Origin of the sequence: Sphingomonas sp. BLCC-B65, assembly GCF_028550675.1 — a bacterium.
Classification (GTDB): domain Bacteria; phylum Actinomycetota; class Actinomycetes; order Actinomycetales; family Microbacteriaceae; genus Microbacterium.
This window is the reverse complement of record NZ_JAQQGL010000001.1, coordinates 1,825,653-2,052,747: the sequence shown is the minus strand read 5'-3', so window position 1 is coordinate 2,052,747 and position 227,095 is coordinate 1,825,653. Positions and strand designations below refer to the sequence as shown.

General features: G+C 70.0%; 223 protein-coding genes, 2 tRNA genes and 1 pseudogene (1 of these 226 running past the window's edge). 89 read left to right on the top strand and 137 right to left on the bottom strand.

The window, feature by feature from the left end; all coding sequences use genetic code 11:
• Nucleotides 1-41: 41 nt before the first annotated feature.
• Both PP359_RS09720 and PP359_RS09715 read right to left on the bottom strand, forming a co-directional pair.
• Nucleotides 42-1,232 carry an AAA family ATPase gene (locus tag PP359_RS09720; protein WP_499250454.1) on the bottom strand — a complete coding sequence of 397 codons (1,191 nt, stop codon included), beginning with the start codon at nt 1,230-1,232 and terminating at the stop codon, nt 42-44.
• Between the two features lie 141 nt (nt 1,233-1,373).
• Nucleotides 1,374-2,171 (bottom strand): metallophosphoesterase, encoded by a 798-nt coding sequence (locus PP359_RS09715; protein ID WP_499250453.1) that lies wholly within the window; start codon nt 2,169-2,171, stop codon nt 1,374-1,376.
• A 5-nt stretch (nt 2,172-2,176) separates the two neighbouring features.
• Between PP359_RS09715 and PP359_RS09710 the strand changes: the two genes are divergently transcribed.
• The 4 genes from PP359_RS09710 (at nt 2,177) to PP359_RS09695 (ending at nt 8,577) form a co-directional block, all read left to right on the top strand.
• Nucleotides 2,177-2,662 carry an RNA-guided endonuclease InsQ/TnpB family protein gene (locus PP359_RS09710; protein ID WP_499250452.1) on the top strand — a complete coding sequence of 162 codons (486 nt, stop codon included), beginning with the start codon at nt 2,177-2,179 and terminating at the stop codon, nt 2,660-2,662.
• A 201-nt stretch (nt 2,663-2,863) separates the two neighbouring features.
• The gene (locus PP359_RS09705; protein ID WP_499250451.1) at nt 2,864-3,742 is read left to right on the top strand and encodes a hypothetical protein; all 879 of its coding nucleotides are present in this window, start codon (nt 2,864-2,866) and stop codon (nt 3,740-3,742) included.
• Between the two features lie 161 nt (nt 3,743-3,903).
• On the top strand, nt 3,904-7,257 hold the full coding sequence (locus PP359_RS09700; protein ID WP_499250450.1) for a glycoside hydrolase family 9 protein: 3,354 nt from the start codon (nt 3,904-3,906) through the stop codon (nt 7,255-7,257).
• Between the two features lie 111 nt (nt 7,258-7,368).
• Nucleotides 7,369-8,577: a low temperature requirement protein A gene (locus tag PP359_RS09695; protein WP_499250449.1), complete on the top strand. Its 1,209-nt coding sequence runs from the start codon at nt 7,369-7,371 to the stop codon at nt 8,575-8,577.
• Here PP359_RS09695 and PP359_RS09690 read toward each other — a convergent pair.
• The 3 genes from PP359_RS09690 to PP359_RS09680 all read right to left on the bottom strand — a co-directional run bounded on the left by PP359_RS09690 (nt 8,550) and on the right by PP359_RS09680 (nt 11,473).
• Entirely contained in the window at nt 8,550-9,209 is a 660-nt protein-coding gene (locus tag PP359_RS09690) for a hypothetical protein (protein ID WP_499250448.1), read from the bottom strand. The two genes, PP359_RS09695 and PP359_RS09690, sit on opposite strands and share 28 nt — an antisense overlap.
• A gap of 89 nt (nt 9,210-9,298) precedes the next feature.
• Nucleotides 9,299-10,186 (bottom strand): EamA family transporter, encoded by an 888-nt coding sequence (locus PP359_RS09685; protein ID WP_499250447.1) that lies wholly within the window; start codon nt 10,184-10,186, stop codon nt 9,299-9,301.
• Between the two features lie 24 nt (nt 10,187-10,210).
• A complete protein-coding gene (locus PP359_RS09680) occupies nt 10,211-11,473 on the bottom strand; it encodes a serine hydrolase domain-containing protein (RefSeq protein ID WP_499250446.1) in 1,263 nt (420 codons plus the stop codon).
• Nucleotides 11,474-11,621: 148 nt separating this feature from the next.
• Here PP359_RS09680 and PP359_RS09675 point away from each other — a divergent pair, with 148 nt between their 5' ends.
• The gene (locus PP359_RS09675; protein ID WP_039413877.1) at nt 11,622-11,933 is read left to right on the top strand and encodes a DUF2470 domain-containing protein; all 312 of its coding nucleotides are present in this window, start codon (nt 11,622-11,624) and stop codon (nt 11,931-11,933) included.
• Nucleotides 11,934-12,013: 80 nt separating this feature from the next.
• A complete protein-coding gene (locus tag PP359_RS09670) occupies nt 12,014-12,673 on the top strand; it encodes a biliverdin-producing heme oxygenase (RefSeq protein ID WP_499250445.1) in 660 nt (219 codons plus the stop codon).
• Between the two features lie 20 nt (nt 12,674-12,693).
• On the opposite strand, the gene PP359_RS09665 is transcribed toward PP359_RS09670, so the two are convergent.
• Nucleotides 12,694-14,070 (bottom strand): ATP-dependent DNA helicase, encoded by a 1,377-nt coding sequence (locus PP359_RS09665; RefSeq protein WP_499250444.1) that lies wholly within the window; start codon nt 14,068-14,070, stop codon nt 12,694-12,696.
• A gap of 44 nt (nt 14,071-14,114) precedes the next feature.
• Here PP359_RS09665 and PP359_RS09660 point away from each other — a divergent pair, with 44 nt between their 5' ends.
• Nucleotides 14,115-15,224, top strand: coding sequence for a hypothetical protein (locus tag PP359_RS09660; protein WP_499250443.1), 1,110 nt, complete (start codon nt 14,115-14,117; stop codon nt 15,222-15,224).
• A gap of 19 nt (nt 15,225-15,243) precedes the next feature.
• On the opposite strand, the gene PP359_RS09655 is transcribed toward PP359_RS09660, so the two are convergent.
• From PP359_RS09655 to PP359_RS09630, 6 genes are all read right to left on the bottom strand, one after another.
• A complete protein-coding gene (locus tag PP359_RS09655; RefSeq protein WP_499250442.1) occupies nt 15,244-17,250 on the bottom strand; it encodes a bifunctional copper resistance protein CopD/cytochrome c oxidase assembly protein in 2,007 nt (668 codons plus the stop codon).
• Nucleotides 17,251-17,326: 76 nt separating this feature from the next.
• Nucleotides 17,327-17,605, bottom strand: a complete 279-nt coding sequence (locus PP359_RS09650) for an HU family DNA-binding protein (protein ID WP_005051774.1) — start codon at nt 17,603-17,605, stop codon at nt 17,327-17,329.
• 360 nt (nt 17,606-17,965) lie between these two features.
• Nucleotides 17,966-18,271, bottom strand: coding sequence for a 30S ribosomal protein S14 (rpsN, locus tag PP359_RS09645; protein WP_005051773.1), 306 nt, complete (start codon nt 18,269-18,271; stop codon nt 17,966-17,968).
• Between the two features lie 4 nt (nt 18,272-18,275).
• Nucleotides 18,276-18,446, bottom strand: a complete 171-nt coding sequence (gene rpmG / locus PP359_RS09640) for a 50S ribosomal protein L33 (protein WP_005051772.1) — start codon at nt 18,444-18,446, stop codon at nt 18,276-18,278.
• On the bottom strand, nt 18,446-18,682 hold the full coding sequence (gene rpmB, locus PP359_RS09635; RefSeq protein ID WP_005051771.1) for a 50S ribosomal protein L28: 237 nt from the start codon (nt 18,680-18,682) through the stop codon (nt 18,446-18,448). Before rpmB ends, rpmG begins: the two co-directional genes overlap by 1 nt.
• 163 nt (nt 18,683-18,845) lie before the next feature.
• Nucleotides 18,846-20,093 carry an MFS transporter gene (locus tag PP359_RS09630; protein ID WP_039413857.1) on the bottom strand — a complete coding sequence of 416 codons (1,248 nt, stop codon included), beginning with the start codon at nt 20,091-20,093 and terminating at the stop codon, nt 18,846-18,848.
• 83 nt (nt 20,094-20,176) lie between these two features.
• Between PP359_RS09630 and PP359_RS09625 the strand changes: the two genes are divergently transcribed.
• Nucleotides 20,177-21,049 (top strand): LysR family transcriptional regulator, encoded by an 873-nt coding sequence (locus tag PP359_RS09625; protein WP_433719641.1) that lies wholly within the window; start codon nt 20,177-20,179, stop codon nt 21,047-21,049.
• A gap of 4 nt (nt 21,050-21,053) precedes the next feature.
• On the opposite strand, the gene PP359_RS09620 is transcribed toward PP359_RS09625, so the two are convergent.
• The 8 genes from PP359_RS09620 to PP359_RS09585 are packed head-to-tail and all read right to left on the bottom strand — an operon-like array spanning nt 21,054 to nt 28,057.
• Nucleotides 21,054-21,746 (bottom strand): DNA-3-methyladenine glycosylase, encoded by a 693-nt coding sequence (locus PP359_RS09620; protein ID WP_499250441.1) that lies wholly within the window; start codon nt 21,744-21,746, stop codon nt 21,054-21,056.
• Nucleotides 21,722-23,146 carry an Ig-like domain-containing domain gene (locus PP359_RS09615; RefSeq protein WP_039413852.1) on the bottom strand — a complete coding sequence of 475 codons (1,425 nt, stop codon included), beginning with the start codon at nt 23,144-23,146 and terminating at the stop codon, nt 21,722-21,724. The genes PP359_RS09620 and PP359_RS09615 overlap by 25 nt, the downstream gene beginning before the upstream one ends.
• Nucleotides 23,136-23,954, bottom strand: a complete 819-nt coding sequence (locus PP359_RS09610; RefSeq protein ID WP_208656988.1) for a TIGR03943 family putative permease subunit — start codon at nt 23,952-23,954, stop codon at nt 23,136-23,138. Before PP359_RS09610 ends, PP359_RS09615 begins: the two co-directional genes overlap by 11 nt.
• Nucleotides 23,947-24,957: a permease gene (locus PP359_RS09605; RefSeq protein WP_051039652.1), complete on the bottom strand. Its 1,011-nt coding sequence runs from the start codon at nt 24,955-24,957 to the stop codon at nt 23,947-23,949. Before PP359_RS09605 ends, PP359_RS09610 begins: the two co-directional genes overlap by 8 nt.
• Nucleotides 24,947-25,369, bottom strand: coding sequence for a Fur family transcriptional regulator (locus PP359_RS09600; protein WP_036321364.1), 423 nt, complete (start codon nt 25,367-25,369; stop codon nt 24,947-24,949). The genes PP359_RS09605 and PP359_RS09600 overlap by 11 nt, the downstream gene beginning before the upstream one ends.
• Nucleotides 25,370-25,425: 56 nt before the next feature.
• Entirely contained in the window at nt 25,426-26,286 is an 861-nt protein-coding gene (locus PP359_RS09595) for a metal ABC transporter permease (protein WP_295818319.1), read from the bottom strand.
• Complete coding sequence (locus tag PP359_RS09590) at nt 26,283-27,122, bottom strand: metal ABC transporter ATP-binding protein (RefSeq protein ID WP_499250440.1); 840 nt, start codon at nt 27,120-27,122, stop codon at nt 26,283-26,285. Before PP359_RS09590 ends, PP359_RS09595 begins: the two co-directional genes overlap by 4 nt.
• Nucleotides 27,119-28,057, bottom strand: a complete 939-nt coding sequence (locus PP359_RS09585; RefSeq protein WP_499250439.1) for a metal ABC transporter solute-binding protein, Zn/Mn family — start codon at nt 28,055-28,057, stop codon at nt 27,119-27,121. Before PP359_RS09585 ends, PP359_RS09590 begins: the two co-directional genes overlap by 4 nt.
• Nucleotides 28,058-28,351: 294 nt before the next feature.
• Between PP359_RS09585 and PP359_RS09580 the strand changes: the two genes are divergently transcribed.
• Nucleotides 28,352-28,843, top strand: a complete 492-nt coding sequence (locus PP359_RS09580) for a manganese efflux pump MntP (protein WP_295818314.1) — start codon at nt 28,352-28,354, stop codon at nt 28,841-28,843.
• Between the two features lie 58 nt (nt 28,844-28,901).
• Nucleotides 28,902-29,135: a hypothetical protein gene (locus PP359_RS09575; protein ID WP_036321353.1), complete on the top strand. Its 234-nt coding sequence runs from the start codon at nt 28,902-28,904 to the stop codon at nt 29,133-29,135.
• 31 nt (nt 29,136-29,166) lie between these two features.
• Here PP359_RS09575 and PP359_RS09570 read toward each other — a convergent pair whose 3' ends face one another.
• The 5 genes from PP359_RS09570 to PP359_RS09550 all read right to left on the bottom strand — a co-directional run bounded on the left by PP359_RS09570 (nt 29,167) and on the right by PP359_RS09550 (nt 34,537).
• On the bottom strand, nt 29,167-29,793 hold the full coding sequence (locus PP359_RS09570; RefSeq protein ID WP_112932047.1) for a MarC family protein: 627 nt from the start codon (nt 29,791-29,793) through the stop codon (nt 29,167-29,169).
• Between the two features lie 31 nt (nt 29,794-29,824).
• The gene (locus PP359_RS09565; RefSeq protein ID WP_499250438.1) at nt 29,825-31,150 is read right to left on the bottom strand and encodes a dihydrolipoamide acetyltransferase family protein; all 1,326 of its coding nucleotides are present in this window, start codon (nt 31,148-31,150) and stop codon (nt 29,825-29,827) included.
• Nucleotides 31,151-31,268: 118 nt separating this feature from the next.
• Nucleotides 31,269-32,246, bottom strand: a complete 978-nt coding sequence (locus tag PP359_RS09560; RefSeq protein WP_294943901.1) for an alpha-ketoacid dehydrogenase subunit beta — start codon at nt 32,244-32,246, stop codon at nt 31,269-31,271.
• Nucleotides 32,246-33,373, bottom strand: coding sequence for a thiamine pyrophosphate-dependent dehydrogenase E1 component subunit alpha (locus PP359_RS09555; RefSeq protein WP_499250437.1), 1,128 nt, complete (start codon nt 33,371-33,373; stop codon nt 32,246-32,248). Before PP359_RS09555 ends, PP359_RS09560 begins: the two co-directional genes overlap by 1 nt.
• A gap of 93 nt (nt 33,374-33,466) precedes the next feature.
• A complete protein-coding gene (locus tag PP359_RS09550) occupies nt 33,467-34,537 on the bottom strand; it encodes a histidinol-phosphate transaminase (protein WP_499250436.1) in 1,071 nt (356 codons plus the stop codon).
• 79 nt (nt 34,538-34,616) lie between these two features.
• Here PP359_RS09550 and PP359_RS09545 point away from each other — a divergent pair, with 79 nt between their 5' ends.
• Entirely contained in the window at nt 34,617-35,018 is a 402-nt protein-coding gene (locus tag PP359_RS09545; RefSeq protein ID WP_499250435.1) for a phage holin family protein, read from the top strand.
• 16 nt (nt 35,019-35,034) lie between these two features.
• Here the strand turns inward: PP359_RS09545 and PP359_RS09540 are convergent, their stop codons facing one another.
• Both PP359_RS09540 and PP359_RS09535 read right to left on the bottom strand, forming a co-directional pair.
• On the bottom strand, nt 35,035-36,363 hold the full coding sequence (locus PP359_RS09540) for a hypothetical protein (protein ID WP_499250434.1): 1,329 nt from the start codon (nt 36,361-36,363) through the stop codon (nt 35,035-35,037).
• On the bottom strand, nt 36,360-36,611 hold the full coding sequence (locus PP359_RS09535; protein ID WP_499250433.1) for a hypothetical protein: 252 nt from the start codon (nt 36,609-36,611) through the stop codon (nt 36,360-36,362). The genes PP359_RS09540 and PP359_RS09535 overlap by 4 nt, the downstream gene beginning before the upstream one ends.
• 127 nt (nt 36,612-36,738) lie before the next feature.
• On the opposite strand from PP359_RS09535, the gene PP359_RS09530 reads away from it, so the two are divergent.
• Nucleotides 36,739-37,242 (top strand): low molecular weight protein-tyrosine-phosphatase, encoded by a 504-nt coding sequence (locus tag PP359_RS09530; RefSeq protein ID WP_036321343.1) that lies wholly within the window; start codon nt 36,739-36,741, stop codon nt 37,240-37,242.
• 10 nt (nt 37,243-37,252) lie between these two features.
• The gene (gene purB, locus PP359_RS09525) at nt 37,253-38,689 is read left to right on the top strand and encodes an adenylosuccinate lyase (RefSeq protein WP_499250432.1); all 1,437 of its coding nucleotides are present in this window, start codon (nt 37,253-37,255) and stop codon (nt 38,687-38,689) included.
• A gap of 15 nt (nt 38,690-38,704) precedes the next feature.
• Here purB and PP359_RS09520 read toward each other — a convergent pair whose 3' ends face one another.
• From PP359_RS09520 to PP359_RS09495, 6 genes are all read right to left on the bottom strand, one after another.
• Complete coding sequence (locus PP359_RS09520) at nt 38,705-39,040, bottom strand: hypothetical protein (RefSeq protein WP_036321323.1); 336 nt, start codon at nt 39,038-39,040, stop codon at nt 38,705-38,707.
• Nucleotides 39,037-39,729, bottom strand: a complete 693-nt coding sequence (locus PP359_RS09515) for a hypothetical protein (protein WP_499250431.1) — start codon at nt 39,727-39,729, stop codon at nt 39,037-39,039. The genes PP359_RS09520 and PP359_RS09515 overlap by 4 nt, the downstream gene beginning before the upstream one ends.
• 99 nt (nt 39,730-39,828) lie before the next feature.
• Entirely contained in the window at nt 39,829-40,266 is a 438-nt protein-coding gene (locus PP359_RS09510) for a hypothetical protein (protein WP_039413814.1), read from the bottom strand.
• Between the two features lie 12 nt (nt 40,267-40,278).
• Nucleotides 40,279-40,689 carry a VOC family protein gene (locus tag PP359_RS09505; protein ID WP_499250430.1) on the bottom strand — a complete coding sequence of 137 codons (411 nt, stop codon included), beginning with the start codon at nt 40,687-40,689 and terminating at the stop codon, nt 40,279-40,281.
• Nucleotides 40,690-40,694: 5 nt separating this feature from the next.
• Entirely contained in the window at nt 40,695-41,132 is a 438-nt protein-coding gene (locus PP359_RS09500) for a helix-turn-helix transcriptional regulator (protein ID WP_378792723.1), read from the bottom strand.
• Complete coding sequence (locus PP359_RS09495) at nt 41,129-42,118, bottom strand: Gfo/Idh/MocA family protein (protein WP_499250429.1); 990 nt, start codon at nt 42,116-42,118, stop codon at nt 41,129-41,131. Before PP359_RS09495 ends, PP359_RS09500 begins: the two co-directional genes overlap by 4 nt.
• 67 nt (nt 42,119-42,185) lie before the next feature.
• Between PP359_RS09495 and PP359_RS09490 the strand changes: the two genes are divergently transcribed.
• Nucleotides 42,186-43,109, top strand: coding sequence for an NADP-dependent oxidoreductase (locus tag PP359_RS09490; RefSeq protein ID WP_499250428.1), 924 nt, complete (start codon nt 42,186-42,188; stop codon nt 43,107-43,109).
• 25 nt (nt 43,110-43,134) lie between these two features.
• Here the strand turns inward: PP359_RS09490 and PP359_RS09485 are convergent, their stop codons facing one another.
• Nucleotides 43,135-43,503: a sterol carrier family protein gene (locus tag PP359_RS09485; RefSeq protein ID WP_499250427.1), complete on the bottom strand. Its 369-nt coding sequence runs from the start codon at nt 43,501-43,503 to the stop codon at nt 43,135-43,137.
• A 54-nt stretch (nt 43,504-43,557) separates the two neighbouring features.
• Between PP359_RS09485 and purD the strand changes: the two genes are divergently transcribed.
• A complete protein-coding gene (gene purD / locus PP359_RS09480) occupies nt 43,558-44,832 on the top strand; it encodes a phosphoribosylamine--glycine ligase (RefSeq protein ID WP_039413798.1) in 1,275 nt (424 codons plus the stop codon).
• A gap of 55 nt (nt 44,833-44,887) precedes the next feature.
• Here the strand turns inward: purD and PP359_RS09475 are convergent, their stop codons facing one another.
• On the bottom strand, nt 44,888-46,372 hold the full coding sequence (locus PP359_RS09475; protein ID WP_499250426.1) for a DHA2 family efflux MFS transporter permease subunit: 1,485 nt from the start codon (nt 46,370-46,372) through the stop codon (nt 44,888-44,890).
• Nucleotides 46,369-47,001, bottom strand: coding sequence for a PadR family transcriptional regulator (locus tag PP359_RS09470; protein ID WP_036321304.1), 633 nt, complete (start codon nt 46,999-47,001; stop codon nt 46,369-46,371). Before PP359_RS09470 ends, PP359_RS09475 begins: the two co-directional genes overlap by 4 nt.
• 88 nt (nt 47,002-47,089) lie before the next feature.
• Here PP359_RS09470 and PP359_RS09465 point away from each other — a divergent pair, with 88 nt between their 5' ends.
• Nucleotides 47,090-47,449, top strand: a complete 360-nt coding sequence (locus PP359_RS09465) for a hypothetical protein (protein ID WP_499250425.1) — start codon at nt 47,090-47,092, stop codon at nt 47,447-47,449.
• Nucleotides 47,450-47,456: 7 nt separating this feature from the next.
• Nucleotides 47,457-48,404 carry a phosphoribosylaminoimidazolesuccinocarboxamide synthase gene (locus PP359_RS09460; RefSeq protein WP_499250424.1) on the top strand — a complete coding sequence of 316 codons (948 nt, stop codon included), beginning with the start codon at nt 47,457-47,459 and terminating at the stop codon, nt 48,402-48,404.
• A 31-nt stretch (nt 48,405-48,435) separates the two neighbouring features.
• Here the strand turns inward: PP359_RS09460 and PP359_RS09455 are convergent, their stop codons facing one another.
• Genes PP359_RS09455 through murQ form a run of 3 tightly spaced genes read right to left on the bottom strand, consistent with a single transcriptional unit; the run spans nt 48,436 to nt 51,895 of the window.
• Complete coding sequence (locus tag PP359_RS09455) at nt 48,436-49,464, bottom strand: MupG family TIM beta-alpha barrel fold protein (protein ID WP_499250423.1); 1,029 nt, start codon at nt 49,462-49,464, stop codon at nt 48,436-48,438.
• Nucleotides 49,464-50,930, bottom strand: a complete 1,467-nt coding sequence (locus PP359_RS09450; RefSeq protein ID WP_112932060.1) for a PTS transporter subunit EIIC — start codon at nt 50,928-50,930, stop codon at nt 49,464-49,466. Before PP359_RS09450 ends, PP359_RS09455 begins: the two co-directional genes overlap by 1 nt.
• A gap of 29 nt (nt 50,931-50,959) precedes the next feature.
• The gene (murQ, locus tag PP359_RS09445; RefSeq protein WP_294943871.1) at nt 50,960-51,895 is read right to left on the bottom strand and encodes an N-acetylmuramic acid 6-phosphate etherase; all 936 of its coding nucleotides are present in this window, start codon (nt 51,893-51,895) and stop codon (nt 50,960-50,962) included.
• Between the two features lie 126 nt (nt 51,896-52,021).
• Here murQ and PP359_RS09440 point away from each other — a divergent pair, with 126 nt between their 5' ends.
• The gene (locus PP359_RS09440; protein WP_112932062.1) at nt 52,022-52,903 is read left to right on the top strand and encodes a MurR/RpiR family transcriptional regulator; all 882 of its coding nucleotides are present in this window, start codon (nt 52,022-52,024) and stop codon (nt 52,901-52,903) included.
• A 131-nt stretch (nt 52,904-53,034) separates the two neighbouring features.
• Nucleotides 53,035-54,390: a uracil-xanthine permease family protein gene (locus PP359_RS09435; RefSeq protein ID WP_036321150.1), complete on the top strand. Its 1,356-nt coding sequence runs from the start codon at nt 53,035-53,037 to the stop codon at nt 54,388-54,390.
• Between the two features lie 66 nt (nt 54,391-54,456).
• On the opposite strand, the gene PP359_RS09430 is transcribed toward PP359_RS09435, so the two are convergent.
• The 5 genes from PP359_RS09430 to PP359_RS09410 all read right to left on the bottom strand — a co-directional run bounded on the left by PP359_RS09430 (nt 54,457) and on the right by PP359_RS09410 (nt 60,387).
• Entirely contained in the window at nt 54,457-55,470 is a 1,014-nt protein-coding gene (locus PP359_RS09430) for a LacI family DNA-binding transcriptional regulator (protein WP_112932064.1), read from the bottom strand.
• A gap of 3 nt (nt 55,471-55,473) precedes the next feature.
• Nucleotides 55,474-56,982, bottom strand: coding sequence for a GH1 family beta-glucosidase (locus PP359_RS09425; RefSeq protein ID WP_112932065.1), 1,509 nt, complete (start codon nt 56,980-56,982; stop codon nt 55,474-55,476).
• Nucleotides 56,983-57,011: 29 nt separating this feature from the next.
• On the bottom strand, nt 57,012-57,929 hold the full coding sequence (locus tag PP359_RS09420) for a carbohydrate ABC transporter permease (RefSeq protein WP_036321144.1): 918 nt from the start codon (nt 57,927-57,929) through the stop codon (nt 57,012-57,014).
• Nucleotides 57,926-59,026 carry a carbohydrate ABC transporter permease gene (locus PP359_RS09415; RefSeq protein ID WP_036321142.1) on the bottom strand — a complete coding sequence of 367 codons (1,101 nt, stop codon included), beginning with the start codon at nt 59,024-59,026 and terminating at the stop codon, nt 57,926-57,928. Before PP359_RS09415 ends, PP359_RS09420 begins: the two co-directional genes overlap by 4 nt.
• Before the next feature lie 86 nt (nt 59,027-59,112).
• Nucleotides 59,113-60,387, bottom strand: coding sequence for an ABC transporter substrate-binding protein (locus tag PP359_RS09410; RefSeq protein ID WP_036321140.1), 1,275 nt, complete (start codon nt 60,385-60,387; stop codon nt 59,113-59,115).
• Between the two features lie 344 nt (nt 60,388-60,731).
• On the opposite strand from PP359_RS09410, the gene purS reads away from it, so the two are divergent.
• Together purS and purQ are read left to right on the top strand one after the other, a co-directional pair.
• Entirely contained in the window at nt 60,732-60,977 is a 246-nt protein-coding gene (purS, locus tag PP359_RS09405) for a phosphoribosylformylglycinamidine synthase subunit PurS (RefSeq protein ID WP_036289123.1), read from the top strand.
• A complete protein-coding gene (gene purQ, locus PP359_RS09400) occupies nt 60,974-61,681 on the top strand; it encodes a phosphoribosylformylglycinamidine synthase subunit PurQ (protein WP_036321138.1) in 708 nt (235 codons plus the stop codon). Before purS ends, purQ begins: the two co-directional genes overlap by 4 nt.
• Before the next feature lies 1 nt (nt 61,682).
• Here the strand turns inward: purQ and PP359_RS09395 are convergent, their stop codons facing one another.
• The 3 genes from PP359_RS09395 to PP359_RS09385 form a co-directional block, all read right to left on the bottom strand.
• A complete protein-coding gene (locus PP359_RS09395; RefSeq protein WP_112932066.1) occupies nt 61,683-62,114 on the bottom strand; it encodes a DUF1761 domain-containing protein in 432 nt (143 codons plus the stop codon).
• Nucleotides 62,115-62,217: 103 nt separating this feature from the next.
• Complete coding sequence (locus PP359_RS09390) at nt 62,218-62,772, bottom strand: nucleotidyltransferase family protein (protein ID WP_112932067.1); 555 nt, start codon at nt 62,770-62,772, stop codon at nt 62,218-62,220.
• On the bottom strand, nt 62,769-63,848 hold the full coding sequence (locus PP359_RS09385; RefSeq protein WP_112932933.1) for an XdhC family protein: 1,080 nt from the start codon (nt 63,846-63,848) through the stop codon (nt 62,769-62,771). Before PP359_RS09385 ends, PP359_RS09390 begins: the two co-directional genes overlap by 4 nt.
• Before the next feature lie 143 nt (nt 63,849-63,991).
• On the opposite strand from PP359_RS09385, the gene PP359_RS09380 reads away from it, so the two are divergent.
• The 6 genes from PP359_RS09380 to PP359_RS09355 all read left to right on the top strand — a co-directional run bounded on the left by PP359_RS09380 (nt 63,992) and on the right by PP359_RS09355 (nt 71,257).
• Entirely contained in the window at nt 63,992-64,795 is an 804-nt protein-coding gene (locus PP359_RS09380; protein WP_112932068.1) for an FAD binding domain-containing protein, read from the top strand.
• The gene (locus PP359_RS09375; RefSeq protein ID WP_112932069.1) at nt 64,792-67,548 is read left to right on the top strand and encodes a molybdopterin-dependent oxidoreductase; all 2,757 of its coding nucleotides are present in this window, start codon (nt 64,792-64,794) and stop codon (nt 67,546-67,548) included. Before PP359_RS09380 ends, PP359_RS09375 begins: the two co-directional genes overlap by 4 nt.
• A gap of 74 nt (nt 67,549-67,622) precedes the next feature.
• Nucleotides 67,623-68,720, top strand: coding sequence for an ABC transporter substrate-binding protein (locus tag PP359_RS09370; protein ID WP_295818284.1), 1,098 nt, complete (start codon nt 67,623-67,625; stop codon nt 68,718-68,720).
• A 4-nt stretch (nt 68,721-68,724) separates the two neighbouring features.
• Complete coding sequence (locus PP359_RS09365) at nt 68,725-69,555, top strand: ABC transporter ATP-binding protein (RefSeq protein ID WP_499250422.1); 831 nt, start codon at nt 68,725-68,727, stop codon at nt 69,553-69,555.
• A gap of 2 nt (nt 69,556-69,557) precedes the next feature.
• Entirely contained in the window at nt 69,558-70,364 is an 807-nt protein-coding gene (locus tag PP359_RS09360) for an ABC transporter permease (protein WP_036321123.1), read from the top strand.
• 2 nt (nt 70,365-70,366) lie between these two features.
• Nucleotides 70,367-71,257: an ABC transporter permease gene (locus tag PP359_RS09355; protein WP_499250421.1), complete on the top strand. Its 891-nt coding sequence runs from the start codon at nt 70,367-70,369 to the stop codon at nt 71,255-71,257.
• 69 nt (nt 71,258-71,326) lie between these two features.
• Here the strand turns inward: PP359_RS09355 and PP359_RS09350 are convergent, their stop codons facing one another.
• The gene (locus PP359_RS09350; RefSeq protein ID WP_499250420.1) at nt 71,327-72,703 is read right to left on the bottom strand and encodes an amidohydrolase family protein; all 1,377 of its coding nucleotides are present in this window, start codon (nt 72,701-72,703) and stop codon (nt 71,327-71,329) included.
• Nucleotides 72,704-72,796: 93 nt separating this feature from the next.
• On the opposite strand from PP359_RS09350, the gene PP359_RS09345 reads away from it, so the two are divergent.
• Nucleotides 72,797-73,414 carry an LOG family protein gene (locus PP359_RS09345; RefSeq protein ID WP_036321118.1) on the top strand — a complete coding sequence of 206 codons (618 nt, stop codon included), beginning with the start codon at nt 72,797-72,799 and terminating at the stop codon, nt 73,412-73,414.
• Between the two features lie 325 nt (nt 73,415-73,739).
• Nucleotides 73,740-75,422 carry an RCC1 domain-containing protein gene (locus PP359_RS09340; protein WP_499250419.1) on the top strand — a complete coding sequence of 561 codons (1,683 nt, stop codon included), beginning with the start codon at nt 73,740-73,742 and terminating at the stop codon, nt 75,420-75,422.
• Nucleotides 75,423-75,442: 20 nt separating this feature from the next.
• Here the strand turns inward: PP359_RS09340 and PP359_RS09335 are convergent, their stop codons facing one another.
• From PP359_RS09335 to PP359_RS09305, 7 genes are read right to left on the bottom strand one after another with little or no spacing between them, the layout of a single operon-like run.
• Nucleotides 75,443-77,962 (bottom strand): helix-turn-helix transcriptional regulator, encoded by a 2,520-nt coding sequence (locus PP359_RS09335; RefSeq protein ID WP_499250418.1) that lies wholly within the window; start codon nt 77,960-77,962, stop codon nt 75,443-75,445.
• A 31-nt stretch (nt 77,963-77,993) separates the two neighbouring features.
• Nucleotides 77,994-78,569: a signal peptidase I gene (locus PP359_RS09330; RefSeq protein WP_499250417.1), complete on the bottom strand. Its 576-nt coding sequence runs from the start codon at nt 78,567-78,569 to the stop codon at nt 77,994-77,996.
• 43 nt (nt 78,570-78,612) lie between these two features.
• The gene (locus tag PP359_RS09325; protein WP_499250416.1) at nt 78,613-79,845 is read right to left on the bottom strand and encodes a hypothetical protein; all 1,233 of its coding nucleotides are present in this window, start codon (nt 79,843-79,845) and stop codon (nt 78,613-78,615) included.
• Nucleotides 79,842-80,501 carry a hypothetical protein gene (locus tag PP359_RS09320; protein ID WP_499250415.1) on the bottom strand — a complete coding sequence of 220 codons (660 nt, stop codon included), beginning with the start codon at nt 80,499-80,501 and terminating at the stop codon, nt 79,842-79,844. Before PP359_RS09320 ends, PP359_RS09325 begins: the two co-directional genes overlap by 4 nt.
• Nucleotides 80,502-80,519: 18 nt before the next feature.
• Nucleotides 80,520-81,113 carry a hypothetical protein gene (locus PP359_RS09315; protein ID WP_499250414.1) on the bottom strand — a complete coding sequence of 198 codons (594 nt, stop codon included), beginning with the start codon at nt 81,111-81,113 and terminating at the stop codon, nt 80,520-80,522.
• A gap of 4 nt (nt 81,114-81,117) precedes the next feature.
• Nucleotides 81,118-81,387: a hypothetical protein gene (locus PP359_RS09310; RefSeq protein ID WP_499250413.1), complete on the bottom strand. Its 270-nt coding sequence runs from the start codon at nt 81,385-81,387 to the stop codon at nt 81,118-81,120.
• Nucleotides 81,388-81,822: a hypothetical protein gene (locus PP359_RS09305; protein ID WP_499250412.1), complete on the bottom strand. Its 435-nt coding sequence runs from the start codon at nt 81,820-81,822 to the stop codon at nt 81,388-81,390. It lies immediately after the preceding gene.
• A gap of 396 nt (nt 81,823-82,218) precedes the next feature.
• Between PP359_RS09305 and PP359_RS09300 the strand changes: the two genes are divergently transcribed.
• Complete coding sequence (locus PP359_RS09300) at nt 82,219-82,389, top strand: hypothetical protein (protein WP_499250411.1); 171 nt, start codon at nt 82,219-82,221, stop codon at nt 82,387-82,389.
• Nucleotides 82,376-82,639, top strand: a complete 264-nt coding sequence (locus tag PP359_RS09295; protein ID WP_499250410.1) for a hypothetical protein — start codon at nt 82,376-82,378, stop codon at nt 82,637-82,639. The genes PP359_RS09300 and PP359_RS09295 overlap by 14 nt, the downstream gene beginning before the upstream one ends.
• Before the next feature lie 120 nt (nt 82,640-82,759).
• Here the strand turns inward: PP359_RS09295 and PP359_RS09290 are convergent, their stop codons facing one another.
• From PP359_RS09290 to PP359_RS09260, 7 genes are read right to left on the bottom strand one after another with little or no spacing between them, the layout of a single operon-like run.
• Complete coding sequence (locus PP359_RS09290; protein ID WP_499250409.1) at nt 82,760-84,079, bottom strand: Zn-dependent hydrolase; 1,320 nt, start codon at nt 84,077-84,079, stop codon at nt 82,760-82,762.
• Nucleotides 84,076-85,377: a pyridoxal-phosphate-dependent aminotransferase family protein gene (locus PP359_RS09285; protein WP_499250408.1), complete on the bottom strand. Its 1,302-nt coding sequence runs from the start codon at nt 85,375-85,377 to the stop codon at nt 84,076-84,078. Before PP359_RS09285 ends, PP359_RS09290 begins: the two co-directional genes overlap by 4 nt.
• Entirely contained in the window at nt 85,374-86,957 is a 1,584-nt protein-coding gene (locus tag PP359_RS09280; RefSeq protein ID WP_499250407.1) for an AtzH-like domain-containing protein, read from the bottom strand. Before PP359_RS09280 ends, PP359_RS09285 begins: the two co-directional genes overlap by 4 nt.
• A complete protein-coding gene (locus PP359_RS09275; protein WP_499250406.1) occupies nt 86,954-88,063 on the bottom strand; it encodes an acetamidase/formamidase family protein in 1,110 nt (369 codons plus the stop codon). Before PP359_RS09275 ends, PP359_RS09280 begins: the two co-directional genes overlap by 4 nt.
• Complete coding sequence (allB, locus tag PP359_RS09270; protein WP_499250405.1) at nt 88,060-89,490, bottom strand: allantoinase AllB; 1,431 nt, start codon at nt 89,488-89,490, stop codon at nt 88,060-88,062. Before allB ends, PP359_RS09275 begins: the two co-directional genes overlap by 4 nt.
• Entirely contained in the window at nt 89,478-90,311 is an 834-nt protein-coding gene (locus tag PP359_RS09265; RefSeq protein WP_499250404.1) for an aspartate/glutamate racemase family protein, read from the bottom strand. Before PP359_RS09265 ends, allB begins: the two co-directional genes overlap by 13 nt.
• Nucleotides 90,308-91,978 carry an NCS1 family nucleobase:cation symporter-1 gene (locus PP359_RS09260; RefSeq protein ID WP_112932084.1) on the bottom strand — a complete coding sequence of 557 codons (1,671 nt, stop codon included), beginning with the start codon at nt 91,976-91,978 and terminating at the stop codon, nt 90,308-90,310. The genes PP359_RS09265 and PP359_RS09260 overlap by 4 nt, the downstream gene beginning before the upstream one ends.
• 221 nt (nt 91,979-92,199) lie before the next feature.
• Here PP359_RS09260 and PP359_RS09255 point away from each other — a divergent pair, with 221 nt between their 5' ends.
• From PP359_RS09255 to hpxO, 4 genes are all read left to right on the top strand, one after another.
• Nucleotides 92,200-92,826 (top strand): helix-turn-helix domain-containing protein, encoded by a 627-nt coding sequence (locus tag PP359_RS09255; protein ID WP_112932085.1) that lies wholly within the window; start codon nt 92,200-92,202, stop codon nt 92,824-92,826.
• Between the two features lie 11 nt (nt 92,827-92,837).
• Nucleotides 92,838-93,332 (top strand): 2-oxo-4-hydroxy-4-carboxy-5-ureidoimidazoline decarboxylase, encoded by a 495-nt coding sequence (uraD, locus tag PP359_RS09250; RefSeq protein WP_499250403.1) that lies wholly within the window; start codon nt 92,838-92,840, stop codon nt 93,330-93,332.
• Complete coding sequence (gene uraH / locus PP359_RS09245; RefSeq protein ID WP_499250402.1) at nt 93,329-93,649, top strand: hydroxyisourate hydrolase; 321 nt, start codon at nt 93,329-93,331, stop codon at nt 93,647-93,649. Before uraD ends, uraH begins: the two co-directional genes overlap by 4 nt.
• A 232-nt stretch (nt 93,650-93,881) precedes the next feature.
• Entirely contained in the window at nt 93,882-95,072 is a 1,191-nt protein-coding gene (gene hpxO, locus PP359_RS09240) for an FAD-dependent urate hydroxylase HpxO (protein WP_499250401.1), read from the top strand.
• 105 nt (nt 95,073-95,177) lie between these two features.
• Here the strand turns inward: hpxO and PP359_RS09235 are convergent, their stop codons facing one another.
• Genes PP359_RS09235 through PP359_RS09210 form a run of 6 tightly spaced genes read right to left on the bottom strand, consistent with a single transcriptional unit; the run spans nt 95,178 to nt 102,235 of the window.
• Nucleotides 95,178-96,566, bottom strand: a complete 1,389-nt coding sequence (locus PP359_RS09235; RefSeq protein WP_135949954.1) for a MinD/ParA family ATP-binding protein — start codon at nt 96,564-96,566, stop codon at nt 95,178-95,180.
• Between the two features lie 47 nt (nt 96,567-96,613).
• Nucleotides 96,614-98,107: a sucrose phosphorylase gene (gtfA, locus tag PP359_RS09230; protein ID WP_135949953.1), complete on the bottom strand. Its 1,494-nt coding sequence runs from the start codon at nt 98,105-98,107 to the stop codon at nt 96,614-96,616.
• A 35-nt stretch (nt 98,108-98,142) separates the two neighbouring features.
• The gene (locus PP359_RS09225; RefSeq protein WP_112932091.1) at nt 98,143-99,102 is read right to left on the bottom strand and encodes an alpha/beta hydrolase fold domain-containing protein; all 960 of its coding nucleotides are present in this window, start codon (nt 99,100-99,102) and stop codon (nt 98,143-98,145) included.
• A complete protein-coding gene (locus PP359_RS09220; RefSeq protein WP_036318796.1) occupies nt 99,099-99,923 on the bottom strand; it encodes a carbohydrate ABC transporter permease in 825 nt (274 codons plus the stop codon). The genes PP359_RS09225 and PP359_RS09220 overlap by 4 nt, the downstream gene beginning before the upstream one ends.
• Complete coding sequence (locus tag PP359_RS09215; RefSeq protein ID WP_499250400.1) at nt 99,923-100,882, bottom strand: carbohydrate ABC transporter permease; 960 nt, start codon at nt 100,880-100,882, stop codon at nt 99,923-99,925. Before PP359_RS09215 ends, PP359_RS09220 begins: the two co-directional genes overlap by 1 nt.
• 3 nt (nt 100,883-100,885) lie before the next feature.
• A complete protein-coding gene (locus PP359_RS09210; RefSeq protein ID WP_036318790.1) occupies nt 100,886-102,235 on the bottom strand; it encodes an ABC transporter substrate-binding protein in 1,350 nt (449 codons plus the stop codon).
• 147 nt (nt 102,236-102,382) lie between these two features.
• On the opposite strand from PP359_RS09210, the gene PP359_RS09205 reads away from it, so the two are divergent.
• Nucleotides 102,383-103,441: a LacI family DNA-binding transcriptional regulator gene (locus PP359_RS09205; protein ID WP_499250399.1), complete on the top strand. Its 1,059-nt coding sequence runs from the start codon at nt 102,383-102,385 to the stop codon at nt 103,439-103,441.
• A 161-nt stretch (nt 103,442-103,602) separates the two neighbouring features.
• Here PP359_RS09205 and soxR read toward each other — a convergent pair whose 3' ends face one another.
• Complete coding sequence (gene soxR, locus PP359_RS09200; protein WP_499250398.1) at nt 103,603-104,067, bottom strand: redox-sensitive transcriptional activator SoxR; 465 nt, start codon at nt 104,065-104,067, stop codon at nt 103,603-103,605.
• 37 nt (nt 104,068-104,104) lie between these two features.
• On the opposite strand from soxR, the gene PP359_RS09195 reads away from it, so the two are divergent.
• Nucleotides 104,105-105,547, top strand: coding sequence for an MFS transporter (locus tag PP359_RS09195; RefSeq protein WP_499250397.1), 1,443 nt, complete (start codon nt 104,105-104,107; stop codon nt 105,545-105,547).
• Between the two features lie 249 nt (nt 105,548-105,796).
• Here PP359_RS09195 and PP359_RS09190 read toward each other — a convergent pair whose 3' ends face one another.
• Entirely contained in the window at nt 105,797-106,315 is a 519-nt protein-coding gene (locus PP359_RS09190) for an adenine phosphoribosyltransferase (protein ID WP_036318781.1), read from the bottom strand.
• An 84-nt stretch (nt 106,316-106,399) separates the two neighbouring features.
• On the opposite strand from PP359_RS09190, the gene PP359_RS09185 reads away from it, so the two are divergent.
• On the top strand, nt 106,400-108,082 hold the full coding sequence (locus PP359_RS09185) for a glycoside hydrolase family 13 protein (RefSeq protein WP_499250396.1): 1,683 nt from the start codon (nt 106,400-106,402) through the stop codon (nt 108,080-108,082).
• 1 nt (nt 108,083) lies between these two features.
• The gene (locus PP359_RS09180) at nt 108,084-109,097 is read left to right on the top strand and encodes a LacI family DNA-binding transcriptional regulator (RefSeq protein WP_499250395.1); all 1,014 of its coding nucleotides are present in this window, start codon (nt 108,084-108,086) and stop codon (nt 109,095-109,097) included.
• A gap of 20 nt (nt 109,098-109,117) precedes the next feature.
• On the opposite strand, the gene PP359_RS09175 is transcribed toward PP359_RS09180, so the two are convergent.
• Nucleotides 109,118-109,498 (bottom strand): ArsR/SmtB family transcription factor, encoded by a 381-nt coding sequence (locus PP359_RS09175; RefSeq protein WP_295777017.1) that lies wholly within the window; start codon nt 109,496-109,498, stop codon nt 109,118-109,120.
• A gap of 226 nt (nt 109,499-109,724) precedes the next feature.
• Here PP359_RS09175 and PP359_RS09170 point away from each other — a divergent pair, with 226 nt between their 5' ends.
• From PP359_RS09170 to PP359_RS09155, 4 genes are all read left to right on the top strand, one after another.
• On the top strand, nt 109,725-111,473 hold the full coding sequence (locus tag PP359_RS09170; RefSeq protein ID WP_499250394.1) for an ABC transporter permease: 1,749 nt from the start codon (nt 109,725-109,727) through the stop codon (nt 111,471-111,473).
• Nucleotides 111,474-111,537: 64 nt separating this feature from the next.
• Nucleotides 111,538-112,920: an ABC transporter ATP-binding protein gene (locus PP359_RS09165; protein ID WP_135949948.1), complete on the top strand. Its 1,383-nt coding sequence runs from the start codon at nt 111,538-111,540 to the stop codon at nt 112,918-112,920.
• Nucleotides 112,921-112,940: 20 nt separating this feature from the next.
• A complete protein-coding gene (locus tag PP359_RS09160; RefSeq protein WP_499250393.1) occupies nt 112,941-114,164 on the top strand; it encodes an amidohydrolase in 1,224 nt (407 codons plus the stop codon).
• Nucleotides 114,161-115,027: a hypothetical protein gene (locus PP359_RS09155; protein ID WP_499250392.1), complete on the top strand. Its 867-nt coding sequence runs from the start codon at nt 114,161-114,163 to the stop codon at nt 115,025-115,027. The genes PP359_RS09160 and PP359_RS09155 overlap by 4 nt, the downstream gene beginning before the upstream one ends.
• A gap of 86 nt (nt 115,028-115,113) precedes the next feature.
• Here the strand turns inward: PP359_RS09155 and PP359_RS09150 are convergent, their stop codons facing one another.
• Nucleotides 115,114-116,214: a VanZ family protein gene (locus PP359_RS09150; RefSeq protein ID WP_112932096.1), complete on the bottom strand. Its 1,101-nt coding sequence runs from the start codon at nt 116,212-116,214 to the stop codon at nt 115,114-115,116.
• 84 nt (nt 116,215-116,298) lie between these two features.
• On the opposite strand from PP359_RS09150, the gene PP359_RS09145 reads away from it, so the two are divergent.
• The 3 genes from PP359_RS09145 to sufU all read left to right on the top strand — a co-directional run bounded on the left by PP359_RS09145 (nt 116,299) and on the right by sufU (nt 120,139).
• Nucleotides 116,299-118,341, top strand: coding sequence for an APC family permease (locus PP359_RS09145; protein ID WP_499250391.1), 2,043 nt, complete (start codon nt 116,299-116,301; stop codon nt 118,339-118,341).
• Between the two features lie 63 nt (nt 118,342-118,404).
• Complete coding sequence (locus PP359_RS09140; protein ID WP_499250390.1) at nt 118,405-119,676, top strand: SufS family cysteine desulfurase; 1,272 nt, start codon at nt 118,405-118,407, stop codon at nt 119,674-119,676.
• A 1-nt stretch (nt 119,677) separates the two neighbouring features.
• Nucleotides 119,678-120,139 (top strand): Fe-S cluster assembly sulfur transfer protein SufU, encoded by a 462-nt coding sequence (gene sufU, locus PP359_RS09135; RefSeq protein WP_295818218.1) that lies wholly within the window; start codon nt 119,678-119,680, stop codon nt 120,137-120,139.
• A 127-nt stretch (nt 120,140-120,266) separates the two neighbouring features.
• Here sufU and PP359_RS09130 read toward each other — a convergent pair whose 3' ends face one another.
• From PP359_RS09130 to PP359_RS09120, 3 genes are read right to left on the bottom strand one after another with little or no spacing between them, the layout of a single operon-like run.
• Nucleotides 120,267-121,064: an alpha/beta fold hydrolase gene (locus PP359_RS09130; RefSeq protein ID WP_036318747.1), complete on the bottom strand. Its 798-nt coding sequence runs from the start codon at nt 121,062-121,064 to the stop codon at nt 120,267-120,269.
• A gap of 47 nt (nt 121,065-121,111) precedes the next feature.
• On the bottom strand, nt 121,112-121,414 hold the full coding sequence (locus tag PP359_RS09125; RefSeq protein ID WP_036318744.1) for a DUF427 domain-containing protein: 303 nt from the start codon (nt 121,412-121,414) through the stop codon (nt 121,112-121,114).
• Nucleotides 121,411-122,928 carry an MATE family efflux transporter gene (locus PP359_RS09120; RefSeq protein ID WP_294943800.1) on the bottom strand — a complete coding sequence of 506 codons (1,518 nt, stop codon included), beginning with the start codon at nt 122,926-122,928 and terminating at the stop codon, nt 121,411-121,413. The genes PP359_RS09125 and PP359_RS09120 overlap by 4 nt, the downstream gene beginning before the upstream one ends.
• A gap of 142 nt (nt 122,929-123,070) precedes the next feature.
• Here PP359_RS09120 and PP359_RS09115 point away from each other — a divergent pair, with 142 nt between their 5' ends.
• On the top strand, nt 123,071-123,991 hold the full coding sequence (locus tag PP359_RS09115; protein WP_036318739.1) for a DUF808 domain-containing protein: 921 nt from the start codon (nt 123,071-123,073) through the stop codon (nt 123,989-123,991).
• A gap of 131 nt (nt 123,992-124,122) precedes the next feature.
• On the opposite strand, the gene PP359_RS09110 is transcribed toward PP359_RS09115, so the two are convergent.
• The 4 genes from PP359_RS09110 to PP359_RS09095 all read right to left on the bottom strand — a co-directional run bounded on the left by PP359_RS09110 (nt 124,123) and on the right by PP359_RS09095 (nt 130,747).
• Nucleotides 124,123-126,225 (bottom strand): HAD-IA family hydrolase, encoded by a 2,103-nt coding sequence (locus tag PP359_RS09110; protein ID WP_499250389.1) that lies wholly within the window; start codon nt 126,223-126,225, stop codon nt 124,123-124,125.
• Nucleotides 126,226-126,319: 94 nt separating this feature from the next.
• Complete coding sequence (locus PP359_RS09105) at nt 126,320-129,226, bottom strand: aminotransferase class III-fold pyridoxal phosphate-dependent enzyme (RefSeq protein ID WP_499250388.1); 2,907 nt, start codon at nt 129,224-129,226, stop codon at nt 126,320-126,322.
• Nucleotides 129,227-129,396: 170 nt separating this feature from the next.
• Nucleotides 129,397-129,813, bottom strand: coding sequence for a hypothetical protein (locus PP359_RS09100; protein WP_476151511.1), 417 nt, complete (start codon nt 129,811-129,813; stop codon nt 129,397-129,399).
• A 55-nt stretch (nt 129,814-129,868) separates the two neighbouring features.
• A complete protein-coding gene (locus PP359_RS09095) occupies nt 129,869-130,747 on the bottom strand; it encodes a LysR family transcriptional regulator (protein WP_036316778.1) in 879 nt (292 codons plus the stop codon).
• Nucleotides 130,748-130,829: 82 nt separating this feature from the next.
• Between PP359_RS09095 and PP359_RS09090 the strand changes: the two genes are divergently transcribed.
• On the top strand, nt 130,830-132,056 hold the full coding sequence (locus PP359_RS09090) for an MFS transporter (protein ID WP_294979325.1): 1,227 nt from the start codon (nt 130,830-130,832) through the stop codon (nt 132,054-132,056).
• 35 nt (nt 132,057-132,091) lie between these two features.
• Here the strand turns inward: PP359_RS09090 and helR are convergent, their stop codons facing one another.
• A complete protein-coding gene (gene helR / locus PP359_RS09085) occupies nt 132,092-134,305 on the bottom strand; it encodes an RNA polymerase recycling motor ATPase HelR (protein WP_499250387.1) in 2,214 nt (737 codons plus the stop codon).
• Between the two features lie 156 nt (nt 134,306-134,461).
• On the opposite strand from helR, the gene PP359_RS09080 reads away from it, so the two are divergent.
• Nucleotides 134,462-135,511: a zinc-binding dehydrogenase gene (locus PP359_RS09080; RefSeq protein ID WP_499250386.1), complete on the top strand. Its 1,050-nt coding sequence runs from the start codon at nt 134,462-134,464 to the stop codon at nt 135,509-135,511.
• 25 nt (nt 135,512-135,536) lie between these two features.
• Here the strand turns inward: PP359_RS09080 and PP359_RS09075 are convergent, their stop codons facing one another.
• Nucleotides 135,537-136,211, bottom strand: coding sequence for a Type 1 glutamine amidotransferase-like domain-containing protein (locus tag PP359_RS09075; RefSeq protein ID WP_499250385.1), 675 nt, complete (start codon nt 136,209-136,211; stop codon nt 135,537-135,539).
• An 81-nt stretch (nt 136,212-136,292) separates the two neighbouring features.
• On the opposite strand from PP359_RS09075, the gene PP359_RS09070 reads away from it, so the two are divergent.
• A complete protein-coding gene (locus PP359_RS09070; protein ID WP_499250384.1) occupies nt 136,293-136,715 on the top strand; it encodes an NUDIX hydrolase in 423 nt (140 codons plus the stop codon).
• Nucleotides 136,716-136,740: 25 nt separating this feature from the next.
• Here the strand turns inward: PP359_RS09070 and PP359_RS09065 are convergent, their stop codons facing one another.
• Nucleotides 136,741-138,249, bottom strand: coding sequence for an SDR family NAD(P)-dependent oxidoreductase (locus tag PP359_RS09065; protein WP_499250383.1), 1,509 nt, complete (start codon nt 138,247-138,249; stop codon nt 136,741-136,743).
• Between the two features lie 77 nt (nt 138,250-138,326).
• Nucleotides 138,327-139,001, bottom strand: a complete 675-nt coding sequence (locus PP359_RS09060) for a hypothetical protein (protein WP_499250382.1) — start codon at nt 138,999-139,001, stop codon at nt 138,327-138,329.
• A gap of 75 nt (nt 139,002-139,076) precedes the next feature.
• Between PP359_RS09060 and PP359_RS09055 the strand changes: the two genes are divergently transcribed.
• Complete coding sequence (locus PP359_RS09055) at nt 139,077-139,697, top strand: TMEM175 family protein (RefSeq protein WP_135949931.1); 621 nt, start codon at nt 139,077-139,079, stop codon at nt 139,695-139,697.
• 3 nt (nt 139,698-139,700) lie between these two features.
• Here the strand turns inward: PP359_RS09055 and PP359_RS09050 are convergent, their stop codons facing one another.
• The 5 genes from PP359_RS09050 to PP359_RS09030 form a co-directional block, all read right to left on the bottom strand.
• Complete coding sequence (locus tag PP359_RS09050) at nt 139,701-140,036, bottom strand: hypothetical protein (RefSeq protein ID WP_499250381.1); 336 nt, start codon at nt 140,034-140,036, stop codon at nt 139,701-139,703.
• A gap of 103 nt (nt 140,037-140,139) precedes the next feature.
• Nucleotides 140,140-141,834, bottom strand: coding sequence for a glycoside hydrolase family 13 protein (locus tag PP359_RS09045; protein WP_499250380.1), 1,695 nt, complete (start codon nt 141,832-141,834; stop codon nt 140,140-140,142).
• 59 nt (nt 141,835-141,893) lie between these two features.
• Nucleotides 141,894-142,802 (bottom strand): carbohydrate ABC transporter permease, encoded by a 909-nt coding sequence (locus tag PP359_RS09040; protein ID WP_499250379.1) that lies wholly within the window; start codon nt 142,800-142,802, stop codon nt 141,894-141,896.
• Nucleotides 142,802-143,710 carry a carbohydrate ABC transporter permease gene (locus tag PP359_RS09035; protein WP_036319569.1) on the bottom strand — a complete coding sequence of 303 codons (909 nt, stop codon included), beginning with the start codon at nt 143,708-143,710 and terminating at the stop codon, nt 142,802-142,804. Before PP359_RS09035 ends, PP359_RS09040 begins: the two co-directional genes overlap by 1 nt.
• Nucleotides 143,707-145,005: an ABC transporter substrate-binding protein gene (locus PP359_RS09030; RefSeq protein WP_499250378.1), complete on the bottom strand. Its 1,299-nt coding sequence runs from the start codon at nt 145,003-145,005 to the stop codon at nt 143,707-143,709. Before PP359_RS09030 ends, PP359_RS09035 begins: the two co-directional genes overlap by 4 nt.
• Nucleotides 145,006-145,130: 125 nt before the next feature.
• On the opposite strand from PP359_RS09030, the gene PP359_RS09025 reads away from it, so the two are divergent.
• Nucleotides 145,131-146,351 carry an ROK family protein gene (locus PP359_RS09025; RefSeq protein WP_499250377.1) on the top strand — a complete coding sequence of 407 codons (1,221 nt, stop codon included), beginning with the start codon at nt 145,131-145,133 and terminating at the stop codon, nt 146,349-146,351.
• 50 nt (nt 146,352-146,401) lie between these two features.
• Nucleotides 146,402-147,307: a prolipoprotein diacylglyceryl transferase gene (gene lgt / locus PP359_RS09020; RefSeq protein ID WP_499250376.1), complete on the top strand. Its 906-nt coding sequence runs from the start codon at nt 146,402-146,404 to the stop codon at nt 147,305-147,307.
• Between the two features lie 49 nt (nt 147,308-147,356).
• On the opposite strand, the gene PP359_RS09015 is transcribed toward lgt, so the two are convergent.
• From PP359_RS09015 to PP359_RS08990, 6 genes are all read right to left on the bottom strand, one after another.
• The gene (locus PP359_RS09015; protein ID WP_499250375.1) at nt 147,357-147,590 is read right to left on the bottom strand and encodes a hypothetical protein; all 234 of its coding nucleotides are present in this window, start codon (nt 147,588-147,590) and stop codon (nt 147,357-147,359) included.
• Nucleotides 147,591-147,911: 321 nt separating this feature from the next.
• Complete coding sequence (locus tag PP359_RS09010) at nt 147,912-148,247, bottom strand: DUF6804 family protein (protein ID WP_039415054.1); 336 nt, start codon at nt 148,245-148,247, stop codon at nt 147,912-147,914.
• Complete coding sequence (locus PP359_RS09005; protein ID WP_499250374.1) at nt 148,244-149,305, bottom strand: zinc-binding dehydrogenase; 1,062 nt, start codon at nt 149,303-149,305, stop codon at nt 148,244-148,246. The genes PP359_RS09010 and PP359_RS09005 overlap by 4 nt, the downstream gene beginning before the upstream one ends.
• Before the next feature lie 43 nt (nt 149,306-149,348).
• Nucleotides 149,349-150,482, bottom strand: coding sequence for a DUF998 domain-containing protein (locus tag PP359_RS09000; RefSeq protein ID WP_499250373.1), 1,134 nt, complete (start codon nt 150,480-150,482; stop codon nt 149,349-149,351).
• Between the two features lie 114 nt (nt 150,483-150,596).
• A complete protein-coding gene (locus PP359_RS08995; RefSeq protein ID WP_499250372.1) occupies nt 150,597-151,172 on the bottom strand; it encodes a dihydrofolate reductase family protein in 576 nt (191 codons plus the stop codon).
• 77 nt (nt 151,173-151,249) lie between these two features.
• Nucleotides 151,250-152,521: an alpha-hydroxy acid oxidase gene (locus tag PP359_RS08990; RefSeq protein ID WP_499250371.1), complete on the bottom strand. Its 1,272-nt coding sequence runs from the start codon at nt 152,519-152,521 to the stop codon at nt 151,250-151,252.
• Nucleotides 152,522-152,635: 114 nt separating this feature from the next.
• On the opposite strand from PP359_RS08990, the gene PP359_RS08985 reads away from it, so the two are divergent.
• Nucleotides 152,636-153,406, top strand: a complete 771-nt coding sequence (locus PP359_RS08985; protein ID WP_499250370.1) for a FadR/GntR family transcriptional regulator — start codon at nt 152,636-152,638, stop codon at nt 153,404-153,406.
• Between the two features lies 1 nt (nt 153,407).
• On the opposite strand, the gene PP359_RS08980 is transcribed toward PP359_RS08985, so the two are convergent.
• Complete coding sequence (locus PP359_RS08980; RefSeq protein WP_499250369.1) at nt 153,408-154,040, bottom strand: DUF4386 domain-containing protein; 633 nt, start codon at nt 154,038-154,040, stop codon at nt 153,408-153,410.
• 68 nt (nt 154,041-154,108) lie between these two features.
• Here PP359_RS08980 and PP359_RS08975 point away from each other — a divergent pair, with 68 nt between their 5' ends.
• Complete coding sequence (locus tag PP359_RS08975) at nt 154,109-154,792, top strand: TetR/AcrR family transcriptional regulator C-terminal domain-containing protein (protein WP_499250368.1); 684 nt, start codon at nt 154,109-154,111, stop codon at nt 154,790-154,792.
• A 10-nt stretch (nt 154,793-154,802) separates the two neighbouring features.
• Complete coding sequence (locus tag PP359_RS08970) at nt 154,803-155,339, top strand: GNAT family N-acetyltransferase (protein WP_378794262.1); 537 nt, start codon at nt 154,803-154,805, stop codon at nt 155,337-155,339.
• 12 nt (nt 155,340-155,351) lie between these two features.
• Here PP359_RS08970 and PP359_RS08965 read toward each other — a convergent pair whose 3' ends face one another.
• From PP359_RS08965 to PP359_RS08945, 5 genes are all read right to left on the bottom strand, one after another.
• A complete protein-coding gene (locus tag PP359_RS08965) occupies nt 155,352-156,227 on the bottom strand; it encodes a GNAT family N-acetyltransferase (RefSeq protein WP_499250367.1) in 876 nt (291 codons plus the stop codon).
• Nucleotides 156,228-156,437: 210 nt separating this feature from the next.
• A complete protein-coding gene (locus tag PP359_RS08960) occupies nt 156,438-157,727 on the bottom strand; it encodes a hemolysin family protein (protein ID WP_499250366.1) in 1,290 nt (429 codons plus the stop codon).
• Nucleotides 157,727-158,731 carry a TerC family protein gene (locus tag PP359_RS08955; protein WP_112932131.1) on the bottom strand — a complete coding sequence of 335 codons (1,005 nt, stop codon included), beginning with the start codon at nt 158,729-158,731 and terminating at the stop codon, nt 157,727-157,729. Before PP359_RS08955 ends, PP359_RS08960 begins: the two co-directional genes overlap by 1 nt.
• Before the next feature lie 207 nt (nt 158,732-158,938).
• Nucleotides 158,939-159,232: a DUF2277 domain-containing protein gene (locus PP359_RS08950; protein ID WP_036291017.1), complete on the bottom strand. Its 294-nt coding sequence runs from the start codon at nt 159,230-159,232 to the stop codon at nt 158,939-158,941.
• 63 nt (nt 159,233-159,295) lie between these two features.
• On the bottom strand, nt 159,296-160,168 hold the full coding sequence (locus PP359_RS08945; protein WP_499250365.1) for an NAD-dependent epimerase/dehydratase family protein: 873 nt from the start codon (nt 160,166-160,168) through the stop codon (nt 159,296-159,298).
• A 152-nt stretch (nt 160,169-160,320) separates the two neighbouring features.
• Here PP359_RS08945 and PP359_RS08940 point away from each other — a divergent pair, with 152 nt between their 5' ends.
• The 3 genes from PP359_RS08940 to PP359_RS08930 all read left to right on the top strand — a co-directional run bounded on the left by PP359_RS08940 (nt 160,321) and on the right by PP359_RS08930 (nt 162,349).
• Complete coding sequence (locus tag PP359_RS08940) at nt 160,321-161,580, top strand: FAD-dependent oxidoreductase (RefSeq protein ID WP_499250364.1); 1,260 nt, start codon at nt 160,321-160,323, stop codon at nt 161,578-161,580.
• A gap of 128 nt (nt 161,581-161,708) precedes the next feature.
• The gene (locus PP359_RS08935) at nt 161,709-161,936 is read left to right on the top strand and encodes a hypothetical protein (protein WP_499250363.1); all 228 of its coding nucleotides are present in this window, start codon (nt 161,709-161,711) and stop codon (nt 161,934-161,936) included.
• Nucleotides 161,900-162,349 carry a DUF6264 family protein gene (locus PP359_RS08930; protein ID WP_499250362.1) on the top strand — a complete coding sequence of 150 codons (450 nt, stop codon included), beginning with the start codon at nt 161,900-161,902 and terminating at the stop codon, nt 162,347-162,349. The genes PP359_RS08935 and PP359_RS08930 overlap by 37 nt, the downstream gene beginning before the upstream one ends.
• Nucleotides 162,350-162,412: 63 nt before the next feature.
• Here PP359_RS08930 and PP359_RS08925 read toward each other — a convergent pair whose 3' ends face one another.
• On the bottom strand, nt 162,413-162,973 hold the full coding sequence (locus PP359_RS08925) for a CGNR zinc finger domain-containing protein (protein ID WP_499250361.1): 561 nt from the start codon (nt 162,971-162,973) through the stop codon (nt 162,413-162,415).
• A gap of 107 nt (nt 162,974-163,080) precedes the next feature.
• On the opposite strand from PP359_RS08925, the gene PP359_RS08920 reads away from it, so the two are divergent.
• Entirely contained in the window at nt 163,081-164,019 is a 939-nt protein-coding gene (locus PP359_RS08920; protein ID WP_499250360.1) for an NAD(P)-dependent oxidoreductase, read from the top strand.
• 38 nt (nt 164,020-164,057) lie between these two features.
• Here PP359_RS08920 and PP359_RS08915 read toward each other — a convergent pair whose 3' ends face one another.
• From PP359_RS08915 to PP359_RS08905, 3 genes are read right to left on the bottom strand one after another with little or no spacing between them, the layout of a single operon-like run.
• Nucleotides 164,058-164,849, bottom strand: a complete 792-nt coding sequence (locus PP359_RS08915; protein WP_499250359.1) for a MerR family transcriptional regulator — start codon at nt 164,847-164,849, stop codon at nt 164,058-164,060.
• On the bottom strand, nt 164,842-165,354 hold the full coding sequence (locus tag PP359_RS08910; RefSeq protein ID WP_499250358.1) for a VOC family protein: 513 nt from the start codon (nt 165,352-165,354) through the stop codon (nt 164,842-164,844). Before PP359_RS08910 ends, PP359_RS08915 begins: the two co-directional genes overlap by 8 nt.
• A 33-nt stretch (nt 165,355-165,387) precedes the next feature.
• Entirely contained in the window at nt 165,388-165,921 is a 534-nt protein-coding gene (locus tag PP359_RS08905) for a putative immunity protein (protein WP_499250357.1), read from the bottom strand.
• A 70-nt stretch (nt 165,922-165,991) separates the two neighbouring features.
• On the opposite strand from PP359_RS08905, the gene PP359_RS08900 reads away from it, so the two are divergent.
• Nucleotides 165,992-166,393, top strand: coding sequence for a DoxX family protein (locus tag PP359_RS08900; protein ID WP_499250356.1), 402 nt, complete (start codon nt 165,992-165,994; stop codon nt 166,391-166,393).
• Between the two features lie 36 nt (nt 166,394-166,429).
• Here the strand turns inward: PP359_RS08900 and PP359_RS08895 are convergent, their stop codons facing one another.
• Together PP359_RS08895 and PP359_RS08890 are read right to left on the bottom strand one after the other, a co-directional pair.
• Nucleotides 166,430-166,801: a DoxX family protein gene (locus PP359_RS08895; RefSeq protein WP_016463883.1), complete on the bottom strand. Its 372-nt coding sequence runs from the start codon at nt 166,799-166,801 to the stop codon at nt 166,430-166,432.
• 47 nt (nt 166,802-166,848) lie between these two features.
• Nucleotides 166,849-167,331: pseudogene (locus PP359_RS08890) on the bottom strand (NAD(P)-dependent oxidoreductase); the annotation flags it as partial.
• 113 nt (nt 167,332-167,444) lie between these two features.
• On the opposite strand from PP359_RS08890, the gene PP359_RS08885 reads away from it, so the two are divergent.
• On the top strand, nt 167,445-167,873 hold the full coding sequence (locus tag PP359_RS08885) for a winged helix-turn-helix transcriptional regulator (protein ID WP_016463881.1): 429 nt from the start codon (nt 167,445-167,447) through the stop codon (nt 167,871-167,873).
• Between the two features lie 8 nt (nt 167,874-167,881).
• Here the strand turns inward: PP359_RS08885 and PP359_RS08880 are convergent, their stop codons facing one another.
• Complete coding sequence (locus PP359_RS08880) at nt 167,882-168,562, bottom strand: SDR family NAD(P)-dependent oxidoreductase (RefSeq protein ID WP_499250355.1); 681 nt, start codon at nt 168,560-168,562, stop codon at nt 167,882-167,884.
• Nucleotides 168,563-168,711: 149 nt separating this feature from the next.
• Nucleotides 168,712-169,395: a DsbA family oxidoreductase gene (locus PP359_RS08875; protein ID WP_499250354.1), complete on the bottom strand. Its 684-nt coding sequence runs from the start codon at nt 169,393-169,395 to the stop codon at nt 168,712-168,714.
• 233 nt (nt 169,396-169,628) lie between these two features.
• On the opposite strand from PP359_RS08875, the gene PP359_RS08870 reads away from it, so the two are divergent.
• Nucleotides 169,629-169,937 (top strand): hypothetical protein, encoded by a 309-nt coding sequence (locus PP359_RS08870; protein ID WP_148285544.1) that lies wholly within the window; start codon nt 169,629-169,631, stop codon nt 169,935-169,937.
• Nucleotides 169,938-170,020: 83 nt separating this feature from the next.
• Here PP359_RS08870 and dnaB read toward each other — a convergent pair whose 3' ends face one another.
• On the bottom strand, nt 170,021-171,403 hold the full coding sequence (gene dnaB, locus PP359_RS08865) for a replicative DNA helicase (protein WP_036288932.1): 1,383 nt from the start codon (nt 171,401-171,403) through the stop codon (nt 170,021-170,023).
• Between the two features lie 457 nt (nt 171,404-171,860).
• On the opposite strand from dnaB, the gene PP359_RS08860 reads away from it, so the two are divergent.
• Nucleotides 171,861-172,820: a hypothetical protein gene (locus PP359_RS08860; RefSeq protein WP_294947998.1), complete on the top strand. Its 960-nt coding sequence runs from the start codon at nt 171,861-171,863 to the stop codon at nt 172,818-172,820.
• Nucleotides 172,821-172,903: 83 nt separating this feature from the next.
• Nucleotides 172,904-174,211, top strand: coding sequence for a chaplin family protein (locus PP359_RS08855; protein ID WP_499250353.1), 1,308 nt, complete (start codon nt 172,904-172,906; stop codon nt 174,209-174,211).
• 164 nt (nt 174,212-174,375) lie between these two features.
• Here PP359_RS08855 and rplI read toward each other — a convergent pair whose 3' ends face one another.
• The 4 genes from rplI to rpsF all read right to left on the bottom strand — a co-directional run bounded on the left by rplI (nt 174,376) and on the right by rpsF (nt 176,071).
• Entirely contained in the window at nt 174,376-174,828 is a 453-nt protein-coding gene (rplI, locus tag PP359_RS08850; protein ID WP_036319540.1) for a 50S ribosomal protein L9, read from the bottom strand.
• A gap of 12 nt (nt 174,829-174,840) precedes the next feature.
• A complete protein-coding gene (rpsR, locus tag PP359_RS08845; protein ID WP_005054609.1) occupies nt 174,841-175,095 on the bottom strand; it encodes a 30S ribosomal protein S18 in 255 nt (84 codons plus the stop codon).
• A gap of 101 nt (nt 175,096-175,196) precedes the next feature.
• Nucleotides 175,197-175,700 (bottom strand): single-stranded DNA-binding protein, encoded by a 504-nt coding sequence (locus PP359_RS08840; protein ID WP_036319539.1) that lies wholly within the window; start codon nt 175,698-175,700, stop codon nt 175,197-175,199.
• Between the two features lie 5 nt (nt 175,701-175,705).
• Nucleotides 175,706-176,071, bottom strand: coding sequence for a 30S ribosomal protein S6 (gene rpsF / locus PP359_RS08835; RefSeq protein ID WP_005054613.1), 366 nt, complete (start codon nt 176,069-176,071; stop codon nt 175,706-175,708).
• 168 nt (nt 176,072-176,239) lie between these two features.
• On the opposite strand from rpsF, the gene PP359_RS08830 reads away from it, so the two are divergent.
• Both PP359_RS08830 and PP359_RS08825 read left to right on the top strand, forming a co-directional pair.
• Entirely contained in the window at nt 176,240-177,805 is a 1,566-nt protein-coding gene (locus PP359_RS08830) for an MFS transporter (protein WP_499250352.1), read from the top strand.
• Between the two features lie 25 nt (nt 177,806-177,830).
• Entirely contained in the window at nt 177,831-179,000 is a 1,170-nt protein-coding gene (locus PP359_RS08825) for a hypothetical protein (RefSeq protein WP_295777193.1), read from the top strand.
• 52 nt (nt 179,001-179,052) lie between these two features.
• On the opposite strand, the gene PP359_RS08820 is transcribed toward PP359_RS08825, so the two are convergent.
• From PP359_RS08820 to PP359_RS08795, 6 genes are all read right to left on the bottom strand, one after another.
• The gene (locus tag PP359_RS08820; protein WP_295777196.1) at nt 179,053-179,451 is read right to left on the bottom strand and encodes a VOC family protein; all 399 of its coding nucleotides are present in this window, start codon (nt 179,449-179,451) and stop codon (nt 179,053-179,055) included.
• 156 nt (nt 179,452-179,607) lie between these two features.
• Nucleotides 179,608-181,269 (bottom strand): dipeptide ABC transporter ATP-binding protein, encoded by a 1,662-nt coding sequence (locus PP359_RS08815; RefSeq protein WP_499250351.1) that lies wholly within the window; start codon nt 181,267-181,269, stop codon nt 179,608-179,610.
• The gene (locus PP359_RS08810; protein ID WP_135949972.1) at nt 181,269-182,273 is read right to left on the bottom strand and encodes an ABC transporter permease; all 1,005 of its coding nucleotides are present in this window, start codon (nt 182,271-182,273) and stop codon (nt 181,269-181,271) included. The genes PP359_RS08815 and PP359_RS08810 overlap by 1 nt, the downstream gene beginning before the upstream one ends.
• Nucleotides 182,274-182,287: 14 nt before the next feature.
• Nucleotides 182,288-183,379, bottom strand: coding sequence for an ABC transporter permease (locus PP359_RS08805; RefSeq protein WP_499250350.1), 1,092 nt, complete (start codon nt 183,377-183,379; stop codon nt 182,288-182,290).
• 119 nt (nt 183,380-183,498) lie between these two features.
• Entirely contained in the window at nt 183,499-185,145 is a 1,647-nt protein-coding gene (locus tag PP359_RS08800) for an ABC transporter substrate-binding protein (protein ID WP_036319532.1), read from the bottom strand.
• A 175-nt stretch (nt 185,146-185,320) separates the two neighbouring features.
• Nucleotides 185,321-185,998, bottom strand: coding sequence for a response regulator transcription factor (locus PP359_RS08795; RefSeq protein WP_499250349.1), 678 nt, complete (start codon nt 185,996-185,998; stop codon nt 185,321-185,323).
• A 150-nt stretch (nt 185,999-186,148) separates the two neighbouring features.
• Between PP359_RS08795 and PP359_RS08790 the strand changes: the two genes are divergently transcribed.
• From PP359_RS08790 to PP359_RS08775, 4 genes are read left to right on the top strand one after another with little or no spacing between them, the layout of a single operon-like run.
• On the top strand, nt 186,149-187,054 hold the full coding sequence (locus PP359_RS08790; protein ID WP_135949974.1) for an ABC transporter ATP-binding protein: 906 nt from the start codon (nt 186,149-186,151) through the stop codon (nt 187,052-187,054).
• Nucleotides 187,051-187,884: an ABC transporter permease gene (locus PP359_RS08785; protein ID WP_016463852.1), complete on the top strand. Its 834-nt coding sequence runs from the start codon at nt 187,051-187,053 to the stop codon at nt 187,882-187,884. Before PP359_RS08790 ends, PP359_RS08785 begins: the two co-directional genes overlap by 4 nt.
• Before the next feature lie 25 nt (nt 187,885-187,909).
• On the top strand, nt 187,910-189,073 hold the full coding sequence (locus PP359_RS08780; protein ID WP_499250348.1) for a sensor histidine kinase: 1,164 nt from the start codon (nt 187,910-187,912) through the stop codon (nt 189,071-189,073).
• Complete coding sequence (locus PP359_RS08775) at nt 189,070-189,675, top strand: response regulator transcription factor (RefSeq protein WP_347418139.1); 606 nt, start codon at nt 189,070-189,072, stop codon at nt 189,673-189,675. The genes PP359_RS08780 and PP359_RS08775 overlap by 4 nt, the downstream gene beginning before the upstream one ends.
• On the opposite strand, the gene PP359_RS08770 is transcribed toward PP359_RS08775, so the two are convergent.
• Complete coding sequence (locus PP359_RS08770) at nt 189,672-190,115, bottom strand: MarR family winged helix-turn-helix transcriptional regulator (RefSeq protein ID WP_036319527.1); 444 nt, start codon at nt 190,113-190,115, stop codon at nt 189,672-189,674. The genes PP359_RS08775 and PP359_RS08770 overlap by 4 nt on opposite strands.
• A gap of 58 nt (nt 190,116-190,173) precedes the next feature.
• Between PP359_RS08770 and PP359_RS08765 the strand changes: the two genes are divergently transcribed.
• The gene (locus PP359_RS08765) at nt 190,174-190,542 is read left to right on the top strand and encodes a VOC family protein (RefSeq protein ID WP_036319525.1); all 369 of its coding nucleotides are present in this window, start codon (nt 190,174-190,176) and stop codon (nt 190,540-190,542) included.
• A gap of 62 nt (nt 190,543-190,604) precedes the next feature.
• Here the strand turns inward: PP359_RS08765 and PP359_RS08760 are convergent, their stop codons facing one another.
• The 3 genes from PP359_RS08760 to PP359_RS08750 form a co-directional block, all read right to left on the bottom strand.
• On the bottom strand, nt 190,605-190,988 hold the full coding sequence (locus PP359_RS08760; RefSeq protein WP_036319524.1) for a DUF779 domain-containing protein: 384 nt from the start codon (nt 190,986-190,988) through the stop codon (nt 190,605-190,607).
• Between the two features lie 92 nt (nt 190,989-191,080).
• Entirely contained in the window at nt 191,081-192,628 is a 1,548-nt protein-coding gene (gene exaC / locus PP359_RS08755; protein ID WP_036319523.1) for an acetaldehyde dehydrogenase ExaC, read from the bottom strand.
• A gap of 243 nt (nt 192,629-192,871) precedes the next feature.
• Nucleotides 192,872-193,363, bottom strand: coding sequence for a MarR family winged helix-turn-helix transcriptional regulator (locus PP359_RS08750; protein WP_476151478.1), 492 nt, complete (start codon nt 193,361-193,363; stop codon nt 192,872-192,874).
• 40 nt (nt 193,364-193,403) lie between these two features.
• On the opposite strand from PP359_RS08750, the gene PP359_RS08745 reads away from it, so the two are divergent.
• A complete protein-coding gene (locus PP359_RS08745; RefSeq protein WP_499250347.1) occupies nt 193,404-194,321 on the top strand; it encodes a DMT family transporter in 918 nt (305 codons plus the stop codon).
• Here PP359_RS08745 and malQ read toward each other — a convergent pair.
• The 4 genes from malQ to PP359_RS08725 all read right to left on the bottom strand — a co-directional run bounded on the left by malQ (nt 194,293) and on the right by PP359_RS08725 (nt 201,165).
• Nucleotides 194,293-196,428, bottom strand: a complete 2,136-nt coding sequence (gene malQ / locus PP359_RS08740) for a 4-alpha-glucanotransferase (RefSeq protein WP_499250346.1) — start codon at nt 196,426-196,428, stop codon at nt 194,293-194,295. The genes PP359_RS08745 and malQ overlap by 29 nt on opposite strands.
• Before the next feature lie 245 nt (nt 196,429-196,673).
• Nucleotides 196,674-197,999, bottom strand: a complete 1,326-nt coding sequence (locus PP359_RS08735) for a GAF domain-containing protein (protein ID WP_499250345.1) — start codon at nt 197,997-197,999, stop codon at nt 196,674-196,676.
• 139 nt (nt 198,000-198,138) lie between these two features.
• Nucleotides 198,139-199,578 (bottom strand): CCA tRNA nucleotidyltransferase, encoded by a 1,440-nt coding sequence (locus tag PP359_RS08730; protein ID WP_295777235.1) that lies wholly within the window; start codon nt 199,576-199,578, stop codon nt 198,139-198,141.
• 39 nt (nt 199,579-199,617) lie between these two features.
• Nucleotides 199,618-201,165, bottom strand: a complete 1,548-nt coding sequence (locus PP359_RS08725; protein WP_499250344.1) for a DUF7059 domain-containing protein — start codon at nt 201,163-201,165, stop codon at nt 199,618-199,620.
• Nucleotides 201,166-201,321: 156 nt separating this feature from the next.
• Between PP359_RS08725 and PP359_RS08720 the strand changes: the two genes are divergently transcribed.
• From PP359_RS08720 to trxA, 4 genes are all read left to right on the top strand, one after another.
• A complete protein-coding gene (locus PP359_RS08720) occupies nt 201,322-203,547 on the top strand; it encodes a DUF6049 family protein (RefSeq protein WP_499250343.1) in 2,226 nt (741 codons plus the stop codon).
• A complete protein-coding gene (gene murJ, locus PP359_RS08715) occupies nt 203,540-205,150 on the top strand; it encodes a murein biosynthesis integral membrane protein MurJ (RefSeq protein ID WP_499250342.1) in 1,611 nt (536 codons plus the stop codon). Before PP359_RS08720 ends, murJ begins: the two co-directional genes overlap by 8 nt.
• An 83-nt stretch (nt 205,151-205,233) precedes the next feature.
• On the top strand, nt 205,234-206,214 hold the full coding sequence (trxB, locus tag PP359_RS08710) for a thioredoxin-disulfide reductase (RefSeq protein WP_036319516.1): 981 nt from the start codon (nt 205,234-205,236) through the stop codon (nt 206,212-206,214).
• Between the two features lie 98 nt (nt 206,215-206,312).
• The gene (trxA, locus tag PP359_RS08705; RefSeq protein WP_005054661.1) at nt 206,313-206,636 is read left to right on the top strand and encodes a thioredoxin; all 324 of its coding nucleotides are present in this window, start codon (nt 206,313-206,315) and stop codon (nt 206,634-206,636) included.
• 58 nt (nt 206,637-206,694) lie between these two features.
• Here trxA and PP359_RS08700 read toward each other — a convergent pair whose 3' ends face one another.
• From PP359_RS08700 to rpmH, 9 genes are all read right to left on the bottom strand, one after another.
• On the bottom strand, nt 206,695-207,036 hold the full coding sequence (locus tag PP359_RS08700) for a hypothetical protein (RefSeq protein ID WP_036319515.1): 342 nt from the start codon (nt 207,034-207,036) through the stop codon (nt 206,695-206,697).
• Nucleotides 207,037-207,045: 9 nt separating this feature from the next.
• Nucleotides 207,046-208,071, bottom strand: a complete 1,026-nt coding sequence (locus PP359_RS08695; protein ID WP_499250341.1) for a ParB/RepB/Spo0J family partition protein — start codon at nt 208,069-208,071, stop codon at nt 207,046-207,048.
• Entirely contained in the window at nt 208,071-209,006 is a 936-nt protein-coding gene (locus tag PP359_RS08690) for a ParA family protein (protein WP_499250340.1), read from the bottom strand. Before PP359_RS08690 ends, PP359_RS08695 begins: the two co-directional genes overlap by 1 nt.
• Nucleotides 209,007-209,757: 751 nt before the next feature.
• Nucleotides 209,758-210,381, bottom strand: a complete 624-nt coding sequence (gene rsmG, locus PP359_RS08685; RefSeq protein WP_499250339.1) for a 16S rRNA (guanine(527)-N(7))-methyltransferase RsmG — start codon at nt 210,379-210,381, stop codon at nt 209,758-209,760.
• 35 nt (nt 210,382-210,416) lie between these two features.
• The gene (locus PP359_RS08680; RefSeq protein ID WP_347418149.1) at nt 210,417-210,923 is read right to left on the bottom strand and encodes a Jag family protein; all 507 of its coding nucleotides are present in this window, start codon (nt 210,921-210,923) and stop codon (nt 210,417-210,419) included.
• 28 nt (nt 210,924-210,951) lie between these two features.
• Nucleotides 210,952-212,079: a membrane protein insertase YidC gene (yidC, locus tag PP359_RS08675; RefSeq protein ID WP_082013772.1), complete on the bottom strand. Its 1,128-nt coding sequence runs from the start codon at nt 212,077-212,079 to the stop codon at nt 210,952-210,954.
• A gap of 3 nt (nt 212,080-212,082) precedes the next feature.
• The gene (gene yidD, locus PP359_RS08670) at nt 212,083-212,469 is read right to left on the bottom strand and encodes a membrane protein insertion efficiency factor YidD (protein ID WP_231560286.1); all 387 of its coding nucleotides are present in this window, start codon (nt 212,467-212,469) and stop codon (nt 212,083-212,085) included.
• Nucleotides 212,466-212,804 carry a ribonuclease P protein component gene (gene rnpA / locus PP359_RS08665; protein ID WP_499250338.1) on the bottom strand — a complete coding sequence of 113 codons (339 nt, stop codon included), beginning with the start codon at nt 212,802-212,804 and terminating at the stop codon, nt 212,466-212,468. Before rnpA ends, yidD begins: the two co-directional genes overlap by 4 nt.
• A gap of 10 nt (nt 212,805-212,814) precedes the next feature.
• Nucleotides 212,815-212,952, bottom strand: coding sequence for a 50S ribosomal protein L34 (gene rpmH / locus PP359_RS08660; RefSeq protein WP_005054680.1), 138 nt, complete (start codon nt 212,950-212,952; stop codon nt 212,815-212,817).
• 327 nt (nt 212,953-213,279) lie between these two features.
• On the opposite strand from rpmH, the gene dnaA reads away from it, so the two are divergent.
• The 10 genes from dnaA to PP359_RS08610 all read left to right on the top strand — a co-directional run bounded on the left by dnaA (nt 213,280) and on the right by PP359_RS08610 (nt 223,968).
• Nucleotides 213,280-214,698 carry a chromosomal replication initiator protein DnaA gene (gene dnaA, locus PP359_RS08655; RefSeq protein ID WP_112932162.1) on the top strand — a complete coding sequence of 473 codons (1,419 nt, stop codon included), beginning with the start codon at nt 213,280-213,282 and terminating at the stop codon, nt 214,696-214,698.
• 464 nt (nt 214,699-215,162) lie between these two features.
• Nucleotides 215,163-216,305, top strand: coding sequence for a DNA polymerase III subunit beta (gene dnaN / locus PP359_RS08650; protein WP_499250337.1), 1,143 nt, complete (start codon nt 215,163-215,165; stop codon nt 216,303-216,305).
• A 60-nt stretch (nt 216,306-216,365) separates the two neighbouring features.
• A complete protein-coding gene (recF, locus tag PP359_RS08645) occupies nt 216,366-217,568 on the top strand; it encodes a DNA replication/repair protein RecF (RefSeq protein WP_499250336.1) in 1,203 nt (400 codons plus the stop codon).
• Nucleotides 217,561-218,046, top strand: a complete 486-nt coding sequence (locus PP359_RS08640) for a DciA family protein (RefSeq protein ID WP_036319506.1) — start codon at nt 217,561-217,563, stop codon at nt 218,044-218,046. Before recF ends, PP359_RS08640 begins: the two co-directional genes overlap by 8 nt.
• Nucleotides 218,047-218,169: 123 nt before the next feature.
• Nucleotides 218,170-220,209: a DNA topoisomerase (ATP-hydrolyzing) subunit B gene (gene gyrB, locus PP359_RS08635; RefSeq protein WP_036319504.1), complete on the top strand. Its 2,040-nt coding sequence runs from the start codon at nt 218,170-218,172 to the stop codon at nt 220,207-220,209.
• An 83-nt stretch (nt 220,210-220,292) separates the two neighbouring features.
• Complete coding sequence (gene gyrA, locus PP359_RS08630) at nt 220,293-222,869, top strand: DNA gyrase subunit A (RefSeq protein ID WP_112932164.1); 2,577 nt, start codon at nt 220,293-220,295, stop codon at nt 222,867-222,869.
• Entirely contained in the window at nt 222,866-223,267 is a 402-nt protein-coding gene (locus tag PP359_RS08625) for a DUF3566 domain-containing protein (RefSeq protein WP_036319501.1), read from the top strand. Before gyrA ends, PP359_RS08625 begins: the two co-directional genes overlap by 4 nt.
• A 69-nt stretch (nt 223,268-223,336) precedes the next feature.
• Nucleotides 223,337-223,413, top strand: a tRNA-Ile gene (locus PP359_RS08620).
• Nucleotides 223,414-223,423: 10 nt separating this feature from the next.
• Nucleotides 223,424-223,496, top strand: a tRNA-Ala gene (locus PP359_RS08615).
• A gap of 43 nt (nt 223,497-223,539) precedes the next feature.
• Nucleotides 223,540-223,968 carry a YdeI/OmpD-associated family protein gene (locus PP359_RS08610; protein WP_036319499.1) on the top strand — a complete coding sequence of 143 codons (429 nt, stop codon included), beginning with the start codon at nt 223,540-223,542 and terminating at the stop codon, nt 223,966-223,968.
• A gap of 14 nt (nt 223,969-223,982) precedes the next feature.
• Here PP359_RS08610 and PP359_RS08605 read toward each other — a convergent pair whose 3' ends face one another.
• Entirely contained in the window at nt 223,983-224,828 is an 846-nt protein-coding gene (locus tag PP359_RS08605; RefSeq protein ID WP_476151468.1) for a helix-turn-helix transcriptional regulator, read from the bottom strand.
• Between the two features lie 76 nt (nt 224,829-224,904).
• Here PP359_RS08605 and ilvD point away from each other — a divergent pair, with 76 nt between their 5' ends.
• Both ilvD and PP359_RS08595 read left to right on the top strand, forming a co-directional pair.
• On the top strand, nt 224,905-226,803 hold the full coding sequence (gene ilvD, locus PP359_RS08600) for a dihydroxy-acid dehydratase (RefSeq protein WP_499250335.1): 1,899 nt from the start codon (nt 224,905-224,907) through the stop codon (nt 226,801-226,803).
• Between the two features lie 38 nt (nt 226,804-226,841).
• Nucleotides 226,842-227,095, top strand: partial view of an NUDIX hydrolase gene (locus PP359_RS08595; protein ID WP_039415234.1) — the 5' portion only. The gene runs 184 nt beyond the window's last position; only the first 254 of its 438 coding nucleotides appear in the window; it begins with the start codon at nt 226,842-226,844; its stop codon lies beyond the right edge, outside the window.

Genomic DNA, 227,095 nt, shown 5'->3' with positions numbered 1-227,095 from the left:
AATCACGGGCGGCCGTTTGGGCCCGCTCTGTTTCTTCGGCGTCATACGTCCGGCACCCCACCGAGGGCGCCGGCAAACCAAAGTTCCCCAGGCCCCATATCGGTCGAGTCAATAGCCGCCTGAATCTCCTCTGCTGAGCGTGCCGGAACTGAAGACGCGCTCGTGTCGGGGTCACGGTCGCAGACGATGATCTCGCTAGCCTCAAGACGATTGACCAACGACGGTGAGTGAGTGGCCGCAAGGATCTGCGTGCTGTCGCTGGCGTCGCGCATTCGCGCAATGAGCACCTCAAGGGCGTAGGGGTGCAGCCCGTGATCCACCTCCTCGATTGCCGTAAATGCGGGCGGAGAAGGCTCGTGAAGCGCAGTTAGGAGCGAGAGCAAACGCACAGTACCAAACGATGCGTCTGCCAAGTCGATCGACCGCGCGAGCCCCTTCTCACGGAGACGCACGACGACGGAAGTGGTGCTCCCGCCAATCGGCACTAGCTCAAGCTTCGCTAGTCCTGGGAGGCAACGCTGAAGGTCGTGCAGGAGATTGTCGAACGACTCTGGCGAGGCCTGTTGCAGATTCAGCAGGGCTGAGGACAGGTTGTGCGCGTCGCCCGCAAGGGGTCCTGGAGTCAGGCGCGATGGTTCGCGCGCCGCGTCCACATTTGGCTCGAGCATTCGAATGCTTGTCAAGAACTTCATGTATGCGGAAGGCCCCGGCCCGACGTCGGCGTCGTCGAGACGAGCGAGCGTTCCCAGCCCCGATGTCTGGTCGGTCCTCAGTCGCCGGAGTGCCTTCTGGTCGTCAGCTGCACCGATCGTCACTTGGGCTCCGCTAACGCGAATGCGTCGGCCGCGGCCCGGGACACGCTTGAACTCAAAGTCCTCGTCACGGCGAATGGCACCGGACTTCAGCCGATTGAGTCGCAACGTGTAGGAGTCTGGCGCCGTGGGACTCGAGTGCTCGGTAACAGAACCCTCGATGGTCAAGCGAACCGCCCCGGCTTCTTTCGATTGCCGTTGGATGCGGTCAAAGCCTCCCCACATCGTGAGCGCGCCCTGCACGTCGAACTGAGCAACCGAGGAGATGAACTGAAGGACCTTCAGTACGTTTGACTTGCCAGACCCGTTAGGCCCAACGAGCACTGTCAACGCTGATAGAGGGACGTCGACATTCGCGAACGAGCGGAAATTCTCGGCACGAATGCGTGATACCGGCAGTCCCCCGGTGCTAGTCGTCATGTCAAGCTCGCTCCAATTCGTAGTTGGAGCCAAAGTACCGGATCGAGATGCCTCAGACTCTGACTCCGTGACCCGTGAGTTGGCAGCGATCCTCGAGCCACCAACCTGTCTGGGCCTGTAGTTCCGCCGGGCTGTCTCGCGTCACCAGCCCCGCAAGCCTCGCAACGACGGGACGTCCACCGACATATCGACCAGATCGAGCAGCGTGGCGTTCCCCTCCGCCACGTCTCGGCCGAGACTTACGACCGAGCGCCCGTCGGCATTGGCTCCGGACCCCGCGACGTGCATGTGGCCGTGGAAGAGGAGCTTCGGGTTTACCGCGCTCCAGACCTTGCCTACCTGGGCGCGCGAGGCAGCCGATTCTTCGAGCGCATCATCGGGAAAGCCATTGGGGTTGCTGCACAGAAGTGCGGCAACCTCCGCAACCGGTGTGTCATCAGGGCTCTCGTGCGTGACCATCACCTCGGCCGGTCCCGCGGACGCCGCGGCTACGTGCACGTCGAGGATCCGCTCGTCCTCCCACCAGTCCTTGCCCGGCGTGCGCCACCTGCGGTCGACGGAGGCCGCTCCGCCGAGGCTCAGGATCTTCCGGCCGTGGATCTCGAGTCGCCACGGCCGCGGGAGTAGCCACACGACCTCGGATATGCGGACGGCCCGACTGGGGCGAGCATCCAGCAGCGGTGTGTACTCGTTGTAGGGCTCGTGGTTCCCGAGCGTTACGAGGATCCGCTCAATACCGCTGCGGCGGCTCCAATAGTCGACCGCGCGCGGGTCCATCCACCAACCGCCTGCGTGGAGGATCGTAGTGATGCTGCGGTCGTAGCGGTGCAAGGCCGGCAGGAGGGTCTGCAACCAGCCAACGTTCCCATGGAAGTCGCCGCGTACCCAGACACGTGGGTCGGAGAGCGTCATCGTCTCGACCGACTCGAACACCTTCATCGGAAGTGGCGCGCATCCACGCGCGCACCGCCAACCTGCGACGCAACCACGCCCGCCAACTCATCTCCAGACTGATCCGTGAGAACCAAACGATCAGCCTCGAGACGTTGAGCGTCAGCGCCATGGTCCGGGGCAGGTACGGCAAGTCCATCACCGACGCCGGTTGGAGTCAGTTCGTCACCGAACTCAAAGCCAAAGCCGCAACCCACGGTCGTACTATCGTCCGAGCCGGCAGGTTCTTCCCGTCGACTCGACTGTGCGTCATCTGCAACACCAAGTCCGGTCCGAGCAGCACCGACGTGCGCCTGTCGACCTGCCCCTGCGGCACCCACCTCGACCGCGACTACAACGCCGCGACGAACCTGATGGTTCTCGCCCTCGCCCCAGGAAAGGTGGAGAGGCTAAACGCCTGCGGACGGGACATCAGACTCCGGCTCGCCGGAGCAGTCTCGAACGAAGCAGGAACCCGCCGAAACGAGCTCACGTCGTGAACGGGCCCGTAAACGGAACGCCCGCAACCGCGGGCGTGGATAGTGTTCGTCACGCCTCAGAGGATCCGAGAGGATCTTCGCGAGGATGCGAGAGGATCGGCTCGTTTCCGGGCCTTGAAAGACCGCGGAATTGCGCGGCTTCTCGCACTAAAGCGAACACCCCACCACTCGCTCCCCGACCGCCCTCTTAGGCTGGACGTCATGAGCCTCATCGATCCGAAAGCCGCGGCCGCCGAACGGGATCGAAAGCTCGTCGGCTCGCCGCGGGCGCTGACGGCCACCCTGCTCTGGGGGCTCGCGGGGTTTGCCGCCGCGGCGATCGTCGGCTTCGGCATCGGCGGCCTCTTCGATCAGGTGCGCGTCGTGTCGATCAACAGCGTCTTCAGCACCTGGGACGGCGGCATCCCCGTCGCCGTCCGATCGACGGCGTTGCCGGTGGGCATCATCGCCAGCATCATCACGATGGGCGCCTACTCGGCGTGGAACCACCGTTACACGGGCCGGCGCACGTACTACGCCATCCTCGGCCCGGCCTCGATCGTCCTTCTCGGCCCCGCGACCGGCGTGCTCCTCTCGCTGCCGATGTGGGCGGCGCCGGATGCCGTGGGCGTCGCCGTCGACCCCGTCTTCCACGAGGACGAGGTCTGGGGCATCGGCGCGTGGATCATGTACGCGGGTATCTGGTGGCTACCGGGCATCTTCATCGCCCTGGGACTCACCAGCATCATCGGCCGCCTGCGCGCGCAGCGCTTCCGCCGGCGCAACGCCGACCTGGCCGCCGAACTCCTCACGACCGGCCGGCTCGTCGACGCCGAGGTGACCTCGTCGCCGCAGCTGTCGGCGGAGGCCCTGGCCGCCTCGCGCGCCGCGGTCTCGCTGACGTTCGCGTTCGATGACGGCCAGGGCGCACGCCGCTGGGTCACGTGCCTGGCCCTCCTGCCGCCGCGCGAGGTGCCCGCCGAGGGCGCGTCGCGTCCGCTTGTGTTCGACCCCCGCACGCCGTCGGACGTGAAGCGGATCTTCGTCTCGCCGACGGGCGATCTCGAGCCCCCGGCGTTCGTCGCCGTGCGCGCCGCGTAACGCCGCCGATCGTCCGCACCGAGGTCGCGGCATCCCCTGATGCGCGCGCATGGATTCTGCTATGTTTCGTGGGAGCGCTCCCTGAGAGCGCTCCCAGCGCCGCGACGACCGCGGCGCCGACACAGAGCGAAGGAGCCTGTATGCCTGCGAGAAGAGCACACGTGCGACGTCTGACGGCCGCCCTCGCGGTCGGAGCCCTGATCGGCGCAGCCGCTGTCGCTCTCCCGTCTGCCGCGACGGCGGCATCGGCGGCGAGCACCGACGACCTCATCCTCAACGGCACCTTCGCCACCACGACCGACCCCTGGTGGGCGAGCGCCGGCTCCCTCACCGCCGAGGACGGCACCCTGCGCGCCGACTTCCCCGCCTCCACGAACCCGTGGGACGTGATCGTGGGACAGGGCGGCGTCGCGCTCGTGGCCGGCACCGAGTACGCGTTCGCGGCCAAGGTCCGCGCCGACCGCGCCGGCCTCACGCTGCGCACGCAGGTTGCGCCCACCACGCCGAACGCGACCTACAGCACGTACGCCACGGCCGAGACGCCGCTGACCACCGCCTGGCAGGACGTGACCGCGACCTTCACCGCCGAGGACTTCGGGCAGGGCACGACCTCCGACGTGCAGTTCCGCCTCGGCGGCAACGCCGCCGGCACGTTCTGGCTCGACGACGTCTCGATCATCGCGACGGGCACCGGCGGCGGAGACGGCGGCGGCACCGGCCCCACCGAGCCGACCGAGCCGACCGAACCCACCGTCGGCACCGACCAGCTGCTCCCGAACCCCACCTTCGCGGACGGCACGAGCCCCTGGTGGACGGCCGGAGCGGTCACCCTCTCCAACCCCGACCAGCAGATGTGCGCCACCATCGGCGCCGACACCACCAACGTCTGGGACCTGCTGCTCGGCCACAACGACATCCCGATGCCCGGCGACACCGCCTTCCGGCTGAGCTTCACGGCATCCGCCGTCGCCCCCGGCGGATCGCCCGCCACGCTGAACGCCTCGACGCAGGTCGGCACGTACTCCGGCCCCGACCAGGTGTCGTGGCTGCAGAAGTCGTTCGAGCTCACCTCCACCCCCACGCCGCAGTCGTTCACCTTCACGACCACCGCGGCCGACACCTTCCACCTCGGGCAGATCCAGTTCCGCATCGGCGGGATGCCGAGCGGCACCGTGGTCTGCGTCGACGACGTCACCCTCACCGGAACGAAGTACACCTATCGCGCCGACACCGGCCCGGCCGTCAAGGTGAACCAGGTCGGCTACCTCACTCGCGGTCCCAAGCGCGCGACGGTCGTCACCGACGCCACCACGCCGTTGGAGTGGTCGCTGCAGGCGCCGGGCGGCGCGATCGTGGCCACCGGCACGACCGCCCCTGCCGGCCTCGATCCGAGCGCGGGCACGAACGTGCACACCGTCGACTTCAGCGGCGTGCAGGTTCCCGGCACGGGGTACACCCTCCACGTCGGCGATCAGCAGAGCTTCCCGTTCGCCATCTCCGACGACGTGTTCCAGTCGCTGCGCGCAGACTCGCTGCGCTTCTTCTACACGAACCGGTCCGGCATCGCGATCGACGGCGCCATCGCCGGAGCCGAGTACGCGCGTCCGGCCGGCCACCTCGGCGTCGGGCCCAACCAGGGCGACACCGATGTGGCCTGCCTCGAGCCGCAGACCTGGTCGGACGGCTGGACGTGCACCGACCGCCACGACGTGAGCGGCGGCTGGTACGACGCGGGCGACCACGGCAAGTACGTCGTCAACGGCGGCATCGCCGTCGCGCAGCTGCTGTCGGCGTGGGAGCGCGCCAAGGCCGCCGGCACCACGGCATCCCTCGCCGACGGCACTCTCGCGGTGCCCGAACACGGCAACGGCGTGCCCGACATCCTCGACGAGGCCCGGTGGGAGCTCGAGTGGATGCTGAAGATGCAGGTACCGGCCGGCGACCCGCTCGCGGGTATGGCGTGGCACAAGGTGACCGACCGCAACTGGACCGGACTGCCGCTGCTGCCCGACCAGGACCCGCAGGAGCGCCTGCTGCACCGCCCGTCGACCGCGGCGACGCTCAACCTCGCCGCGGTCGCGGCACAGGGCTCGCGCCTGTTCGCCGAATTCGACCCCGCGTTCGCGGCGCGGTTGCTCACCGCGGCCGAGACGGCGTACGAGGCGGCTCGCACCAACCCGGTGCTGCTCGCGCCGGCGGAAGACGGCACCGGCGGCGGCACGTACGACGACGACGACGTGACCGACGAGTTCTACTGGGCGGCCGCCGAGCTGTACCTCACGACGGGCGCGGGCGACTACCGCACCGACGTCGAGACGAACCCCCTGCACCTCGCGATGAACACCGATGCCGACATCTTCACCGCCGGCGGGTTCTTCTGGGGCGATGTCGCGGCGCTCGCACGCATGCAGCTCGCACGCTTCGGGGCCGACCTGCCGGACATTGCGCAGATCCGCCAGTCGGTGGTGGATGCCGCCGACGCGCTCATCGCGGATCAGAAGGCGCAGCCGTTCGGTCAGCCCTACGCGCCGAAGGAGGGCCTCTACGACTGGGGATCCAACTCGGCCGTGCTCAACAACCAGGTCGTCATCGCGACGGCGTTCGACCTCACGCACCGGCCGCGCTACGCGGACGCCGTCATCGAAGGCTACGACTACCTGTTCGGGCGCAATGTGCTCGCACAGTCGTACGTCACCGGCTACGGCACGAAGTACTCGCAGAACCAGCACAGCCGGTGGTACGCCCACGCGCTCGATCCGTCGCTGCCGCACCCGCCGAAGGGCACGGTGGCGGGTGGACCGAACTCCTCCATCCAGGACCCGGTGGCGGGCGCCTGGCTGCAGGGGTGCGCGGCGCAGGCCTGCTACGTCGACGACATCGGAGCGTGGTCGGTCAACGAGATCACCGTCAACTGGAACTCGGCACTCGCCTGGGTCGCCTCCTTCGTCGGCGATCTCGGTGACGGCTACGTCGCCGTGACCCCGATCGCACGCCCCGACACGGCCAGCGGCCCCGCGGGCGCACCGATCAGCATCGCACCGCTGGCGAACGACGAACCGGGCGATCCCGACGTCCCGTTCGACCCCGCCACCCTCACCCTCGCCGAGTCGGAGGAGTTCGAGACGTTCGCCCGCGCGAGCGTCACCGCGGCGGATGCCGGGATCGTCCGCCGTGTCACCGTGACCGGCGGCCGGTACGACCTCGTCGGCGACCGGATCGTCTTCACCCCCGACACCGGCTACACGGGAAGCCCGGCTCCCGTGACCTATCGGGTGGCCGACACCCGTGGCACGGTCGTCTCCTCGACGTTCGCCCCCACCGTGACGGCGGTCGTGGACGGCGGGACCGATCCGGGCGCCGGGACGGGCACGGCAGGAACGGCCACGGGAACGACCGGGACGTCGGCGGCATTGGCGAGCACCGGGGGCGACGCCCGCCCCTGGACCGCCCTGGCGGGCATCGCCGTGCTGCTCATCGCCGCGGGCGCGGTGCTCCTGCGGCGCCGCCGCGCCTGAGCCACCGCGACCCGGTGGGGTCGGGGACACGCTCCCCGGCCCCACCGACGTCGACGCGCCTGGTATCTTTCCCCGTGCCGCGCACCGCACGGGGGCGGCGATCGGGGGATTATGACGCACGACGCCGCTCCGCACCGCACACGCTGGGGCCTGCGACGGATGACAGCGCGCGACGCGGGCGAGCAACACCGCGCCGCCAGCCCGCTCGAGCTCTTCTTCGACCTGGTGTTCGTGGTCGCCGTGTCTCTGTCGTCCCAACAGTTGCACCACATGGAATCGCACGGCCACCTCGGCGCGGGCGTGGGCAGCTACCTCATGCTCTTCTTCGCCATCTGGTGGGCGTGGATGAACTTCACCTGGTTCGGCACCTCGTTCGCGGTGGACGACTGGGCCTACCGCGTGACAACCATCGTGCAGATGGCGGGAGTGCTCGTCCTGGCCAGCGGCAGCGCCGCCGCGATGGAACATCAGGACTTCACGATCGTCACTCTCGGCTACGTCATCATGCGGTTGGCGATGGTGGGGCAATGGCTGCGCGCGGCGGCATCCGTGCCCGAGTTCCGTCGCGTCTGCCTGCGCTACGCCGCCGGCATCACCGTCGTGCAGGTCGCGTGGGTGCTGCGGCTGCTGCTCCCGCCGACAGCGGGCCTCGTCGCGTTCTTCGCGCTGGTGGCGGCCGAGGTGCTCGTGCCGGTCTGGGCCGAGCATCGCGAACACGCGCCGTGGAACGCCCACCACATCACCGAGCGCTACAGCCTGTTCACCCTCATCCTCCTCGGCGAGTCGATCCTGGCCTCGGCGGGAGCCATCATCGCCGCGATCCAGGAGCAGGAGCACCTGACCGAGCTGATCGTCGTGTCGGCAGCGGGCCTCGTCATCGCCGCCGGCATGTGGTGGGTGTACTTCTCCCGCGAGCACACCGGACACATCCGCACCCTCGGCTCCTCGATCCGCTACGGCTACTTCCACTACGCGATCTTCGCCGCCGCCGGCGCCTTCTCGGCCGGCATCGAGATCGCCGTCGACGACATCGGTCACGAAGCGCACCTGTCGAGCATCGCCGCCCATGCGACCCTGACGGTTCCCGTGGTGCTCTTCGTTCTCGGCATCTGGGCACTGAACCTGCGCAGCCAGCTGACCGCGACCGGAAACACGATCCTGCTGCTCGGCGTGGCGGCGATCGGCGGGGCGACCTTCCTGCCGTCATCGCTCGGCATGCTGCTGGTCGCCGCAGCCGGAACCGTGGCCGCGGTCGTCGCGGTCGAGACAGGACGACCCCAGGGGCAGGCCCGTCAGAGGCAGGTGTCGACGACGGCCTGATCGTCGAGCACGGCGACGATCCGCTCGGCCAGCGGCCAGTACGGGGCGTAGTGCGTCGGATCGCGATTGATCTGCACCCGATGGGCGACCTCCGTGGGCGCCGTCGCCGACCGCTCGGGCTCGGGCACCTTCTCGACCATGGCGCGGTAGAACAGGCTCGCCGCCGTGTAGGGGTCGAGCCGCTGCTCCCGCGTTCCCCAGCCGTCCTGCTGCTGGAAGAGACCGATCGAGGTCGTGCGTGAGCCGTCGGGGTTGGTCACCCCGCTCGTCTCCCAATCGCCGTAGTCGATGTTCTGCAGACTGGACTCCCCCAGCGCCGTCATCACTGCGATCGTCTGGTCGCGCGCAGGCAACCCCGCGTCGCGTCCGGCCGCCACGATGCTGCGCGCGTTGTCCAGCTGCTGCCGTCCGAATCCCTCCGCCTCCGCGCAGACCGCGGCATGACGGACGGCCTGACCGATCGCCACCCCCGCGACGCCGAGACCGGTGGCGAGCACCGCCACGACCGCCCATGCGAGTGCCCGGCGACGTCGCAGCTGACGTCGCCGCCGGGCGCTGAGGGCTGGACGGCGACGAACGGGCCGACGCCTCGTCGAGCCGCCGCGGCCGGATGTCGAGGAGCGCGAGGTCACCGCGGCATCCTGTCACGCGCGACTATCCGTCACCCGAACGTCGGCTGATCACCGCCCGCAGGGCTTCCGGCAGCGGGGAGGCTTTCGACTCAACCGATGGGCTCGACGGCACCGCGAACACGGCGTCCGGCGGCGCGCACGGCACCGATGGATGCCGCGATCACCATCACGATTCCCACGAGCTCGAGCCACGCCAGGTGCTGTCCGAGCAGCGCCCACCCGGCCAGCGCCGCCACGGCCGGCGCGAGCGACATCAGGATGGCGAACGCCGCCGCCGGAAGCCGGCGCAGGGCGATCAGCTCGAACGCGTACGGCAGGGTCGACGACAGCAGGGCGACCGCAGCGCCGAGCCCGAGCATCTCCGGTCGCAGCAGCGCTGCGCCCGCCTGGACGATGCCGAACGGCAGCGACAGGAGGGCGCCGATGGCCATCGCGACGGCCAGACCGTCCAGGCGCGGGAACGCCGCGCCGACACGCGCCGACGCAAGGATGTAGATCGCCCAGCTCGCCGCGGCTCCGAGGGCGAACAGCACCCCGAGGATGTCGAGTCGATCCCACCCGCCGCCGGCAAGGGCGACGACGCCGACGAGCGCGATGCCGGCCCAGAGCCAGGACGAGCGACGTCGCCCCGCGATGATCGACAGCGTGAGCGGTCCGAGCACCTCGATTGTCACGGTCACTCCCAGCGGAAGCCGCTGCAGCGCGAGGTAGAACAACCCGTTCATCGTGCCGAGAACGACCCCGAACACGATGACGTCGCGCCACGCCCGCGCCGCGTGGCCGCGCAGCCGTGGCCGCGCGACGGCGAGGAGGATCAGCGCGGAGAACGCGAGGCGCAGCATCACCATGCCGAGCGGGCCGACGTGCGGAAAGAGCGTGACCGCGATCGCGGCGCCGCCCTCCTGACACACGAGGCCGGCAACGACGAGGCCGACCGCGCCCGGCGCCCCCGAAGCAGGTGGTCGCGCGGCGCTCATCGGCGGCTCACGCGGCGCTCGGACTCACGGGATCGGGCAGACCGCGGCGGCCTTCACCTGCGCGGCCATGTCCTCGGCCGTCCAGGGCAGCCCCGCTTGCGGGGCGGTGCGTCCCGCCGCCGCCGGCGCCTTCGACGCGATGGCAGCGAGCTCCCAGGCGAGACTGCGGACGAGGTCGGCCGACGCCCGCGAGTTGTTCAAGGTGACGACAACGCTCATGCCGGTCGTGCGGTCGGCGAACGCCGCCGTCAGCGCGCCGGGGACCGAGCCGTACTGCCCGATGAGGCTGCCGGCTTGGTAGCTCCCCCCGCGCGCCGTGAACCATGACGGGCCGTTCGCCACCGCCGGCAGCGGGTTCTCGAAGCGGCCGGGGGCGTCGTAGGGACGCAGCCCCATCGCCAGCGCCTGCACGTATCGGCCCATATCGGCGAGGTCGCTGATGACCCCGGATGCCGTGAAGCCGGCGCTCGAGGACAAGCCGACGATCGGGGTCGGCGCGGTGCACGCGGCGGTGCCGTCGGCCGCCGCGCCCGTCCACAGGCCGTTCAGGTCGGCGGTGCCGTTGTCGGGCAACGACGTGGAGGTCATCCCGTTCGGGCCGAACACGTACTGCTGATAGAGCTGCGCCGCCGTCTTGCTGGTCGCGCGCTCGAGGGCGAACCCGAGCAGCACGTAACCGGTGTCGGAGTCGGCGAACACGGTGCCCGGCTGCACGTTCGATGCCTGGGACATTCCGAAAGCCATCAGCTCCCGCGGAGTCCAGACGCGGGAGGGCGTGGCACGCATGCGCGCATCGACGGTCGGATCGTACGCGCCGATACCCGATGTCGAATCGCAGAGCTGACCGAGCGTCAGGCCGTCCCGAGCACCCTGATCGCCCAGACCCGTCACGTATTTGCCGACCGGGTCGTCCAACGAGACCACGCCGTCGTGGACGAGGCCGTAGAGCACGTCACAGGTCATCGACCGGGTGACGGCACCGGCATGGAAGGTCATGGAGTCGTTCACCGCGGCGCCGCCGGGAGCGACCGTGCCGACGCCCGCGTCCCAGACACCTGCCCACGGAACGCGCACGCCGACGATCGCGCCCGATGCGCCCGATGCGGCCACGGCGCGCTCGACGGCCGTCTGCAGCTGGGCCTGAACATCGCCACCGATGGCGGCATCCACCTGATCGGGCAGCGGCAGCGACACCGTTTGGCTCGACGAGCACGCAGCCAGCGCGAGCGCCAGCGCGAGCGTACCGGCCATCGCCGCAAGACGCCGCGATCGACGAAGAGCCCGCATCCTCACCCCCTGGTCAGTCCTCTCAGCGTAGATCACGATGCGCATACGACCCGACCGCCGTGACGCTCCTGTGACGATTGCGTCGCGGGGCCATTGCCCCGGGAGGTGGGCCGTCGCGCCCCGTGCACCCGCCCCTAAGGTGGGTGCCATGGCGCACACCTTCGACGACGACACTCTGACCGGCGTTCTCGGCCACATGAACGACGACCACTCCGACGACAACCTGCTCATCGCGCGGGCATTCTCCCCCGATGCCGATGTCGTCGCTTCCGAGATGGTCACGTTCGACGGCGAGGCCGGCCAGTGGCATGTCACTCGCGCCGACGGTGGTGACGACGTCATCCGCATCCCCTGGCCTGGCGGCCAGATCAGCGAGCGACGGGACGTGCGCCGCGAGATCGTCGCCCTGTACGACGAGGCGTGCGCGCGCCTGGGGATCACGCCTCGGCCGCACGGATAGTCGGGGCGGACCGGGCGCTCAGCGATCCCGCAGGCAACCTTCAGTTTAGGTGAGCCTTAGTTTCAACTACACTGACGGTTGTGACCCAGCCGATCCCGTTCTCCACCGCCCTGCGCGAGCGTTCGCGTACCGCCCACTCCGGCAGCGAGCACGCCGGATTCATGGACGATCTGATGCGCGGTCGCGGCACGCGTGACGACTACGTCGCGCTCGTCGCGCAGCACTGGTTCATCTACGAGGCGCTCGAGCACGCTGCCGAGGCCATGCGCGACGATCCGATCGCGGCACCGTTCATCAGCGAGAAGCTCACGCGCCTCCCCGCGATCGAGTCCGACCTCGCCTTCCTGATCGGCGACGACTGGCGCGAACGCATCGCGCCGCTGCCGACGACCACCCGCTACGTCGATCGCATCCGCGAAGTCGGGGCGAGCTGGCCGGGCGGGTTCGTGGCCCACCACTACACCCGCTACCTCGGCGATCTCTCCGGCGGCCTGTTCATCGGAAAGCTCATGGCGCGTCAGTTCGGCTTCGAGACGAACGGAATCGGCTTCTACCTCTTCGACGAGATCGCCGACCCCGCCGCGTTCAAGGACATCTACCGCGAGCAGCTCGACGCCGTCGCCTGGGATGCCGCGGAGCGCGAGCGCGTCATCGACGAGGTGCTCGCCGCGTACCAGTTCAACACCGACCTCTTCGTCGATCTCGCCACCGCCAAGGCCGCCGCCGCGGCATCCGCCTGACCCCGCGTTTCACCCGAGGGTCAGAAGCCGGCGGCGCGGACCCCGGCCATGAACCGGCGGACGTCGGCATCCACGAGGATGTCGCTCGGGCGCAGCGGGCGCGACAGGTAGAGGCCGTCGAGCGAGGTCAGCCGTGACAGAGCCACGTAGGTCTGCCCCGGCGCGAACGCCCCCGAGCCCAGGTCGATGACGGCGCGGTCGTACGTCTTGCCCTGCGACTTGTGGATCGTCACCGCCCATGCCAGTCGCAGCGGGAACTGAGTGAACTCGGCCACGATCTCGCGGGTGAGCTTTCGCGACCCGGGATCGTAAGCATAGCGGAACCTCTCCCAGACAGCCGGCTCGACGTCGACCTCCTCGCCGTCGAGCTCGACGCGCACCGTGCCTCCGGCGATGCGCGTGACGGTGCCGATCGAGCCGTTCACCCACCGCGGGCCGTCCCCACGACCGCCCACATCGTTGCGGAGGAACATGACCTGCGCGCCGACCTTGAGCTGCAGCTCGGTGTCGGCGGGGTACGACGCCTCACCGCGCCCGAAGTCGCCACTGACGTCGGCGCGCGCCGTCTGAACCGGACCGGGCAGGGCGTCGAGATGACGCTGGTTGATGCGCGAGACGATGTCGTTGCGCGTCGCGAGCGTGATGATCGGAGGCTCACCCTCGACCGGCTCGGGCACCGGGCGTGCTCCCGCCGCGTTCAGCATGCCCGCGATCTCTGCGGTCACCACCCCGTGGCGCACGGCGTTCAGCATCGCCTTGAACCCGTCGTCGGCCTGGCGATGGATCTGACGCAGTTCGCGGATGTGCAGCGGCGCCCCGACCCGGCCGAGGTCGAGCAACCCGTCGGAACGGATCGCGGAGCCGTCCGCCGACGGGCCCGCCCACACCTGCGCGTCGAAGAACCAGAACGACCGGTAGTGGTCCTGGATGTAGCGCAGCTCATCACCGCGCGGCGGCACGGGAGAGAGCTGGTACGGGTCGCCGAACATGATGATCTGCACGCCGCCGAAGGGTTCGGAGCGGCGCCCCCGCGCCTGACGCAGTGAGCGGTCGATGGCATCCATCAGATCGGCGTTGACCATCGACACCTCATCGATCACGAGGGTGTCTATCGCTTTGAGCACGCGACGCGCAGGCTCGGACTGCTCGAGCTCGCTGTCGGCGATGAGTCCGATCGGCAGCCGGAAGAGGGAGTGGATCGTCTGCCCCTCGACGTTCAGGGCGGCCACTCCTGTCGGGGCGCAGACGGCGATCTGCTTCTCGGTGTTCCAGGCGAGGTGCTGGAGGAGGGTGGACTTCCCCGTTCCCGCGCGCCCGGTCACGAACACGTGCTCCCGCGTGTCCTCGATGAGGCGGAAGAGCTCCTCCTGCTCGGCGGAGAGGGAGGGGATGGTCACCGGATCCATGCTAGCCATCAGGAAGGGTTTCCTAGACTGGAGCTGTGGACGGGGTGGTGGGTGAGCAGGCGCGCGCCGCAGAGGCGGGTACGGATGCCGCGACGCGCCGATCCCCGGCCCGTCGCAGAAGCCGCCGGCTGGCGTTCGACCTGGCCGCCCTGTCCGTCGTCGGGCTGCTCCTGGTCGGCGCGATCGGGGCGGCGACCGTCACCGTGTACCGCGACCTGTACAGCCCCGGCGCTTTCGTCACGCGCTATCTCAGCCTGCTCAGCGAGGGGCGGGTCCCCGAAGCGCTCGCCCTGCCCGGGGTTCCGATCGCATCCTCCGATCTCACGGATGCCGGGCTTCCCGGCGACGCGAGCGAAGCGCTCTTGCGCCGCGCGGCGCTCGCTCCGCTCAGCGACATCCGTGTGGTGGGCGAGCAGGCGTCCGACGGCGTCGAGCTCGTGACGGTGTCGTACCAGGCCGGCCCGCACGCCGGGACCTCCACGTTCCGCGTGGAGCGGGCGGGATGGGTCGGACTGGCCCCCACCTGGCGATTCGCGCAGAGCCCACTGGCGGTGATCGATCTGACCCTGCGCGGTGCGACCGCCTTCTCCGTGAACGGGTTCGCGGTCGACACCCGCCAGGTCTCGCCCGACGGCACGAAGGCCGATCCTCTGGCACCGGTCGCGTTGCTCGTGTTCTCGCCCGGCCTCTACTCGATCTCCGTCGACACGCCGGTCTCGTCCAGCCCGGGGGTGGCGGTTCTCTCCGATACGCCCCAGGCCGAGGTGCCCGTGGACATCCAGACCCAGCCGACCTCCACCTTCGTCGACGTCGTGCAGGAACGTGTGGAGTCGTTCCTCACCGCGTGCACGACGCAGCAGGTGCTGCAGCCCACCGGCTGCCCCTTCGGTCTGCAGGTACGCAACCGGATCCTCGAGCCGCCGGTGTGGTCGATGGTCACCCCGCCCAAGATCGCCCTGCGGCCCGACGGCGCCGGATGGTCGATCGTCCCCGCGGATGCCGCGGCGCACGTGGTCGTCGACATCAAGTCGATCTTCGACGGCACGGTGACCCACGTCGACGAGGATGTGCCGTTCCGGGTCGGCGGCACGATCACGATGCTGCCCGACGGCACCGCCTCGATCCAGGTGCAGTCCGCCGGTTGATCCCGACGGGCCGCCGCCCTCAGCGTGTGAGGCGGGCCTCCCGTGCATCGCGGGCTGCGAGCTGGGCGAGCTTCGCGTTGTAGGCCTCGAGCTCGGCATCCCCCGTCCGATCGGCGTGACGATCGCCGCGACGCTGGGCACGTTCGTCGGTGCGGCTCCACTGGATCGCCACGGTGATCGCGAGGATCAGGGTCGGGATCTCGCCGATCGACCACGCGATGCCACCCCCGGTGTACTGGTCGACCAGCGGCGGCTCTCCCCAGGTGCGTCCCATCGAACCGAACCACTCGGCGACGAACAGCCCCGACGACATCATGATCGAGATGCCGAAGAACGCGTGCATGGCCATGACGCCGATCAGCGTGAGCAGCCGGAACGGGTAGGGGTAGCGCAGGGGCACCGGGTCGATGCCGACGAGCGACTGCACGAACAGGTAGCCCGAGATGAGGAAGTGGGCGACCATCCACTCGTGTCCGAGGTGGTCGTAGAGGGTCCAGCGGAAGAGATCGGTGTAGTAGAACGCCCAGAGTGATCCGACGAACATCGCGGCCGCGAACAGCGGATGGGTGACGACGCGCGCGAACGGCGTGTGCACCGCCCACAGGATCCACTCGCGCCCGCCGCGCGAGCCGTCGTCGCGCTTGGCGATGGCCCGCGAGGCGAGCGTCACGGGGGCACCGAAGACCAGCATCATCGGAATGGCCATCGTCAGCAGCATGTGGCCCATCATGTGCATGCTGAACAGATAGTCCTGGTACGCGTTGATCGGACCGCTCGTCACCCACAGCAGCGAGAGCATGCCCAGGACCCACAGCAGCGTGCGGTACACCGGCCAGCGGTCGCCGCGGCGATGCAGGCGCCACGCGCCGGCGAGGTAGAAGAAGAGGCCGAAGCCGACGGCGAACACCCACAGGATGTCGATGTCCCACTGCGTGAACCAGCGCGAGATGGTCAATTCGGGCGGCAGCGGCACCTCGGTGAGGATCTCCGCGGGTGTCTTGACGTCGGGAAGGCGCGTGTCGACCGGTGGGGGCGTTCGCGACAGCGCGACCGCCGCCCCGCTGGCGATGCCCATGAACACGAGCTCGAGCGTGACCAGACCCCAGAACCGGCGCGACGAGCGCTCGCCGCTCGGCTTCTCGTCCCGCTGGATACGCGAGATCAGCCCGGTGCGGTACCGCGCGCCGAGCGCCCCCATCAGCAGCAGCGCGACGACCTTCACGCCGAGCAGGGCCCCGTAGGCCGACAGCAGATACTTGGGCTCGACGACGCCGACGGCGGCACGTGCGACGCCCGACAGTGAGACGACGACGAAGGCCACGAGGGCGATGCTCGAGTACCGCGCCAGGACGTCGCCCAGCTCGGCTCCCCGCAGCTGGGGTCGCAGCACCATCAACAGCAGCAGGCCGCCGAGCCAGGCGGCGGCGGCGATGATGTGCAAAGCGAGTGCGGAGACGGCGATGTTGTGGCCGGCGTCGTCGCCGGAGTGGCCCTGGGTGGCCATCGGCACGAGGCTGGCGATCGCCAGGGCGGCCACGAACAACGTCGAGGTCCATCCACGGACGGCGAAGGTGAGCACCGTCAGCGCGGCTCCGGCAAGGGTGGTCAGCGCCCAGGCGCGACCGGGGTCGGTCGACACCAGGAAGCGCCCCAACTGGCCACCGAACTCGGCGCCGGCGTTCGGGGTGGCATTGAAGATGTTGACGAACGTGAAGAAGGCGGTGAACCCGCTCGCGACCGTGAAGAGGGCGGCCGAGATGGATGCCACGTCCAGCGCCGTGTCGAAGGGGCGCTCCCCCGCGCGCAGCGCGAACAGCGCGAGCACGAGCGATCCGATCATGCCCGCCGCCGACAGGTTCACGCCGAGAGTGACGATCGGCAGCCCCCAGCGCACGACCGGGCCGGCGTCACCGACGAGCAGCGGGGCGGCACCCCCGCCGAACACGAGCCCGAGCACGAGGGAGACGAGGGCGGCCGCGACGAGGATCGCCGGGCCCACGAAACGCATCACACGGGTCGGGATCACCCGTCCAGCCTACGCGGCGCCGGACACGCCGAAGGGGGGATGCCGAACGGCATCCCCCCTTCGTGCAGGGCCGTACTTACTTGACGGCGGCCTTGAGCTTGGAGCCCGCGGTGACCTTGACGCGCTTGCCGGCGGCGATCTTGATCTCCTCGCCCGTCTGCGGGTTGCGGCCCGTACGCGCGGCGGTGGCGACCTGCTCGAACGAGAGGAAGCCGGGGATCGTGACCTTCTCGCCCTTGGCGACGGCCTCGGAGACAGCCGAGAACAGGCCGTCGACGACGCGGCCGACGGTGGCCTGGCTCTCGCCGGTGGCGCTGGCGATGCTTGCGACGAGCTCAGTCTTGGTGATAGCCATTGGGGTTGTCCTCCAGACGGCAGCGAATGCCGCCTTCAGTGAGATCGGACCGGACGACGAGCGCCCGGTTTGGTCGATGGGACCGCCCCCGAATATACCCACGATCCGCGGAAATCCGCGGATTTACGCCGTCCAGACGTCATTCTCCCCGGCGTGTCGGCGTCGTACGGTGACGGATGGGGCTGGTGTGACCACGGCATCCGCTGGCCGCGCGGCCGCGGATGCGGACATCGACACCGGAATCGGATGCCGAGGGCCGCCCCGTCCGCATCCGATGACGGTCTCCGAATCCGTCGTCGGGTGGGAACGCAGAAGGCCCGTCCCTGACGGGACGGGCCTTCGAGACGTGTGCGTCGGTGCTTACCAGCTCGACTTGGTCACACCGGGCAGCTCGCCCTTGTGCGCCATGTCGCGGAAGCGAACACGCGAGATGCCGAACTTCGACAGGTAGCCGCGGGGGCGACCGTCGATGGCGTCGCGACCACGCAGGCGCACGGGCGACGCGTTGCGGGGCAGCTTCTGCAGACCGACACGGGCGGCCTCGCGGGCCTCGTCGGTCGCGTTCGGGTCGACGAGGGTCTTCTTCAGCTCGGCACGCTTCTCGGCGTAACGGGCGACGACCTCCTCGCGCTGGTTGTTGCGCGCGATCTTGCTCTTCTTGGCCATGAGATCAGCGCTCCTCTCGGAATTCGACGTGCTTGCGGATCACCGGGTCGTACTTCTTGAGCACGATGCGGTCGGGGTTGTTGCGACGGTTCTTACGCGTCACGTAGGTGTACCCCGTGCCGGCGGTCGACCGGAGCTTGATGATCGGACGAACGTCCTGAGCCTTCTTCGCCATTAGAGCTTCACACCCTTCGCGATGAGGTCCTTGACGACCGACTCGATGCCGCGGGCGTCAATGACCTTGATGCCCTTGGCCGACACGTTCAGCGTGATCTTGCGACCGAGCGAAGGAACGTAGTAGGTCTTCTTCTGCACGTTCGGGTCGAAGCGACGCTTCGTCCGGCGGTGCGAGTGCGAGATGTTGTGACCGAAGCCGGGAACTGCTCCGGTCACCTGGCACACTGCTGCCATAGTGATTCTCCTTAGTACCGTGACACCGGACGGTGCCACCCAAGATCCCTTGTCTGCATCCCTCTGAGAACACAGGGATACGAACTGCGTGCTGGAGTGCGCGCAGACAAAGAGTCAGTCTAGCACGGCCGGGCGTGTCGGCTTGACGTCGCGCCGTCGCCGATCACGCGGCGAGGCGGCGCACCATGCGAGGTGTCGCCACCGAGATCAGGACGAGCACCAAACCGGCGAAGACCCCGAGGACGACGGGCAGGGCGAGCCACGCGAGGGCGGCTCCGATCAGCAGGGTCGGGACGGCGAGTCCGACGTAGGCGATCAGGAAGATCGCGGCGAGCACCTCGCCGCGAGAGCCCGCCGGCGCGAGCGAGCCGGCGACACCCAGCGACGCACGGAACATCACGCCCACGCCCGCCCCCGCGGCCACGCCGCCGATCACGAACGCGGCCAGGGCGCCCATCGCGACGGCGACCGCGACGAGCACGATCCCGACACCCATCAGGATCCACGACAGCAGCAGCTGACGACGCAGGCTGAGTCGTACGGTGACCACCTGGGCGACCGCTGCCGACATGAAGACGGCGAACGGCACGGCTCCGGCGGCGAGTCGGGATGTGACGCCCATGGCCTGCGCCAGCACCGTCGGGGTGAGCGCCATCATCAGACCGAAGACGGCGAAGCCGGTGAAGGCGCCGGTCCCCGCCGCCCAGAACGCGCCCCGCGCGGCGGCCGGAATCGCGACGCGCTGCGGACGGTAGCTCCGGCGCTGCTGCCCGCGGTCGACGGTCTCGGGAATCACCGCTGTCGCCACGAGAGCGAGGACGAGCAGCCCGAGGAACACCGCGTACGGCGTCTCCAGCGGAGCGGGCACCCAGGTGATCAGCGCACCGGCGACGAGCGGCCCGACGGCCAGTCCCCCGATGTTCGCGAAGTTGGAGACGACCGGGGCGATCGTCGACGACGGCACCGCCACGGCGCGCAGTTCGGCGATGTGCGCCGTCGCGGTGGCGGTCAACCCGCCGATGCCGACGCCGGAGACGAAGCGGGCCACGATGAGTCCCGTGACGTCCTGCCAGAGCAGGAACATCACGGCGGCGACGATCTCGACGGCGAGCGCGGCGATGAACACGACGCGGCGGCCCCACCAATCGCTGACGTGGCCGACGAGGTACAGGCTCACGGCGACACCGACGGCATAGGCGGCGAAGATGACGGTCACCACGATCGGCGAGAAGCCGTCGCGCTGCTGATAGAGCGCGTAGATCGGGGTGGGAATGGTCGAGAACGCCATCGCGATGGCGAAGGCGAGCACGGCCGTCCAGAAGCCGGCGGAGTGCGCCGCACGCGAGCGGCGCGGGGAGGACGCGGATGCCGAGGCGGGCGCCCCGGCGGCGGGGAGGCTGGTGGTGGTCATGACCTCAGGATGCGCCTTCCGTCGCATCGAGTCCAACGAATTCGATTGATGCTGTTCATCGACATCATCGATAGTTTGTCTCCATGGACACGAGGCTGCTGGAGTACTTCGTCGCCGTCGCCGAGGAGTCGAGCTTCACGCGCGCCGCGGCTCGACTGTACGTCGTGCAGTCGACGGTGTCGGCCGGCATCCAGACTCTCGAGCAGCGCATGGGAACCCGGCTCATCGAACGTTCCGGCCGCCGCGTCGCGCTGACGGCCGCCGGTGAGCACCTGCTGGAGCCCGCTCGGGAGATCGTCGATGCGACGAGCAGATTGCAGAGCGCAGCGACCGGTCGCATCGAGGGCCTGCTGCGCGTCGGGATCTTCGTCAACCTTCCGACCCTGCGCATGCCCGAGCTGTTCGCCGCCTTCCGCGCCCAACATCCCCTCGTGCGCCTACGACTCGTCTCGTCGCCGTCCGGTTCCACCGGGCTCGCCGACGAGCTGCGGCGCGGCCGGATCGACCTCGCTTTCATGGGGCTGCCGTCGACGGAGCTGCCCGATCTGGAGACGGTCGAGCTCGTGCGCTCGCCCTTCGTCGCGCTTCTCCCCGACGCTCACGAGCTCAGCGCGCTGGCGGAGATTCCTCTGGAGCATCTGGCGACCGAGGCCTGGATCGACGCACCGCACGGCTTCGGTCACCGCGTGCTCCTCGAACGAGCCCTCGCGGGCGCCGGCCTCGTGCGCGAGGTGGCGACGGAGGTCTCCGCCGTCGGCGACATCCCGTCGTTCGTCGCCGCCGGCTTCGGCGTGGCGCTGGTGCCCGAGGTGCTCGTCGTTCCGACGGCCGGTACGATCGCGGTGCCCGTCACACCGGTGATCGAGTGGCCGCTGAGCGTGAGCACCCGACCACACGCCGGCCCGGCCGCAATGGCACTGCGCGAGGTCATGGTGCAGCGGTTCGCCGTCGACTGAGAGCTCAGCGCGTCGGACCGGCTCCGCGCCCCCAGCGAAACGGCGAGACGGTCGGATCCCCCGAGATCCAGAACCGCCACGGGAATGCGGCCGTCCCCGCGACGCCCGCCACTCCGACGCGAGGACCCGCCTCGACGTCGGCGCGGGCCACCACCGGCAGCCACAGTCGGGCGGACGCGCCGGCCCGCGGACGAGCGGTGACCGCGTCGATGCCGTCGTGCACGGGATGGCGCAGGCCCACGGCATCCCCGAGGCGACCGGGGCCGCGAGCCAGATCCCGCGCGACCCGCGCGGCGGGGCGGCGGGCGAAGGCGACATCCTCGCCCTCGATCACGGCCCCCGCGCGCAGCAGGATCCCGCCGGCCTGACCCTCGGGGGCGCAGACGACGTTGACGCACGAGTGGATGCCGTGGCTCAAGTAGACGTAGAGGTGGCCCGGCTCGCCCCACATCGTGGCGTTGCGGGCGGTTCGCCCCATCCGCGCGTGGGATCCGGGATCGGGCTCGGGCCCGGTGCCCGCGCCGTGGTACGCCTCCACCTCGGTGAGGCGCACGGCCACCCGCGCCTTGCCGACGGTGACCTCCAGCACGCCGCCGAGCAGGCGCGGCGCCACCTCCACCGGCAGCGCCGTGAGCGCTGCCCGGGTCGCGGGAATCAGGCCCGAGCGCTCGCTCATGTGCGCGGCGGCGTCTGGCACCACGAGATGTCGAAGCCCGCGAGGGCGCCGACCTCGGTGCCGGCCTCCGCGCCGGTAAGAGCCACGACGTGCGTGCGCAGGTGCGTCGGCATCGGCAGCTTGTACCCGTCATACGGGTTCGACACGGCATCCGGGGCCACCAGGAAGGCGGCATATCTCCCGCTCGGGGACACGCACGACTGGATGAGGATGTCTTTCGGGTCGACGGAGAAGACCGGCGTCGCCTGACCCGCGGTGTCGACGACGTTGACGGTGGTCGAGCGCACGGTGAAGCCGTCGACGACGGCGAGCACCCGCAGCGTGTCGCCGTTGCTCATCGGCACCATCTTGTTCGTCTGGCCCAGAGCCTTGTCGGTCGGCGGCAGGTCGACCTGCTTGGCCGTGGCCAGGTCGATGGCCGCGGGCCCCTCCACACGCTCGACGATCGCGGTGGTCGTGCCGCGCGCGATGCCGTCGATCGACACGGCGTTGCCGAGGGTGACCGGGTCGCCGCCGGACGGGGAGATGAGAGTGAGGGCCCCGTCGTACGTGAGCATGAGGATGCTGTCGGTGCCGGGAACGAACCGCCAGTCGTCGACGCGGGACTCGCCACCGCTGCGCTGGATCATCGTCGGCTGCGCATCGCTCTGCGCGGAGGCGAGCGAGGCCGTGAACAGCCGGGCTTCGCGAGCGCCCGGCGTGCCGACGGTGGCATCCGTGTAGGTGTAGCCGATGAGATCGCCCCGATCGGCGCTCTGCAGGTCGGTGACCGTGCCGTCGCCGGGGAGGGCGAGCTCGCGCACGTTGCCGCCGTCGAGATCGGTGACCACGAGGTGCGATTTCTTGTCGTCGTCGAGCGTCGACATGACGAGATGGCCGGCGGTCGCACGGAAGTCTTCGATGTGCGCGTTGGTGTAGACCGGTTCGGGGTCTTGACCGGCGAGGCCGGTGCGCAGGATCCGATCGCCGCCGTCGCCGCGCTGCAGGACGAAGGCCTGCAGCGCCGGCGTGGTGAAGCTCTGCGAGACGGATGCCGTCGGGCCGCCGCCGATGCCGCTGACCCCATCGATCGTCACGGTGTACGAGGTGTCGTCCCACAGCGGCTGGGTGAAGCGGATGCCCACGCTGCGTCCGGACGTGTCCACGGTGAAAGGCGCGGCGGGCGAGACGGTGACCTGGGTCGGCGTGACCTTGGCGAGGGACTGGGTGGTCGTGATGATCAGCCGCGAGCCGGCCGCGCTGACCGCGGCATCCGGGTCGACGCTCACGTTCGTGACGCGCGGACCCTGCGCGACCGTGACGGCGGCGCCGGCGAGTCCGATGACGGCCAGCGCGGCGACGACGATCGCGAACCCGGCGAGGAACGCGCGCGCGCGGCGGCGACGTGTCCGCTCGCGACGCGTCGCACGATCAGTACTCATACGGGTCCTTGGGCTGATCGACCGTCTGCACGGAGGCCGGCTGGATCTGCAGTCGTCCCCCCGCATCGCGGATCGTGCCCGTCACGGTGACCCACGTTCCGGTGGCCGGGATGTCGCCCGAGGCAACCGGCACACTCGCCGGCTGCGCATCGATGACGCAGTGCGTGATGACCAGGCGCGTCAGTCCGAAACCGCCGTCGGTGGGGGTCACGAACCCGGTGAGCGTGATGGTGTCGCCGTCGAACGCCTCGGGGTTCGTCGCCGTCGCGAACACGCTCGCCCACTCCCCGACGCCGAACTTCGAGGTGTCTCCTGTGGAGGCCAGCGCCACGGTGTCGGAGCCTTGGAACAGCGGTGGGGCACCCGTGTCGCGCTGCATCGCGAGCTCGGCGGACAGCGTCGCCGGAGGCGTCAGCATGATCGCCGCGACGACGCCGACCGACAGCACACCGCCGGTCACGGTCGCGGCGGTGCCCCAGCCGCTGCGGCGCTCGTGGCCGTGGTCGTGGTCATGCCCGTGGTCGTGGGCACCCCCGGTCGTCGAGCGAGCGGAGCGCGTCGAAACGCCGGCGCCGACCTCGACGCCATCGCCGTGATCGTGCCCGTGGTCGGATTCGGCGCCCTTCGGCAGCGCGAAGCTGATCACCGCACCGACGAGGGCGATGACCGCCATCGGCACCGCGAACCAGTTCGACGAGGGGTTGATGTACAGCGCCAGCTGGCCGTTCAGCCACAGCACCACCGTGACCGCGGCCAGGCCCGCCGCCAGTCCCACCCCGAGCAGGCGCGATCCGATCAGTTCACGCAAGGAGGTTCACCACCGATCCGACGGCCACGGCGAACAGCACGACGATCACGACGAGCCCGACCAGCACCTTCGAGCGGAAGGTGGTGCGCAGCAGCGCGAGCATCTTGACGTCGACGAGCGGACCCACGAGCAGGAACGCGACGATCGAGCCGGGCGTGAAGGTCGAGGCGAACGAGAGCGCGAAGAAGGCGTCGACGTTCGAGCAGATCGACACGATCATCGCGAGCGTGATCATGGCCACGATCGACAGCGCGGGGTTCGATCCGATCGCCAGCAGCGCCGAGCGCGGCACGAGCACCTGCACGGCGCCGGCCAGGGCGGAGCCGATCACGAGCGCGGGCATGACGGCGCGCAGTTCGACGACGAACTGGGCGAGGCTCTGCTGCGCCTTGCCCGGCCCGCGGCCGTGCGCCGCGTTCTCGAGCGAGATCTCGCAGCTGGCCCGGAAGCGATCCGTGATGAGGCCATCGGGGTCGGGATGCCGGCTGTAGAGCCACCCGATGAGGTTCGCGACCGCATAGCCGCCGAGGAGGCGCGCGATGAGGATGCCATCGTCGAAGCCGAACGCCTGGTGCGTGGTGATGATCACGATCGGGTTCACGATCGGCGCGGCGATCAGGAAGGTGAGCGTCTCGGCGACCCCCAGCCCGCGCATCATGAGACCGCGCGCGAAGGGGACGTTTCCGCACTCGCAGACGGGGATGAGCATGCCCAGGAGCGACAGCACCGCCCGCCGCGCCCACGGCGCCCGCGGCATCCATCGTTCGATCGCACCGGCCGGCACCCACACCTGCACCACGATCGACAGCAGGACGCCGAGGATCACGAAGGGGAGCGACTCGATCAGGACGCTGATGGAGAGAGTGAGACCGTCCTGCAGCCGGGTCGGCAAGGCGGGCCCGGGGGCGAGGAAAGCGACCGCGATGAGCGCGGCCACCACCAGCGCGCCGATGCCGACGGCCACCAGGGGACGGGCCGGCGCGACGCGCACCTCAGTCGACACGCTCTCCGACCGGATCGGCGGCGCGCAGCGCGGAGCAGGAGGCGCAGAGACCGAAGATGTCGACGACGTGCTCGGCGGCGGTGAACCCGTGCGCGGCGGCGGTGCGCTGCGCCCACGCCTCGACCTCGTGGGCCTCGATCTCGACGGCGAGACCGCACGAGCGGCAGATCAGGTGGTGATGGTGACCGGTCGTCGAGCACGCGCGGTAGATGGCTTCGCCGTCGGGACTCTGCAGCTGATCGGCCTCGCCGCTGGCGGCGAGCGTCGCGAGCGCGCGGTAGACGGTGGCCAGTCCGATGCCCGTGTTCTCGTCGCGCAGGGTCGCGTGCAGCGCCTGGGCGCTGACGAAACCGGGGGCGTCGGTCAACGCCTCGCGCACGCGATCGCGCTGCCAGGTGTTGCGCTGGGCCATGCCGGGAGTCTACCCGCGAGGGCTAGGAGCGGGCTGGATGCCTTCGCGGGGGGATATCACGCCTCGACCGTGCCGCGCCGACGCACGCCGTCGACGACGCGGCAGACGAGGTAGATGAGGAACGACAGCGTCGTGATGTAGGGGCTCACCGGCAGCGTTCCCGCGATGGCGAGCAGAATGCCGCCCACCGCCGCGGTGACGCCGAAGCCGGCGGCCAACAGCGGCACGGCGATGGGGCCGGTGGAGACCCGCATCGCCGCCGCCGCCGGCGTCACCAGCAGCGAGAGCACCAGGAGGGCACCGATGATGTGCACCGCCACCGCCACGACGATGCCCAACAGGATCATGAACGCGAACGAGACGACCGTCGTCGGCACGCCGCGCGCGGCGGCCGACTGCGGGTCGAGCGAGTCGAAGTTCAGCGGTCTCCAGATGAGCAGCAGTCCCACGAGCACGATCGCGCTCAAGACGATCAGCACCGTCAGCTGATCGCTCTGCACCGACACGATCTGACCGGTCAGCAGGCTGAAGCGGTTGGCGCTGCGGCCGTTGTAGAGCGAGATGCACAGGATGCCGATACCCAGCCCGAACGGCATGAGCACGCCGATGATCGAGTTGCGGTCGCGGGCGCGCGCGCCCAGCCAGCCGATGAGACCCGCCGCGATGAGCGAGCCCACGATCGACCCCGTGACGACGTCGACGCCGAGAAGGAGCGCCGCCGCCGCGCCGGCGAAGGACAGCTCGCTGATGCCGTGCACGGCGAAGGCCATGTCGCGCTGCATGACGAACACGCCGATGAGTCCGCCGACGATTCCGAGCACCGCGCCGGCCCAGACGGAGTTCTGCACCAGGGCGAGGATGTCGCCGTAGCGCGCCATCCCGCCGAACAGCGCGTTGCCGATGTCTCCCCAACTCACGCGACACCTCCCGCGGGTGCGGCGACGGCGTCGCCGTGATGATGGTGATCGGCATCCGAGTCGGGCGCTCCGACCACGACCAGGCGTCCGCCGACACGGGCGACGTGCACCGGGGTGCCGTACAGGGCGGTGAGGGTCTCGGAGGTCAGGACCTCGTCCGGGCTGCCGAGGGTGAAACGGCCGCCGGTGAGGTAGAGGATGCGATCGACCTTCTCCAGCACAGGGTTGATGTCGTGCGTGACCAGCAGCACGCCGGCGCCGCTGGCGGTGCGGTAGCGGTCGATGAGGTCGATGACGTCACGCTGATTGGCCAGGTCGAGACTGGTCAACGGCTCATCGCACAGCAGCAGACCGGGCTCGTCGGCGAGCGCCTGTCCCACGCGCAGCCGCTGCTGCTCGCCCCCGGAGAGCAGGCCCACGGGGCGATCGGCGAAGGCCGTGGCCCCGACGGCATCGATCAGTGTCTGCACACGATCGCGGTCGCCGCGGCGCGGTACCGGGAAACCGAAGCGGTGACCGTCGACGCCGAGACGCACGAGGTCGCGCCCACGCATGGCCGTGTGCCGGGGCAGCGGGCGCTGCTGCGGGATGTAGCCGATGCGACGATTCCCGGCCCGGCGCACGGGCTCTCCGAGCGCCTCGATCGAGCCCGCACTGAGGCGCTCGAGGCCGAGGACGGCACGAAGAAGCGTGGTCTTGCCGGCGCCGCTGGGCCCGAGCACCGCGACCAGCTCTCCCGGCTGCAGCTCGAGGTTGAGGCCGCACCACAGCTCATGGCCGCTGCGCGAGAGCGCAGCGGCCATGATGCGAAGGGGAAGGGGGGAGGCGGGGGTCACGAACCCAGCGCGGTCTTGATCTGCGTAGCCATGTCAGTCATCCACGATACGTAGTTCTGACCCTCGGGGAGCAGCTCAGAGGCCTTGATGACGGGGACCTTGGCCTCGGCCGCCTTCGCTTCGGCCTGCGTGGTCTCGGCGCCCGCGGCCTGCGCGTTCACGAAGAGGATCTTCACCGAGCCGCTGCCGATCAGCGTGAGCGCGTCCAGGAGCGTCGCGGGCGGGACGTCCTGACCCTCCTCGACCGCCTCGCTGAAGGCGGGCGGGGTGACGTTCTTCAGCCCGGCCGCCTCGGCCAGGTACAGCGGCACGGGCTCGGTGACGAAGATCTCGGCGCCGCTGTGGGCTTTCGAGATGCTGTCCAGGATCGGCGTGACCTTGGCATCGATGTCGCCGCGGAACGCCGTGGCGTTCGCGGTGAAGACGCTCGCGTCGGCAGGGTCGAGCGTGCCCAGCTGCTTCGCGATCTCGTCGGCGACGGCGGCGATCGTCTGAGGGTCGTAGAAGACGTGCTCGTTGAAGCCGTCGACGGCCTCGGAGGGGTTCGATCCCTTCCACTCGGGCGAGAACGAGACCGCGCTGATGAGCGGAGCGGTGGACTTCGCGGCATCCTTCAGCGAGGCCATGAACGGGTCGTAGCCGCCACCGTTCTCGATGAGCAGCTGCGCGTTCTGGACGTCGAGCTGATCGGCCGCGGTCGCCTCGAACTCGTGCGGATCCTTGCTCTCGTCGGCGATGAGCGAGGTGACCTCGACGTGGTCACCGCCGATCGTCTTGACGATGTCGCCGTAGACGTTGGTGGAGGCGACGACCGAGATCGTGCCGCCCGCCGACGCGGAGCCGCTGGGCGACGAGGTAGCGGAGCTGGAACAGCCGGTGAGGGCGAGGGCGGATGCCGCGACGAGGGCGGACAGGAGGACGACGGGACGCTTCATACCGTCCAGCCTAGGACTACTGATAATCGTTATCAAAACCAGGGTGGCCGAAATGCTGTCAATTCATAGCCTCCGCTTGAAGTCGAGACCGCGCCGCCGACAGGCTGTTCTTCGGTCCTCGCGTCCGACGGCGCTCGCGAACGACCGTGTCACGTTCTCTGCGACCCCTCCGCTGTCGCCTTCGCCTCTCGAGGAGCCGTCATCTCCCCCTGGACTCTGCTGCTGCTCGCGCTCGGCGTCTCCGCCGATGCCTTCGCCGTCGCCCTCGGAAAGGGCCTGCAGCTGCGCGCGCACGTGCTGCGCACGGCGCTCGTGTTCGCGACCGCATTCGGGGTGTCGCAGGCGATCATGCCGCTGCTCGGCTGGCTGCTCGGTTCGACGTTCGCCGACGCGATCGCACCGTGGGACCACTGGATCTCGTTCGGCCTGCTCGCGCTGGTCGGCGGGAAGATGCTGTGGGAGGCGCTGAGCCCCGACGCCCCGGTGGACGCGGAGCACCCCGAGCACGTGCACGACATCGAGGCCTTCAGCGTGCGCGAGGTGGTGCTCCTGTCGGTCGCGACGAGCATCGACGCGCTCGCCGTCGGGGTGTCCTTCGCCTTCTTGAACGTGGACGTCGCGATCGCCGTCACCACGATCGGTCTCGTCACCTTCGCACTGTCGTTTTTCGCCGTCTTCATCGGCTACCGCATCGGCACGCGCTTCCGCCGCCCGGCGGAGATCGTCGGTGGCCTGGTGCTGATCGGGATCGGCACGCAGATCCTCATCGAGCACCTCACCGCCTGACGGCCCCCTCCTTGCCCGCGACGCGGCGAGGACCTACCGTGAACACGAGGAGGGTGTCATGACGCGACTGATCGATCGGTTCCGCACGTGGCGCGCGAACCGCAAGGCGAACCCGTACATTCCGCCGGAGGGCCGCTTCACCGGCAGTGTGCTCACGCAGCTTCCCGGTGTGCGCGGCCCGTCGCTCTGGACGGGCAAGCGCGGTGGCCTCGGCGACGTGCTGCAACCGGCGAACCTGTCGGGCAACTTCCATCCCGTCGTCGACCCCGTCGACGACCCGCGGTCGCGCTGACCCGCGGTCGCGCGGACCAGGCGCCGTCCGCTCAGGCGAGGCCCGGCAGCGCGGCGGTCAGGCCGTGCACGAGGATCTCGGCGCCGATGGCCAGGATGAGAAACCCCATCACGCGGGTGATCGCGCCGACACCGGTCGGACCGAGCTTCTCGGCCAGCGGTGTGCCGTAGCGCAGGAGCACCGCGATCACCGCCGCGATGACGAGGACGGCGAGCACGATCCCGACGCGGTCCAGGATGCCGGGATTGCGCGCCGCGAGTCCCACGATCACGCCGATCGCACCGGGGCCGGCGATGAGCGGCAGCGCCATCGGCGAGAAGCTGATGTCGGTCTTCGTGGCGGCATGCTCCTTCTCGGCATCCGAGGCCCCCGCGCCCAGCGCGCGCGGCACGACCATGCCGAACCCGGAGTGCATCACGACGAGGCCGCCGGCGATCTGCAGCGCGCCCAGCGAGATGCCGAAGAACTGCAGGATCAGGGTTCCGAGCAGCGCGAAGACGGTCAGGATGGCGGCGACGTAGATGCCCGTGAGCCACGACTGCCGGCGCCGGTCGGCCTCGTCGAGGTGGGCGGACAGCCCGGCGTAGGCCGCAACCGCCCCGATCGGGTTCGTGATCGGGACGAGCGCCGCGAGCGCGGCGACGAAGACGGTCAGCATGCCTTCATTGTGTCGCAGCGGATGCCGGGGCTCAGTCCAAAAGCAGCGCCGGCTCCTCCAGGATCGATGCGACATCGGCGATGAAGCGACTCATCCCGTCGCCGTCGATCACGCGGTGGTCGAACGAGCCCGAGACCGTGGTGACGAAGCGGGGACGCACCTCGCCGTCGACGACCCACGGCTTCTGGCGGATCGTGCCCATCGCGACGATGCCCGACTCGCCCGGGTTGATGATCGGGGTGCCGGCATCCATCCCGAAGACGCCGATGTTCGTGATCGTGATCGTGCCGCCCTGCTGGTCGGCCGGGGTGGTCTTTCCCTCTCGGGCCGTCAGTGTCAGCTTCTCGAGGGCCTTGGCGAGCTCACGGAGGTTGAGGTCCTGGGCGTCCTTGATGTTCGGCACCAGCAGGCCCCTCGGCGTCGCCGCGGCGATGCCGAGGTTGACGTAGTTGCGCACCCGGATCTCGGCCGAGCCGTCTTCCTTGTCGATCCACGCGGCGCCGATCAGCGGCGTGCGTCGCACCGCCCAGATCACCGCGCGCGCCATGATCAGCAGCGGCGAGACCTTGATGTCGGCGAAGTCGGGCGAGGCCTTCAGGCGCTTGACGAGCTCCATCGTGCGGGTCGCGTCGACGTCGGTCCACACCGACACGTGCGGCGCGGTGTAGGCGGAGCGCACCATGCCGGATGCCGTGGCCTTGCGCACGCCCTTGACCGGAATCGCCTCTTCACGCTCGCCGACCGGCGGGGCGGGCACGGGCGAGGCCGAGACCGGGATGGTCTGCTCCCGCTCGGCGGGGGCGGCGGGCGTCGCGATGTTGCGGAAGACGCTGGCCTGCTCGGCGTGGCGCACGACGTCGTCGCGGGTGACCTCGCCGGCGGGCCCCGTGGGGGTCACTTCGGCGAGCGTGACGCCCAGATCGCGCGCGAGCTTTCGCACCGGCGGCTTGGCGACGACCCCGACGGACGCCCGCACGGTCTCACCGCGCTCGGCGGGGCGCTTGCGGCGCGAGGTCGCTCCGGCGCCCGTGCCGTAGCCGACCAGCACGGCACCGGCGTCGTCGGATGCCGCGGCCACCTCGGGCTGCGCGGGTGCCGGGGTCTCGGCATCCGCCGCGGCGCCGCCGATCGTGATGATGGGGGCCCCGACCGTCACGGTCTCACCTTCGGGGGCGAGGAGCTCGCCGACGGTGCCGGAGAAGGGCGAGGGCAGCTCGACCAGCGACTTGGCCGTCTCGATCTCGACGAGCACGTCGTTGACCTCGACGGTGTCGCCGGGCGCGACGCGCCACTGGACGATCTCGGCCTCGGTGAGGCCTTCGCCGACGTCCGGCAGGTGGAAGATCTGCTCGCTCATGTCGTTCTCCTTCAGGGCCTGAGTCCGCGAGACACGTGATGCGCACCGAGACACGGGGCTACGACTCGTGTCTCGGTGCGGGGCTGGTGTCTCGCGGTCATGGGCGGGGCGGGGCGGGTCAGTAGGCCAGGGCGCGGTCGACGGCCTCGAGGATGCGGTCGGCATCGGGGAGGTAGGTGCCCTCGAGCTTGGCGGGTGGGAACGGCACGTCGAAGCCCGACACGCGCAGCACCGGCGCCTCCAGGGCGAAGAACGCCCGTTCCATGACGGTCGCGGCCACCTCGGAACCCACCGACGTGAAGCCGGGCGCCTCCTGCGCGTAGACCATGCGGCCCGTGCGGCGCACCGAGTCGAGGATGGGACCGTAGTCGATCGGCGAGAGCGAGCGCAGGTCGATTACCTCGCACGAGGTGCCCTCGCTCTCGGCGAGCGCGGCCGCCTGCAGCAGCGTCGTGACCATCGCGCCGTGGCCGACGAGCGTGACGTCGGTGCCGCGGCGCACGAGCCGCGACGCGTGCAGCGGCAGGGGGCGCTCGGCGGTGTCGACGTCGCCCTTCATCCAGTACTTGGCCTTGGGCTCGAGGAAGATCACCGGGTCGGGCGAGCGGACGGCATCCTGGATCATCCAGTACGCGTCGTTCGCCGTCGACGGAGAGACGACGCGCAGGCCCGCGGTGTGCGTGAAGTACGCCTCGGGGCTCTCCTGATGATGCTCGACCGCCCCGATGTGACCGCCGTACGGGATGCGGATGACGACCGGCATCTGCAGCGCGCCCTCGTGCCGGTTGGTCAGCTTCGCGAGCTGCGTCGTGATCTGGTCGAAGGCGGGGAAGACGAAGCCGTCGAACTGGATCTCGATGATCGGACGGAACCCGGCCATCGCCAGACCGATCGCGGTGCCGACGATGCCCGACTCCGCGAGCGGGGTGTCGAGCACCCGCTGCTCGCCGAACTCGGCCTGCAGGCCCTCGGTCACGCGGAACACGCCGCCGAGGCGGCCGATGTCCTCACCCATGAGCAGGACGTGGTCGTCGGCGGCCATCGCGGCGCGAAGACCCGCGTTGAGCGCCTTCGCCAGGGGCATGGACTCCACCATCAGACTCCTCCGTCCAGCGACGCCTCGTAGTCGGCGAGCCAGCGACGCTGCTCCACCATCAACGGGTGGTCCTCGCTGTAGACGTGCGCGAACATCGACTCGGGCTCGATCGTGCCGAGCGCGTTGGTGCGCACGCGTACGTCGTCGGCGTAGGCCTGCGCCTCGGCATCCACTGCGTCGAAGAAGGATGCCGCCGCGCCCCGCGCCTCGAGGTACGCGCGCATGCGGGCGATCGGATCGCGCCGCGCCCACGACTGCTCCTCGTCGGACGTGCGGTACTTGGTGGGGTCGTCGCTCGTCGTGTGCGCGCCCATGCGGTAGGTCATCGCCTCGATCGCGCGGGGTCCCTCGCCGGCGCGCGCTTCGTCGAGCGCGAGCCGGGAAACGGCGTAACTGGCCAGCACGTCGTTGCCGTCGACGAGGACCGACGGCATGCCGTACCCCGCGCCGCGGCGGTACAGCGGAGCCCGCGACTGGGTGGCGACCGGCACCGAGATCGCCCAGTGGTTGTTCTGCAGGAAGAACACCTGGGGTGTCCGATAGGTGTTGGCGAACACCATCGCCTCGTGCACGTCGCCCTGGCTGGATGCGCCGTCGCCGTAGTAGACCACGACGGCCTCGTCGCGGTTCGGGTCGCCCGTGGCGCATCGCTTGTCGAAGACGAGTCCCATACCGAAGCCGGTCGCGTGCAGCGTCTGCGATCCGAGGACGAGCGTGTAGATGTGCACGTTGCCGTTCTTCGGGTCGGTCGGATCCCAGCCGCCGTGCGTGAGACCGCGCATCACGCGGATGATGTCGATCGGGTCCACGCCGCGGGCGGTGGCCACGACATGCTCGCGATACGACGGGAACAGGTGATCCTGCGGCCGGGCGGCGCGCACCGATCCCACCTGGGCGGCCTCCTGCCCGAGAGACGGCGGCCACAGCGCGAGCTGGCCCTGCCGCTGCAGGTTGGTGGCCTGCCGATCGAAGGCGCGCACGACCACCATGTCGCGGTAGAACGTCTCGAGCTCGGCGTCGGAGAGCGCGTCGATGAGCGGCAGGTAGCGCTCGGCTTCGGGTGTGGGGGCGAACGTCCCGTCCGCCGCCAGAACGCGCACGAGGGCCGGGTCGTCAGGCGGGGTCATGTTCCCACGCTAACGCCCCGCGCATGCGTCCGACTGCATGGGATCGACAACGGGAATCGCGATCCGCCGTGTGCCGAGCACAACGGGCAGGAACTAACGGCGCGCTGCGACGGATGCCGCGACCCGCACGATCGGCTCGATCGCCTCGTGCTCGCCGATGGAGATGCGCACCCCGTCACCGGCGAAGGGGCGCACGATCAGGCCGGCCTCCTCGAACGCCGCCGCGACCTCGAGGGCTCGCGCGCCGGCCGGCAGCCAGACGAAGTTGCCCTGCGCCTCGGGAACGTCCCACCCCGCCGCGCGCAGCCGTGCGGCCAGGTCGTCGCGGTGCGCGGCGAGGGTGCGCACGCGCTCGAGCAGCTCCTCCTCGGCATCCAAGCTGGCCAAGGCCGCTTCCTCGGCGGCGGCCGTCACCGACAGGGGGATGCCGGTGCTGCGCGCGGCCGCCAGGATGCGCGGGTCGCCGACGGCGTAGCCGACGCGCAGGCCGGCGAGACCGTAGGCCTTCGAGAAGGTCCGCAGCACGACGACGTTCGCGTGTCCGGCGGCGATGACGTCGGCGCCGGCCACGGCATCCAGATCGGTGACGAACTCGGCGTACGCCTCATCGAGGATGACGAGGACGTCATTCGGGACGCGGGCGAGGAACGCATCGAAGCCCGCCTGGGTCACCACCGGACCCGTCGGATTGTTCGGGCTGCAGACGATGATCATGCGGGTGCGCTCGGTGACGGCGTCGGCCATCGCGTCGAGGTCGTGACCGCCCGCCGGATCGTTCGGGACGGTGACGGCCGTCGCGCCGGCCACCGTCGCCAGGCTCGGGTAGGCCTCGAACGAACGCCAGGAGAAGAGGATCTCATCGCCCGGTCCGCTCGTGGCCTGGGCGAGCTGGAAGAGGATCGACACCGACCCGGCCGCGATGTGCACCGCGTCGTCACCGACGCCGAAGCGCTCCGCGAGGCGGGCCCGCAGACGCGGTGATGAGGCGTCGGGGTAGCGGTTGACGGCGATCGCCGCCTGCACGGCCGCCACGACGCTCGGCAGCGGGGCGAAGGGGTTCTCGTTGCTGGACAGCTTGAATGCCTCGGCGCCGGCCTGCTTTCCCTGCTTGTAGGCGGGAAGGGCGGCGATCTCGGGGCGGATGCGCACGGGCAGATCGGTCACGCGTCGAGTCTACGAGGGGCGATGCGAGGCCGCCGTGAACCTTTCGAGGGCGGCATCCGCGTGGAAGACTGTGAGCACCATGCGCTTCATCGTCCGCGTCGTCGTCAACGCCTTCGCCATCTGGGTCGTGACCCTCATCCCCGCCCTCCGGGTCGGGGTGACGCCGTTCGCGCCCGGTGAGACCCTGCAGCTCGTGCTGACCCTGCTCGCCGTCGCCGCGATCTTCGCGCTGGTGAACACGATCATCGGCACCGTGATCAAGATCGTCGCGATCCCGCTGTACATCCTCACGCTCGGGCTCATCTCGTTCGTCATCAACGGACTGCTGCTGTGGATCACCGCGTGGGTCACCAGTTCGTGGGGCTGGGGCCTGACCGTCGAGAGCTTCTGGCTCGGCGTCGTTGCCGCCATTCTCATCTCGCTGATCAACTGGGTGTTCGGCATTCTGCTGCGCCCGCAGGAAAAGAAGCGCCGCAACTGACGGTCGCGCCTCCTCGTCAGAGCCCTCCTCCTCCCGAGCGTCGGCGTCGATCCGCCGAGCGGTTCGGTTCGCGGTGGGCGCCGTAGACCGTCGAGGTGACGACGACCGCGCTCGCCAGCGGCGCGAGGCGCTCGCGGAGCACCGCGATGCGCGGATCGGCCGAGGCATCGACCATCGCCGCCGTCTCGCGGTAGGCGTCGAGCTGGTGCACCGAGAACGTCGCGTCACTCCAGCGCGGCATCGGATCGGCCTCGCGTTCGACGACGACGCTGTCGGCGGAGCCCGACACCCCGGGGATGCCGCCCGCCGCCAAGGCAGCGACCGGATCGTCGGTGTGGCGGACGGCGACGGAGAGCACATCGTTGGTCTGGTCGGCCTGGACGGGGCTGCCGAAACTGACCTCGGTCACGACGTCGAAGCGGCCATCGCGCGCCAGGTGCGCCGCGATCATGCCGCCCTGCGAGTGGCTGAACAGATGCACGCGGCTTCCCGCGACCGCCCCGGCCGCCGCCAGTGCGCGCTCCACCGCGACGTACGACGACGACTGCTCGCCGAAGTAGAGCTGGAGGTTGGAGGTCATGTCCCACGGCTCGTCCGGCGCGAACGCCGCGCGGGTGCCCGCGATGTACGCCACGAACTCCCGCTCGCCCGACGCATAGCGGTACTCCTCCACGCGCACCCGTGCATCGTCCAGGCCGTCCGCTCCCGGCATCCGGTCGATGGCGTCGACCAGTCCGCGCGGCGCGGCCGCGGCGCCGGTCGCGACATGCACGCTGATCTCCTCGACGGATGCCGTCTCGGCCCCGGGCCGCAGCGGGGGCGCCGCGGCGGGCACGGTCCCACGATCGGCGCGGCGGACGGCGGCCGTCAGCAGCGTCAGGGCGGGTCCGAGCGGCGCGTAGACACCAAGCAGGAGGGCGCTGGCCCGCATCTGATCCTCGATGTCGCGGTGACGGCCGTCGATCCACTCGGCCGCGAGCCGCCTCGCCGCCGCCGCCACATCCGCCTCGGCCTGCATCCGCGCGGCGGCGAGCCGCATCGCGTCGACGGCGCGGGGGCCGTGGAGCGCGTGAAGCGCCTCCGTCTCGGCGAGGTCGTACGCCTCGGCGAGCACCTCGAGCGTGCGCGACAGCTCGGTCACGATCGACTGCGCCCCCCGCGCCCGCCCGGCGGGATCGGCGACCCAGCGCCCGGCCGCCAGCGATGCGGCGCCGGCGGCCGCGAGGGCGTCTGCGGCCTCGTCGAGATGCGCGGCGATCAGACCGAGGGCGCCGGAGAGCTCTCGCAGGGCGTCGGTGTCGACCGCGATGAGCCCACCGGAGCGGATATCGACGTCATCGCTCATCCGTCCGCCTCGATCAGTGCCCGTTCGGCCGCGTGAGCCAGGTCACGATCCCACTCGTCGATCTCGTCGATCGCCATCGCGCTCAGCCGTGCGCTGGCGTCGAGACGTTCCCGGACCGGCGCTGCCGCCGCTGTCTCCCATTGCGCGTCGACCCCCAGCCCGAGCATCCGCAGATTCGCCGCCGCGAGGAGGTCGCGCGCGTGACGCAGGCCGGCTCGGGCATCGGCAATGTCGGCGAGTCGGTCCACGCGACGATCGTCGCCCCGGGCGACGCAGCCCCGGGCGGTGGGCCCGGCATCCGTGGACCGTCTCGGCGCGCAGCCGGGTGGGGAGGAGGTCTTTCGTGCGGCCGGCGACCTGCACCACAATGGGGAGGTGACTGCCGACGCCGCACCGTTTCGCGTCGTGTTCGTCTGCACCGGCAATATCTGCCGCTCCCCCATGGCCGAGATCGTCTTCCGCGAGATCGCCGAACGCGCCGGCCTCGGCGCACGCGTGGTGTCGACCAGCTCGGGGACGGGCGACTGGCACGTGGGCGAACGCGCCGACAGCCGTACCCTCGAGGCGCTCGCGCGGCGCGGCTACGACGGCGCGCGCCACCGCGCGCGCCAGTTCACCCTCGACGACTTCGAACGCAACGACCTCGTGGTCGCCCTCGACCGTTCGCACGAGCGCATCCTCGCCAGCTGGGCGCGCACGACGACGGATGCCGACAAGCTCGCGCTCCTGCTCTCGTTCGACCCCGAGGCCCACGGCAACCTCGACGTTCCCGACCCGTACTACGCCGGCCCGGAGATGTTCGACGACGTGCTCGGTATGATCGAGAGCGCGAGTCGGGCGCTCTTCCGGCAGCTCGAACCGGCCATCCGTCCGTTGTGAGCCTGTCGTCGTGCGCATCGGCCGCGCGTCGACAGACACCGTGATCGGAGCCCACGTCGTGACCACCGCGAACACCCTCGCCCACCAGCCCCTCAGCCCCCTCGACGGCCGTTACCGCGGCGCCGTCGCCGACCTGTCGGCGTACCTGTCCGAGGCGGGGCTCAACCGCGCGCGCGTCGAGGTCGAGGTCGAGTGGATCATCACGCTCACCGACCGCGGCCTCTTCGGCTCGACGGCGCTGACCGGCGAGCAGAAAGACGCCCTGCGCGAGCTCTACCGGGCGTTCGGCTCGACGGAGATCGAGTGGCTCGCCTCCACCGAGTCGGTGACCCGTCACGACGTGAAGGCCGTCGAGTACCTCGTGCGCGACCGCCTGCAGACGCTGGGCCTGGACGCCGTCGCCGAGCTCACCCACTTCGCGTGCACCAGCGAGGACATCAACTCGGCCTCGTACGCCCTGACGGTCAAGCGCGCCGTCGAGAGTGTCTGGCTGCCGAAGCTGCGCGCCGTGATCGACGCCCTGTCGGCGCTCGCACACCAGCACCGGGATGCCGCGATGCTCTCGCGCACCCACGGCCAGCCCGCCACTCCGTCGACGATGGGCAAGGAGCTCGCCGTCTTCGCCTGGCGACTCGAGCGCGTGGCCGCCCAGATCGCCGACGGCGAGTACCTGGCGAAGTTCTCCGGCGCCACCGGCACGTGGTCGGCCCATCTGGCCGCCGCGCCCGACGTCGACTGGCCCGAGCTCTCCCGCGCGTTCATCGAGGGCCTCGGCATCGACTTCAACGTGCTGACGACGCAGATCGAGTCGCACGACTGGCAGGTGGAGCTGTACGACCGCGTGCGGCACGCCGGCGGCATCCTGCACAACCTCGCGACCGACATCTGGACCTACATCGCGATGGGTTTCTTCGCCCAGATCCCGGTCGCCGGCGCCACCGGCTCGTCGACCATGCCGCACAAGATCAACCCGATCCGCTTCGAGAACGCCGAGGCGAACCTCGAGATCTCGGGAGGTCTGTTCACGACCCTCGCCTCGACCCTCGTCACGAGCCGCATGCAGCGCGACCTCACCGACTCCACGACGCAGCGCAACATCGGCGTCGCGTTCGGCCACTCGCTGCTCGCTCTCGACAACCTGCAGCGCGGGCTCACCGAGATCTCACTGTCGCGCGACGTGCTGCTGGCCGACCTCGACGCCAACTGGGAAGTGCTGGCCGAGGCGATCCAGACCGTGGTGCGCGCGGAGATCGTCGCGGGTCGGTCGCAGATCACCGACCCCTACGCGCTGCTGAAGGAACTCACGCGCGGGCGCCGCGTCGGCGGCGACGAGCTGGCGGAGTTCGTGCGCGGCCTGGACATCGGCGACGACGCCAAGGAGCGCCTGCTGGCCCTCACCCCGGCCGGCTACACCGGCCTCGCGGACGAGCTCGTCGACCGGGTCTGACCGCGTTCGACGGGCTCAGACGCGCGGCGCGGCGCCGTCGTCCGTCGCGTCGGGCGACGCGACGGCATCCGTGTCGTCCATCAGCACACCGTGGTCGATCTCGCCGCCCATCTTGGCCGGGTCGATCGCGAGCATGCACAGGGCGATGATCACCAGGGTCGCGATGAAGGCGACGCCGGCGACGACCAGCGAGACCACGACGACGTGCACGCGCTCATCGCCGGTGAGGTCCTGGAAGAACCCCATCGAGACGAGAGTGACGAGGCCGGAGAACACGGCGGCGGCGAAGGCGAAGCCCAGCAGCTGCACCGGCTTGAGCAGATCACGACGGGTGGGACGCGGTTCGCTCATGCGGATCCTCCTGAACGGGTGCCGTCCTCGGCAGCGGAGCGTCGCGGCGAGAAGCCGGCGATGCCGAGGAAGACGGCGATGATGGCGGCGTAGCCGCCGAAGAGGCCGACACCGATGGTGATGCCGGTGAGAGTGAAGGAACGCCCCGCCTCGGAGATGAAGTACTCCAGGCTGTATGCGGGGTTCACCAGGAGCAGACCGACACCGAGGGCGATGGTGAGCGCGCCCGCGAGCACGCCGTCACGCCCCTCGTCCCTGCGCTCGCTGCGCGGGACGCCGTCCAGTGAGGCAGCGCCGCGGCGCAGTCGAACGCCCCCGATGAGCTCGGCGACACCCGCGATGAGCGCCCACGCGATGACGACGACGAAGAACAGGGCCGTCGAACGCAGCCCCGGGATGCCGGTGGCCATTCCCGCGAGCAGAGTCAGCACTCCGAGCAGGATCGGAACGGAACGGCGCTCGCGCGGGAAGGCGAGCCAGGCGCCGATCAGGAGCACGAGCGCGGTGGCGATCGCCCAGCCGCTGAAGACGGCGAGACCGACGGATGCCGAGTGGTCGGGCGAGAAGGTCACCATCACGGCGGCGAGAGCGGCGAGCAGGGCGCGACCGAGCTGCACATGACGCACGTCGAAGGTGCGGGTCGCTCCGGCACCGTGGGTACGGCTGGGAGCGGGGGCGTCGTCGGACACGTCGGACTCATCGGATCGGGGACGGTGGAACCCCACCAGTCTAGGTCGTCGCCCGCGCCGATCCGGCGCCGACCTTCGCCGGATGCCGGCGGTGCGCGCTCAGCCCACCGAGCGGGCGACGAGCTCCCGCAGCGTCTTTTCCACGGCCGGTGTCACGGCGACGACGGCGAAGGACGTCGCCCACATGTCACCGTCATCCAGCAGCGCATCCTCCTGAAAGCCCACCGTGCCGTATCGGGTGTCGAACTTCGACGCCGGCTGGTAGAAGACGACGACCTTCCCGTCGCGGGCATAGGACGGGAAGCCGTACCACGTCTTCGGCGCGAGCTGGGGCGCTTCCTCGGTGACGACCCGGTGCAGCAGCGTGGCCACCTCGCGGTCGGTGCCGGACAAGGCATCGATCGCCGCGATGCACGCCTCGAACTCCGCAGCGAGCTTGGCGGCGCCCTTCAGCCCCTTCGTGGATCGCAGCTCTTCGGCGCGCTGCGCCATCGCCGCACGCTCATCGGCGCTGAAGCCGCTCTTGGTGTCACTCATGGGTGTCTCCTCTCAGTGGGACTGCTGGATGCGCAGGAGGTTGCCGGCGGGATCGCGCACCGCGGCATCCCGCAGCCCGTAGTCCTGATCGGTCGGGTACTGCACGATGTCGGCGCCCGCCGCCGCCAGGCGGGCGATGTCGCCGTCGAGGTCGTCGGAAGCCAGGTTGACCCCGAAGTAGCTGCCCTTCGCGACGAGCTCTGCGAGCGTCCGCCGTTCGTCGTCGCTGATGTCGCGTCCCACACCGACCGGGTGCAGCACGATCGCGGTGTCGGGCTGGCCGGCGGGGCCGACCGTGATCCATCGCAGGTGCTCGTAGCCCACATCCAGGCGCACCTCGAATCCCAGCATGTCGCGGTAGAACGCGAGCGACGCCTCGGCGTCGACGTGCGGCAGGAAGGAGGAGTGGATGCTGATGCTCATGGGCCTCACGATAGGCCGGTCTCGCGCGGGAGCGCTTCTCGATTCCTGACCGGTCGGGTCAGTCGACGGGCGATGCAGGGGAGCATGCCCACGCGGAAGGGCGCGCCGCGGGTGCGATAGCGTCCCGGAGACACGCCCACCAGCTCGGTGAAGCGTGTGGTGAAGGTACCCAGAGACGGGCAGCCGACGGCGAGCGCGATGTCGGTGACGGCGAGCTGCGTCGTCCGCAGGAGGGTCATGGCGCGTTCGACACGACGCGTCATCAGGTACGAGTAGGGCGTTTCACCGTAGGCCCGCCGGAACTGTCGCGACAGGTGACCCGGCGAGACGTGCACGGCCCGCGCAAGGGTGGGCAGGTCGAGGGGCTGGGCGAAATCGCGGTCCATCATGTCGCGCACGCGTCGCATCCGCACCAGCGTGTCGAGCTCGACCCCGGCGCTCACCGCGCGGCGCGTCCCGATCCGGCGCGCAGCTTCTCGGCATCGGCACGGATCGCCTCGACGGCGCGCAGCACCTCGAGGCTGCGCTGCTGGTCGGCCGACGCGTCGGCGCCTGCGCGGACGAGCTGCGCGAAGCGCGCCACCTCGAAGCGCATGTTGTTGTCGGGCCCGTCGATCTCGATCTCCTCGTGGACACCGGAGAACAGGTCGAGCGTGATCCGGCGCGGCGCCGTGATCTCGTCGATCTCGATCGTGCCGAGCTCGCCCTGGATCTCGTTCGGCCGACGCGAGGCGCCGATCTTGGAGAAGCCGATCTGCACGACGAAGCCGTCGTAGGCGAGCACGGCCGCACCCGCTCCGTCGGCACCGGTCGCGACCGTCGCCGTCGCCCCGACCACCACGCGCGGCGGGCCGAACAGCTCGATGGCGGCGCTGAGCGGATAGACGCCCAGATCGAACAGGGCTCCGCCCGCCAGAGCCGGGTCGAAGATGTTCGGCGTCTCGCCGGCCAGCACGAGGTCGTACCGCGCCGAGCGCTGGCTCTGCCCGAACGACACGAGCCGCACCGTTCCCACCTGTGGCAGCAGGGTACGGAGGCGGGCCATGCCCGGGTCGTAGGCGTTGCGCATGCCCTCGAACACGACGACGCCTCGCGAGCGGGCGGCCTCCACGAGGCGCGCGAACTCGTCGGCCGTCGGCGTCGCCGGCTTCTCGAGGAACACGTGCACGCCCGCCGCGATGGCCGCTTCGGCCTGCGCGGCGTGGGCGCCGTTCGGCGAACCGACGTACACGGCATCCACCTCGCCGGAGGCCAGCAGCGCCTCGAGATCGGTGCTGACGCCGTCGACGCCGAGTCGATCGGCGAACGCGCGTCCGCGCGCTGCGTCGCGGGAGAAGACCACGTCGATGCGGATGCCGGGCGTCTGCGCGACGGCATCCGCGAACTTCTCGGTGATGGTGCTGGTGCCGATCGTGGCGAGTCTGATCACGCCCCCAGAATAGGCGCGGCGCCTGCCTCGAGGAATGGATGGTGTCCGCCGACGGTTGGAACTCAGCATGAAGGCACTCGTCTATTCGGATTTCGGCGGCAACGACCGCTTCGAGCTCACCGACCGTGAGGAGCCCCACGTCGGCCCCGACACCCTGGTGGTGAGGGTCGTCGCGGCCGGGATCAACCCCGTCGACTACAAGATCCGCGAGGGCTACCTGCGCGGCCTCATCGACACCCGCCTTCCGGTCGTGCCCGGCTGGGACGTCGCCGGCATCGTCGAGAAGACGGGTCTGGACACCCCCGAGTTCGCCGTCGGTGACGCGGTGCTCGCCTACGCCCGCGCCGACATCGTCGAGAACGGCTCGGTCGCCGAGTTCATGCCGGTGCCGGTGCGCACCGCGACTCTGAAGCCCGAAGGTCTGTCGTTCGAGGATGCCGCCGCGCTGCCGCTGGCCGGGCTGACGGCGCTGCAGACGCTGGAGCGCGCCGGTGTCGGCGCGGGTCAGACCGTGCTGATCCACGGCGCCGCCGGTGGGGTGGGCTCGTTCGGCGTGCAACTCGCACGCCGGCTCGGGGCTCGTGTCGTCGGCACGGCGTCGGAGCGCAACCACGCGTACCTCCGCGATCTGGGCGCCGAGCCCGTCGTCTACGGCGAGGGCCTCGTCCCCGCTGCCCGCGAGATCGCCCCCGAGGGGTTCGATGTCATCATCGACTTCGTCGGCGGCTCGACGCTCGACTCGACGCCCGATCTGCTCGCCGACGGCGGCGTCGTCGCCTCGATCGCCGATGCCCGCGCACGCACCGAGTTCGGCGGCCACTACGTGTGGGTGCGCCCGAACGCGTCGCAGCTGGGCGCGCTGGCTGAACTCGTCGCGTCGGGTGAGCTGCGCGTCGAGATCGCCGCGACCTATCCGCTCGACGAGGCCGCCGCCGCGTACGCCGCTCTCGAAGAGGGCCACACTCGCGGCAAGATCGTCGTCACCGTCTGATCGCCCCCGCCCCGCGGCGGCGGTCTCACGGCCGTAGCGGCAGAAGGGGCGCGAGGTCGGCCCGGGTTCCGGACGCGAGAATGCGACCGGCGGCGCGGGCCTGGGCCCACGACTCGACACCGGTCGCGAGCGCGATCCAGGTGGTCGCGTCTGTCTCGACGACATTCGGCGGGGTACCGCGGGTGTGCCGCGGGCCCTCGACCACCTGCACCGCGCCGAACGGCGGCACGCGCACCTCGACGGTGTTGCCGGGGGCCTTCTCTGCCAGCAGCTGGAGCAGGTAGCGCACGGCGGTCGCCAGCGCCGTGCGCGGGGGTGTCACGTCGGCATGCGTCGCCGCGGCGACAGCGGCGAGCGCGTCACGACCGTCGGCGGTGGAGATCTTGCGGGCCATGCCTTCACGCTAGCCCGCACCGACGACGCGGCGGGCCGTCGGTAGGCTGGCCGGGTGCGCATTCTCGTCCTCGGTTCCGGTGCCCGCGAGCACGCCATCCTCCTCGCTCTGAAGGGGGAGGACGCGGGGCACGATCTGTTCGCGGCCCCGGGCAACGCGGGCATCGCCGCCGACGCCACGATCGTTGCCGACCTCGATGCGAACAGCCCGGCCGCAGTGACCGAGTACGCCAACGACCACGACATCGACCTCGTGATCATCGGCCCTGAGGCGCCGCTGGTCGCGGGAGTCGCCGACGCCCTGCGGGAGCACGGCGTTCCGGTGTTCGGCCCCGGCAGGGCAGCCGCGCAGCTGGAGGGCTCGAAGGCGTTCGCGAAGCGGATCATGGATGCCGCCCACGTGCCCACGGGCCGGGCGACGCGCGCGACGACCCGCGCAGAGGTCGAAGCCGCCCTCGACGCCTACGGCGCGCCGCACGTCGTGAAGGCCGACGGGCTGGCCGCCGGGAAGGGGGTCGTCGTCACCGACGACCGCGAGGCGGCGCTCGCGCACGCGGACACCTACCTTCCCACCGGCCCCGTGCTGGTGGAGGAGTTCCTCTCCGGGCCGGAGGTGTCGCTCTTCTTCGTCAGCGACGGCGACACTGTGCGGGCGCTCAGCCCCGCACAGGACTTCAAACGCGCCTACGACGGCGACGCGGGTCCGAACACGGGTGGGATGGGCGCCTACTCGCCGCTGCCATGGCTGAGCGACGATTTCGGCAGCGAAGAGGCGTTCGTCGCCGAGGTGACCCGGACGGTCGCCGAACCGGTCATCCGCACGCTGGATGCCGAGGGCACCCCCTTCATCGGTCTGCTCTACGCGGGCCTCATCCTGACCGCCGACGGCATCAAGGTCATCGAGTTCAACGCCCGCTTCGGCGACCCCGAGACGCAGGTCGTGCTCGCGCGTCTGACGAGCCCGCTGTCGCGGCTGCTCATGTCCGCGGCATCCGGAACCCTCGAGGACGAGCCGGCACCGACGTTCGCCGACACGGCCGCGATCACGGTCGTGCTCGCCAGCGAGGGCTACCCCGAGGCGCCGCGGACGGGGCGTGCCATCACGGGACTGGAGGCCGCGGCATCCGTCCCGGGAGTGCACCTCGCCCACGCCGCGACGGCGGTGAGCGGCGACGAGCTGGTGGCGACGGGGGGACGCGTGCTCAATGTCGTGGCGACCGGTTCCTCGTTCGGCGCCGCGCGCGACCAGGCGTATGCCGCTCTCGAACGGATCACCCTGGAGGGCTCGCACTACCGACGCGACATCGCCGCCCGGGTGGCGCTCGACTGACGAGTCGTGTCGTCGTCGGGCCTCACCGGGCGGCGATGGGCGATGCGGCGCGCGCTCAGCGCTTGACGAGGTGCGGCGGGCGCTGCATGAACAGCACGGCGACGACGCCGATCAGCAGCACGATCGCCGGCAGCAGGATCGTCTGCGCCATGGCGTTCGAGAAGCCGTCGACGACGAACGCGGGCAGCTGTCCCGCACCGAAGTCGCCGCCGGCGTTCGAGGCGCCCGGCAGGTTCGCCTCGAGACGCGACTGCATGAACGCGGCGATCGCCGCCGAGCCGAGCACCGAACCGATCGTGCGCGTCGTGTTGTAGATGCCCGCGCCGGCGCCGGCCTGGCGCGGCTCGAGGTTACGGGTCGCCGTGGTGGCCAGCGGCCCCCACATGCCGGAGTTTCCGACGCCCATCAGGAACGAGGGCAGCAGGAACATCCAGATCGGAGTGTCGGCGTGCATCAGCGAGGAGTACCAGAAGAGCGATCCGGCGACCAGGAGCAGCCCCGGCACCAGCAGGACGCGGGCGTCGACCCGGTCGAGCAGCCGGCCGGTCAGCGGCGAGAGCACACCCGCGGCGACGGCCATCGGCACGAGCAGGAGCGCCGATTCGGTGGGCGTGAGACCGCGCGCCAGCTGCACGAAGAACATGAGCGGCAGCGACATGCTCGTCACCGTGAAGCCGACCGTGGCGATCGTGAAGTTCGACACCGAGAAGTTGCGGTCGCGGAACAGTCCGAGCGGCACGAGCGGCTCGCTGCGGGTCTTCGCCTGCTGCCAGATGAAGAGCGCCATGACCACGACGCCGCCCGCGATCATCGTCCAGACCCAGGCGACCCAGTCGAAGTGCTCACCCTCCTGCAGACCGAAGACGATGAGGAACAGGCCGACCGCGCTCAGGACGACCCCGACCAGGTCGAAGCGGTGGGGGTGCGTCTCGAGGTTCGGGACGAGCATCCACGCGAGGACGAAGCCGATCACACCGACGGGCAGGTTGACGAAGAAGATCCACTCCCAGCCGAGGCCGTCCACGAGCAGGCCTCCGGCGAGCGGCCCGACGAGCATGGCGACCCCGGAGGTCGCTCCCCACAGGCCCATCGCGGCACCGCGGCGCTGGGGCGGGAAGGTGCGGGTGATGACGGCCATCGTCTGCGGGGTCATGAGTGCGGCACCCAGGCCCTGGATCGCGCGGAAGACGATCAGCATCTCGAGGGATCCCGACAGGCCACAGCCCAGGGATGCGAGCGTAAAGATCGCGAGGCCGATGAGGTAGATGCGCTTCGGTCCGAATCGATCACCCAGACGGCCGGTGATCAGCAGGGGCACGGCATACGCCAGGAGGTAGGCCGACGTGACCCACACGACGTTGTCGAGGTTGTTGGTGGACGGGTCGAGGGCCGCCTTGATGGCGGGGTTGGCTACCGAGACGATCGTGGTGTCGACCAGGATCATGAAGAACCCGATGACGAGCGCCCAGAGGGCGGGCCACGGGTTGCGTTCGGGGGTGGGTGCGGGCGCGGTCACATCGCGCGTGCGTTGTTCGGTCATGAGCGAGCAGCTTCTCTCTGTGCCAGATAGCGATCGGTTTTCTCGTGTGATCCCCACACGAAGTCGGGGTGGGCGAGCCGTTCCAGCAGGTCGGCGAGCCAGTCGTGGTCGGCGGCGAGCAGGGCCCGCTCGCGATCGATCTCGATGAGGTACTGCTCGATGACGGATGCCGGGCCGGTCTTGCTCTCGCGCGCATGGGCGATGCCGTCGGCGAGCTCGTCGCGCGCACGGGCGAGATGCTCCCGACGGGTCGACAGCAACGCCACGACGTCCTCGCGGGGGAGATTGTGCGCCTCGGCCAGCGCCACGCGGAACTCGACGGGCCGGTCCAGGAGCGGAAGCTCCCGGCGCACCCAGTCCTGGACGACCTCGTGGCCGGCATCGGTGAGGGTGTACGTCGTGCGCTCCGGCCGGTTGCCGTCCCGATCGACGCCGACCTCGGCGAGCAGACCGGACTTCTCCAGACGTGCGACGGTGTGGTACATCGTGCCGTTGGTCACCGACACGATGCGATCGTCGTGACGGTGCCGCATCAGCCGGATCATCTCGTAGGGGTGCATGTCGTCCTCGCGCAGCAGCGCGAGCACCATCACTCCCAACGGTGTGAGCCGGTCCACGGCGCTCTTCACGACTGTTCTCCTCCACGGCTTGTTATTCCATCTTGACTAGTCCACATGGACTATACGCTGATTTGTCACGGCGCGCTACGGTCTGCTCATGACGGTAGAGGCGCGCGCGGTGTTCGACGACATCGCCGCCGAGTACATGGTGCTCCCGGGCGTCGACATCGGCCCGATGTTCGGCAGCGAGGGCCTGCGCATCCGAGGGAAGGTGTTCGCGTTCATGGGCTATCGGTCGGGACTGATCGCGAAGCTGCCCGAAAGCAGAGTGACCGCGCTCGAGAAGACCGGCAGGGCGGAACGGATGACCATGCGCGGCCGCGCGATGCGCGAGTGGGTCTTCGTCGGGACCGATGCCGTGGATCTCTGGCCCGACGTCGTGGCGGAGGCCTACGCCTTCGTCGACGAGATCACCCCGCGCGCAGGCGGCGGCACAGCCGCACCGTCCCCGCGATAATGGACGCGTGACCGACGCCTCCTCGCCCTCCGCCGCGCCCGCCGATCTGCCCGGCTGGACCCACGTCTACTCGGGCAAGGTCCGCGACCTCTACCGCCCCGCGTCGGACAGCCCCGCACCGGCCGAGCGCATGCTCGTCGTCGCCAGCGACCGGGTGAGCGCGTTCGATCACGTCCTGAGCCCCGGCATCCCGGGAAAGGGCGAGCTGCTCACCACCCTCAGCCTGTGGTGGTTCGACCAGCTCTCCGGCGCCGACGGCGGCCGCCGCATCCCGAACCACCTGGCCGCGACCCACGTGCTCCCCTCCGGATCGGACGACGCGGTTGATCTCGTCCCGGACGCCGTCACGGGTCGGGCGATGATCGTGCGCACCCTCGACATGCTGCCCATCGAGTGCGTCGTGCGCGGCTATCTGACCGGCTCGGGCTGGAAGGAGTACGTCGCCGCGGGGACGGTGTGCGGCATCCCGCTGCCGGCCGGCCTGCAGGACGGCGATCGCCTCCCCGAGCCCCTGTTCACCCCGGCGTACAAGGCGCCGATGGGAGAGCACGACGAGAACATCTCCTTCGCGAGAGCCGAAGAGCTGGTCGGTGCAGCACGCGCCGCGCAGCTGCGAGATCTGTCGCTCGAGATCTACCGCCGGGCGGCGGCGACCGCAAAGGCGAAGGGCCTGATCCTCGCGGACACGAAGTTCGAGTTCGGCGTGGATGCCGACGGGGTGCTCACCCTGGCCGACGAGGTGCTCACGAGCGACTCGTCGCGCTACTGGGATGCCGCGGCGTGGGCGCAGGGCACGAGCGCGGCCGAGCGGATGGCCAGCTTCGACAAGCAGATCGTCCGCGATTGGCTCGCCGCCGCCTGGGACGGCCAGGGAACGCCGCCCGAGCTGCCGGCCGAGATCGTCGAGCGCACCGCGGCGAAGTACCGCGAGCTGCTCGAGATGCTCACCGACTGACGCGACCGCGTTGTAGAGACGCCGCAGCGGCTCAGACGAAACGCACCGTGTCGCCCGGCCGCAGGCTCTCGACGATGCCGCGGGCGGGCGCCGCGATCTCGCCGACATGGGCCTGCAGACCCGTGAGCGGCAGATCCCGACGCATCAGGTGGATCTCTCCCCGATAGCGACCGAGGCTGTCGAGATCCATCTGCAGCGACCCGGCGGCACGATGGTCGGCGTTGCGCGCGGCATCCGGAGCGACGCTCCCGCGCGTCTCCTCCAGCCGGAACGACGCCGCGCTGTCTTCGACACGCAGCCGCCAGGCGGCGCCGCGAAGGAAGGCCGCCGCCGGGTCGAGGTCCGACAGGGGCACCGTCACCTCGCCGGTGCGCTCGTGGTGGGCGATCCATTCGAGATGCTCCGCGTGCACGGTGCCCTCGGCGCAGACGATCTCGACATCGGGCGCGATCGCACGCAGGTGCAGATAGTTGCGCCACGCGGTGCGATGACGATGCTCCTCGAGCGTGGGCAGACCGAGGTGAAGGGGTGCGCGCAGCGCGCTCTCGCCCGGAAGGAACGCGTACACGGGGCTCTGCCGCTCGGCGAACAACGCGTTCTGGCTGACGAAGAACTCCGTGCCGATGCCGGTCTCGGGCCGGGGATAGAAGTTGTGCCATCCGACCACGTCGATGCCGTCCAGCTCGTCGAGGAACGACGCGGTCGCCGTGCTCGCGTTCACCGCGATGCGGCATCCCGAGGCGCGGGCGATGCGGCGGATCTCCTCCGGCGCGAAGCCGAAGTCGATCCGCAGCATCTCGACACCGCCGTCGCGCAGCCGCCCTAGCCCGTCGAACCCCTCGCCCAGGCGCTCGAGGGCGAGCGGCGAGATGTCGGCGCAGAACGTCACACCCCGCTCCCGGTGCGCGTCCGCCAGCTCGGCGGCGAAGCCGAGCAGGCCCGCGCTCTCCGGCTGGTGCAGCGACGTGAAGAGCATCGGCGCCGCGGCGACCGCGCACGCCTGGTCGATGACGTCCGCGCGGACCTCGGGCGTATCGGTGGGATAGATCGAGAACAGCATCAGCTCAGCCGCTCGACCATGTGCTCCTTGAAGCCGAAGAAGTAGGTCAGAACGAATCCCATGACGTAGGCGATCAGAAGGCCCCCGACGTACCAGAGCCATTGTCCGTTGGTGATGACGGCCGTCATCAGCACGCCCGACAGTCCCAGCGCGCCGGCGCCGAACCCGCCCGTCGCCTGGATGCCGTAGGCCACGAACGCGCCGCCGAAGCCGCCGCCGAGGCAGGCGGTGATGAGGGGGTAGAACAGGGGCAGCGAGACGCCGTAGATGAGCGGCTCACCCACACCGAGGACGCCGATGGGCAGCGCCGCACGGATGATGCTCTTCAGACGCGTGCTCTTGGTCTTGACGTAGATCGCGATCGCCATACCGACCTCGCCCGCCCCCGCCATCGCCAGCACGGGGAGCAGCTGGGTGAAGCCGTGGTCGGCGATCAGCTGCGCGTGGATGGGGGTGAGTCCCTGATGGATGCCGAGCATGACGAGCGGCAGGAACAGCGACGACAGCAGGTACCCGCCGATGACGCCACCGCGCTCGAGGGCGAAATCGATCAGCACCCAGTTGATGCCCTGCATCAGCAGTCCCGCGATGGGCATGATCACGAGGATGCAGACCGCGGCCCCGACGAGCACGGTGACGACGGGAACCACGAACAGGTCGAGCCACGCGGGAACGCGCGTGCGCACCCACTTCTCGATCACCGTGAACAGCCAGGCGGTCACGATCACGCCGATGATGCCACCCAGTGCCGGCTTGAGCTCGCCGAACAGGGGCAGTACCAGGGGCTGTGCGGCAATCGCCGTGCCGTCGGCCGCCTTCGAGGCCGGGATGCCGGCGAGGGCGGGCATGTACGACACGGCGCCGGCGATGAGGCCGAGCACGGGGGTGCCGCCGAACTCCTTCGCGGTGTTGTAGCCCACCAGCAGATTCAGGGCCCCCACGACGATCGAACCCAGCGCGGCGAACGCGAGGAACCAGGGGTTCAGGGCGACGCCGGGGGCGATCAGCTTCCAGACGTTCGCGATCGCGACGATGAGACCGCACGCGATGAAGCCGGGGATGATCGGGATGAAGATGTTGCCGATGTGGCGGAACAGCGAGTGCACACCGGTCTTCTGGCGCGCCTTCACCTTCTGGGTGTTCTTCGTCTGCAGTGCGCGCAGATCGGCCGCCGCGCTCAGCGGGGCCTCATCGTCGGCATCCACCGGCGCGGTGCCCTGCTGCCCGCTCTCCGCCGCGAACGCGTCGCGCAGGCGCTGGGCGTGACCGGGGCCCACGACGACCTGCAGCTGGTCGCCGTCGACCACGCCCATCACGCCGTCGAGCTTCTTGATCGCGTCGACGTCGACGCGGGAGGGATCGATGATCTCGAGCCGCAGGCGGGTCATGCAGTTGGTGAACGACGAGATGTTCTCGCCGCCGCCGACGAGCGGGAGGATGTCGCGGCTGAGTTTCGGGTAATCCACGGTGATTCCTTTCGTGATGTCCGGGGCGACTAGCGCTGGTCGGTGGGGGCGGGGCCGGCGGGGGCCGCGTCGTCGATGGCGGCGCGGACGAAGCCGTGCGCGTCCGCGAGTCGTTCGCGGGCGGCCGCGGCGCCGATTCCGCAGAGGATCGCCACGATGGCGGTCTTCGCGTGGCCGTCGGCGTCGGCCAGTGCGCTCTCGGCGCGTGAGCGGTCGCATCCGGTGGCGGCCTGCACGATGCGGACTGCGCGGTCGACGAGCTTCTCGTTGGTCGGGCGGACATCGACCATGAGATTGCCGTAGACCTTGCCGAGGCGCACCATCGTCGCCGTGGAGATCATGTTCAGCACCAGCTTCTGACTCGTGCCCGCCTTCAGCCGAGTGGAACCGGTGAGCACTTCGGGACCGTTGTCGATCTCGATCGCGACGTCGGCATGCTCGCTGATCTCGGCATTCGGGTTGGCGGCAAGGGCCACCGTCGCCGCGCCGATCGCGCGCGCGTGGTCGAGGCCGCCGATGACGTAGGGCGTGCGGCCGGAGGCGGCGATTCCCACGACGACGTCGGCAGCGCTCAGTTCGATGGCCTGCAGGTCGGCGACGGCGAACTCGACGGAGTCTTCGGCGTTCTCCACGGCCTCGAACATGGCGGCGCGCCCACCCGCGAGCACCCCCCGCACCTGTCCCGGATCGGTGCCGAAGGTGGGCGGGCACTCCGCGGCATCCAGCACCCCGAGCCGTCCGCTCGTGCCGGCGCCCAGGTAGATGAGCCGGCCGCCGGCGCCGAGGGCGGCGACGGCGAGATCGACCGCACGGGCGATCTGTCCGATCGCGGCGGCGACGGCCACGGGCACGCGGCGGTCCTCGTCGTTCATCGCGGTGAGCAGCTCGGTGACGCTCATGGCGTCGAGCGCCCGGGTGCGCGGGTTCTGCTGTTCCGTGGTGACGGCGGACACGGGAGCGGTCATGCGGCCTCCTCGTCGATGGCGGTCCCGCGCGGTTTCGTGGGCGTGAATGACTATTTCACAAAGCCGATCAAATGTGAAGCATGATTTCATGAAGCGTGGGAGACTGACGCAGACCCGGGAGGCGACATGGACGGCGACGTCATCGAGACGATCCGCACGGCCGTGCCGCGTCTGCGTCCAGCGGAGTCCCGGGTCGCCACGATCGTGCTGCACGATCCGGATGCCGTCGTCAACGCGACCGTGGCCGAACTCGCCGACCACGCCGGCGTCTCCCAGGCCTCGGTCGTGCGCTTCTCCAAAGCGCTCGGCTTCGCCGGGTTTCCGGCACTGCGCATGCAGCTGGCGCAGGAGCTGTCGCGCAACGCCGCCGACCTCGAGCGTTCGGACATCGCCGAAGGGCAGCTGAACCCGTCGGACTCGCTGTCCGACATGGTCTCCAAAGTCGCCTTCCACGAGGCGCGCACGATCGAACAGACGGCGCGGCTGATCGACCTCGCGGCGCTGGAGGAGGTCGCCGGGCGCATCGCCGCGGGTGCGCGCGTGATCGCCGTCGGCGTGGGCGCGTCGGGTCTGGCCGCCGGCGACCTGTCGCAGAAGCTGCAGCGCATCGGCGTGAACTGCCTGAACGCGCCCGACACGCATCTGCAGCTCGTGCACGCTGCGCTCGCCGGCACCGACGCCGTCGTCATCGCCTTCTCGTTCAGTGGGGGCACCCGCGACGTGCTGCACGCGGTCGAGGTCGCCGCCCGCACGGGAGCCCTGACCGTCGCCGTGACCGGCGACCCCGACTCGGCGCTCGCCGGCGCCTGCGACCTCGTGCTGCGCACGCCCGCCCGGGAGGCGACGCTACGCGCGGCGGCGCTGGCCAGCCGCATGGCGCAGCTCGCCGTGGTCGACTTCCTCTTCCTGCGGGTCGGGCAGCTGCGTTTCGACGATCTCGGATCGGTGCTGGACGCCACTCGACAGGCCGTGACACCTCAGCATCTGCCGCGGGGCGAGCGCAACTGAGACGGGAGCGCTCTTTCACGGCGCGCGTGCGCGGCTCACAGCCCGCTCCCAGGTAGCCTGACCTGGGCATCCGCCGCCCGCCCCATCCCCCGCCGTTTCGCCGACCGCACCGCCGAAGAAGGAGCACGACCATGCCCATCTGGACTCAGCACGGAGACGGCCGCACCGTCGAGCCCGGCGCCGTCGTCAAGCCGCACGAACGCCTCGGCTGGCCGGCGACGATCGCGATCGGCGCCCAGCACGTGGTCGCCATGTTCGGTGCGACATTCCTCGTGCCGCTGCTCACCGGGTTCCCGGTCTCGACCACGCTGCTGTTCTCCGGTATCGGCACCCTGCTGTTCCTGGTCCTCACCGGCAACCGCCTGCCCAGCTACCTCGGCAGCTCGTTCGCGTTCATCGCGCCGATCCTCGCCCTCGGCCCGGGCGGCGGAAAGGCGCTGGAGACCGGCGAGCAGATCAGTCAGGCCCTGCTCGGCGTGTTCGTCGCCGGCGTGCTGCTGGCCGGCATCGGGCTGCTCGTGCAGGCCACCGGCACCGGCTGGATCGAGAAGCTCATGCCCCCGGTCGTCTCCGGCGCGATCGTGGCGCTCATCGGCCTGAACCTCGCGCCCGTGGCGTGGACGAACTTCCAGCAGGACGCGCTGCTCGGCGGCATCACGCTGGCCGCCTGCATCCTGTTCGCCGTGTTCTTCCGCGGCTTCCTGGGGCGCATCTCGATCTTCCTCGGCGTCGTCGTCGGCTACGTCGTGGCCGCGCTGATGGGTCGCGTGAAATGGGACGGCGTCGCGGATGCCGCGTGGGTCGGCCTCCCCCAGTTCCACCTGCCCGCGTTCGGCGACGCGCACGCCTGGGCGATGCTGCCGATGTTCCTGCCCGTGATCCTCGTGCTGATCGCCGAGAACGTGGGCCACGTGCGCGGTGTCGCCACCATGACCGGCGACCCCTCGATCAACAAGCGCACCGGTCGCGCGCTGATCGCCGACGGCCTGGCGACCACGATCGCCGGCCTCGGCGGCGGCTCGGGCACGACCACCTACGGCGAGAACATCGGCGTCATGGCCGCAACCCGCGTCTACTCGACGGCCGCGTACTGGGTCGCCGGCACCGTGGCGATCCTGCTGGCCTTCTCCCCGAAGATCGGCGCGGTGATCTTCGCGATGCCCGCGGGCGTGCTCGGCGGCGTGACGACCGCGCTCTACGGCCTCATCGGCGTCATCGGCATCAAGATCTGGGTCGACAACCAGGTGGACTTCTCCCGCCCGGTCAACCAGTACACGGTCGCCGTGGCCTTCGTCATCGCGATCGCGGGCTTCACGATGAACCTCGGAACGCTCAGCTTCGGCGCCATCGTCCTGGGCACCGTGGCCGCTCTCGTCATCTACCACCTCGGCAACGCCATCGCCCGGGCGCGCAAGACCGGCGCGGATGACGGCGGGCCGATCGTGCCCATCGGCCCGCTCGGCGGCGATCCCGAGAACGTCGGCTGACGCTCGGCGCCGGATCGACGGACGCGGGGCGGCGCCGAGCGACGCGGCGCCCCGCGGATGCCGAGGTCAGGCGGAGTCGCGGACGATGAGCTCCGTCGGCAGGATCGTCACACGGTCGGGCGTGCCGCCGGAGAGGATCGACAGCAGCATGTCGGCCATGCGCTCCCCCTGCTCGTGGGAGGGCTGGCGCATCGTCGTGAGCTGCGGGCTGACGGTGCGCGCGACGGGCGAGTCGTCGAAGCCCACGATCGCGACGTCCTCGGGAACGCGGATGCCCGCGCGCCCGAGCGCCGCGAGCGCACCGCGAGCCATCAGATCGCTCGCGACGAAGAGCGCGTCGAACTCCACTCCCGTTTCGATGATCCGCTGCATCGCGGCCGAGCCGCCGTCGGCCGTGAAGTTGCCGTCCTCCTCGGCGACCGGCTCGAGCCCGGCGGCGGAGAGCGCATCGCGAAAGCCAACGAGACGGTCGATGCCGGCCGGCATCGTGACAGGGCCGGCGATCGTCGCGATGCGGCGGAAGCCTCGACCGATCAGATACTCGGTCGCCTCGCGTCCGCCGGCGACGTTGTCGACGTCGACGTAGTAGTCGCGTTCGCGCTCCCGCACGGGACGGCCGCCGTAGACGACCGGCACGACGTGCGCGATGCGGTCGATGAACGTGTCGCTCGTGTGGTGCGAGACGACGATCGCACCGTCGACGGCGCCGCTGCGCACGTATGCCGAGGTCTTGTCACCCGGATCGTCGCTCGCGATGATCAGGTTGAGCACGTACTCCGACCGGCTGAGCCGCGTGTTGATTCCCGACACGACCGAGGCGAAGAACGGGTCGCCGAAGAACCGGGTGGTGTCCTCGGGCACGACGAGTGCGATCGCCATCGTGGCGCGGCTCGCGAGCGAGCGCGCGGCACGGTTGGGCACGTAGTTCAGGTCCGCGATGGCGCGCCGCACCGCTTCCAGAGCCGCCGGGCTCACGGCCGTGGAGCCGTTGACGACGCGGGAGACGGTCGACCGCGACACTCCCGCGGCGGCCGCGACCTCTTCGATCGTCGGGGCGACGCGCGGGGTGTCGATGGTCACGGGCTACCTCTGAAGAGTCGAGATCGGTGCGCCGGGATGCGGGACGGCCCCGGAGACCGGAACCGCCGCGTCGTCGAGTGCGCGGGCGGCGATGACCCGACGATACTCCAGCGCGCTGTCTTTCGCGGTGCGCACCTGGGTGTCGTAATCGACGTGGACGATCCCGAAGCGCTTGGCGTATCCCCACGCCCACTCGAAGTTGTCCAGGAGCGACCAGTAGAAGTAGCCCCGCACATCCACGCCCGCATCGGCGGCGTCGAGGATCGCGTCCAGATGGGCGAGCAGGAACTGCGTGCGCTCGAGGTCGTGCACGCGGGCGACGCCGTCCTCGACGACGAGCTCGTCGTCGTAGGAAGCGCCGTTCTCGGTGACGTACAGGGCGGTGCCGGCCGGCTGGGCGTACTCGGCCCAGACGCGCTGCAGCAGACGCGTCAGCCCCTCGGGCTGCACCTCCCAGTGCATGTTGGTGCGCGGCAGACCGCGATCGTGCCAGTAGATGCCCTCGTGCGACGGGAAGGGGGATGCCGCGGGCCGGTCGGTCGGCGCATCGCCCGGCAGCGGTGGCTGCGGGTCGGGTGCGCCACCCACGAACTCGCCGTGGTAGTAGTTCACCCCGAGCGCGTCCAGCGGCTGCGAGATGGTGTTCAGGTCGCCCGGCTGATTCGCCGCCTCGAGCGCGTCGATGGCCTCGGGCGCGACGGCGCGGATGTCCTCGATCACATCGGCGGGGTACGCGCCGCGGAAGATCGGGTCGAGGAACCACCGGTTGAACTGCCCGTCGATGCGGCGGGCGGCATCGGCATCCGCGGCATCCGCGGGGTCGACGGCGTCGGCCACCGTGAGGTTCAGCGTGATGCCGAGGCGCAGATCGGCGTCGCGCTCACGCAGCTCGCGCACGACCGCCCCATGGCCGAGCATGAGGTGGTGGGCGGCGAGCACGCCATCGGTCACGCTGTAGCGGCCCGGCGCGTGGATGCCCGCGGTGTAGCTCAGGAAGGACGAGCACCAGGGCTCGTTGAGCGTCGTCCAGTTCTGCACCCGGTCGCCCAGCGCGTCGTGAACGCCCAGCGCGTACTCGAGGAACTGCTCGCTCGTGGAACGGACGGTCCAGCCGCCCTTCTCCTCGATCGCCTGCGGCATGTCCCAGTGATACAGCGTGAGCCACGGCAGGATGTCGTTGGCCCGCAGCTCGTCGACCAGGCGCTCGTAGAAGTCGAGCCCCTTGCGGTTGACCGGCCCCCCGTCGGGACGCACCCGCGACCACGAGACCGAGAAGCGATACGTGTCGAGCCCGAGGTCCTTCATGAGGGACACGTCGTCGCGGAAGCGGTGGTAGTGATCGCACGCGACATCACCGTTGTCGGCGGCGATCACGGCGCCGGGCACGCGGCTGAACGCGTCCCAGATGGATGCCGTGCGACCGTCCTCGAAGGCGGCGCCTTCGATCTGGTACGCCGCGGTGGCCGCGCCGAAGAGGAAGCCCTCCGGGAAGGAGCGGGAGAACTCTGTCATGAGTCGACCTTTCTGAAGCGGTCGGGCGCTCAGCCCTTGACCGCGCCTTGCATAATGCCACTGACCAGCTGCTTGCCGGCGAAGACGAACAAGATCAGCAGCGGAATCGTGGCCAGAAGCACGCCCGCGAGCACGATCGAGTAGTCGATGAAGTAGTTGGACTGCAGCAGCGACAGCGCCACGGGCAGCGTCGGGTTCTGCCGGTCGAGAACGATGAACGGCCAGAAGAAGTTGTTCCACGCCGACACGAAGGTGAACAGCGCAAGCATGGCAGCGGCGGGCCGCGCGGCCGGCAGGCCGACGGTGAGGAAGGTGCGGAACGAGCTCGCCCCGTCCACGCGGGCCGCCTCGATCAGCTCGTCGGGCACCGCCTGGCGCAGGTACTGCGTCATCCAGAACACGCCGAACGCGCTCACGAGGGCGGGCACGATGATCGCGCCGAGCTGACCGGTCCAGCCCATCTCGCTGAACAGGATGTACAGCGGCACGACGCCGAGCTGGGTGGGGACGGCCATCGTCGCGATGACGAAGACGAGTAGCCAGCTCGATCCCTTGAACTTCAGCTTGGCGAACGCCCACCCGGCGAGCGTCGAGAAGAAGACGACCGAGAGGGCGATCAGGCCGGAGCTGATGATCGAGTTCCACAGGGCCACCCAGAAGTTCACGGCCGGATCGTTCATGACCTTCGCGGCGTTGGCGAAGAAGTTGCCGCCCGGGATCCACGACATGTTGGGGTCGCGGATCGTGTACGAGTCGCCGGAGCCGATCAGCAGCGACCAGTAGAAGGGGAAGAGGCTGCCGACGAGCACGGCGGCGAGGCAGGCGTAGACGATCCAGCCCGGGCGGGTGCCCTTGACGTGGCGCGGACGACGCTTCTTCTCGCCCCGGCCCGGGGTCGGCAGCGCGTCGTCGACGACGGGGACGGCCTGTTCGTTGAGGACGCTCATCGCGTCACCTCCGCTGATTCGTTCGTGCGACGGGGTTCGGATGCCGCCGCGCGATCGGCGGCGACCGCGGCACGGGCTGCGCGTCGGGCGGCGCGCATCTGTGCCCGGGTGAGGGTGTTGCGGCTTCCTTCGTCGCGCACCAGGTTGCGGGTGATGAAGAGGTTGATGACGCCGATCACCAGGATGATGATGAAGAGGATCCAGGCCAGCGCGGCGGCGCGGCCCAGGTTCCACTGGCCCCAGCCGAGGTCGTAGAGCCAGAGCGAGATCGTCAGCCACTGGTTGTTCGCGCCGCCGGTGCCGGTCTGGTCGTACATGCGCGGCTCGTCGAAGATCTGCAGGCCACCGATGGTGGACGTGATGATCACGAAGATCAGGGTGGGGCGCAGGCTCGGCAGGGTGATCGCGAAGAACTGGCGCACCTTTCCGGCGCCGTCCACCGTCGCGGCCTCGTAGTAGTCGCGCGGGATGGCCTGCATCGCCGCCAGCAGGATGAGGGTGTTGTATCCGGTCCAGCGGAAGTTCACCATCGTGGCGATCGCGATGTGGCTGGCGAAGGTGTCGGAATGCCACATGACGGGAGGCAGCCCGATGCTGCTCAGCCAGGTGTTGATGATGCCGTACTGGTCACCGAACATGTTCGAGAAGATCAGGGCCACGGCGACCGGGGCCATGACGTACGGGACGAGCACGCCCATGCGCCAGAAGGTCTTGGCGCGGATGTTCTGATCCAGCAACGCCGCGATGAACACGGCGGCGATGAGCTGCGGCACCGACGACAGCAGGAAGATGCTGAAGGTGTTGCGCAGCGCCGCCCAGAACTTCGGGTCGGAGATCACGGTGGCGTACTGGTCGAACCCGACGAACGTGCCGGAGTTTCGCACCAGGTCCCAGTCCATGAAGGAGATCACCGCGGTGTACCCGATCGGGAAGAGCCCGACGACGAGGAACAGGATGAAGAACGGGGAGATGTACAGGTACGGCGAGAGCTTGAGGTCCCACGAGCTCAGCCGGCTGCCGAAGCCGATCCGTTTCGGCTGACGCGCGGCGATGGCGGCGGTGCCGCGCACGCGCGTGGAGGTTCTGGTGGTGTCCACTCTTCAGTCCTTCGATCTCGTGGTTGAGGCAGGGAGCGGGCCCGGGAGGGTCCCCCGGGCCCGCTGTCACATGTCTGCCGTCGTCCTTACTTGATGGCGGCGACTTCCGTCTGCCACTGCGCCCACGAGGCGGCCTTGTCCTGCGTTCCCTCTTCGACGCGGGTCAGAGCCTTCTGCATCGCGTCGTTGATCTGGAAGTAGAACTGGCCCTTGAAGGGCGAGACGGTGACCGCGTTGGCGCGGTCGGTGAGGATCTGGCCCACCGGAGCGTTGTTGAAGAACTCGTTCTTCGAGCTCAGCAGCGTGTCGGACTTCATCGCGTCGACCTGGCTCGGGAACGTGCCGGCCGCCTCGAACGCCTTGAGCTGCGTGTCGGGGCTGGTCAGCCAGTCGGCGAGCTGCTGGGCAGCCGCGACGTTCTTGCCGTTGGCGGGGACGGTCAGGTACGAACCGCCCCAGTTGCCGCCGCCGCCGGGGAAGACGTTGGCGATGTCCCAGCCCTTGACGTCCTTGGCGTTGCCGGAGATGACACCGAGCATCCAGCCCGGGCAGAGCATCGTCGCGAACGAGCCGTTGGACAGGCCGGCCATCCAGTCGTCGGACCACTGGCTGAGGTGGGCGGACTGCGTCTTGGCGGCGTCGAGCACCTGGTTGTAGATCGTCTCGACCTGCGGGTCGATCGTGATCTTGCCGTCCGAGGGGTTCTCGTACGCGGCCTCGACCTGGTTGATCATGCCCTGGTAGGTGCCGCCGGCGGAGTCGAAGAACGCCTTTCCGGTCGCGGCGGTGTACTTGGCACCGGTGTCGAAGTAGGTCTTCCAGTCGCCGGTGAGCAGCTTCGCGACCGACTCGCGGTCGGTCGGCAGGCCCGCCGCGGCGAACAGGTCGGAGCGGTAGCAGACGCCCTCGGGGCCGATGTCGGTGCCATAGCCGATGAGGTTGCCCTTGGGGTCGGTGGCGGCCTTGGTCTTCCAGTCCAGCCAGCGGCTCTTCAGGTCGGCGGGAACGGGCGCGAGCAGGTCGGAGTACTTCATGACCTCGGGCAGCCAGTCGACCTCGATGGCCTCGATGTCGGCGAGGCCGGTCTTGCCGAGCTTCTGGAAGTAGTTGGCGCGCGCGTCGTTGCTCGTGGCCGCCTTGTTGTGCACGATCGTGACGTTCGGGTGCTCCTTCGTGTACTCGGCGAACAGGGCGTCCGAGTATCCGAAGTCGTTGAAGGTCGCAACGGTCAGGGTGACCTTCTCGTTGGGGTCGGCCGTGGCTGCTCCGCCGCCGCCACCGGCGCAGCCGGCGAGGACGAGGGCGGAGGTGGTCGCGACGCCGGCCACGAGGCCGATGCGCCGCAGTGCGCGTGTGTTCACGTGTCACTCCTTTGTGGATGTGTTTCAGGTGCGTGGGTTGCGTTCCCGTCTCCCCGCGTTGCCGCGTCGCTATCGGAATGGGAGCGCTCTCACCGGACACCGACGACGTTATGGGATCGCTCCCAGGAATGCAAGGGAGCGCTCCCATGAGCCGATCACAGTTGCGTAACGGCGGCCGTGGCAATTCGCTGGCGTCCGCGTCGCCCGGCGTCGCGCTGGCAACGGATGCCGAGGGCGGGATGCCCGTAGACTGTGGGCGACCCCTTCCCTCCCGTGGCGCGCCGACTCCGGCATCCGTCGGCGGGACGACCCCGCGGCCGTCAGGCGGCCCTCAGGAGGACCGAATGCCCACCATCGTCGTCGATGTCATGCCCAAGGCCGAACTGCTGGACCCGCAGGGCAAGGCCGTCGCCGGCGCCCTCGGCCGCCTCGGCGTGGAGGGCTTCTCGGCCGTCCGCATCGGCAAGCGCTTCGAGCTCACCGTCGACGTCGCCGACGAGAAGACCCTCGAGACGGTGCGCACCCTGGCCGACGAGGTGCTCTCCAACGCGGTGATCGAGGACGTCGTGGGCATCGAGGTCGTCGAATGACCGCACGCATCGGCGTCATCACCTTTCCGGGCTCGCTCGACGACGGCGACGCCCAGCGGGCGATCCGCCTCGCGGGCGCCGAGCCCGTCGCCCTCTGGCACGGGTCGCACGACCTCGAGGGCGTCGACGCGCTCGTCCTGCCGGGTGGCTTCAGCTACGGCGACTACCTGCGCGCCGGTGCGATCGCCGCGCTCGCCCCGATCATGACCGAGGTGAAGGACGCGGCCGCCAAGGGCATGCCCGTGCTGGGCATCTGCAACGGCTTCCAGATGCTCGTGGAGGCTCATCTGCTGCCGGGCGGTCTGATCCGCAACGCCCACCAGCAGTTCATCCGGCGCGACCAGCGCCTGCGCGTGGAGAACGCGTCGACCGCGTGGACCTCGGCGTTCGAGACCGGCCAGGAGATCACGATCCCCCTCAAGAACGCGGACGGCGGCTACATCTGCTCGGCCGAGACGCTGAAGCGGATCGAGGGCGACGGACTCGTCGCGTTCCGCTACCTCGGCGTGAACCCCAACGGCTCGCTGGACGACATCGCGGGTCTCACGAACGAGCACGGCAACGTCGTCGGCCTCATGCCCCACCCCGAGCACGCGGTGGAGCCGGGCTTCGGCCCGAACACCCCCGACGCGATGCGCTCGGGCGTGGACGGCCTGGGCTTCTTCACCTCGGCGATCGCCGCCGTGGTGGGCGCCGCCGCCTGAGTCAGACGGTTCCGATCGGCGGCCAGAGTCCCATGACGAGCGCCATCAGCAGCACCGATGTCAGCTCGAATCCGATCGTGAGCACCGTCAGCTGCGACGGGCGCCCTTCGAACGCGTCGTGGGTGATGACCCGCGCCGCGGTGAAACCGGCCCAGAGCGTGACCGCTGTCACGAGCGCCGACGCGAGATAGCCGCCGCCGTAGAAGTGCCACGCGATCGCGACCGAGCCCGCCAGCACCCACGCCGTGAGGAACGTCACGACCGCAGACACGATCAGCGGAATCGCGGGCGAGCCGCGACGTGCGCTCATGTCGATGCGGGCCAGGCGTGCCCACCGGTCGACGAAGAGCGCCGGCGAGTACCAGACGGCGCCCAGCGCCATGCTGAGAACCGTGCCGATGAGCACGGCCCAATAGTTGATCTCGGGAATCATGACGCCTCCTGGTGGGTGAGCCGGTGCCGTGCCGCGAGGCTACCGCCTCGCTCGGCGCGGCGTACAGGGCAATGGCGACGGTGGGTGGACCGCGGGCGCGGCGTCAGTCGCGGGTATCCCGGTCGCGGCCATGCCACAGGTCGGCGCACTCCACGCGCTCGGCGCCGTGCGCGCGCAGGTAGGCGCCGGCACCCCTGTCACCGGCCAGCTCGCCGGCGACCCGCGGCCAGTGCGCCCGGCCGATCAGCACCGGATGACCCGGGCGGCCACGGTACGCGGCCTGCCGGAGCGCGTCGCCGTCGGCACGCCGCATCACCCGACGGCACGCGGATGCCGGCAGCTCCGGCACGTCCACGGGAACCACGAGCGCGGCGACGGCGCTCGAGCCGGCGGCAGCCTCGAGCCCGACACGGACGGATGCCGACAGCTCGCGGTACCCGTCGGCGACGCGCACCACGACCGTCCCCGTCGGGACGAGCGGTTCCGCCTCGTCGGCGCCGGTGCCCAGCACGACGACGACCGGGACGCACCCGGCGGCGCGCAGCGTGGCGACGGCGAGCACCAGCCACGACTCTCCCGCGGCGGTGCGGGCCAGCGCCTTCGGGCCACCGAAGCGGGTGCCGGCGCCCGCCGCGAGGACGACCCCGCAGACCGTCATGAACGCCCGGCGGGCGCCCGGCCGACAGCGCTGATCGGCGCGCAGACCGCGGGGCTCGCCGGCACGGTCACCGCCTGCCCCCCGCCGCGAGCGGCGGCGTGGACGGGTCCGGCCAGACCCGACAACCGTGCACCCGACCCGCCCCGACGATCGGCGATGATCTCGGCGAGGATCGACAGCGCGGTCTCCTCCGCCGACACGCCACCCAGATCGAGCCCGATCGGCGAGCGCAGGCGAGCGAGAGCGGCGGTGCCCACGCCGGCCTCGCGGAGGCGGCGGAGGCGATCGTCGTGGGTGCGGCGGCTGCCCATGGCTCCCACGTAATCGGCGGGCGAGCCGAGCGCGACCCGGAGTGCCGGGACGTCCAGTCGCGGATCGTGACTCAGGACGCAGATCGCCGTGCCCGCCTCGAGCCTCTCGGCGGCGAGATAGCGGTCGGGCCAGTCGACCACGACCTCCGCGCCGGGAAAGCGGTCGGCGGTGGCGAAGAGATCTCGGGGATCGACCACGCTCACGCGGTGTCCCATCGCCGTGCCGAGCCGCGCGAGGGCGACGGCGAACTCCACGGCGCCGACCACGATGAGTCGCGGGCGCGCGCCGACCTCGACGACGATCGCGTCGGCATCCGCGTCGAACGCGGGCGCGGACCCGTCCCGCACCGTCCCCTGTCCGCGCAGCGCCCCCGACGTGACGAGCCGGAAGCGGGTGGGGATGCCCGCGGCATCCCGCTCGGCCAGCAGTGCGAGCTGGGCCGCCGCGGCGCTGCCGGGCGACACGGGGCGCACGAGCACGTCGACCGCTCCCCCGCAGGTCAATCCCGCGGCAAAGCCCTCGCCGTCGCTGTAGCCGAAGCTGTCGATGGACACCGCGCCGGTGGCGATCGCGTCGAGACAGCGCTCGTGCACGGCCCCCTCGACGCAGCCGCCGGACACGTTCCCGAACACCCCGGCATCCGAGACGATCATGCTCGCCCCGACGGGCCGCGGCGCGCTGCCGGAAACCGCGACCACCGTCGCGATCGCGAACACGCGCCCCTCGCGCACCCACTGGGCTGCCGGGGACAGGATCTCGCGCATGGTCGTCACCGTAATCGCCGCTCGTTGCGGGCCTGTTGCGTGCGCGTGAAACACGGGCGAAACGGCACTCTGTTTCACTCGAACCCGATCCGGCCCGCGCACCCGACGCCGCGGACGGGACGTGACCCAGATCGGAGCGACACATGGACATCACCACCGTGCGCTCGTTCCGGACGGCGCGCACCCGTGACGACCTCCGGCTCGCCGAGGGCGAGACGATCATGGCGGGCGGCACCTGGCTGATGAGCGAGCCGCAGCCCGCAACGACCGGGTTCGTCGACCTCACCGGCATGGGCTGGGCCGACCTCGACGCCGATGCCGAGGGTCTGCGCATCGCCGCGACGTGCACCATCGCACGCCTCGTCGCGTTCGCGCAGAAGGCCCCGGCACCGTGGACGGCCGCCTCGATCATCCCGGATGCCGCGAACGCCCTCCTCGCCTCGTTCAAGATCTGGAACACCGCCACCGTCGGCGGCAACGTCTGCCGCGCTTTCGCGGCGGGCGCGATGGTGTCGCTGTGTGCCGGGCTCGACGGCGTCGCCGAGATCTGGAGCGACGACGGCGACCGCGAGCTGCCCGTCGCCGAGCTCGTGACGGGCAATGGAACGACGTCTCTCGCGCGGGGCGAGGTGCTGCGCGCGATCCGCCTGCCCGCCCACGCGCTGCGCTCGCGCGCCGCGCTGCGCAAGATCGCCCTGGCCGAGCACGGCCGCTCGGGAGCCGTCGTCACGGGCCGGGTCGACCCCGACGGCGCCAGTGTCTTCGGTGTGACGGCGGCGACCTGGCGTCCCACGGTGCTGCGCTTCACCGCGCTGCCGGATGCCGCGACCCTCGCCGCCGCCATCGAGGAATCCCCGGGGTACTACACCGACCCGCTCGGGTCGGCCGACTGGCGTCGCGGTGTCGCCGCCGCGCTCGCGGAGGACATCCGGAGGGAGCTCGCATGAAGTGGGTCGTCGACGGCGCCGAGGTGGATGCCGAGCCGCGTCCGGGCCAGTGCCTGCGCACCCTCCTGCGCGAGACGGGCCACACCGAGGTCAAGAAGGGTTGCGACGCGGGCGACTGCGGCGCCTGCACCGTGCTGCTGGACGGCGAGCCCGTGCACTCCTGCCTCATTCCCGCCGGTCGTGTCGAGGGTCGACACGTCACCACGGCGGCCGGACTCGCGCCGGGCGATGAGCTGCATCCGGTGCAGAAGGCGCTGGCCAGCGGCTTCGGCTTCCAGTGCGGGTTCTGCACGCCGGGGATGAGCGTGACGGCGTCGACGCTCTGCGAGAGCGACCTCGACGACCTCGACCGTCGCATGAAGGGCAACCTCTGCCGCTGCACGGGGTATCGCCCGATCCGCGAGGCGATCATGACCGCGGTGCGCGAGACGGGGCGGTCGGCACAGCGAGGCGGGGCGGATGCCGCGGCATCCGAACCGGGCGTCGTCGGCCGCTCTGTCGTGCCTGCCGCCGGCCCGCGGCTGACGCAGGGGCGCGAGAGCTTCACCTTCGATCTCGAGCCGGGTCACCCGGCGGCCGACGCCCTCGTGCTGCGGCTGGTCACGAGCCCTCACGCGCACGCGCGCATCACGGCGATCGACACCGCGGCCGCCCTCGCCGTGCCCGGCGTCGTCGCGATCTTCACGCACGCCGACGTCCCCGACGTGCGCTATTCCACCGGACGGCATGAACACCGCACCGACGATCCCGACGACACGCGCATGCTCGACGACGTGGTCCGCCACATCGGACAGCGGGTCGCCGCGGTGGTCGCCGAGACCGCCGAGGCCGCGGACGAGGCGTGCCGGCTCGTCCGTGTGGACTACGAGCCCCTCCCCGCCGTCTTCGACCCGGACGAGGCGCGCCGCCCCGGCGCTCCGCTGCTGCACCCCGACCGCACACCGGCCGACCGCGTCGACGAAGCGGAGCGCAACGTCATCGCGAGCGTGCACGCCGGGCCCGACGCCGCCGAGCTCGAGGCCGCCCTGGCCGCGAGCGCCGTGACGGTGACCGGGACGTGGCAGACCGCGAGGGTCACGCACGCGCAGCTGGAGACCCACGGCTCGATCGGCTGGCTCGACGACGACGGCCGCCTGGTGCTGCGCTCCTCGACGCAGGTGCCGTTTCTGGCGCGCGACGAGATCGCGCACATCTTCGGCCTGGACCGCGACCGCGTGCGCGTGCACACGGCCCGCCTCGGGGGCGGATTCGGTGGCAAGCAGGAGATGTTCACCGAGGACCTCGTCGCACTCGCGGTGCTGCGCACCCGCCGCCCGGTGGCGTTCGAGTTCAGCCGCGCCGACGAGTTCCAGCGGGCCGCCGTCCGGCATCCGATGCGGGTGAGCGTCACGCTCGGCGCGGATGCCGAGGGGCGGCTGACCGCGATGGCGATCGACCTGCTGAGCGACACGGGCGCGTACGGCAACCATTCGCGCGGCGTGATGTTCCACTCCCTCGCCGAGTCGACGACGATCTACCGGGTTCCGCTCAAACGGCTCGACGCGGAGGTCGTGTACACGAACAACGTGCCGTCGGGCGCGTTCCGCGGATACGGGCTCGGCCAGGTGGTGCTCGGCGTGGAGTCGGCGATGGACCAGCTGTCGGAGCGTCTGGGCATCGACCCGTTCGAGCTGCGCCGGCGCAACGCCGTCACCCCGCAGGACGACCCGGGCCACGACGACCTCGTGTGGGGCAGCTACGGGTTCGATCAGTGCCTCGACCTCGCCGAGTCCGCGCTGCGTCGCGGCAACGGCGTCCAGGCCCCTGCAGGATGGCTCGTCGGCGAAGGGGTCGCGGCGGCGATGATCGCCACGATGGCGCCCTTCGGCCACATCGCGCACACGAGCGTGACCCTCCGCGCCGACGGCACATACCTGCTGCGAGCCGGCACTGCCGAGTTCGGCAACGGCACCACGACGGTGCTCCGCCAGATCGCGGTCACCGACCTCTGTGCCGACCCCGACGGCATCGAGCTCTGGCACGCCGACACCGACGCCGTCGCCCACGACACGGGCGCGTTCGCATCGGCCGGCATCACCGTCGCGGGCAAGGCGCTGCACGCCGCCTGCCTCGCGCTCGCCGCGCGAATGCGTGCCCGTGCGGCCGAGCTGACCGGCACGGATGCCGCGGCGGCCCGACTCATGCCTGACGGCGTATACACGCCGGTTCGCGTCGTGCGACTCGGCGAGCTGACGGCGGAGGGCGAGCTCACCGCCGACGGCAGCGAGCTGGGTGAGCACCGTTCGCTGGCGTTCAACGTCCACGCGGTCCGCGTCGCCGTCGACCCGCGCACCGGCGTCGTCCGCATTCTGCAGTCGATCCAGTCGGCGGATGCGGGATTCGTGATGAATCCCGCGCAGTGCCGCGGACAGATCGAGGGCGGGGTGGCGCAGGGCATCGGCAGCGCCCTGTACGAAGAGGTCATGGTCGAGGACGGCAAGGTCACCACCCCCGTCTTCCGGCTGTACCGGGTGCCCCAGTTCGGCGATGTCCCCGACACCGAGGTGTACTTCGCCGACACCGCCGACGACCTCGGACCCTTCGGCGCGAAGTCGATGAGCGAGTCGCCGTACAACCCCGTGGCGCCGGCGATCGGCAATGCCATCGCCCGCGCACTCGGCGCTCGACCCTACGAGCAGCCGTTTCGCCGCGACCGTGTCTGGCGCCTCGCGTCACACCACCGAAACACGAACGGGCAAACGCCGGAAATGTGAGACACCTATCGTCTCCAGAATCACCGCAGCCCGTTCTGCATCCACAGCACAAGACACAGCACCCGGGAGACCCGATGCACTCACGCTCCAGCCGTCGCCGCCGCGGCGGAATCATTCTGGCGGTCGCCGCCGCCGCAGCCCTCGCCCTCTCGGCCTGTTCCTCGTCCGGAGGGGCGGCGAGCCCCTCGGCATCCGGTGAGGCCGCCAGCTACGGCGACATCAGCGTGCAGTACTCGTGGATCAAGAACGAGGAGTTCGCGGGCGAGTTCTACGCCTACGACAACGGCTACTACGACCAGGCGGGCTTCTCCAAGGTGACCGGCGTCGCCGGCCCCGACACGGGTGTCGCCAAGCTCCTCTCCGGCTCGGTTCAGGTGGCGTTGACCGATGCCGCGTCCGTCGGCGCCGCCGTGTCGGAGCAGAGCGCCCCGCTGAAGATCATCGCGACGACCTTCCAGAAGAACCCCTTCACGATCCTGTCGCTGAAGGACAAGGGCAACATCGCGACCCCGAAGGACCTCATCGGCAAGAAGATCGGCGTGCAGGACTCCAACGCCTCGGTGTTCAAGGCGCTTCTCGCCGCGAACGGCATCTCGGAGAGCCAGCTGACGATCGTGCCCGTCGACTTCGATCCGACCCCTCTCATGAACGGCGACGTCGACGGCTTCATGGCCTACCTCACCAACGAGGCGATCACGGTCTCGATGGCCGGCTACCAGACCACCAACCTCGCGTATGCCGAGAACGGTCTGCCCTACGTCGCCGAGTCGTACGCCGTCACCGACCAGTACCTCGCCGAGCACAAGGACCTGCTGAAGGCCTTCCTCATCGCCGAGATCAAGGGCTGGACCGACACGTTCACCAAGCCTGTCGACGACACCGTGTCGGTCGTCACGAAGCACTACAACGACTCGGCCGCGGCCGGCGACCTCACCTTCGGCGAGCTGAACCCCGCCAAGGTCAAGGCCGGCATCGAGGCGCAGGCGAAGCTCATCTCGACCGATGAGACCCAGGCCAACGGCCTGTTCACGATCTCGGACGACCTGAAGAGCCAGACCCTCGCGTCGCTGAAGGCCTCGGGCTGGGAGCTGACGGCCGACCAGCTGTTCGACACGTCGATCATCGACGAGATCTATGCCGAGCACCCCGAGCTCAAGAAGTACCTGCCCTAACGAGATGTCCGTGTCATCCACGATGGATGCCGGTGCCGGCGCGACTGCCGCCGGCACCGGCATCCAGATCTCCGGAGTCTCCAAGTCGTTCACGCTGCGCGGCGGGCGTTCGCTGCAGGCGCTGCAGGGCACCGACCTGCACACCGACAAGGGGTCGTTCCTCGCTCTGCTCGGCCCCTCGGGCTGCGGCAAGTCGACGATCCTGCGCATCCTCGCCGCTCTGGATCACCCGACCGACGGCGTCGCGCTCGTCGACGGCGAGACCCCCGACCAGCTGCGCGCCAAGAGCGAGCTGGGTATCGCCTTCCAAGACCACGCACTGCTGCCGTGGCGCAGCATCCGCAAGAACATCGAGCTGCCCTTCGAGGTCGCCGGTCGCAAGGTCGACCGCGGCTACGTCGACGAGCTGATCGACCTCGTGGGCCTCCGCGACTTCGCCGACGCGAAGCCCGCCCAGCTGTCGGGCGGCATGCGCCAGCGCGCGTCGATCGCACGCGCCCTCGTCCTGAAGCCGTCCGTGCTGCTGCTGGACGAACCTTTCGGCGCCCTCGACGACATGACCCGGCAGAACCTCAACCTCGAGCTGCTGCGCATCTGGACCGAGAAGCCGGCGACGACTCTGCTGGTGACCCACGGCATCAGCGAGGCGATCTTCCTCGCCGACCGCGTCGCCGTCATGTCGCCGCGGCCCGGGCGGGTCAAGGAGATCATCGAGGTCGACCTGCCGCGCCCGCGCACGCCCGAGATGATGCGCACGCCCGAGTTCCACGCGCTCGTCGACCGCGCCTCCGAGCTGCTGTTCGGACACGACGGCCGCGCCGAGGCCGAGGCGTAGCCGTGGCTCGCGTGCGCGTGCCCGGCTGGGTCGCGGGACTCGTCGGCGCCGTCGTCCTGGTGGGCGTGTGGTGGCTGTTCTCGCTGACCGCTTTCCGCCCGGCGGACGGCACGAGCTACACCCCCGTCCCGTCGCCGTGGGCGGTCGTGGACTGGCTGTTCGTGCAGGGCAACATCGCGGGCGCCTGGGGCGTGTTCCAGCCGACCATCACCGCGGCGGCGATCGGCTACCTCTGGGGCAACGGCATCGCCCTGCTGCTGGCGACGGTCGTGCTCGTCTTCCCGCGCACCGAGACAGTGATCACGCAGATCGCGGTCGTCACCTATTGCCTCCCGATCGTCGCGGTCGGAGGAATCTCGATCGTCGTCCTCGGCGGCGCCAAGAACCCCGGCGACCCCTCGGCGACCGCGATCTTCCTCGCCGCCCTGGTGTGCGTGTTCACGACGGTCGTCGGCGCGATCCTCGGATTCACCTCCGCCGACAAGGCGGCGCTGGACGTCGTGCGCGTCTACGGCGGCGGACGATGGACCCAGTTGCGCAAGGTACGGCTCATCGCCGCGCTTCCCGCCATCCTCACGGCGTTGCAGATCGCCGTGCCGACCGCCTTCCTCGGCGCCGTGCTCGGCGAATACCTCGGCGCCATCACGGCCGGCGTCGGACCGACGCTGATCCGACTGCAGGGCCAGCTCGACTCCGCCGGCGTCTGGTCGGTGTTCCTCCTGTGCGCCGTGTTCGCCCTCGTCGCCTATGGACTGTTCGGTCTTCTCATCAGACTCGTCACCCCGTGGGTGGCCGGAAAGGCGGTGTGAGTGTGAACGTCATCGACGCGTCCCCGGCGACACCCGCGGCATCCCACGTCGGCACGGCCGACCCGATCGCCGTCGCGCGCCTGCGCGCGGAGCGGCGGCGCGGGCTCCGGCGCACCCTGCGACGCTCGCTCGGCAACGCCGGCATCACGCTGCTCGTCCTGCTGCTGCTCTGGCAGGCGATCGTCAGCCTCACCGGCATCTCGCCCTACATCGCGAAGGGTCCGCTCGACGTGTGGACGTTCCTCGTCACCGCGCCCAAGGCGGAGGCCAACCGGGCGCAGATGTTCCCGCTCGTCGGCCAGACGCTGCTCGACGCGTGGATCGGATTCGTCGTCGGCATGATCGTCGCGATCATCCTGGCCATCGCGTTCAGCCTGTCGAAGGCGATCGAGGCGGGCGTCATGCCCCTCGTACTGCTGCTGCGCACCATTCCCCTCGTGTCGATCGCTCCGGTCATCATCCTCGTCACCGGGCGCGGCACCCCGGCATCCGTCGCCGTCATCGGCACCGTGGTGGTGCTCTTCCCGGCCCTGGCCAACGTGCTGTTCGGATTGAGCCGCGCCAGCCGGCAGAGCCTCGACGTCGTGCACGTCTTCGGGGGCGGCCGGTTCACGGCGCTGCGCAAGGTCAACCTGCCCGGGGCGCTGCCGTCGGTGTTCGCCGCAGCGCGCGTATCGGTGCCGGGAGCCGTGACCGGTGCCCTGCTGGCGGAGTGGCTCTCGACCGGCACCGGCATCGGCGGATCGATCCTGAAGTTCAACGCGCAGGCGCAGTTCGCTCAGCTGTGGACCTCGATCGCCCTCATCACCCTGATCACGCTCGTGCTCTACAACCTCGTGCAGATCGTGGAGAACATCGTGCTGGCCCGCATGGGCATGGCCACCGGGCGCTGAGGGCCCGCGCCGCGCGTCACACGGCATCCCTTGCAGTTCGCCCGGGCGGAGGCGACAGCGCAGAGGGGCTCAGTGCGGGTGGCCGCGCAGCGGGATCACGGCGGCGGGCAGCTCGTGCACCTTCGCCGACGCCTCCTCGGCGAGGGGGTTGGTCGAGACGCCCTCCGCGTTCACGAGACGACCGCCGACGTAGACGGCCTTCAGATTGCGCGGGCTCATCGCCAGCACGTACGAGCGCACGGGGTGCCACAGCGGCCCGACGTCGGGACGGCGGGGGTCGACCACGACGAAGTCGGCGAACTTGCCGACCTCGAGCGAACCGACGCGATCGGCGACACCCATGATCTCGGCCGATCCGAGGGTGTGCAGCCGGAGCATCTGCTCGGGCATCATCGACAGCGGGTCCTTCGTCCGCGCCCGCTGCGCGTAGATGCCGATGCGCATGTTCTGCCACGGGTCGCTGACGTCGGTGCAGGCCTGGTCGTCGAGACCGACCCCCACCTTCATCCCCATCGCGAGCATCTCGGGTACGAGCGCGGTGCCCGAGGCGAGACGACCGTTGGATGCCGGCTGCCACGACATCGCCGCGCCCCCGGCCACCGACTGCGCGATGATCTCCGGCGTCGTCTGGATGAAGTGGCCGAACACGAGTCCGAGTTCGAGGGCTCCGGCGTCGCGGTACAGCGCGAACTTCGACCGCTGGTGCTCGACGGCCTCGGGCGACTCGAGGAAGTGCGCCTGATTCGTGACCCCGTACCGGCGCATCGCCTCGACTTCGAAGGCCGCGGCATCCGGGTGGGGAGACCACTGAACCTGGCCCATGATCGACGAGCCGAGCGCGTAGTCCGCATCGAACGTGCGGGTGTGGGCGACCTCGGCGGCGAAGCGGTCGAACACCTCGTCGGGGGTTCCGGCGGTGACATCCATGCCGGCGGCATCCACGAAGCGGATGCCGGAGTCGCGCGTGCCCTCCGCCTGACGCCAGTGGTACTCGAGCCCGCGCAGGCCCGCGGTGCCCGTGCGCTTGCCATCGACCATCGGCTCCCACGCCTGCAACGGGTCGGTGAAGTTGTACGCCGTCGTCACACCGTTCGACAGGAAGTCGAGGGAGCCGTGCAACGTCGCCCAGTAGAGCTGATCGGCGCTCATGTGGGCGGTGGTGCCGAGCATCGCGTCGCACCAGCCGTACAGGGTGTCGGCCACGCCGAGCCCACGCAGACCGCTCGTGAACAGGTGCGAGTGGCTCGACACGAATCCGGGAGCGACGAACGCCCCCGCGACGTCGAGCGTCTCGTCGGCGTCGGTGCGGACCGGCGGGGTGCCCGCGCCGAGGGCGGCGATGCGGCCGTCATCGCCCACGAGCATCCACCCGTCCTCGACGTAGCCCGGGTCCTCGGTGCCGGCGGGGACGGTGATCAGACGAGCGTGAGTGACGAGGAGCGACATGCTCTGCACGCTAATCAGGCCATGTTTCCGACCTGTCACGGCATGGAAACACCCGTGCACGTCGTGGAAACACGCGCCGATTAGCGTCTGTGCATGTCGCGTTTCACGGTCACGGTCTTCTGCGGATCCTCGCCCGGATTCGACCCGGTCTACGTCGAGGCGGCGCGCGCCGTCGGCACGGCGATCGGCCAGGCGGGCATGGCGCTCGTGTACGGCGGGGGCCACGTGGGACTGATGGGGACGGTCGCCGATGCCGCGCTCGCCGCGGGGGCGGAGGTCACGGGCATCATCCCGCGAGCTCTCCAGGCGCGCGAAGCCGTCAACGAGGATCTGACCGAGCTGATCGTCGTGGACACGATGCACGAGCGGAAGATGCTCATGGCCGACCGCGCCGACGCCTTCCTCGCCCTTCCCGGCGGGCCGGGCACGCTCGAAGAGCTCACCGAGCAGTGGACGTGGGCGCAGCTCGGCATCCACGAGAAGCCGGTGGGCCTGCTCAACGTCGCGGGCTACTTCGATCCGCTGCTCGCCTTCGTCGCGAACATGCGCGACCGCGGCTTCACACACCCCCGTTACACCGACATGCTCGTCGTCGCCACCGCGGCGACCGAGGCACTGGCGCGACTGCGCGACTACGTGCCCCCGGCGCGGTCGGAGATCTCCCCGGGCGCCGAGATGACCGGCGCGATGGCGCTGCCCGTGCGCCCCTGAGCGCGCCGGCGGCGGGCGGCGCTGAGCGAGAAACCACTCTGGCGCCGAGACATCTCCGCAGCGGGGGTTTCTCGGCGCGGAACGTGTTTCTCGGCGCGGTGTGGAGCGCGGCGACGGGTGGAGGCTCCCCGGCACCTCACAGCACTCAGCGGGCGTAGCGGTCGCCACTCATCTTCTCGAGCCCGCGGCCTCTGGTCGATCGCGGCGGCGCCCGGCGGCACCTAGCGCCCGATGACCACCCCTAGATTCGCCGGGAGATCGCGGCCAGACAGGTGCCCGCCGGCGACGCGTCGCCGGCCACGCGATCTTCAGGAAGAGAGATCCCGTGCAGAAGAGAATTGTTGTCCTGGCTGCCGTCGCGGTCGCGGTGCTGACACCCGTGGCGATGACCTCCGCCGGTTTCACCGACACGACCCATGCCGCGTCACGTCTCGTCACCGCATCCGCACGCCTCGACGAGCCTCCGGTGTACTTCAACTCCGCCAGCGGCTCGGGGCTGTGGATCACACAGTCGGGCGAGCTCTATCTGTCGGGTGATCGCCGCGCGGGAGACGGGGCGGGCGGTACGACCTCGAACGGCTCCGCGCCGACCAAGGTCGCCATCCCGAACGACGTCCGGATCATCGACGCCGTCGGGGGGAGCACCGACTTCCATTATCCGATCGGCGAGAGCTGGTACGCCGCACTCGATGACCGGGGGCGGGTCTGGACCTGGGGCACCGCGCAGAACGCGTTCAACGGTGAGAAGGGACGCGACTCGATCGGGCGGGGTCGTATCTCGCAGGCGGAGCAATATCGAGCGGGACTGGTGATCACCGCCGATCGACGCGTGCTCAGCGGGATCGTCCGGATCTCCCGCACGGAGAACCAGGTTCTCGCCCTCGACGCCGACGGCAACCTCTGGACCTGGGGCAGCATCGACAACATCGCCCGCCCGGACGGTCGCAACGTCGCCACGCCGTTGCCGATTGTGTCCAACGACACGTGTTGGACGCCTGGGTCGGGGCGGTGCACGCCGGACAGTCCCGACACGGCGGGGAAGATCCGTTGGCGCTCGGTGTGGAACGGGGCGAACCTGGGTCTGGGCGTCGGGCGCAATGGATTGATCTACACCTGGGGGTGGGACAACTCGAACGGACTGAGCTCCGGACAGGTGCACACCTACGCGCCGACCTTGAACGAGGGCGCAAACCTCACACTCTTCGCGGCCTATCCCGACCTCTACCGCACCGGCGACGGCCTCGTCTACGACCCGAAGGTGCAGACGACGGCGCAGGCTCGACACCGCACGTACGTTGCGATCGTCACGGCGATGAAGGACAAAGTGCTGCCCGGCTGCGACGGCACCCTCGGGCAGCTCGACCGCGTCGACGACACCTGCCCCGTGCGCCAAGCCGCGATGTTCGATCTGGCCGGGAGCTTCCTGCTCCAGAACGGCGCCCTGTTCACCTGGGCTGTCAACGACGCACGTAACGGGTACGCCTTCCTTGGCCGCGCGAGTACCACCGACTCGACGTGGAGTCTCGATCCGACCTATCGATACGCCCCCGGACGTGTGAGCGTCGCGGGGCAGCAGACCACGTTCCGCTCCTACAACGCCACCCTGACGAGCGTGACGGCGGTCACCGCCGCCGGCGACGTCTACGGCTGGGGTGTGAACAACTACTGCCAGGCCATCGGTCGCCATCTGGACGGTTCCGTGCCGTGCACGACAGGGATCCCTGCCGAACGCGTCCTCCTGCCCACTCGCATCGCGGCCCTCGACGACGTCGCCGTCCGCGAGATCAGGACGGCGGCCTGTACGACCTGGGCGGTGACACGCGACGACGGCCTGTACACCTGGGGCGGCACGCAGAACGTCGCGGCCTACGACTACGCGTGGTGCGGACGATACCCCTCCGGTGCCCAATCGTTCTCGTTCCTGAACGTGAACGACCCGTCCGCGCCGGCACTTGTCTTCTCCCGTCCGCTGGCCGAGGTCGCAACGGGGACCGTTCGGGTGAAGTGACGGCGCGTCCTCGTGAGCGCTCACCGACTGATCAGCTGGAAGAGCTCCTGCCTGTTCGTGGCACCCGTCTTCTTCAGGGCACTGTGGATGTGATTCTCGATCGTGCGGACGCTGAGACCGAGCCGGGATGCGATCGCCGCGTTGGAGTGGGTGCGAGCGAGCAACGCGATCTCGGTCTCCCGCGCCGACAGCGCGTCGGCACCGTCGTCTGCCCCCGCTGTTCGAGAGACCGCTGCGGTCAGCGGGATGTCGGCATCCGCTTTCAGTGCGTCGAACGCCACCCGGATGGCGACGCCGAGCTCCGACGACGTGCTCTCGCGCTCCTGCCTGCTGCGCGCCGCGAGAAGGAGCAGCGCCAACGGCACGGTGCGGTCGTCGCCGAACTCTCTCGCCATCGTGACGAGGCGCTCGGGGTCGCTGAAGGAGGCCACCCCCAGCGCGAACAGCTTCTCCGGATCTTGGCCGTACGCCTCGATCATGTAGCTGCGGAAGAGCTCCAAGGAGGAGATGTCCGGCCAGATCGCGAGCCCGATCCGCACGGTCATGAGGGCGGCGAAGAGTCGACGTTCACCCTTCAACCGCTCGGCGAAGCCGCGCATCGCCTCCATCGCGCGCGTGGGAGCATCTTGGATGAGGAGCCGGAGGATGCCGCCGAGCTCGCCCTGCATCCCGGGCAGGGCGTCGTCGGAGACATCGAGACTCTCCGCTTCTGCCTCGAAGAAGGCCGCGATGCTCGTGTCCCCGAGCCACAGGTTGATGAAGGAACCCATCCACAGCAGGGATCGGTACAAGCCATTGTTGACGGTGCCCGACGGACCGTAGGACAACGCCGAGTCGACGACGTCGAGGGCCTCATCCCAGCGGGCGAGACCCAGCAGCGACAAAGACGCGACGTAGGCATGCAGCAGAATCGCTGCATGGTCGCGAGCGTCCTGCGCTTCCTGGAAGCGCGCGAGGCTGCGGTCGAGGGCGCGCTGCGCTTCGCCGCCGACGAGTTCGGTGAGCGCCTCGACGAAACCGACGAAGCGCCGGACGATCTGCAAGCCCGAGTCCGGAACCCGCGAGACCCACTCCGCCGCGACCGCGAAGCGTCCCTCGATGAGACTCGCGTAGGCGAAGGTGGAGATGCAGAGCGCCTCACCGGCCGTTCCGACGATGCCGACGTCGGAAAAGACCTGCGTCGGGTCGTCGCCGATGCTGTCGGCGCCGTGCGTGAGAAGCCGACTGAAGATCTCGAGCGAACGCGCCCAGACGGGAAAGAGTGTGACCAGTTCGTGGAAGATCTCCGACGATCGCGCATCACCGCGACGACTGCGCCCCGCCCACAACGAGTGGAGGAAGGCGAAGTCGAAGCCCTCCTCGGGCGTCGCAGCCGATGCCAACGGGGTGACATCGAAGACGGTGCGCAGGGTGCGCTCGCTGCGGGGGACATCCAGCAGCGTCTGCACGTAGGGCAGTGCCGTGCGCACGGTGGGAGTCTGCTCCCAGGCCGCGGCAAGCTCGAGAAGGCGTTGATCGACGTGCTCCCGGAAACCCCGCACCGACAGCGCCACGCTCGCCGGGGCGAGAACCCCCGGAGTGAAGGAGGCGGCCTCAGAATCGCCCTGCAGCCCCGCAAAAGCATGACCCGAGGTGTCGAGGAAGAAGTCCTTCAGCGCGGGCGGATTCAGGGCGATGCTGTGGCCTGCCGATGTGGTGATCATCGAGATCAGGCCGCGCCCCTCGAGGTCTTTCACGGTCTGCTCGTCCACCCGAGTACAGGCCTCGGGTTGCGGGCGTGAGTGGACGACGGCCAGATGCTCCAACCCGTCGAACGATGCGGGATCGAGGCCGGCGAGCCTGGTTTCGAGCCAGGCGTCCGTATGGGGGTTGCGGAGGTTCTGGCCGGTCATGACCCATCGGTCCCCGCGAAGCTCGATCAGGCCGTTGTCGCGGGCGCCGTCGAGGGTCGCAAGCGCGAGGCCGGTGATGCCGTGCGACTTGGCGAAGATGCGCGACACGATCTCGGTGTCGGGGCGCCCACCCAGCTGATCCTGGAGCAGCGCCGCAGTAGCGACGAAGTCCAGCGGGCGCAGGTCGACGCGCCGGCCCGGGTCTCTCGTGTAGCGCACCCCGTTGCGCACGAGCGCCCCGATGCTCCACGCGCGAGACAGCACGACCGGTGCCCCCGTGCGGTCGGCGGCCGCCTGGATCACACTCAACGTGCTCCGGTCCACGTTCTCGATGCTGTCGATGATGACGGCGCGCTGCGCAGCGCCCAGAAGGGCAGCGGATGCCGCATCCACGAGACCGGCGTACGACACGGGAGCGCGCGAAGCCGGCAGCGTGACGAGGGACTGCTGTAACGCGAAGAACTCCCGATCGCGCATGTAGGGCGTTCCGGTGATCACGAGCAAAGTGAAGCCCTCCGCTTCGAGCGTCGTCCGCAGCTCTGTGAGCAACGTCGTCGCGCCCACGCCGCCCGGACCGCAGACATGGGCGGATCGTCCCTCACGCACACAGGCGAGGAGAGTTCGGAGCTCGTACGTGAACATGAACATCGTCTCCCCACTCTGTCACCGGGGGAACATTTCAACCAGACGCGCGCTCGCGCGCGGGGAGCAACCCGAGGCCGATGACGGCGATCACTGCGACGACGAGCGCCGCCATGATCGGCGGCGACTTCACGGCGACAGCCACGTAGCCCGCCCAGGGAATCGCGAGCACGACGCGCTCCGCTGCCCCGACGACATAGGGGTCGGGATCGACCGTGGCGTTGGCGTCCCCTTTCAACTCGACAGTCGCCCGTCCGTCGACGACCGACGTCGTCACCACGCGATGCGTGACGAGGCCGCGACCACCCGGCCTGTTCACCGTGATGATGTCGCCCGGTCGGATCTCGTCCGCGGACGTCGGCACGACCAGCAGCAGCGAGCCCACGGGCAATGCCGGCTCCATCGATCCGGAGATGACGACCTGGGGGCGCATCTGGAGGAGGAGGCACACGATGACGATCAGCGCGCTGGCGACCCCGAGGAGGGCGCCGAGCCAGAGACCGGCGCCCCGCAGCATTCGAAGCAGACGCAGGAATCGCCGCGGCGCCGCTGCACCGGCATCCGCCGCGGCATCGCGCTCTGTCATGGGCGAAGAGGGGAGGGAAGTCGTCATGAGATATCAACCGTTCGAGCGTGGTGGAGGGGGAGGTTGGGTGTCAGGCCGAGCGCCCGACGACCTCCAGGTGGAGTGCGAGGTCTCCGCCGGTCAGATCGTGAAGGCGGGGATCGTCGAGGAGATGCAGCTTCACGGTCAACGTGCGCACCGCACGGGCCGCGGAACTCGGAACGGTGTCACCGTCGGCGAGCCGAATACCGGCCGCGGCGACGAGACCGAGGTCGGCGCGAAGGCCGTCACCGCTCATCGCGACACCGGTCGCGGGGGTGTCGGGCGTTCCCGCGAGGACGCTCGACGAGCCGTCGGCATCCATCGACACGCTGTAGCGGACGAAGGGAGCGAGCGTGCCGGCGGCGGTGAGACGAAGGGCCATGCGGCCGTCCGCGGCGAGTGAGTTGTTGAGAACTGCCAAGGAGAGAACGGCGGTGTTGCCCGGCACGAGGTCGCCGGTGTCGACGTAGGAGACGGTGACGCGGCCGTCGCGCGGCAGGCGCGCGATACCCGCGCTGTCGCGAACGGCGATGCCGAACTGACCGGACGCAGCGACGGTGACCACCGCCTTGTCGGTGAACGCGGCCCACGATCCGACGGCGAGCGCGCCGACGACGAGGACGCCACACGTGCACACGGCGACGCACGCGAGGCGCCGCGCGCGGCGGTGGGCACCGCCGATGAGCAGCAGACCGGTGACGAGGATGAGCGCGAGGCCCGCCACGACCGCCACCGCCAGGTGGTCGCCGTTCATGCCCGTCGCCGCGAGGGCTCCACCGGGCCGGATCCCCTCGCTGTCGACGCGCAGCGTGACCTCGCCCGCCGCCGTGCGGAAGGAGTCGTCGGCGGTGGTCGGCATCTGCGCCGTGAGGACCACGCAGGCGCTCTCATCCGCGGCGAGGCGGCCGAGGTCGATGCGGGTGCGGCGCAGCTCGTCGGCGCTCAGCCCGTCGGCGAGGACGATGCCTCTGTCACTTCGCAGGGTGACACGCAGGCCGTCCGCAGCCGTCACCGCCGGACCCGCCGTCGACGGCACGGTGAGCGTGGCGGTGCGCGTGAACCCCGGCGAGGGTGCACAGTAGCGCGCATCGACCGCATGGCCCGGCGCCGGCGCACGAACGGCGATCGATTGGCTGCTCTGTGCCGCAGCCGGCAGCGGTACCGCTGCGGCGACAACGAGCGCACTGCCGAACCCGAACGCCAGGACGGCGGCCGACCGGCGCAGACGCCCGGCCCTGCGCTCCACGCGCCCGGCCCTCCGCGTCGTCGTCGGGGCGGTCACGAGAGCTTCTCCGTCATCGTGACGGTGCGACCACCCGTCGTCTCCGCAGTGACGGCGATGGCGGGCACGACCGTCGCAGCAAACGCGGATGGCGGCGCGGCCGGCGCGAGCCACACACGCACGGTGAGAGCAAGCCCGTCCGCGGCGGGAGTGGGCAGAGGAAGCCCCGCCCCGCCGTCCAGCGCGGAGATCTCGGCAGCCGTCAGGGGTGCGCCGGACGGCAGCAGGCTCGCATCCGCCGCGCGGACGTCGAACAGCAGCCACGGCGCGTCGGGGTTGGGGTCGACCAGTCGCGCATGTATGACCACGTGCGGGGTCGGAGTGAGCACGTGGACGTTGACGGTGAAGGAAGCCGTCGCCACCGCGGGCGGGCCCACCGGCGCGCTCGCGAGGTAAGCGACCTTCTGCGCACCGTCGGTGTCCACCGTGATCTCATGCGGATGGGCCGCGTCAGGATAGCGGTCGTCCTCCGACGGCCCCTGGGCGAGGCGAACACCGCCCGACTGGGTCGTCGCGGCATCCACCCCGCTGGTGAACGCGGCACTCGTCGCCACGACGGGTGGCACCGACAGAGCCACCACGAGCGCCGTGGCCAGAACGACGAGGCCGCCGCGCCGAGGGCGCGGGCGCTCGGCCCCAAGGCGGAAGGCGGTCACGGTGATTCTCCTGTCATGTCAGCGGTTTTCCGCGTGCACGTGAACACGCACACCGGTGATGCGATCGATGAGGGACGGTGGCGCGTCGGCGGGAAGCGCCACCGTCAGGCTGACGCGGCGGACCTCACCGGCAGACAGCTCGCGGTCGACGAGTCCCGCGACGCGGCCGGTTCCCTCGAGTACCTCTCGACCCTCGGTCACGGCGCGGAAGCAGAGGTGATCAAAGAACTCGTCCTGTGCCTCCTGCTGGAGCGGCGGGACGACACTCATCGTGACCGCGCCGGAAAGCTCAGCGCTGGCGTTGCGGATGAAGAGGTACACCGTGACAGCGCCACCGGGATCCAGGTACAGCGGCCCGCCGTCCGTGCGCAGCGGCGCGACGCTGCGGCGACCGCCACCCGGACGCCAATCGTCCGCGGTCGGGAGCCACCGGCTGTCGGCCGACGCGGCGACCGACAGCCGGAAGGCATCCTCTCCGGGTGCCGAGAACACGACGAGACCCTCGTCCGTCCCTTGAGGCGCCCCGATCGTGGCGGTGACCCCGCCGGCGCTCAGCAGAACGGCTGCCAGCGCGACCAGCATCGCTGCGGACGAGGGTCGTCGTGCCCGCATGCGATCAGTCCGTGCTCTTCGAGGTGCCGTCGATAACCGCCTGGATGGCGACCGCCCCGCCGTTCGCAGCGTCGGTCGCTGTCTGGGTGGTGCCCTCCTTCAGCGTGAGCTTCAGGTAGAGCACCGTTCCTGACTTGGGGCTCAGCGTGGACAGGTCCACCCCGGTGCTGCTCGATCCCGCCGTGGCGGGGATCGTCAACCCCGTCTTGGTCCACGTCGTCGGGACCTTCGATGCATCGGCCGTCTCGGCCACATCGACAGACAGCAGCTTCATTTAGGCGGCGTTGCGGTCGCCCTGATCCGACGTCGACGCCGCCGGCGTCGTGTTCTTGAGGGAGAGCTTGAGCGTCGACTTCCAGTTCTTCGACTCGTTCAGCACGGGGATCTTCACGACCACCGAACCTCCCGGAAGGAGGTTGCTCGCGCCCGGGATATCGGTGATCGCTGCAGAGTTCGGGAACGCTTCGACCCAGGTCTTCACGTCGCTCACGGTGTTCTCCATCCCCGTCGAGACCTGGATGTTGTACTTGTTGTCTGTGCTGCCGAACCCGCCGCCGCCGTTGAGATCGAGCAGCGCGGAGTCGGTGAAGTAGGCGCTCGTGGCGAGCGCACCCACGCCGAGCAGTGCGCCCAGGGCGAGGAAGGCCCTCTTGCGGCCGCGGCGATCATCGTCGCGGGCGGTAGCTGTCGTTTCGGTCGTTGATGTCATCGGGATCAGTTCCTTGTCTGTGTGGTGCGCGGTCGTGTCGACGATGCGGGTAGTGCGGGATCACTCCACCGCACGCGATCGCCACAGAGTGCTTCGGGCCGCCGAATGAGCGCCGCGCAGGAGCATGCCCCCATCGAATGAGTGATCGTCGCGGCGTCAGGGAGTGTTCGCATCCCCACGCGCGATGACACGCGGTGACCTGCGGGGCCGCTATGGTGCGCGCCGGCGCGCAGCTGGCGGTGCGGATCGCGGCCGCCACTCAAATCCCGGGGGGCGGCACTCAGCGCCGCACTCGGACGCCTCCCACGCACGCGGGAGGCACCTGCGCTCGTGCTGCGGTGGTCTCCGGTGTGCACGGAAGGAAAGGCCTTCGATGCACGAAAAGGGGAGAAGACCATGACCGTGCAGCAGACGACGAACCCAGGGGGCCGGTCGTTCGAGCGCGAGCGCGACGAGTCCCTCCGCATCGCACGCGCCATCATCTTGGGGCTGATCTTCTCGCCCGTCTTCTGGATCGTGGTCGTCATCGGATCGCGTCAGGTGGGGGCGCTCCTTGACTTTCAGTGACCGCCGGTGCCGCATGCACGCCGCCGGCGATCGAGCCGAACTTGCAGGCGAGTACGCCTACGTCATCGTCGAGACGCGCCTGCAGTCACGCACCGACGCCGAGGCCGAGAACTCCGATCAGATACGACACCGTTGGTCGGAGCTGAACGAATGGGGCGCGATGGGGTACGAGCTCCTACACACCGTCACCATCGCCACCGGGAGCCGGACGACGATCTTCGACACCCTGCAGTTGCACGTGCGCCCCTGAGCGCGCCGGCGACGCCGGGCGGCGCGCAGCGAGAAACCACTCTCGCGCCGAGACACTTCCGCAGCGGGGGTTTCTCGGCGCGGAACGTGTTTCTCGGGCGGTGTGGAGCGCGGCGGCGGGTCAGATCCGCTCGGTGCCGCGCAACAGGACGGCCTCGGCGAGGGCACGGATGCCGTGGGCCACGTCGCCCGCGGACACGGACTCGTCGGGGTGGTGACTGACACCGTCGGGGTTGCGCAGGAACAGCATGCCGACGTCTGTCACCGCTCCCAGCGCCATGCCGTCGTGGCCGGCGCGGCTGAAGATCACCGGCGGCGCGTCCGACCGGGGCGGCAGTGTCGCCTGGATGCCGCCGGCCACCACCTCCCGCAGGAGGGGTGCGCAGAACACGGCGGGAGCGCTGTGCACCTCGCGGGATCGCCACCGCAGCGCCCGTCGCCCCATGATCTCGTCGAGCTCGCGCGCGAGCGCATCCCACACGCGATCGCGTTCGCCGTCGAACTCGCCGCGCAGGTCGAGGGAGAACTGCACTTCGCCGGGGATCACGTTGACCGCGCCGGGGAACGCTTCGAAACGTCCGACGGTGCCGACGATGTGGTGCTCGGCGGAGCAGATGCGCTCGACCGCCAGCGCCGCCTCGCTCGCGCCCAGCAGCGCGTCGCGACGCATGTCGTACGGCGTGCCGCCGGCGTGGCGCGCCTCACCCTCCACCACCAGCTGGAAGCGCCGCGCCGACGCGATCGAGGAGACCACCGCCAGCGGCTCTCCCGCACGGTCCAGCTCGGGACCCTGCTCGATGTGCGCCTCGAGGTAGCCGACGAGTTCGTCCGGCCGCCGCGCAGCCTCACCGATGCGCGCCGGGTCGAGCCCGAACTCGAGGAACGCGCGGCGCAGGCTCACCCCGTCGGCATCCGTCAGGTCCCACCAGGCGTCGTTCCACGTCCCGGCCACGGCGGACGATCCGAGCAGCGCCTTGCCGAAGCGGGTGCCCTCCTCGTCCGAGAACGCGACGACCTCGATCGCGAACGGCAGCCGAACGGTCCAACCGTCGACGCCGGGCTCGCCGTCGCCGTCACGACCCACCGGCACGCGCAGCAGGCGCACGACCTCGAGCGCCATGAGCACCCCCGCGATGCCGTCGTAGCGGCCCGCGTCGAGCACCGTGTCCAGGTGCGAGCCGAGCATCAGCGCGGGAGCGGCCGGATCGCCGATGCGCCCGACCTGGTTGCCCGCGGCATCCTGCCACGTGCGCATGCCCAGCTCGCGCATCCACTCGGCCGCCAGCCGGTTGACGCGCGCGTGCTCGGGCGAGAGGTAGACCCGCTCGATGGATGCCGCGTCCGCGCTCACCCGCGCGAGCTCCTCGCACCGCGCCATCACGCGGCGCGCGGCCGCGGCGACGACGTCGGGCGCGGCCCGCAGGAGGGATGCCGAACTCACGCCGTCTCCGCGGGGACGATCGAGGCGGGCACGGCGGCGCCGGTGCGCGGCGCGTGGAGGGCCCCGGAGGCGGCGGCGAACACGTCGGCCGCGGCCTCGACGCCGCCACCGGCCGGAACCGCCGCGCCGAAGCGGCGCAGCACGCTCTCGAGGGCCGCGAGGGTCGTGAGCACGGCATCCTTCCGGGCGTTGTAGCCCATCGTGCCGATGCGCCACACCTTGCCGTGCAGCGGTCCGAACGACGTCCCGATCTCGATGCCGAAGTCGTCCAGCAGCGCCGATCGCGCGGCATCCCCGGGCACCCCTTCGGGGATCTCGACGGCGACGACGTTGCTCATCTTGTGGGCGACGTCGCCGAAGACGACGAGGCCGAGCGCCTCGACGCCCGCGAGCATCGCACGGCCGGCGAGCTCGTGGCGGGCGATGACCGCGTCGCGGCCTTCGAGCAGCAGCAGGCGGGCACACTCGCGCGCGCCGTAGAGCATGCTCGTCGCCTCGGTGTGGTGGTTGAGCCGGCGCGGACCCCAGTAGTCGAGGATCTGCCCCAGGTCGAAGTAGTTCGAGCGCACGAAGTCGGCCGACGACTCGTCGCCGGGCTCGCGGATGCCCGCCTCGACCTTGGTGCGCGAGCGGATCACCTCCACGGCCCGGTCGCTGAGCGTGATCGGCGACGATCCACTCGGACCGCCCAGGCACTTCTGCAGTCCGGCGGTCGCGGCATCCAGCCCCCACGCGTCGGCCTCGAAGGCGTTGCCGCCCAGCGACGCGGTGGCGTCGGTGTAGAACAGCACGCCGTGGCGGCGGCAGATCTCGCCGATCTCCTCCAACGGCTGCAGCATGGTGGTGGATGTATCGCCCTGTACGAGGGCGAGGAGGTTCGGCTTCACCCGGGCGATCGCCTCCTCGATGACGGATGCCGGGAACACCTGACCCCAATCGGTCTCGATGGTGTGCACCTCGGCGAGCGCCCGCTCGGCGATCTCGGCCAGCAGGTGCCCGAACCGCCCGAACACGGGGACCAGCACGCGATCGCCCGGCTTCACGAGCGAGACGATCGCCGCCTCGATGCCGGCACGGCTCGTGCCGTCGACGAGCAGGGTCGCGTCGTTGCGGGTGCTCCACACCCCGCGATACAGCTCCTGGGTCTCGGTCATCGTCGCCGTCATGAAGGGGTCGTACTGACCGACCAGCGGCGCCGACATGGCGGTCAGCACGCTCGGGTACGCCGAGATGGGGCCGGGGCCCATCAGCAGCCGCGCGGGCGGGGCGATCGGGCCGGGGAGGGTGTCGGTGCTCATACGGGTTCCGTTTCGGTGATGCGGGCGTGGAGGGCGCGGCCGAGGCGCACGAGCGCGATGTCGGTGCCGGCGCGCGAGATCAGGCTGACGCCGACCGGGGCGGTTCCGCCCGCGGCGGCGACCGTGAGCAGCGGCACCGACAGCGCCGGGAGGCCGCCCACGGCGGCCGGCGTCGTCAGGCGCAGGGTGTTCGTGCGCACGGCATCCACCTCGGCGCCGGTGGCCGTGCGCGACGGCGCCGGACCGGGCACGGTCGGCAGCAGCAGCACGGCGTCGCGGACGAGCGCGTGCAGGGCGTCGCGCCGGGGGGCCAGGGCCGCGCGCGCCGCGGACTCGTCGGCGGCGGTGACCGCAGCAGCGGCGCGGAAGCGCTCGGCCACGGCAGGTCCGGTCGAGCCGGGGTGCGCGCGCAGCCACTCCCCGTTGTTGCGCCAGGCCTCCGCCCCCTGCACGGCGCGAAACGGCACGAGGTAGTCGTCGAGGTCGCCGAGCGAGACCTCCTCGACGGGCAGAGCGGATGCCGCGAGCATCGCCTCGAAGGCCGCGCGGGTGGCCGGCTCGGCGGCGGCGAGTGCTTCGATCGGAACCCGGAACCGCCAGGGCAGGTCGTCGGCCGAGGCCCCGAAGACGGAGGCGGTCGAGTCCGACCCGTCGTAGCTGAGACACCAGTCCGCGACCGCCTGCAGCGTAGCACCGTCGCGGGCGAGCCAGCCGACGGTGTCGAAGCTCTGCGCGAGCGGCAGCAGCCCCTGCCGAGGAACGAGGTCGTGCGTCGTCCGCAGGCCCCACAGGCCCTGGTACGACGCCGGCACGCGCACCGACCCGGCGGTGTCGGTCGCGAGGGCGACGTCGGCCTGCCCGAGCGCGACGGCGGATGCCGGGCCGCTCGACGAGCCACCCGGAAGCGCCCCCGGCACGGCGGCGTTCGGCGGGGTGCCGTAGTGCGCGTTGTCGCCCGCGATCGAGTACGCGAACTCGTCGGTGCGCGCGATGCCGCGCAGCGACGCCCCACCGCGCAACAGGTCGCCCACCGCGGGGGCGCTGGTGGTCTCGGCGCGGGCGGAGTCGAGGTAGGTCGGGTTTCCCGCGCCGATGCGATAGCCCTTGATCGCGAAGAGGTCCTTCACCGCGACGGTGAGGCCGGCGAGCGGTCCGTCCCAGGCGCCCTGATACAGCGGGTCGCCGACGGTGCGCCAGATCGAGCGGTCGAACGCCGCGGAGCGCGGAGTGACGTGCGCAGCCGTGATGAGCCACCGCCCGTCGATCAGCTGCCACACCTGTGTCTGCAGACCGGTGCCGCCGGCAGCGAACCGGGAGACGGCGACGATGAGCGCGACCCCCTCGGCGAGCGGCCGGTACTCGACCCGCTCGATGGTGCGGGCCGACACCCCGCCGCGGGCGCCGCGGAACGCGCTGATCGCGTCGTGTCCGACCAGCAGCCCCGCGCCGTCGCCGCGCAGCGTGCGCTCACCGGGAGCGAACGCGGCATCCAGGGCGTCGAGGTCGTTGGACAGGATCGCCCGCTCGTACGCCTCGAACGCCGCGCGCAGCGCGTCGGGCATGGTCGGAGCCGCGGTCACGAGGCGTCCTCGCCGGTCAGCCAGGCGGGGCGGACGGCCGCGAAGTCCGACTCGCGGATGCGCGCGTGCACGCCGCAGACGATGTCGACGACCTGCGAGATGTCGAAGTCGGTGGCGGCCGACAGGTACGCGTAGGCCAGGTGCTCGGCCATCCCGTACCGGGCCTGCAGCAGATCGAGCGCGGCCCGCACGGCCTTGCGCATCGCCTCGTCGAGGTCGACGTCGAGCCCCGTCGGCACCAGATACTCCGGCGTGCGCACGAGCGGCCCGGTCACCTCCCCGAACGCAGCGAGCGCCTCCGCGCGCGGCACCACGTCGAAGCGCAGCGTCGCGCGCAGCGACGCCTCGAGCGCCGTCAGCGCGACCTCGCCGTCGCCCTGCGCGAAGTGCGGGTCGCCGACGTACGCCAGCGCGCCGGCCACCTGCACCGGCAGGTACAGCACCGCACCTTCCACGAGCAGGTTGATGTCGATGTTGCCGCCGTGCGCGCCCGGGGGCACCGAGTGGGGGCGCTCGTCGCCCGCGACGGCGACGCCCATCGTGCCGAGGAACGGCGCGAGCGGGAATCGCACGACGCGCTCGCCCCCGTCGACCAGGGGCAGGATGCCGCGACCGTCCGACACCGGCGTGAACACGCTGACGTTCTCGGGCCCGCGCGGCAGGATCCCGACGAGCGCGCCCTTGCCGTGCCGGTTGGAGATGACCCCGTACGGCACGCGCGGCGCGAGATCGACGACGGTGATCTTCAGCAGATCGCCGACCTCGGCACCCTCGACGAAGATCGGCCCCGTCACGACGTGCGGCCCGTCGGCGATGGTGTCGCGGGCCACCGTGGCGGCGATCTCGATCGCGTCGGTCAGCACGTGCGCGGCGGGAACGCCGTGACCGGTGAAGTACCCCAGGGGGTCCTGGCCCTGATCGGGCAGGATCCCCTCGTGGCTGACGGTGTCGATCGTCACCGTCTCACCGGCGGCCACCGTCAGCACGGGCGCGTCGACGGCGCACGGCAGCCGCCCCCAGAGCACCGTCTCGGGGGATGCCGCGAGGTAGTGCTCCCCGGCGATGCGGCCCGATCCGGGCTGCAGGATCTCGATGGTCTCGGTCATGATGTCGCTCCCTCGCGCATCGTCTCGGCGACGGCATCCGCACCGTCGGTCAGCAGTTCGATTCCCGGCCGGGCCCGCGCGTCGTCGTCGCCCGCCCGGTACACGACGGTGCCGCCGACCACGGTGGTGACGACGCCGCCCCGCATATCGCGCCCATCCCACGGCGACAGCTTGTGCCGGTAGAGCAGACGGTGCGCGTCGACGGTCCACGACCGCTCCGGCGCGAAGACGGTGAGGTTCGCCCGCACGCCCGGTGCGATGACGCCGAGGCCCGGCATCCCGGCGATGCGGGCCGGTCCGGTCGTGAACAGCGGCAGCAGGCTCTCCAGCGGGATGCCGCGGCGCGCCGCCTCGGTCCAGACGCTGGCGAACCCGGTCTGCACGCCCGCGATGCCTCCCCATGCCAGGCCGAAGTCGCCGCCGCCGGCGGTCTTCAGCGTCAGGGTGGCGGGCGAGTGGTCGCTGACGATGGCGTCGATGGTGCCGTCGAGCACGCCCTCCCACAGCAGGTCCTGGTTGGCCCGATCGCGGATGGGTGGGCAGCACTTGAACGCGCTCGCGCCGTCGGGAACCTCTTCGGCCGACAGGGTGAGGTAGTGCGGGCAGGTCTCGACCGTGAGGCGGATGCCGTCGGCCTTCGCCGCGCGCACGGCGTCGAGCGCCTGCCCGTCGGCGACGTGCACGATGTGAGCCCGGGCCCCGGTGGCGCGGGCCGCATCGATGACGGCGGCGATCGCCGCCTCCTCGCTGACCGGGGGCCGGCTGCGCAGGAAGGTGTCGTAGTGACGTCCGAGTTCGCCCGCCGGGCCCGCGCCGACCTCGACGGCGGCCTCGTGCAGGTGCGCTTCGTCTTCGGCGTGCGCGATGAGCAGGCCGTCGAAGGCGGCGATCTCGGTGAGCGCGGCGTGCAGGCCGGCGCGGTCGAGGTGACCGAACTCGTCGATGCCGCTCGGCACGAGGAAGCACTTGAAACCGACGACGCCGGCGGCAGCGAGCGCGGCCAGGCTTCCGAGGTTCTCGGGCACGGCGCCGCCCCAGTAGCCGATGTCGACCGCGAGCTTGCCGACCGCCGCCGACCGCTTGGCGGCGAGCGCCTCGGGCGTCGTGGTGACGGGTACCGAGTTGAGCGGCATGTCGAACAGCGTCGTGATGCCGCCTGCCGCGGCCGCGGCGGTGCCGGTCGCGAAGCCCTCCCAGTCGGTGCGCCCCGGCTCGTCGAGGTGCACGTGCGAGTCGACGAGTCCCGGCAGCAGCACCTCGTCGGCGCCGAGCACGAGGGCGTCGGCGGATGCCGCGGCATCCACCCCCGCGAGGTCCTCGGACGCCGCGACCTCGGCGATCACGCCGTCGACGATCCGCACCTCCGCGGGCCGGAAGGCCCCGTCGATCCAGGCGCGCTCGGCCCGGATCACGCTCACGTCTGCCACAGCATCGCCTCTCTCACCGTCGGTTGCGGGAGCGAGGTCATCGCGTCGCCCGCACGCACTTCCGACGCTACCCAGGCGTCGTTTCGCGGGTGTTTCCGCACCGGCGGCGGCGCATACTCGCCCCGAGAGCCGATGCGCACGCCCATGCGGGCCATGCCGATCGCGAGGCCCACGGCGGCGGCGACCCCGTCGATGACGGGAGCATCGACACGGGCCGACAGTCGCGCGCAGAGGTCGGCCATGCCGGCGCAGCCCAGCACGATCGCATCGACCGGGTCACCGGCCGTCCCGCTCCCCGGGGGATCGAGCGCGGCGCGGCACTCCCGTTCGATGCGGGCCAGGGTCTGCTCGTCCGGCTCCTCGAGGTCGAGCACGGGGATCTCCACCGCGCGGTACTGCGCGCAGGCGCGCTCCATGCCGTAGCGGGCGACGAGGTCGCGGGCCCGACCGAGCGTGCGCCCGAGGGTCGTCACGATCGCGAAGCGACGCCCGGCGATCGCCGCCACGTGCATGGCGGCCTCCGCGATGCCGATCACCGGCACGTCGACGAGTTCGCGGGCCGCGTCGAGACCGGGGTCGCCGAAACAGGCGATGACGTAGGCGTCGCTGGCGCCGGTGGCCAGATCGGCGCGGATCAGCTCCACGACGGCGGCGGCCGCAGCCACCTCGTCGACATGGCTCTCCACCGCCGCCGGCCCCCGACCGGGATCGGGGCACACGGCGGCGATCTCGACATCCGCACCCGACACCTCCCGGGCGGCGGCCGCAACGGTCGCGGTCATCGCCCGGGAGGTGTTGGGGTTGATCAGGAGAATCCTCACGGGGCGCCGGATCCCGCCGTCGTACCGGTGGCGGCGGCCACGGGGATCTCGGCCGAGATGGCGGGCGGCTCGGCGGCCGCGGTCGCCGCGGCACCGTCGATCGTGCCGTCGGAGACGCCGTCGCTCTCGCCGTCGAACGTCGGCACCCGCGGATCGATACGCTCGAAGAGCGCGAACGCGGCGTAGCCCAGGCCGCAGCCGATGAACCAGCTGTAGTCGCTGACCCACGAGATGTCGAACAGTCCCATGTCGGCGAACAGCTTCGGGAAGACCCCGAGGAACACCGCGGGGATGCCGGCGACCAGCAGCGCCTTCATCGCGTTCGGGTTGAAGCCGCGGCGGTACCAGTAGGGGCCGGTCGGGTCCATCGTGAACATGGCGTCCGTCTTGATGCGCTGGCGCCCGGCGACGTAGTAGCCGGCGATGAGGATGCCGAACAGCGGACCGATGAGCGCGCCGAGCAGGCCCAGCGTGTAGTGGATGGCGTCGTCGTTGGAGTACCAGTTCCAGGGGGTCAGGAACACGGATCCCACCGCGGCGATCATGCCGCCGGCGCGCCACGAGATCTTCTTCGGAGCGACGTTGGAGAAGTCGAACGCCGGCGAGATGAAGTTCGCGACGATGTTGATGCCCACCGTCGCGGTGACGAACGTGAGTCCGCCGAGCAGGATCGCGAACCAGCCGTCGATGGCCTCCACCGTCTTGATTGGGTCGGTGATGAGCTGACCGAACACGGGCACGGTCGCCGAGGCGGTGATCACCGTCAGCAGCGAGAAGAACAGGAAGTTGATAGGCAGACCCCAGAAGTTGCCGCGCTTGACCGCCGCGAAGCTCTTGCCGTAGCGGGCGAAGTCGCCGAAGTTGAGCATCGGGCCGGAGAAGTACGACACGACCAGCGCGATCGCGGCGCACATCACAGGGATCGACGACCAGAAGTCCAACTGCTTGGTCGACAGGTTGAACGAGATGTTCTGCCAGCCGGCCTGCGACACGAGGTAGACGGCGAGCGCGATCATCACGACGTAGACGGCCGGGCCGGCGAAGTCGATGAAGCGGCGGATGACCTCCATGCCGTTCCAGAACAGCAGGAACTGCGCCACCCACAGGATGCCGTAGGAGATCCAGCCCAGAGCCGACAGCCCCAGGAACGACACGTCGAGCAGGGCGGCCGAGCCGGGCACGAACTTCAGGAACACGATGTTCAGCGACTCGGCGGCCAGGAACGTCTGCACGCCGTACCAGGCGATGGCGATCAGTCCGCGGATGATGGCGGGGATGTTCGCCCCGCGGATGCCGAAGATCGCGCGGTTGACGACGGGATACGGCACCCCCGTCTTCTGACTGGGCTTGGCGACGAGATTGGCGAAGTACTGCACGATGACGATGCCCACCAGCAGCGCGATCAGCACCTGCCAGCTCTGCAGGCCCAGCGCGAACAGCGAGCCGGCGGTGACGTAACCGCCGACGGAGTGCACGTCGCTCATCCAGAACGCGAAGATGTTGTACGCGCTCCACTTCTGCTTGCGTAGCGGCGCGAGGTCCTCGTTGGCGAGACGCTCGTCGTACTGCGGCTTCATGTTGCCGGCGCCCGTGGGCATGCCGGCGGCTTCGACGATGTCGTAGACACCGGTCGACGGCGGGGTCGATGTTGGGGTCAGAGAGGTCATGGGTACCTTCCAGGGGTTCCGAGGCAGTGACGGAGGTGGGGCGGACCGCGACATGGAGTCCGTGGCCTGGGTGGTGCGTAATGTGAAGTTATTGCTTCACGCTGCGCGCGCGATTTCACTCATGTAACGGCTGTGTGAAGTTGGACCTTCACATGTGACGAACGCGTGAACCCCGACCGGAGCGGCGCCCGCTCGGCATCCGCGCCCGATACGATCGCGACATGACCCGCGCCCCCGCCGTCGATCCGCCGGAGCTCGATGCCGATCGCGCCGACAGCGCGACCGAAGGCGTCGGTGAGCGGCTGCGCGCGCTGCGGGTCGCCCGTGGCATGTCGGCGCGCGACCTTGCACGTCGACTCGGCATCTCGCCCAGTGCGGTGTCGCAGATCGAGCGCGGCGTGATGCAGCCGAGCGTTTCGCGCCTGATCGCGATCACCGACGAACTCGACGTTCCGCTGACGTCGGTCTTCGACCCTTCCGGATCGCAGGCGCCAGCCACACCGACGAGCTTCGGACTGCGGCGCGCCGAGCACGACACCACGATCGTGCTGGAAGACGGCGTGACCTTCCGCCGCATCTCTCCGGTGCCGACTCCCGGCGTCGACTACTTCGAGTCGACCTACCCGCCCGGCGCGACCGCCCACAGCGATGCCGGGCTCTTCCGCCACGAGGGCTACGAAGTCGGCACGGTCGTCTCGGGCGAGCTGACCGTCGACTTCGATGACGAACGTGTGGTCCTGCGGCCCGGCGACGCGATCAGCTACCCGTGCTCGCGTCCGCACCGGTTGCACAACACGTCCGGCGAACCGGTGGTCGCCCGCTGGCTCGTCGTCCACGGAGCCCACTGATGGTCGCCGAGATGAGCATCGACGCGTTCGACGCGCTCCCGGTGGATGCCGCGGCATCCACCGTCGGCGTCTGGGCCGCCGTCCCCGCCTGGGTCGAGGCCGTCGTCGCGGGCCGCCCCTACGGAACGCGCGACGCGCTGATCGCCCGGGCGGACGCGCTCGCGCGCACCTGGACGCGCACCGAGCTCGACGCCGCCCTCGCCCACCACCCGCGCATCGGCGAGAAGCCGCGCGGCGCGGGAGCCGACGCCGAGGCGTCGCGCCGCGAACAGGCGTCGATGTCGTCGGCCGCGGCCGCGACGGCGACCGCGATCGCCGACGGCAACGCCGCCTACGAGCAACGCTTCGGCCGCGTCTTCCTCATCCGCGCGGCCGGACGCACGCCCGAGCAGATGCGCGACGAGCTCGAGCGCCGCCTCGGCAACGACGACGAGACCGAGGCCGCCGAGGCCCTCGACCAGCTGCGCGAGATCGCGCTGCTGCGGCTGGAGGCGACGATCGCATGACCCACCTCACCACGCATGTGCTCGACGGCGCGGCCGGAGCCCCGGCATCCGGCGTCGACGTGAAGCTCCTCGACGCCGACGGAGTCGCCGTCGCGAGCGGGCGGACGGATGCCGACGGGCGTCTCGCCCTCGGACCCGACGAGCTGCCCCGGGGCACCTACGCGCTCGTGTTCGCGACCGCGCCGTACTTCGCAGCCCGCGGCACCGAGACGTTCTATCCGTCGGTCACGGTGGCCTTCACCGTCGCCGACACCCGTCACTATCACGTGCCCCTGCTGCTCAGCCCGTTCGCCTACTCCACCTACCGCGGCACCTGACCCAGCGCGGGGCGGCCACGGGCCGGGCGCGGCCCGTGGAACCGCGAGACACCGTCCCCGCACCGAGACACGCGCTGGGCACCGGTGTCTCGGTGCGCAGCGCGTGTCTCGCGGGCGGCGGCGGGCCGGGGCCGAGCGTGCGGGGCCCCCGGGCGCGGGGGGCGGGTGGGAGGGCGCCGGCGGTTACGCCGGGGAAACGTTGCGGTGACACGGCATCCGTAGCGTGGCGGGCATGAAGGTCATCGTCGTCGGAGCGGGTGTCGGAGGAACGAGCGCGGGCATCGCGCTGCAGCGGCTCGGGCACGAGGTCGTCATCTACGACCAGATGCGCGAGAACCGCCCGGTGGGAGCGGCGCTGTCGCTGTGGTCGAACGGCGTGAAGGTGCTCAACTGGCTCGGACTCGGCGCCGAGGTCGCAGCCCTGGGCGGCGACATGGCCGACATGGTCTATCTCGACGGCCACACCGGCGAGACGATGTGCGACTTCTCGCTCGCACCCGTCACCACCCAGACCGGTCAGAAGCCGTACCCCGTCGCCCGCGCCGACCTGCAGGCGCTGCTCATGGAGCGGTTCGGGCTCGACGGCATCCACCTCGGCAAGAAGCTCACCGGCATCGCCGACGACGGCACGCGCGTGACCGCCACGTTCGCCGACGGCACGACCGACACCGCCGACATGCTCATCGGCGCGGACGGCGCCCGCTCGATCGTCCGCGACTACGTGCAGCCCGAGGGCGCGCCGCCGATCGCGCGCGAGTACTCGGGATACACGAACTTCAACGGTCTCGTGCCGGTCTCGGACACCATCGGCCGCGCCACGGCCTGGACGACGTATGTCGCCGAGGGCAAGCGCGCCGCGGTCATGCCGATCGCCGGCGACCGCTTCTACTTCTGGTTCGACATCCCGCAGCCCTCGGGACTCGCGTACGATCGCGGCGACCTCGCGCCGCTGCGCGAGGCGTTCGGCGGCTGGGCACCCGGGGTGCAGGAGCTGCTCGCCGCGATCGATCCGGCCACCTCGCTCAACCGCGTGGAGATCTGGGACATCACCCCGTTCGACACCTGGACGAAGGGCCGGGTCGCGATCCTCGGCGACGCGGCGCACAACACCTCCCCCGACATCGGCCAGGGGGCGTGCTCGGCGCTCGAAGACGCGTTCGCGCTCGGCATCGCGTTCGCCACCAACACGCTGAGCGTCGCCGACACCCTTCGCCGGTACGCCGCGATGCGCGTCGAACGGGCGGGCGAGCTGGTGCTGCGGGCGCGCAAGCGCGGGTGGGAGACGCACGCGTTCGACCCGGCCGTCACCGACGCCTGGTACGAGAGCCTCCGCGGCTCCGACGGCGCCGGCATCATCCGCGGCATCGTCGGCAACATCGAAGACAGCCCCGTCAACCTCGGCGGCGGTCTGCTCGCGGACTGAGTGCGCCGCGGCATCCGCCCCACCCCGTCGGCGCGTCAGGGCGAGAGCCTTGCCGTTCGGGTGCGCGCACCTGGGCAGGGCGGGCCGGCCCGCGAGGGCGCGGCGTCAGAGGCGGCGGGCGATGGATGCCGCGACCGTCAGCCACGCATCGCGGGTCTCTGGCGACAGGGCATCGAAGTCGATCGGACCGCCGTCGACGAGCGCCGCATCGAAGGGCACGTGCACGACCTCGGCCGTGACCTGCGAGAAGTGGCGCTCGAGGCGCTCGGCGAGCTTGCGATCAGGCTTGGCGGACGGCGCCGCCAGGATCGTGACGGCCTCGTCGATCTTGTGGTCGAAGCCCTTCTCGCGCAGGCCGTCGAGCAGCCATGCGGCGCTGGCTGCGGTGTCTTCGCGCACCGTCGAGACGATGACGAGCTGGTCGGCTGCGGCGACGGCGGCGACCCAGTTCGAGGCGCGCATGTTGTTGCCGGTGTCGACGATGAGCAGGCGGTAGTAGCGCGAGAGCACGTCGTGCAAGCGGTCGAAGGCGGTCGCGTCGATGGTGGAGGATGCCGCGGCATCCTCGTCCGAGGCGAGCACGTCGAAGCGGGCGTCGACCTGCGTGCGTACGTAGGTGTCGAGCGCCGCGAGGCTCGCTCGATCGGGCGTGGCGAAGCGGTCGAGGTCTTCGAGCAGGTCGACGGCCGTGCGGTGGTGCGGCGCGTTCTGCGCGCGCCAACCGAGCGTGCCGCGGGTCTCGTTGTTGTCCCAGGCGAGCGTGGCCCCACCGCGCTGGGTGCCGAAGGTCGCCGCCAGCAGCAGCGTCGACGTGGTCTTGTGGGCCCCGCCCTTGGGATTGAGCACCACGATCGTGCGCGGCGCGTCGAGACGGCGCTGCACGAGTCGCTCGCGGTCGAGGCGCGACTGCTCGGCCTTGCCCGGGCGCGGCGAGATCGCGCCGCCGGTGAGGCGACGGATCGCTCCGCGCCACCCCTCGGTCGCCCGCGGACGCGCGCGGTCGGCGCGAGAGTTGAGCAGGTCGTCGACCGTCGGCGTGGCCCGCTGGGCCGGGGTGCGCTGCGCACCCTCGCGGCGGGTGCCGCCGCTGCGGAGGGGCCCGTCGATCGCACTCACCGCCGACGTCGCGGGGGAGGGCTCGGAAGTCGCAGCGGGCTCGGTCGCACCCGCCGCGACGGGCACGGCGGAGATCGGGGCGACAGGGGCCGCTGCGGGCGCAGCCGCCGAGACGGGCTCGGCCACCACCTCCGTCGCGGACGCGGTGGCCTCGGTGAAGCTGCCGTCCGGGCTGACCACGAGCGCCCACCGCGTCGCGCCATCGACGACGGTCGCCGTGACGGGCTCCCCCGCCGACGCGGCCATCAGCCGGATCGACTCGACGATGCGGCTGCGCAGCCCCTCCTGCGTCGAGGCGAAGACCTCGTCGACCTCACCGGCGAGGTGGATCTCGGCGGCGGTCTGCGAAGTCACGAGCACGGTGGGTTCGAAAGTCACGCCTCCGAGTATCCCATCCGGTGCTGCTCGCCGCCGGGGGCGGGGCCTCACCCGGCGGCGAGCAGGTCATCCACGGTGCGGCGCACCTCGGCATCCGCCCCGGCATCCGCACCGGTCGCCGTGAGCGTGAAAGCACGCGCCGCGACGTCGAAGACGAGCTCCACCCGATGCTCCGCATGCACCCAGCGCAGCACCCCGGTGGCGTCTTCCAGCTCGGCGGTGAAGTCGCCGTCGAAGGCCGGATGCGCGGCCCGCAGCCGCAGCAGCTCGCCCAGGGCGCGCACGACCGGGCGGTCGAGCTCGGCGGCGATCTCGTCGGGCGTGTAGTGATGGCGGTTGACGTCGCGACCGACCCCCGTGGCGCGCAGGAGGTCGACGTCGTTGCGACCGGCGAACAGGCCGACGTAGTACACCTGCGGGATGCCGGGCACCATCAGCTGGATCAGCCGCGCCAGCAGGTAGGCGCGATCGTCGGCGCCGACCGCGTCGTAGTAGGTGCAGTTGACCTGGTAGAGGTCGAGGTTCGACGCCGCGGCTCCCGTGGCGAGCCGGCTCGTTCCACCGCTCGCGGCATGGATCGCCTCCACGAGCGCGTCGATCTGCGCGGGCGCGAGCAGCCCCGGAACGCCGGGCTTGAGGTCGCTCTCGCCCACGTCGACGATGCCGATGCCGTCGTGGGTGTCGAGCACCGTGATGGTGTTCGCCGGGCGCACGGCGAGCCACTGCGCGAGCGGGCGGAGGTCGTGCGCGTGCAGCGCGTGCAGCACGAGCGGGGGCAGCGCGAAGTCGTAGACGTAGTCGACGCTGCGGGCGATGTCGATCTGCTGCGTGAAGTGGCCGTGCACCTCCAGCAGCACCTGCATGCCGCGCTCGTGCGCGAGCGCGAGGATGCGCTGCGTGTACCGATCGGTGGATGCCGTCATGAAGCAGTCGGTGCCGGCTTCCTTGCCCGTGTAGCCGACGGCATCCAGGCGCAGCATGGTCACGCCGGCGCCGGCGAGGGCGTCGATGACCGAGACGAGATAGTCCCACGCCACGTCCGTACGCAGGTCGATGTCGACCTGGTCGGCGGTGAAGGTGGTCCAGACGAGGCGCTTGCGCCCGCCCAGCTCCATCACCGTGAAGGGCAGGCCGGGCCGCGGGCGGTAGATCCGGGCGAGGTCGTCTTCGCGGGCGCCGTCGGGGAACACCGCGTCGAGGGTGAGGAACATCGCCGCGAAGGGCGAGGCGTCGCCGCGGCGGCGGACGTCCTGGAAGGCGTCCGATTCGGCCGAGACGTGGTTGACGATGACGTCGCTCATGACCACGGCCTGGCCGCTCAGGGCGCGGACGTCGTCCCAGGTGCCCAGTCGCGGATCGATGCGGGTGTGATCGCTGGGATCGAAGCCGGCGTCGGCTCCGTCGAACGGGGTGAAGTACGGCAGCAGGTGGATGCCGCCGAACATCCCGGCCAGGCGCGTCTCGAGCAGGTCGCGCACACCGGTGACGGTGCCGGCGAGGCGGTCGACGTAGGTGATCAGCTGCGGGGGCGTGCTGTTCATGAGAGGTCCTTCCAGAGATCAGGATGCCGCGCAGATCACGCTCGGCGGAGGATGCGGCGCAGCCACGCCCGACGGGCGCGGCGGGCGTCGCGGGAGATCGGCAGCCACGGGGCCATGAGGTCGAAGGCATGCGTTCCCCCGGGCCACACGTGCAGCTCCGCGTCTCCGCCCGCGCGCCAGATGGCGTCGGCGAAGGCGACGCACTCGTCGCGGAAGGTCTCCGCCGAACCGACGTCGATGAACACGGGCGGCAGATCGCTCAGATCGGCCGCGAGAGCGGCGGACGCGTACGGCGACACCGGAGCATCGCGGTCGTCGTCGCCGAGGTAGGCCGCCCAGGCCACCTCGTTGGCAGCGCGGTCCCAGGATCCATGACCGGCCATCTGCTTCGCCGAGGGAGAGCTGGAGCGATGGTCGAGCATCGGCGCCTGCAGGAGCAGGCCCAGGGGCCGCGGCCCGCTGTGGTCGCGGGAGTAGAGCGCGAGCGCGGCGGCCAGGCCGGCGCCGGCGCTGACGCCGGTCACCACGATGCGCTCGCGATCGAGCGCGGCCGGGGCCTCCGGTCCGCTCACCCAGCGCAGCGCCGCCATCGCGTCCTCGAGCGCCGCGGGGTACGGATGCTCGGGGGCGAGGCGGTACTCGACCGACACGACAGCGCAGCCCACACGATCGGCCAGCGCGATGAGGGCGGGCATCTCGGAGTCGGCGTCGCCGGAGACGAGCCCGCCGCCGTGCAGGTGCAGCAGCACCGGCACGGGCCGGCACGCCTCGACCGGCACGCTGACGACGACCGGCACGGCCGAGGAGCCGACGCCCACCGTGTGCAGCGTGCGGACGAAGGCGCCGTGGGCGGTCAGCTCGGCCTCGGTCGCCGGCGCGGCGTTGCGTCGCAGACGAGGGACGTCGTCGGCGGTGATGGACACGACGATGTCGTCGAGTTCGTCGAACGCGCGCGCGACCCCCGGGTCGAGTGGCGGCCGGGCGGTGGAGCTCATCCCTTCACCGCGCCCTGGAGCAGCGCCGCGACGAACTGCCGCTGGAACACCAGGAACACGATCAGCGTGGGCAGCAGGATGAGGATCGAGCCCGCACACAGCAGCGGGATGTCGGTTCCCCACTGCCCCTGGAACGCGCCGAGAGCACCGGCCATCGTGCGCTTCGTGGGGTCGTCGACGAGAACGATCGCGAGCAGGAACTGGTTCCAGGTCCACAGGAACAGCAGGATCGCGAGCGACGAGATCGCCGGGCCCGACAGGGGCACGTGGATGCGCCAGAACAGCTGCCAGGTGGTGGCGCCGTCGGTCCGCGCGGCCTCGGTGAGCTCGTGCGGCATGTTGACGAAGTGCGCGCGCATCCACATGACGGCGAACGGCATGAACAGACCGATCAGCGGGAGGACGATGGCCCACTGGGTGTTGAGCAGGCCGTAGCTGCGGATCTGGTAGTAGATCGGCACGATGATGCCCTCGATGGGCAGCGTCAGACCGAGCACGAAGACGACGAAGAGGGTACGCGAGAAGGGCACCTTCAAGTGACCGAGGGCGAAGCCCGCGAGGGTCGCCACCAGAAGGCTCACGGGAACGACGCCGAGCTCGATGAGCATGCTCGAGCCGAGCATCTTGAGCATGTCGGCGGACTGGAACGCGAGTGCGAAGTTGTCCCAGTGCGGCTCGTCGGGCCACGACAGACCGGCGGGATAGGTGCCCGGGGCGTGCAGCGCGGTGACGAACAGCGAGATGAACGGGATGATCGTCAGCGCCATGACGACGATGAGCAGGAGGCGGCCGGACCACACCTCGACGGCGGAGGTCTTCATCAGCTCTCGTCCTTTCCGCGGGTGAGCTTGTTCAGCGGCAGCACGACGGCGAGCACGAGCACGGTCAGCACGACCGCGAGTGCGGAGGCCTGTCCGACCTGGCGCTCGAAGAAGGCGAGGTAGTAGATCTCGAGCCCGGGCACCATGGTGCTGCGGCCGGGCCCGCCCTGCGTCGAGATGTAGATGATGTCGAAGCTGCGCAGGACCCCGATCACGGTGATCAGTACCGCGACGCCGAGTTCCTGACGGATGGCGGGCAGCGTGACCGTGAAGAACTCACGGATGGGCCCCGCACCGTCGATACGAGCGGCCTCGTACAGGGCGGGATCGATCTTGGTCATGCCCGCGAGCAGCAGCAGCATGCAGAGGCCCAGCGACACCCACGCACCGATGACGCCGACGGCCGGCAGCGCCGTGTCGAAGTCGCCGAGCCACGCGCGGGTGATGCCGCCGAGGCCGATCGCCGTGAGGAACTGGTTGATCGCGCCGTCGGCGGCCAGCAGCCAGGTCCACATGATGCCCGCCGCGACCAGCGGGATGACCTGCGGGAGGAACAGGACGGTGCGCGACACCGATGCGAGGCGGCTGCCTCCGAGCTTGCGGATGAGGGCCGCGGCGATGAGGCCGACCGTCACCGGGATGATCGAGAAGTAGAGGATGAGGGTCAGCGCATTGACGATGGGACCGAGCAGCTGCGCGTCGGTGAAGATACGCACGTAGTTGTCGATGCCGGCCCAGGTCGCCGTGGTGACGCCGTTCCAGTTGTAGAAGGAGTACTGCACGGTCGAGCCGAGCGGCACGAGGACGAACAGCGCGTAGAAGGCCAGCGCGGGGGCGACGAGCGCGAGACCGACGACAGCCTCCCGCGACCATCGCGCGCGGCGCGGGCGATGGTCGCGGGTCGCTGTCGCACGGTCCCGCGCGGCCCGGGTCTCCCCGGGCCGCGTGGACGTGCTCATGGATCAGCCCTTCTTGCTGCTCAGGTAGTCGGTCTGCACCTGGGTGAGCAGGCCGGCGGGGGTCTGCTTGCCGGCGAACAGCTCCTGCAGGTTGGGCGTGAGGCTCTTCGCGTAGATCGAGCCGGTGGCGTTGGCGATGAAGTCCATCGACCCGTTGTTCTGCGACAGCTGCGCGCCGGCGGCGAGCGTCTCCGCCGTCACCGTGCCGTCCTTGACGGCGGGCATGAAGGCGTCGGCCGGTCCCATGGGGTGGGAGCCGCCCTTCTCGACGGCGATCGTGCGGGCCGTCTCGTTGGTGGCGACCCAGTTGAAGAAGAACGCCGCGCAGTCGGGGTGAGCGGCCTTCGCCGACACACCGTACGTCAGCGGGGCCGACATGGCACCGTTCTGACCGCCGGCCTCCAGCGGCGGAGCGAGGAAGAAGCCGACGTCGCCCGGCATCTGGGTGTCGAAGTTGCCCGACTCCCAGTCGCCGTCGAAGATGAACAGGCTCTGCCCGCTGGTGAACCGGCTGATCATCTGCGAGTAGTCCATCGAGTTCGCGTCGTCGGCGAAGTATCCCGCCTTGATCCAGGAGTCGAGGTGCTCGGCGGCCTTGACGTTCTCCGGGGTGTCGATCGTGGCGCCGTCCTTGAGGAAGATCCAGTCGTTGATCGTGCTCGGCTTGCCGTAGCTGGCCATCAGCGCCTGCAGCGGGAAGGCGAGGCCGCCGGTCGCGCCGCCGTTGAACTGCGCGATCGGGGTGATGCCGGCATCCTTCGCCTTCTGCAGGTCGGCGTCGAGCTCGGCCAGCGTCGTGGGCGCGGAGGTCATGCCGATCTGTGCGGCGAGCTTCTTGTTGTAGAAGACACCGGTGACGGAGTAGTTGACCCCCATCGCGTACAGCGAACCGTCGCCGCGCTGACCCTGGTCGTTGACCCGCAGCTGCTCCAGCTGCGACGACGGCCACTTGTCCCAGCCGTAGCCGGTCGCGTAGGCGTCGAGGTTGTACAGCAGCTTGTCGTTCACCAGGTCGACGATGGTGGGCAGGCGCATGATGTCCGGCGGAGAGTCGACGAGCACGCGGGGCGCGTTCTGCGTGATGACCGCGAACTGGTCTTCGCGGGTGTTGAAGGTCACGTTCGGGAACTGCTTCGTGAACTCCGCGGTGAGGTCGTTGAACAGCGGGAAGCCGGTCTCGACGTAGGCGCTGAGGGTGACCGGGTCGGTACCGCAGCTGAGGGTCACGGCGCCGGTCGGCGCCTGGGTGCCGGAGGTGTCGGCTCCGGGAGGGGCACAGGCGGTGAGGGCAAGGCCCGCGGTCACGGTCGTGGCGAGAACCGCCCAGCCGCGCATGCGCTTCGTGTTCGACATCGTTGTCTGCCTTTCCATGCAGTTTTCTCGGTGCGAGGAGGATACTTGCTGCTATACCGATTCAGCTCGCGTGCTAAAACGTACTAGCAGATATCGGTCGGCGCAACCCCTCATCGCGGAGGGACGTCCGACCGGAAGGGGGATCCGATGGCGCGCACGCGCGTGACTCTGTCGCAGGTGGCCAAGGAGGCCGGAGTGGCGGCATCCACGGCATCGCTCGTGCTCGCGGGGCGAGCCGACGAGCTGCGGATCTCGGCGACGGCGCAGGAACGCGTGCGCGACGCGGCACGCCGTCTCGGCTACCGCCCCAACGCACTGTCGACGGGGCTGCGCACCGGGACGACGCGCACGCTGGGGTTCGTCTCCGACTCGGTGGCCTCGTCGCAACTGGCCGGAGAGATGATCCGCGGCGCGATCGAGGCGGCACGTGCCCGCGGCTATATGGTCTTCGTCGGCGAGACGGCCGGTGACGCGCACCTGGAGCGCGACCTGCTCGACGCGATGTTCGACCGGCAGGTCGACGGGGTGGTGCTGGCCACGATGATGACCCACGCGCGCGCTATCCCGGTGGAGGCGACCCGCATGCCGACCGTTCTGCTGAACATCGAGCCGACCGACGACGCCGACTACGTGCGCGTGCTGCCGGACGAGGTCGCGGCCGGTGCCGACGCCGCGCGCCTGCTCGTGGACAGCGGGCACCGGCGCATCCATCTGATCGGCGTCGGTGACGACCCGGCCACCGCGCACCCCTTCGGCCTCGCCGCCGCCCAACGCCTGCGCGGCGCCCTCGCCGTGTTCGCCGAGACGGGGCAGCAGATCGTGTCGGCTCGTCCGACGGTGCAGTGGCTGCCGCCGGAGGGCTTTCGTCTCGTGTCGGAGGTGCTCGACAGTGGCGCCGAGGTCGATGCGCTCCTGTGCTTCAACGACCGCCTGGCGATGGGCGCCTACCAGGCGCTCCAGGAGCGCGGGGTGCGTGTGCCCGACGACGTCTCGGTGCTCTCGTTCGACGACACGTCGTTCGCCCGCTGGCTGCGGCCGGGCCTGACGACCTTCGCCTTCCCGCAGCGCGCGCTCGGCCGCGCCGCCGCGGACGAACTCATCGACCTGATCGAGCGCGATGCCACGACGGACGGATCATCCGCTCCCCCGGCGCACCTGGTTCCGCTGCCGTTGCGGATGCGCGCCTCGGTCGCCGACCGAGCCTAGAGTGTGAGGCTCCTCGACAGGACCACGGAGGCTGGCAACGTCCCGCATCGCGTTCGCCGCCGCCGGCAGGGAAGAGGGTGAGAGCGGGGGTGGGACCGTCACGGCGAAAGAGCGGGGCGGGCAGAAATCCAGCGGCACACCGATAGCGCGCGCAGAGGGTTCTAGCTTCGGTCGCGCTGGGCGTCCCGCCAGCGGCGGGGGCCTGCACCGTCGTTTCCGAGCACGTCGTCTGGATTTCTTAGGACGCAGGTTCTGAGGCTGAGGCAGCCGCAGCCCATGCAACCGGTGAGGTCGTCGCGCAGGTGTTGCAACGAGCGGATGCGGGCATCGAGCTCCTCGCGCCACAGCTGGGACAGGCGCGCCCAGTCCTTCTTGGTCGGGGTGCGACCTTCCGGTAGGGACTCAAGCGCGGTGCGGATGTCTGCGAGGGGTACTCCGACGCGCTGGGATACCCGGATGAAGGCGAAGCGGCGAAGAACGTCCCGGCGATATCGACGCTGGTTGCCAGCGCTGCGCTCACTCGAGAGCAGGCCTTGACGTTCGTAGAAGTGTAGGGCTGAGACCGCCACGCCGCTTCGTTTGGCAACGTCACCGACACTCAGGAGCGGGGCGGGCGGGGCGGTCATTTGACCTCAACTATAGTCGAGGTTTTACGGTGACGATGTGACCTCCCCCCACCGCGAAAACGCCCTGCCCGACGCCGTCCCGACAGCCGCGAGCGAGCGGCTATCTGGGGGATCAGTGCGGGAAGCGGGGGTGCTCAGCTCGCGGTATCGATGGGTGAGCGTCGGCCTGTTCCTCTTGGTGATGCTCGACGCATTCGTGGCCCTTGGGGTGACCACGATCATGCCAACGGTCAGTCGGGAACTGGACGGCGCCGGGCTATACGCCTTCGCGTTCGCCGGCCCCGTGGCGGTGAGTGTGGTGGGGATGGTGGCGGCAGGCATCTGGTGCGACCGGTGGAACCCACGGAGCGCTCTGGTCATCTCTGTGGGCATCTTCACGGCAGGGCTCACCGCAATAGCACTGGCTCCGAACATGGTGGCTTTTGTCGGCGGTCGGTTAGTCCACGGGCTCGCTGGCGGAGCGGTGACGGTCGCTCTGTACGTTGTCGTCGCCCGGATCTACCCGCAAACGCTACACGCGAAGGTTTTCGCCGCTTTCGCTACCGCCTGGGTCATCCCCTCCCTGATCGGTCCGGTTGCGGCTGGTGTGCTTGCCGAGACGATCGGGTGGCGCTGGATTTTCCTTGGAGTGGTGACGCTTGTGATTCTCGCGATGCTGATCGTCGTCCCGGCAATGCGCGCCGTTCGCGGAACCGCGAATCATTCCCCGATCGGACGCGCAGAAGTCGTGCGCATCGGTCTGGCCGTGGTCGTTGCGGCGGCCGCTCTCGTCATTGCCGTTGCGGCTGAGATGCGCGGGCCCATCCAATCGATCGGGCCGATCGTCGCAGCAGCCATCGTGCTTATCGCGCTTCGCCCGCTCATGCCCGCCGGAACATTACGCGCCCGCCGCGGTCTCCCCAGCGTCGTCCTTCTCCGCGCCCTCTTGACTGCCACCTTCTTGGCAGCGGAGGTCTATGTGCCGCTGCTCCTCATCGCTCATTACGGCGCATCTGCCGCTCTTGCAGGCCTCGCCCTCACGGCTGGGGGACTCAGCTGGTCAGCAGCCTCGTGGATGCAGGGCCGATTCCCACAGATCGGTCATGTCCTGGCGGCGCGAATCGGAGCAACAGGGCTCACCGTTGGCGTTGGGTCCCTAGTGATTGCATCGCTCATGAGCGCGACGCCGGTCGTCGTCGTCATCGGATGGACTTTCGCCGGTGCTGGAATCGGACTCATCTATCCGCGGCTAGGCGCGCTCGCGCTCGGGTACTCGACCGCCGACAACCAAGGCTTCAACAGCTCCGCACTCACGATCGGCGAAGCGACCGCGTCTGCACTCGCGCTCGCCTCGATGGCAGTCGTGTTCTCTGCGTTCGGTGGCACAGATACCTCAACCTCATTCGCGGCTGTCTTCGCCCTCGCGGGGGCGCTCTGCGCGCTTGGGTGGCTCTGCAGCCCTCGCATCGCCGCACGTCCAGAACTAACGCCCCCCCTCTAGCCCCCCAACAGTGCATCCAAAACCGATCGTCCTCGGCCCTCTCCGTTCCACGCCTGCCTGGTTGGCCTTCTGCCAGCGCCCTGGCTAGGGGCTGCTGTCAGCTCGTCACCGTCAGCTCCCCGCCTGCGGGCGCGACAGATAGGGCGGTACCCGCTTCACCTGTCACCACACCGGCTTCAGCGGTGTCGGCGGCTTCGGCATGTCCAAGCTCCTCGCCGGCGTCCGCAAGATGCTCACCGATGCCGCGACCTAGACCCGGAAGACGGAATGGACCGGGCCGCACACCGCGCGCCCCTGAAGCTCGACGAGCTCCATCAGCACCGCCGTCCCCGCCAACTGCAGGCCGAGCTCGTCGAGCAGGTGCTGGCCCGCACGCAGCGTGCCGCCCGTGGCGAGGATGTCGTCGACCAGCAGCACGCGCGTTCCGGCTGCGAGGTCGTCGCTCATCTCGATCTCGGCCGTGCCGTACTCGAGGGCATACGACACGGATGCCGCGGGCCGCGGCAGCTTGCCCGCCTTGCGGATCGGGGCCATGCCCACACCCGCCGCGATCGCGACGGCGCCGGCCAGCATGAACCCACGCGCCTCGACGCCTGCGACGACGTCGAACTGCCCGACGAACGGTTCGATCACGGCATCCACGACGGTGCGCAGCGCCCGCGCGTCGGCGAGCAGCGGGGAGATGTCGCGGAACAGCACGCCCGGCTGCGGGAAGTCGGGGATGCCGGCGATGAGCGATTCGGCGTGGGCAAGGGCCTCGGAAGTCACCGGTCAAGGCTAGTCGCCGCCGGACGCGACCCGATCCGGATGCTCGCCCGCCATGTGCGCAAGCGCTTGCGCTACGCTGATGCCATGACGTCGCAGTTGACCTTCTCCCTCCCCGACATCGGCGAGAGCCGCCCCGGCGCCGAATGGTGGCGCACCGCGGTGATCTACCAGATCTACCCGCGCTCTTTCGCCGACGCCTCCGGCGATGGCATCGGTGACCTCCCCGGCGTGACGGCGCATCTCGACAACCTGCGCGCCCTGGGCGTGGACGCCGTGTGGCTGAGCCCCTTCTACCGCTCTCCGCAGAAGGATGCCGGGTATGACGTCGCCGACTACTGCGACGTCGACCCCCTGTTCGGCACGCTCGCCGACTTCGACGAGATGCTCGCCGGCGCGCACGATCGCGGCATCCGCGTGATCGTCGACCTCGTGCCCAATCACAGTTCCGACCGGCACGTCTGGTTCCAGGAGGCGCTGGCCGCAGCCCCCGGCAGTGCCGCGCGCGCCCGCTACCTCTTCCGCGACGGCAAGGGTGAGAACGGCGAGCTGCCGCCGAACAACTGGGAGTCGGTCTTCGGAGGTCCGGCGTGGACCCGCGTCACCGAGGCCGACGGCACGCCGGGGCAGTGGTACCTGCACCTGTTCGACACGAGCCAGCCCGACTTCGACTGGTCGAACCCCGAGGTGCAGGAGGAGTTCCGCGGCATCCTGCGGTTCTGGCTCGACCGCGGCGTCGACGGCTTCCGCGTCGATGTCGCGCACGGCCTCGTCAAGACCGACGGTCTGCCCGACCACCTTCCCGCGGTGGATGCCGACAGCATGGGCGGCTCCGACGACGACGTGCCGTACTGGGGTCAGGAGGGCGTGCACGAGATCTACCGCGATTGGCACCGCGTTCTCGCCGCATACGACGGTGACCGTGCGCTCTGCGCCGAGGCGTGGCTTCCCACCGTCGACCGCACCGCCGAGTGGGTGCGCTCCGACGAGATGCACCAGGCGTTCAACTTCCCGTACCTCATGACGGAGTGGGATGCCGCGGCCATCCGCGAGGTCATCTCCGAGTCGCTGCGGGCGTTTCCCGCCGTCGGCGCCCCGGCCACCTGGGTGCTGTCGAACCACGACGTCGTGCGCCACGCGTCGCGGCTCGCGCTGACCGCCGAGAACCCGCAGGGCCACGGTATCGGTCCCGACTCCCCCGGCCAGCCGATTCCCGAGGTGGGGCTGCGTCGCGCCCGCGCCGCGACGACCGTGATGCTCGCCCTTCCCGGCTCCGCATATCTCTACCAGGGCGAGGAGCTCGGCCTTCCCGAGGTCATCGCGCTGCCGCCCGCGTCTCGGCAGGATCCGACCTGGTTCCGTACCGACGGCGAGCGCTACGGCCGCGACGGGTGCCGGGTGCCGATCCCGTGGACCGCGGATGCCGCCGCCTACGGCTTCAGCCCGACGGGCCAGTCGTGGCTGCCGCAGCCGGCCGAATGGGCCACGCTCGCCCGCGACGCGCAGGAGTCCGACCCCGACTCCACGCTGTGGCTGTACCGCACGCTGCTGGCGACCCGCCGCGCCGAGGGCCTCGGAGCGGCGACGCTGGAGTGGCTCGACGGCTACGGCGACGACGTGATCGCGTTCCGTTCCGGTCGCGTCACCGTGCTCGCCAACGCGGGCTCGACGCCGGTGACGCTGCCCTCGGGCACCGTGCTGGTGGCGAGCGCACCGTTCGACGGCACGGAGCTGCCCGTCGACGTCGCGGTATGGATGGTCGCGGACTGACGTGACCGGCATCGAGGAGGTCGCGCGCGCCGCCGGCGTCTCGACGGCGACGGTGTCGCGCGCCCTCAGCGGACGGGGGCGCCTGTCGGAGGCGACGCGCGAGCGGGTACGCGCGTCGGCCGCCGAGCTCGGCTACGTCGTCTCGGCCGCGGCATCCACCCTCGCCTCCGGGCGCGCCGAGAACATCGGGGTGATCGTTCCGCTTCTGGATCGGTGGTTCTTCGCGACGGTGCTCGACGGCATCGCCGCGCAGCTCGCGCCGCGCGGCTACGACATGACGCTGTACAACCTGACCGACGACCCGGAGCAGCGCCGGAACCTGTTCGAGACCTCGCTGCGCCGACGGCGCGTCGACGGCCTCATCGTGCTGTCGGTCGAGCTCAGCGCCGACGAGCGACGTCAGCTCGGGGCGCTGCCCGTTCCCGTCGTCGGGCTCGGCGTCCCCCACGCCGACGTCGCCGGGCTGCGCGTCGACGACACAGCCGTGGGGCGCCTCGCGACCGCGCACCTGCTCGGACTCGGCCACCGCGACATTGTGCACCTCGGGTGGAGCCTCGCCGACGACGCGGGCGAGACCCTCGACATCCCCACCCGGCGGCGCCGCGGATTCGCCCAGGCGATGCGGGATGCCGGTGTCGCCGAGCCCCGTTTCGTCGCGGCCGACTTCACCGTCGAGGGCGCGCGCCACGTGTCCCGCGAGCTGCTGTCCGGCCCCGACGCGCCCACCGCGATCTTCGCCGCATCGGACGAGATGGCGTTCGGCGTGCTCGCGGCCGCGCGGGAACTCGGTGTCGAGGTGCCCGGCGGGCTGTCGGTCATCGGCGTCGACGGGCACGAGCTGGCGGGACTGTTCGCGCTGACGACGATCGAGCAGTTCCCGCACGCGCAGGGCGAGCGCGCCGGACAGGCGGTGCTCGCGGCCTTGGGCGTCGAGGATGCGCCAGCCGGCCCGGCATCCCTGCCCTTCGAGCTCGTGGTCCGCGGCTCGACGGCGCCGCCGCGCGTGACCCGGTAGCGGCGAGGCCGTTCCCGCGGTCAGGCGGGAACGAAGCGCGGTCGCCGCGGCGGCCGGCGCGGGTCGGGGGCTTGGGCGATCGTGCCGTCGGGGGCGATATGGGCGAGCATCTGATCCACGATCGCGATGATGTGCACGTCATCGACGCGATAGAGCTGACGCCGGCCCTCGCGACGGGCCGACACGACACCGGCCGCACGGAGTTTCGCGAGCTGCTGACTGGTCGCCGCGATCTGCGCGCCCGTCCGCGCAGCGAGGGTGGTGACGTCGGTCTCGTCACGGGACAGCAACCACACCAGGTGCAGCCGCCCGGGCACCGACAGCAGGTCGAAGGTGGCGGATGCCGCCGCCAGCTGGTCTTCGCTGGGTCCGTTCTCGGGCGTCGATGACGACGGGAGCATCGGAAACCTTTCGTTCGTTTGCGCAAGTGATTGAATGAGACATATGCTACCCGAGGCCTTCCGGCAGGGGGCCGCCGTCCCGAGTCGAGGAGGTGAGACGGCCATGAGTTCTGATTCCGACCATCGCCATCGTCGTCACCCCGCGCTCGCGGCATCCGCGTGATCTCCGACTGACCCGTTTCGGTCCTCGGCAGGCACCGCCGCGCGCCCGACCCGGAGAACCCCCATGTCGATCCTGCGTCCCTTCGCCGGTGCGGCCTCCGCCGTCACCGCCCCTGCCCGCACCCGCCTCGCCGCCGACGCGGTGGTGCTCGTCGCCTTCGCCGCCCTGCTGTGGGCCGTCGTCGACCTGTCACACGGCGTCCTGGTGCCGTTCGACCCGAACCGCGACGTCGCCGGTGTGTCGACCGACCTCACGAACCTTCCCTACGACGCGGCACGCTCGCTGCTGCGCATGTTCGTGGGCCTGGCGCTGTCGCTCGTCTTCACATTCGTCTACGCGACCGCCGCGGCACGTTCGCGTCGGACCGAGAAGGTGCTCATCCCGATCCTCGACATCCTGCAGTCCGTGCCGGTGCTCGCGTTCCTCTCGGTCACGCTCTCGGTGTGGCTCGTGCTGTTCCCGAACTCCGAACTGGGCGTCGAGTGCGCGTCGGTGTTCGCGATCTTCACGAGCCAGGCCTGGAACATGACCTTCGCGTTCTACGGCGCGCTCACGAGCCAGCCGCGTGAGCTCGACGAAGCCGCCCGCCTCCTGCGACTGAGCCGCTGGCAACGGTTCTGGAAGCTCGACGTGCCGAGCGGCATGATCCCGCTCGTCTGGAACGGCATGATGAGCTTCGGCGGAGCGTGGTTCTTCCTCGTGGCGAGCGAAGTCATCTCGGTCAACAACCACACCTACGCGCTGCCGGGCATCGGATCCTTCGTGGCGTCGGCGACCGCGGACGAGAACATCCCAGCGCTGCTCGCGGCGATCGTCACGATGGTCATCATGGTCGTGGGCGTGAACACCCTGTTCTGGAGCCCGCTGACCGCGTGGGCCGAGCGTTTCCGCGTGGGCGACACGGCCCCGGCATCCGCCCCGCGCTCGGTCGTGCTCGATGTCCTGCGCCACTCGGGGCTTCCCGGACTGCTCGGTCGCGCCCTGCGGCCGCTAGGCGAGGGGATCGACCGCGCGATGCGCGTGTTCGGCGTCGCCGACGTGCCGTTGAGCGTCGACCGGGGGCGGCGTCGGATCGGCGACGTGGTCTTCGGCGTCGCGGTCACGGTGCTCGTCGTCTGGGGCGGCGTGGTGATGCTGCGCTCGATCTCGTCCTCGATCGGGCTCGACGAGTTCGCCGTCGCCGCGGGCCTCGGACTCATCACGTTCGCACGCGTGCTCGTGCTCGTCATCGTCGGAACCCTCGTCTGGGTGCCCGTCGGCGTCTGGATCGGGATGAACCCCGGCGTCACGCGGTTCGCGCAGCCCATCGTGCAGGTGCTCGCGAGCTTCCCGGCGAATTTCCTGTTCCCGTTCGTCACGCTCCTGCTGATCCAGACGGGCATCTCGCTGGACGTCGGCGGCATCTTCCTCATGTCGCTGGGCGCGCAGTGGTACATCCTGTTCAACGTCATCGCCGGAGCCTCAGCGATTCCGGGCGACCTGCGTGAGGCCTCCACCCACCTCGGGCTCAGCCGCTGGCTGCGCTGGCGCACCGTGATCCTCCCGGCGGTGTTCTCCGCGTGGGTCACCGGCGGGATTGCGGCGGCCGGCGGCGCCTGGAACGCCTCGATCGTCGCCGAAGTCGTGACCTACGGCAGCACGACGCTGACGGCGACGGGCCTCGGCTCGTACATCGCCCAGGCGACCGCCACCGGCGACACGGCCCGTACCTACGTCGGCGTCATCGTCATGAGCGTCTTCGTCGTCGCCCTCAACCGCGCGCTGTGGCGTCCGCTGTACCGCCTCGCCCAGACCCGCTTCCAGCTCGCCTGACCCGCGGCATCCGCCGCCGCACCCAGACCCGAACGAAACCACGATCCTTCACGGAGGTGCCGCCATGGCACGCACGCTCACCCGGACCACCGCCGCACAGACCGGCACCGGTCCGATCATCGAACTGGACCGCGTCACCAAGACCTACCCCGTCGGACGCGGCGCCGCCGACTTCACCGTGCTCGACGAGATCACCCTCACCCTCCACGAGGGCGAGGTCGTCGCACTCCTCGGCAAGTCGGGCTCGGGCAAGTCGACCCTGCTGCGCATGATCGCCGGGCTCATCGCGCCCACCGCCGGCGAGGTCCGCTGCCGCGGCGAGCGCCTGCGCGGTGCGAACCCCGCCGTCGGCATGGTGTTCCAGTCGTTCGCGCTCATGCCGTGGCTGACCGTGCTCGACAACGTCGAGCTGGGCCTGCAGGCCCGCGGCGTCGGCCGCGACGAGCGCCGCGCCCGCGCGCTCGAGGCGATCGACGTGATCGGTCTCGACGGCTTCGAGTCGGCGTATCCGCGAGAGCTCTCCGGCGGCATGCGCCAGCGCGTCGGCTTCGCACGGGCGCTCGTGCTGCGCCCGGACGTGCTGCTGATGGACGAGCCATTCTCGGCGCTGGACGTGCTGACGGCTGAGAACCTGCGCAGCGAGGTCATCTCGCTCTGGTCGCAGCCCGACTTCCCGACGCGGACGGTGTGCATCGTCACCCACAACATCGAGGAGGCCGTGCTCATGGCCGACCGCGTCATCGTGCTCGGCTCGAACCCCGGTCACCTCGTCGGCGAGGTCGCCGTGTCGATGCCGCGTCCTCGCGATCGACGCAGCCCCGCATTCGACGAGACGGTCGCACGCCTGTACGCCCTGCTCACCGGCGACGGCGGCGGGGATGCCGCGGCGACGAACGCGGTGGCGGCGCGCACGCCCGCGACCTGGCCGCTGCCGGCCGCGTCGGTCGGCGGGCTCGCGGGTCTGATCGAGATCGTCCACGCCCACAACGGGCAGACCGACCTGCCCGACCTCGCCGACGAGCTGTCGTTCGAGGTCGACGATCTGCTGCCGCTCGTGGATGCCGCGAGCATGCTGCGGCTGCTCGATGTGGAGGGCGCTCAGGCGTTTCTGACCGATGAGGGCCGTGCGTGGGTCACCGCCGACATCGACGCCTCCAAGGAACTGTTCGCGCGCCTGTGCCTGCAGCACGCGCCGCTCGTGCACACCGTGGTCGCGGCGCTGGAGAACAGCGACGACGGGGCGCTGCGCGACGACTTCTTCCTCGATCTGCTGCGACGGGGTTTCACGGATGCCGAGGCCCGCCGTCAGCTGGACATCGCCATCCAGTGGGGGCGCTACGGCGAACTGTTCGACTACGACGCGGACTCGGGCGAGCTCGTGCTGGGAGAGCTGGCGCGCGCGGCATCCGCCCACCTTCGCGGCGGCTCCCCGCAACCGCCGGCGTAGTCCCGCGTACTCTCGATGGCATGAGCATCGACCTCGAAGCCCTCTACATCGACCTGCACCGCCACCCGGAACTGTCGTTCCAGGAGACCCGCACGGCGGGCGTGATCACCCGTGAGCTCGCCGCTCTCGGACTCGACTACGTCGAAGGCCTCGGCACGACCGGCGTCGCCACGAGCATCACCGGCACCGCCGCCGGCGACGGCCCGGTCGTGTGGCTGCGGGCCGACATGGACGGCCTTCCGGTGGCCGAGCAGACCGGCCTCGCCTACGCCAGCACCGCCCGCGGCATCGACCCGGCCGGCACCGACGTCCCCGTGATGCACGCGTGCGGCCACGACATGCACGTGACCGCGATGCTGGGCGCCCTGGAGCGGCTGGCCGCGACCCGCGACGAGTGGTCGGGAACCGTGGTCGCCGTGTTCCAGCCCGCGGAGGAGTACGGCGCCGGGGCGCAGGCGATGATCGCCGACGGCGTGCTCGACCGTTTCCCGAAGCCCGACATCGTGCTCGGCCAGCACCTGACGCCGCTCCCGGCGGGCACGATCGGTGTGCGCCCCGGAACTCAGATGGCGGCCTCGGACGGCCTCACCGTGCGCCTTCTCGGCCGCGGCGGCCACGGTTCGCGACCGCACGCCACCATCGACCCCGTCGTCATGGCCGCCGCCACCGTCATGCGCCTGCAGACGGTCGTCTCGCGCGAGATCGACCCGCGGGAGATGGCCGTCGTCACCGTCGGCTCGATCCACGCGGGACTCAAGAACAACATCATCCCCGCCGAGGCGAAGCTCGAGCTGAGCCTGCGCTACCCCGACGACAAGGCCCGCGCCGACGTGCTCGCACGCGTCGAACGCATCGTGCGGGCGGAGGCCGCGGCATCCGGAGCGGAGGAGGAGCCGGTCATCACGACCGACCACTCCCTGCCTCCGACGATCAACGACCACGACGCCACCGCGCGCCTGACCGCCGCGTGGGACCGCGCCTTCGGCGAGGGGACGGTCGTCGACCCGGGCATGTTCACCGGAAGCGAGGACGTCTCGTGGTTCGCCCGCGAGGCGGGCGTGCCGCTCGTCTACTGGTTCTGGGGCGGGCTCGACCCGCAGCAGTTCGCGGATGCCGTCGCGCGCGGCACCGTCAACGAGGACATCCCCACCAACCACTCGCCGTTCTTCGCTCCGATCCTGCACCCCACGATCGAGCGGGGCGTGGACGCGCTCGTCGTCGCCGCGCGGGAGTTCCTGGGATGAGCCTCGAGGATCTGTTCGGCCCCCAGCCCGACGAGCCGGAACGCGCGGCGGGGCGCGAGGGGCGCGAGCAGCGCGCGCCGCGCGAGCCCCGGCAGCCGAAGCCACCGCGCGAACCCCGCACCCCGGGAGGCGGAGGCGGCTCGCGCATGACGCTGATCCTCGGAATCGTCGCCGCCGTGCTGGCGGTGGCGGTCGTCGCCGTGGTCGGCTTCGCGCTGACCCGCCCGTCCGATTCGGCGCAACCGGCACCCTCGGCACCGTCGGTGCCGACGGATGACGCGTCGGTGCCGGCATCCACCCCCTCTTCGACGCCGAGCCCCACGACGACCGCCGCCGCCACGGGGGTGGCGTTCTCGGCCACCGGCTTCACACTCACGAGCGCCTCCGGCCAGCCCTTCACCTACCGGTGGGCCGACGAGCCGACCGCCGCCGTCGCGGCCCTCACCGCGGCCTTCGGGGCGCCGCCGACGCAGCGCACGCAGGCCGGCAACGGCTCGACGCTGCCGGATTACACCGTGTACGCGTGGAACGGATTCTCGTTGTTCGAGATGGTCCCGACCGCGACGCTGACCCGGGCCGACTTCTCGCAGCCCGCGTACGCGCTGTTCACCGCGAACGAGGTGGGCGGAGTTCCGGTCACGGCGGAGTTCGGCCTGAAGATCGGGATGAGCGCGGCCGAGGTGCGGGCCCTCACACCCGCTCCCGCGAGCGAGACGCCGCGCCCCTCGGGCAGCATCCGCTTCGCCTTCGACCCGCAGCGTTCGTCGTTCAAGAACGGCACGCCCTCCTACAGCGTGTTCGCCGACACCGACGGGGCCGACGGGCCGGTCGGGACGATCCTGTACTTCTACGCTCCGCAGTAGGTCGCCGCCGCGGATCGGACGGGCGCCCTTCCGCTCTGTTCACAACTCCGGAGATTCGACGCCGCCCGCAGCCGACGCCAGGCCGTTCACCCGTTTCGGGACGACTTCTCCGGAGTTGTGAACGCCGTCCCGCCGTCCCCCACCACGGCAGCCGACTCCCTCGCATCGACGAGCCACTGACCGCTCAGCAGCCCGGGCAGTCCGCGGCCGCCGCGCGTGGTGAACACGAGGACGACGGATGCCGCGGCGAACACGAACTGCACGAACGTCCACGGCTCCGGCACGAGATCCAGCAGCAGATAGCCCCCGATGCCGGCGAGGAACCGCAGCGGCCGCGCCACGGGAGCCGGCAGCGGCCCCCCGCGATAGCGCAGCTCGACGGCCAGGTCTCCCGGCGTGCGGCCGGTGGCGAGGACGACGACGGCCCAGATCGCGATCGGCGTCACCGTGAGCGCGAAGCGACCCGCGGCACCGTCGAGGACGGCGGCATGGTCGCGAACGACGTACTCGAGGAACACCTGCACGGCGACGGCCGAACCGTACCCGACGAGCACGACGCCGAGCAGATCGCAGAACATGGCGAGCAGCCGGCGTCCGCGCGTGACCGGATGCGGGCGGCTCCCGGCATCCGTCGATCGACGCACCCACCACCGTCGGGGGACGATCAGCGCGACGAGCGAGCCGAGCACCGCCCCGACCGTGTTCGTGAGCATGTCGTCGACGTCGAAGACGCGGTACGCACACGGGTACAGTCCCCACACCCCGGTGAGCTGGGTGGTCTCGATCGTCAGCGACACCAGCAGACCGGTCGCGAACGCGACGACGATGCCGCGACCTCCGAGCACCCGCAGGAAGAACCCGAGCGGCATGAACAGCAGCACGTTCAGCGCCAGTTGCAGGACGGCGAAGTCGGTGAGGCTGCGGGCGCCGCGAAGGTCGTCGATGAAGGCCCAGATGTTCAGGTTCACGCCCGCGCAGGCGTAATTCTCGGCGTCGGGCAGGGGAAGCAGCGTGTACGTCCAGATGGCCCAGAAGTAGACCAGCGCGGCGGCCCACAGCAGAAATCGCCCGACGGTGAGCCGGCCGCGGCGCCGATAGCTGATCGCCACGAACGGCACGAACAGCACGATTCCCACGACGAATCCGATGCCCAGCGCGACGACCCCCGAGTAGAGCTCATTCCCCATGCGTCGATCCTTGCAGCCTCGCGGCGTCATTCTCACGCTCGCCGGGATTGCGCGGCGACACGCGACCGCGTAATGTCGCCCGCCGTGACAGACGACAGTCGCGGCCCCGGCGAAGAGACGCCGATCGCCAAGCGCATCCTCATCGGCGAGCCCCTCACGAGCGAGGAGCTCGAAGGACAGCTGCTGCCCAAGAAGATGGCGCTGCCGATCTTCGCCTCCGACGCCCTCTCCTCGGTGGCCTATGCCCCGCAGGAGCTGCTGATGATCCTCCTGATCGGCGGCACGGCCTTTCTGGCGCTCAGCCCGTGGGTCGCGGCGGCGGTCGTCGCCCTGCTCATCGTGGTGGTGCTCAGCTACCGCCAGCTGATCAAGGCCTACCCCTCGGGCGGCGGCGACTACGAGGTCGCCCGCACGAACCTGGGCGAGAAGGCCGGCGTCGTGGTCGCGGCGGCCCTGCTGGTGGACTACATCCTGACGGTGGCCGTGTCGGTCGCCTCGGGCGTGGACAACATCATCTCGGCCCTGCCGAACCTCGACCCCTGGCGCGTCGAGCTCGCGGTCGGCTTCGTCGTGCTCATCATCCTGGTCAACCTCCGCGGCGTCCGCGAAGCCTCGACGGCCTTCGCGATTCCGACCTACCTGTTCATCGGTTCGGTCATGCTCATGATCGGTACGGGCCTCGTCCGCTGGATGCTGGGCGATGCGCCGATCGCCGAGAGCGCGCAGTTCGCCGTGCAGGCGGAAGACCTCAGCCAGGCCGCTCTCATCCTGCTGATCCTGCGCGCGTTCTCCAGCGGCTGTTCCGCCCTGACCGGCGTGGAGGCCGTCTCCAACGGTGTTCCGGCGTTCCGCCAGCCGAAGATCCGAAACGCCCAGACAACGCTCGTTCTGATGGGTTCGATCGCCATCACGATGTTCGCGGGCCTCACGGTGCTCGCTCTCGTGGCCGGTGTGCACTACTCGGAGGATCCGTGCCGGCTGATCGGCTTCAACTGCGAGGCGCTCGTGCAGCCGAGCCTCATGGCGCAGGTGGCCGCTGCGACGTTCGGCAACGGCAGCATCCTCTTCTTCGTGGTGCAGGCCGCAACCGCCGCCGTCCTGCTGCTGGCCGCCAACACGGCTTTCAACGGCTTCCCGCTGCTGGGCTCGGTGCTCGCACGCGACGGCTATGCGCCGAAGGCCCTGAACACGCGCGGCGACCGTCTCGTCTACTCGAACGGCATGATCATCCTGGGCCTGGCCGCGGTGCTGGTGCTCGTGATCTTCCAGGCGAAGCTGACCACGCTGATCCAGCTGTACATCATCGGCGTCTTCGTCTCGTTCTCACTCGGCCAGCTCGGCATGGTCAAGCACTGGCGGCGCGAGCTGCGCCTGCTCTCCCCGAAGGCGGCGAAGGCACGGCGAGAGGCGATCTCGGGCCTGTTCATCAATGCGCTCGGGGCGACGTTCACGATCGTCGTCCTCGTGATCGTGACGATCACGAAGTTCACCCACGGCGCCTACCTGGTCTTCATCGCGATCCCGCTGCTGTCGTTCCTCATGATCGGGGTGCACCGCTACTACCGCGACGTCTCGCACGAGATCGCCATGGACGATGACGTGCACTACGGCTCGACCGGAGATGTCGCGCTCGTACTGGTGGGCACGCTGCAGAAGCCGACGGCTAAGGCGATCGACTACGCCCTGTCGGGCAGGCACGACAAGACGTTGGCGGTACACGTCGCGGTCACGGCGGAAGAAGCCCGCGACGTGCAGGAGGACTGGAAGTTCCACAACATGCCGGTTCCGCTCGTGGTGATCGAATCGCCCTACCGGCACTACGCGGCTCCGATCGCCCAGTTCATCACGAAGTATCGCGAGAAGCACGGCAGCGCCGTCGTCACGGTTTACATGCCGCAGTACATCGTCGGTCACTGGTGGGAGACGTTCCTGCACAACCGACGGGCGCGCCGCATCGCACAGCAGCTCATGCTCGTGCACGGTGTGCAGATCACGCTGGTGCCGTGGCTGCTCGACTCGTCGGAGCTGATCTACGGCCGCCGCTCCCGCCCGCTCCTCGGCGATGACCGTCGTGACGGCCGGCTGCCGAGCTACGGACTGGTCGCGCACACCGAAGACGAGAGTTGACGGCATCCGAGGCGGCTCCGTCGCGCCGGAGCCGGGTGGGATGCCGGGGCGTAGCCTAGAGGGGTGACTTCCGCGACCGCGTCCCCCGCTTCCGCCGCGCCTGCGGCGACCCTCGACGCCTCCGCGATCAAGGCGGACTTCCCGATCCTGGCCGAGCAGGTCAACGGACACCCCCTCGCCTATCTCGACTCCGCGGCCACCAGTCAGAAGCCGCTCGCGGTGCTCGACGCCGAGCGCGACTTCCTCACGCACGCGAACGCCGCGGTGCACCGTGGGGCGCACACGCTGGCCGCCGAGGCGACCGAGCTGTTCGAGGACGCCCGAGCCACCGTGGCGGGATTCGTCGGCGCACGGCCCGAGCAGCTCGTCTGGACCAGCGGCGCCACGATGGGCCTGAACCTCGTCGCATACTCGATCGGGAATGCGGGGCTGGTGCGGCCGGGCGACGAGATCGTCACGACGGCGATCGAGCATCATGCCAACCTCATCCCCTGGCAGGAGCTGGCCGCTCGCACGGGCGCCGTGCTGCGACACATCCCCGCCCACGACGACGGCACGCTCGATATGGATGCCGCCGCGTCCCTCATCACGGCGCGCACCCGCGTCGTCGCCTTCACGCACGTCTCGAACGTCCTCGGCATCGTGAACCCCGTCGCCGAGCTCATCGCGCTCGCTCAGGGTGTGGGCGCGATCACGGTGATGGATGCATGCCAGTCAGCGCCGCACCTGCCGCTCGATCTGCCCGCTCTCGGCGTCGACCTCGCGGTCTTCAGCGGACACAAGATGCTCGGCCCGTACGGTGTCGGCGGACTGTACGGACGCACACCGGTGCTCGAGGCGCTGCCGCCGTTCCTCACGGGCGGCTCGATGATCACGACCGTGACGCTCGATCGCGCCGAGTACCTGCCTCCGCCGCAGCGCTTCGAGGCCGGAACGCAGCCCGTGGGACCGGCGATCGGGCTGGCCGCCGCCGTGCGCTACCTCGACGACATCGGCCTCGATCGCATCCATGCCCACGAGGGCATGCTCGCTCAGCGCATGCACGCGGGCCTCGCGGAGATCCCCGGCATCCGCCTGCTCGGCGACGCCGCCGGGGTCGAGCGCGTCGGGCTGTGGGCCTTCGACGTCGACGGCGTGCACGCCCATGATGCCGGCCAGTACCTCGACGCGTTGGGCATCGCCGTCCGCGTCGGCCACCATTGCGCCGCGCCCCTGCACTCGCGCTACGGCGTCACGGCCAGTGTTCGCGCGAGCACCGCCCTCTACAACACCACCGACGACGTCGACCGTCTCATCGAGGCCGTCGCCGGCATCCGCCCTTACTTCGGAGTCTGACATGAGCGATCTCGACGCCCTCTACCGTGAGCTGATCCTCGATCACTCCAAGCACCCGCAGCACTTCGGCCTCACCGACGAGGGCGACGCCCCCGCCACGGTCGGCACGATCGGCACCTCGCACCAGAAGAACCCCGTCTGCGGCGACGAGATCACGCTGCGCGCCCGCGTCGACGGCGAGACCATCGCCGACGTGCAGTGGGAGGGTCGGGGCTGCTCGATCTCGCAGGCCTCGGCATCCATGCTCGCCGACCTCGTCGCCGAGGAAGGGCTCAGCCGGGCCGAGGCCCTGCAGCTGATCGAGGGATTCCGTGAGGCGCTGCGCTCGCGTGGGACGATCGAGCTCGACGAGGAGGTCTACGGCGACGCCGCGGCCCTGTCGGGGGTGTCGAAGTTCTCGGCACGCGTGAAGTGCGCGATGCTCGCCTGGGTCGCCCTCGAAGACGCCATCGCCAAAGCCTGACGCCCGCCCCCACCCCTTGCCTGGGGCGGCTGCCGAACCGCCACGATCTGCGCCAGCCGCCAGGATCTGGCGTAGCGGCTCGCGAGAAACGCAGCGGCTCGGCGAGAAGGAGAGCGAGAGGGAGGGGTCAGGAGCCGAGGAACTCGAGCGCGGCGCCGCGGAAGACGCGGGAGCCGGGCGCGTTGAAATGGTGCCGGTCGGGGATCTCGACGAAGCGTCCCTGCGGGCACGCGGCCGCGAGCGTCTTCGAGCCTTCGATGATGCCGTCCAGCGATCCCGTCGCGAACATCACCGGCTGCTGCGGTGCATGGGCAGGGTCGGGGTCGACGGTCTTCGATGACCGCATGCCCTCGGCGATCGCGAGGAGCGCCCGCAGGTCGTTGCCGGGCACGCGCTCGGTGAGGGCGATGTAGTTCTGCGTGACGCGATCGGTGACAGGCGTGCCGTCGGCGATGAGCGCGCGCACCTGGTCGAGGTCGAGCCGCGCCAGCGGGATGCCGTCGGGAACCCCGCCGAGCACGGCCCGCGGGATGCGCGGGGCGATGTCCTGCACGACCTCCCATCCCACGCGGGCGCCGAGCGAGTAGCCGACGTAGAACGCCTCGTCGACGAGGTAGGTGTCGAGCATCGTCTCGACGTCGCCGGCGAGCTGGCGGATGTCGTACGCGCGGGGCTCGTGCGGCTTGTCGCTGGCGCCATGGCCGCGCTGGTCGAGCGCGAGCACCCGATAGCCGGCGGCGGTGAGGTCGCGCACCCAGCCCGTCGCGACCCAGTTGTCCTTCGTGCTCGAGGCGAACCCGTGCACGACGACGACGGTGGGTGCGTCCTCGTCGCCCCACGAGTACGTCGCGATGCGGTAGCCGTCGCCGACCATCAGGTACTGCGGGTCGGGCATCTGCGTGAGGTTCTGAAGCGGCGCGGTCACGGTGTCTATCCTGCCGTCGATTCGGCGGCCCCGGTCGCCGCGGCCGGTCACTCCTCGACGCGGACCTCTTTCCAGAACGCGACATAGCCCGAGAAGTCCTTGCCGACGCGGGCGATGCCGCTCTCGTAGGGCGTCGGGTACGACCAGGCGCGATCGGCGAGCAGCTCGTCGCCGGAGCGCACGGAGTAGTACTGGCACTCGCCCTTCCACGGGCAGGTGTAGGGCGTGGGGCTCTCCTGCAGCAGGTCCCAGTTCACGCTCGACGGCGGGAAGTACCAGTTTCCTTCGATGGAGATCAGGTCATCGCGGTCGGCTTCGGCCACCGTGACATCACCCAGAACAGCTTTCATCGCGTCCTCCGCTTCGCTCGCATCCCACCCTTCCACCGTCGCACGCGGCCCGCAACGAGGTCGGCGGCCGGCTGCTGCGGAAGCGGGATGGGCTGCGTGACCACGGCATCCACGACCATCGACCCGTCGGTGGGGCCGATGACGGCGATCGGGGTGGTGAGGGTCGGTTCGGCGGGGTCGACCGGCATGCGCTCCAGTGCGCGGTGGGCGCGCAGGTACGCGGGGATGAGGATGACGCTGGCGCCGACCCAGGCCAGCGGGTTGCTCCACACGACGCCGACGAATCCGAAGATGTGGCCGAGCACGACCGCCGCGCCCACGCGCATCGCCAGCTCGACGAGCCCGGTCACCGTCGGGATGACGGTGCTGCCGAGCCCCTGCAGCGTGCCGCGCAGGATGAACAGCACGCCCAGCGCCGTGTAGCTCGCGCCGTTGATGAGCAGCATGAGGGCGGCCAACCGCACGACGGTGTCGCTGCCGTCGCCGACGAACAGGCGCACGAGCGGCGCGCCGAACGTGATGAGCAGTGCGCCGAGCACGACAGCGGCGATCAGCGCCATCCAGATCGCCTGCCCGACGCCGCGACGGATGCGATCCGGGCGGCGCGCTCCCAGGTTCTGGGCGGCGTACATGGATGCCGCGAGCCCGAGAGACTGCAGGAGCGCCACGGCCAGGCCGTCCACGCGGGAAGCCGTCGTGTAGGCGGCGACCGCATCGGCGCCCAGGGTGTTCAGCGCGACCTGCACCGTCAGGGTGCCGATCGCGATGATCGACGCCTGGAACCCCATGGGCAGGCCGAGTCGCAGGTGCTCGACGAGATCGGCTCGCGTGATGCGCCAGTCGGCGCGCTGCACGTGGAGGACGGGCAGCCGACGGCGGACGTAGACGAGGCAGAGGATCACCGACAGCGCCTGCGAGACGACGGTCGCCAGCGCTGCGCCGGCCACGCCCAGACCGAACGGCCCGACCATGAGGATGACGAGCACCACGTTGAGTCCGCAGGCGATCGTGAGGAACACCAGCGGCGTGCGCGAGTCGCCGATCGCCCGGATGATCGCGGAGAGGTAGTTGAAGCCCATGATGGCACCGGCACCGAGGAAGCTGACCTGAGCGAACACCGTCGCCTCGTCCATCAGCTCCGGAGGCGTCTGCAGCAGGTGCAGGGCGGGTCCGGCCAGCAGCGGCGCGCCCACGGTGAGCACGATCGTCGTGATCGCGGTGAGAATCGTGCCCGCCGCCACCGAGCGGCGCACCGCCGTGACATCGCGGGCGCCGAAGGCCTGCGCCGTGGGGATCGCGAATCCGCTCGTCAGGCCCCAGGCGAACCCGAGCAGCAGGAACAGCAGACTGCCGGTCGCCCCGACCGCGGCGAGCGCATCGACGCCGAGATGGCGCCCGACGACGATCGCGTCGGCGAACTGATACAGCTGCTGCACGACGTTGCCGATGAGCAGGGGGACCGCGAAGGCGAGGATGACGCGCCAGGGGCTACCGGTGGTGAGAGAACGTGACATACGGCCGGGTTCGAGACGGGGGCGGAAACGGCGAAAGGCGCTCCTCAGGGGAGCGCCGGATTCGAGCCTATCGAATCGATTCGAGAAGCGCAAGGCCCGGCATCCGCCGGTCGCATTCGGCGCGGCCGGTACTGTTGCAGGCATGTCCGTAGGTCTGCTCGCCGTCGTCGATGACATCCTCAGCGCGGCGCTGAAGGCGTCGGCCAAGTCCGCAGGCGTCGTGATCGACGATGCGGCCGTCACCCCGCAGTACGTGCAGGGGCTCTCACCCGCGCGGGAGCTTCCGGTCGTGGGTCGCATCGCCCTCGGGTCGCTCGCGAACAAGTTCCTCATCATCATCCCCATCGCGATGCTGCTGACCGCGTTCGCACCCTGGGTGCTGCCGTGGCTGCTCATCGTGGGCGGCGGATACCTCTGCTTCGAGGGCGCCGAGAAGGTGCTGGAGTGGTTCGGCTTCCACCACGGCGGTCACGACGACGAGGGAGGGCGTGACGAGAAGCGCCTCGTGATGGGCGCGATCCGCACCGACCTGATCCTGTCGACCGAGATCATGCTGATCGGCCTGTCGAACGTCGATCCCGATCTCGACTTCTGGCTGCGGCTCGCCGTGCTCGCGGTCATAGCACTCGCCATGACGGCGCTGGTCTACGGCGCCGTCGCCCTGCTCGTGAAGATCGATGACATCGGCCTGAAGATGGCGAAGAGCGGTTCGGTACGCGTGCGCCACACCGGCACCCGCATCGTGCGGTCGATGCCCGCGGTCTTCCGCGTCATCTCGATCGTCGGCACCGTCGCGATGCTGTGGGTGGGCGGCCATCTCGTGCTCGCCAACCTCGGCGAGGTCGGCTGGCATGCCCCGGTCGAGCTCCTGCACGCCGTCGAGCACGCGCTCGAACCGCTCGGCCCGGTCGTCGTGTGGATCGGCGACACGGCCGTGTCCGCCGTCGCGGGACTGTGCGTCGGGCTCGTGATCGTCGGCATCGCGCTCGTGATCGGCAAGGCGTTCGGTCGCAACCTGAGCTTCAGCGAGGGGCACCGCGCGCCCCACGGCGAGACCGACTGACGGCGACGGCCCCGCGGCCGAGCGGCGACGGCCCCGCGGCCGAGAAACCACATCCACTCCGAGAAACCGTCGGCGCCGTGGTTTCTCGGGGCGGATGTGGTTTCTCGCGTGTGGGCGCGGCGGGCGCGGCGTCAGTCGAGCGTGATGAGCGGGTCCGCGCCGTCCGGGCGGGTGACGTGGATGCCGCGGGCATCGGCGACCGTCCACGTCGGCGCCGCCGCGGCGGCGTGCGGGCCGACCCCGATCACGCGCATGCCCGCGGCGAGCCCGGCGGCGATGCCGTTGGCGGAGTCCTCGACCACGATGCATCGTGCGGCATCCACTCCGAGCGCCGCGGCCCCCGCGAGAAACCCCTCGGGATCGGGCTTGCTGCGCGAGACATCACCCGCGGCGATGACGACCGGCGGCGTCGGCAGCCCGGCGGCACGCATGCGCGCCGCGGCGAGCTCGGTCGTCGCCGAGGTGACGAGCGCGTACGGCACGCCCTCGCGGTCGAGGGCGGCGAGCAGGTCGGCGGCGCCGGAGATCGCCACGACGCCGTCGGTCTGCGCCGTCTCGGCGGCGAGCAGCTCGGCGTTCTCGGCGAGGTTGATCTCGTGCGGACGATCGGGAAGCAGCAGCGCCATCGAGTCCTGCCCCTGGCGGCCGTGGATCACCGCGAGCGTCCGTGCCGGATCGACGCCGTGATCGAGCGACCACTGCGTCCACAGGCGCTCGACGACGGCGTGCGAATCGACGAGCGTGCCGTCCATGTCCAGCAGCAGCGCGGCAGCCCGCGTCTCGATGCGAACGACGGATGCCGGCACGCGCAGCACCTCCCACCCGCCGCCGAGCGGTGGCACGTGCCACCCGGCGTGGACGGTGCCATCACCGTCGCGCGACACGATCACCCGGTGCGGCGAGGTCGTGTCGACGAGGTGCACGAGCGCGGCGCCGTCGTCGCGGCGTTCCCCGCGCGTCGCGAGGCGCAGATGAGTGGCGGCGGGGGCGTCCTCGAGGGCGGGGCCCGTCGCGGACACCTCCTGCCAGAACGTGTCCACCGGCACCGAGCCGACGCCCGGCAACACCAGCGTCCAGCCGTCGCCATCGGCGCGGTCGTGCAGTGCAGCACCGTCGAACGGGTCGGCGGCGAGCAGGCGGTCGCGCTCGGCCCAGGTGTCGCGCTCGACGCGGCGCGCCGACACGGCGGCATCTGCCACACCGGCATCCGCCCGGCCGGCGGCATCGGTCCCGCCTGCGACATCCGCCCCACCGGCCGCGTCCGCGACCTCGACGGCCGCGACGAAGGCCCAGAACGCGCGCAGCGTCGCCTGGGTGTCGAGCGCGGCGCCCTGGTAGGCGATGACGAGATCATGCTCGGGGAGGACGAGACCGAACTGCCCCGCGGCGCCGTCGAGCCGGAACCCGTGGCGGCCGCGCCAGACCTGGTAGCCGTAGCCGAGGGCCCAGTCGTTGACCTCGCCGGTGGCCGCAGCCGGGCCGTCGAAGGCGGCGGTCTCGGACCAGGGGCGCGACATCTCCTCGACGTACCACGCGGGCGCGACCTGCACGCCGTCGAACGCCCCGCCGGCGCTCAGCATGATGGCCGTGCGCGCGAGGTCATCGACCGTCAGGTGGAAGCCGGACGCACCGTGCTCGATGCCGCCGTAGGGCTGCATCCATCGCTCGCCGATGCCGAGCGGATCGAGCAGTCGCGGGCGCAGGTACGCGGTGAGGGGCTGGCCGGTGACGCCGGTGACGATCGCTGACAGCAGGTGCGTGGCCGGAGAGCTGTACGCGAAGTGCGTGCCCGGGGCGAAGGCGGGCGCCTCGCGCAGCAGCACGAGCGGATCGGCGCCGATGCGCTCGATCTGCGCGGCCGAGTGGCCGGTGTTCATCGTGAGCAGATGGCGCACGGTGATGCCGTGCGGGTTCGCCTCACCCACGTGCAGACCCGCAGAATCGTCGAGGCCCAGCCGCCCCTCGTCGGCGAGGAAGCCGATCGCCAGCGCCGTGTAGGTCTTGGATGCCGAGTACACGAGCGCCGGCCGCTCCAGGTGGTACGGCGCCCACGCGGTCTCGAACGCCACCTCGCCGTGACGGGCGACGAGCAGCGCGTGCGGGTCGAGGCCCTCCGCGGCGAGGCGCTCGGCCAGCGCGAGGACGGCGGCTTCGGGGATGCCGAGCCCCTCCGGGGCCCGACGGGCCAGGGGGCGGGACGACAGGGGACGACGGGACTGCGGCGAGGAAGTCATCTCCTCCACTCTACGAGCGGAGCCCTGGTCGGGGGCCGCCCGCCCGCCGCACCTACCCGCGGGGGCCGCCCGCTTCGGCATACCGCGGTCGCGCTCAGTCGCGGAGAGCGCCCAGCACGGCGTCGAGGGCGGCGACGAACCGGCGCGCGTCGGCCTCGGTGAGCACGAGGGGCGGTTTCACCTTCAGCACGTTCTGGCGTTCCGAGGCGGCCTGCACGATGAACCCGTGCCCGAGCAGCAGATCGCACACGCGCGCCGCCTCCTCCCGCGCGGGCTCGAGCGTCTCGCGATCGCGCACCAGCTCGATACCGAGATACAGACCCGTTCCGTGGACGGCGCCGATGAGCGGATGCCGCGGCATCAGCGCCCGCACGCCGTCGGCGATGATGCCGCCGACCCGCGCTGCATTCTGCTGCAGCCCTTCCGCGTCGATGATGTCGAGAATCGCCGAGCCGGCGACGGCGCTCGCGGGGGCGCCGCCCGCCGACGAGAAGAACGTGCCCTCGCGGGCGAGCGCGTCGACGATCTCCCGCCGCGTGATGACGGCGCCGAGGGGATAGGCGTTGCCGGCGGCCTTCGCCACCGACACGATGTCGGGCACGAGCCCCTGCATCGTGCTCCCCCAGAACGACGATCCCAGGCGCCCGTATCCGACCTGCACCTCGTCGGCGATGACCAGTCCGCCGTGCGCGCGCACGGCGTCGGCCACCGCCGTGAGGTAGCCGGCCGGAGGGATGACGCCACCGGCGTTGCCCAGCACCGGCTCGCAGATGAAGGCGCCGGCCGGGCGGCCCTCGTCGGCCAGGGAGCGCGCGAGGTCGGCGACCTCGCGCGCGTAGGCGGCCCCGGCATCCGCTCCGCGGTGACGGCCGCGGTAGTCGTTCGGGGCGTCGACGAGATGCACCCAGTCGGGGCGCGAGTCGGCGGCGTGCGGGTTGTCGAACGCCGAGGTGCTCACGGCGTCGGCAGCGCTCGTCCAGCCGTGGTAGCTCTCGCGCACCGCGATGACGTCGCGCCGGCCGGTCGCGACCCGGGCGAGCGTGAGGGCGAGGTCCACGGCCTCCGACCCGCTGTTGACGGGGATGACGGTGTCGAGCGACGGGTCGGGGCTGTGCGCGACGAGCCGCGCGGTGAACTCGGCGAAGGCGTCGTAGAGGAAGCGCGAGTTCGTGTTCAGCAGGTGCAGTTGACGCGAGATGCGGTCGGCGAACTCGGGATGGGCGTGCCCGATCGCGGTCACGTTGTTGACGAGGTCGACGTACGCGCGACCCTGCGTGTCGATGAGCAGCGCTCCCCACCCGCGCTCGATCTGCGGCGGCTCGGCGTAGAAGCGCTCGGCGGCGGCGCCCACGGCCTGCTCGCGCGCCCGCCGAGCACGGCGCGTCGCCCGCACCGGATCGGGTACGCGGTCGGTGCCCACGATCACCGAGGGATCGGCCGCCCCGGGAGTCTCGGCTTCGCCCTCGGCATCTGCGAACACGTCGCCGGGCGCGGCGTCGCGCACCCTCCGCGTGACGCGCAGCCGACCGAGACCCGGTTCGAGCTCGGCGATGCGTCCGAGGCGGGCGCCGGCATCCACCCCGCTATCCGCGACCGCCGGGTCGAGAACGATCCCCTCGATCCGCAGCACGACACCGGCATCGCGCACCTCGACCGCGCCGGCGCCGCCGTCGGGATCGGTGTCGACCGTCAGAATGCCGCCGAACGGCGCGGTGACCTCGACACCCGGGCGGGTCCACAGCTCGACGCACCGCGCCCGGGTGGCAGCGGGTCGGGTGGTGTCGGTCGACACGCGGCTCAGGCGGCTCTCGCCGTAGCGCAGCACCGCGACCGGGGCGGAAGCGAGGGTCTCGCGGACGAGCGCCTGCTCGGTGCCGGGAACCGTCCAGCGACCGCGATCGAGGTGCGCGCTGCGGATGCCGAGATCCACGGTGGCCGCGGCATCCAGCTGCGACAGGACGGGACGGTAGACGAGGCCCGCGCGGTGCGGCCGGCCCGCGGCCAGGCGCAGCTGCGCCGTCACCTCGGCGGACGGCACCCGCGCCGTGCGCGCGAAGACCTGCCATTCGTGCTCGACCCGCTCGCGCGCGTAGTCGTTGCCCGGGTCGATGCGCAGCTGGCTCCACCCGCTGACGGCGAGCACCGCTCCGCGCAGCACGACGAGGGGCCACAGCGCCTCGATCTCCGCGTCGGTGAGGCGCGCGCGCTGATCAAAACCCGCGACCGCGCGGGCGACAATTGCGAGGTCGTCGGTGCGACCCATGAGGTCGGCGAGGAGCATCGCCAGCTCGGCGGCGCGCCACGACGTGGCGACATCGCCCAGGTCGATCACCCAGTGCCGCCCGCGCCGATCGCGCATGACGTTGTCGGCGGTGAGGTCGCCGTGGATCACCTGCCGCGGAAGGTCGGCCGCGACGGCGTCGAGCTCGGCGGCGGCGCGGCGGGCCGCCGTCAGGCACTGCTCGCGACGGTCCTCGGGCAGGTCGTCGATGAGCTGCTCGACGACGGCGAGGGCGTTGCCGAGCTCCCATTGCAGGTTGCGGTCGGTGTCCTTGGCATCCATTCCGGCCAGAACGTCGGCGACCTCGGCGACGAGCTCACCCAGTTCTTCGGCCTGGGCACCGTCGGCGTCGGTGATGTCCGACAGCGGTTGCCCGTCGACGATCTGGAACCCCGCGACGCGAGCGACCTGCCCGTCGGCGCAGACGATCTGCGTCGTGCGAGCGCCGTCGACGGTCGTCAGCACCTCCGGTGTCAGCAATCCTTCTGAGCGCAGGCGATCGGAGGCCGCGATGTGCAGGTCGACGGCGAACGCGTCGACCGTCGGGTGGAAGATCTTGACGAGCATGCCCGCCCCGTCCACGCCGCGCACGAGGAAGTTGCGGTCCTGCTGACTGCCCAGCTCGGTGAGCTCGCCGTCCACGCCGTACTCGCGCCGCGCGAGCGCGCGAACCTCGTCGAGGTCCACCTCGGGTCGGGCGAGCAGCCAGTTGTCGGTCATCGGGTCACGTCCTTCGGGAGAGGGCGGTCGAGCGGAGATGCCGCCGCGGTGCGAGCCGCACGGGCACCACGATTCTGGCGGATGCCGCGGCATCCGTGTGTCCGGATCAGCGGCGTCGACCGTTCATCTCGTCCGCCGGTCGATGCCGAGGCTGTCGTGCCTCGCCGCGCCTACTGCACCGTCCACCAGGCGATGTCGACGAGACAGAGCTCGCCGCCGGCCTCCCGGTAGAAGACATCGCCTGGATACTGCGCACCCGCGACGACGCCCGACGCAGGGAGCGAGAGGTTGATGCTCCACGTCGGATCATGATGGGCCATCTCGGGCCAGTGGGCGGCGACGAACCGCTCGGGCTCTTGAGCGGTGAGCCCCTCCCAGTCCGCCGGATCGCGCACGTCGGGTTGCGATCCCGGGCAGACGAGTGCCGCAGCCTCGCCCGCCGCGGCGGCCGCGATCAGTTTCTGGGTCGTGTCGATGACGTGTGCACCGTCGGCGCCCCAGATGAGTTCGTTCATCGTGCAGCCGCTGAGCCCGACCGCGAGGGCTGCGCTCAAGCCGACGACGACGATCTTCCGCACCGGCGTCATGCGGCGACTCTATCCGCCACAGACGGGCACCGCCACGCCCAGCCGCAGGGCCGCCTCACCGCTCCCGCAGCGCGGTGACCAGCTCCTTCGCGTAGCGAGAGCCCTGGGCGGTCGTGCTCCAGGCGATGCCGATCGCGCGCACGCGCTGCGGCTCCAGCGGCAGATAGACGACGCCCGGGTCGTCGCGACCCGGAGTCCGCGGAAGGATCGAGACGCCGAGGCCACCCGCGACCAGGCTGCGCATCGTGTCGATCTCGCTGCTCTCGAAGGTCACGTTCACCGTGACGTCGGCCTCGTCCAGAATGCCGGTGACCGCCGTCCGCAGCTCCGCGATGCGCGAGAAGCCGATGAAGTCGCGCCCCGCCAGCGCGCGCACGTCGACCGGGCCGGATGCCGTCGCGAGCGGGTGACCGGTGGGCACGGCGATGCACAGCGGCTCCTCGGCGAGCGCGAGCCAGCCGATGTCGTCCGAGGTCGCCGACGTCGCCAGCGGTGCCGTGCTCAGAGCGACGTCGATCGTGTCGAGCGCGAGCCAGCCATAGAGGTCGCGGGCGAAGCCCTGTCGCAACGAGACGCGCACGTCGGGTCGCAGCGCGCGGAAGCGCTGGATGACGTCGGGCACCATCCACCGCGCCACCGAGTGCAAGAACCCGACGCGCAGCAGGCGGCCCTCGTCGGCGATCAGCTCGGCGTGGCGGCGGGCCGACTCGACCGCGTCGAGGACGCCGGCCGCATCGGCCCGGAAGGCGAGACCGTTGGCGTTCAGCTCGAGCCGCTTGCCGTGTCGCGAGAACAGCGCCATGCCGACCTCGTCTTCGAGGCGGGCCAGTGCGCGCGACACGTTCGACTGGTTGATGCGCAGCTCCGCAGCGGTGTCGCGCGTGTTCTGCGTCTCGGCCAGCGACAGGAAGATGCGGAGGGTCTGCTCGTCCATGACACCGATTATGCGCCGATCGCATCACAAGCGGCATCCGTTTCATTTCCGGCCCATCCGTGACCGGACGACGATGGTCCGCATGGCCGTCACCGTGCTCGATCGCACCCCCACCGGGTCGATCGCGCGCATCGCCGCGGGCACCCCCTCCTATCGACGCGTCGTGGGGCTGCTCGCCGCAGGCGGACTCGCGAACTTCGCGATCATCTACTTCCCGCAACCGTTGCTGCCGGCGATCGCGGCGTCGTTCGGAGTGGATGCCGGGGTCAGCGGACTCGCGATCTCGGCGACGACCGCGGCCATGCTGCTCGGGCTGTTGCTGTCGGCACCGCTGTCCGACCGCATCGGGCGGGTGTCCGCGATGAGCGGGTCGCTGGTGGCAGCCGGCGTCCTGTCGGTCGCGTGCGCGTTCGCGCCCACGTGGGAGGCCTTCCTCGCGTTGCGTGCCGGCGGGGGTCTCGCGCTGGCGGTGCTGCCGGCCGTCGCGCTCGCCTACCTGCGCGACGCCGTCCGCGACGACGCGCACGGGCGCGCCAACGCGCTGTACATCTCGGGCACGGCCCTCGGCGGCGCCGTGGGCCGGCTCGCGCCGCTGCCCCTCGCGACCCTCGGCGGCTGGCAGCTCGTGAGCACGGCGCTCGGCGTGCTCAGCGTCGTCGTCGGCGTGCTGGTCTGGTTCGCGCTCCCCCGCGACGGCGCCGCCCCGCTGCCGCTGCGGATCGGCGACCTGCTCGGCGGCACGGTCGCGTCGCTTCGCGACCCCGTCATCCTCGCCGTGTGCGTCGCGGGGGCGCTCGCGATGGCGACATTCGTCGGGCTCTACAACGCGGTGCCGTTCCGGCTGGACGGGCCCCCGTTCTCACTCGGCGCGGCGGAGGTGTTCGTCTACTTCGCCTACCCCCTCGGCATCCTCGCGCCGGGCCTGTTCCACCGGATCTCGAGACGCCTCGGCCGCGCGATGACGTCGCTCCTCGGCGCGATCGCGATGCTCGCCGCGATCGGCCTGGTGTTCTGGCCGAACGTCATCGCGGTGTTCGCCGGGCTCGGACTTCTGACGGCGGCCTTCCTCGGAACGCACTCGATCCTCAGCGGCTGGGTCGTCGCCCGCGCTCACGCGGTGGGACGCAGCACCTCGCGGGCCTCCAGCGCCTACCTGCTCACCTACTACCTCGGCAGCACGGTGTCGGGAGCGGCATCCACGCACCTGTTCGCCAGCGCGGGCTGGACGGCCGTCGTCCTTCTCGCGGCGGGGCTCACGACGCTGTGCGCTGCGCTCTTCCTCACGCTGCGCGTGCGCCGCGCCGGCTGAGCAGGGCGCCGACGGCAGCTCCGCGGCACCCCGCCCTACGAGAGCACGACGAGGCGCTGGGTCGCCCGGGTCATCGAGACGTAGCGGTCGACGGCGCCCGAGACGCCATCGCCGAAGCGGTCGGGGTCGACGAGCACGACCAGGTCGAACTCGAGCCCCTTCACCCGCTGCGCGTCGAGCGAGGCCACGCGCGGGCGCGGCACGAAGGCGGGCGCGCCGATCACCACCGCTGTGCCGTCGGCGCTCTCGCGTTCCCAGGTGTCGACGATCGCGTCGAGGTCGCGGCGCGAGCCGTAGCTCACCGGGACTCCCGTGCTGCGGATCGACGCGGGGACGTTGGCGTCGGGCAGCGCGGCGCGAATCACCGGACCCGCGACATCCATCACCTCGCTCGGCGTGCGGTAGTTGACGGTGAGCGTCGTCACGTGCGACCGGTCGATCCCGACGCGCGCGAGTCGATCGTCCCAGCTCTCGGCGAAACCGCGTCTCGCCTGCGCGCGATCCCCGACGATCGTCAGGCTGCGCGAGGGGCACCGCTGCAGCAGCATCCGCCATTGCGTGTCGGTGAGCTCCTGCGCCTCATCGATCACGAGGTGTGCGAACGGCCCGGCGAACGGATCACGATCGGATGCCGTGGGCTGCGCGAGCGTGCGGCGCAGGTCCTGACCGCGCAGCATCGACATGAGGCGCAGGTCGCCGTCGTCGGCGGCGATGAGGTCGCTGACCACGTCGGACATCACCCGATGCTCCTCGGCGGCCGCGCGTCGGTCTCGGCGCGCACGCACCTCGCTACGCGGGTCGCCCACGCTACGGCGCGCAGCGTCCAGCAGGGGCAGGTCGACGTCGGTCCATCGCGTCGGAGCACCGCGTGTGATCAGCACGTCGACCTCGACAGCGCTCAGCCACGGCGCGCAGCGCCGCAGCATCTCTCCCGTCGTGAGCAGACCGCGCAGCAGCGCATCGGGATCCAGCAGCGGCCAGGCCCGGTCGAAGAGCGCCTGCAGCTCCTCGTCGTTCTCGAGCGTCTCGCGCGTCGACTCGTCCGCGTCCCAGCCCGCCCCGTAGGCGTCGAAGTCGTCACCCGAGCGAGGCGAGGAACGGGACGCCTCTCCCCAGCCCTCGCCCCACCCGTCGCCGCCTCCTCCGCCGTCGCGCAGCTCGTCGTCGACACGGTCTTCCAGAACGTCGAGCAGACGCTCCCACGCGCGCACACGAAGCGCATTGTGCGGCAGGCCGTCGGCGTCGGCGAACACCTCCGACCACTCCGCGGGGCCCAGCACGACGGTGCCCCATGCGGTCTCGATCGGCGTGCGTCGCCGCGGCGGGCGCTGCCAGAGACGCACGGCGGCTCCGACGGCGTCCACGACACGGCCGTCGCCGAGCAGACGGCGAACCTCCGGATCGTCCTCCTCCCACACATCGCCGCCGTCGACGAGGTCGTTCACCGCGCAGACGAGCGCACCGTCCTCGCCGAGTCCGGGGAGCACGTCGTCGACGTAGTCGACGTACGGGCGATGCGGCCCGACGAACAGCAGCCCGCCGTGCCCCGACTGCACACGCGGATCGGCGTAGAGCAGATACGCCGCGCGGTGCAGCGCCACGACGGTCTTGCCGGTTCCGGGGCCGCCGTCGACGACGAGCGCGCCCCGGGAATCGGCGCGGATGATGGCGTCCTGATCGGACTGGATCGTCGCCAGCACGTCGCGCATCTTCGGCGACCGGCTCTCGCCGAGACTGGCGATGAAGGCGGACTGGTCGTCGAGGGCCGCGCGGTGATCGATGCCGTCGTCGGCGAACACCTCGTCCCAGTAGTCCACGACGCGCCCCTCGCACCACCGATACCGGCGTCGACTGGTGAGCCCGAGCGGATGCGCCGCCGTCGCGGCGAAGAACGGCGCGGATGCCGGGGCCCGCCAGTCCATCAGCAGCCGCTCCTCCGCGGCGTCCGCGAGGCCGAAGCGTCCGATGTAGGTGACGATGCCCTCCTCGTCGACCATGCGACCGATGCACGCGTCGAGGCCGAACCGGCGAAGGATGCGCAACCGCGCCGACAGGCTCTGCACCTCCAGATCGCGTTCGAGTGCGCGCTGGCCTCCGCTGACGGCTTCGTGCCGGAGCGCGACCAGCCGCGTCTCGGTGCGCTCGACCTCGGCGGCCAGCACCCCCGCGATCGCCGCGAACTGCTGCTCATCGCGCACGATGAGCGCCGGGTCGGCCTTGCGCTGCAGGCGCGGCGGCAGATCGAACACGCTTTCCTGAGTGTTTCGGACCGACATCCCACTCCCCCTTCGGCGCCGAGAAAGAGCGCGCGACCAGCGATTCTGCCCGACAGAGGGGGCCTTGCGGCAAGCCCCCCTGCGCGCGGGATAATAGAAAGGGCAGGGCGGATGGCGTGAAATGTACTTATGCGAGCAACCGTCATGTTCGGCGCCGGAGACGTCCGCGTCGAGACCGTCCCCGATCCCGTCATCCAACAGCCGAGCGATGCGGTGGTGCGCATCGTCCGCGCGTGCGTCTGCGGCTCGGACCTGCACCCGTATCACTCGATGGCCGAAAGCTCGACGGGCCGGCGGATGGGGCACGAGCTCATCGCCGTCGTCGAGGAGACCGGCGCCGACGTCACCACGGTGCGCCCCGGTGACTTCGTCGTCGTGCCCTTCGTCTACTCCGACAACACGTGCGTGTTCTGCCGCGAAGGGTTCCAGACCTCCTGCCAGCACGGCGGCTTCTACGGCAACGGGCGCGTCGGCGGCCTGCAGGCCGAGCGCGCCCTCATCCCGCACGCGGACGGCACGCTCGTGGTCGTGCCGGACGTCTCCCCCGACGCGGCATCCGATTCCCTGCTGGCGTCGCTGCTGACACTGTCGGACGTGTATCTGACGGGCTATCACGCCGCGCACCTCGCCCGCGTGCGCCCCGGCCAGACGGTGACGGTCGTCGGCGACGGTGCCGTGGGGCTGTCGGCGGTACTCGCCGCCCGCACCCTCGGCGCGGAGCGGATCATCCTCATGGGCCGCCACACCGACCGCACCGATCTGGGCGTCGAGTTCGGCGCGACCGACGTCGTCGCCGAGCGCGGCGCAGAGGGCATCGCCCGCGTGATGGACCTCACGAACGGCGAGGGCAGCCACGTGGTGATCGAGGCGGTCGGCCACATGCCCGCGTACGAGCAGTCCTACGGCGTCGTGCGTCCGGGCGGAGTCATCTCGCGCGTCGGCGTGCCGCAGTACGAGAGCGCACCGGTGGGCTTCGCCTCGCTGTTCGGCAAGAACATCACTCTGACGGGCGGCGTCGCCCCGGTGCGCGCCTACCTCGACGACGCGATTCCACTCGTGCTCGACGGCACGATCGAGCCCGGCCGGGTCTTCGATCGCATCATGCCGCTCGACGAGGCGCCCGCTGCCTACGCCGCGATGGACTCCCGAGAGGCGCTGAAGGTGATGCTGACGGTCTGAGCCGTCGAAGCGCCCGGCAGCAGGCTCACGCGTTGAGCAGCTCCCAGTGGCCCTCGGAGATCACGTCGACCTCGCCGTCGACGACACGGATCGCCGTCTGGTCGTCGATCGCGTAGGCGCGACCGCCGATGCCCTCTGCCCACCGGTGGGCCGCCGCGGTCGTGTTTCCGGTCCAGCCCGGATAGTCCAGATGCGGGAAGATCGAGAAGTCGACCAGTCCCAGCGTCTCGTCGGTGCCGCCCGGATGCCGGTCGACGAACTCCGGTCCGATACGCGGCGTGAGGGCCATGCTGCCCGCGCTGATGCCGACCCAGACGGTCTCATGCAGCTCCGGCAGGAGGTCGGCCAGTCCCGACCGACGGATCCATTCGGCCAGATACACCGCTTCGCCGCCGTCGACGAGAAGCGCATCGGCTTCCTGCACCCACGGCATCCATCGCTCGGGCGCGATCGTCGGCAGGGCGGTGAGCTCGAGGACGCCGACCGCACGCCACCCGAGCTCGACGGGGCTGTGGATGCCGCCGGGCCACCGCCCCGCCGTCGAACGCCACACCGTCTCCGGCGAGCACATCGGCTGCCCCCACTGCGCGGTCGGGATGAACAGCGCGGAGCTGTCTGCGATGGGTTTGCCAAGCAGGTCTTCGAGAGTGGTGCGGATGCTGTCGTTCGTGACGCCGCCCGAGGTCAGCAGGAGCTTCATGCGGACAGTCAATCGCGTACGGCGGCGCGCGGCCAGGGGGTGAGCCTCCGCCTGCCGGCGGTGCAGTGTTAGCGTGCGAGGGTGACCTCGACGCCGCCCCCCGATTCCGCGACCGCCCGCTCCATCCGTGTTTCCGCGGCCGTCATCACCGACGTCGACGGACGGCTGCTGCTCGTGCGCAAGGCGGGGACGACCGCGTTCATGCAGCCGGGCGGCAAGCCGGAGGCGGGCGAGGACGCGGCGCAGACCCTCATCCGCGAGCTCGCCGAGGAGATCGGGCTGCGCCTGCAGCCGACCGATCTCACGCCGCTCGGCGAGTTCACCGCCCCGGCCGCGAACGAGCCGGGCTTCGCCGTCGTCGCCGACGTCTTCCGCGTCGACATCGGCGATCAGCAGCCCGTGACGGATGCCGAGATCGAGGAGCTGCGCTGGGTCGACCGGGCCGTGGCATCCGCTCTGGAGATCGCCCCTCTCGCCGCGGCCTACTTCCTGCCCGAGGCTTGAGCGCCGCGGGCGGCGGCCGACCGGCTCACCACGAGCTCTTGCGGTAGTCCTTGAGGAAGATGCCGAAGAGGTCTTCGCCCGCCTCGCCGCGGACGATCGGGTCGTACACGCGGGCGGCGCCGTCGACCAGGTCGAGCGGGGCGTGGAAGCCCTCCTCCGCGAGGCGCACCTTCGTGTAGTGCGGGCGCTCGTCGGTGATCCAGCCGGTGTCGACGGCCGTCATGAGGATGTTGTCGGTCTCGAACATCTCGCGAGCGCTGGTGCGCGTGAGCATGTTGAGCGCCGCCTTCGCCATGTTGGTGTGGGGGTGTCCGGGACCCTTGTACCCACGACCGAACACGCCCTCCATCGCGGAGACGTTCACGACGTACTTCCGTCGCGCCGGCGAGGCCGCCATCGCGGGCCGCAGACGCGAGACGAGCAGGAACGGCGCGGTCATGTTCGCGAGCTGCACCTCGAGCATCTCGAGGGGCTCGACCTGGTCGACCGACTGCGTCCAGCTGTTGATGTGGTTCTCGTCGGGCACGAGCCCGCCCGCGTCGATCGCCGTGCCGGCGGCGAGACGCTCGAGCGACGACGACCCGGCGGCCATCGCCTCGGCGGTGAGCTCCTCGGCCGTGCGTGCGGCGGCCGCGAGGATGGGATGGCTCGAGACCGACTGCGCGAGAGCGAGCGGATGCGCGTCGTTGGTGTGGCCGAAGGTCAGCAGTTCGGGCAGCGGGCCCTGCGGCAGCGGCGCGAGCTCGGCGTCCACGAGCGGCTTGTACGCTCCGGCGGAGCGACGCACGGTCTGCGCCGCGTTGTTGATGAGGATGTCGAGCGGTCCGTCGGCGGCGACGGCATCCGCGAGGCCGATGACCTGGGCGGGGTCGCGCAGGTCGATGCCGACGATCTTGAGCCGGTGGATCCAGTCGCCGCTGTCGGGCAGCGCCGAGAAGCGGCGAACGGCGTCGCGCGGGAAGCGGGTCGTGATGGTCGTGTGGGCGCCGTCGCGCAGCAGGCGCAGCGCGATGTACATGCCGATCTTCGCGCGGCCTCCCGTGAGCAGGGCGCGCCGGCCGGTGAGGTCGGTGCGGGCGTCGCGCTTGGCGTGGCTCATCGCCGCACAGTCGGGGCAGAGCTGGTGGTAGAACGCGTCGACGATCGTGTACTGCTCTTTGCAGATATAGCAGGCGCGGGGCTTGATGAGCTCGCCCGCGGTCGGGGCCGCGGTGCGGGCAGCGAGCGGGATGCCGCGGGTCTCGTCGTCGATGCGGTCGGGCGCTCCGGTGGCGGTGGCGGCGACGACGGCACGGTCGGCGTCGGCGATGCGCTGGCGCTTCTCCTTGCGCGACATGCGCTTGACGTCCTTGTACATCTTGCCGGTCTGGCGACGCAGGGCGATGTAAGCGGGGTCGTCGCGATCGAGCAGGGATGCCGCGTCGATGACGCGCAGCGCGATCTCCAACTCGTGGGGGTCGATCGAGATGGGGGCCGGGGTCGCCGCGTCGTCCGGGTCGGGCGTGATCTCGGTGTCTGCAGGCGTTTCGGGCACGAGGGATTTTATCGGACGCGGCTGAGCGCGAGCCCGACGGGACGAGAGGTGCGGGGCGTCCGGCGCGTCCCGGGGCCTCAGCCCGCGATGCCGAGCAGCTGCTTCGCCGCGGCGACGGCCGGTGCGCCGAAGAGACGCGGGTCCTCGTTGAGCGCACCCGAGCTGATCGAGACGCCCACTCCGGGCATGTCGACGAGCGTGCCGTAGATGCGCAGATCCCCGGTGGACTTCGTGCCGTAGGCGATGCCACCGCGAGCCTCGACGGCCCCATCGGCGAGGTACTCCGACCCGATGGCGGCGATGTCGTCCTTCTTGGGCACGTCGACCGCGCCGTTGTTGGTCGTCACCGTGACAAGAACGGTGTTGACGTAGTCGCCGGTCGTCGACATCCAGTTGCACTGCACGGTGCCGTCTTCGTTGCTCTGGTCGCTCAGTTCGAGCCCGTCGATCGCCGAGCCGAGCACAGAGCCCACGGCGGCGCAGTCGGGGTAGCGGGCGAGCACATCGGCGAGCGCCATGCTGGGTGCGGCCGGCGCAGCGCCACCGCCGGCATCTCCGCCCCCATCCCCGTCCCCATCGCCGGGGTCGCTCGCGCCGTCCGACGGCGTACCCGCGCCGCCGACCGCTCCGGACGCCGAGACCGAGGGCGACGCAGCCGTTCCGCTTCCGGCGGCGCATCCCGCGAAGGCGAGAGCTCCGGCGGCGACGAGGAGGGCGAAGGCGGCACGGGGAACGAGGCGGGGGGCTGTCACCCCGGCATCCTAGCCATCCGCGTGAGCCGGCCTCGGAAGTTCTCCACAGCCCCTCTGCCCCGCTAGCCTGGCGCCATGTCCGCAGAGCAGATCGACGATGGCGCCCACGGGGCCGCTCAAGGCGAGAAGGCCCTCGACCGGCTCGTCGCGTTCAGCGACGCGGTCGTCGCGATCGCGATCACTCTCGTCGTGCTGCCCCTGGTGGATAAGGCGATGGATGCCGAGTCGGCGTCGGCCTTCTTCGCCGACAACGTGACCGGGATGATCTCCGCGGCGCTGAGCTTCGTGGTGATCGCGGCCTTCTGGCGTGCCAACCACGTGATGTTCGTGCACGCCCGTGGCTACACCCGCCTGGTCGGCCGCCTGCAGACCCTCTGGCTCGCGACGATCGTCTTCCTGCCCGTCGCGACGGCGCTCGATCTCGCCGGGCCGGGCACAGACAGAGTCGGACTGGGGGCCTACGTCGGAACGATGCTGGTGGGCGGAGTGATCCTGCGCGTGCAGGCGGTCGCGCTGCAGCGGGCGGGACTGAGCGACCGCGCACCCGCACCGCCGCTGAGGCACTGGATCGGCGCGATCCTGATGGCTGTCGCACTCGTGCTCGTGCTGCTGTTTCCTCAGTACGGCGCTCTCTGGCTGCTCGTCCTGCTGCTGGAGATCCCCCTCGGCCCCCTGCTGAATCGCGGGTCCCGCTGACGCTTAGGATCCCATCGCGGTCTGGAAGAGTCTGAGCGCTATCAACAGCCCCGCCACGGTGCCCGCGCTGGCGGCGAGCGGAACCCAGGTGAGATCCCTCTCCGTCCGCCGCGCGAAGAGAGCCGTGGCGGCGGTGCAGAGGAACATGAGAGCCGCGATGCCGTAATAGATCATTCCGGCGCCCTGAGCGCCGACCCAATCGCAGTGATCTGCGCACACCCCTCCGGCGAAGATCGTGCTCCCCACCCACACCGCGGTCGTGATCGCGAAAACGACGACCTGGATGATCGCGACGGTAAGAACGGATGCCGCGGCGCTCCTCCCTGACTTCGTGCTCATCCGCTCAGTCTGCCGTTGTCGGTCGACGCCACGCTCCCGTTGAACACATCGTTCCCGTACCGCGCGTTGCCCGGCCAAGCGACCCGCAGCCCGCGCCGCCGGATCAGCCCCCCGTGATCCAGACGGTCGTCTCCCCCGGCACGGTCTCGCCGTCGACCGGTGCACTCGACAGCACGACACGCTGACCCGGCGCGAGCGACAGCGCGAGCGGCGCGGAGCCGAACACCGTCACCACCTCCCACCCGTTCGGGCGGCGGAAGCGCAGCACATCGTCGCGGCCGGTCTCGACCCACTCCAGGCGCTCCGGCGCCAGGAGCTCGTGCCGCAGGGCGAGGGCCCGGCGGTAGAGCGAGAGGGTGGATGCCGGGTCGCCCTCCTCCGCCTCGACCGACGCGTCCGCGAACCACGACGGCTGCGGCAGGTGCGCACCCCCCGAACCGAAACCGAACGAGGAACCCTCGCGGGTCCACGGCAGCGGCACGCGGCATCCGTCACGTCCGTACTGCTCTTGGTGGGTGCGGAAGAAGGTGGGGTCCTGGCGCTGGTCGGCGGGGATCTCCGCCACCTCGTGCAAGCCCAGCTCCTCGCCCTGATACAGGTATGCCGAACCCGGCAGCCCGAGCAGGAACAGCGACGCCGCACGCGCGCGGCGAAGGCCACCGGCGCGATCGATGACGGCCTCGTCGGCACCGGCCTCGAGCCAGCCGCCGCCGTGCCGATTGGGCACCGCGCCCTCGACCTCCTCCACCCGCGGCAGCGCGTAGCGGGTCGCATGCCGGAACACGTCGTGGTTCGACAGCACCCAGGTGCTCGATGAGCCCGAGCGGGCCGCGAGGGCGATGTTGTCGGACACGATCTGGCGGAACTCGCCGGCGTCGAACGACGCGCGCAGCAGGTCGAAGTTGAACGACTGGCCCAGACTCTCCGGGCTCGCGTACTTCGGCACGCGGTCGGACGCGACCCAGGCCTCGGCCACCGCCGTGCGCGGCGGGTCGTACGAGTCGAACACGCGGCGCCACTCGGCGTAGATCTCGTGCACGTCATCGCGGTCGAGCAGCGGGTGCGAGCCGTCGACGGGCAGCGCGGCAAGCTCGGCCGCAGACGGCAGGGGCTCGCTCAGGTCTTTTGTCAGCATGTGGGCCACGTCGATGCGGAACCCGTCGACGCCACGGTCCGACCAGAACCGCAGCGTCGTGAGGAAGTCCTCACGTACCTCGGGATTGTTCCAGTCGAGGTCGGGCTGCTCGATCGCGAAGCTGTGCAGGTACCACTGCCCGTCGGCGACGCGCTCCCACGTCGATCCGCCGAACGCGGCGGTCCAGTCCGTGGGCGGTTCGGATCCGTCGGGTCCGGCGCCCTCGCGGAAGATGTAGCGCCCCCGCGCGGCCGATCCGCGACCGGCGGCGAGCGCCTCCTGGAACCATGCGTGCCGGTCGGAGGTGTGATTGGGCACGATGTCGACGACGATGCGGATGCCGCGCTCGTGCAGCGCCGCGACGAGCTCGTCGAAATCGGCGAGCGTCCCCAGCCGCGGGTCCACGTCACGGTAGTCGGCCACGTCGTACCCGCCGTCGGCGAGCTCGGACGGGTAGAAGGGGCTCAGCCACACGGCATCCACCCCGAGTTCGGCGAGGTAGTCGACCCGCGACAGGATGCCGCGGAGGTCGCCGATGCCGTCGCCGTCGGCATCGGCGAAACTGCGGGGATAGACCTGGTAGACGACGGCCTGGCGCCACCAGTCACGATCCTCCGGGCGGGAGAGCTCGAGGCGGTCGGAGGCAGAGAGCACGGCGGACATGCGTGACCTTTCGGAGTCGGGGTCAGGTTCGGGGATGAGGCCGGGCGGCGGCGCGGGCGTCAGCCCTTGACGGCGCCTTGCGTGACGCCCTCCATCACCCAGCGCTGGGTGAACAGGTAGGCGAGGATCGCGGGCGCCATCGCCATGAGGTACGAGGCGAACGACACGTTGTAGTTGTTGCTGAACTGCGTCTGGAAGAGGTTCTGGCGCACGGGCAGCGTCTGCAGGGCGGGGTCGGAGATGATCAGCGACGGCATCATGAAGTCGTTCCAGGCGTAGAGGAACGCGAAGATGCCGACGGTCGCGCTCATGGGCGCGAGCAGCGGGAAGATGAGCTTCCAGAACGTCTGCCACGTCGTCGCCCCGTCGATGCGCGCGCTCTCTTCCAGCTCGAGCGGAATCGATCGCAGGAACGCGGTGAGCAGCAGCACGCTGAAGCTCAGCTGGAACATCGTGGCGAGGATGATGACCCCGAACGGGTTGTCCAGGCCGACGCGGCCGGTCAGCTGGATCTGCGGCAGCGCGACGACCGGGAACGGGATGAACATCGCCGCCAGCAGATAGAAGAAGGAGTAGCGGAACAGCCGGCGGTCCCAGTTGCGCACGATCGCGTAGGACGCGAACGCGGCCAGCAGGATCGTGGCGATGACGGTGCCTGCGGTCACGAACAGGGAGATGCCCGCCCCGACCGGGAACTTCGTGAGGTTCCACGCCTCGACGAAGCCGTCGAAGCTGAACGGCGCCGGCAACGAGAACGCGTTGCCGTCGACGGCTTGAGCGGTGGTCTTCAGCGACATCGAGATGGTGACGTACAGCGGAAGCAGCACGGTGACGGCGCAGAGGATCAGGATGATCGTCGTCGACCAGCTGACACGCTCACCGCGGGTGGTGGGACTCTTGCGACGGCGGTCGTCCGCGGGCGCGAAGGCCGCGGCATCCTCGACGACGAGGGCGGGTTGGGTGGACATCAGAAGGCGTTCCTTCCGCGAGTCAGCGAGAGCTGGAGCAGGGAGATGAGGATGGCGACGACGAAGAAGATGGTCGCGTTGGCCATCTGGTAGGCGTAGTCGCCGCCGTTGAAGCCCGCGATGATCGTCATCGCGACGCTGCGGGTGGCCGTTCCGGGGCCGCCGTTAGTGAGGCCGACGATGATGTCGTAGGCGTTCAGGAAGCCCTTGAAGCCGAGGATGATGTTGATCACGACGTACCCCGCGACCAGGGGCAGGGTGATCCGCACGAGCTGCTGACCCTTGGAGGCGCCGTCGAGCGCCGCAGCCTCGTACACGTCACCCGGCACGGCGAGCAGCCCCGCGATGTAGATGAGAAGCGTGCCGGGAATGGCCTGCCAGGCGGTGACGAGCACGATCGCCACCCACGCGAGGTCGGGGTTGGCGAGCAGGCTCGTCGACAGCGCCGGGATGCCGAGCGACTCCCCCAGCGCCGGAAGCGAGTTCGAGAACAGGAAGTTGAAGACGTAGGCGATGATGATGCCCGAGATGACCATCGGGATCACGAAGACGGTCCGAAGGGCGGTCTTCATCCGGATGCGGGCGGTGAGGCCGACCGCGAGCAGGAACGCCACCACATTGACGACGAGCACGGTCGCGATGGAGAACCCGATGGTGAAGAGGTAGCTCTGCAGAATCGCCGGGTCGCTGAACATCGCGATGTAGTTGGTCAGTCCTGTGAAGTGCCACTCGCCGATGCCGATCGAATCGGTGAAGCTGAAGAAGATCCCCACGACGCCCGGCACCGTGATCGCCAGCGTGAACAGCACGAGGCTCGGCAGCAGGAACAGGTAGTAGATCGGCTCGACACGGCGGTGGCTGCGGCGCGCCGTGCGGTCACCGGCGGTGACGATCGTGGACGTGGTCATTGCCCGGACTCCTCTGTCTCGGTCGTGGGGGCGGGGGCGCGGAAGGCGAGGCGCGCCCAGTCGGCATCCATCGTGCGGAGGGTGCCCTGGGGGCTCGCGCCGAGCACGACGGCCTGCACGTAGTTGAAGACGGGGATCGTCTTGGGCACCAACACCGACGGACCCTGATAGACCTTGCCCGCCGTGTAGAAGGGGATCATGCCCGCGATGCGCGGGTCGTCGGGCGCCGGCGCATCCTTCGTGGGAGTGAAGCCGAGCTGCGACGTGTTGTAGGCCTCGATGGTCTGGGGACGGTAGAGGTACTCGAGGAAGTCGCGCGCGGCATCCTTGTGCCGTGAGCCTTCGGGGATCATCGCGGCGAGGTCCATGTTGACGCGTACGCGGCGATCGGACGGGTCGTCGGTCATCGGCAGCGGGAACGTGCCGAGGTTCATGTCGGGCGAGGTCTTCGCGATCTCGCTGAACGCCCACGGACCCTGCAGGTACATCGCAGCCTCGCCCTTCGCGAAGGCGAGGTTGCCGTCGCCGTAGCCGCGGCTGGGCGCGTCGGTGTTGACGAACTGCGACGTGAGCTGGGTCATCTTCTCCACGGGCGAGGAGAAGTCCTTCTCGAACGAGGTCGCCGAGTCGGGCCCGACGTCGGCGCCTTCTGCCGCGAGCCGGTTGAAGAAGTCGACGACGTCGACGGCGCCGCCCACCGCGTAGTCGTACCAGCCCTGGCCGACCGTCCAGTCGTCTTTGAAGGTCGCGTAGAACGGGGTGATGCCGGCCGCCTTCAGCTTCGCGCAGGCGGCGAGCAGCTCGTCCCACGTCGTGGGGACGTCGACCCCGGCCTTCGCGAACAGGTCTTTGTTGTAGATGACGGACGCCGCCATCACCGAGTACGGCAGCGCACTGATGCGACCGGGGCACGAGCCGTACTGATCCATCAGGCCGCGGAGGTCATCGCGGGTCGTGGAAGCGGCCGTGGTGCCGGTGAGGTCGCTGAGTGCACAGCGCTGGACGAACCGCGCGGTCTCGTAGTTGTAGTTGGCGAGCATGATGTCGGGCGGGTTGCCGCGGACGAAACTCGCCGAGACGACGTCGACGCCGGAGGTGTCCATCTCGACGCGCACGCGGTCCTGCGACGCGTTGTACGCGTCGACCACGCCGTTCATGAAGTCGAGGGCCTCGCGCTTGCTGAAGGTGAAGCGGATCGTCTCGCGGCCGTCGCTGCTGCAGCCGGAGAGCAGGCTCCCCGCCAGCACGAGAGCGAATCCGGCGGCCACCGCCCGGAGCGCTCGTGAGGTTCTCACAGACACCTTCGTCCTTCCGTCCGACGGCATCGTGGCCGCCCTTCCAGATTCGACTTCGATTAGATTTAGTGGTCGAATCAACTGTTCGGCAATACTCTGACAGAACACCTGCGGAAAGGTCAAGAGTGAGTCAGACGGTCCTCGACACGGGCACCGGTCGCGCCAGCGTCGACGGAGTGCTCGACTTCGCGTGGGATGCCGGCACCTTCACCGCCACCGAGGCAATGCGCGCAGCATCGCTCACTCGTTCCACCGCGATCGAGGCCATCGACACGCTCATCGCCGCCGGCGTGCTGCAGGAGCTCCCCAACGCGCGAGACGCCGGCGAGTACCGAGCAGGCCGGCCCGCGCGGCGCTTCCGCTTGCGCGACGACGCCGGCGTCGTCGCGGCGCTCGACGCCGGCGACACGCACTTGACCGCGGCCGTGTCCGACCTTTCCGGCGAGGTGCTGCTGCGGCGCCAGATCGCGCTCTCGCCCGCCCAGAGCGTCGACGAGCGTCGCGACATGATCGTCGCGCACCTGCGTGCGACGCTCGCCGAGGCCGGCGTGGCCCGCGACGACGTGCTCTCCCTGTGTGTGGGAGTGGCCGCCCCCGTCACGCTGCAGGGGCAGTCACCGCCGCACCCGGAGGGATTCTGGGAGCGCACGAACCCGGGTCTGATCGATGCGCTGAGCGACGAAGCCGACGTCGTCGAAGTGAAGAACGACGCGCAGCTGGCGGCGGCAGCCGAAGGCACCGCGGGCGAGGCCGTGGGATGCCGCGACTACGTCGCGCTGCTGGCCGGCGAGCGCCTCGGGGCCGGCGTCGTGGTCGACGGTCACCTGCTGCACGGCGCTCACGGCGGTGTCGGCGAGATGTTCGCCTTCGACTTCATCCGCGATGTGGATTCCGCGTTCGGTCTCGGACCGACTCTCGAACGCCTCGCGCGCGAAGCCATCGCCAAGGCGGAGACCGAAACGACCGAGCGCCGCGGACTCGCCGCCATGGACCCCGCGCAGGTGCGCGGCCGCGACGTGCTGGAGCTCGCCGCCGGCGGCGATCCTCTGGCGATCGAGATCACCGATGCGATCGGCCGCGTGCTCGCGCGCATCGTGGGCGTGCTCGGCAACATGTTCGACCCCGAGCGTGTCATCGTCTGCGGAGCCATCGCCGACGGCATCCAGCCGGTGCTCGACGCCGCCCAGCGCACGCTCGCCGCCCAGATCCACCTGCCCGCGCCGACGCTGCTGCGCTCGCACCTGGGCGGCGACGTGGTGATCCGGGGAGCGCTCGCCCGAGCCCGCGACAGCGCACGCGCGACCGCCCTGCCCCGCCGCGTCGCCCGCGCCACGCGCGCCGACTGACCATCGCTACGCCGGGACGTCTCATACCCGACAGGCGCATAATGTCGGGCGTGCACCTGAGTATCCCGAGCCCCGACCTCAGCTGGTCCAGCTTTCACATCGGCCCGCTGACGATCCACGTCTACGCGCTGTGCATCATCGCGGGAATCATCGCCGCCGTCATCATCACCGAACGACGGCTGCGGGCGCGCGGAGTGCCGGCGGGAACCGTGATCGATGTCGCGCTGTGGACGGTGCCGCTGGGCATCGTCGCGGCGCGGATCTACCACGTGCTCACGCACATGGGCGACTACTTCGCGCCCGGCGACAACCCGTGGGCGGTCGTCGCCATCTGGGACGGCGGCAACGCGATCTACGGCTCGATGATCGGCGGCGCGATCGGCATCTACATCGCCACGCGGCGCGCCGGCATCCGCTTCTTCGCCTTCGCCGACGCGCTCGCGCCGGCCCTGCTGGTGGCGCAGGCCATCGGACGACTCGGCAACTACTTCAATCAGGAACTGTTCGGGCTGCCGACGACCCTCCCGTGGGGCCTGGAGATCTCCCCCGACGCGCCGATGTTCCCCGCCGGCGTCGCGCCGGGCACGCTGTTCCATCCGCTGTTCCTCTACGAGATGATCTGGAACCTCGTCGGTGCCGCGCTGATCATCGTCCTCGAGCGCAGAGTGCGTCTCGGCTGGGGCCGCAGCATCGCGTCGTACTTCATCTGGTACGGGCTGGGCCGCAGCTGGCTGGAGGCGATCCGCATCGATCCCACGAGCGATGCACCCCTCGGCATCCCGGCGAACATCTGGGCCTCGTTCGCCGTCGCGCTGCTGGGCGTCGCGATCTTCGTCGTGCAGACGGTGCGCCATCGTGGCGAGCCCGACACGTCGCCGTTCACCGCCGCGGAGCAGCAACGACAGGATGCCGAGAAGCTCGCCGTGACCCGCGAGGACGCACCGCAGCCGTCGTGACGAGCGCCGCCCCACAGCGGGGCTGACGTGAACGCCTCCCGCGGGAGGCTCAGCTCGGTGCGTCCGCGCCGAACGCTGCTGCGCCCGGACCGTGGAGGTGCCCCGTCGCGGGATCGACCCAGTTGCCGGAGCCTGTCATGCGGTGCCAACGCTTGTGGAACGCGAGGTCGGTGTCATCGGCGTCGAGGACTGCGGCTCCGCACAGCTCACAGACGCGGAGGAGGACGGTGTCGCCCTCCGCGGTCGTCAACGACACTGCACCGGTCGGGAATGAGACACCCATCGTGTTCCCCTCACTCCGCGGCTGTCGCCGCGGTCAGGCTCCGAGAATGCCCTCACCCTACGCGGTCCGCTCGTGCATCGACCAACACGCCGTGGCCGCAGCTATCGTCCCTGTCGACGGCCGCTGGCCGCTGGCCGCCGGCCGCCGGCACCCTAGACAGAGACCCGTCAATCTATCCGTGTACAACTCCGGAGTTTTGGCGACGGCAAGCCCCGAAGGGGCGCTGAACCGGCAGACAGCCCGAGATTTCCGGAGTTATGAAACGCACGGCCGGAGTAACTCCACCCGAGAGGGCCGGCGCCAGCACCGATGCCGCCGTCGTCACGCCCGCGGGGTCTTGATCATCGCCCCCGCGACGAGGAACACGATGGCAGCCGCGGGCTGCACCAGCGACCAGACCAGGCCGTCGAACCCGAAGGGGAACACCGGGTTCCAGATCACCGCGATCACGGCGAACACGACCGCCCACACCCACTGACGCGCCTGCGCGGCGAACCAGCCCACGATCAGCGCCAGGATCGCGACGACGTAGAGCACGACGATCCCCCACCCCGCCGTCAGCAGCACGGGCGCGAGGAAGAGCACGGCGGCCGCCAGCAGGGCCGGGGCGAGGGCGTTGCGCTGGAAGGTCGGCTCGCTCCGCTTCGTTCCGCTCATGTCGGCACCCCCGTCGTCGCGTGCAGAGCCGGGTCGATCATGGTCATACCGGCGAGTGTGGCACGGTCGAACGTGGGCAGAAGTGCGGCCGCGTCGGCGAGCGAGATCGTACGCTCGATGAGCTCCTGCGGGCGCAGACGTCCCTCCGCGATGAGCGCGAGCATGGCGGGATAGTCGACCGCGGCCATGCCGTGGCTGCCGAGCAGATCGAGTTCCCACGCGATGACGCGTGCCATCGGCATCCCCGACAAACCGCTCGCAGAGGGCAGCAGCCCCACCTGCACATGGCGTCCGCGGCGACGCAGACTCAGCACCGCATCCGCCGAGGTCTGCTCGGCGCCCACCGCGTCGATCGACACATGTGCGCCTCCCCCGGTGATCCGGCGCACGGCGTCGGGCACGTCCGTGCCGTCGGCGGCGACGACGGCATCGGCGCCGAGCACGGATGCCGCGTCCAGCGCGGCCCGGTTGCGATCGACGGCCACCACGTGCGCACCGAGCGCGCGGGCGATCATGACGACGCTGAGTCCCACACCGCCGGCGCCGACGACCACGACCCACTCGCCCGGCTGCACGCGCGCACGTCCGGTGAGTGCGCGGAAAGCGGTGGCGAAGCGACACCCGAGGGAGGCGGCGGCGGCGAAGGAGACGTCGTCGGGAATGCGCACGAGGTTGGTGTCGGCGGCGTGCAGCGCGACGCGCTCGGCGAACGAGCCCCAGTGCGTGAAACCGGGCTGCTGCTGGTCGGGGCACACCTGCGCGTCGCCCGCGCGGCACCACTCGCAGGTGCCGCACCCGCAGACGAACGGCACGGTCACCCGGTCGCCGACGGCGAACCGCTCGACGCCCGCTCCGGTCTCGACGATCACACCGGCCAGCTCATGGCCCGGAACATGCGGTACGGCGATGTCGTCGTGGCCCACCCACGCGTGCCAATCGCTGCGGCACAGGCCGGTCGCCCGCACCTCCACGACCACGCCGCCGACGGGCGCGACCGGGTCGTCGACCTCGCGCACCTCCAACGGTTCGCCCACGGCATCCATCACCACTGCACGCATCCGCACCCTTTCGTCCCCTTCACGCTAGTTGGTGCACCCGCGCTCACGCGGCGGCCGGAGCCGCTGCCGCGGGAACGGGAGGTGCCGGCGCGGCGGCGTCCGCATACGCACGCGACTGCCGCACGAACAGCATGAGCCACGCGAACAGCAGGCCGGCGATGATGAACTCCGACCCGGTGAGGTTGTAGTAGTCGATCGGCACCCACAGGGCGACCGCGACCACGATGCCCGCGACGACGAGCACCGAGAAGACCGCGATGTCGCGGCCGATTCCGGGGACGAGCGTCAGCAGGCATCCGACGAGCACGCCGAAGACGACGACCATTCCGGATGCCGCGCCCACGTGCACCGGAAAGGCGACGGCGTCCGGCACGAAGCCGGCGACCATCAAGCACAGACCGATCACGGCCAGCAGCCAGGCGAACAGGCGGGCCCGGCGCTGTGCGGTGTCGACGTGCGCACGCAAACCCACCTCGAGGTCGTGGGCGACGAAGTTGGCGAGCGCGGTGATGACGGCGCCGGTCGTGATGAGCGAGAGGTTGAACTGGTAGCCGGCGTATCCCGACTCGTTGCCCAGTTCGGAGAAGTGGAACCGCCACCAATCGCCCTGTGAGGCGCTCACCATGCTCGCGAGCGTGCCGATGAACAGCACGAGGGTGGCGAGCGAGGCCACGCCCGTGGAGGTGACACGTGCCCCCGAGACCGATGCGACGTAGGTCATCGTGCCGGCGGCGGCGGCGACCAGCGCCGCCGCACCGAACGGGTCGATCGTGAGGCCACGGAACCCCAGTTGAAAGAGTTCGGCGACGGCGACGACGACGAGGGCCGCCAGCATCATCATCGCCGCCGACAGAGCGATCAGGTCGGTCACACGTTTGGCGCGCGGCAGGCTGTTGCGCCAGGCGAGATATCCACGGCGCCGTTCGAGCGCGAACGAGACGGCGAACGCCGGACCCGCCGCGAGCGCCGCGAGCAGCGCCGCAAGGCTGCCGACGGACTCGCCGCCGCCGAGCGGCATCCGCGCCCCGCCCATGACGAGCACGGTGGCGGCGGCGGCAACGAGCGCGGATCCCAGCGCCCACCTCGTCGCCCGGGCCTCGACCGTCGGTGAGAAGCGCGGCGTCTCGGATGCCGCGTGATGCGTCCAGCGCGCGGGGGACGGCCGCCATCTGCTCACGGATCGAGCTTACTTTCGGCTCAGGTGGCTCCGTCGCGCGCAAGCCGGGAGTTCGGGCGGGCGAGTAGCCGGGTGCGGGCGCACGGGCAGGCGGGCGGGGACTGCGGCGGACGGTCAGTGGATGTCGCGGACGACGCGGTAGCGGAAGGCCTGGATGCCACGGGCCCAGCGGTGCGTCGACACCAGCTCGAGCGCCGTGGGGCCCACTCCGGGCGGGTAGAACGGGGTGCCACCGCCGAGCAGGATCGGATACACGACGCTGCGGTACTCGTCGACGAGCCCCGCCGCGGCGAGGGTCGCCGCCAGAGTCGCACCGCCGACGGCGATGTCGCCCGCCGCGTCGTCGTCGCGCATTCGCGCGACCTCGTCGATCACGCTTCCGCGCAGCAACCTGGTGTTCTGCCCGGGCGCGGCATCCAGCGTCGACGAGACGACGATCTTCGGCAACGCCTTCCACACCTCGGCGAACTCGCGCTCGAGCGGCTCGAAGGTGGGCACGACGTCGGGATCCTCCCAGTACCGCATCGTCTCGTAGAGGCGCCGGCCCAGGAAGTGCGCGCTGAGACCACGCACCTCCTCGAGGGCGGCACGAAAGATGTGCTCGTCGGGCGCACCCCAGTCGAAGCGCCCCTCGGCATCCGTGATGTAGCCATCCAGGGAATGCGACATCGAGAGGATGATCCGGCCCACGTTCCGCTCCTTCGCGTCGGTGCTGTGCGCTCGACGCTACCCCGGCCGGCGGCCCGGCGACAGCGGGTCGCTCGGCGTCAGCGGGATGCTGCGCTCAGCACGCCCCCGTTCGATGCCCGCGGCACGAGGCGCTCCAGCTGGGTCACGTGGCGCGGCTCGAGCTCGGCGAGGGTCGAGACGCCCAGGAGCTTCATCGTGCGCTCGATCTCGGTGCGGAGGATCTCGATCGTGCGGTCGACGCCCTGGCGTCCGCCGGCCATCAGGCCGTACAGGTAGGCGCGCCCGATCAACGTGAACTTCGCCCCCATCGCCACGGCGGCGACGATGTCGGCGCCGTTCATGATGCCGGTGTCGATCATGACCGTGGCGTCCTTGCCGACCTCGCGCACGACCTCGGGCAGCAGGTGGAACGGGATGGGAGCGCGGTCGAGCTGCCGACCGCCGTGGTTGGAGAGGATGATGCCGTCGACGCCGCGATCGATCAATCGCTTGGAGTCCTCGACGTTCTGCACGCCCTTGACGACGATCTTGCCGGGCCACATCTCCCGGATGACGTCGAGGTCGTCGTAGCTGATGGTCGGGTCCATCGCCGCGTTCAGCAGTTCGCCGACGGTGCCGCCCGTGGTCGACAACGAGGCGAACTCGAGCTTCGGCGTGGTCAGGAAGTCGATCCACCACCAGGGCCGCGGGATGGCGTTGATGATAGTGCCGACGGTCAGCTGCGGCGGGATGGAGAACCCGTTGCGCTTGTCGCGCAGGCGCGCCCCGGCGACCGGGGTGTCGACGGTGAACTGCAGGGTGTCGAAGCCCGCCGCCGCCGCGCGCTTCACGAGTCCGTAGGAGATCTCGCGCTCACGCATGACGTACAGCTGGAACCAGTTGCGCCCGTGCGGGTTCGCCGCCTTCACGTCTTCGATCGAGGTCGTACCGAGCGTGGAGAGGGTGAACGGGATGCCGGCGGCGCCGGCCGCCCCGGCGCCGGCCGTCTCTCCCTCGGTCTGCATGAGCCGCGTGAAGCCGGTCGGCGCGATGCCGAAGGGCAGCGCGGAGGGGCCTTCGAGAATATCGGTCGACATGTCGACCTCTGCGGCCGGTCGCAGGATGTCGGGATGGAACTCGATGTCCTGGAAGGCCTGGCGGGCGCGGGCGAGCGAAAGCTCCCCCTCCGCCGCACCATCGGTGTAGTCGAACGCGGCTTTCGGGGTGCGCCGCTTGGCGATGACGCGGAGGTCGGAGATGGTGAGCGCGGCATCCAGGCGACGCTTGCGAGCGTCGAGCTCGGGCTTCTTGAACTGCATGAGCTCCAGGAGCTCGGCGGGCTTGGGCAGCTGACGCTTCACGGGTGACATGGCGGGCCTTTCAGAAGATGCGACGATGCACGGCCATTGAGAGGTCTGACCTCTAGCGCACGCTATTCGAGCGGCCCTAGGCTGTCAAGCGGAAGCGAAAGGCGGTGACGGACGATGACGGACCGACCCACCACGCTCCCGACCGGCTCCGCACCGCTCTGGCAGCCGGTCAAGAAGGCACGCGCCCACGAGCTCGTCATCGAGGCCATTGAAGACCGGATTCTCTCGGGCGCGCTGCAGGTCGGCGATGCGTTGCCGCCGGAGCGGGAGCTCGCCTCCAGCCTGGAAGTCAGCCGCGCGGGCGTGCGAGAAGCCGTTCGCGTGCTCGAGGCTCAGGGCGTGCTGCGTTCACAGCCCGGGGCGGGCGCCGCGGCGGGGACATTCGTGGCGGCGCTGCCCCGCGACGCACTCACCCGCTTCCTGCGTCTGCATGTCGCACTGTCGAACTTCACGATTCAGGACGTGACCGACGCGCGTGTGGTGCTCGAGCGCGCCAGCGCGGCATCCGCTGCGCGCCACCTCGACGACACAGCGCGATCGCAGATGGTCGACGCGCTCGACCGCATGGATCAGCCGCATTCCTCGCGCGACTCGTTCAACGAGGCCGACACGCGGTTCCACCTCGCGATCGCCGAAGCCTCGGGCAGCGCGTTATCCGCGGCGCTGACCGCCGCGATCCGCAGTGCGATGAAGGTGCCGATCCTGCGCGCCGCCGAACGCACCGAGGAGTGGCCCGAAGAATCGGATCGCCTCCGGCGGGAACACCGCGCGATCTTCGCGGCCATCGACGACGGAGATCCCGATCGCGCGGCCGACCTCGCCGAAGCGCACATCCGGCGCGCGGCATCCGTGCTGTTCGGGCTGCCCGCCGCACCCGCGCACTAGTTCAGCCGACGACGGCATCGGCCGCGTGCGTGGTGCGGATGCCGGGATCCGGCCGCACACCGACGGCGATGAGCCAGACGGCGAACCAGATCTCGAAGGCGAAGACGGGCACCGCGGCGATCGCTGCGACGACGCCGTTCAGAGGGATGGCTCCGGCCAGTTGCAGCCCGTTGCTGACGAGCACGACCACGCCGCCCGTCATCCCCAGCGCGGCGAGCGCGCGGGGCACGGCTCGCGCATCCCACAGCAGCCAGCCGAGGATCACCGTGTTGACGCTGATGACGAGGCCCTGACCGAGCAGGAAGGCCGCGGTGTGCATGGCCGCGGATGCGCCGTCGACCGTCGTGCCGGCCAGCGCCGCTGCGAGCATAGGGAGCGCGCCGGCGACGATGACGGCCGCTTCGAGGGTACGCAGCAGGGCGAAGCTCGCCGCTCGGGCAGGACCACGCGCCTGCAGCAACACCCAGAGCAGCACGCCGGTGCCGAGGCAGCCGAATGCGAGCACCAGCTCCAGAGCGACACCGGCGCGGACGAAACCTCCGCCATAGGCGATCACGGCGGAGACCGACGTGACGTGCGTGACGAGATAGAGGATGCCGGCGAGTTGCGACTGACGGCGGACGAGCTGAGACACGGTGTTCCTTCCACGTTCGGTATACGGCGTAAACCGGTTCGCACACACACTAGGTGTACGGTGTATACGTGTCAACCGTGCGTCCACGCCTCGACCTGGAGCGCATCATCGACGCCGCGATCGCCATCGCCGACGAGAGCGGCCTCGACGCGGCGAGCATGCGTGCGGTCGCAGAGCGCCTGGGCGTGACACCGATGGCGCTGTACAAGCACCTGGCCGATCGTGCCGCCCTGGTAGATGCGATGCTCGACCGCGTCCTTGCGGACGTCGCTCGCCCCGCGCCCACCGCATCGTGGGACGATGCCGTGCGCTCGCGGATCATGGCAACGCGCGCAGCCTTGTCGTCGCACGCCTGGACCCGACAGGCGATCGAGACGCGCGAGCACGCCACGCCTCGCGTTCTCGCGCACATGGACGCGCTCATGGCCGATATGTTCGCGGGTGGGCTGTCAGCCGATCTCGTGCATCACGCGATGCACGCATTGAGCACCCGCATGTGGGGCTTCACCCGCGACGTGCTGCCCACACCGGTGCCCCCCGACGATCCCCGGGAGCGCGCCGCCGCGATAGCCGCGTTCGCGACGACCTACCCGGCGATCGTCCGCATGGCCACGACCGCGCCGCACGCCGGGCAGGCCTGCGACGACGAGGCGGAGTTCGCCTTCGCCCTCGACCTGCTGCTCGACGGCATCCGACGTCGACACGAGCAGTCGTGGACGTCGACCGAAGCCGGTGACGAACCCCGCCGGTAACGTGGAGGGAATGCCGCACCCTCCCCTCGTCACACTGCGCGCTCGCACCGCCGCCGATGTCGACGCCCTGTACCGCGTCGCCGCCGACCTGGATACGTGGGAGGAGCGCACGCCGTCGCGCCCGTCGCCGCTGACGAGGGCGGCTTTCGAGAAGCGGCTCACCGACGCCACGAACGGCTCGAGTACGCGCAGCATCGAGTTCGTGATCGACGTCGACGGCGCCGCAGTCGGCAGCGTGAGCCTGTTCGGCTTCGACGACCTCGCCCACCACGCCGAGATCGGCATCGCCGTGCTCGCCGAACATCGCGGGCGCGGCATCGGATCCGCGGCCCTCGCCCAGATGGTGGAGTTTGCGTTCGTGCGCTGCAACCTGCGCCGGGTGCACCTGCAGGCGATCAGCTCGAACACGGGCGCGATCCGCGTCTACGAGAAGGCGGGTTTCGTCAGGGAAGGCCGCTTGCGCGAGCATGCGTGGGTGCGCGGCGCCTACGAGGACATGGTGGTTCTCGGGCTGTTGCGCGCGGAGTGGGAGCGCAAGGACGGCTGACGTCGCGCCCCGCTACTGAGCGGATGCCGGCGGCACGACCGTGCCCTGATGGAAGCGCAGGCGCGGTGCGGTGCCGCCGACGTCCCACAGTGATGAGTGCCGACTGATCCGCGAGGGCGTCGTGAGCCGATAGGTGACCAGCACCAGCTCGGGCGAGAGCTGACGGAACTGCCACTCATCGGTCTGCGGCGTGACGCGCGAGTCCGCACTCTCCTCGGCGAGCGCACCGACGATCTGTTCCCGCGTCCAGAGGGTGCCGGAGCGGCCGATCTCGACGAAAGCGGGATGCAGCAGCTCGTCGACCTGCGTGGTGTCGCGGCGCACGTCGGCGGTGAGCAGGGCCGTTTCGGCATCCTTCACCGCCGCCCATTGCCGTACGCCGGCGTGACGCACCAGCCGGACGATGTGGATGGGATGGCCTGCCAAGAGCTGGTCGCGCTCGATCGCGTCGCGGACGAAGCCGTTGCGCAGATAGAACGCTTCGGCGCGGGGGTTGTCGTCCATCATCCAGAGGTAGGCGTCGCCGGCACCGATCGCCGCGTCCAGCAGCAGCTGCCCCGCACCGGTACCGTGGTGCGCCGCCAGGACGTAGATGCCCTCCAGCTCCCGCGACGTCGGCCGATCGTCGTCGCGCCCGTCACCGGCCGTCGCCCAGCCGACGATCCGCCCGTCGACCTCGGCGACGAAGACGTCGGTGACGTCGTCTTCGATGATCGACGCCCACCGCTCGATGCGCGGCTCGACCCGCAACCCGGCGAGGACCGTCGCCGGAAGCTGGCGGACATACGCCTCGCGCCACGCCTGGACATGAACCTCGGCGACGCCCCGGGCGTCGTCGACGGATGCCGGGCGCACGCGCACGGTGGGCGGGGCAACGGGAGCGCTCATCTCCTCATGTTCGCAGGCCGCGTCGAGAGAAACTCGCACGAACCGCGTCATGAAAACCACTCCCGGCCATCTCATCAGTGCGGCGGTGATGGTATCCCGCCGTGTTCGGGCCTCGATGAGCTGGGGGGCTCGTCACCCGCAGACGCCGCCTTCCCCAGAGGCCCGTGCTGCGGGGCGGGGCGGCGCACAGCGTCGCCCCGCGGCCCGAACTCACCCGGCGGTGCCGGCGCCCTCGCTCTGCATCGCCCGCGCGACCACGCGCACGCCCGCCACGCGGCGGCGGTCCATCGCGACCACGTGGATCGCAGCATCGGGCAGCTCGACGGTGTCACCGACAACGGCGAGACGCCCGAGCTGTTCGGTGACGAATCCGGCGATGGTGTCCGACGAGCCGGGCGGCAGCTGCACGCCGGTGGCCTCCTCGAAGTCCGCGCGGTTGAGGCGCCCGTCGAAGACCCCCGCATGCGCGTCGGCAACGGTGTCGTACTCGTCGAAGATCTCGCCGACGACCTCTTCGACGAGGTCTTCGAGGGTCACGATGCCGTCGGTGCCGCCGTACTCGTCGATGACGACGGCGATGTGATCGCCGTCGGCGCGCATGCGCGTGAGGGTGGCCAGCACCCCGGCCGTCGCGGGGAGGTACGGGATCGGGCGCACGACCCGACTGACGGGGGCCTCGGCATCCCGCGATGCGATGTCGAAGAGGTCGCGCACGTGGACGAAGCCCGAGACGTCGTCGATGGACTGATCGACCACCGGATAGCGCGAGTGCGGCAGCTCGCGCACCTGGGCGACCGCCTCGGCGACGGTCGCGGTGGCGTCGAGGACGACGACGTCGGGACGCGGGCGCATGACCTCGCTGATCTGCCGCCCGCGCAGCGAGAGCACGTCGTCGAGCATGCGCCGCTGATCATCGGGCAGACCCTGGTGGGTCGCGACGATGTCGCGGATCTCGTCCTCGCTGAGCTCGTCTGCCGTCTTGTGCGGGTCGCCACCGAGCAGGCGCACCAGCGCGTTGGTCGATACCGACAGCAGCCAGATCACCGGACGCATCACGACGGCGAACCCGTCGAGCACGGGAGCGACGGCGTAGGCGAACTGCGCGTTGCGCTGGATGGCGAGGCGTTTGGGCACGAGCTCGCCCAGCACGAGCGACAGGTACGCGATCACCAGCGTCAACGCGACGGTCGCCAGCGTCATCGCCAGCTGTGGTGCGGCGCCCACCCGCTCGAGCAGGGGCGCCACGGCCGGGGCGATCGAGGTCGCGCCGTAGGCCGCCGAGGCGAAGCCGGCCACGGTCACCCCGATCTGCACCGCCGAGAGGAACGTGTTCGGGTTGCGGGCGAGGCCGGCCACCTTCTGCCCGCGCGCACCACGCGCCGCGATCGCGTTGATCTGGCTCTCGCGCAGGGTCACGAGGGCCATTTCGGTGGCGGCGAAGACGCCGCCGACGAGCACGAAGACGAAGACGAGAGCGATGTTCCAGGCGAGATCGCCCATCAGCGGGCGTCCTCACGCGCGGCGGGCAGGGCCTCGCCTCGGGCATCCTTCCGTGTCTTCAGCAGGCTCGCGATCGTGGCGACGGCGACGGTCGCGGCGATGAATAGCAGCGACAGCCAGATCGGGATCTCCGGGATGAACGTCACGTGCTCGCCGCCGTTGATGAACGGGAGCTCGTTCTTGTGGAGCGCGTGGATGAGCAGCTTCACGCCGATGAACGCGAGGATCACCGCGAGACCCTGGGCGAGGTACACCAGGCGCTCCAGCAGACCGCCGATGAGGAAGTAGAGCTGGCGAAGGCCCATCAGCGCGAAGGCGTTCGCGGTGAAGACGAGGTACGCCTCCTGCGTGAGCCCATAGATCGCGGGGATCGAGTCGACCGCGAAGACGAGGTCGATGAACCCGATCGCGACGATGACGAGCAGCATGGGGGTGACGAACCGGCGGCCGTCCTTCTTCACCGTGAGCCGGTCGCCGTCGTACTCGTCGCTGACCGGGAGCACACGACGTACGAGGCGCATGAAGCGGCCGTCGGCGGGGTTGGACTCACCGTGCGCGAAGGCCTGCCGATACGCGAGGAACAGCAGCAGCGCGCCGAAGAGGTAGAACACCCACGAGAAGTTCTCGATCAGCGCCGCCCCGACGGCGATGAAGGCGCCGCGCATGATGAGGGCGATGACGATGCCGATCATCAGCACCTTCTGCTGGTACATCTTCGGCACCGCGAACCCGGTCATGACGATGAGGAACACGAACAGGTTGTCGATCGACAGCGCCTTCTCGGTGAGGTACCCGGCGAAGTACTCGCCGCCGTAGCCCCACCCCGAGAACACGCCCACGCCCACGCCGAACAGCAGCGCGAGGCCGATGTAGAAGGCCGACCAGCGCGCGGACTCGCCGACGGTCGGCTCGTGGGGCTTGCGCACGTGCGCGAAGAACTCCCACACGAAGAAGGCGATCGTGACGGCGATCGTGATGATCCACACGAGCGGGGTGATGTTCACAGGGTCTCCCGAAGAATGGCGTGACGTGGTCGACGCCAGAGTCTCCCCCATCCCCTGCGGGACCGGTCGGCCCGGGCCGCGATGCGACCGTAATGACGGACCGTCCGTATCGGAGTACTCCCCCTGGACTGCTGACACAGTAGGGCAGCGAAGTGACGCGAAGCTGGGAAGTCGCCGGATGCCGCGGCATCCGACCGCCGCCGGCGATCAGGATGCCGTGCGGATGCGCACCTCGCGCTCCATCCGCTTCTCGTGGCGGGCGCGTCCCTTGACCGCCTCGGCCTCGCGGTTCTTCGGCGGTGCGGTCGTCACGAGCGCATCGAGCAGGCGACGCGTGGCGGCGGCGATCTCGTCGATGGCCGCGTCGAACGCCTCGGCGTTGGCGCGCGAGGGATGCGTCGATCCACTCACTTTGCGGACGAACTGCAGGGCCGCTTCGCGCACCTCGTCATCGGTGGTGGGCGGTTCGAAGTTGTGGAGCACCCGGATGTTTCGGCACATGCGGCGAGCGTAGACCGCGACGCACGGCAGCGACAGGGGTGGCGCCGCGCGCGGGCAGCCCGATCAGCCCTGCGCGGCCGAGCCGTAGGCGCCGGCGCGGATCTCCTCGAGCAGCGACGGGCGGGCGGGTGTCCAGCCGAGGGAGCGCGCCTTCTCGCCGCGTCCCTGCTGGTCGAGCATGAGCGCATCGGCGAAGGCGGCGCCCAGGCGTGCGCGTGAGGCCTCGGCGCCCTCCGCACCGACCGGACCGTCGGCGAGCGCTTCGCCGAGCTCGATGACCGTCGCGTTGTGGCCGCTGAGACCCAGCACGCGTCCGACCGGCGCGGAGCGCTCGATCACCCGCACGTACAGTTCGGCGAGGTCGTCGACGTGCACGGTCGCCCAGTGCTGGGTGCCGTCGCCGATGACGGTGAGGCGGCCCTCGCCGTCACGGGGCGCGGAGGCCAGCATGGCGGGGATTCCTGCGCCGTGGCCGTGCACGATGCCGGGCTCGACGATCGTGAGGGCGAGCTCTGCGGCGGCGAGGCGGGACTCCACCTCCTCACGCCAGGCGACGATCGCGGGTGGGTGGAACGGGGTCTGCTCGGTGAGGTCGTCCGACGGGCCATGGATCCAGAGACCGCCCGTGTGGATGTAAGGCTTGCCGGTGCCGCCGAACGCGGCGATGACGGCATCGGCGACGGCGCTGTCGAACTGGGGGGCCGTGCCGTCACCCGGTGCGGCGGTGTGGATCGCAGCATCCACGCCCTCCAGCAGCGGAGTGAACCAGTCGGCGTCGGTGACGTCGCCGACCACCGCAGTCGCTCCGGCCGCGGTGGCCTTCTGCGCGGCGTCTGCGCTGCGCACCGGCGCAACGACGTCGTGACCATGAGCGCGCAGAACGTCGAGGACGGACGAGCCGATGTAGCCGGTGGCACCGGTGAGGAGGATCTTCATTCCGTCATCGTAGGCACGACGACAGGGAGCGAGGGTCGGATTCGGCGCGCTCGTCAACCCCGAGATCGGATGCCGCGGCATGCCTAAGCTGGCGGCATGCGACGGTGCGGCGGGGACCCCGGACGCGTCCGACGACGAGAGGCGGAGCGGCGATGCATGACGTCGTGGTGATCGGAGCAGGCCTCGCGGGGCTGCGGTGCGCGGTGGTGCTGGCCGAGCGCAGGCTCGAGGTCATCGTGCTCGACGCGGGAGACGAGGTCGGCGGCCGTCAGCGCACCGACCTCGTCGACGGGTTCCGACTCGATCGGGGCTTTCAGGTGCTCAACCCGGCGTATCCGGCGCTGCGTCGCAGCATCGATCTCGACGCTCTGGCGCTGCGGTCGTTTCCCGTCGGCGTGCAGGTGCGCACCGATCGCGGCCTCGCTGAGCTGCGGCATCCGCTGCGCTCACCGCTGTCGATCCCCCGAACGATCGGCAGCGGGCTGGTGAGCGCTGCGGATGCCGTGGCGTTCTCACGCTGGCTGACGCCGGCGTTCACGCGGCGGCTGTCGGCACGGGCGCGAAGCGATCGCGCGCTGCGCGAGGGGTGGGATGCCGCGGGCCTGCGCGGCCCCCTGCGCACCGCCGTGCTCGATCCGTTCCTCACCGGTGTCGTCGCCGAGGACCGTGAGGGCAGCTCGAACGCGTTCGTCCAGGAGATGGTGCGGTACTTCGCGCTGGGGCGGCCGGGGCTTCCCGCGCAGGGGATCGCGGCGGTGCCGGCGCAGCTGGCGGCGCGGGCGCGAGCTGCGGGCGCGGAGATCCGGCTCGGGGCGCGAGCGGAGCGCATCGACAGGGACGGCCCGATCGTCGAGGTCGGCGTCGCCGGTGGCGAGGCCCTCCGCGCCGGGCGGGTCGTGGTGGCCGTCGGCGCGGAGTCGGTGGCGGAGCTGGCGCCGGTGCCGCGACCCGCGACCAACGGGCTGCAGACGTGGTGGTTCGCGGCGACGGCAGCACCCTCGGCATCCGCGCTGCTGCGCGTCGACGGACGCGGCGCCGCCCGCCGCGGGCCGGTCGTGAACACGGCGGTCGTGTCGCACACCGTGCCGTCGTACGCGCCCGTGGGGCGTCATCTCATCGAGGCGACGTGCCTGCTGCCGCGGGGTGGCGCGGCCGCAGGCGAGAACGAGGTGCGCCGGCACCTCTCCGAGCTGTGGGATGCCGGGGTGACGGACTGGCAGCTGCTGCGTCGCGACGACATTCCGGATGCGCTGCCCGCACAGCCGGCACCGCTGCGCGCGCCCCGCCCGCCGCACGTCACCGACCGGATGTACCTCGCCGGCGACCACCGACATGCGGCGTCGATCCAGGGCGCTCTCGCATCCGGCGAGCGCGCTGCTCGCGCGGTGCTCGTGGATGCGGGGGGTGAGTGAAGGGACGCTCGGTTGAGTGAGCCACCTCGGATCGGCGGGGCTGACGGGAGGATGGCGAAGTATCTGAAAGTCGGAGGTGGGAGCTCTGCAGGCTCGATAGCGTCCGATATGTGAAAAGGGGCCTGCCGATGACTGAAGCAAACGACAGCACAGCACCGCCCAGCACCGGGTGGTTCCGCACCATCACGAAGCCCGGACTGAATCTGTTCGCGACCGCGGTCGTCGCGTGTCTCATCATCATCGGCGTCGCCCTCGGCATCGCGGTGCCCCCCGCAGCTGGCGCAATCACGGTCGGCATCGCCCTGCCGAGCATCGCCTGGTGGTACTGGATGATGCGCGAATCGGGATCGAACTAGCCTCGTTCGGAGGCATGCTGGCGCGAAGGGAGGAGGCCTGTGGGACACTCGCCCTCATGACGACTCAGCACGCCACCGGCACGTCCGGCGGTCGCATCGCCGATGTGATCGTCTCCGTCACCCTGATGCTCGTGGGCATCGTCGGGTTCGCCGTGCTCGCATTCGCGTCACTGTTCCTGGTGATGGCCGCGGACTCCTGCACCAGCGGCACCTGCAATACGGCCCTTCTGTCCGTCGCGTGGATGATCGCGATGGGTGGACCTCCCCTCGTCTTCGGCGCCGCAATCGTGTGGACGATCATCCGCCTCGCCCGCCGGAAGACCTCCTGGTGGATGCCGCTTGCCGGCGCCGCCGCCGGCATCCTCGTCTGGGTCATCGCCGTGAGCATCATGCAGACCAGCGTCGGACGCTGATGCCCCACGGACGGCGATTGCTCGCTCACGCTTGAGCCGTTCGTCGCGAGCGCGGGTCGGGAATCAGCTCTTCGCGCGCAGGCGGTTCTTCTTGTTTCTGTTGCCGCAGGTGTTCATGGAGCACCATCGGCGAGCGCCGGCGCGGCTGGTGTCGACAAACAGGCCCGCGCAGTCGGGTCCTTCGCACGTTTTGATCCGTTGACGGGTGGGGGAGCCGAGGACCTCGATCGCGTTGCGGGCGAGCACGGCGAGCGCCGCACCGACGGGATCCTCACTGCCCAGGCTCCAGCGCATGCCGTCGGCATCGAGGACAGGACTCGGCGTGCCCGCGGCTGCCGCACTGTTCACACGATCGAGATCGAGCTGAGCCGGCGGTTGCCCGTCGGCGAGTGTGGCACCCAGCCGGTAGATCGCCTCTCGCAGCTGGCGCGCCTGGTCCAGCTGGGCGGAGGTGGGGATCACGCCGGGGTCGAGATCGTTCGCAGCGAGCCACTGTCGCAGCTTCACGGGGTCGTCGAGGCGTTCGAGGGGATCGCCGTTGCGATGGCTGACCGTCGCGGTGTACCGGAAGGCGAGCGTCTCGTTGTCCAGCCGGAAGAGGTCCTGCGGGTGACTCGTCTCCACGGGTGCTCTCGCTTTCGTCGCAGCGCCTGAATTCACCGAGGCGGGTGAGCCGGTTCGACAGCAGTCTAGTCGCGATTCTAAGATCGGAACCAGTTCAACCGGTTCGCATGGAGAAGGCCGGATGCCGAGGCCCCCACCCTCGACTCTCATCTCCACCCGCGGCCCCGAGAAGAAGGAGTCATCGCATGAGCGACATCGGCGTCATCGGCCTGGGCGCAATGGGGACACCCATCGCGCGCAACCTTCTCGACGCGGGGTACCGCGTCACCGTCTGGAACCGTTCCCCCGAACCCGCGCACCGGCTCGCCACGCGCGGCGCGCGTGTCGCGCCTCGAGTGGAAGATGCCCTCCAGTCCCCCGTCGTCATCTCGATGCTCTCGAACGACGAGGCCGTCACCGAGGTCCTGCTGGACTCGGGGGTGCTGCGGTACGCCGCTGCCGGAACGGTCCACGTCAACATGGCAACGATCAGCACGGCACTCGCCGCGCGGGCAGCCGGGATCCACGCGGATCATGGACTCGGCTACGTGGCGGCGCCGGTGTTCGGCAGAGTCCCCGTCGCAGAAGCAGGCGCGCTGAACATCCTCGCGGCGGGCGAGGGAGCACATATTGCTGCTGCGCAACCGTTCTTCGATGTCATCGGCAGCCGAACATGGGTCATCGGACAGGAGCCGGCCCAAGCCAACGCGATCAAGGTGATGGGCAACTACCTCATCGCCAGTGCGATCCAGTCTCTCGGTGAGACGATCGCCGTCGCCGAACGCGCCGGCATCGACCCGGCCCCCGTCGTCGAACTCCTCACGAGCACATTGTTTCCCGGGCCGGTGTACTCCGCCTACGGAGACCTCATTGCCGAGCGTCGCTATCGGCCCGCGGGATTCACCACGGTGCTCGGACGCAAGGATCTGCACCTCGCCCTGGACGCGGCCGCGAACGTGGGAGCATCGCTCCCGTTCGGAGAGGTTCTCCGCGACGTCTTCGACGAGGCCATTTCACAAGGCCGCTCCCTGGACGATTGGGCATGCATCGCGGAGCTTCGCCGGTAGCTGGTGGCTGGACCCGTCGGCGCACCCTTTCAGAGCCCTCACTCCCACGTGGCGGTGTCGGGGTCGATGCCCGCGGCGCGCGCGCTCTCGTCGATCGCCCGGCTCAGCCAACGGGCCAGGCCCGGGCGCACCGCGTCGTAGTGCGCCGAGAACCGCGGGTCGGCGACGTACATCCGCCCGAGGCACACCTGCATCTGCCGGGTGACCGGGAAGAACTGCGAGAGCAGGGTGCGGTGTCGCTCGACGAGGCCGTTCGCCACGGCATCCCCGGGTGTCGCTCCGCCGTCGACCGCGGCGCCCATCTCGAGCTCGAACGCGGTCATCGCCTCGGTCACCGCCGCCCAGTCGCCGGCCGAGCGCGAGGCCGCACGCTCCGCGTACTGCTGCCACTGCGTCGACTGCCCGTAGGCCTCGCGCGCCTGCGCGGGCCAGTCGGTGTTCCAGTCAGGGCCGAAGATCTCGCGCTGCTCGTCGTCGGAGAGCAGGATGCCGCGCTCCTGCGCCTCGATCATGCGCGCGAGGTCGTCGTCGAGGTCGTTCAGCTGTGCGATCCGCTGCGCAAGCTGCGCTCGCTGCACCCGCAGCTGGTCGGCGACATCGCCCCCCGGCTCATCGAGGATGGCCCGGATCGCGTCGAGATCGAGCCCGAGCTCGCGGTACACGACGATGCGCCGGAGGCGTTCGACATCGGCATCCGTGTACAGCCGGTAGCCGGCCCGCGAGCGTTCCGCGGGACTCGCGAGGCCGATCTCGTCCCAGTGGTGGAGGGTCCGCACGGTGAGGCCCAGGCGCGCGGCCGTCTCGCCCACCGGCAGGCCGTCATCAGACATGGGACTCATTGTCGTCGGTGCCGATGCCGACCGCGCGGAGAGTGCGGCCGTCGACGCTGTCGGGGTCGAACACCTTGCCCGCCGTGAAGATCACGCGGGTGTTCTCGGGGGTGATGACCTCGATGTCGCGGGTGTTCCACATCGTGTCGCGCGGGTGGGCGTCGACGCCGAGGGCGCGCAGGGCCTCGGCGATCGGATCGATCTGGTCGAGCACGCAGGCGAAGCTCACGCTCGCGGCCGGGGCGGTGTCGTCCGGTGTGCCGGCGACGAGCAGGACGTCCTGGAACGCCCACCGGCGCAGGTGCGTCATCTGCCTCGGAATGCCGAACAGCTCGAAGAAGCCGAGGCCGCGGGTCCAGAAGTCGATGGATGCCGCGAGATCGGCCGTCGGGATCGTCACGAACATGGGCATGCCGTAGATGCCGCGAAACAGAGGCGGGGCGACGGCGTCGGGTCCCGGGGCAGGGACGGGGCTGATGTCGAAAGCGTGGGGAAGGTCGGTCATGAGACCACGATCGGGCCTGACGTCGCGTGAGGGTCAAGCCCCGGCTGCGATCCGTGTCTGCAATGTGCGGATGGTCGATCCCAGGATGCCGCGGGCCAGCAATCCGCCGGCGACGAAGGGGCCCGCGGCATCCTCGCCGACCGGTGGAAGCTGACGGAGGGCGGCGCGGACCGCCGGTGTCATGCGCTGCAGTTGCCATTCGATCTCGGCATCCACGTCGTCGGGCCGGGCGGTGCCGACGGCTTTCACGGCGTAGGCGGCGGCACCCAGGGCGTGCGCACCCATGTGCGCGACGCCCGACGCCTGCGCCGCCGACCGGGCCGCCGCGATCGCGGCGGGCGAGGTGACCGAGGCGGCGGCGCGGCCCGCAACGAACCGGCGGCGGATCTCGCCCGCCGAGTCGAGCTCGCCGCGGGCGTACGCGCGGGCCCGCGCGATGGCGTCACGTGGGCGATCGTCGTCGGGAGCCTCACATTCGAAGAGAGGGAGCACGCGTTCGGCGCAGTCGGCTGCCCACGCGGCGACGAGGCGCCGGTCGGGCTCGCTCAGGGATTGCGGGGAGAGCATCTGCCCATGCTGTCACCCGGGCTGCACGCGCGGCGGCCCCGGGCGGCGGTGAGCCGGGGAGAATGGCGTGATGACACGTCGCGCGAAGAAGCCCGCCGCCACCGTTCCCTGGATCGTGATGGTGCCGTTCGCGGTGTCGGGCGTCATCCACCTCGTGCGACCGGGCGTGTTCACGCCGATCATCCCGCGGGCGCTGCGCCGGTGGGACCGGCCGCTGGTGGTCGCATCGGGCATCGCAGAGCTGGCGTGCGCGGTGGGGTTGGTCGTGCCCTCGACCCGGGCCGCCGCGGGGCGAGCGAGCGCGGTGGTGCTGGCCGGCGTCTGGCCCGCGAACATGCAGATGAGCATCGACCTCGGCCGCCGGGCGGCCCGCCGCCGCACCCCGAAGGCGTGGGCGGCGTTCGCCGTGTCGCTGGTGCGGCTGCCGCTTCAGGTGACGTTGATCCGGCGGGCGCTGCGGGCCTCACGCTGATCCTGGTCTTCGTCGCGGCGCCGACGCGATGCGCGGTCAGACCCAGACGAGGAATCCGAGGATCGCGACTGCGACGGCCAGCAGCAGCAGAACCAGATTCATCGGCACCACCCGGGCTTCGCCTCGACGCAGGTGGAAGATCACGGCGCCCAGCTGCACGAGCGCGAGCCCGATGGCGGCGACGGGCCCCAGCACCGGAGCGATGCCCGTGAGCGGCGGCAGGATCAGACCGAGCGCTCCCAGCACCTCGACCACACCGATGACGCGGACGAGCGGCAGCGATACGTCCTTCGCCCAGGCGATGCCCCCGGCGACAAGGGCATCGGGAGAGCGGAAGGCCTTCATACCCCCGGCGGTGAGGTAGGCCAGGGCGAGCAGACCGGCAATGATCCAGTAGGCGATCGACATGAGTGATTCCTTCGGTTGTGGTGTGGTGATGACGGGTGGAACAGTGGTCAGCGCGGCGCCCGCGCGTTCCAGATCAGCGGCGCCTGGCGCAGCCAGGTGTCGTCCTCCAGGGAGTCGAGAAGGAACCGGGCGACGTCGGCGCGGCTGATGGTGAAGCCCGGCTTCGCCTGCTCCACCTGAGCGGCGCGCACCGGCCCGCGAGGGGTGGCATCAGACAGTGCGACGGAGCGGACCATGACCCACTCGGCATCCGAAGCACGAACGACGGCGTCGACGCCGTGGTGGTCGTTGTAGCCGTGGCGAATGCCGGAGCTCTTGATCAACGCTTTGAACAGCGGGTTGAACGAAGCCCAGGAGTCGCCGGCGCCCATGGTGGAGGCGACGGCGATGCGACGGATGCCCTTCTCTCTCATGACCGCGAGGGTGTCGCGGGTGGCATCCGTCATGAAGCTCGGCGGGCTCACCGCCTTGGACCAGGGGTTGTCGCTCGCGCGTGAGTTGTTGAGCGCACTCACGACCGCATCGGCGCCCTCTGCCGCCGAGAACGAGGACGGTGGTCACAGAAGAGTCCTTTCGGGACATACGCACTGATGGTGTGGCAACATATCTTTCAGTCGGTAATCAGGAGCGGCGGGGGCGAAAGATGGCGTCAGCGAGGACGATCAGCGGTCCGTGCCGGGCATGGCCGGCCGAGAGCGACTTCATCCGCGAGGTGCTCGACCGCATCGGCGACAAGTGGACAGTGCTGGTGGTGAGCACACTCGGCGGCGGACCATTGCGCTATTCGGATCTGCAGGCGAGCATTCCGGGCATCTCGCAGCGGATGCTGACCGTCACACTCAAGGCCCTTGAGCGTGACGGCCTGCTCACCCGCACGGCCTACCCCGAGGTGCCGCCGCGGGTGGAGTACGAGCTGACAGATCTGGGGCGGTCGCTGCTGGATGCCGTCATGGCGCTGGCCGGCTGGGCGGCCGCCCACCACGAGACCGTGGCGGCGAACCGCCGCGATCACGAGGTCACGGGTGTCGGCCGCGTTGGGGCGCATGCCATTCTCGCTTCCGTCGGCCAATAGCGCTCGCTCTACTTCTTGACGACCAGCTCGTGCACCGCGCGAGTGTGATGCATGTCCCAGTACAGGGGGGCGATGTCGGCAGCGGGGAGGAAGTCGAGTCCGGGCGCGGGTGCGTGCTCGGCGATCATGAGCGCGATGGCGACATGGGCGACATGGACGCCGCTGCCGGCGAGGGCCTGACCGAGGTTGAGCGTCCAGTTGCGCAGCGCCGCACCACCGGCGGTGACGTTGCCGTACTGGGCAACCGGGTACATCGATCCGGCGCCCGTGGTGAACAGCAGCGTGCCGGCACCGATCGCGAGCATCTCGGGCAGAACGACGTCGGCTGCCGTCATGGCGCCGTACAGGTAGTACTCGATCTGCGGCTGCACGTTCTCCGGGGTGGCTTCACGGATGTCGACGGGCGCCAGGGGACCTGCCGACGCGTCGGCCGGCGAGTACTCCAGCACGTCGATGCCGCCGAAGTGCGCCGTTGCGGCGGTCAGCGCTGCGCGGAGGGTGGGCCGGTCGAGCACGTCGGCGGCGAAGCCGGCGGCAGTGATGCCGTCGGCGGCGAGTTGGGCGACCAGGCTGTCGAGCTTCGCCTGGTTGCGGGAGATGAGCGCGACGTCGAATCCCTGGGCACCGAAGCTGCGCGCGATAGCGAGTCCCAGGCCGGGGCCGGCTCCGATGATGGCGATGGTGGGCACAGTCTTCCTCAGATTCGTCAGTGTGTGGGGGTCGGTGGGTTACGGGCGGGTGGCTGTGGGCAGGGCGCACGCTTCACCGTTGGGATCGCACGCGGCCGCGGCGGGGTCGCCGAAGGTGAGCAGGACGGGCTTCGCGGTGTCGTCGGTGCTCATGCCACACCGTCCGTGGCGTCTGTCACGAGGTTGTCGAGCACCTGCCCGTATGCCTCGACGGACTGGGCGCCCGACGCGGCGAAGCGGCGGTCGAAGACGGTGACGGGCACGCCTTGGATGCCGAGTGCTTGACCTTCATGGGTGTCGGCGCGCACGGCATCGGCGTATTCGTCGCTGGTCAGCACCGTGCGAACGCGGTCTGCCGACAGCCCCACCTCTGCGGCGACCTGTGCGAGCACCTCGGCATCGAAGGGGTTGATCTCTCCGGCGAAGAATCGGTCTTGCACTCGGGAGAAGAACTCGAGGCCCTTGCCCGCCTCCTCGGCGTAGTGCACGACGCGATGGAAGTCGAAGGTGTTGGCGTTGAGCCGGTCGAGCGAGAAGGGCAGACCCTCGCGCTGCGAGAGCGCCTGAATCTGACGCTCGGCTTGAAGGACGACGTTCGCGTTGCCGCCGTGCGAGCGAATGAAGGCGCTCTCGATGGTCTCCGGTGTGTGCGGCGCGTTCGGGTTGAGCTCGAACGAGCGCAGCTTCACCTGGAACCGATCGGCATCCGCGCGGGAATCAATGGCTCGCTGCAGTCGATGCTTACCGACGTAGCACCACGGGCAGCTGAGATCCGCCCACACCTCGATGACGATCGGGGCGGCCGCATTGGTCTCCTTGGACGACATGATCATTACCTCACTTCTGATTCGTAACCACATTGTGAGTGAGTAAGGTGAGGCCTACAAAAGGCACTTCGAGGTGCGTTTCGTGAGGGCTCAGAGTCGCCGCCCGCTCCTGCGGCGGTGGTCCCTGGCTATGCGATACTTCCCGCATGTCGACACCGCCGCCGGACTTCCCTTCGTCTGTGGCTCCGGGCGCTCAGGCACCCGTGAGGCCACCCACATCGGGTGCTCGCATCGCCGACGTGATCTCCTCGGTGATCCTCATGGTCGCCGGCTTCCTCGGCTTCGCGGTGCTCGCGTTCATGTCGCTTTTTCTCGTCATGATGTCGGACGGGTGCTTCGGTGACCGGTGCAACACCGGCCTCATGTCGGTGGGCTGGCTGATCGCTCTCGGCGTGCCTCCCGTCGTGTTCCTCGCCGCGGCGGTGTGGACGATCATCCGCCTCGTTCGCCGCAAGATCAGCTGGTGGGTTGCGGCGGTCGGCGCGGCGTCGGGAGTAGCGATCTGGTTCGCGGGTGTAGGCATCATGAACGCGAGCCTCGGTCGCTGACACTCGAGGCTCGAACTACCCCTCGGGAGCAGTTCACGTGGCGACGGATCCCGACGTCTTCACGTGGAACCTGAATGCGACTCCTACCCGAAGTCCCCCGGCGCCATATCCGTGAAGCGCGAGAAGTGGCCCTGGAAGGCGACGGTAATGGTGTCGGTGGGGCCGTTACGGTGCTTGGCGACGATCAGGTCGGCCTCGCCGGCGCGGGGGCTGTCCTTCTCGTAGGCGGCCTCGCGGTGCAGCAGCACCACCATGTCGGCATCCTGCTCGATCGAGCCCGACTCACGCAGGTCGCTCAGGGCGGGCTTCTTGTCGGCGCGCTGCTCAGGACCACGGTTCAGCTGCGACAGGGCGATCACCGGCACCTGCAGCTCCTTCGCCAGAAGCTTCAGCGCACGCGAGAACTCCGAGACCTCCTGCTGACGGCTCTCGACGCGCTTGCCCGACGTCATCAGCTGCAGGTAGTCGATGACCACCATCTTCAGACCAACGCGCTGCTTGAGCTTGCGGCACTTCGCGCGAATCTCTACGAGCGTCATGTTGGGGCTGTCGTCGATATAGAGCGGCGCGTCGTTGATGCGACCACGAGTCGCCGCGATCGTCGTCCAGTCGCGGGAGTCGAGCGTGCCCTTGCGCATGCTCTGCAGCGGAATGGCGCCCTCGGCGCTCATCAGACGCATCGCGATTTCGCTGCGACCCATTTCGAGCGAGAAGACGATCGTCGGCTGCTGCGCCTTGATCGCCGCGGCCCGCGCGAAGTCGAGCGCGAGCGTCGACTTACCCATGGCGGGACGCGCCGCGATGATGATCATCTGGCCGGGGTGCAGACCGTTGGTCAGCTGGTCGAGACCCGAGAAGCCGGTGGGGATGCCGGTCATCTGACCGTCGCGGCCGCGCGCGGCCTCGATCTCCTCCACCGCGGCATCCACCGCGATCTGTAGCGGCACGTAGTCTTCGGCCTGCTCCGCGCCGGTGACCGAGTAGATCTCCGCCTGCGCGTTGTTGACGAGGTCGAGCGCATCGCCCTGACCGTTGTAGCCCATCTGCACGATGCGCGTGCCGGCCTCGACGAGCCGCCGCAGCAGCGCCCGCTCGCGCACGATCGACGCGTAGTAGGCGGCGTTGGCGGCAGTCGGCACGATCGAGGTCAGTGAGTGCAGGTAGTCGGCACCGCCGGATCGCTGCAGGTCGCCGGTCTTGATGAGCTCGTCGGTCACGGCGACGACATCGGTGGGCTCGCCGTGCGAGTACAGCGAGAGGATCGCCTCGAAGATCAGCTCGTGCTTGGGCACGTAGAAGTCGGTGCCGCGCAGCGCCTCGATCACATCGGCGACGGCGTCGCTCGACAGCAGCATGCCGCCCAGCGTGCTCTGTTCGGCGAGCAGGTCGTGCGGCGGCGTGCGCTCGGGGCCGCGGCTCTCCAGGGGTCCACCGAAGCGATCCTCGGAGATGTCCGCGATCGACATGCAGCCCCCTTCACACGCTCGATGACCGGTCCCGCCGCGAGACCACACGTCACGTTAGGCACGGGTTCCGACAGTCGCAAACAGGCCTGTGGATAACTCTGTGGATGATCTGCGCGAAACGCCGGACACCCTGTGCACAGTACCTGTGGAAACACGCCGAGCAACCTCAAGATTCATCGAGACAAATGTACTTTGACCTGGGTTTTCCAGATTCACAACCTGTGGATGCGCAATGTGGTTGAAGTACCGCTTGAAGGTTGACGCTGTGGGTGAGAGTTGGGGACAACCATGGGGATGAATGCGCCCTTGTCAAGTCGAGGTGTCCGCCCCGGCGCGTCGGAAGTTTCGCGACAGGGGTCTGGACACGAGTGATATATCGGCGTATCTTCTCTGTTCCAGGCACTCCATGGGTGTCGGCGTGCGCCGGCATCCCGACACATCGTCGTGGGAGGTGAACATGGCAACAATCGCAGTCCCCCCGCTGCGCCGCGGACGATCGACCACCGAGTCGACACGGCGATGGGCGATGCTGGGCGCGCTCGGTGTCGGAGCCGCGTTCGCCTGGTTCGCCATCTCGCTCTTCTCCGGTCCGTCGGCCCACGCCGCCGACGACACGGACAACCCCCTGGGCTCCCTCGTGAGCGGCGTTTCCAGCACGCTCTCGAAGGTCACCACGCCCGTCCTCGACCCGGTCGCAGAGATGCTCTCTCCCGTCGCCGAGACCGTCGCCCCCGTCGTCGAGAGCGTCGCTCCGCCGGTGGGCGGCATCGTCGACTCCGTCGCCCCCGTCCTCGAGCCGCTCGCACCGGTCGGCCAGGTCGTCGCCCCCGTCGGCTCGGCGGTCGGCGAGATCGTCAGCCCCCTCGCACCCGTTCTCGCGCCAGTCACCGGCGCGGTGAAGCCCATCGTGGATGCCGCGGCCCCCGTCACCGACGCCGTGAGCTCACTTCCGGTCGTCGGCGAGCTCGTGACCCCCATCACGAGCGTCGTCGTCCCCCCTGGCGGGGCCCCGGCATCCTCCTCCGACCCCTCCGCGCCTGCCGCGGGAACTCCCCCCGCCGAGGCCGCTCTGGCCGTGCTGTCGGCCGCGTGGGATCAGACCATGCATGGCGTCGCGACCACGACGACGGCGGCCGCACTCTCGCTCGGCAGCGCCGTCACCTCGTTCGTTCCGGGCGCGGGCGCTGTCGCGTACCCGGCAGCGCCCGGCGCTCCGGCCGGCGGCTGGGGACTTCTCGGTCCCACCCTGGACGCCACCTCGTTCTTCTCCAGCGGAGCTGGATTCTCGTTCGGCGCGGGCGCTGTGCTCGCCTTCGGTCTGTTCGCTGCACACCGTGCCTGGGTGCTGCGACGCCGACCGGAGGACGACTCTGCCCTCCCCGCGCCGGTGTTCGCCACCGACGTCTCCCCTGACTGACGGGGGTTCGGCCGCCTTCCGAGCGGCACGATCCCGCGCGCTGTGCGCGCATACCCCCCAACACTCTCAGGAGAGAAATCATCATGAACACCAACCTCAAGCGCGCCCTGTGGGGCACGCTCCTGGCCGGAGGCATCACGCTCTTCGGCGCAACGGTCGCCCAGGCGGCCGAGACAACGGGTGACGACGGTCTGCTGTCCGGCACCCAGGGGCTCATCTCCGTCGCGGTGCCCGTCACGGTCGCCGGCAACGGCATCTCGGTGCTCGGCGACGCCACCAGCACCGACGCGCAGACCTCGACCCCGTCGATCTCGGTCGGCGGCGGTGACGCGTCGACGAGCGGTTCCGACGGCGCCGGCTCGGGCACCCAGGCCCTCATCGATGTCGTCCTGCCGGTGACGCTCGGTGGCAACGCCGTCTCCGTCCTCGGTGACGCCGAGAGCACGGATGCCGCGACCTCGCAGCCCGCTGAGGCACCCGCAGCGGCGCCGGCGGCACCGGAGGCTCCCGCACCCACCACGAGCGGCTCCGACAGCATCCTGGGCGGCACCCAGGGCGTCGTGAACGTCGCCGCACCGGTGACCGTGGGCGGCAACGCCATCTCGGTCCTCGGCGACGCCGACAGCACCAAGGCCACCACCACGGCCCCCACCGGCACCGGCAACGGATCGACGGCAGGCGCCACCACCGACGGCACGGACGGCATCCTCGGCGGCACCCAGGTGCTCGCCCCGATCACCGCACCGATCACCGCCGGCGGCAACGCCATCTCGGTCCTCGGCGACGCCGACAGCACCAAGGCCACCACCACGGCCCCGACCGGCACCGGCAACGGATCGACGGGCGGCGCCACCACCGACGGCACGGACGGCATCCTCGGCGGCACCCAGGTGCTCGCCCCGATCACCGCACCGATCACCGCCGGCGGCAACGCCATCTCGGTCCTCGGCGACGCCGACAGCACCAACGCCACCACCACGGCCCCGGCCGCCACCTCCGGCACCACGACCGGCGGCTCCACCACGAGCGGCCTGGACGGCATCCTCGGGGGCACGCAGTTGGGCCTGCCGATCACCGCGCCGATCACGCTCGGCGGCAACGCCGTCGCGGTCGTCGGCGACGCCACCACGACGGGGCCGACCACCGGCAACCCCGGCAACCCGGGTAACCCCGGCAACCCGGGTAACCCCGGCAACCCCGGCAACCCCGGCAACCCCGGCACGCCGACCACCGGCGGCACGCCGATCACCGGAATGGTCGCCGCCAGCGGTCCCGTGAAGACCCTCGCCGTCACCGGCGGCGTGCTCGACACACTGCCGCTGGTCGGCGGGCTGCTCGCCCTCGCGCTGGGGGTGATGCTCACCGCACGCCGCCGCAGCCGCACCGAATGACCTCCGGCGGCGGGGCCGGCGACCGTGCCTGGCGCCGGCCCCCGCACCGTCAGGGCGTAAACGACGGATGCCGTGACCTCACCTTGGGGGAGGTCACGGCATCCGTGCTGCGTTTCGACGAGGCGCTGCGCGCCTCGCTCAACGACCGGGAAACCCGGCGGGTCTTACTTGGCGGCGACCACCTGGAGGGTGATCACAGCGGTGAGGTCGTCGCGCAGACGCACGGTCGCCTCGTGCTCACCGACGGCCTTGATGGGCGCGGTGATGTGGATCTTGCGCTTGTCGAGGTCACCGAAACCGGCAGCCTTGACTGCGTCGGCCACGTCGGCGGTCTTCACCGAACCGAACAGGCGGCCTTCCTTGCCGGCCTTGACCGACAGCTTGACCTTGTTCGACTCGAGGGTGTCCTTGAGCGCGACGGCCTCTTCGTGGTCGTGGATCGCACGGGCGTCACGGGCGGCGCGGATCGACGCCACCTGCTTCTCGCCACCGCGGGTCCACGCCACAGCGAAGCCCTGAGGGATGAGGTAGTTGCGGGCGTACCCGTTCTTGACCTCGATGACGTCGCCGGCGCTTCCGAGCCCGGCAACCTCGTTCGTGAGAATCAGCTTTGCCATGATGGGTGCTCCTTAGCGGCCAGCGCCGGCGTAAGGCAGGAGCGCCATTTCGCGGGCGTTCTTGATCGCCTTCGCGATCAGACGCTGCTCCTGCACCGAGACACCGGTGATACGACGGGCGCGGATCTTGCCGCGCTCCGAGATGAACTTGCGAAGCGTTGCGACGTCCTTGTAGTCGATGACGCCGACGCGGATCGCCTTCGCGGGAGCGGCGTTCTTCGCGCCCTTCCGCGGCTTACGGCGATCGCCGGTAGCCTTTCCAGCCATTGTTTTCCTTAGATGTGAGCGGATGCCGAGGCATCCAAGATTTTCTGCGTGAGGGTTTCGACTCGGCCGTGCGGGCCTCGCTCAACCCCCGGCGGCGACGATCAGAAAGGAGTGTCGTCGCCGTAGGCGCCGGGTGCGCTCCAGGCGTCGGGTGCGGCAGAGCCCGGGGTCGCCCACGGCTCTTCCTGCTGCACCTGCTGCGGGCGCGACTGCTGGCCGCCCCCGTAGTTGCCTCCGCCGGAGGCGGCACGCGTGACCTGAGCCGTGGCATACCGCAGCGAGGGGCCGATCTCGTCGACCTCCAGCTCGATCGCGGTCCGGTTGTTGCCCTCGCGGTCCTGGTAGGAACGCTGCTTCAACCGACCGGTCGCGATGACACGGGAACCCTTCGTCAGCGAACCGGCGACGTGCTCGGCGAACTCGCGCCACACCGACGCGCGGAGGAACAGCGCTTCGCCGTCCTTCCACTCGTTGGCCTGACGGTCGAAGTTGCGCGGCGTCGACGCGATCGTGAAGTTCGCGACGGGCAGCCCGTTCTGCGTGTAGCGCAGCTCGGGGTCTGCCGTGAGGTTTCCCACGACGGTGATGACGGTCTCGCCGGCCATCGTCCTTACGCCTTCGCTGCCTTGCGGGCGGCCTTGGCCTCGGCGCGCTCCTTCTCGGCGGCGACCTGAGCGATCGCCTCCTCGGCACGCAGGACCTTGGTACGCATGATCTGCTCGTTCAGCTTGAGCTGACGGTCGAGCTCCTGCGTGGCCTCGCTCGTGGCGGTGAAGTTGACGACGGCGTAGATGCCCTCGTTCTTCTTCTGGATCTCGTACGCCAGGCGACGCTTGCCCCAGACGTCGACGTTCTCGATGGAGCCACCGTCTGCGGTGATCACCTTGAGGAACCCGTCGAGCTTGGGGGCGACCTGACGCTCGTCGATCTCGGGGTCGAGGATGACCATGAGCTCGTACTGGTGTGAGTGCGTCACTAACCCACCTCCTTCGGACTAGAACGGATGCCGGGCATTTCCCGGCATCAGGAGGGTTGATGCACGTGCCCGAACTCTGTTCCGCGACGGAACGCAGACGGGCAACCACAACAGTCTACCCGACGACCGCTACGCTCATGGACGACGGGGGCGACGGAAGGACGGTGGATGCCGGGCACGCACGTTCCCGCGCGCGCGGGCGCGGTGCTGACCGCGCTGCTGATGGCTGCGGCGGTCTGCAATCTGACCACCGGCGGCGCCAGCGTCGCCCTGCCCGACATCGCGGGCACCTTCGACGCCCCGCAGACGACGCTCAACCTCGTCGCCCTCGGCACGGGCCTGGGGCTCGCGATGACCGTGCTGTACGCCGGCGCCCTCGGCGACCGCTACGGCCGGGTGCGCCTGCTGTGCATCGGACTGATCGGTCTGCTGATCGCCGGCACCGCGGCAAGCCTCGCCCCAACCATCGAGTTCCTCATGGGCGCGCGCGTGCTCACGGGCATCGCTGCGGGCTGCGCCTTTCCGACGACGCTTGCCCTGATCACCGCCCTCTGGGCGGAGGGTCCGGCCCGCGTGCGCGCGATCGCCCTGTGGACGGCGACCGGGGCGGTGGCGACGGTCGCCGGCTCGGTGATCTCGGGTGCGCTCGTCGTCGCGTTCGGCTGGCGCATCGCCCTGCTGCTGCCCGTACCGGTGGCCGTCGTGGCGCTGCTCATCGCCGCACGGTCGATTCCGCGGGGCGTGGCGGAGTCCGACGAGCCGGTCGATCACCTCGGCGGCATCCTGTCGGTCGTCGCCGTGGCCGCACTGGTGCTCGGTCTCGGCGTCGTCTTCGCCCCGGGGGAGACGGGTGCGGGGGTGGGCCTGATCGTCGCGGCGGCGGTGCTGATCGCCGCCTTCGCGGCGCGCCAGCTGCGGGTCGCCGCGCCCCTCTACGATCTGTCCATCGCGCGGCGGCGCCTGTTCTGGGTGCCGGCCGTCGCAGGCACCCTCGCCTTCGGCGCGCTCGTGGGGGCGATGTTCGTCGGTCAGCAGTACCTGCAGAACATCCTCGGCTACGACGCCCTGCAGGCAGGCATCGCGCTCATCCCCGCCGCGATCGCGCTGCTCGTCTGCGCCCCGCTGGCCGCGATCCTCGTCGAACGCGGCACGCGGATGGCGATGATCGTCGGCTACGTCGTGCTCATCGCCGCCTTCGGCACGATGCTCGCGTGGAACGAGACCACACCGCCGGTGATCGTCGCGCTCGCGTTCGCCCTGGTCGGCGGGGGTGCGTCGTTCGTGATGACCGCGGCATCCCGCTCCCTGACCAGCAGCACCCCGGTGCGCCGCGCGGGCATGGCCTCGGCGACCAGCGACCTGCAGACCGACCTCGGCGGCGCCGTGATGCAGGCGCTGCTCGGTGCCGTGCTCGCCGGCGGGTTCTCGCACGTGTTCGCCGGGCTCATCGCCGCCTCTCCCGAAGCCGCATCGCTCTCCGACGACATCACCCGGGCCCTGCAGGCGTCGTACGCGTCGGCCGCCCACGTGGCCGCCAACAACCCCGCCTACGCGGCGCAGATCCTCGAGGCGGCGCGGTTGAGCTTCGTCGACGGCGCCTGGGCGGCGTACCTCGTCGGCGCCGTCGCGCTCGTGTTGGGACTGATCGTGGTGACCGTGGGCCTTCCAGGGGTCGCCGTCGAGAAAGAGTTGCGAGGCCGTTATCGCGACGAGGACGCCCTGACGGCACCCTGAAAGCTCGCCCGGGTAGCGTGGCGATATGAGCACGCCCGCGGCATCCTCAGCCTTCGACGCGCGACCGCTCATCGAGCCCGCCGACCGGGCGACCGTGCGCGCCTACGTGCGCGACCTGCGCGCGAGTGGACGGGCACCGGCGTCGAACATCGCGTCGCGGGCCGTCTTCGCCGTGCTCGCCGTCGTGGCCGTGCTCTTCGTCTTCGGGTCGACGGTGATCGGTGTCGTGGGCGGCATGATGACGGCATCCGGGGGCGGGTTCTCGCCCTTCCTGATCGCGCCGATCCTCGTGCTCGTCGGTGTGGTCGCGGTGCTCGCGACCGCGCTGGTGCGCATGTTCGGCGCCCGCACGGGGGAGCGGTGGTGGCGCCTCGACCGCTTCGCGCGGGCCAACGCGATGACCTGGTACCCGTCGGTGTCGAACCCACCGCTGCCGGGAATGGTGTTCGGCATCGGACACGGGCGCATCGCGAGCGACGTGGTCCGCGGCGAGAAGCCGCGCTTCGTCGAGTTCGGCAACTATGTGTACCGCACGGGCTCGGGCAAGAACGAGTCGACGCATCGGTGGGGCTACGTCGCCGTCAAGCTGTCAACTCCGCTGCCCAACATCGTGCTGGATGCCGTCGGCAACAACAGCCTGTTCGGCTCCAACCTGCCGGCCGCGCTCGACGGGTCGCAGCGGCTGAGTCTGGAGGGCGACTTCGACCGCACCTTCACGCTCTACTGCCCGTCCGGCTACGAGGCCGACGCGCTCTACCTGTTCACGCCCGACATCATGGCGCGGTTCGTCGACCACGCCGCCGCCCTCGACATCGAGATCGTCGACGACTGGCTCTTCCTCTACACGCCGCGCGAGGCGTCCACGCTCGACCCGGCCACCTGGGCCTGGCTGTTCTCCGTGGTGGCGGCCCTGCTCGACAAGCTCGCCCAGTGGGAGCGCTGGCGCGACGACCGCCTCGCCGCACCGGCGACCGGCGCGGCCGTCCCCGCGCGTGACGCGGCGGGATCGGCGGCACTGCCGTTCGCGGCGCCCGCGGCATCCCTGGGTCCACCTCCCGGCGTCGCGCCGGAGGGCAGACGACTGCGGCGGCGCGTGCCGTGGGCCGCGATCATCGTGATCGGCGCGGCGCTGCTGCTGATGCTGTTCGGCCCGCTGGGCGTGTTCGCCTCGATCATCGAGAACCTGTCGAACTGAGACCGCCGTTGCACGTGAAACGGTGCGCGCCGGCGGTGGGGCGACGGCCGGCTCAGGCTGCCGGCAGCGGCGCGAACAGGTCGACGGCGTTGCCGTCGGGGTCGAGCACCGTCGCGTAGCGCTGACCCCAGAACGCGTCGAACGGCGGAACGTGACCCTCGTGGCCCGCGGCGACGAGGGCGGCATACGCGGCATCCACCTCTGCCGGACTGTCCTTGACGAACGCGAGCGCGATGCGGTGTCCGCCGGACGCCGGCTGGTAGTCGGGGTCGAAACTGCGGATCGTCTCCACCGTGTCCCACGCCAGAGCGACGCCGCCGTCGAGGGTCGCGTCGACGTGCGGAGCGTCGTCCTGATCGTCGGCGATCGGCACGCCCAGCGCACGATAGAACGCGAGGGATGCCGCCATGTCCCGCACGACGATGCCGATGAATCCGAGGGTTGCTGTCATGGCGTCAGGCTAGGGCAGGCCGGAGACACTCACTCTCGAGCGCCCCGCGTGCACAACTCCGCCTGAACCGCGCACGCCAGCGCCGCACGCCCGCGCCGACGCCGTCCAGGCGGAGTTACGCACGCCACGCGGGCCCGCGGGGCCGGGGCCGCGGGTTCAGCCGCGGGCGGCGCGCCAGGCCTCGCGGCGCGCGGCCTGCTCAGCGGGATCGGGCACCGGCAGCGAGGCGATGAGCGTGCGGGTGTAGTCGTCCTGCGGGTCACCGAGCACGCGCGCGGTCGGCCCGGTCTCGGCGATGGTGCCCTTATGCAGCACGACGACCCGGTGGGCCAGCATGTCGACGACCGCGAGATCGTGCGTGATGAAGAGGGTCGCGAAGCCGAACCGCTCCTGCAGCTCGCCGAACAGCTCGAGCACGCGCGCCTGCACCGACACGTCGAGCGCGCTGGTGGGCTCGTCGGCGATGAGCAGCTTCGGATCCAGCGCGAGACCGCGGGCCAGCGAGGCCCGCTGGCGCTGCCCGCCCGACAGCTCGTGCGGGAAGCGATCGCCGAACGCCTTCGGCAGCTGCACGGCCTCGAGCAGCTCGTCGACGCGGTCGCGGGCATCAGCGGCATCCCGAGCCCCGCCGTGCACGATCAACGGCTCGGCGACGTTCTGGGCGATCGTCAGCAGCGGGTTGAAACTCGTCGCCGGATCCTGGAACACGAACCCGAGGTCCTTGCGGTGGGGCCGGAACGTACGCTCCTTGACCCCGTTCATCTCGACGCCGAGCACCCGCAGCGAGCCGCCGGTCACCGGCGTGAGCCCCGCGATCGCGCGGCCGATCGTGGTCTTTCCCGAACCGCTCTCGCCGACCAGGCCCACGACCTCGCCGGGCGCGATCGAGAAGCTGACCCGGTCGACGGCGCGGAACCCGGCACGACGCAGGCGCCCCGCGTACTCGATGACGAGGTCGGATGCCGCGACGACCGGCACCGCCTCGGCGGCGCCCGCCGGCAGCTGGCGGTCGATGATCTCCAGCCGCGGCACGGCGGCGAGCAGGCGCTTCGTGTAGTCGTCGCGAGGCGCGGCGAACAGCTCCGGGGCCGGCGCGGTCTCGACGACCTCGCCGTTCAGCATGACCGCCACCCGGTCGGCGAGGTCGGCCACGACGCCCATGTTGTGCGTGATCAGCACGATCGCCGTTCCGTCTTCGTCGCGCAGGCGCCGCAGCAGGTCGAGGATCTCGGCCTGCACCGTGACATCGAGCGCCGTGGTCGGCTCGTCCGCGATGATCACGGTCGGATCGAGCGCCAGCGCCGTGGCGATGACGATGCGCTGCTTCTGCCCGCCGGAGAACTGGTGCGGGTAGTCGTCGACGCGCCGCTCGGGCTCGGGAATGCCGACGCGACCGAGCATCTCGATCGCCTGCGCACGCGCCTGCTTCTTCGTGTACCTGCCGTGGGCGCGCAAGCCCTCCGCCAGCTGCCACCCCACGGTGAAGACGGGATTGAGGGCCGTCGAGGGCTCCTGGAAGATCATCGCGGCCTTCGTGCCCCGCACCCGGCGCATCGCCTCGCGGTCGAGGCCGATGACATCCGTGCCGTCGAGCACGACCGCGCCCTGGGTGAGGGCGGTCTCGGGCAGCAGGCCCAGAATGCTGCGCGCCGTGACGGTCTTGCCGCTTCCCGACTCGCCGACGATCGCCAGCACCTCGCCCGGGCGCACGTCGAGGCTCACCCCTCGCACCGCGTGCACGTCGCCGCCGTCGGTGGCGAAGGTGACATCCAGGTCGCGGATGTCGACCGCCCGTGCGTCGGAAGACGTCGCCGCCATCACTCCACCTCTCCCATGAACTCGCGCGAGGCCGGCTCACTCGCCGCGACGGCATCCGCCGGAGTCGGTGCCGTCTTCGCCGAGCCCGCCCGTCGCCGCGCGCGCAGGCGCGGGTCGGCGAGGTCGTTGAGGCTCTCGCCGATGAGGGTGATGCCCAGCACCGTCAGCACGATCGCGATGCCCGGCGGGATCGCGGTCCACCAGATGCCCGCGGCGACGTCACTGATGGACTTGTTGAGGTCGTAGCCCCATTCGGCCGCGGCCGTGGGTTGGATGCCGAAGCCGAGGAAGCCCAGCGCGGCGAGGGTCGAGATGGCCTCCGACGCGTTGAGGGTCACGATCAGCGGCAGCGTGCGCGTGGAGTTGCGCAGCACGTGACGGAACATGATGCGCGGGGTCGACGCGCCGATCACCTTCGCCGACTCGACGAACGCCTCACCCTTGATGCGCACGACCTCGGCACGGACGACGCGGAAGTACTGCGGAATGAAGACGACGGTGATGGATGCCGCCGCCGCCAGGATTCCCGGCCACAGTCCGGACTGGCCCCCGCTGATCGCGATGGCCACCACGATCGCCAGCAGCAGCGTCGGGAACGCGTAGATCGCATCGGCGACGACCACGAGCGTGCGGTCGACCCACCCGCCGAGATAGCCCGAGACCAGACCCAGCAGAATGCCGATGAACACCGACAGCGCGATCGCGACGATCACGACGTACAGCGCGGTCTGCGCACCCCAGATCACCCGGGAGAGCACGTCGTAGCCGCCGACCGTCGTGCCCAGCAGATGCGCCGCGCTGGGCGGCTGCTGCGCGCCGAAGTTGCCGTCGGGCCCGTCCAGCTGCGCGTAGCCATAGGGGGCGATGAGCGGCGCGAAGATCGCGCAGAACACGAAGATGCCGGTCAGCACGAGGCCCGCGACGAGCATGCCGCGCTGCAGGCCGACGCTCTGGCGCAGCTGGTGGACGACCGGCATCCGGTCGATGAGGCGAGACGTCGTCATGTTCGCATCCCTCCTCAGTACCGGACCCGCGGGTCGATGAGCGCGGCGATGATGTCGACGGCGAAGTTCGTCACCGCGACGATGATGGCGATCATCGCGACGATCCCCTGCACGGCGACGAAGTCGCGCGAACCCAGATACGCGGCCAGCTGGAAGCCGAGACCCTTCCACTCGAAGGTCGTCTCGGTGAGCACCGCGCCGCCGAGCATGAGCGCGATCTGCAGCCCGATGACCGTGATGATCGGGATGAGCGCGGGCTTGTACGCGTGCGTGCGCACCAGGCGTCCCTCCCGCACACCGCGCGAGCGGGCGGCATCGATGTAGGGCATGTTGAAGGTGCCGATGACGTTCGTGCGCACCAGGCGCAGGAAGATGCCGGCGGTGAGCAGACCCAGCGTCAGCGCGGGCAGCACCGCGTGCAGCAGCACGTCCTGCACGTAGGCGGGGTTTCCGGAGGCGATCGCATCGATGAGGTAGATGCCGGTGCCGCCGTTGCGGCCGATGGCCAGCTCGGTGCGCACGCTCGCGCGCCCCGAGATCGGCAGCCAGCCGAGCCAGACCCCGAAGACGAGCTTGGCGACCAGGCCCGCGAAGAACACCGGCGTCGCGTAGAAGAGGATCGCGCTCACGCGCAGCACCGCGTCGGGCCAGCGGTCGCGCAGCGCCGCGGCGACGAGGCCGAGCGGGATGCCGACGATGAAGGCGACCACGAGCGAGTACAGCACCAGCTCGAGGGTCGCGGTGCCGTAGGTGGCGATGACCTGCACGACCGGCTGATTGTCGGTGATGGTCGTGCCGAAGTCGAAGGTGAAGATGCGGCCGAGGTACTCGATGTACTGCACGATGATCGGCCGGTCGTAGTCGGCCTCGTGGATGCGCTCGGCGAGCTGATCGGCCGGCAGCCGCCCGCCGAGAGCGGCGGTGATCGGGTCGCCGGTGAGGCGGATGAGAAAGAAGACCAGCGTCACGAGGATCAGCACGGTCGGGAAGATCAGCAGGAACCGGATGAGGATGTACCTGCCGAGCGCGGAACCGGATCCGGTCTTTCGGACCTCCAGCGCGGGAGGCGGCTCGGCGACGGAGGATGCCGCGACGGTGCTGGTCATGGATGCCTACTCTACGGATGATCGGCGGTGCGACGCGCTGCGCTCGCTCAACGACCGGAAGTGTGATCCCCCGGTCGTTGAGCGAGAAGCGCAGCGACGCGTCGAAGCGCCCGGGCGCGTTACTTCGTGATCGGTGCGAAGCGCAGCTTGAACGACGCGTCGAGCGTGACGCCCTTCACGTCGGCACCAGTCACCGCGACCTGAGCGCCCTGCAGCAGCGGCACCGTCGAGAGGTCCTTGGCCACGAGGTCCTGGATCTTCTCGATGTCGGACGTGCGGGTGGCGGCATCCGTTTCGACGGCCTGCTTGAGGATCAGGTCGTTGACCTCCTGGTTGACGTAGTGGTTGCCCAGGAAGTTCTTCTCCAGGAAGAACGGCGTCAGGTAGTTGTCGGCGTCGGAGTAGTCCGGGAACCAGCCGAGCTGGTAGGCCGGGTAGACGTCGGCGGTGCGGTCCTTGGAGTACTGCACCCACTCGGTCGACTGCAGGTTGACCGTGAAGAGGCCGTCCTTCTCGAGCTGCTGCTTGACCAGCGCGTACTCGTCACCCGACGACGGGCCGTAGTGGTCGGGGCTGTACTGCAGGCTCAGCGCGACGGGCGTCGTCACACCGGCCGCAGCCAGCGCCGCCTTCGCCTTGTCGGCGCTGGGGCCTCCGTTGCCGTCGCCGTAGAGACCCTTCAGGGCGTCGGTCGCCCCGGCGAACCCGGCCGGGACGTACGAGTAGAGCGGGGTGTAGGTGCCCTTGTAGACCTGGTCGGAGATCGTCTTGCGGTCGAGCAGATCGGCCACCGCCTGACGGACGGCGAGCGCCTTGGCCGGGTCGGCCTCGGCGGTCGTCGCACCGTACGGCTGCGTGTTGAAGTTGAAGACGATGTAGCGGATCTCACCGCCCGGACCCTCGACGACCTTGACCTTGTCGTTGCCCGACAGGTCGGCCACGTCGGTCGACGACAGGCTGCGGTAGGCCACGTCGACGTCGCCCTGCTGGACGGCGAGCTTCAGGTTCGACGACTCGGCGAAGTAGCTGAGCACGGCGCCCGAGTTGCTGGGCGCGGCGAGCAGACCCTTGTAGTTCTTGTTGGGCGTGAACTCGACCGTCTTGTTGAAGTCCCACTTCGTGATCGAGTAGGGGCCGCCGAAGGCGTCGGCCTTCACGATGTCCTGGTCGGGCGTGACGGCATCGGCCGAGAAGACCTCCTCATCGACGATCGCGCCCGGGAAGGACGTGAGGATGAAGGGGAAGACCTGGTCGTTGTCGGTCTTCAGCTTGAAGACGACGGTCGTGTCATCGGGGGTCGAGACGCTGTCGAGGTTGTACAGCAGGCTCGATGCACCGTTGGGGTCGGCGATCTTCAGGTTGCGGTCGAACGAGAACTTCACGTCGGACGAGGTCAGGTCGTGGCCGTTGGCCCACTTCAGGCCCGCCGGCAGCTTCACCGTGTACTCGTTGGGCGCGGTGAACTCGGCCGACTCGGCCAGGTCGGGGACGACCTTGTTGGAGTTGTAGTCGGTGTTCACCAGGTACGGGAAGACCTGGGTCTGCACGGCGAGCGAGCCGTTGTCGTACGAGCCGGCCGGGTCGAGCGTGGTGACCTTGTCGGTCGTGCCGATGATGATGGGCCCGGATGCCGCGCCGTCGGTCGATCCGCCCGTGTTGCCGCCGCCGGCGCAGCCGGCGAGGAGCAGCGCGGAGACGGCGAGCGCGCCCGCTGCCAGCGCGGTGCGTGCGCGGGCGGAGCCCGGCGAACTGAAGTGCAGTGCCATGTGTGAGTACCTCTGCTGTATGTCGGTAGGCCCCGCCAGGCAGGCGGGACTCAGGTCGCTATCCTGTCGTGCGCATCGCCGATCTGCCTCGTGATCGCGCTTTTTGTAACAGGAATGAAACCCGGCACCACTGCGCGTGACGCGGGGTTTCGCCGGCCGACACCGACCGCGACGGTCAGAGGTCCCGCGCGGGCGGCGGGCCGGGCGGGAGCAGACCGTCGTCGCGCGCGGCCTGGGAGAGCTCTGTCTTGGTGCGCACGGGACGACCGACGGCGGCGTACTTGGCCTTCACCCGGTTGAGGTATTTGCGGGCGGTGTCGCCGCGCACGCCGAGGCGATCGGCGACCTCGCCGATCGTGAGACCGGAGGCATAGAGCACCATCAGACGCGACTCCTGCACGCTGAGGGCGGGGCGCACCGCGAGCGCGTCGAGCTTCGCGCGCGTGCGCGGCGACCAGGCGCGCGCACCCCGCCGCACCGCATCGACGACCGCCAGCACGACACCCTCGGACTCCCGCGAGGACACGATGCCCTCCACCCCGGCATCCATCAACGTCCGGACGACGTGATCGGGGGCGTCGGCGGTGAGGGCGACCACGCGCATTCCGGCTCGTCGACAGGCGGCAAGAGCCGACAGGTCGGTCTCGACGCGGTCGGTGACGACGACGAACAGCACCTGCGACGGGTGCGTGCCCGCCGGGCGGCGCGCCACGACCTCGCCGACGGTGGCGGCTTCGGCGACCACCCGCATACCCAGGCGACCCGCCAGCAGCTCGCGCGCGTGCGCCCTGCGAGCGCTCGATGGGTCGACGATCGTCACGCGCCGCAGCGCCGCACCCGCTGAAGCGGTCATGTCTCCTCCTTGCGTCCCTTCGAAGAGAGTGCGAAACCGACGATTCGTCACGCGAGTACGCCGACGAGTTTTCGGCCGTGACGAATGTCATGGCGCAGTCGTGACGGCCGTGTGCGGTGCACGGGCCGGCGCGCGGGCAGAGTCGGAGACATGGATGAGAACCAGGGACTGCTCGCGGTGGATGCCGCGGGCCTGCGCAAGAGCTTCGGCAGTGTCCGAGCGGTGGAGAGCGTCGATCTGCGGGTGCGCCCGGGCGAGATCGTCGCCTTCCTCGGCCCGAACGGCGCCGGCAAGACCACCACGATCGACATGCTGCTGGGGCTCTCCGACCCCGACGCCGGCGCTGTCCGTGTCTTCGGCGAGAGCCCTCGCGCGGCCATCTCGCACGGGCTCGTCTCCGCGGTGCTGCAGACCGGCGGTCTGCTGAAGGACATCACCGTCAGCGAGACGCTCGCGCTCACGGCGAGCCTGTTCGCCGACACCCGCCCGGTGGAGGAGGTCATGCAGCGCGCCGGCATCAGCGAGATCGCGAACCGGCGCGTCGGGATGTGCTCCGGCGGTCAGCAGCAGCGGCTGCGCTTCGCGATGGCGCTGCTGAGCGACCCGGGTCTGCTGATTCTCGACGAGCCCACCACCGGGATGGACGTCGAGGGCCGCCGCGCGTTCTGGAGCGCGATCCGCGCCGACGCCGCGCGCGGACGCACCGTGCTCTTCGCCACGCACTACCTCGACGAGGCCGACGAGTACGCCGACCGCATCGTGCTCATGAGCCGAGGCCGCATCGTCGCCGACGGCTCCACCGCCGAGATCAAGAACCTGGTCTCCGGCCGCATCGTGCGCGCCACCCTCCCGGGCGCCGACCCCGCGCGCCTGGCCGCACTCGCCGGCGTCGACGACGTCGAGTTCGCCGGCGACCGCATCAGCATCCACACGAAGGACTCGGATGCCGTCGCGCGCCACCTCCTCACCGAGACGGCGGCCCGCGACATCGAGATCACCTCACAGAACCTCGAGAGCGTCTTCCTCGCCCTCACCTCCGAAGGAGCCTCCGCATGAGCACCGCATCCTCCGCGCCGTCGGCACTGTCCGCCGATCGCGTCACCCTCGACCGGCGCGTCCCGCCGCTCGGCGGCTTCAACCTCACCTACCTCGGCATCGAGCTCAAGCGCCGCCTGCGCAATCGCCGCACCCTCTTCTTCACCATCGCGTTCCCGGTCGTGATGTACGTCATCATCGGTCTGCGTCTGCGCGATGAGCAGCTGACGGCGACGCCCGTCGCCGACGGCGGCGTGTCGGTCGCGGCGTACATCATGGTGTCGATGGCGATGTACGGCGCCATGATGTCGGCGACGCAGACCGGCGCTGCCGTCGCCCTGGAACGCACGCAGGGCTGGAGCCGGCAGCTGCGCCTGACGCCCCTGAACCCCCTCGTCAACATCATCATCAAGATGATCGCGGGCATGGTGCTGGGCCTTCTCGCGGTCGTCGCCACATATGCGGCCGGCGCGATCAGCGGCATCCAGCTCAGCGTCGGTCAGTGGATCGGCACGGGGCTCGTCGGCTGGGTGCTCGCGAGCGCCGTGTTCACGACGCTCGGACTGTTCGTCGGCTACCTCATGCCGAGCGAGAACGCCGCGCAGGTGACGAGCCTCGTCGTGGTGTTCCTGTCGTTCCTCGGGGGCCTGTTCTACCCGCTCAGCAGCATGCCCGACTTCATGCAGACCATCGCGAAGTTCACCCCGGTCTACGGCATCGGCGAGCTCGCCCGCTCACCGCTGACCGGCGAGAGCTTCGACGCGATGTGGCTGGTCAACGCGCTGGTCTGGCTCGTGCTGTTCGTCGCCGGCACGACGTGGGCGTTCCGGCGCGACACCAAGCGCGTCTGAGTCGGCGCGCCCTACAGTGAAGTCCGTGAGCGCGACACGAGACGATCTCGACGGGACCGGGTGGGACATCCCCCCGGTCCCCGCCTCGTCGACGACTCCCACGGCGCGCGAGCTGCTGACCGCCCGCGCCGCCCGAGGCTGGTACGTCGGCCGCTCGATCTCGCTCATCTGGCTGTTCATCGTGGCCACCGAGGCCGTCGCCGCCGCGGACACCGCGGTCTCGAGCGCGGTCGTGATCGCCCTGCTGGTGCTGTTCGCGGCATCGTTTCTGATGGCGATCCCCGTGTCGCGCCTTCTGCCGCCGCGGCTGCGACTGCTGCCGGCGGCCTGGCTGTTCCTCCTCTCCTTCACCCTCTTCCCGTGGATCGGGTGGGATGTCCGCGGTGTGTGGAGCTACGTGGGCGTTGCGATCGGCATGGCCGTCGTCCGCTTGCGCACCACCTGGACGCTGCTGCTCGTGCTGGGAGCGACCGCCCTCGTCACGGGCGTGATCTCGGACGGGTGGACGGAAGGCGTGCTGTTCCTGCCGGCCATCATCGTCTCGATCTCCGCAATGATGGCGGCGTTCGGCCGCAACATCGCCGCGATGAACGCCCTGCGCGCCACGCGGGATCAGATGGCGCAGATGGCCGTCGAGCGCGAACGCAGTCGCGTCGCGCGCGACCTTCACGACATCCTCGGTCACTCGCTCACCGTGATCACGGTGAAGACCGAGCTGGCCGGCCGACTGATCGACGTCGATGCCGCGCGGGCCAAGGCGGAAGTCGCCGAGGTCGAGGCCCTCGCGAGGGGCGCCTTGGCCGATGTGCGCGCGACGGTCGCCGGCTACCGCGGCATCACGGTGGCGGGCGAGCTGGCGGCCGCTCGGCAGGCGCTGGATGCCGCCGGCATCGCCGCTGAACTGCCCACCGCCACCGAGAACGTGCCCGCAGAGCGGCGTGAGCTGGCGGGCTGGATCGTCCGCGAGGGCGTGACCAACGTGATCCGCCACGCGCACGCGTCGCGCTGCCGCGTGCGCCTCAGCGGCCGCAGCGTGAGCATCGAGGACGACGGGGTGGGGCCGGCATCCGGCGCGGGGACGGCGGGCAGCGGACTGATCGGGTTGCGCGAACGAGTGGAGGCGGCCGGCGGGCGTCTGATGCTCGGCCGCAGCGAGTGGGGCGGATTCCTGTTGAAGGTGACGCTGTGATCCGCCTGCTCATCGCCGACGATCAGGCACTCGTGCGCGGCGCCCTGTCGGCCCTGCTCGGTCTCGAACCCGACATCGAAGTGGTCGCCGAGGTGGGCCGCGGTGACGAGGTCGTGGATGCCGCGGTGCGATCGGCTGCGGACGTCGCCCTGCTCGACATCGAGATGCCGGGGATGGACGGGATCGCTGCGGCATCCGCGCTGCGCGATGCGCTGCCTACGTGCCGGACGCTCATCGTGACCACCTTCGGGCGTCCGGGGTACCTGACGCGTGCGATGCGGGCGGGAGCGTCCGGCTTCGTCGTGAAGGACACGCCCGCCGCGCAGCTCGCCGACGCCGTCCGACGGGTGGCGCAGGGGCTGCGGGTCGTCGATCCCGCCCTCGCCGCCGACTCGCTCGCGCAGGGCGAGTCGCCCCTGACGGCCCGCGAGACCGATGTGCTCGCGGTGGCCCGGACGGGCGGCTCGATCGCCGACATCGCGCAGATGCTGCACCTGAGCGAGGGCACGGTGCGCAACCACCTGTCCAGCGCGATCGGCAAGACCGGCGCCCGCAACCGCGCCGACGCCGTGCGGGTCGCCGACGAGAACGGCTGGCTCTAGCCGCGAAGAGAGCGGATCATCGCGCCGAGCAGCCGCAGCGCCTCGTCGCGGTCGCCGTCGTCGAGACCGTCCAACATGCGATCCTCCACCGATCGCACGGCCGTGCTGGCGGCGGACAGCGCCGTGCGGCCCCGATCGGTGATCGTCGCCGGGAGCACCTTGCCGGAGGCGGGGGTGTCGGGCCGCGAGATCTCACCATCACGCTCGAGCTTCTGCAGCAGCACGTTCATGGTCTGGCGGGTGACGAAGGTGCCACGGGCCAGATCCGAGTTCGACAGCCCGGGACGCTGTGCCAGCAGTTCGAGACACGCGTAATGGGTGACGCTCATCCCGAGCGGACGGAGAACGTCTTCCATCGCGCTCCTCAGAGCGCTCGCTGCCTCTTTGAGGCGATAGCCGACAGAGGTCGGTAGATCGACGACGGGCGTGCGTTGACTCATGTCAGTATCCTGACATACACTTGCGTGTCAGATAACTGACATACGAAAGGAACAACTCATGCCCGCCACCGGCCCCGACTTCATTTCCCTGCAGGTTCGCGACCTCGCCGCCTCCCAGGCGTTCTACGAGCAGTTCCTCGGGCTCACGCGCTCACCGGCAGGACCCCCGCACGCCGTCGTCTTCGCGACGACCCCCATCGCATTCGCCGTGCGGGACATCGTCGATGACGCCGTCCGCGAGGGCGCGACCCCGCCGGGAGCGGGCATCGCCCTCTGGCTGCACGCGACCGACGTGCAGCAGATCCACGACGCCTTGGTCGCCGCCGGCCACGAGATCGTCGCCGCTCCGATCGACGGCCCGTTCGGCCGCACCTTCACGTTCGTCGACCCGGACGGGTACCGGATCACGCTCCACGACCGCGCCTGACGGACGGGCGAGCGAGCGAGCGAGCGGGCGGGCGAGCGAGCCCGACCGTATGGATGCCGGCGTCAGCGCAGGCCGAAGTGGTCGAGCTCCGCGTCGTCGAGCATCCGCGAGCGGATGAGGAAGCGCATGCCGGTCGGCCCCTCGACGCTGAAGCCCGCGCCGCGGCCCGGAACGACGTCGATCGTGAGGTGCGTGTACTTCCAGTACTCGAACTGCGATGCGGAGATGAAGACCTCGATGGGGTCGTCCAGCCCCACGTCGAGGTCGCCGAGCTTCACGTCCGACGGCCCGGTCAGGAACATCCCGACGGGATAGCACATGGGTGCGCTGCCGTCGCAGCATCCGCCGGACTGGTGGAACATGAGCTTCCCGTGCTGCGCCGTGAGCTGGCGCAGGAGGGATGCCGCGGCATCCGTCACCGCGACCCTGCTGAGTGTGGTGGTCATGACCGTCCCCGTTCTCCGCCGACACACGACCTGCCGCCCGAAACGCACGGGCGTCTGGGGCGGCAGGTCGTGTCTCGCCGATGTGTCTCGACTCAGAAGAAGCCCATCGCGCCTTCGGCGTAGGACACGAGCAGGTTCTTGGTCTGCTGGTAGTGGTCGAGCATCTTGAGGTGGTTCTCGCGTCCGATGCCCGACTGCTTGTACCCGCCGAACGCGGCGTGCGCCGGGTACTGGTGGTAGGTGTTCGTCCACACGCGACCGGCCTCGATGCTGCGACCGGCGCGGTACATCGTGTCGGCCGACCGGCTCCACACGCCCGCACCCAGGCCGTAGAGGGTGTCGTTGGCGGTGTGGATGGCGTCGTCGAAGCCGTCGAAGCTGGTCACCGAGACGACGGGACCGAAGATCTCCTCCTGGAAGATGCGCATCGAGTTCTGTCCCTCGAACACCGTCGGTGCCACGTAGTAGCCACCGCTGAGCTCGCCGCCGAGGTCCACCCGCTCCCCGCCGGCGAGCAGCTTGGCGCCCTCGGCCTTGCCGATCTCGATGTAGCTGAGGATCTTCTCGAGCTGGTCGTTCGAGGCCTGGGCACCGATCATGGTGGCGGGGTCGAGGGGGTTTCCCTGGATGATCTTGCCGACGCGCTCGAGGCCGTCGCCGAGGAACTGGTCGTAGATCGAGCGCTGGATGAGCGCCCGCGACGGGCAGGTGCAGACCTCGCCCTGGTTCAGCGCGAAGAAGGTGAAGCCCTCCAGGGCCTTGTCGTAGTAGGCGTCGCGGTCGCGGGCGACATCCTCGAAGAAGATGTTCGCGCTCTTGCCGCCGAGCTCCAGCGTCACCGGGATGAGGTTCTGCGACGCGTACTGCATGATCAGCCGGCCCGTCGTGGTCTCTCCCGTGAACGCGACCTTGCGGATGCGCTTGTGCTGGGCGAGCGGCGCGCCCGCCTCGATGCCGAACCCGTTGACGATGTTCACGACACCGGCCGGCAGCAGGTCGCCGATGATGTCGAAGAGGAACAGGATGGATGCCGGGGTCTGCTCGGCCGGCTTCAGCACGACGCAGTTGCCGGCGGCGAGCGCGGGCGCGAGCTTCCACGTGGCCATCAGCAGCGGGAAGTTCCACGGGATGATCTGGCCGACGACGCCCAGCGGTTCGTGGAAGTGATACGCGACGGTGTCTTCGTCGATCTGGCTGAGGGTGCCCTCCTGGGCGCGGAGCACACCGGCGAAGTAGCGGAAGTGGTCGATCGCCAGCGGGATGTCGGCGGCGAGCGTCTCACGGACCGGCTTGCCGTTCTCCCACGTCTCGGCGACGGCGATCTTCTCGAGGTTCGCCTCGATGCGGTCGGCGATCTTGTTGAGGATGTTCGCGCGGTCGGCCGGGGTGGTCTTCTTCCACGACTCGAACGCCTTCCAGGCGACGTCGACGGCGCGGTCGATGTCTTCCGCGGTACCGCGGCCGACCTCGGTGAACGGCTTGCCCGTGACCGGGGTGATGTTCTCGAAGTACTGCCCCTTGATCGGTTCGACGAACTCGCCGCCGATGTAGTGGCCGTACCGCGGACGGTACTCGGCGATGGCCCCGCGCTGGCCGGGAGCAGCGTAGACGCTCGAGACGCCCTCTTCGACGATGGTCATGATGTCTCCTTCGACAGTGCATGGTCCGCGGCATCCCCGCCGCGTTCGGATGCGCCGACGGTACGCACCGCAACGTTGCATCGCGTTGCATGGGCGGCGGGAGCCGCGGCATCCGCGTGGCATCCGCCGCGAGACACACGTTGCAAGCCGAGAAACCAGTGCGTGGGGTGTTTCTCGGCGTGCGCGTGGTTTCTCGTGGGTGGGCGGCGGGGGCGGGGGCGGGGCGGGGGCGGGATGCCGGGGTCAGTCGTGGCCGAGGGCGGCGAGCCAGCGGCGGGAGGCGTCGCGCACGGCGGCGGCGTCGCCCGCGGGAAGGAGCGCGACCAGGCGGTGCTCGTTGGCGAGGTGCGCCGTGAACGCGCGGTCGATGAGCTCGACGCCCTCGGGGGTGAGGCGCACGAGGCGCCGGCGGCGATCGTCCTCGGCATCCGCGCGGACGACGAGGCCGCGCTCGATCAGACGGTCGACCCGCTTCGTGAGTCCGCCGGTGGTGACCATCGTGTGGTCGGCCAGTTCACCCGCCGGCAGCTCGTACGGCGCACCGGCGCGGCGAAGCGATGCCAGGAGGTCGAACTCCGCCTCGCTCAGCCCGAACTGCGCGTAGACGGCGGTCAGCTCGGCCGTCAGCGCCGCGGCCAGGCGATGGACGCGGCCGATCACGCCCTGCGGAGAGGGATCGAGATCGGGGCGTTCGCGGCGCCACTGCTCCTGGATGAGATCGACGTGATCCTGCACACCCTCGACATTACCTTCCGTGGAAGCTATATTCTCTTCCATGGAAGATAAAAGGCGTCGCTGGGTGCTCGTGACGGCGATCGCCCCCGTCGCCTGGGGCAGCACGTACTTTGTGACGCGCCACCTGCTCCCGCCCGATACGGCCCTGTGGGGGGCGGTCATCCGCTGTCTGCCGGCGGGTCTTCTCGTGCTGCTCGTCACACGGCGCCTGCCACGCGGCGCCTGGTGGTGGCGCTCGTTCGTGCTGGGCACGCTCACCGTCGGCGGCCTCAACGTGCTCGTCTACGTCGCGGCGCAGCGACTCGCCACGAGCCTGGCGGCGACGATCATGTCCACGTCTGCGGCGGCGCTGCTCCTGCTCAGCTGGATGATGCTCCGCCAGCGTCCGACTCTACGGGCCGCCGGCGGTGCCGTCCTCGGCATCGTCGGCGTGGTCGTCATGCTCCAGCCCGGCGGCGGGGATGCCGACGGGTGGGGCATCGCGGCATCCGTCGTGGCGATGCTGTCGTCATCGCTCGGCTTCGTGCTGACGAGGCGGTGGGGAGCCGACGTGCCACCCCTGACGATGACGGCATGGCAGCTCATCGCGGGGTCGCTCGTCGTGGCGCCCGTCGCGATCGTCGTCGAGGGAGCACCGCCGGCGCTCGACGGACCGGCGCTGCTCGGTTTCGCGTACATCATCCTCGTGGCGACGGCGGTCGCCTACGCCGCCTGGTTCACCGGTCTGTCGCGACTTCCCGGCGCCGTCGTCGGCGTGATCGGACTGCTCAATCCCGTGACCGGTGTGCTCCTGGGCGTCGTCGTCGCGCACGAGCCGTTCGGTCCCGCGCAGCTGCTCGGACTCGTGCTCGTGGTCGTCGGCGTTCTCGCCGGCATCCGCCCCGCCGGCCCCGACGGACCGGCGCCTGCGCCCGCGGCGCCGCCGCTCGTCAGAGGTGAGCGTCGACGGCGCGCGTGAGCGCGTCGAAACGGGGGTTGTCGGCCAGGTCGTCCAGCAGCACGGCGCGACCGTCGGGTCCGGCCAGCGGGATCTGCCAGTTCGGGTACTCACGGTCGGTCCCGGGCTGGTTCTGCGCCCGGCGCTCCCCGACGGCATCCACGAGCGCGACCCCGATCAGCTGCGCGGGGGATGCCGTGATCAGCACGTTCAGCGCCTCGATGACCTCCGCCTCGCCGGGCTCGTCGCCGATCAGTCCGCGTTCACGCAACAGTGCCAGCATGCTCGCGCGCTCGGCATCCGCATCGGCGAGCTCCTCCTCGACCGGGCGGGTGAGCAGACCGAGGCGCGCGCGGAGGGCGACGTGCTCGTCGGCGAGGTAGCCGGCGGTCGGTGGAAGATCGTGCGTGTTGACGGTGGCCAGCAGCGAGCGACGGTACTGCTCCGGCGGCCGGAATCCGTCGCCCTCGCGCTCGAACCACAGCACCGAGGTGGCGAGCACCCCGCGCGCCGACAGGTAGTCGCGCACCCAGGGCTCGACGTTGCCGAGGTCTTCACCGATCAGCACGGCACCCGCGCGGTGGGCTTCGAGCAGCAGCACGCCGATCATCGCCTCGTGGTCGTAGCGCACGTAGGTGCCGGCGGCGGGGCTGAGCCCCTCGGGAATCCACCACAGCCGGAACAGCCCGATGACGTGGTCGATGCGCAGCGCTCCGGCGTGCCGCAGGAGCGTGCGGATCATGTCGCGCAGGGGTGCGTATCCGGCCTCGGCGAGCGCGCGGGGCAGCCACGGCGGCTGGTTCCACGTCTGCCCCTGCTGGTTGTACATGTCGGGCGGAGCGCCCACCGCCATGCCGGTCGCGTACATGTCGCGCAGCGACCACGCGTCCGAGCCCTGCGGATGCACCCCGACCGCGAGGTCGTGCATGATGCCGATCGCCATTCCCGCCGCCCGCGCTGCGGCCTGGGCGTCGGCGACCTGCTGATCGGCGATCCACTGCAGCCAGACGTGGAACGCGACCCGGTCCGCCAGCTTCGTCCGCAGCGCCGCCACCAGGGGTGAGCGGATGTCGTCGACGTCGGCCGGGCGCTCCCGGCCCGCGTAGTGCTCCTCCAGCGCGCACCACAGGGCGAAGTCCTGCAGCGGCTGGCCCTCGCGCGCGGCGAAGGCGTCGAGTTCGGCGCGCCGCGACGACGAGAGCGGCACCGTGAAGATCGCGTCGAGCGCGAGCCGCTTGGCCGCCCAGACGGCATCGCGGTCGATGCGGTCGGCGTCACCGTCGGTCGACGCGACCGGTGCGCGAGCCGCCTCGACGACGGCGCGCTCGGTCGGGGTGAGCGCGGCGACCTCGCGGATGTGCTCCGGGCGGATGTAGAGCGGCGCGAGGAAGCGGCGGGTCGCCGGGCGGTACGGCGACGGCTCGATGGGGCTCGTGACCTCGGCCGCGTGCACCGGGTTGATGAGCAGGAAGTCGGCGCCGCGGCGTCCGGCGATGGCGGCGAGGTCGCCCAGATCGGCGAAGTCGCCGAGGCCCCACGAGGCACGCGAGCGCACCGAGTACAGCTGCGCCATGAGCCCCCACCCGCGGTCGCGGCCGCGCCGCGCGGGCGGATCGGCCAGGCGATCCGGGGTGATGACGAAGGGGATGGATGCCGTGCGGTCGGCTTCCGCCGCACCGAACGCGCGCTGCTCGGCACGCAGGGTGTGCCAGCCCAGCGGAAGGTCGGCGGGCACGGGCACCTCGACGCGCCAGCGCAGGATGCCGTCGACGAGCCGCGCCGCGGGACGCTGCTCCGGAATGGTCAGCTCACGCGTCCCAGCGTGTTCGAACTCGACGGTCAGCGCGACGTCGTGCCCGTCGTCGACGTGCACCCACAGCACGCCGACCCCGGGGCGGGTGACCACCGACGCCGGCAGCAGGTCGCGCCACACGCGCTCCTCCTCCGCGACGAGGGCCGCGCTGATCGCGGCATCCGTCGACGCGTCGACGCCCATCGCCGCCAGCACCGCCCGCAGAGTGGATGCCGGGACGTGCACCCGGTCACCGAAGAACGACCAGTATTCCGTCGCGATGCCGTAGGCGCTCGCGAGTCGCACCAGGTCGGGCGTGGGCGCGTCGTCGGTCATGTCGATCCTCCCTCAGCGCCGCGCGGGCGTCTGCGCCCATCCTGGCACCCCGCCCCGGCCCCTGTCGTCCAGACCCGGCGCAGCCGGCTGCCCGAGCCCGGGTACCCCGCCGCCGGAACCCGGCGCGGCCGCGTGCACAACTCCGCCTCAACCCACGACCTCGCGCCCCCAGCCCGCCACCACCCCGGTTCAGGCGGAGTTACGCACGCCGGCACCGCGCACCCGGCACCGGGCACCGGCGCCGCTCAGCGCTCGAGCTTCTCCAGCCGCGCGACGAGGCCGGCCCGTCGCGGCGAGCGCGCCGGCAGCATCTCGAGCGCAAGGCGCAGCACCTCGGCGTCGTCGGCGCCGTCGTCGGTGTCGGCGTAGGCGAGCAGCACGTCGACGGAGGCCTCCGTGAGCAGGGCCTCGCGCAGGGCGAGGCGCACCGACTCGCGGAACTCCTCCACGCCGGGGGCGACCGAGTCGGGCAGCACACGTCCGCGGTAGGCCGCGAGCGCGACGCGGTGCGCACCGCGTCCGAGCAGCGCGACCACCTGATGGGCGTCGGTGTGCAGCTCTGCCGTGAGGCGGTAGGGGCGGGATGCCGGCACCAGCTGCGGCGCCACCCGCTCCAGCACCTTACGCAGGCGCACCAGTTCGGGTCGCAGCGTTCCCTCCGCGTCGTCCTCGCCGTAGACGAGCTGTCCGAGCCGCTCGGCGGAGAGTCCTTCGCGGTGCACGGCCAGCATGAGAAGGATCTCGGCGTGCCGAGCCGACAGCTCGGTCACCGTGGCACTGTCGGGTCCGGCGACATCGAGGAGCGCCCGGTCGCGTCCGAGCACGCGCAGCATCGTCGTCGCGGTCACCGTCGCCGCGGGTCGGCGCGCCCGCCGCGGCGCGGGAGGCTGGGCACGGGCGCGCAGCCGCCCCACGAGCAGCTCGGACTCGACGGCGCGGGCCGTCGCGTCGACGAGCAACTGCGCCTGCGGGGTGGCGGCATCGCTGTCGCCCGTGACGTCGATGACGCCGAGAACCCGGCGCGTCTCCGGATCGTAGACCGGCGCCGCCGTGCACGACCACGGTTGCACGAGGCGGTTGAAGTGCTCCGCCCCATGGATCTGCACCGAGCGCCCGAGGGCCAGGGCGGTGCCGGGCGCCGAGGTGCCCACCGTCTCCTCCGACCAGTTCGCGCCGGCGACGAAGCCCATGTCTCCGGTGAGGCTTCGCACCCGCCGGTCGCCTTCCACCCACAACAGCCGGCCGACGGCATCCCCCACGGCGACCACGACTCCCGAGTCGCTCTCGCCGCCCGGCAGCAGCAGGGCGCGGATCATGTCCATGGCTGCCGAGAGCGGATGCGCCTGCCGGTACGCCTCGAGCTCTTCGTCGCCGAGATCGAGTGGCGGGAGCCCTTCGGCACCCACGAGGTGCGCGAGCGAGCGGCGCCAGGAGTCCTGCACGAGCGGGCGGATCTGACCCAGGCGCGGATCTCCGATGTTGCCGCCGACCAGCTCTTCGTGCGCGCGCTCGATCAGCAGACGCGACGTCTCTGGCGAGACCTCGCGGCGCGATGACCACGGCGAGGGCACGGCAACTCCGTTCGACGGTGAGGAGGTGCCGTCAGTCTAGATCGCGAGCCGCCAAGATTGCCCCGAGCCGCCAAGATTCGACGCGCGGGAGCATGTCGGCTCGGCATGAACGTGGCGGCTCGGCGGGGGGAGAGAGGGGTCAGCGGGCGGACCACCAGGCGCGCAGGCGCTGCTCGGCGGCATCCGCGCCGATCGGGCCCTCGTCCAGGCGCACCTCGAGCAGGAAGCGATACGCCTCACCGACCTCGCGCCCCGGCGGGATGCCGAGGATCTCCTGGATCCGGTTGCCGTCGATCTCGGGGCGGATGGCGGCGAGCTCCTCCTGCGACGCGAGCTCGTCGATGCGCCACTCGATGTCGTCGTATGCGCGTCGCAGGCGCGTCGCCTTCTTCGCGTTTCGGGTGGTCACGTCGGCGCGGGTGAGGATGTGGAGCCGTTCGAGCTGGTCGCCGGCATCGCGCACGTAGCGCCGCACCGCCGAATCAGTCCACGCGCCCTCGGCATAGCCGAAGAAGCGCAGGTGCTGCTCGATGAGCTGCGTGACCGCGGCGATGGTGTCGCCGTCGAAGCGCAGCGCCTGCAGGCGCTTGCGGGCCAGGCGTGCGCCCTTGACGTCGTGGTGGTGGAAGCTCACCCCGCCGCCGGGCTCCAGCCGACGGGTGGCGGGCTTGCCGATGTCGTGCAGCAGGGCGGCCAGGCGCAGCGTGGTGTCGGGGGCGGCGCCGGGATGGCGCGCGTGCTCGAGCTCGATGGCCTGGCGCAGCACGGTGAGGGAGTGCTCGTAGACGTCTTTGTGATGGTGGTGCTCGTCCACCTCGAGGCGCAGCGCGGGTACCTCGGGCAGGATCTCGCCCATCAGTCCCGTCTCGACGAGGATGCGGATGCCGCGCACGGGATCGTCGGTGGCGAGGAGCTTCACGAGTTCGGCCTGCACACGCTCGGGGCTCACGATCGCGATCGTCGAGCGCAGGCGCTCCATCGCCTCGAGAGTGGCCGGCGCGACCTCGAACTCGAGCTGGCTCGCGAACCGGGCGGCGCGCAGCATACGGAGGGGATCGTCGCCGAAGCTGACGTCGGGGTCGCCCGGAGTGCGCAGCACGCCGGCGAGGAGATCTTCGACGCCGCCGGTCGGGTCGACCAGGGCGGGAACAGGCAGACGCAGCGCCATGGCGCCGACGGTGAAGTCGCGCCGGGCGAGATCGTCCTCGAGGCGGTCACCGAACGCGACGGTGGGCTTGCGGGTGAGCCCGTCGTAGCTGTCGGCACGGTAGGTGGTGATCTCGACCTGCTCGGAGGTGCCGGAGGGGCCGGGAATCTTCGCACCGATGGTGCCGAACGCCCGTCCGATGTCCCACGTCGCGGTCGCGAGGGGCTTGACGATCCGCAGGATGTCGTCGGGGCGGGCGTTGGTCGTGAGATCGAGATCGTGGGTCGGACGTCCCAGCAGCGCGTCGCGCACCGGACCGCCGACGATCGCCAGTTCGAACCCGGCCTGGGCGAAGGCGGCACCGAGGGTCGCCATGATCGGCGAGGTCGCGAGCGACCCGAGCCGGTCGAGGCCTTCGGCCATGTTGAGCATGGTTTCCAGCCTACCGGCGCACCCTCGTCGCCTCCGGGTTCACGCCAGGCGCAGCATCCCGATGAAGACGAGTTCGCGCACCCGCGGCAGCAGGTCGGCACGAAGCGCCGCGGCATCCACCTCGAGCAGTTGCGCGATCGCGTCGGAGAGCTGACCGACCGTGAGCTCGCCGTCCGCGGCGCCGACGAGAGCGGCGAGGGCGGGGTCGACCTCGACGGTGCGCGCGAGGCCGCCGCCCTGTCGCAGCTCGATGACGCTCGGGGCTTCGGCGCCGGGCAGGTGATGACGCGCCTCGGTGACGTCCTCGGCCACGATCGGGCGCGCGGCGGCCAGCGCCGCGTCATCGAGCTGCTCGAGCGCGTCGAAGGCGGCGAGCGCCGCTCCCAGGTGCACGCCGAGGGCGCGATCGTCGGGCAACGGGTGCGTGACGCGCTCGTATCGGGCGAGCGCCGCGATGGCGGATGCCGGGCGCCGGAGCACCAGGTAGCCGAAACCGACCGCGTCGACCTCCCGTGCGGCGAAGTCGGCGAGCCACGCATCGACCAGCGCCGCGTAGCCGGTCGTCCCCGGTGCCGTGCCGCCGTCGCGAACCCACAGCTCGGCGTACGCCAGGGGGTCGAGACGTTCCCGCTCGATCACCCAGGCCTCCAGCGGCACCGGCGAGGCGGCGACCCATTCGCGGACGCGCTGCAGACCGTCCTTCCCCGCGCGGTACTCCCAGTTGCCCAGCAGCTGCGCGGTGCCGCCCGGCGCGAGCACCGCGCCGACCTCCGACACGAAGGCTGCGACGAGGTCGTCGCCGGCGTACCCGGCGTCGCGGTACTCGTATTCCGGCACGCCCGCGACGCGCGGGGTGATGACGAACGGCGGGTTCGAGACGACACGGTCGAACTGCTCACCTGCGACGGGCTCGAAGAGGCTGCCGCGACGGGTGTCGATGCCCTCCACCTCGTTGAGCAGGGCATTGATGCGGGTGAACTCCAGGGCGCGCGGCGAGACGTCCGTGGCGACGATCGTCGGCGGGGCGGGCTGAGTGCGCAGGGCGAGGTGGGCGCGCAGGGCCTGGATGCCGCAGCCCGTGCCGACGTCGAGAACCCGCCCGGCGGGCGTGGTCAGCTGCAGACCGGCGAGTGTGAGGGAGGCACCCCCGACGCCGAGGACGTGGCCCGTGGGCAGCGGCCCCCCGAGCGCGGCCTCGTCGAGGTCGCTGGCGATCCACCATTCGGCGTCGTCGGGAGGGCCCGCGACGTCCTGGGGACGCACGAGAACGGCGGGCACGACGACGTCCCCGTCGATCCGCGCGAAGCCGAGGTCGACCAGCCCCTGTGCTCCGAGCATCGGCAGGGCGCGCGCGACGGCAGCACGGTCGGTCGCCACCCCGAGGTACAGCAGGCGCACGAGGGCGGCGAGCGCGTCACTGCGGGGTGCCAGGGCCGCCAGAGCCGGTCCGCGCAGCCCGTGGCCGACAGCGGTGTCGGCGACCGGGCCCCACAGCGATCTGACGGCGTCGGCGCGGTAGCCGGCGGCGGCGAGGTCGCGGCGCAAGGCGCTGATGAGCGCGGGGTCGGGGTTCAAGGTGGGCTCCACAGCATCCCATCCTCACGCACGCCGGTGCGGGACGCCGCACTCGGCGAGGCGACGGATCGCGGCGATCGCGGCCGGTCACGGGCTGCCCACAGCACGAGGACCCTAGAATCACAGCTGATCGTGCGGTCAGGCATCGCACAGGAGCCGATTCCCGCTATGACTGTGTCTTTCCCCGCCGCCGCGCGCCGACCTCCCGACGGAGTGCGCGGCCGTCGTCGTCGCACGATCATCGGCGCGGCGCGGCGAGGGCTGCGAGCAGCCGTGCTGCTCGCGGCGTCGGCCGGGATGGCGCTCGCGATCGTCGCCGCCCCCGCGCCGGCTCCCGCGGATGCCGCGACCGGTGCCCCGGAGCCCTCCGCAACTCCGAGCGCCACCGACGCCGCGGATGCCGCAAACCTGTCGGTCGTCGTCGCCCCGGCCGGCAACGGCGTGGTCAGCACGACGGTCGTCTCCGTCGCGGTCGCCGTCTCCAACACCGGCGACGCCCCGGCGGCGAGCGGAACGGTGACCATCGCGCTGAGCCGATCGCCGCTGGCCACCAGCGCCGAGGTGACGAGCTGGCTCGACGCCCAGACGGTCGCCGACTCGACCGTCGCCTCCGTACCGGTCACCGCCGTCGTCGCGCGCGGGACCGCGACGGCGACAGCGGCGGTCGATCTCGGCGCGCTGGGCACGCTCGCCCCCGGGGTCTACCCGCTGAGCGCCGCGTACTCCTCCCCGACCACCGGCACACAGCCGCTCGTCGCGCACAGCGTGCTGACCGTGCCCGATGCCGCGTCCGCCGCGAGCGGTGTCGGCGTCGTCGTGCCGATCACCGCTCCGCCGACCACCACCGGCCTGCTCAGCGCGGACGACCTGAAAGCGCTCACGGCCGACGACGGAGCCCTGCGCACGCAACTGAACGCCGTGACCGGTACGCCGGCGATCCTCGCCGTCGACCCTGCGATCCCCGCGGCCATCCGCGTCCTGGGCTCGTCCGCACCGGCATCGGCGCGGCAATGGCTCGCCGACCTGCTGGCTCTGCCCAACTCCCGCTTCGCTCTGCAGTTCGGTGATGCCGACCTCGCCACGCAGATCGCCGCCGGTCTTCCCGCGCCCCTGCGTGTCTCCAGCCTCGATCCCTTCATGTCGGCGCGGAACTTCACCTCCCCCGCCGTGGCCGCCGGCGCAAGCCCCGCAGCGACCCCCGCGCCCGACGGGCGCACGCTGCCCACCCTCGACCAACTGCTCGACATCGGCACGGCGCGCGCCAACGTTTTCTGGCCCGCGACGGGCTCGGCCACCGCGGGTGTCGTCGCCGCACTCCAGAGCGCGCCGGGCGCCTCCGGCTCGACCGAGCCCGCTGCGGTCACGCTCGTGGGCACGAGTGGTCTCAGCGGTGCCGTCGGGGCACGAGCGGATGCCGCGGGCGCCGGCATCCTCGCCTACGACGACGGTGCCTCCCGCGCGCTGCGCACCGCCTCGCTCGCCTCCGACCCTGTACACCAGGGTGCCGGTCTCGCGGCCGCCTCCGCCTACGCGAGCGTCGCCACACGGGGTGCCGCCTCCTCCGCGCCGCTGCTCGTCGTCGTCGACCGGGCGACCGGACGGTCGGCGACGGGCCTGCGGGCCGCGATCGCCGCGGCATCCTCCCTGGCCGGGCGCACAGCCTGGGATCTGGATGCGCTGCTGGCGCCTTCGGCGACGGCGGTCTCCGTCACCGGAGGCGACGCGGCGGATCCGACGCGCGTCGATGCCCTCCGCAATCTGCTCGACCAGGAGAACCGCGTCGCCGCGTTCGCCACCGTGCTCGCCGATCCGACGCTTCTGACCGCGCCCGACCGGGCGGAGATCCTGCAGCTCCTGGGCAACGTGTGGCGTGCGGCACCCGATCAGTTCGCCAGCGCACTGTCGGATCATCGCGATGCGACGAGCACGACCCTGGGGTCCGTGGCGATCGTGCCCCCGAGCGACATCACGCTGCTGGCCTCGTCGGCGCCGCTCACCTTCTCGGTGCGCAACGACCTGCCGTGGCCGGTCACACTGACCCTGACCGCCGCCCCCAACGACCCGCGCCTGATCGTGCAGAAGACCGCTGACGTGTCCGTGGGTGCCGCCCAGAGCACCCGCGTGCAGGTTCCCGTGCAGGCGCGCGTGGGCAGCGGCGAGTCGACTCTCGACCTGCAGCTGCGCAGCTCGGCCGGTGTGGAGATCGGCGCCCGGGTGCGCGTCGCGGTGTCGGTGCGCGCCGAGTGGGAATCGGTCGGCATCACCGTCATGTCGGTGCTCATCGGCGCGATGCTCGTGCTCGGCGTCGTCCGCACGGTGCGGAAGATGCGCCGCCGGCGCACCGCCACCGCCGCGGCGGCGCAGACCCCCAGAACAGAGGACGTCGATGGCTAATCTCGGTCGCGCGAGCGCCATCATCGGAGCGGGAACGCTGTTCTCCCGGGTCACCGGACTGGTGCGCTCTCTCGTGCTCGTCGCCGTGATCGGCTCGTACGGCAGTAAGGCCGCCGACGCTTTCAGCATCGCGGCGCAGCTGCCGACGAACGTGTACGAGCTCCTCGCCGCCGGTGTGATCACCGGCATCCTCGTCCCGCAGATCGTGAAGGCCGCCGCGCACAGCGACGGCGGCTCGCGGTACGTGTCGAAGCTGCTGACCCTCGGTAGCGTTGTGCTGGTCGCGGCAACGGCCCTCATGATGGCGCTGGCGCCCGCGCTGATCTGGCTCTATACGGATGGATGGAACGGCACCCAGAAGGGTCTCGCCGTCGCCTTCGCCTACTGGCTGCTTCCGCAGCTGCTGTTCTACGGGCTGTTCGCCCTCCTCGGCGAAGTCCTCAACGCGCGAAAGGTCTTCGGCCCCTACAGCTGGGCTCCGACCGTGAACAACCTGATCTCGATCGTCGGATTCGGGGTGTTCCTCCTGGTGTTCGGAGGTCCCTTCACCGCCGTCGCGGACTGGGATGCCGGAATGATCGCGCTTCTCGGCGGAACCGCCACGCTGGGCATCGCGATGCAGACGTTCGTGCTCCTGCTGTTCTGGAAGCGCACGCGGCTGCACATCCGACCCGACTTCGGATGGCGTGGCATCGGCCTCCGACACGTCGGCACGCTCGCATGGTGGACGTTCCTCGCCGTGGTCGTCGGCCAGCTCGCGGGAATCGTGCAATCCCGCGTCGTCACACAGGCGTCCGGCGAGGCGAGCGTCACCGTCATGGTCTACGCGTGGCTCATCTTCATGCTCCCGCACTCGATCGTCGCGATGTCGATCTCGACCACGTACTTCACGCGGCTCGCCGAGGAGGTCGCCGCAGGGCGGCTCGATCGCGTCGCTCCCAACCTCGACGAGTCCATCCGCGCCATCGCGCTGTTCGGGTTCGGATTCACGGCCGCGATCGGCGCGGCATCCGTCCCACTCTCCCGCGTGTTCACGACCGACTCCGACGGTGCGGTCCCGATGGCGTGGGTGCTCTGCGGATACCTCATCGCGCTGGTGCCGTTCGGTGTGCTGCTGATCATCCGCCGCGCGTTCTTCGCCTTCCAGGACACCCGCACGCCGTTCGTCTTCTCCTTCGTGCAGGCCGCTCTCGCCGCCCTCGGCGCCGCAGTCGCGGCGGTCGCGGTCGCAGCGGGACTGCTGCCGTTGGCCTTCCTCGCCGCCACCGTCGCCTTCACGCAGTCGCTCTCGACGTACGTGCAGCTGCCGGTCGCGCTGCGCCTGCTGCGCCGACACACCGACACGACCGCTCTGCGCACGACGTGGAGGGCGCTCGGCCGCTTCGCCGTCGCCGCCGTTCCCGCGTTCGGCGCGGGATGGGCCGTGTTCCTGCTGGTGGGTGGACCTGCGGGCTGGACCGTGTCTGACCGCCTGCTCGGGGCGATCGGCGGCGGCCTCGTGGGCGCGGCGTCGCTGGTCGTCTACATCGCCGCTCTGGCGCTGCTGCGCACCCCTGAGCTCGCGATCGCGGGCCGACTCGTGCGACGCCTCACCGGCCGCTGACCGGCCGCGCGGAATGCCGCGCGGTTAGCATGGGTTGCACGCACTGGAGCCCGAGAGGGGCTCGTGCGGAAAGGGAAGAGCACGTGCGACAGGTCATCATCATCGGTTCCGGCCCGGCCGGATTCACCGCCGCCATCTACGCGGCGCGGGCGAACCTCTCCCCCCTGCTGATCGCGAGCTCGGTCGAGGCCGGCGGCGAGCTGATGAACACCACCGAGGTGGAGAATTTCCCCGGATTCCCCGAGGGCATCATGGGTCCTGACCTCATGGCGAAGATGCAGGAGCAGGCGGAGAAGTTCGGCACCGAGGTCGTCTACGACGATGTCGTGAAGCTCGAGCTGACCGGCGACGTCAAGAAGATCGTGCTCGGCAGCGGCGCCGAGCACGAGGCCGAGAGCGTCATCTTCGCGACGGGTTCCGCCCCGCGAAAGATCGGTATCGAGGGCGAGTCCCGACTGTCCGGTCACGGAGTGTCGTACTGCGCGACCTGCGACGGCTTCTTCTTCCGCGAGCAGGCCATCGCCGTCGTCGGCGGCGGCGACTCCGCGATGGAGGAAGCGACCTTCCTCACCAAGTTCGCCTCGAAGGTGTACGTCATCCACCGTCGCTCGGAGCTGCGAGCCTCCAAGATCATGCAGGAGCGAGCCTTCGCGAACGAGAAGATCGAGTTCGTGTGGAACAGCGAGGTCGTCGACGTCCTCGGTGGCGATGCGGTCTCGGGACTGCTGCTGCGCGACACGGTCGACGGCACTGAGCGCGAACTGGCGGTGACCGGTGTCTTCGTCGCGATCGGCAACGACCCGCGCACCCATCTCGTGCACGACTCCCTGCGACTGACCGAGCACGGCACCATCTGGGTCGACGGTCGCTCCTCCCGCACGTCCGTGCCCGGAGTGTTCGCCGCCGGCGACGTCGTCGACCCGATCTATCGCCAGGCGGTCACCGCCGCCGGCAGCGGCACCGCCGCGGCCCTCGACGTCGAGCACTACCTCGCCGCCCGCGGCGATGCCGGAGCTCCCGAGACGGATGCCGCCGAAATCGACGGCCTCGAGCAGGTCGCCTGACCGACGCCCCGCGGGCCGGGTCGGGAACATCCCGGCATCCTCACGTGTTGGACACACCGGAGTCGAAAGAACCGCGGCTCACAACGAAGGAGACAGACATGACCGCCAAGGCCACGAGCGAGAGCACCTGGCAGCAGGACGTCATCGACGCTGAGGGACCCGTGCTGGTCGACTTCTGGGCCGCCTGGTGCGGTCCGTGCCGCATGGTCGGACCGATCCTCGACGAGATCCAGTCGGAGAACGGTGAGAAGATCACGGTCCTCAAGCTCAACGTCGACGAGAACCCCAACCTCGCCATGGAGTACCAGATCACCTCGATCCCCGCGATGAAGGTGTTCAACAAGGGCCAGGTCGAGAAGACGATCATCGGCGCCAAGCCGAAGTTCGCCCTCGAGCAGGACCTCGCCGCCTACCTCGGCTGAGCGATCCTCATCCCGCGTCCGCCCAGGGCGGCACGCCACCTCTGAACCGCACCGTCGTTCAGGATGCCTCGGCTCGCACCGACGCATCCCAGCGGCGGTGCGGTTCGCTTCCCAGCAGGCGCCAGACCGCGCGCGTCAGCGGCGGATACTGCAACGCGATCTGTCGCAGCACCCGGTAGTTGCGCGACGCCGTCGGCTTGTTGCCGCCGTCGGAGGCGATGTTCTCCGCCCGCAGGGTGAGCACGACGAGCTCGTCGACCGAGGGCAGGTCTTCCATGAAGTCCCACGGGTCTTCCCCCTCGCGGATGCGCTCCTCCACGAGCACCGACAACTCGTCCGCCGCCTCCGCGCGCAGCAACTCCAGGCTGGCGCGGCGCGGGAGGGAGGGGTCGTCGGTCACCCCTCCAGCCTACGCGCCGCTTCCGACGCCGTAGCCGTCCTCACCCAGTTCGCCGAGAATGCGGTTGAGATCCTGCACGGTGGCGAAATCAATGTTGATCTGGCCTTTTCGTGCCGTCAGCGTGATCTTCACCTTGGTGTTGAGACGGTCACCGAGGCGCTCGGCGACGTCGTCGAGATGCGCGCGACGTGCCCCCGCCTTGGGTGCGATCCGTCGTGAGCCAGCATCCGCGACACCCTTTGCGGCGGCCTCCGCGGCCCGCACGGAGAGATCCTCGTTGATGATCTTGTCGGCCAGGCGCTGCATGGCGTCGGTGTCGTCCAGCGACAGGATCGCGCGGGCGTGACCCGCGCTGATGACGCCCGCCGCAACCCGCTGCTGCACCGGCATGGGCAGTTTGAGGAGTCGGATCGTGTTGCTGATCTGCGGCCGCGACCGACCGATGCGCGTCGCCAGCTGCTCCTGCGTGATGCCGAAGTCCTCGAGCAGCTGAAGATACGCCGAGGCCTCTTCGAGCGGGTTCAGCTGCGAGCGATGCAGGTTCTCGAGGAGCGCGTCGCGCAGCAGGTCCTCGTCGGCGGTCTCCCGCACGATCGCGGGAATCGATGTCAGACCGGCTTCCCGGGAGGCGCGCGTGCGGCGCTCCCCCATGATCAGCTCATACTTGCCCTCGTCGTTGAGGCGGACGACGACCGGCTGCAGCACCCCGAACTCACGGACGCTGTGGACCAGCTCGGCAAGATCATCGGGATCGAAGTTCGTGCGCGGCTGCCGCGGGTTGGGAACGATGTGGTTCGGGTCGATCGTGATCAGTCGGGCTCCCGGCACCGCGACCAGTTCCGTGTCTCCACCGCCCAGTGCCGCGGCATCCGTGACGTCCGCGCCGACATCGGCACGATCCGCGGACTCGACGGTCGCCGCGGCCACGGCAGACGAAGCCCCGGGGAAGAAGACGTCGACGGGACGAGCCTCCGCGCTGTCTCCGGTCGGGATCAGTGCGCCGATTCCGCGGCCGAGACCGGTACGTTTCGCCATCAGGAGTTCTCCTCGTTCGCGGGGGTGCGCTGAGCGCGTTGGACCAATTCGACCGCCGCTTCGCGATACGACACAGCGCCCGCCGACTGGCCGTCGTACGCAATGACGGTCTGCCCGAAGCTCGGTGCCTCCGAGACGCGCACCGAGCGTGGGATCACCGTTCGCAGCACCTCCTGCGGAAAATGCTGGCGCACCTCGTCGGCCACCTGCTGAGCAAGACGCGTGCGGCCGTCGTACATCGTGAGAAGGATCGTCGACAGATGCAGACGCGGATTCAGGTGCTTCTGGATCATGCGGACGCTGCCCAGGAGCTGGCTCAGACCCTCGAGCGCGTAGTACTCGCACTGAATGGGGATCAGCAGTTCGCTCGCCGCCGTGAAGGCGTTGATCGTGAGAAGCCCCAGAGACGGGGGACAGTCGATGAGGACGATGTCCACACGTTCGGAGGTCGTCGAGAGGAAGTCATCGAGCGCCGTACGGAGGCGGTGTTCACGCGCCACCTGCGACACGAGTTCGATCTCTGCGCCGGCGAGATGAATGGTGCTGGGTGCGCAGAGGAGATTGGAGGACTCCGGGCTCACCTGGATGATGTCAGCGAGGGGGAACTCGTCGATGAGCACGTCGTAGACGCTGGGGACATCCGCGGAATGCGGCACACCCAGTGCGGTGGATGCGTTTCCCTGGGGATCGAGATCGATCACCAGCACACGCGCGCCGAGCGACGCCAGAGCGGCCGCGAGGTTCACGGTGGTCGTGGTCTTTCCCACGCCGCCCTTCTGGTTCGACACGGTGAAGACGCGGGTATCGCCCGTGAACGTCACATCGACGGCATCCAGCGCCTTGCGGCGGGACGTCAGGTCGGCCAGCTCTCGAGCGATCGGGCTGTCATCGATGGAGAAGGGTGCGGGTGCGGTCGCATTCTCCGATTCCGGCACCATCAACTCCTGTCTTCGCGGGACTTCTCTACTGTAGTCGAGGCGTCCGACGTGAACCGACGTCGAACCCGTTCCTCGCCGCCGTTTCACGTGAAACCACGAGACGCGCCTCGAGATCCAATTGCTCCGTCTCGACTCGCTCCGCTCGCTCAACGACCGGTAGTTGCGGCTCCCGCACCATACGCACCGCGCCAAACGCCCGCCGCGCGGCGTCGTAGCGCTCCTACCAGCGTTCCACGTGAAACCACGCGCGGCCTTCCGAGAGCTGAGCGCTCGGTTTCGACTCGCCACGCCAACTCAACGACCGATCGTTGTGACACCCGGTCGTTGGTGAGGTGCGTAGCGCTGAGTCGAAACGCCACAGGTGACGTTTCACGTGAAACGGTGAGCGCTATCCAGACAGCGAACGCACCACCCAGATCATCACCGGGAATGTTTCACGTGAAACAAGCAGGCTTTGCGCGCGCGCAACGACCGACGATTGCGGCGCTGGTCGTTGACTACGAGCGCGCCACCCAGTCGGTACGTCACGGCCGACATCCGCGTGGAGCGACCCGCGGGGTCGAGGGAATTGAACACCGCGTATCGACTCGCCGCACACACTCAACGGCCCATCCTTGCGAGGACCGCGTCACCTCTGGTTGTCAATCTCCCCAGCGTGGAGGCGGAGAGACAACGAGGGTGTTTCACGTGAAACGGCCACAAGCCCGCACGTAGACCACGCTGGATGCTCCGCGACGGACTCGAGGAATCAGGCAGCGCGTGTCGCGCGGATAACACGCGTCGGCTCGTCGATGACACCTTCGCCGACGGTCTCGACACGCACATCCGTGAGCTTATAGCGACGGATCGCCTTCTCCGCAGCAGTGATCTCATTCTCCGCGTTGGCGCCCTTGAGCAGCACCAGTTCCCCACCCGGGCGCAGCAGGGGAGCGGTCACCGGGATCAGCGTGCGCAAGGCGCTCACGGCACGCGCGGTGACGGCATCCAGAACCGGACCTCCGGTCCACTCTTCGCCGCGTGCGCGTACCACCTCGACGTTGTCGAGACCGAGGTCAGCCGTCTGCTCCTCGAGCCACGCGACACGGCGCTCCATCGGTTCGATGAGGACCCATTGCACATCCGGCCGGGCGATGGCGAGCACGAGCCCCGGAAGGCCGGCGCCGGATCCGACGTCCGCCACGCGGCAGCCAGTGGGGAAGAGCGGGGCCGCGATGGCGGAGTTGAGGATATGCCGGTTCCACAACCGAGGAGGTTCGAGTGGGCCGATCAGGCCGCGCTCCTCCCCGTGCGCGCCAAGAGCGGCGGTGAACCGGCGCGCAAGCGGCAGGCGGTCTCCGAAGACGACGAGCGCCGAGGCCGGCTCCGACTCCATCGCAACTGTTTCACGTGAAACATCGTCCATGGGCGTCAGGCGCGACGAATCACCGTGTGACGATCGGCGCCATCGCCGTACGACTCCGAGATCAAGCCGCGGTCGGCGACGATGTCGTGCACGAGCTTGCGTTCATAGCTCGTCATCGCGGGAAGCGACGCCTGCGACGCACCCTCTTCCAGTCGGGCGATCGCACGATCGACGAGCTTCTCCAGCTGACGCTGACGCGCGTCGCGGGATCCACCGACGTCGAGGATCAGGCGCGAGAACCGGCCGGTCTTCGTCTGCACGGCGATGCGCACGAGCTCCTGCAGTGCCTGTACCGTGTCGGGCTCGGAGAGCAGCCGAAGGCTCTCGGCATCGTCGTTCTCGACCGACACGTAGGCACGGCCTCCGCGCACGTCGAGAGCAAGGTCGCCATCGATATCGGCGATGTCGAGGAGTACCTCGAGGTAGTCGGCCGCGATGTCACCTTCCTGCTCGAGCTGCTCGGTGGTCGCAACGGGACGCTCGGTCGCGTCGCTCTCGGAAATCGTGCTCATGAGGGTCCTCGGAGAATCGTCGATCCGGTCAGGAATCGGTGGTGGGCTTGTTCTTCGGCGCCTGCGACTGCTTCTTCGCGCGCTGCTTGCTCACCGGCTGCTGACGCTTGGGAGCTGCGGCCTTCGCCTTCTGGGCCTCTTCGTAGAGACGCTGCTGCTCGGCCTGGTACTTCTCCAAGGGCACGATCTTCCCCTGAGCATCGATCGCCTTGCCCTTGCGCGCGAGCCGCTCTTCGCGCGCCTTGGCCGCCTCGGAGCCGGGCGTCGGCAGGTTTCGGATCACGAGGAACTGCTGAACCATGGTCCAGATGTTCGACGTGAACCAGTACAGGACCACGCCCAGGGGGAAGAAGATGCCGGAGAAGATGAAGGCCAACGGCAGGATGTAGAGCATGATGCGCTGCATCTGGTAGGCCTGGCCGGTCTTGGCCTCGGGGGAGAGGTTCTTCGAGATGATCTGCAGCTGAGTGATGAACTGCGAGGCGATCATCAGCACCACGAGCACGATCAGGATCGCGACGGTCGCTTCCCAGCCGTCCGGCTTCTGATTGATGGCCTCGACGAGGCTGGTGTGCAGGGGGGCGACACCGAACAGCTTCGCCTCGTAGAACTGCCAGGTGAGGTCCTTGCTCAGCAGACCCACACCGCCCACACCCCACTCGGCGTGCTTCTTCACATCACTGAGCGTGTAGAACATGCCGAGCAGGATCGGCATCTGCACCAGCAGCGGCAGACAGCTCGAGACCGGCGTCGTGCCGTGCTTCTTGTACAGAGCCATCGTCTCGCGGCTCATCGCCTCGCGGGAGAGCTGATCCTTCTTGCCTCGGTACTTCTCCTGAACTTTTCGCAGTTCAGGGGCGATTTCCATCATCTTGCGCTGACTCTTGATCTGACGCACGAAGAGAGGGATGAGGGCACTGCGGACGACGATCACGAGGCCCATGATCGAGAGCACCCACGTGAGTCCGGCGTCGGCCTGGAGACCGAGCGAGGTGAAGATCCAGTGCCAGAACACCAGGATCGCCTCGACGATCCACTTGAACGGCCACATGATGGTGCTGAAGAAGTCGAGGCTCGACGACGGCGCCGGCGTGGTCGGCGTCGGCACGACGGGGGTCGGTGTCGCCGCGGCGGCGGCGTACAGAAGATCCAGCACGGATCAGTCCTTTCTCGGCGACGCGTCGGGCGACGCCTCACCTGTGGATGGCACGACGAAACCGAACCGGGTCAGCTCGTGTCGAAAGTTCTCGTGCAAGGGCACATCATCGATTCCACCACGCGCCCAGGGATGGCAGCGCGCAAGGCGGGCAGCGGTGAGCGCTGATCCCTTGACGAGGCCATGCTGCTGAACCGCTCCGACCGCGTAGGCAGAGCATGACGGATAGTACTTGCAGACGTCGCCGTACAGATGCGAGATCGTCGCGCGATAGCCGTGGAGCACGAGAAGCCCGGCGTTGCGCGGCAGGAGAGGGATGGACGAGAGCACACCGGATGCCGTGAGGTGGCCCGTGCCGAGAGAGTACGAGGGGAGGGTGGTCGTACTCACGCGGCGGCCCGTCGCGTCAGACATCTCGTGACCTCGTCGCGCAGCTGCGCGAAGTCGGCGGAGGCAGCGCTCGGCAGCGCGCGGATGACGATGTCCGCTCCCGGGCGGACATCGTCGATGGCCTGCGCGCAGACGGCCTTCAGCCGTCGACGAACGGTGTTGCGAACGACCGCACCGCCCACCTGCTTGCTGACGATGAAGCCGAAACGCGGTGGCCGTTGCTCGGTCGAGGTCGTGACGTACGTCACGGTGTGCGACGCGGCACAGCGGACACCCCTGCGGACGACGGTCTTGTACTCCGCCCCGCGGGTGATGCGGTTCCCGCGCGCCAGCACTTTCGTCGGATCAGGCGGACAGCTCGGTGCGACCCTTGGCGCGGCGCGCCGACAGGATCGAACGGCCGGCACGCGTGCGCATGCGGGCACGGAAGCCGTGCTTCTTGGCGCGGCGGCGGTTGTTGGGCTGGAACGTGCGCTTGCTCATGAGGATCACTCCGGATCGGCGGTCACCCGAACGCTCTAGACCGGGGACACGGGGTACAGGGACTGTCCAGGAGCGTCCGAAGGCGCCCCAGGGCATAAGTCAACCGACTAAGGCTACGTCGAGAACCACAAGAACTCAAACCGAAGCACCCGGACGGGTCATTATCCACCGACTGTGGATAGCGTGTGGTGAAGACACGCGGGGCGGATCTACAGTGGATTTTGCTCTTCGCGGGGTCGCTGACTACCGTGACTGCGGTAGTTATCCACAGGTTCGATCATCGTCGATGTCGCCCTGCCCCGCACCGATCCCACCCCCGGAGGGGACATGTCACAGCACGAAACTCCAGATGTCCCCGTCTGGACCGCCGTGCTGGAAGAGCTCTCCGGAGACGAGCGCGTCACTCCGCAGTTGCAGGGCTTCATCAATCTCGCCGTCGCCCAGGGCGTCATGAGCGGCACGTTGTACCTCGATGTCCCCAACGACCTCACCGCGGCTCAGCTCAACAAGCGTCTGCGGGCACCCATCATGGAGGCTCTGGCCCGCGTCGACGCCGAGCCGGCGGCATCGTCGTTCCGTGTGGTGGTGAACCCCGAGCTCGCCGACGCGCATCTGACGGTTCCGGTTCCCGTGCAATCCGCGTCCGCGCCGGTCCCGATCGCCCGGCCGGCCGCCGAAGACTACGCGGAGACAGCGGCATCACCCTCGCGCAATGACACACGCCTGAATCCGAAGTACAGCTTCGACAACTTCGTGATCGGTCAGTCCAACCGCTTCGCACACGCGGCGGCCGTCGCCGTCGCCGAAGCGCCCGCGAAGGCCTACAACCCCCTCTTCATCTACGGCGACTCGGGGCTGGGCAAGACCCACCTCCTGCACGCGATCGGCGACTACGCGCTCAGTCTCTACACCGGCATCCGCGTGCGATACGTCTCCAGCGAAGAGTTCACCAACGACTTCATCAACTCCATCGCCAACAACCGCGGCTCCGCGTTCCAGGCTCGCTACCGCGATGTCGACATCCTGCTGATCGACGACATCCAATTCCTTCAGGGAAAGGCAGAGACGCAGGAGGCGTTCTTCCACACCTTCAACACGCTCCACGATCACGACAAGCAGGTCGTCATCACCAGCGATGTGCCACCGCGCCACCTCACCGGCTTCGAAGACCGCATGCGCAGCCGCTTCGAGTGGGGCCTCATCACCGACGTCCAGGCCCCGGACCTCGAGACCCGCATCGCGATCCTGCGTAAGAAAGCGCAGTCCGAGCGCCTCCTCGTTCCCGACGACGTCCTCGAGTACATCGCCACCAAGGTGTCGAGCAACATCCGCGAACTGGAGGGCGCACTGATCCGTGTGTCCGCCTTCGCGAGCTTGAACCGCTCGACGCTGGACATCTCGCTCGCCCAGACGGTCTTGCGCGACATCGTCGACACCGACGACGCGAACGTCATCTCACCGACCGACATCATCACGGCCACCGCCCAGTACTTCCGACTGTCGGTGGACGACCTGTACGGGTCGAGTCGGTCCCAGTCCATCGCGACCGCACGTCAGATCGCCATGTACCTGTGCCGGGAGCGCACGAGCCTTTCCCTCCCGAAGATCGGCCAGCTGTTCGGCAACCGAGATCACACCACGGTGATGTACGCGTACAAGAAGATCAGCGAGCTGATGAAGGAGCGGCGCTCGATCTACAACCAGGTCTCCGAGATCACGACGCAGCTCGGCCGCGTCGGACGTTGAGCACCCGCCCCGTCGGGGCCTCAAAGACCCTCGGTGTCGTCACCGGGGGTCTTTTCGCGCAGATCGTGCTTGACAGCCTCACACAGGCGGCGCCAATATACGCGTTCTGCACAGTGTGGACAGACTGTGGATAACTCGGCATCCCCGTGGAGTCTTGTGAGTCGATGACGGTGGGCTGTGGATGACGATCGGACGACGGGGCCGACATCGTCGACCTCGCCCACCGACTCTCCGCAGGGTGCCCACAAGTTACACGCGTGTGGTTTCCCTGTCGCGACAGGGATCGGTCGAGTTCTCCACAGTTTCCACAGCCGTTAACACCATGACAGAGAACTTCATCAAGGAATCCGATTCGATCACCTCACGGTGTCGAGGGCTGAGGGACGGCGAAAGGATGCCGGGTCAATCCGTTCGGATCGTGGCACTAGCATGGGAGGGCCCTACTCGACGTCAAGGGAGCGCCAGTGAAGTTCCACGTGAATCGCGATGTGTTCAGCGAGGCCGTGTCGTTCGTCGTCAAGCTCCTGCCGCAGCGCAACCCGCAGCCGATCCTGGCGGGTGTGCTGATCGAGGCATCCGAGGACGGCCTGTCGCTGGCGGCCTTCGACTACGAGGCGTCGGCGCGCACGACGATCGAGGCGACGGTCGACGATCCGGGCACCATCCTCGTCCACGGACGGCTGCTGTCCGAGATCGCGAGCCGACTGCCCAACGCGCCCATCCAGATCGAGGTCGGCGAGGACAACGGCATCCTGCTCACCTGCGGGTCCGCACGCTTCACCCTCGCGTCGATGCCGGTGCAGGAATACCCCGCGATCCCCGAGGTCTCGGGCGAGTCGGGACTCGTGCCGGCGGAGGACTTCGCCACCGCGATCGCTCAGGTGGCCTTCGCTGCCTCCCGTGACGACGTCACCCCCGTGCTCACCGGTGTCCAGCTGGAGGTGGCGGGCACCGAGCTCAGCCTCGTCGCGACAGACCGCTACCGCGTGGCCCTGCGCGACGTGAAGTTCGACGGCGGGGGTGTCGCCAGCGACGAGTCGACGACCGCACTCGTGCCCGCGCGTACGCTCACCGAGGTCGGAAAGACCTTCGCGCACTCCGGCGACATCCAGATCTCGTTCTCCGGATCCGGCGATCGCGAGATCATCGCCTTCACCGCGGGCAACAAGACGGTGACCTCGCTGCTGATCAAGGGAAACTTCCCTCCGGTGCGTCGCCTCTTCCCCGAGCAGACCGATCACTACGCCGTCGTCAACACGGCGGAGCTGGCCGAAGCGGTCCGTCGCGTCGCCCTCGTTCTCGACCGCTCCGCGCCGCTGCGATTCACGTTCACCGCGGACGGCGTCTCGATGGATGCCTCGGGCACCGAGCAGGCCCGGGCGACCGAGTCGGTCGATGCGACCCTCACCGGCGAGGACGTGACGCTGGGACTGAACCCGCAGTACCTCCTCGAGGCCCTCGGCGCCGTCAAGAGCGAGTTCGCGCGGATCACCTTCACCTCCAGCGACAACGCCAACAAGCTCAGCCCCGTGCTGATCACGCCGCAGACGTCCGGGACGCCCGAGAGCTTCAAGTACCTGTTGCAGCCCAACCTGCTGCTGCGCTGACGTCTTCTGCGCTCTCCCGGCGCACCGTCGGGAGTCGGCACCGCCGAATAGGCTGGGTCGGTGATCGTGGAGCAGCTCAGCCTCGTCGACTTCCGCAACTATGCGGCCGCCGACGTCACGCTGGATGCCGGCGCCAACGTCTTCGTCGGCCGCAACGGCCAGGGCAAGACGAACCTCGCCGAAGCCATCGGCTTCTTCGCCACACTCGGGTCGCATCGCGTGTCGCAGGACGCTCCGATGGTGCGCGACGGCGCGGATGCCGCCATCGTGCGCATGCGTCTCGCGTACGGTGAACGTCGCGTGATGCTCGAGGCACAGGTGAACCGGACGGGCAGCAACAAGGCGCGCGTCAACGGCTCACCGGTGAAGACGTCGGAGCTGCCGCGTTACGCCCAGGTCGTCCTGTTCGCGCCGGAAGATCTGCAGATCGTCCGGTCCGATCCCTCCGCGCGCCGCCGCTTCGCCGACCAGCTCCTCATCCAGCGCTCACCGCGGATGGCGGGAGTGCTCTCCGATTACGACCGCGTCCTCAAGCAGCGCACCGCTCTGCTGAAGTCGGCGCGTGCGCGTGGCGTGCGTGGTGATGCACTGTCCACCTTGGACGTCTGGGACGACAAGCTCGTCCAGCTCGGCACCGACGTGATCCGCGCGCGACTCGCCCTCGTCGACGATCTCGCCGGTCCCGTCGCGCGGGCCTACACCGCGATCGCCGGCGCCGACCATCGGCCCGAGATGGAGTGGATGCTCTCCATCGGCGGCCTCGACCTCGACGATGACGACATCGCGCCCGTCGACGGCTCGCCGGCGACCGTGAGGGGGCTGGGTGCCGGGGACATCCAGCGCATCTTCCGCGAGCAGCTCGTCGCTGTGCGCGCGTCGGAGCTGGAACGAGGGCTGACGTTGGTCGGTCCACATCGCGATGATCTCCTGCTGCGGGTGCGCGGCCTGCCGGTGAAGGGCTACGCATCGCACGGTGAATCCTGGTCGGTCGCCCTCGCCCTGCGTCTCGCGTCGGCAGAGCTTCTGCGTGCGCAGTCGCAGCTGGGCGATCCGGTGCTGATCCTCGATGATGTCTTCGCCGAGCTCGACGCCGATCGCCGTTCGCGCCTGGCGGCACTCGTCGAGGGCTACGAGCAGGTGGTCGTCACGGCCGCCGTCGAGGAGGATGTGCCTGCCGCACTGCGCGCGCGGACGGTGCGCGTGGTCGCGGGAACGATCGTGGCCGCCGACACGGACGAGGATGCGAAGGTCGACGATGAGTGACGAGATCCCGGAGACGATCGGCACGTACCTGCGCCTGCGCGGCCTGGAGCCGTCTGCGCGCACGGCGCGCCGGCGCAAGAAGCGCTCTGTCGACGACGATGACAAACAGCCGTTCGCTCCCGGCCGCGATCCGAAGGGGGTTGCCGACGTTCTCTCGGACCTCACACGCCAGTCGGGCTGGGACGCGCAGCTGGCGCGTGAGGACCTCGTCCTCCAGTGGACGGATGTCGCCGGTGAGGAGACGGCCCGCCACGCGCACCCCGTCGCCCTCGCCGACGGACTTCTGACCGTGCAGTGCGATTCGACGGCGTGGGCGAAGAACCTGCAGCTGATGCGCGCGGAGATCGTGACGCAGCTGATGCGGCGCTTCCCGGATGCCGGGGTGCAGAATGTCCGATTCGTGGGACCGGACGTCCCCTCATGGAAATGGGGCCCCAGAGCCGTTCCAGGGCGGGGTCCTCGCGATACCTACGGCTGAAGAGGGTCCGAGGGCATCTGGAACGATTTCAGGGCGCCACAGGGGCCTTCTCCGGGCTTTCGAGGGTCGTGTGGGGGTAGGATGAGACGTCTCTGATCGACCATCCAGGAGCGCTCGAAACCTATGACGTCCGATACCCCCGACAGCGTTCCTCAGGAACTTCCTCCGAAGCAGTCACAGAAGGTCGAGAACGATTACGGGGCCGACGCCATCCAGGTGCTCGAAGGCCTCGAGGCGGTGCGCAAGCGCCCCGGCATGTACATCGGCTCGACCGGTGAGCGCGGTCTCCACCACCTCGTGTACGAGATCGTCGACAACTCCGTCGACGAGGCACTCGCCGGCTACTGCGACACCATCACGGTCACGATTCTCGAAGACGGCGCGATCCGCGTGGTCGACAACGGTCGTGGCATTCCGGTCGACATGCACAAGACCGAGGGCAAGTCGACCGTGGAGGTCGTGCTGACCGTGCTCCACGCCGGCGGCAAGTTCGGCGGCGGCGGGTATGCGGTCTCCGGTGGACTGCACGGCGTCGGCTCGTCGGTGGTCAATGCGCTGTCGACCCGGCTGGATGTCGAAGTACGTCGGCAGGGACACGTGTGGCGGCAGTCGTTCCGCGACGGCGGTGTGCCGCAGGCCCCGCTGAGCCAGGACGAGGCGACCGAGGAGACCGGCACGACCATCACGTTCTGGCCGGACGCGTCGATCTTCGAGACGATCGACTTCGACTACGACACCCTGCGCACGCGCTTCCAGCAGACGGCGTTCCTCAACAAGGGGCTGCGCATCACGCTGAGTGATCTGCGTCCCTCGTCGGCCTACCTCGTCGACGGTGAGGACGGCCAGGCCGTCGAGAAGCAGCCCTTCGACGACTTCCACTACGAGCGCGGACTGGTGGACTACGTCGAGTACCTCAACAAGATCCGCAAGGCCGAGGTCGTCAACGACGAGATCATCGAGGTCGAATCCGAGGACACGGAGCGCCACATCTCGCTCGAGCTCGCCATGCAGTGGACCACGAGCTACACAGAGAACGTCTTCACCTTCGCGAACACGATCAACACGCACGAGGGCGGCACCCATGAAGAGGGCTTCCGCGCGGCGATGACCACGTACATCAACAAGTACGCGCGTGAGAAGGGCCTGCTCAAGGAGAAGGACGACAACCTCACGGGCGAGGACATCCGCGAGGGCCTCACCGCCGTCATCTCCGTGAAGCTGTCGGAACCGCAGTTCGAGGGACAGACCAAGACGAAGCTCGGCAACACCGAGGCGAAGGCGTTCGTGCAGAAGGTCGTCGGCGATCAGCTCACCGACTGGCTCGACCGCAACCCCGCCCAGGCGAAGCGCGTCATCATGAAGGCCATCGATGCCGCCACGGCACGGCTGGCCGCACGCAAGGCGCGCGAGACCGCGCGCCGCAAGAGCGTGTTCGAGTCGGCATCCATGCCCGACAAGCTCAAGGACTGCACGAGCAAAGACCCGTCGATCAGTGAGATCTTCCTCGTCGAGGGCGACTCGGCCGGCGGCTCGGCCGTCCGCGGTCGCGACCCCGAGACGCAGGCGATCCTCTCGCTGCGCGGCAAGGTGCTCAATGTCGAGAAGGCGCGATTGGACCGTGCGCTCGGCAACAACGAGATCCAGGCGATCATCTCGGCGTTCGGCTGCGGCATCGGCGAGGACTTCGACGTCGCCAAGGCGCGGTATCACAAGATCGTGCTGATGGCCGATGCCGACGTCGACGGCCAGCACATCACGACGCTGCTGCTGACGTTGCTGTTCCGCTACATGCGCGGACTCATCGAGGCCGGCTTTGTCTATCTCGCCATGCCGCCGCTGTATCGCCTGAAGTGGACCAATGCCGAGCACGAGTACGTGTTCAGCGACCGCGAGCGCGATGCGCTCCTTGCCGACGGTCTGGCCGGGGGCAAGCGCATTCCCAAGGAGTCGGGCATCCAGCGCTACAAGGGTCTCGGAGAGATGAACCCGAAGGAGTTGTGGGAGACGACCATGGACCACAACACGCGAACGCTCCGTCAGGTGACGATCGATGACGCGGCCGCAGCGGACGAGATCTTCTCGGTGCTCATGGGTGAGGACGTCGAGTCGCGACGCAGCTTCATCCAGCGCAACGCCAAGGACGTCCGCTTCCTCGACATCTGATGCCTTTCGACTCGTCGAGCGAGGAGCGCAGCGACGAGTCGAAACGCGAAACACGCACCCCGGCCCCGTGAGAACGAGAAGACATGACTGACGAAGAACGCCCCGACCCGAACGCCGGCCACAACCACGGCAACATCGACCAGGTCGACCTCCAGGTCGAGATGCAGCGTAGCTATCTCGACTACGCGATGAGCGTCATCGTCGGCCGCGCCCTGCCCGACGTCCGTGACGGTCTGAAGCCCGTGCACCGCCGTGTCATCTACGGCATGTACGACGGGGGCTACCGCCCTGACAAGAGCTTCAACAAGTGCGCGCGCGTCGTCGGCGAGGTGATGGGTCAGTATCACCCGCACGGTGACAGTGCGATCTACGACGCGCTCGTGCGCCTCGTGCAGCCGTGGTCGCTGCGCTACCCGCTGGCCGACGGTCAGGGAAACTTCGGATCCCCGGGCAACCAGGGTGCGGCCGCGCCGCGGTACACCGAAACGAAGATGGCTGCGCTCGCCATGGAGATGGTGCGCGACATCGACGAGGACACCGTCGACTTCGAGCCGAACTACGACGGCAAGACGCAGGAGCCGACGGTGCTGCCGTCGCGCTTCCCGAACCTGCTGGTCAACGGCTCGGTCGGCATCGCGGTCGGCATGGCGACCAACATCCCGCCACACAACCTCCGCGAGGTCGCGGAAGGTGCCCTGTGGGCGCTGGAGAACCCGGACGCGCCGCGCGAGGAGCTGCTCGAGGCGCTCATGAGCCGCATCCACGGGCCGGACTTCCCCACCGGGGCGCAGATCCTCGGAACCAAGGGCATCCGCGAAGCGCAGCGCACCGGTCGGGGTTCGATCACGATGCGCGCCGTCGTGAACGTCGAGGAGATCCAGGGCCGTACGTGCCTCGTGATCACCGAGCTGCCCTACCAGGTCAACCCCGACAACGTCGCGCTGAAGATCCGCGATCTCGCGCGCGATGGTCGCATCACCGGCATCGCTGACATCCGCGATGAGACGAGCGATCGCACGGGTCAGCGTCTCGTCATCGTCCTCAAGCGGGATGCCGTCGCCAAGGTCGTGCTGAACAACCTCTACAAGCACACCCAGCTGCAGGAGAACTTCGGCGCCAACATGCTGGCGATCGTCGACGGGGTGCCGCGCACGCTCGCCCTCGACGGGTTCATCACGTACTGGATCGAGCACCAGGTCGAGGTGATCGTCCGTCGCACGGCCTTCCGACTCCGCAAGGCCGAGGAGCGCATGCACATCCTGCGTGCGTACCTGAAGGCACTCGACGCGCTCGACGAGGTCATCGCGCTCATCCGTCGCTCGCCGACGGTCGAGGAGGCCCGCGAAGGACTCAAGGCGCTCCTGGAGATCGACGACATCCAGGCCGACGCGATCCTGGCCATGCAGCTGCGTCGCCTCGCCGCGCTGGAGCGGCAGAAGATCATCGACGAGGCGACGGAGCTCGAGGCGCAGATCGCCGATCTCAACGACATCCTCGTCTCGCCGGCGCGCCAGCGGACGATCATCGCCGAGGAGCTCACCGGCATCGTCGACAAGTTCGGTGACGACCGTCGCACGCACATCCTGCACGGCTTCGACGGCGACATGTCGATGGAAGACCTCATCCCCGAAGAGGAGATGGTCATCACCGTCACCCGCGACGGGTACATCAAGCGCACGCGCAGTGACAACTATCGTTCCCAGCATCGCGGCGGCAAGGGCGTCAAGGGCGCCCAGCTGCGGGCCGACGATGTCGTCGAACACTTCTTCGTGACGACCACACATCATTGGCTGCTCTTCTTCACCACCAAGGGCCGCGTCTACCGGTCGAAGGCGTACGAGGTTCCCGAGGCCGGCCGCGACGCGAAGGGTCAGCACGTCGCGAACCTGCTGGCACTGCAGCCGGGTGAGGAGATCGCGCAGATCCTGGACATCCGCGACTACAAGGTCGCCCAGTACCTCGTGCTCGCGACCCGCGACGGCAAGATCAAGAAGACCTTCCTCAGCGAGTACGACACCAATCGTCAGGGTGGCATCATCGCGATCCGCCTGCGTGGGCAGGATGAGGAGGACGGCGACGAGGTCGTCAGCGCGCTGCTCGTCGACGACACCGACGACATCCTCCTCATCTCCCGTCAGGGCATGTCGCTGCGCTTCACCGCGACCGACGAGTCGCTGCGTCCCATGGGCCGCTCGACCGAGGGTGTGAAGGGGATGTCGTTCCGCGAGGGTGACACGCTGCTGTCGGCATCCGTCGCGAAGGACGATGCCTACGTCTTCGTCGTGACCGAAGGCGGGTACGCCAAGCGCACCGCTGTCGACCAGTACCGCCTCCAGGGACGTGGCGGACTGGGCATCAAGGTCGCCAAGCTGAACGAGGACCGGGGCGATCTCGCCGGCGGTCTGATCGTCGGTGAGGACGACGAGGTCTTGGTGGTTCTTGCCAGCGGCAAGGTGGTACGCTCTGCCGTGGCCGAGGTGCCTGCGAAGGGTCGCGACACCATGGGAGTGGTCTTCGCCCGTCCCGACGACGACGATCGCATCCTCGCAATCGCACGGAACTCGGAGCGAGCGCTCCGAGCGGAGCAGGACCCGGCCGAGACCACCGACGCCGAAGACTCCCCCGCTTCGCGCCCCGAAGGAAGTGACACCGACGCATGAGCACGGTAGCCGACAAGCTCGCCAAGAAGTCATCCAGTAAGACCAGCGCCAAGCAGGTGCGTCTGCGCCTCGTGTACGTGGACTTCTGGTCCGCCGTGAAGCTGTCCTTCCTCGCCGCGGTGGCCGTCGCGATCGTCACGGTGGTGGCGAGCTTCCTGATCTACACGGTGCTCAGCACGACGGGACTGATCGGCAAGCTCGACGACCTCTTCAAGGCCTTCGACGACAACTTCAAGTTGAGCGATGTGATCAACCTGGCGCAGGTCATGGCGTTCTCCTCCGTGGTGGCCATCCTGAACCTGATCGTGATCACGGTGCTGGGCGCCGTCGTCGCCGGGATCTACAACCTGATGGTCAAGGTGACCGGCGGACTGCTCGTCGGCTTCACGTCCAACTGACCGATTTTTTGTTTGCCCGCTCGTCGGGTAAAGTCTTGGAGGTTGACGGCGGCAACGCCGCCTCCGGACGGGGCTATAGCTCAGGCGGTTAGAGCGCTTCACTGATAATGAAGAGGTCCCAGGTTCAAGTCCTGGTAGCCCCACCACTACCCGTCCGGGGCCTTAGCTCAGTTGGTAGAGCGCCTGCTTTGCAAGCAGGATGTCAGGAGTTCGAATCTCCTAGGCTCCACAGTTTTTCTCCCCTCGGCTTCGCACGCTGACATACTCGCAGCATGCGGTTCGAAACGACGCTCTTCCAGCAGGGAAACAACACGGGCATCGTGGTTCCCCCAGAGGTGGTCGAGGCCCTCGGCGGCGGCAGCCGTGCAGCGGTCACGGTCACCGTGAACGGCTTCACCTACCCGAGCACGCTCGCGGTGATGGGTGGACGCCACCTCATCCCGTTCTCGTCCGACAAGCGCGCGGCGACCGGCCTCGCCGGCGGTGACGCGATCGAGGTCACCCTCGAGCTCGACACGGCACCGCGGACGGTCGAGGTCCCGGACGATCTCGCCGTCGCCTTGGACGATGCCGGGATCCGCGCGCGCTTCGACGCGCTCGCTCCCAGCGCGCGCAAGGCGCACGTCACGAACGTCGTCTCGGCCAAGACGGATGAGACCCGCACGCGACGCATCGCCGCGATCGTCGCGAAGCTCGCCTGACCGGCGGCGCAGCCTCAGTCCGTCGTGCGCGCGAAGCGCCGTCGGGTCTCGGCATCCGCGACGTAGACCACGAGTTGCACGTCGGTGTGATCCGACGGTCGCAGCTGGTGGTGCTCGAACACCAGCCGCCCCCGTTCGGGATGGCGGAACACGCGCTCGCGCGAGACGAAGCCCCCCACGCCGTGCTCGTTCCACCGGGTGCGGAAGTCGTCGCTGGCCGCGATCAGTCGCGCAACCAGATCGCGGTAGCGCGGATCTCCCAGACGAGGTCCGGCCTCGGCGCGGAACTCGGCGAGGAATCGCCGGCTCGTGTCGTCCCAGTCGTCCAGCAGCGAGCGCACCGAGGGGTCGGTGAAGACCAGCCACAGAAGGTTGCGATCTTCCGACGAGGTCGTGGCCACGCCGGGGTACAGGCGCTCGTACGCGCTGTTCCACCCGGCGATCCCCCAGTCGGGGGCGAGTGCATAGGCCGGATGCTCGTCGAGGGCGTCGAGAAAGCGCTGCACGTGGGCGGGCGCGACGTCTACGGCATCCGCGCGCACGGCCGGCCGCGGTGCGAGACCGACGAGACTGAGGACGTAGTCGTGTTCGGCGTCGGTGAGGCGAAGCGCCGCCGCGACGGCGTCCAGGACTTGGCGCGAGGGGTGGATGTCGCGCCCCTGCTCGAGCCACGTGTACCAGGTGACGCTCACCCCCGACAGGTACGAGACCTCCTCACGTCGGAGGCCCACGGCGCGACCACGGCCGGCCGGCGGCAGCCCGTAGGCGGCCCGCTCCAGGCGCTCGCGTTGGCGTCGCAGGAACGAGCCCAGCTCCTGCCGCCGCTGACGGCCGTCGTCGCGGGTGCTCTCGTCAGTCACCCCACAAACCTAGTACTGCCACTACTAGGAGCAGCGCAGACTTCCGACCGCGCGCCGCGGCATCCAGAGTGGAACCATGCCCACCCCTCTGCGCTCTCGCACCGTCACTCACGGCCGCAACGCTGCTGGCGCCCGTGCCCTGTTCCGCGCCGCCGGCGTGAACGCGGCCGACTTCGGCAAGCCGATGATCGCCGTCGCGAACAGCTTCACCGAGTTCGTCCCCGGCCACACGCACCTGCAGCCGGTGGGCCGCATCGTCTCCGACGCGATCACCGCGGCCGGCGGCATCCCGCGCGAGTTCAACACCATCGCCGTCGACGACGGCATCGCCATGGGGCACGGTGGCATGCTGTACTCGCTGCCCTCACGCGATCTGATCGCCGACTCGGTGGAATACATGGTCAACGCGCACCAGGCCGACGCGCTCGTGTGCATCTCCAACTGCGACAAGATCACGCCCGGAATGCTGATGGCGGCCCTCCGCCTCAACATTCCGACCGTCTTCGTCTCGGGCGGCCCGATGGAGTCGGGCCGGGCGACTCTGGTCGACGGGACCGTCCGCACCCTCGACCTGGTCGACGCGATCTCCGAGGCGGCGAACGACACGGTGTCGGATGCCGACATCCAGCGCATCGAGGAGAACGCCTGCCCGACGTGCGGATCGTGCTCGGGCATGTTCACAGCGAACTCGATGAACTGTCTCGTCGAGGCGCTCGGCCTCGCCCTCCCCGGCAACGGCTCGGTACTGGCGACCCACACCGCCCGCCGGGCACTGTACGAGAAGGCCGGGGAGGTCGCGGTCCAGATCACCCGCGCCTTCTACGACGAAGACGACGCGTCGGTGCTCCCGCGCGCCGTCGCGAGCCCGGCGGCCTTCGCCAACGCGATGGCGCTCGACATCGCGATGGGCGGATCGACGAACACGATCCTGCACTTGCTGGCCGCGGCGCACGAGGCCGGCATCGACTTCGGTCTCGACGAGATCGACGCCATCTCCCGTCGCGTGCCGTGCCTCGCGAAGATCGCACCCAACCCGGCCTACGGCCGCATGTACTACATGGAGGACGTGCACCGCGCCGGCGGCATCCCCACCATCCTCGGCGAGCTGCACCGCGCGGGGCTGCTCAACGCCGATGTCTCGTCGATCCACGCGGCCTCGCTGGACGCGTGGCTGGGCGAGTGGGACGTGCGCGGGGGCACGGCTTCCGACGCGGCGCGTGAGCTCTGGCACGCGGCACCCGGAGGCGTGCGCTCCTCGAGCGCGTTCTCGCAGTCGGAGCGCTGGGCGACCCTGGACGAGGATGCCGAGAACGGCTGCATCCGCTCCGTCGCGCACGCCTACTCCGCCGACGGTGGTCTCGCGGTGCTGCGCGGCAACCTCGCGGTGGACGGCGCCGTGGTCAAGACCGCGGGCGTGGACCCCTCGATCCTGGTGTTCTCGGGTCCTGCGGTGGTCTGCGAGTCGCAAGAGGAGGCGGTGGCGAAGATCCTCGGCAAGAAGGTGCAGCCGGGTGACGTCGTCGTGATCCGGTACGAGGGTCCCAAGGGCGGCCCGGGTATGCAGGAGATGCTGCATCCCACCTCGTTCCTCAAGGGCCGGGGCCTGGGCAAGGTGTGCGCCCTGGTGACCGACGGTCGTTTCTCGGGCGGCACGTCGGGTCTGTCCATCGGTCACGTCTCGCCGGAAGCAGCCAGCGGCGGGATCATCGCCCTCGTCGAAGACGGTGACATCGTCGACATCGACATCCCGTCGCGGTCGATGAGCCTGCGTGTGGACGACGACGAGCTCGAGCGACGTCGCGCCCGACTGCTGGACGAGGGCGGATACGCGCCGCGCGATCGTCAGCGACCGGTGTCGCTGGCGCTGCGGGCGTATGCGGCGATGGCGACGTCGGCCGATCGTGGAGCCGTCCGCGATGTCGGATCCGTCGAACGTGCGCTGCGTGAACGCGAGCTGCGGACGGCTTCGGCCTGACCCTCGGATCTGCCGATCGCGACCGCTAGGCTCTCGGCATGGACTTGCGGGTCGCCGCCTACGCCGTCGTCGTCGACGAGTCCGACCGCGTGCTGCTCGCCCACTGGCACCAGGGGCGCCGGGGAGCTTGGACCATGCCCGGCGGCGGCCTGGAAGAGGGCGAGGATCCCGTGGATGCCGCGCGCCGAGAGGTGTGGGAGGAGACCGGGTACCGCGTGCGGATCGGCACGCTCCTCGGCATCCACTCCCGCGTGATCCCGGCGAACCGCCGGGTCTTCGCTGCCGACACCGA

Excerpts from the sequence above, each read along its gene's own strand:
- PP359_RS09035 (WP_036319569.1), bottom strand. The coding sequence starts at position 143,710 with ATGACCACGTCCACGATCGTCACCGCCGGTGACCGCACGGCGCGCCGC.
- PP359_RS09465 (WP_499250425.1), top strand. The coding sequence starts at position 47,090 with ATGACGGTAGAGGCGCGCGCGGTGTTCGACGACATCGCCGCCGAGTAC.
- PP359_RS09540 (WP_499250434.1), bottom strand. The coding sequence starts at position 36,363 with ATGAGCGATGACGTCGATATCCGCTCCGGTGGGCTCATCGCGGTCGAC.
- gyrB (WP_036319504.1), top strand. The coding sequence starts at position 218,170 with ATGACGTCCGATACCCCCGACAGCGTTCCTCAGGAACTTCCTCCGAAG.
- PP359_RS09055 (WP_135949931.1), top strand. The coding sequence starts at position 139,077 with ATGTCCGCAGAGCAGATCGACGATGGCGCCCACGGGGCCGCTCAAGGC.
- PP359_RS08825 (WP_295777193.1), top strand. The coding sequence starts at position 177,831 with ATGAGCACGCCCGCGGCATCCTCAGCCTTCGACGCGCGACCGCTCATC.
- PP359_RS08720 (WP_499250343.1), top strand. The coding sequence starts at position 201,322 with ATGACTGTGTCTTTCCCCGCCGCCGCGCGCCGACCTCCCGACGGAGTG.
- rpmH (WP_005054680.1), bottom strand. The coding sequence starts at position 212,952 with ATGAGCAAGCGCACGTTCCAGCCCAACAACCGCCGCCGCGCCAAGAAG.
- PP359_RS08760 (WP_036319524.1), bottom strand. The coding sequence starts at position 190,988 with ATGACCACCACACTCAGCAGGGTCGCGGTGACGGATGCCGCGGCATCC.
- PP359_RS09175 (WP_295777017.1), bottom strand. The coding sequence starts at position 109,498 with ATGCTCCCGTCGTCATCGACGCCCGAGAACGGACCCAGCGAAGACCAG.
- PP359_RS09575 (WP_036321353.1), top strand. The coding sequence starts at position 28,902 with ATGACGCGACTGATCGATCGGTTCCGCACGTGGCGCGCGAACCGCAAG.
- PP359_RS09380 (WP_112932068.1), top strand. The coding sequence starts at position 63,992 with ATGGACATCACCACCGTGCGCTCGTTCCGGACGGCGCGCACCCGTGAC.
- PP359_RS08795 (WP_499250349.1), bottom strand. The coding sequence starts at position 185,998 with ATGACCGCTTCAGCGGGTGCGGCGCTGCGGCGCGTGACGATCGTCGAC.
- PP359_RS09210 (WP_036318790.1), bottom strand. The coding sequence starts at position 102,235 with ATGTCGAACACGAAGCGCATGCGCGGCTGGGCGGTTCTCGCCACGACC.
- sufU (WP_295818218.1), top strand. The coding sequence starts at position 119,678 with ATGAGCGATCTCGACGCCCTCTACCGTGAGCTGATCCTCGATCACTCC.
- PP359_RS09695 (WP_499250449.1), top strand. The coding sequence starts at position 7,369 with ATGACGCACGACGCCGCTCCGCACCGCACACGCTGGGGCCTGCGACGG.
- rsmG (WP_499250339.1), bottom strand. The coding sequence starts at position 210,381 with ATGGAGTCGGAGCCGGCCTCGGCGCTCGTCGTCTTCGGAGACCGCCTG.
- dnaB (WP_036288932.1), bottom strand. The coding sequence starts at position 171,403 with ATGTCGATCGCGGACATCTCCGAGGATCGCTTCGGTGGACCCCTGGAG.
- exaC (WP_036319523.1), bottom strand. The coding sequence starts at position 192,628 with ATGACCATCGTCGAAGAGGGCGTCTCGAGCGTCTACGCTGCTCCCGGC.
- PP359_RS09090 (WP_294979325.1), top strand. The coding sequence starts at position 130,830 with ATGGCCGTCACCGTGCTCGATCGCACCCCCACCGGGTCGATCGCGCGC.
- PP359_RS08920 (WP_499250360.1), top strand. The coding sequence starts at position 163,081 with ATGGAGAAGGCCGGATGCCGAGGCCCCCACCCTCGACTCTCATCTCCA.
- PP359_RS09370 (WP_295818284.1), top strand. The coding sequence starts at position 67,623 with ATGCACTCACGCTCCAGCCGTCGCCGCCGCGGCGGAATCATTCTGGCG.
- PP359_RS08940 (WP_499250364.1), top strand. The coding sequence starts at position 160,321 with ATGCATGACGTCGTGGTGATCGGAGCAGGCCTCGCGGGGCTGCGGTGC.
- PP359_RS09215 (WP_499250400.1), bottom strand. The coding sequence starts at position 100,882 with ATGAGCACGTCCACGCGGCCCGGGGAGACCCGGGCCGCGCGGGACCGT.
- PP359_RS08610 (WP_036319499.1), top strand. The coding sequence starts at position 223,540 with ATGCGGTTCGAAACGACGCTCTTCCAGCAGGGAAACAACACGGGCATC.
- PP359_RS09165 (WP_135949948.1), top strand. The coding sequence starts at position 111,538 with ATGGCACGCACGCTCACCCGGACCACCGCCGCACAGACCGGCACCGGT.
- PP359_RS09510 (WP_039413814.1), bottom strand. The coding sequence starts at position 40,266 with ATGAGTGACACCAAGAGCGGCTTCAGCGCCGATGAGCGTGCGGCGATG.
- PP359_RS09390 (WP_112932067.1), bottom strand. The coding sequence starts at position 62,772 with ATGACGGTCTGCGGGGTCGTCCTCGCGGCGGGCGCCGGCACCCGCTTC.
- PP359_RS09440 (WP_112932062.1), top strand. The coding sequence starts at position 52,022 with ATGGACGGCGACGTCATCGAGACGATCCGCACGGCCGTGCCGCGTCTG.
- PP359_RS08970 (WP_378794262.1), top strand. The coding sequence starts at position 154,803 with ATGCCGCACCCTCCCCTCGTCACACTGCGCGCTCGCACCGCCGCCGAT.
- PP359_RS09685 (WP_499250447.1), bottom strand. The coding sequence starts at position 10,186 with ATGAGCGCCGCGCGACCACCTGCTTCGGGGGCGCCGGGCGCGGTCGGC.
- PP359_RS08680 (WP_347418149.1), bottom strand. The coding sequence starts at position 210,923 with ATGAGCACGATTTCCGAGAGCGACGCGACCGAGCGTCCCGTTGCGACC.
- PP359_RS08765 (WP_036319525.1), top strand. The coding sequence starts at position 190,174 with ATGCCCGCCACCGGCCCCGACTTCATTTCCCTGCAGGTTCGCGACCTC.
- PP359_RS08695 (WP_499250341.1), bottom strand. The coding sequence starts at position 208,071 with ATGGCGAAACGTACCGGTCTCGGCCGCGGAATCGGCGCACTGATCCCG.
- PP359_RS09285 (WP_499250408.1), bottom strand. The coding sequence starts at position 85,377 with ATGAGCACCGACACCCTCCCCGGCCCGATCGCCCCGCCCGCGCGGCTG.
- PP359_RS09490 (WP_499250428.1), top strand. The coding sequence starts at position 42,186 with ATGAAGGCACTCGTCTATTCGGATTTCGGCGGCAACGACCGCTTCGAG.
- PP359_RS09010 (WP_039415054.1), bottom strand. The coding sequence starts at position 148,247 with ATGAGCGGAACGAAGCGGAGCGAGCCGACCTTCCAGCGCAACGCCCTC.
- PP359_RS09715 (WP_499250453.1), bottom strand. The coding sequence starts at position 2,171 with ATGAAGGTGTTCGAGTCGGTCGAGACGATGACGCTCTCCGACCCACGT.
- rpsR (WP_005054609.1), bottom strand. The coding sequence starts at position 175,095 with ATGGCTGGAAAGGCTACCGGCGATCGCCGTAAGCCGCGGAAGGGCGCG.
- PP359_RS08900 (WP_499250356.1), top strand. The coding sequence starts at position 165,992 with ATGACACGTCGCGCGAAGAAGCCCGCCGCCACCGTTCCCTGGATCGTG.
- PP359_RS09375 (WP_112932069.1), top strand. The coding sequence starts at position 64,792 with ATGAAGTGGGTCGTCGACGGCGCCGAGGTGGATGCCGAGCCGCGTCCG.
- PP359_RS09570 (WP_112932047.1), bottom strand. The coding sequence starts at position 29,793 with ATGCTGACCGTCTTCGTCGCCGCGCTCGCGGCGCTCGTCCCGATCACG.
- PP359_RS09120 (WP_294943800.1), bottom strand. The coding sequence starts at position 122,928 with ATGTCACGTTCTCTCACCACCGGTAGCCCCTGGCGCGTCATCCTCGCC.
- murJ (WP_499250342.1), top strand. The coding sequence starts at position 203,540 with ATGGCTAATCTCGGTCGCGCGAGCGCCATCATCGGAGCGGGAACGCTG.
- PP359_RS08785 (WP_016463852.1), top strand. The coding sequence starts at position 187,051 with ATGAGCACCGCATCCTCCGCGCCGTCGGCACTGTCCGCCGATCGCGTC.
- PP359_RS08640 (WP_036319506.1), top strand. The coding sequence starts at position 217,561 with ATGAGTGACGAGATCCCGGAGACGATCGGCACGTACCTGCGCCTGCGC.
- PP359_RS09425 (WP_112932065.1), bottom strand. The coding sequence starts at position 56,982 with ATGACAGAGTTCTCCCGCTCCTTCCCGGAGGGCTTCCTCTTCGGCGCG.
- PP359_RS09170 (WP_499250394.1), top strand. The coding sequence starts at position 109,725 with ATGTCGATCCTGCGTCCCTTCGCCGGTGCGGCCTCCGCCGTCACCGCC.
- PP359_RS08915 (WP_499250359.1), bottom strand. The coding sequence starts at position 164,849 with ATGTCTGATGACGGCCTGCCGGTGGGCGAGACGGCCGCGCGCCTGGGC.
- PP359_RS08965 (WP_499250367.1), bottom strand. The coding sequence starts at position 156,227 with ATGAGCGCTCCCGTTGCCCCGCCCACCGTGCGCGTGCGCCCGGCATCC.
- PP359_RS09560 (WP_294943901.1), bottom strand. The coding sequence starts at position 32,246 with ATGGTGGAGTCCATGCCCCTGGCGAAGGCGCTCAACGCGGGTCTTCGC.
- PP359_RS09155 (WP_499250392.1), top strand. The coding sequence starts at position 114,161 with ATGAGCCTCGAGGATCTGTTCGGCCCCCAGCCCGACGAGCCGGAACGC.
- PP359_RS08950 (WP_036291017.1), bottom strand. The coding sequence starts at position 159,232 with ATGTGCCGAAACATCCGGGTGCTCCACAACTTCGAACCGCCCACCACC.
- PP359_RS09100 (WP_476151511.1), bottom strand. The coding sequence starts at position 129,813 with ATGACGCCGGTGCGGAAGATCGTCGTCGTCGGCTTGAGCGCAGCCCTC.
- PP359_RS09045 (WP_499250380.1), bottom strand. The coding sequence starts at position 141,834 with ATGTCCGCCGTGCTCTCTGCCTCCGACCGCCTCGAGCTCTCCCGCCCG.
- PP359_RS08910 (WP_499250358.1), bottom strand. The coding sequence starts at position 165,354 with ATGACCGACCTTCCCCACGCTTTCGACATCAGCCCCGTCCCTGCCCCG.
- PP359_RS09720 (WP_499250454.1), bottom strand. The coding sequence starts at position 1,232 with ATGACGACTAGCACCGGGGGACTGCCGGTATCACGCATTCGTGCCGAG.
- PP359_RS09650 (WP_005051774.1), bottom strand. The coding sequence starts at position 17,605 with ATGGCTATCACCAAGACTGAGCTCGTCGCAAGCATCGCCAGCGCCACC.
- PP359_RS09260 (WP_112932084.1), bottom strand. The coding sequence starts at position 91,978 with ATGACCTCTCTGACCCCAACATCGACCCCGCCGTCGACCGGTGTCTAC.
- PP359_RS08625 (WP_036319501.1), top strand. The coding sequence starts at position 222,866 with ATGAGCACGGTAGCCGACAAGCTCGCCAAGAAGTCATCCAGTAAGACC.
- PP359_RS08860 (WP_294947998.1), top strand. The coding sequence starts at position 171,861 with ATGGCAACAATCGCAGTCCCCCCGCTGCGCCGCGGACGATCGACCACC.
- PP359_RS09305 (WP_499250412.1), bottom strand. The coding sequence starts at position 81,822 with ATGACATCAACGACCGAAACGACAGCTACCGCCCGCGACGATGATCGC.
- PP359_RS09585 (WP_499250439.1), bottom strand. The coding sequence starts at position 28,057 with ATGAAGCGTCCCGTCGTCCTCCTGTCCGCCCTCGTCGCGGCATCCGCC.
- PP359_RS08985 (WP_499250370.1), top strand. The coding sequence starts at position 152,636 with ATGACGGACCGACCCACCACGCTCCCGACCGGCTCCGCACCGCTCTGG.
- rpmG (WP_005051772.1), bottom strand. The coding sequence starts at position 18,446 with ATGGCGAAGAAGGCTCAGGACGTTCGTCCGATCATCAAGCTCCGGTCG.
- PP359_RS09705 (WP_499250451.1), top strand. The coding sequence starts at position 2,864 with ATGAGCCTCATCGATCCGAAAGCCGCGGCCGCCGAACGGGATCGAAAG.
- PP359_RS09345 (WP_036321118.1), top strand. The coding sequence starts at position 72,797 with ATGTCGCGTTTCACGGTCACGGTCTTCTGCGGATCCTCGCCCGGATTC.
- PP359_RS09420 (WP_036321144.1), bottom strand. The coding sequence starts at position 57,929 with ATGAGCGTCCTCAACGAACAGGCCGTCCCCGTCGTCGACGACGCGCTG.
- PP359_RS09015 (WP_499250375.1), bottom strand. The coding sequence starts at position 147,590 with ATGGGTGTCTCATTCCCGACCGGTGCAGTGTCGTTGACGACCGCGGAG.
- PP359_RS09350 (WP_499250420.1), bottom strand. The coding sequence starts at position 72,703 with ATGTCGCTCCTCGTCACTCACGCTCGTCTGATCACCGTCCCCGCCGGC.
- PP359_RS08885 (WP_016463881.1), top strand. The coding sequence starts at position 167,445 with ATGGCGTCAGCGAGGACGATCAGCGGTCCGTGCCGGGCATGGCCGGCC.
- PP359_RS09395 (WP_112932066.1), bottom strand. The coding sequence starts at position 62,114 with ATGATTCCCGAGATCAACTATTGGGCCGTGCTCATCGGCACGGTTCTC.
- PP359_RS08945 (WP_499250365.1), bottom strand. The coding sequence starts at position 160,168 with ATGAAGATCCTCCTCACCGGTGCCACCGGCTACATCGGCTCGTCCGTC.
- PP359_RS08810 (WP_135949972.1), bottom strand. The coding sequence starts at position 182,273 with ATGACGACGTCTCGCCTCATCGACCGGATGCCGGTCGTCCACCAGCTG.
- PP359_RS09205 (WP_499250399.1), top strand. The coding sequence starts at position 102,383 with ATGGCGCGCACGCGCGTGACTCTGTCGCAGGTGGCCAAGGAGGCCGGA.
- PP359_RS09335 (WP_499250418.1), bottom strand. The coding sequence starts at position 77,962 with ATGTTCATGTTCACGTACGAGCTCCGAACTCTCCTCGCCTGTGTGCGT.
- rplI (WP_036319540.1), bottom strand. The coding sequence starts at position 174,828 with ATGGCAAAGCTGATTCTCACGAACGAGGTTGCCGGGCTCGGAAGCGCC.
- trxA (WP_005054661.1), top strand. The coding sequence starts at position 206,313 with ATGACCGCCAAGGCCACGAGCGAGAGCACCTGGCAGCAGGACGTCATC.
- PP359_RS09125 (WP_036318744.1), bottom strand. The coding sequence starts at position 121,414 with ATGAAAGCTGTTCTGGGTGATGTCACGGTGGCCGAAGCCGACCGCGAT.
- PP359_RS09225 (WP_112932091.1), bottom strand. The coding sequence starts at position 99,102 with ATGAGCTCCACCGCCCGGCCGCCACTCGACCCGGGGGTCGCGCGCGCG.
- PP359_RS09365 (WP_499250422.1), top strand. The coding sequence starts at position 68,725 with ATGTCCGTGTCATCCACGATGGATGCCGGTGCCGGCGCGACTGCCGCC.
- PP359_RS09555 (WP_499250437.1), bottom strand. The coding sequence starts at position 33,373 with ATGACCCCGCCTGACGACCCGGCCCTCGTGCGCGTTCTGGCGGCGGAC.
- PP359_RS08935 (WP_499250363.1), top strand. The coding sequence starts at position 161,709 with ATGACTGAAGCAAACGACAGCACAGCACCGCCCAGCACCGGGTGGTTC.
- PP359_RS09630 (WP_039413857.1), bottom strand. The coding sequence starts at position 20,093 with ATGACCACCACCAGCCTCCCCGCCGCCGGGGCGCCCGCCTCGGCATCC.
- PP359_RS08790 (WP_135949974.1), top strand. The coding sequence starts at position 186,149 with ATGGATGAGAACCAGGGACTGCTCGCGGTGGATGCCGCGGGCCTGCGC.
- PP359_RS08730 (WP_295777235.1), bottom strand. The coding sequence starts at position 199,578 with ATGCTCAACATGGCCGAAGGCCTCGACCGGCTCGGGTCGCTCGCGACC.
- hpxO (WP_499250401.1), top strand. The coding sequence starts at position 93,882 with ATGAAGGTCATCGTCGTCGGAGCGGGTGTCGGAGGAACGAGCGCGGGC.
- PP359_RS09110 (WP_499250389.1), bottom strand. The coding sequence starts at position 126,225 with ATGACTTCCTCGCCGCAGTCCCGTCGTCCCCTGTCGTCCCGCCCCCTG.
- PP359_RS09095 (WP_036316778.1), bottom strand. The coding sequence starts at position 130,747 with ATGGACGAGCAGACCCTCCGCATCTTCCTGTCGCTGGCCGAGACGCAG.
- PP359_RS09455 (WP_499250423.1), bottom strand. The coding sequence starts at position 49,464 with ATGCTGTTCTCGATCTATCCCACCGATACGCCCGAGGTCCGCGCGGAC.
- PP359_RS08770 (WP_036319527.1), bottom strand. The coding sequence starts at position 190,115 with ATGAGTCAACGCACGCCCGTCGTCGATCTACCGACCTCTGTCGGCTAT.
- PP359_RS09040 (WP_499250379.1), bottom strand. The coding sequence starts at position 142,802 with ATGTCCACCCAACCCGCCCTCGTCGTCGAGGATGCCGCGGCCTTCGCG.
- PP359_RS08990 (WP_499250371.1), bottom strand. The coding sequence starts at position 152,521 with ATGTCACCCGTGAAGCGTCAGCTGCCCAAGCCCGCCGAGCTCCTGGAG.
- PP359_RS09675 (WP_039413877.1), top strand. The coding sequence starts at position 11,622 with ATGGCGCACACCTTCGACGACGACACTCTGACCGGCGTTCTCGGCCAC.
- PP359_RS09005 (WP_499250374.1), bottom strand. The coding sequence starts at position 149,305 with ATGCGTGCAGTGGTGATGGATGCCGTGGGCGAACCGTTGGAGGTGCGC.
- PP359_RS09615 (WP_039413852.1), bottom strand. The coding sequence starts at position 23,146 with ATGAGTACTGATCGTGCGACGCGTCGCGAGCGGACACGTCGCCGCCGC.
- uraD (WP_499250403.1), top strand. The coding sequence starts at position 92,838 with ATGAGCATCGACGCGTTCGACGCGCTCCCGGTGGATGCCGCGGCATCC.
- murQ (WP_294943871.1), bottom strand. The coding sequence starts at position 51,895 with ATGACCGCTCCCGTGTCCGCCGTCACCACGGAACAGCAGAACCCGCGC.
- PP359_RS09220 (WP_036318796.1), bottom strand. The coding sequence starts at position 99,923 with ATGAAGACCTCCGCCGTCGAGGTGTGGTCCGGCCGCCTCCTGCTCATC.
- PP359_RS09315 (WP_499250414.1), bottom strand. The coding sequence starts at position 81,113 with ATGCGGGCACGACGACCCTCGTCCGCAGCGATGCTGGTCGCGCTGGCA.
- PP359_RS08800 (WP_036319532.1), bottom strand. The coding sequence starts at position 185,145 with ATGGCACTGCACTTCAGTTCGCCGGGCTCCGCCCGCGCACGCACCGCG.
- PP359_RS09330 (WP_499250417.1), bottom strand. The coding sequence starts at position 78,569 with ATGACGACTTCCCTCCCCTCTTCGCCCATGACAGAGCGCGATGCCGCG.
- rpsN (WP_005051773.1), bottom strand. The coding sequence starts at position 18,271 with ATGGCCAAGAAGAGCAAGATCGCGCGCAACAACCAGCGCGAGGAGGTC.
- PP359_RS09300 (WP_499250411.1), top strand. The coding sequence starts at position 82,219 with ATGACCGTGCAGCAGACGACGAACCCAGGGGGCCGGTCGTTCGAGCGC.
- purS (WP_036289123.1), top strand. The coding sequence starts at position 60,732 with ATGCCCACCATCGTCGTCGATGTCATGCCCAAGGCCGAACTGCTGGAC.
- PP359_RS09625 (WP_433719641.1), top strand. The coding sequence starts at position 20,177 with ATGGACACGAGGCTGCTGGAGTACTTCGTCGCCGTCGCCGAGGAGTCG.
- PP359_RS08895 (WP_016463883.1), bottom strand. The coding sequence starts at position 166,801 with ATGTCGATCGCCTACTGGATCATTGCCGGTCTGCTCGCCCTGGCCTAC.
- PP359_RS09565 (WP_499250438.1), bottom strand. The coding sequence starts at position 31,150 with ATGAGCGAGCAGATCTTCCACCTGCCGGACGTCGGCGAAGGCCTCACC.
- PP359_RS08855 (WP_499250353.1), top strand. The coding sequence starts at position 172,904 with ATGAACACCAACCTCAAGCGCGCCCTGTGGGGCACGCTCCTGGCCGGA.
- PP359_RS09505 (WP_499250430.1), bottom strand. The coding sequence starts at position 40,689 with ATGAGCATCAGCATCCACTCCTCCTTCCTGCCGCACGTCGACGCCGAG.
- dnaA (WP_112932162.1), top strand. The coding sequence starts at position 213,280 with ATGTCACAGCACGAAACTCCAGATGTCCCCGTCTGGACCGCCGTGCTG.
- PP359_RS09075 (WP_499250385.1), bottom strand. The coding sequence starts at position 136,211 with ATGAAGCTCCTGCTGACCTCGGGCGGCGTCACGAACGACAGCATCCGC.
- ilvD (WP_499250335.1), top strand. The coding sequence starts at position 224,905 with ATGCCCACCCCTCTGCGCTCTCGCACCGTCACTCACGGCCGCAACGCT.
- PP359_RS09115 (WP_036318739.1), top strand. The coding sequence starts at position 123,071 with ATGTCCGTAGGTCTGCTCGCCGTCGTCGATGACATCCTCAGCGCGGCG.
- PP359_RS09150 (WP_112932096.1), bottom strand. The coding sequence starts at position 116,214 with ATGGGGAATGAGCTCTACTCGGGGGTCGTCGCGCTGGGCATCGGATTC.
- purQ (WP_036321138.1), top strand. The coding sequence starts at position 60,974 with ATGACCGCACGCATCGGCGTCATCACCTTTCCGGGCTCGCTCGACGAC.
- PP359_RS09485 (WP_499250427.1), bottom strand. The coding sequence starts at position 43,503 with ATGGCCCGCAAGATCTCCACCGCCGACGGTCGTGACGCGCTCGCCGCT.
- PP359_RS08830 (WP_499250352.1), top strand. The coding sequence starts at position 176,240 with ATGCCGGGCACGCACGTTCCCGCGCGCGCGGGCGCGGTGCTGACCGCG.
- PP359_RS09080 (WP_499250386.1), top strand. The coding sequence starts at position 134,462 with ATGCGAGCAACCGTCATGTTCGGCGCCGGAGACGTCCGCGTCGAGACC.
- PP359_RS08820 (WP_295777196.1), bottom strand. The coding sequence starts at position 179,451 with ATGACAGCAACCCTCGGATTCATCGGCATCGTCGTGCGGGACATGGCG.
- PP359_RS09160 (WP_499250393.1), top strand. The coding sequence starts at position 112,941 with ATGAGCATCGACCTCGAAGCCCTCTACATCGACCTGCACCGCCACCCG.
- PP359_RS08805 (WP_499250350.1), bottom strand. The coding sequence starts at position 183,379 with ATGACCAGCACCGTCGCGGCATCCTCCGTCGCCGAGCCGCCTCCCGCG.
- PP359_RS09050 (WP_499250381.1), bottom strand. The coding sequence starts at position 140,036 with ATGAGCACGAAGTCAGGGAGGAGCGCCGCGGCATCCGTTCTTACCGTC.
- PP359_RS09385 (WP_112932933.1), bottom strand. The coding sequence starts at position 63,848 with ATGCGCGAGATCCTGTCCCCGGCAGCCCAGTGGGTGCGCGAGGGGCGC.
- malQ (WP_499250346.1), bottom strand. The coding sequence starts at position 196,428 with ATGACCGACGACGCGCCCACGCCCGACCTGGTGCGACTCGCGAGCGCC.
- PP359_RS09185 (WP_499250396.1), top strand. The coding sequence starts at position 106,400 with ATGACGTCGCAGTTGACCTTCTCCCTCCCCGACATCGGCGAGAGCCGC.
- PP359_RS08840 (WP_036319539.1), bottom strand. The coding sequence starts at position 175,700 with ATGGCCGGCGAGACCGTCATCACCGTCGTGGGAAACCTCACGGCAGAC.
- uraH (WP_499250402.1), top strand. The coding sequence starts at position 93,329 with ATGACCCACCTCACCACGCATGTGCTCGACGGCGCGGCCGGAGCCCCG.
- gyrA (WP_112932164.1), top strand. The coding sequence starts at position 220,293 with ATGACTGACGAAGAACGCCCCGACCCGAACGCCGGCCACAACCACGGC.
- PP359_RS08875 (WP_499250354.1), bottom strand. The coding sequence starts at position 169,395 with ATGATCATGTCGTCCAAGGAGACCAATGCGGCCGCCCCGATCGTCATC.
- PP359_RS09545 (WP_499250435.1), top strand. The coding sequence starts at position 34,617 with ATGCGCTTCATCGTCCGCGTCGTCGTCAACGCCTTCGCCATCTGGGTC.
- PP359_RS09310 (WP_499250413.1), bottom strand. The coding sequence starts at position 81,387 with ATGAAGCTGCTGTCTGTCGATGTGGCCGAGACGGCCGATGCATCGAAG.
- PP359_RS09275 (WP_499250406.1), bottom strand. The coding sequence starts at position 88,063 with ATGACCGAGACCATCGAGATCCTGCAGCCCGGATCGGGCCGCATCGCC.
- PP359_RS09520 (WP_036321323.1), bottom strand. The coding sequence starts at position 39,040 with ATGAGCGAACCGCGTCCCACCCGTCGTGATCTGCTCAAGCCGGTGCAG.
- PP359_RS09255 (WP_112932085.1), top strand. The coding sequence starts at position 92,200 with ATGACCCGCGCCCCCGCCGTCGATCCGCCGGAGCTCGATGCCGATCGC.
- PP359_RS09105 (WP_499250388.1), bottom strand. The coding sequence starts at position 129,226 with ATGACCGACAACTGGCTGCTCGCCCGACCCGAGGTGGACCTCGACGAG.
- PP359_RS09475 (WP_499250426.1), bottom strand. The coding sequence starts at position 46,372 with ATGACCGAACAACGCACGCGCGATGTGACCGCGCCCGCACCCACCCCC.
- PP359_RS08745 (WP_499250347.1), top strand. The coding sequence starts at position 193,404 with ATGGAAGATAAAAGGCGTCGCTGGGTGCTCGTGACGGCGATCGCCCCC.
- PP359_RS09680 (WP_499250446.1), bottom strand. The coding sequence starts at position 11,473 with ATGCGGGCTCTTCGTCGATCGCGGCGTCTTGCGGCGATGGCCGGTACG.
- rpmB (WP_005051771.1), bottom strand. The coding sequence starts at position 18,682 with ATGGCAGCAGTGTGCCAGGTGACCGGAGCAGTTCCCGGCTTCGGTCAC.
- PP359_RS08815 (WP_499250351.1), bottom strand. The coding sequence starts at position 181,269 with ATGGCGGCGACGTCTTCCGACGCACGGGCGGTCGACATCCGCGACCTG.
- soxR (WP_499250398.1), bottom strand. The coding sequence starts at position 104,067 with ATGACCGCCCCGCCCGCCCCGCTCCTGAGTGTCGGTGACGTTGCCAAA.
- PP359_RS09435 (WP_036321150.1), top strand. The coding sequence starts at position 53,035 with ATGCCCATCTGGACTCAGCACGGAGACGGCCGCACCGTCGAGCCCGGC.
- gtfA (WP_135949953.1), bottom strand. The coding sequence starts at position 98,107 with ATGAACAGCACGCCCCCGCAGCTGATCACCTACGTCGACCGCCTCGCC.
- PP359_RS08960 (WP_499250366.1), bottom strand. The coding sequence starts at position 157,727 with ATGGGCGATCTCGCCTGGAACATCGCTCTCGTCTTCGTCTTCGTGCTC.
- PP359_RS09600 (WP_036321364.1), bottom strand. The coding sequence starts at position 25,369 with ATGGCCCAGCGCAACACCTGGCAGCGCGATCGCGTGCGCGAGGCGTTG.
- PP359_RS08905 (WP_499250357.1), bottom strand. The coding sequence starts at position 165,921 with ATGCTCTCCCCGCAATCCCTGAGCGAGCCCGACCGGCGCCTCGTCGCC.